Origin of the sequence: Pseudoduganella sp. LjRoot289, from assembly GCF_964252925.1 — a bacterium.
GTDB lineage: Bacteria > Pseudomonadota > Gammaproteobacteria > Burkholderiales > Burkholderiaceae_D > Rugamonas.
Window position 1 is genome coordinate 5,280,042 of sequence record NZ_CAXUPN020000001.1, and the last position, 230,686, is coordinate 5,510,727.

Below are 230,686 nucleotides of genomic sequence, written 5' to 3' on the forward strand. Positions count from 1 at the left end.
ATAAGGGCCATGAGGACTTGACGTCATCCCCACCTTCCTCCGGTTTGTCACCGGCAGTCTCATTAGAGTGCCCTTTCGTAGCAACTAATGACAAGGGTTGCGCTCGTTGCGGGACTTAACCCAACATCTCACGACACGAGCTGACGACAGCCATGCAGCACCTGTGTTACGGCTCTCTTTCGAGCACGCCTCGATCTCTCGTGGCTTCCGTACATGTCAAGGGTAGGTAAGGTTTTTCGCGTTGCATCGAATTAATCCACATCATCCACCGCTTGTGCGGGTCCCCGTCAATTCCTTTGAGTTTTAATCTTGCGACCGTACTCCCCAGGCGGTCTACTTCACGCGTTAGCTGCGTTACCAAGTTAATTAAAACCCGACAACTAGTAGACATCGTTTAGGGCGTGGACTACCAGGGTATCTAATCCTGTTTGCTCCCCACGCTTTCGTGCATGAGCGTCAATCTTGACCCAGGGGGCTGCCTTCGCCATCGGTGTTCCTCCACATCTCTACGCATTTCACTGCTACACGTGGAATTCTACCCCCCTCTGCCAGATTCTAGCCTTGCAGTCTCCATCGCCATTCCCAGGTTGAGCCCGGGGATTTCACGACAGACTTACAAAACCGCCTGCGCACGCTTTACGCCCAGTAATTCCGATTAACGCTTGCACCCTACGTATTACCGCGGCTGCTGGCACGTAGTTAGCCGGTGCTTATTCTTCAGGTACCGTCATTAGATGGGGATATTAGCCCCACCCGTTTCTTCCCTGACAAAAGAGCTTTACAACCCGAAGGCCTTCTTCACTCACGCGGCATTGCTGGATCAGGCTTGCGCCCATTGTCCAAAATTCCCCACTGCTGCCTCCCGTAGGAGTCTGGACCGTGTCTCAGTTCCAGTGTGGCTGGTCGTCCTCTCAGACCAGCTACTGATCGATGCCTTGGTAGGCCTTTACCCTACCAACTAGCTAATCAGATATCGGCCGCTCCAGGAGCACAAGGCCTTGCGGTCCCCTGCTTTCATCCGTAGATCGTATGCGGTATTAGCGTAACTTTCGCTACGTTATCCCCCACTCTTGGGTACGTTCCGATATATTACTCACCCGTTCGCCACTCGCCGCCAGGGTTGCCCCCGCGCTGCCGTTCGACTTGCATGTGTAAAGCATGCCGCCAGCGTTCAATCTGAGCCAGGATCAAACTCTTCAGTTCAATCTCTGTTTAAATCCTTTTCAGGATTTGTCTTGATTTCATGCCTAAGCATAAAATCACTCACTCAAAATACTGACGATTCCTTCTTTCGAAGGTCACGTTTAATATATTGTGCGAGCGTTTAAATAATTTGAGACGGCAGACTAGCTGCCGGGCTCCATCATCAAACGCCCACACTTATCAACTGTTAATTTTTAAAGATCTGCGGCACTGTTTGACAAAGCGTTTTGTTTGTCAGCCGCGAAGAAGAAAGATTATGGGGCTTTTCGTTACTGCCGTCAACCCCTCTTTTCTTCTTCTACCCTGCGCTGCGTGTGTTCAGCAGCGCGGGGACAGAACTATAGCGCAGGCGATGCTGTCCCGCAAGCATTATTCAGACAATCGCTGCGAACGGTAGTTGCGGTCTGCGCGGATGTCCTGCTGACTGAACGGCAGAGGCTGCAATTGCTTGGCGGCATACAGTGGAACCTGGTCGTCGTAATAGCTGGACTTGGGATCGGTGGACTGCCCATACACCAGCAGCCCTTGCGCCTGCGGCCCCCATGCCTCGAACGCGACCAGCTGGATGTAACTCGTGCCCCAGGCAATGTTGCGATAGCCGTCGGCGCTTAGCCCGGTACTCATGTGGACGGAATTATAGGAGCCGTCGATATCGCCGATGCCGCCGTGCACCGGCACCCGCTTGCCATTGCGTATGTCCGCCTGATAGTCGCCCAGCTTGCCGTCCAGCGGCACACCGGCCGCCTGCATCTTGAGCGCGGCCTCCTTCAGCGCGGCCAGCATGGCTGGCATCGCGGACGGCGCCACCCCGTACGGCGTGTTCACCGGGTCCGCCGGGTTCAACGGTACACGCCAGCGGTTCGGCAAACGCGCGGCGGTATTCCAGAACTCGCGGAACAGGATTGCCCCTTGGCTGTCGAGATTGGCACACCGGTCCCATGCAGCGAGCACCTTGCACGCTTGTACCAGGACCGCGTCGCCGGCGGCGCACGCGGGCAGCAGATCCGGCAGCACCAGTTCAGCCGCATGGACGCGGTTGGCGAACAGCATCTCTTGCAGATCGTCCGGAGACAGCTGCCGGCTGCGGGCCAGCGCTGCATCCACCTGGCTGAATCCTGAGCGGGTGCGCAAACTCTGCTCTATCCCGGCCGAGCCATACATGGGCGAATAGCCAAAGGGCGGCGGGCCCAGCAGCAGCGAGTTGGAATTCGACAGCCAGTAACCGTCATTCGAATTGGCGACATAGTCCTTGCGCATCAATGAGGGTGCGTTGGCCGGATTGAACAAACCTTCCGGCGCCCCATCCTCCGTACCCCAACCGCAACTGGCGCGCGCGCCATCGAAGCCCAGTAAGGCGGGGAACACCAGGCAGTCGGACAGGAAGCGTTCGGTGGGCAGCGCGGGCACCGCGCTGGCGTCCGCATACAAGGTGTTGCCGTCGCGATCGGCTGCGACCGTGTTCACCCAGGGCAGACCGGCGATACGGTTGAGCGCGCGTTTCATGCTGCGCACACTGCTTGCCCGCCCCATCGCCAGCCATTGTTCCAGCAAGCGCGTGTTGTTGCGATTGGCGTCGGCCAACACATAGGCCTCGGTGCTGCTCCAGACAACCCCGGCTTCCGGCTTGACCATCACCGCGCCTTGCTTGCTGAAGTAGAACACCTTGCGCTTGGTGGCGACGCCGCCGTCCGGCTGGAGCAGCTCGACCGCCACCGTTTTCTCGCTCATTTTCTCGGCCGTACCATCGACCAGGTAGGTGGTACCGGTCGGATCGGCGGCATCGAGCGCCAGTCGGAAGGTACTGAAGTGCGCAGCCTTGGTGACGGTGTGAGTCCACGCCACATCCTTGTTGAAGCCGATCACGACAATCGGCAGGCCACCGAGCATCACGCCCATCGCATCGTAGCGGCCGGGCACAGTCAAATGCACCTGGTAAAAGCGGTCGGTGCTGGTCCATGGGTAGTGCGGATTGGCGAGCAGCATGCCGCGCCGGTTCTGGCTGGCTTCCTTGCCGATGGCCAAGCCATTGCTGGCCATGCGCGGCTTGACCAGATCCGCCAGCAAAGCCGGCTGCGGCAGGGATTTCATTGCGCGGCGGGCTACCGACGTTCCGGGCTCACGCGTTGCGGCAAGCACTTCTTTTGCAAAGATCTGGCCTGATGCATGCAGCGCCTTCTCGGCGATCAGCAAGTACACGTCGTCGACGGAGATCGGCCGTACCCACTCCTTGCCACTGCAGGCAGCGGGCAACGTGCCGGCGTGGTCGCGCAGGTAACGGTTATAGCCGGCGGCATAGCCCATCAGCAAGTCCCGGATTTCACGGCTGCCGGCGCTGTAGCCGGCGCGCAGCTGCTCCAGGTCCAGGTAGCCCTTGAAGAAAAAATCACTGTCCTCGTTCTTCAGGTCGAAGCCATGTTCATCCAGGTAGTCGATGGCCACGCTGTACTCGCCGTCGGCACTCTTGGTCGGCATGGCGTCGCCGCCGAAGAAGCGGGAGCGCTCGCCGCGCACGGTCAACATGCTGTCGGCCAGCATGCATACATTGTCTTCGGCATAGGCATAGGCCATGCCGTAACCCAGGCTAGCGAAATCCTGAGCCCGGATGTGCGCCAATCCATTGCTGGTGCGTGCGACATCCGCGCTGAGGCGGGGCGGATGACGCTGATGCTGGGGCTGCTGCAGGGCGGGGGTTGCTGAAGCCGGCCTGCCGCCGCAAGCGGCGAACCAGGCAAGGCACAACAGGAGCGAGCTGAGCTTTTTCATATACGACCTTTCGACGGTTGGTCGAACTATGATGGCCGTCTATTCCCACATACGGTTTGCGCAAACGCAAAAAACCCCACCGGATCACCGATGGGGTTTTTCTTATAACTAGCTTGACGATAACCTACTTTCACACTGGTTGCAGCACTATCATCGGCGCAAAATCGTTTCACGGTCCTGTTCGGGATGGGAAGGGGTGGGACCGATTTGCTATGGTCATCAAGCTTTGACTTGTACAAGCAACAGTTCCCGGTTGGGCAACTGCGCTTTAAAATTCGGAAGAAGTCCCCTGTCATTCCCGCGGATGCGGGAATCCATACTCAGCATGGGTTCCCGTTTGCACAGGAACGACAAGGCAGATTTATTATTGTAGCGATTGCGTATCAACTACGCACAACATGCGCACTTCTCGCCTACAACCATCAATGTTATAGGGACAAGCCTTACGGGCAATTAGTACTGGTTAGCTTAATGCATTACTGCACTTCCACACCCAGCCTATCAACGTCCTGGTCTCGAACGACCCTTCAAGGAGCTTAAAGCTCCGGGAAATCTCATCTCAAGGCAAGTTTCCCGCTTAGATGCTTTCAGCGGTTATCTCTTCCGAACTTAGCTACCCGGCAATGCCACTGGCGTGACAACCGGTACACCAGAGGTTCGTCCACTCCGGTCCTCTCGTACTAGGAGCAGCCCCCTTCAAATTTCCAACGCCCACGGCAGATAGGGACCAAACTGTCTCACGACGTTTTAAACCCAGCTCACGTACCACTTTAAATGGCGAACAGCCATACCCTTGGGACCGGCTACAGCCCCAGGATGTGATGAGCCGACATCGAGGTGCCAAACTCCCCCGTCGATATGAACTCTTGGGAGGAATCAGCCTGTTATCCCCAGAGTACCTTTTATCCGTTGAGCGATGGCCCTTCCATACAGAACCACCGGATCACTATGTCCTACTTTCGTACCTGCTCGACTTGTCGGTCTCGCAGTTAAGCACGCTTATGCCATTGCACTATCATCACGATGTCCGACCGTAATTAGCGTACCTTCGAACTCCTCCGTTACACTTTAGGAGGAGACCGCCCCAGTCAAACTGCCTACCATGCACTGTCCCCGATCCGGATCACGGACCAAGGTTAGAACCTCAAACAAACCAGGGTGGTATTTCAAGGTTGGCTCCACGATGACTGGCGTCACCGCTTCAAAGCCTCCCACCTATCCTACACAGATTGGTTCAAAGTCCAATGCAAAGCTACAGTAAAGGTTCATGGGGTCTTTCCGTCTAGCCGCGGGTAGATTGCATCATCACAAACACTTCAACTTCGCTGAGTCTCGGGAGGAGACAGTGTGGCCATCGTTACGCCATTCGTGCAGGTCGGAACTTACCCGACAAGGAATTTCGCTACCTTAGGACCGTTATAGTTACGGCCGCCGTTTACTGGGACTTCAATCAAGAGCTTGCACCCCATCATTTAATCTTCCAGCACCGGGCAGGCGTCACACCCTATACGTCCACTTTCGTGTTTGCAGAGTGCTGTGTTTTTATTAAACAGTCGCAGCCACCAGTTTATTGCAACCCTTTCGCCCTATCACAGTAAAGTGACCAAGCTACCGGGGCGTACCTTTTCCCGAAGTTACGGTACCAATTTGCCGAGTTCCTTCTCCCGAGTTCTCTCAAGCGCCTTAGAATACTCATCTCGCCCACCTGTGTCGGTTTGCGGTACGGTCTCGTATGACTGAAGCTTAGAGGCTTTTCTTGGAACCACTTCCGATTGCTTCACGCACTAGTGCGCTCGTCCCGCTCCCTTGAATTACGCACCCGGATTTGCCTAAGTGCCTTCTATGAAGCAGAAACTGACTATTCCAACAGTCAGACAACCTTCCGCGATCCGTCCCCCCATCGCATCATACGACGGTGCAGGAATATTAACCTGCTTCCCATCAGCTACGCATCTCTGCCTCGCCTTAGGGGCCGACTCACCCTGCTCCGATGAACGTTGAACAGGAAACCTTGGGCTTACGGCGTGGGGGCTTTTCACCCCCATTATCGCTACTCATGTCAGCATTCGCACTTCTGATACCTCCAGCATCCTTTACAAGACACCTTCGCAGGCTTACAGAACGCTCTCCTACCATATGTGCAAGCACATATCCGCAGCTTCGGTGACTGGCTTAGCCCCGTTACATCTTCCGCGCAGGACGACTCGATCAGTGAGCTATTACGCTTTCTTTAAATGATGGCTGCTTCTAAGCCAACATCCTGACTGTTTTAGCCTTCCCACTTCGTTTTCCACTTAGCCAATCTTTGGGACCTTAGCTGGCGGTCTGGGTTGTTTCCCTCTTGACGCCGGACGTTAGCACCCGACGTCTGTCTCCCAAGCTCGCACTCATCGGTATTCGGAGTTTGCAATGGTTTGGTAAGTCGCGATGACCCCCTAGCCATAACAGTGCTCTACCCCCGATGGTGATACTTGAGGCACTACCTAAATAGTTTTCGGAGAGAACCAGCTATTTCCAAGTTTGTTTAGCCTTTCACCCCTACCCACAGCTCATCCCCTAATTTTTCAACATTAGTGGGTTCGGTCCTCCAGTGCGTGTTACCGCACCTTCAACCTGGCCATGGGTAGATCACTTGGTTTCGGGTCTACACCCAGCGACTAGCGCCCTGTTCGGACTCGATTTCTCTACGGCTCCCCAATCTGGTTAACCTTGCCACTGAATGTAAGTCGCTGACCCATTATACAAAAGGTACGCAGTCACGGAACAAGTCCGCTCCTACTGTTTGTATGCACACGGTTTCAGGATCTATTTCACTCCCCTCCCGGGGTTCTTTTCGCCTTTCCCTCACGGTACTGGTTCACTATCGGTCGATTACGAGTATTTAGCCTTGGAGGATGGTCCCCCCATATTCAGACAGGATTTCTCGTGTCCCGCCCTACTTGTCGCACGCCTAGTTCCACACATCGCATTTCGTGTAAGGGGCTATCACCCTCTATGGCCGCCATTTCCAGGGCGTTCCACTATGCGTCATGCTAAAACGTGCAGGCTCTTCCCATTTCGCTCGCCACTACTTTGGGAATCTCGGTTGATTTATTTTCCTGCAGCTACTTAGATGTTTCAGTTCGCCGCGTTCGCTTTGCATGCCTATGTATTCAGCATGCAATGACCTAAAAGGCCGGGTTTCCCCATTCGGAAATTCTCGGATCAAAGCTTGATTGTCAGCTCCCCGAGACTTATCGCAGACTTCTACGTCCTTCATCGCCTGTAATCGCCAAGGCATCCACCATGTGCACTTATTCACTTGTCCCTATAACATTGATCCCTTGCGACTAACAAAGAACCGTCATAAAGCAAGAAGTACTACGTTGTTGCGTTTGTTGATATTGCAATCACTACCCAACGTCCGATCTTGCGATCGAACGAAAAATAATAAATCTTTACTTCTTCCAAATTTTTAAAGAACGGTACTACTCAAACCTAAATGTCTACATTTACGTTTGAACAGTAATGGTGGAGGATGACGGGATCGAACCGACGACCCCCTGCTTGCAAAGCAGGTGCTCTCCCAGCTGAGCTAATCCCCCCGGGTTCTTTAATCTTCAACAGTTGATAAGTGTGAGCGCTTGGCGTGTTGCCATACTCTAGAAAGGAGGTGATCCAGCCGCACCTTCCGATACGGCTACCTTGTTACGACTTCACCCCAGTCACGAATCCTACCGTGGTAAGCGCCCTCCTTACGGTTAAGCTACCTACTTCTGGTAAAACCCGCTCCCATGGTGTGACGGGCGGTGTGTACAAGACCCGGGAACGTATTCACCGCGACATGCTGATCCGCGATTACTAGCGATTCCAACTTCATGCAGTCGAGTTGCAGACTACAATCCGGACTACGATACACTTTCTGCGATTAGCTCCCCCTCGCGGGTTGGCGGCGCTCTGTATGTACCATTGTATGACGTGTGAAGCCCTACCCATAAGGGCCATGAGGACTTGACGTCATCCCCACCTTCCTCCGGTTTGTCACCGGCAGTCTCATTAGAGTGCCCTTTCGTAGCAACTAATGACAAGGGTTGCGCTCGTTGCGGGACTTAACCCAACATCTCACGACACGAGCTGACGACAGCCATGCAGCACCTGTGTTACGGCTCTCTTTCGAGCACGCCTCGATCTCTCGTGGCTTCCGTACATGTCAAGGGTAGGTAAGGTTTTTCGCGTTGCATCGAATTAATCCACATCATCCACCGCTTGTGCGGGTCCCCGTCAATTCCTTTGAGTTTTAATCTTGCGACCGTACTCCCCAGGCGGTCTACTTCACGCGTTAGCTGCGTTACCAAGTTAATTAAAACCCGACAACTAGTAGACATCGTTTAGGGCGTGGACTACCAGGGTATCTAATCCTGTTTGCTCCCCACGCTTTCGTGCATGAGCGTCAATCTTGACCCAGGGGGCTGCCTTCGCCATCGGTGTTCCTCCACATCTCTACGCATTTCACTGCTACACGTGGAATTCTACCCCCCTCTGCCAGATTCTAGCCTTGCAGTCTCCATCGCCATTCCCAGGTTGAGCCCGGGGATTTCACGACAGACTTACAAAACCGCCTGCGCACGCTTTACGCCCAGTAATTCCGATTAACGCTTGCACCCTACGTATTACCGCGGCTGCTGGCACGTAGTTAGCCGGTGCTTATTCTTCAGGTACCGTCATTAGATGGGGATATTAGCCCCACCCGTTTCTTCCCTGACAAAAGAGCTTTACAACCCGAAGGCCTTCTTCACTCACGCGGCATTGCTGGATCAGGCTTGCGCCCATTGTCCAAAATTCCCCACTGCTGCCTCCCGTAGGAGTCTGGACCGTGTCTCAGTTCCAGTGTGGCTGGTCGTCCTCTCAGACCAGCTACTGATCGATGCCTTGGTAGGCCTTTACCCTACCAACTAGCTAATCAGATATCGGCCGCTCCAGGAGCACAAGGCCTTGCGGTCCCCTGCTTTCATCCGTAGATCGTATGCGGTATTAGCGTAACTTTCGCTACGTTATCCCCCACTCTTGGGTACGTTCCGATATATTACTCACCCGTTCGCCACTCGCCGCCAGGGTTGCCCCCGCGCTGCCGTTCGACTTGCATGTGTAAAGCATGCCGCCAGCGTTCAATCTGAGCCAGGATCAAACTCTTCAGTTCAATCTCTGTTTTACGTCGTTGCCGACGTGGTCGCCCACTCAAAATACTGACGATTCCTTCTTTCGAAGGTCACGTTTAATATATTGTGCGAGCGTTTAAATAATTTGAGACGCGGCTTGCGCCACGGGCTCCATCATCAAACGCCCACACTTATCAACTGTTAATTTTTAAAGATCTGCGGCACTGTTTGACAAAGCGTTTTGTTTGTCAGCCGCGAAGAAGGAAGATTATGGGGCTTTTCGTTACTGCCGTCAACCCCTCGTTTTTCCTTTTCCACCCTGCACTGCGTGTGTTCAGCAGCGCGGGGACAGAACTATAGCAAGAGGCTGTCCCATAGGCAAGCTCTATTTCAGGTTCATGTAAGGTGGTGGCATCAGGCTTGCTAGTAATCGGGAAACACATGGCTACAGGCCGTGGTGTGGCGATTGTTCCGCCCTGGCTGTACCAGAACGGAACAGGTGCTACATTTAAGAACAGGAACCGGAGACATGTACCAGCCAACCGCCGCCACTGCCGCCCCAGAAATGGCCGGCATCATCAGTACTTCGCACGAGCGCTCGCTCGCCTACGGACTGTGCCCGGAGAGCAAGCAGGATTTCGGCACCATCACCCGCAACGACCTCGCTCTATTAATAGAGCGGAACAAAATGCTGCATACCCATGCGCTGCCGGCAATGGAAACGCTGTACCAGCAAATCATCAATACCCATAATATGGTGTTATTGACGGACGCGAACGGCGTTATCCTGCATACCCTGGGGGACGCCGACTTCCTGGAGAAGGCCAACCGGGTTGCGCTGCAGCCCGGCGCTGCCTGGTCGGAAGAGTGCCGGGGTACCAACGCGATCGGCACCGCCATTGCGGAAAAGAGTGCCGCCCTCGTGCATGCGGACCAGCACTACATGCAGGCCAATCACTTCCTCACCTGCTCCGCCGCGCCGATCACCGACCACCATGGCAACGTGATCGGGGTGCTCGACGTGTCCGGCGACCAGCGCAGCTACCATAAGCACACCATGGCGCTGGTTCGCATGTCCGCGCTGATGATAGAAAACCAGCTGTTCGTGGCAGCCTTTGAAGATTCAATCACGCTGCACTTCCACACCCGGCCGGAATTCATCGGCACGCTGATGGAGGGCATTGCCTCCTTCACTCCGGGCGGGCGCTTCCTGTCGGCCAACCGCAACGGCCTGTTCCAGCTCGGCCTGAGTTACGCGGCACTGCAGATGCACACCTTTAATTCACTGTTCGGCCTTCCCGTGTCCGCGCTGTTCGACCATTACCGCACCGCGGCACCCGGCCTGCTCGACCTGTGCATGCACAATGGCGTGCGGGTGTATGGCCGCGCCCAGCTGCGCCTGGCCAGCAGCCACTTCCAGCATGTGCTGGCGTCGCCGCCGGATGGCGAACCGGCAGCGACGCCCGCTACGGCGCCATCGGCCCTGCATGCGGCGAACGCGGCCCGCAAGCTGTCCGGCCTGCGCTACCTGCGTACCGGCGATCCGCAACTGGAACTGGTGATCGACAAGGTGACGCGGGTGCTGGGCAAGGATATCCCCATCATGATCATGGGCGAGACCGGCACCGGCAAGGAACTGCTGGCCCAGGCCATCCACAACGACTCGCCGCGCTCGCAGGGGCCGTTCATCCCGGTGAACTGCGCGTCCATTCCGGAAACGCTGATCGAATCCGAGCTGTTCGGCTATGAAGACGGCGCGTTCACCGGCGCGCGCAAGAAGGGCGCGGTCGGCCGCATCCTGCAGGCCAACGGCGGCACGCTGTTCCTGGACGAGATAGGCGACATGCCATACAGCCTGCAGGCCAGGCTGCTGCGCGTGCTGCAGGAACGCATGGTGACGCCGCTCGGCAGCAGCAAGTCGATCCCCGTGAACGTGGAGGTGATCTGCGCCACCAACCACAACCTGCGCGAGCGCATTGCGAACGGCCTGTTCCGCGAAGACTTGTATTACCGCCTGAATGGCCTGGTGGTCAAGCTGCCGCCGCTGCGGGAACGCACCGACCTGGAAACGGTAGTGAAGAAGATCATCGCCATCGAATCAGGCAGCACGCGCTACTCGCTGGCGCCGCAGATGCTGGAACTGTTCCGCCGCCATAAATGGCCGGGCAACTTCCGCCAATTAACCAATCTGCTGCGCACGGCCATCGTGATGGCGGGCGACGAGTACGAGATCTCGCAATGCCACATGCCGGACGATTTCATGGACGATATCGCCGCCGCGTCGCAGCAAAGCTGTGGACAGGGCGGCGGTCAGCATGGGGCGGCGCCGGCCGGGCATGCGCCAGCCGGCGCCGCCAGGCTGGAGGACGTGGAGCACTCGCTGATCCAAAGGACGCTGGCGGCACATGGCGGGAATGTGTCCGCCACGGCGCGTGCACTGGGGGTCTCACGCAACACGATCTACCGCAAGATGCCGCACTTGAAGTAACACCAACGCGTATGCCTCCGTGACGATGGTGCCGGACACGTCGGCCACGATGGCGTCCAAGGCCCCGGTCCGCGTCAGAAGAAGATGATGCCGCCCAGCGAGGCGCCATTCATCTTCGCTTCGCTGCCGCTAAAGCCTTTGGAGCGGGTCTGCCCCGCTTCGCCCACCAGCGTGATCGCGCTGTTCAGCGTGTAGTAGGCGCCCAGCGTCAGGTTGGCGTTCGACTTCAGGCCGCCGGTGCCGGCCGTGTTGTCGCTGTTCTTGCTGATGCCGTAGCCAAGGCCCAGTTTCATCTTGCCGGTGGCCTTGTAAGTGCCCTGCACGAAGTAGTTGCGCGCCGTGGTTTCGCCCTGGTCCGCGTCGGACAGCACGCCCAGGCCTTTCCCGCCCTGGACATTGACCAGCAGGCCGAGCGCGCCTTCGCTGTACGAGGCGCCCGCTTCGAACGCGCTCATGGTGAAGTCCCTGACGCCCGTAGTCACCGACTCGAACTTCTGCGTCTTCGCGCCCAGCCATGCCTTGACGCCGCCGCCGCTCCAGGCCAGCTGGCCCTGCAGCTGCGGGCTGGTCTTCGTCGAGTATAGCGATGGAGTGAGGATAGGCGTGTCCGACACGGGACTCACCAGCGCGACATCGACGCCGAAGCCGCTGCTCTTCGGCGAACTGTAGGCGATCTGGCCGTAGTAGCCCACGTAGCTGTAGCCGGCACCGATGTGGCCGAGCGTGACGCGGCCGCGCTGTGTGGCCTGCACCGGCGCACCGGCGCCGATCAAGGTCATGTCGCCGAAAATGGCGCCGGCGCCGAACAGGCCGTTATCGCGCCCCATCTTGACGGTGCCCATGTCGGCGGTCCCGAAAGTGAAGTACGCCTGGCGCACGTCCACACCGCTGTTCTGGCTGATGGCGCTGTCGGTGGCGGTGGCGTGGTACATGCCGATCAGCGCCTTGACGTCGTAGCCGCCCAAACTGGAGCTGGCGGACGTGACCAGGCCATTGGGCAGCAGGCCGTTGCCGATGGTGCTGCGGTCGTCCTGGCCGCCGCAGCCCAGGCCTTTGCTGGCCAGCGCCAGCCCGCCCACCGCGTTGCCCGCGCAGGACACCTGCGTGTAATAGGCATTGACAATGCCACCGACGCCCACGGTCCAGTCTCCCGCCTTGAAGTCGACGGCGCCGGCATGCTGCGCCGCGAAAGTGGCCGCGGCCACGCTGCCCATGATGATTTTTTTCATTCCAGTCTCCCTAGGTTTTTTTAAGTGATCTACATCGATTGATGTACCCGTCCAAACGCAATTAGCGTGCCGGGCTTGCAGCAGAGCGAAAGACCTGCGGCGCGCCTGCGCGCCTGTGCCAATACGGATCAGATGCGCGCCGCAGGTGTCCCGGTTTTCTACAGTGCCTTGGCCAGCTGCTCAAGGATGGCGGGGTTCTCCAGCGTGGACACGTCCTGGGTGACGACACCGCCCTGCGCCAGCACGCGCAGCAGGCGGCGCATGACTTTCCCCGAGCGCGTCTTCGGCAGGTTGTCGCCGAACCGCACATCCTTGGGCTTGGCGATCGGGCCGATTTCCTTTGCCACCCAGTTGCGCAGTTCCTGCGCCAGCGCCTTGGCGTCTGCGCCGCCGGGCCGCGCCTTCTTCAGTACGACGAAGGCGCAGATCGATTCACCCGTTGTGTCGTCCGGCTTGCCCACCACCGCAGCCTCGGCCACCAAGGGATGCGATACCAGCGCCGACTCGATCTCCATCGTCCCCATGCGGTGGCCGGACACGTTGAGCACATCGTCGATGCGGCCGGTGATGGTGAAATAGCCGCTGTCCTTGTCCCGGATGGCGCCGTCGCCCGCCAGGTAGAGGGTGCCGCCCAGCTCCTCCGGGAAGTAGCTGCTGCGGTAGCGCTGCGGGTTGTTCCAGATGGTGCGTATCATCGACGGCCACGGGCGCTTGACGACCAGGATGCCGCCCTGCCCGTCCGGCACGTCCTGGCCCGCCTCGTCGACAACGGCGGCCATGATGCCGGGCAGCGGCAAGGTACACGACCCCGGCACCAGCGGCGTCGCCCCCGGCAGCGGCGTAATCATGTGGCCTCCGGTCTCGGTCTGCCAGAATGTGTCGACGATGGGGCAGCGTTCGCCGCCCACATGGCGGTGGTACCAGAGCCACGCCTCAGGATTGATCGGTTCCCCCACCGTGCCGAGCAGGCGCAGGGTGGACAGGTCGTAGTTCTTCGGATGCGCGGCCGGGTCCATGTCGGAAGCCTTGATCAGCGAGCGGATCGCGGTGGGCGCGGTGTAGAAAATGCTCACGCCGTGGCGTTCTATGGTCTGCCAGAAGCGGCCGGCGTCCGGAAAGGTCGGCACGCCCTCGAAGATGAGCTGCGTGGCGGCCACCGCCGTCGGCCCGTAGGCGATGTAGCTATGGCCGGTGACCCAGCCGATATCGGCGGTGCACCAGTAGACGTCGTCCGGCTTGATGTCGAAGGTCCATTTCATCGTCAGCGCGGCCCACAGCAGGTAGCCGCCGCTCGAGTGCTGCACGCCCTTGGGCGTGCCGGTGGAGCCTGATGTGTACAGGATGAACAGCGGATGCTCGGCCCCCACCCACTCGGGTTCGCACTGCTCCGGCTGGTCCGCCATCAGGTCGTGCAGCCAGATGTCGCGGTCGGACACGTGGGTGACGCCGCCGCCGGTGCGCTGGTAGACGATGACGTGCTTGACGCTGCCGCAGCCGCCCAGCGCCAGCGCCTCGTCGACGATGGATTTGAGCGGCAGCCGCTTGCCGCCGCGCAGCTGCTCGTCCTGCGTGATGACGGCCACCGCGCCGGCATCGACGATGCGCTCCTGCAGCGCCTTGGCGGAAAAGCCGCCGAACACCACCGAGTGGGTGGCGCCGATGCGCGCACAGGCCAGCATGGCCGCCACGCCTTCGACCGACATCGCCATATAGATCACCACCCGGTCACCCTTGCCGATGCCGCGCGCGCGCAATCCGTTGGCGATGCGGCACACCCTGGCGTGCAAGCCGCTGTAGGTCACGTGCGTGAAGGCGCCGTCGTCGGCCTCGAAGATGATGGCGGTCTTGCCACCAAGGCCGCGTTCGATATGGCGGTCCAGGCAGTTGTAGGACACGTTCAGGCGGCCATCGTCGAACCAGCGGTAGAACGGGGCCTCGCTCTCGTCCAGCACGCGCGTGAACGGCACCTGCCATTCCAGGTTGGCCCGGGCCTGCATGGCCCAGTAGCCCTCGTAGTCGTTTTCAGCGTGCGTGCACAAGGCCTCGTAGGCGGCCATGTCGGGAATGGCCGCGTGGGCGGAGAAAGCGCGCGGCGGCATATAAGTTGTTTGCATAATCTGACCCTCTTAAAAAAACTGACGGCCGTAGCCGTCAGAAAGACACACCAGGAAACCCGATTACTTCATCAGCTTGAATACCCACACCGAGCCGCCCTGCTCCAGGAAATTGACCTTCTTGGCCACCTCCCCGCCCCACAGCGGCACCGCGCCGCCCCAGCCGGACACCACGGCCACGTATTGCACGCCGCCGTCCTGCCAGGTCACCGGCGGTGCCACCACGCCGGAGCCGGTCTGGAATTTCCACAGCTCCTTGCCGGTCTTAGCGTCAAGCGCCTTCAGGTAACCCTCGGGCGTGCCGTAGAACACCAGGCCGCCGGCGGTGGTCATCACCCCGCCCCACAGCGGCGCGGTGTTCTTGACCTCCCAGGCGATCTTGCCGGTCTTCGGATCGACCGCGCGCAGCGCGCCGATGTAGTCGTCGAACAGCGGCCGGATGGTGAAGCCCGCGCCCAGGTAGGCGCCGCCCTTCTTGTAGCTGATCGGCTCATTCCAGATGTCCATGCCCCACTCGTTGGCCGGCACGTAGAACAGTTTGGTCTGCGGGCTGTAGGCCATCGGCATCTGGTTCTTGGCGCCCAGGAAGGCCGGCGCGGCAAACACGGTCTTGCCCTTCTTGCCCTCCTCGCCCTTGGTCGGGTCGCCCGGCCGCCCCTCGGTGATGAATTTCGGCCGCCCGGTCTGCAGGTCGATGCCGCTGGCCCAGGTGATCTGCTTCACGTAGGGAAAGGCGTTCTGCAGCTTGCCCGTGGCCGCGTCGTTCACGTAGAAGAAGCCGTTGCGGTCGGCCTTGCCGCCATAGCGCTTGCCGTCCATGTCGAAAGTGACGAACTCGTTGGCGCCATCGAAATCCCAGGCGTCGTTCGGCGTGTTCTGGTAAGCCCACTTGATCTGGCCCGTCGTCACGTCCAGCGCCACGGTGGACGAGGAGTACAGGTTGTCGCCGGGGCGCAGGTGGCTGTTCCACGGCGCCGGGTTGCCGGTGCCGAAGTAGGCCAGGCCGGTGCCGGGATCGTAGGTGCCGCCCATCCAGGTGGAGGCGCCGCCGGTCTTCCACAGATCACCCGGCCAGCTCTTGTTCGGCGTGCCGGTGACGCCGTTGTCGCTGGCGTTGCCGTCCTTGTCGTACTTGTGGCCCATATGGCCTTCCACCATGGGGCGCGACCAGACCAGCTCACCTGTCCTGGGGTCGCGCGCCTCCACCCGGCCGACGATGCCGAACTCGCCGCCGGACACGCCGGTCAGCAGCAGGCCCTTGGCGATCAGCGGCGCGGCCGTCATCGAATAGCCGGCGGCGTAGTCGTCCACTTTCTCCTTCCAGACGATCTTGCCGGTGTCCTGGTCCAGCGCCACCAGCTGCGCGTCCAGCGTGCCGAAGATAACCAGGTTGTCGAACAGCGCGGCGCCGCGGTTGACCACGTCGCAGCACGGCATGATGCCGTCCGGCAGGCGGTGCTCGTACTTCCACAGCTTGGCGCCCGTCTTCAGGTCCACCGCGAAGATGCGCGAGTAGGACGCGGTGACGAACATCTTGCCGTTGTGGATCAGCGGCTGCGACTCCTGGCCGCGCTGCTTCTCGCCGCCGAAGGAGAATGACCAGGCCGGCGTCAGCCTGCCCACGTTGGCGGTGTTGATCTGCGCCAGCGGCGAATAGCGCTGGCCCTCCGAGCCCATGCCGAACGACAGAACCGACGAGGTGTTTTTCGACGCCCCCTCCAGCATGCCGGTGGTGACGGCGACGCCGCCCGCCGCGCCGGCGAGCCCGATGCCGCCCGACGCGAGCAGCAATCCCATGATTATTTTCTGCACAGTGTTCTCCTCTTCCCTCGTTTTTATAAACAGGCTGTCAAGACAGACCCAATTCCCTGCATTCCTCGTCGCTGAACAGGCGCGAGCGCGTCAGAAAGCGGCGCCCGGTGCCGTTATCCAGCGAAAACATGCCGCCGTTGCCCTGCACCACGTCGATAATCAGCTGCGTGTGCTCCCAGTAGCCGAACTGCTCCAGGCCCATGTAGAAGGGCGCACCGTTCAGATTGCCCAGGTAGACGTCGGTGTCGCTCAGATTGAACTCGCCGGCCTGGTAGCACATCGGCGTGCTGCCGTCGCAGCAGCCGCCCGACTGGAAAAACATGATCGGCCCGTAGCGGTGGCGCAGTTCGGCGATCATTTCCAGTGCGGGGCCAGTCGCGATAACGCGGGCTACGGCTGATTTCATGGCCGCCTCAGAAGAAGCCCAGCGCTTTGGGGCTGTAGCTGACCAGCAGGTTCTTGGTTTGCTGGTAGTGGTCCAGCATCATCTTGTGGTTCTCGCGGCCGATGCCGGACTGCTTGTAGCCGCCGAAGGCCGCGTGCGCCGGATACAGGTGGTAGCAGTTGGTCCACACGCGGCCGGCCTGGATGCCCCGGCCGATGCGGAAGGCGCGCGAACCGTCGCGCGTCCACACGCCGGCGCCCAGGCCGTACAGCGTGTCATTGGCGATGCGCAGCGCGTCCGCCTCGTCCTTGAAGGTGGTCACCGACACCACCGGCCCGAAGATCTCCTCCTGGAAGATGCGCATGCTGTTGTCGCCCTTGAACACGGTCGGCGTGACGTAGTAGCCGCCTTCCAGGTCGCCGCTCTGCACATGGCGCGCCCCGCCCGCCAGCAGTTCGGCGCCTTCCTGCTTGCCGATGTCCATATAGGAGAGGATCTTCTCCATCTGCTCCTGCGAAGCCTGCGCGCCTATCATGGTCGCCGAGTCCAGCGGGTTGCCCTGCTTGATGGCGGCCACGCGCTTGAGCGCGCGCTCCATGAAGGCTTCGTAGATCGATTCCTGGATCAGCACGCGCGACGGGCAGGTGCATACCTCGCCCTGGTTCAGCGCGAACATGGCGAAGCCTTCCAGGCACTTGTCGAAGTAGTCGTCGTCGGCCGCCATCACGTCCTCGAAGAAGATGTTGGGCGACTTGCCGCCCAGTTCCAGCGTGACCGGGATCAGGTTCTGCGCGGCGTACTGCATGATCAGGCGGCCGGTGCCGGTTTCGCCGGTGAAGGCGATCTTCGCGATGCGCTTGCTGGTCGCCAGCGGCTTGCCCGCTTCCAGGCCGAAGCCGTTGACGATATTGAGCACGCCCGGCGGCAGCAGGTCGCCTATCAGTTCGATCAGCACCATGATGGAGGCCGGGGTCTGCTCGGCCGGCTTCAGCACCACGCAGTTTCCGGCGGCCAGGGCCGGGGCCAGCTTCCACACCGCCATCAGAATGGGGAAGTTCCACGGAATGATCTGGCCGACCACGCCCAGCGGCTCGTGGAAGTGGTAGGCGTAGGTGGTCTCGTCGACCTGGCCGACCGAGCCTTCCTGGGCCCGGATGCAGCCGGCGAAGTAGCGGAAGTGGTCGATCGCCAGCGGAATGTCGGCCGCCATGGTTTCGCGGATCGGCTTGCCGTTGTCAATGGTCTCGGCGGTGGCGATCAGCTGCAGGTTCTGCTCCATGCGGTCGGCGATACGGTTCAGGATGTTGGCGCGCTCGGTCTGCGAGGTCTTGCCCCAGGCTTCCCTGGCGGCGTGCGCGGCGTCCAGTGCGATCTCCACGTCTTCCGCCGTCGAGCGTGCGATCTCGCAGAACGGCAGGCCGGTGATCGGGGTCAGGTTGGCGAAGTATTCGCCCTTCACCGGCGCGACGAACTTGCCGCCGATGTAGTTGTCGTAGCGTTGCTTGAAAGGGTTGGCGACGCCCAGTTTGCTGATATCCGCGAGATTCATGTCATCCTCTTTCTTCAATGTGGGTGTGGACTTGCATGCTCTGTTCCGCAAACACCGTGCCAGCTCGCGGAACGCCCCTTATGCCGGGGCCGGGCCGCGAAAACGGCGGCCGCGCTGTTGCAAGGTGTTCCAAAGTTGAACAGCTGTGCCATGAACACTGCTCAGGGAATCGCCACGCCCCAGGGCAGCTCGCCGACGGCGATGTCGGCCACCTTGCGCGCGGCGGCGGTGTCGATCACCGAGACGCTGTTGGAGCGGCCGTTGGCCACGTACAGCTTGGCGCCGTCCGGCGTGAGCGCCATGTTCCAGGGCCGCTTGCCGACCGCGATGGTGGCGCTGACGGTATTACTGGCGGTATCGATCAGCATGACCGTGCCGTCCCTGCCGTTGGATACGTAGACCTGTTTGCCGCCGGGATGGACCGCGATGCCGTTGGCGTTGCCACCCGCTGCTATCTTCGCCAGCGTAGCGCCGCTGGCGGTATCGACCACATACACGGCGTTCACCAGCTCACAGGCGATATAGGCGCGGCTGCCGTCGGGCGAGAAGCCGATGCCGCGCGGCCGCAGGCCGACCGCCACGGCGCCGGTCTGGCGCCGCTGCGCCACGTCGACGACGTCCACCTGCTCGGCCTCCTCCGCGCTGACATAGAGCCAGCGGCTGTCCGGGCTGAAGACCGCGTGCTCGGGATTGCGGCCCCGGACCGGGATATCGGCCAGGCGCGCGCCGCTGCGGGCGTCCACCAGCGTCACGCTGTTTCCTTCCTCGACCGCGACGGCGGCATAACGGCCGTCGGGCGACACGCCCACCCCTTCCGGCGATCTACCCAGCGCCAGCGGCACGGGCACCGGCCCGCCCGCGCTGTCTATCATCAGCAGCGTATTGCTGGCCGCATCCGTGACGAACAGCCGCGTGCTGCCGGGAGCGGCAGCGATGCCGCGCGGCCGTTTGCCCGCCGCCAGGCTGCGCAGCACCGTATCGGTGGCGGTATCGAGCACGCTGACCGTGCCGGATTTCTCGTTCGGGACGTAGGCCAGCGGCGCACCATGGACGGCCTGCGCCGCCAGCAGAAAAGAAAGGCTTGCGGACACGCACACGGCGCGAGGAGAATACGGTTTTTTCATGGCTGCCTCCTAAAGGATCGCGCCCGCCACATGCGCGCGCATACGCCAGACGATGCAAGCGCCATGCCACACGCGCGGCGCGCCGTCGTTCATGGCAGGCATATTGCTTACGGCTAGAGGCAGACTTGCCGGCCCCCCGCCAGGCAGGCGCGGAACCAACCCAAGGAGTGACAACATGCAGCACCCATTTCGTTTGAAGGCAGTCGCAGCCCTGTTCGCCGCCGGCGCGCTACCGTTTGCGCCTGCCGGCCATGCGGCCGAAGCACCCGGCACCACGGCCGCCGGCCCGGCTGCGGCGCCGGCTGGCACATCTGCCGGCGCACCGGCGGCGGAGGCGGCATCTGCCATCATCGTCAGCGGCAGCCGCGTGGAGCACAGCAGCTTCGACTTCCCGGCCGCCATTGACGTGATATGCGCGGAGCGCATCCGCGACAGTCAGATGCGCGTGAACGCCTCCGAGGCGCTGGCATCGGTGCCGGGCCTGGCGGCGCAGAACCGGCAGAACTACGCACAGGACTTGCAGATTTCGTCGCGCGGCTTCGGCGCCCGTTCCGCCTTCGGCGTGCGCGGCGTGAAGCTGATCGCCGACGGCATCCCGGCCAGCATGCCGGACGGCCAGGGACAGGCCGCCACCTTCAACCTCGACATGGCCGAGCGCATCGAAGTGCTGCGCGGCCCGTTCTCCGCCGTCTACGGCAACCATGCCGGCGGCGTGGTGCAGCTGTTCACCCGTGAAGGCGAAGGCGCTCCCACTCTGGAAACGACCCTGTCCGCCGGCAGCGACGGCGCGCGCAAGGTGGACGTCAATGCGCAGGGCAAGTCCGGCGGCATAGGCTATGTGCTGGACGCCTCCCGCTTCGACACCGACGGCTACCGCGACCACAGCGCCGCGCGGCGCGACCAGGCCTACGCCAAGCTGACGCTGGCCCCGGGTTCAGGCAGCAAGCTGACCATCACGGCCAGCGGCCTGCGCCAGGACAATACCCAGGATCCGCTGGGCGTCGCCTGGGCCACCTGGCGGCGCAATCCGCGCGCCGGCGAGACCGATACGACCGACACGGCGGCGGTGAAACGCACCTTCGCGGAACGCTACAACACCCGCAAGAGCATCGACCACCAGCAGATAGGCGCGGCCTGGGAGCAGCAGCTTGGCGACAGCAAGCTGCGCGTCACCGCCTATGGCGGCAACCGCCAGGTCATCCAGTACCAGGCCTTCTCGCGCGCCTTCCAGGCGCCGGCCAGCCATTCCGGCGGCGTGGTCGATTTCGACCGCGACTTCAGCGGCGCCGACATCAGCTGGGTGGACGTGCGCGCGCTCTCGGGCGGCAGGCTGACCACCACCGCCGGCATCGAATACGGCCGCTCTAAGGACGACCGCAAAGGCTATGAGAACTTCTCAGGCGCCGAACCGGGCGTAAAGGGCAAGCTGCGGCGCGACGAGACCGACGAAGTGAGCAGCACGGATCCCTATCTGCAAACCGAATGGGCGCAAGGCCCGTGGGTGCTGAACGCCGGCCTGCGCCACAGCCGTTTCAAGGTGGAGGTTGGCGACCGCTATCTGTCCAACGGCAACGACAGCGGCGGCCTGCGCTACAGCCGCAGCACGCCGGTAGCCGGGCTGCTGTACAAGCTCTCTCCGGTGCTGAATGTGTACGCCAGCGCCGCGCGCGGTTTCGAAACGCCTACGCTCAATGAGCTGTTCTATTCCGGCAGCGGCGGCGGCTTCAATTTCGGCCTGCAGCCGGCCCGCAGCACGCACGCGGAAGCCGGCGTGAAAGCCCAGCTGGGAGGCGGCACCCGTATCGATGCCGCTGTCTTCCAGGTGAAGACCACCGGCGAGCTGGTGGTGGACGCGGCCAGCGGCGGGCGCACCAGCTACCGCAACGCCAGCAAGACGCTGCGCCGTGGCGCCGAAGTGTCGGCGGAGACGCGCTTCGAGCACGGTTTCAGCGCCAGGGTGGCGCTCACCGCGCTGCGCGCCGTATATGACCAGGCTTTCGGCAGCGTGCTGAAAGGCAGCCGCCTGCCGGGCGTGCCGAACGCCTACGCCTACGGCGAACTGGCGTGGCAGTCGCCGTCGCGCGGACTGGGCGCCGCCGTCGAAACCGTCGCCAGCGCCAGGGTCTACGCGGAAGACAGCAACAAAGAGCAGGCCGCTCCCGGCTATACGCTAGTCAACCTTCGGCTGACCGCACAGCAGGATGCCGGTGGCTGGCGCTTCAAGCAGTTCGCGCGCCTGAACAATGCCGTCGACCGCGCTTATGTGGGCTCGGTCATCGTGGGAGACACCAACAAGCGTTATTTCGAAGGCGCCCCCGGCCGCAACTGGCAGTTAGGCGCCGGCGCGCAATACCAGTTCTAAAACATGGTAGAGCGGATAGGGCGGGTAGGGAGGTTAGGGCGGATTAGTGCCGGACGCGCATAATCCGCCACGCGTGCGGGCCCGGGCGCACGCGTATCATGCAACTGGCCGCAAGGCCTGTCTCGGGCGAATCTCAGAACCGGTAGCGCAGGCCGGCCGCAACGGACAGCGGCGCGCCCGGCGCCACGAAGCGCGTCAGATCGGCCGCGCTGCCCGCGCCGTGCGGACTGGCCAGGCGCCCGCCAGGGAACATGTCGATACCGACCGCGCCAAACGTCTCATAGCGCCGGTTCGCCACGTTATTCACGCGCGCAAACAACTCCCAGCCCGGCTGCGGCTTGTAGCTGAGGCGCAGCGCCAGCAGCGCATGGCCGCGCGTGCGCAGATCGGCGCGCCGCGGCGCCTCGCCATCCTCTGGGTCGGCGGATAGCCCATCCTCGTTGCCCTGCGTGCCCTGGCTCGACACGGCGCGCAGCTCGGCGCCCAGCGTCAGCGCGCTGGCGGCCTTCCAGTCCAGCGCCAGCTTGAAAGTATGGCGCGGCAGGCCGGCAATGCGGGTACCCGGCGCTACTGCCACACGGCGCGTGCCGGTAAACAGCGTGCCTTGCGCGCCATAGGCTGCATCAAGCCAGCTGTAGCTCAGGCGCGCCGCGTATGGACCGCGCTCGGCGCCTGCACTCAAGTCCAGTCCCTGGTGGCGGGTGCGCGCGAAGTTCGAAAAGTAGCCGTGCTGGGTCAGTCCCGCGCTGTGGAACAGGATGTCGTCCCGGTTGATGGTACGGTAGACCGTGGCGGTCACCGTATCGCGGCCCGCCTGCCAGCGCGTGCCTGCCTCTACCGTGCGCGCGACCACCTGCTTCAGGTAGGGATCGGACTGCAAGCCCACCGGCAAGCGGCAAGGCTGTGCCGGATTGGCGCAGCCAAGCTCGATCACGGTCGGCACGCGGTTGCTTTGCGCGGCATTGATGAAAACCGTCCAGCCGGGCCCCGCCTCGTGGGCGATGCCGAGCGATGGGTTGAGTTTGCGGTAGCCGAACGACTCGTATGGTTGCCGCACGCCGCCGTTGGCGATGGTGCTGGCGACGCGCGCATGGCCGTAGCGGGCGGACGCGGTGAGCCAGGTTCCCGGCGCGGCATTCCAGGTGCCGGTGGCGTAAGCGCTGCTACTTCGCGCGCTGCCGTCGACCGAGGCGTCGAGCTCCCGGTCGCTGGCGTCGTCTGCAATCGCGCCGCGCGCGGTGCTGAAACCGGCCGCCTGCCCGTACTGGGCAAAGGCCACCCTGCTGCGGTCATGCGTCGCCCCGGCCATCAGCTGGTAGCCAGGCAGGCGGGCCGACCATTGCGCACTGAATCCCTGGCTGCGCTGGCGTGTGCTGGTCGTATTCATGGAAGCGGTATGCAAGGACGCGCCCTGCCCCTGCGTATAGCGGCACGCGTCCGGCTCGCGCGGCGGCCCGCCGGGGAGAAATCCTGCGCCGCAAGCCTGCACATAGTCCGCGTATTGGTCGTCGATGTCGCCGTTCACGGTGTCGCGGCGGCTGTTGCGTACATAGGCGGCGGTGGTCAGTTGCGTGTCCGTGCTGACGCGGTACGTCATGCTCAGTTGGGCCTGGCGCAGGCGGTTGCGGGTTTCGTCCGGCCAGGTGTAGACCGCGCGGCGGTCATCCTCGTACAAGCTGTCCGGCAGCAGGCCATTGCCCACCAGGCGGCTTTCGCCGCCCAGCATGGTGAGCTGCCAGTCGTGACCGGCCTGCATCCGGCCCAGCTTGACGAAGAGATTGCCAAGGCGGCCATCGGAATGCGCGCGCCAGCCGCCATCGCCGAACAGGGTAGCGGCGGCAAAGACGTGCCAGCCATCGCGCGCCGCGCCATAGGACAGGCCGGCACGGCGCTGACGGTGGCTGCCGCCGCTGAGCGCAGCCTCGAAGCCGGGGGCGCTGACGCCGGAACGCGTGTTCAGCGCCAGCGCACCGCCCAGGGTGTTCAAGCCATACAGCGGATTCGAACCCGGCGCCAGCAGCACGCTGCCGATCGCCGCCTCCGGCAGCATATCCCAGTTGACGACGTCGCCGAAGGGCTCGTTCACGCGCACGCCGTCCAGGTAGACTGAAATGCCCTGCCCCGTGCCCAGCACCGGCGAAGCGCGGAAGCCGCGGTAGGTCAGGTCGTTCTGGAAGGGGCTGCCCGATATTTCGTTGACGTTGATGCCGGTGAAACTGCGCGCAAGGAATTCAGCCAGGTTATCGCCGCTGGCGCGGGCCAGCGTGGCATCCGACGCAGTCTGCACCGCATACGGCAGCGTCTTGCGCTCCACGTCCAGGCCCGGCAGCGGCGCCATGCCGACGATTTCCACGCTGGCCATGGATGCCGCAGCGTACGCGCCCGACATGCCGGCGCATTCCGCCAGCAGCATGGCGGCCAGCGCCACCCGCGTGCGCCGCGCCATGCCTCCGGCCCCCGGCGAAACGCCGTGCATGGCCGCAGACCCGGTGGCTGCGCCAGGCACGGCGGCCATATTCACGGCTGCACCATGCGCACGCCGTGCCTGGCGAAAATGGCCTGCAGTTCACCATTCTCCCGCATGTCGTTTACTGCGGCCTGCAACTGCCGCGCCACGTCCTGGTCGTCCTTGCGCACGGCCATCCCCACCGCCCAGCCATCGCGCGGCAGGCGCTGGAACACGGCCTGCTCGAGCGGGAACGCCGGGTCGCCCCGGAACACCGCTTCAATCTCCGAGCGATTGGCCAGCACCGCGTCGAGCCGGCCCGCCTTCAGTTCCTCCAGCGCGGCGGCGGCGGTCGGAAAGATGCGCACATTGTCGCGGAAGCGGCCATTGTCCTCGCCCAGCAGCACCATGGCGGCGATCGATACCTTCTCGACGCCGATACGCTTGCCGGCCAGCGCCGCGATGCCGTCGTACGCAGGCACAGCCAGTGCGCTGCGCACCAGGCGCACCGTCTCGACGTGGTAGGGCGCGAAGATCTGCACCTTGGCGTTGTCCGCCATCAGATGCGGATCGACCGGCACATGCAGCAGCACGTCGGCCGGGCCATAGCCAAGGTAATGGCCCTTCCACACCATGTTGCGCAAGTCATCCCCGAGGTTCTCCCCTGCCGGGAATGGCAGCAGCGTGAGCCTGAGCTTGAGCTTTTTCGCCAGCGCTTCGGCCAGGTCGATGTCGATCCCGGCGCCATGGTCGGAGAACGGCGCGAACTCGCTGTAGACGGCCACCTTCAGCGCCCCGGACTGCTGGACCTTGTTCCAGTCGGCCTGCGCCGGAAGCATGGCGCAGGCGAGCGCCAGCGCCGCAGCGGCGTCGCGGCAGAATCGGACAATGCGATGAGACATGGCGTTCTCCCGGTCTCAATTGGTTTCGCGGCGGTTTTCCAGGTAGGTCTTGATGGCCCACATGGCTTCCTGGTTGAAGATGCCCTCGAACGGCGGCATGTAGACCGCACCGTTGCGCACCTTGCCGGCGCGGATGGAACTCAGGAAGTACACGTCCACGTCCTTGTAGCAGGCAGCCTTCTTGGCGGCGTTCTTGATGGTGAGGCAGTCGCGTTCCAGCAGGCGCAGGTCCGGCGCGATACCGCCCGATACCGCTTCCAGGCCGTGGCAGCGGGCGCAGTTCTGGTTGTAGGCGGACGAACCGATTTTCAGGGCCAGCTTGTTGCCCTTGTAGGGATTCTCGTCGCGCCACTTGTCGCCCAGCGGCGCCAGGCCGGTGGTGTCGACGGCCTGCGGCGTGACGGCGCCGTGCGCATGCGCGCCGAAAGAGGTGATGAGGGCCGCTGCCGCGATGCAGATGCTGAGTGCGCGTTTCATGATGCTGTCTCCTGTAGTTGTGAATGGCTGCTGCTTCACAAGGAGCAATTGGCGTGCCACGCGGACGCGGCCCGCTATGGGCGTTGTGCGTCCTGCTGCGCGCCGCGGCTGCGCGCGCCGGGCTGTACCAGTTTGGAACAGCTGTCACATCGCGTGCAACACTTATTCCCGCAACACCTGTCCGGTCAGCGCGTGGCGATGGTACAGCTTGCGCGCCCCGCACCGGTTTCAAAGCGAATGTCCACCGGCAGGAAACGCGCGATCACGTCGGCATTCGTGATCGCATGCTGCGATACACGGTCGACCGTAAACTTGCCGCCGCCGGCCAGCGCCATCGGCACCATCAGCTGGTCCGCCAGGTGCTCGCTGACGGCCGCGCCGGACATCATATAGGTTCGGGCATCCTGCACCACCTGCTTGGCAAGCGATTCCGCCCGCAGCGACTTCTCGCCGAAGGCCGCGAACACCTCGGTCACGTGCTCGCTCTCCAGCGTGAGCAGCAGCGCATTGCCGGGGCCCTGGTCGTCCGGCAGCTGGACCAGGTGCAAACGCGAGGCATCCCAGCCCATTGCGGCGCCGACGAAATCGAGCTCGCGCCGGGCCACCCCGGGCGGCACGGCGGCGACCAAGCTCTCGGCAAACACATTGCGCCGCGCGCCGGCTTCCAGCAGTGCCAGCGGGCGCAGCCCCGCGCACGCTTGCACCGTTGCCTCCACCACGCCACCGCCGGCCGGATAGAAGCCGCGCCGCCGCAGCGTGATATCGATCGTGGCGCCCATGTCGCGCATGGCGCGGCCATAGGCGCGCTGCAGAAACTCCGCCGGCGGCGCCATGGGGTTGTGGGTACCACCGCTCACCGTCACGGTGGACGGGCCATCGGCAAACAGCAGCGCCGGTAGCAGCGTTTGCAGCACCAGTGTGCTGCTGCCGGCGGTTCCAATGGCAAAACTGTAGTTGCCCGCCCTGATGGCGCCGGGCCGGAACAGCAATTCGCGCGCGCCCAGGCCCGTGTCGCCGATATCGGCCCCGCAGACCTGCGCCGCAGCCTGCACCGCCACCAGGTGCTGACGCATCAGTCCCGGCTTGGGCCGGTTGGCCCGGATATCCGTCAGGCGCACCGGCTGGCCCGTAATCATGGACAAGGTCAGCGCCGTGCGCAGCACCTGGCCGCCGCCTTCGCCCTGCGAGCCGTCCAGTTCTATTATTTTCTCCGCCATCATCAGCCTTTCACGCAGACGACCTGCTTCAGCGTATGCACCACCTCCACCAGGTCGCGCTGGGCGTGCATCACCGCATCGATGTCCTTGTACGCCATCGGAATTTCATCGATCACGCTCGCGTCCTTGCGGCATTCCACGCCCCGCGTCGCGCGGACCTGGTCTTCCAGCGTGTAGCGGCGCTTGGCCTCGTTGCGGCTCATGGTGCGGCCCGCGCCGTGGCTGCAGCTGTTGAAGCTTTCGGGATTGCCCTTGCCGCGCACAATGAAGCTTTTCGCGCCCATTGAACCCGGGATGATGCCCAACTCGCCTACGCGCGCCGACACCGCGCCCTTGCGTGTCACCAGCACGTCCTGCCCGAAGTGGCGCTCCTTCTGCACATAGTTGTGGTGGCAGTTCACGGCCTCCACATGCGTCTCGAACGGCTTGGCGATCACCTTGCGCACGGCAGCGATCAGGTTCTGCATCATCACTTCGCGGTTCATGCGTGCGAACTTCTGCGCCCAGCCGACCGCTTCGACGTAGTCGTCGTAATGCCGGGTGCCCTCGCTCAGGTAGGCCAGATCCTTGTCCGGCAGGTTGGCGATGTGCGTGCGCATGTCCTGCTGCGCCACTTCGATGAAGTGGCTGCCGATGGCATTACCCACGCCGCGCGAACCCGAGTGCAGCATGAACCACACCGCCCCCTGCTCGTCCAGGCAGACTTCAACGAAGTGGTTCCCCGAACCCAGCGTGCCGAGGTGGCGGTAGTTGTTGGTGTTCCTCAGCTTAGGCGTTTTCTGACAGATCACGTCGAACTCGTCTTTCAGCTGGGTCCACGCCGCGTCCACCGCCGTGGGCGGGTTCTGCCAGCTGCCCTCGTCGCGGCCCTTGTAGCCGCGCGTCTTGGGCGTCATGCCATGCGGGATGGCTTTCTCGATCGCGCTGCGCAGCGGGCCCAGGTTGTCCGGCAGGTCGCGCGCATTGAGCGTGGTCTTGGCCGCCATCATGCCGCAGCCGATATCGACACCCACCGCCGCCGGGATAATGGCGCCCAGGGTCGGGATCACGCTGCCGATGGTTGAGCCTTTGCCGAGATGCACGTCCGGCATCACCGCGATGTGCTTGTAAATAAAAGGCATCTTCGCGGTGTTGGCCAGCTGGGCCTTGGCCTCGGCTTCCACCGGCACGCCGAGTGTCCACATTTTCACCGGGCTGCCGTGCGCTACCTCTAGCGTTTCAAATTCGTTTTGCATATTGTCCTCCTGCAGCTTCCATTATCGGCCTTTCGCCCCCTAGGGTGCGCACGGTGAAGGACGGGCTGATGCTAAAGTAGAAAAAAAGGGAGGATGGAATGGACAAGGAGTTGGAACTCAAGAAGGCCAAGCGCACCGCGCTGCTGTTCCTGCTGGCTGCGGCCGCCGTCTTCGTCGTGACGGCCTTCCTGCCGCGCAGCTTCGCGATCGATTGCGTGAAGGCAGTGTCGGAGGCGGCCATGGTGGGCGCGCTCGCGGACTGGTTCGCGGTGGTCGCGCTGTTCCGCAAAGTGCCCATCCCGCTGGTGTCCGCGCACACCAACATCATCCCCAACAACAAGGACCGTATCGCGGACAACCTGGCGCAGTTCGTGCGCGATAAATTCCTCGACCCGGCTTCACTGGTGGACCTGATCCGCAAGCACGATCCGGTGGCGGTGCTGGGCCGCTGGCTGGCGGAACCGGCCAACGACCGCGTCCTCGGCGGCTACGTGGTGCGCCTCGCATCCGGCATGCTGGACATGGCGGACGACGCGCGCATCCAGCACTTCCTGAAACGCGCGCTGCACACGGTGCTCGACAAACTCGACCTGTCGCAGTCGGTTGCCACCGTGCTCGATGGGCTGACCCGGAATGGCAAGCACCAGGAGGTACTGGACGATGTGATCCGCCAACTGGCCATCTACCTCGGCACGGAGGAGAACCGCGAAGTGATCGCCAATGGCATCGTGCACTGGCTCAAGGAAGAGCATCCGGCCATGGAGAAGATGCTGCCCACCAGCTGGGTGGGGGACAAGGGCGCGGAGTGGATATCGGAGGCGCTCTACACCCTGCTGGAGCAGATCGGCAAGGACCGCTCGCATGCGCTGCGGCGGCGCTTCGACGAGGCGATCGCCGGCTTCATCGTGCGGCTCAGGGACGATCCCGCCATGCAGGACAAGGCGGAGGAGATCAAGCGCTACATCCGCGACGGCGAGGCCGTGAATGCCTACATCGGCGATATCTGGGCCAATTTGCGCAACTGGCTGCGGGAAGACCTGGCGTCGGAACAGTCGGAACTGCATGCGCGCGTGGCGGCGATGGGCCGCTGGCTGGGCGACGAACTGGCGCGCAACACGGAGCTGCGCGGCGCGCTGAACCAGCATATGGAGGACGCGGCGCGCGCGATGGCGCCCGATTTCGCCAGCTTCCTCACGCGCCACATCAGCGACACCGTGAAGAAGTGGGACACGAAGGAGATGTCGCACCAGATCGAACTCAATATCGGCAAAGACCTGCAATACATCCGCATCAACGGTACGCTGGTGGGCGGATGTATCGGCCTGCTGCTATTCCTCAGTTCCCATCTGATCGCATTGCTGCGGAACTGATCAGTACGCCGTCAGCGGCCTGTCGAACTAGAGCAGCCACAGACGGCTCGGACGTTGGAGGTCCTCGCCACGTCCATCACACCGGTACCAGTCGGCGCCGGCACATTGCGACCGTCGCCGTTCGGGCCGCGATCAGTCAGAACATAGAACTCCAGGCCACCGTTGGCGCTGGCGCCCTTGAAGGCGAGCGAGGAGACGCGCTGAGCGCCAGCACCATTGCCACGGACAACAGGGAGAGATGGAGGAGCTTCACGCCGCGGACCTCTTCTGAGTGAAAAGGGAAAGTCTACTCAGCCGTTATGACCGGCCAGTGACTGCGCCAGCAACGCGCCGCCAATCCCGGACATGGGTCAGACTAACGTCATCCAAACGCGCCTGAAAGAACCCATCAGAACAGCGAAAGGAGATTTTATGCAAACCACCACCAATGGCGCATCGGCCTCTATCTGGCATGCGACCACCGAAGTTCCCAGCTGCACGCCCTTGAATGGGAGTGCCGTTGCCGATGTCTGCGTGATCGGCGCGGGCATCGCGGGCCTCACGACGGCTTACTTGCTGTCCAGCCACGGGCGCAAAGTCACGCTCATCGATGCGGCCGGCATCGGCGCCGGCGAAACCGGCCGCACTACTGCCCACTTATCCCCTCCCGATGAATGGTATGCCGGCATTGAAGAGGCGTTCGACGCGGCGCGCGCGGCGCTGGTGGCCGACGCCTACGCCAGCGCCATCGACATGGTGCAGAGCATCATCGCCAAGGAGGACATCGCCTGCGAATTCGAACGGCTCGACGGCTATTTGTATGCCCTGCCCGGCAACGGCTTCCAGGACCTCGACAAGGAACTCGACGCCGCCAGGCGGGCGGGCGTGAACGCCGAACGGCTCGCCCGCGTGCCTGGCATTCCCTTCGATACCGGTCCCTGCATCCGCTATGCCAACCAAGCCCAGTTTCATCCCCTCAAATACCTGAGCGGCCTGGCAAGGGGGCTGGTGAAGAACGGCGGGGTCATATACGGCGGCACACGCGCGGATAGCATCGACGGCAACCCCGACGGGCAGACCGTGTTCACCGGCCGCGGCGAGATCCGCGCGGAGTCGGTCGTCGTCGCCACCAATACGCCGTTCAACAACCGCGTCGTCATGCACACCAAGCAGGCGGCCTACCGCACTTATGTGATCGGCGTGGCCGTGCCGAAGGGCAGCCTGCCGCACATACTGCTGTGGGACACGGGCGATCCCTATTACTACGTCCGGCTCGAAGCGGCGGGCGCGCCCGAGGGCCATGAAGTGCTGGTGGTGGGTGGGGCCGACCACAAAGTGGGCCAGGATGCGCACCCGGAACATCGCTACGGCGAGCTTGAACGATGGGTGCGCGAGCGCTTTCCCATGGCCGGGGCCGTGCTGTACCAATGGTCGGGAGAAGTGATGGAGCCGTCGGACGGCCTCGCCTTCCTGGGACGCAATCCCATGGATGAGGATAACGTGTACATCATCACCGGCGATTCCGGCAACGGCATGATGCACTGCACGATAGGCGGCATGCTGATCACCGATTTGATACTCGGCAAGGAGAACCGCTGGGCTGGCCTGTACGATCCGTCGCGCAAAATGCTCCATGGCGTGTCGGACTTCGTCAGCGAGCAGGCCAACACGCTGGCGCAGTACGGCGACTGGGCAAAGGGCGGGGAGGTGGAATCCGTGCAGCAGATACCGCCGGGGCAAGGCGCGATCCTCAACCAGGGCATGCAGAAGATTGCGGTCTACCGCGATCCGCAAAACGGCTTGCATGCCTTGTCGGCAGCGTGCACGCACCTCGCTTGCGTGGTGCACTTCAATTCCGCCGAAACATCCTGGGATTGCCCCTGCCATGGCTCGCGTTTCGATACGAACGGCGCCGTGCTGCACGGGCCGGCCGTGTCGCCTTTGGCGGCGGCCGAGATCAAATCATAAAAGCGGGGTTTTAAAAGCAAAAAACCCCACCGGATCACCGATGGGGTTCTTCTTATAACTAGCTTGACGATAACCTACTTTCACACTGGTTGCAGCACTATCATCGGCGCAAAATCGTTTCACGGTCCTGTTCGGGATGGGAAGGGGTGGGACCGATTTGCTATGGTCATCAAGCTTTGACTTGTATCGAACTCAGTTCCCAGTGGGGCAACTGCGCTCTAAAATTCAGAAGAAGTATAATAATCTATTATGGTAGCGATTGTCAATCAACATATTTAACAACTGAGGTACTTCTCGCTATAACCATCAATGTTATAGGGACAAGCCTTACGGGCAATTAGTACTGGTTAGCTTAATGCATTACTGCACTTCCACACCCAGCCTATCAACGTCCTGGTCTCGAACGACCCTTCAAGGAGCTTAAAGCTCCGGGAAATCTCATCTCAAGGCAAGTTTCCCGCTTAGATGCTTTCAGCGGTTATCTCTTCCGAACTTAGCTACCCGGCAATGCCACTGGCGTGACAACCGGTACACCAGAGGTTCGTCCACTCCGGTCCTCTCGTACTAGGAGCAGCCCCCTTCAAATTTCCAACGCCCACGGCAGATAGGGACCAAACTGTCTCACGACGTTTTAAACCCAGCTCACGTACCACTTTAAATGGCGAACAGCCATACCCTTGGGACCGGCTACAGCCCCAGGATGTGATGAGCCGACATCGAGGTGCCAAACTCCCCCGTCGATATGAACTCTTGGGAGGAATCAGCCTGTTATCCCCAGAGTACCTTTTATCCGTTGAGCGATGGCCCTTCCATACAGAACCACCGGATCACTATGTCCTACTTTCGTACCTGCTCGACTTGTCGGTCTCGCAGTTAAGCACGCTTATGCCATTGCACTATCATCACGATGTCCGACCGTAATTAGCGTACCTTCGAACTCCTCCGTTACACTTTAGGAGGAGACCGCCCCAGTCAAACTGCCTACCATGCACTGTCCCCGATCCGGATCACGGACCAAGGTTAGAACCTCAAACAAACCAGGGTGGTATTTCAAGGTTGGCTCCACGATGACTGGCGTCACCGCTTCAAAGCCTCCCACCTATCCTACACAGATTGGTTCAAAGTCCAATGCAAAGCTACAGTAAAGGTTCATGGGGTCTTTCCGTCTAGCCGCGGGTAGATTGCATCATCACAAACACTTCAACTTCGCTGAGTCTCGGGAGGAGACAGTGTGGCCATCGTTACGCCATTCGTGCAGGTCGGAACTTACCCGACAAGGAATTTCGCTACCTTAGGACCGTTATAGTTACGGCCGCCGTTTACTGGGACTTCAATCAAGAGCTTGCACCCCATCATTTAATCTTCCAGCACCGGGCAGGCGTCACACCCTATACGTCCACTTTCGTGTTTGCAGAGTGCTGTGTTTTTATTAAACAGTCGCAGCCACCAGTTTATTGCAACCCTTTCGCCCTATCACAGTAAAGTGACCAAGCTACCGGGGCGTACCTTTTCCCGAAGTTACGGTACCAATTTGCCGAGTTCCTTCTCCCGAGTTCTCTCAAGCGCCTTAGAATACTCATCTCGCCCACCTGTGTCGGTTTGCGGTACGGTCTCGTATGACTGAAGCTTAGAGGCTTTTCTTGGAACCACTTCCGATTGCTTCACGCACTAGTGCGCTCGTCCCGCTCCCTTGAATTACGCACCCGGATTTGCCTAAGTGCCTTCTATGAAGCAGAAACTGACTATTCCAACAGTCAGACAACCTTCCGCGATCCGTCCCCCCATCGCATCATACGACGGTGCAGGAATATTAACCTGCTTCCCATCAGCTACGCATCTCTGCCTCGCCTTAGGGGCCGACTCACCCTGCTCCGATGAACGTTGAACAGGAAACCTTGGGCTTACGGCGTGGGGGCTTTTCACCCCCATTATCGCTACTCATGTCAGCATTCGCACTTCTGATACCTCCAGCATCCTTTACAAGACACCTTCGCAGGCTTACAGAACGCTCTCCTACCATATGTACAAGTACATATCCGCAGCTTCGGTGACTGGCTTAGCCCCGTTACATCTTCCGCGCAGGACGACTCGATCAGTGAGCTATTACGCTTTCTTTAAATGATGGCTGCTTCTAAGCCAACATCCTGACTGTTTTAGCCTTCCCACTTCGTTTTCCACTTAGCCAATCTTTGGGACCTTAGCTGGCGGTCTGGGTTGTTTCCCTCTTGACGCCGGACGTTAGCACCCGACGTCTGTCTCCCAAGCTCGCACTCATCGGTATTCGGAGTTTGCAATGGTTTGGTAAGTCGCGATGACCCCCTAGCCATAACAGTGCTCTACCCCCGATGGTGATACTTGAGGCACTACCTAAATAGTTTTCGGAGAGAACCAGCTATTTCCAAGTTTGTTTAGCCTTTCACCCCTACCCACAGCTCATCCCCTAATTTTTCAACATTAGTGGGTTCGGTCCTCCAGTGCGTGTTACCGCACCTTCAACCTGGCCATGGGTAGATCACTTGGTTTCGGGTCTACACCCAGCGACTAGCGCCCTGTTCGGACTCGATTTCTCTACGGCTCCCCAATCTGGTTAACCTTGCCACTGAATGTAAGTCGCTGACCCATTATACAAAAGGTACGCAGTCACGGAACAAGTCCGCTCCTACTGTTTGTATGCACACGGTTTCAGGATCTATTTCACTCCCCTCCCGGGGTTCTTTTCGCCTTTCCCTCACGGTACTGGTTCACTATCGGTCGATTACGAGTATTTAGCCTTGGAGGATGGTCCCCCCATATTCAGACAGGATTTCTCGTGTCCCGCCCTACTTGTCGCACGCCTAGTTCCACACATCGCATTTCGTGTAAGGGGCTATCACCCTCTATGGCCGCCATTTCCAGGGCGTTCCACTATGCGTCATGCTAAAACGTGCAGGCTCTTCCCATTTCGCTCGCCACTACTTTGGGAATCTCGGTTGATTTATTTTCCTGCAGCTACTTAGATGTTTCAGTTCGCCGCGTTCGCTTTGCATGCCTATGTATTCAGCATGCAATGACCTAAAAGGCCGGGTTTCCCCATTCGGAAATTCTCGGATCAAAGCTTGATTGTCAGCTCCCCGAGACTTATCGCAGACTTCTACGTCCTTCATCGCCTGTAATCGCCAAGGCATCCACCATGTGCACTTATTCACTTGTCCCTATAACATTGATCCCTTGCGACTAACAAAGAACCGTTATAAAGCAAGAAGTACTACGTTGTTGCGTTTGTTGATATTGCAATCACTACCCAACGTCCGATCTTGCGATCGAACGAAAAATAATAAATCTTTACTTCTTCTGAATTTTTAAAGAACGGAACAATCGATAAGTGTGAGCGCTTGGCGTGTCGCCATACTCTAGAAAGGAGGTGATCCAGCCGCACCTTCCGATACGGCTACCTTGTTACGACTTCACCCCAGTCACGAATCCTACCGTGGTAAGCGCCCTCCTTGCGGTTAAGCTACCTACTTCTGGTAAAACCCGCTCCCATGGTGTGACGGGCGGTGTGTACAAGACCCGGGAACGTATTCACCGCGACATGCTGATCCGCGATTACTAGCGATTCCAACTTCATGCAGTCGAGTTGCAGACTACAATCCGGACTACGATACACTTTCTGCGATTAGCTCCCCCTCGCGGGTTGGCGGCGCTCTGTATGTACCATTGTATGACGTGTGAAGCCCTACCCATAAGGGCCATGAGGACTTGACGTCATCCCCACCTTCCTCCGGTTTGTCACCGGCAGTCTCATTAGAGTGCCCTTTCGTAGCAACTAATGACAAGGGTTGCGCTCGTTGCGGGACTTAACCCAACATCTCACGACACGAGCTGACGACAGCCATGCAGCACCTGTGTTACGGCTCTCTTTCGAGCACGCCTCGATCTCTCGTGGCTTCCGTACATGTCAAGGGTAGGTAAGGTTTTTCGCGTTGCATCGAATTAATCCACATCATCCACCGCTTGTGCGGGTCCCCGTCAATTCCTTTGAGTTTTAATCTTGCGACCGTACTCCCCAGGCGGTCTACTTCACGCGTTAGCTGCGTTACCAAGTTAATTAAAACCCGACAACTAGTAGACATCGTTTAGGGCGTGGACTACCAGGGTATCTAATCCTGTTTGCTCCCCACGCTTTCGTGCATGAGCGTCAATCTTGACCCAGGGGGCTGCCTTCGCCATCGGTGTTCCTCCACATCTCTACGCATTTCACTGCTACACGTGGAATTCTACCCCCCTCTGCCAGATTCTAGCCTTGCAGTCTCCATCGCCATTCCCAGGTTGAGCCCGGGGATTTCACGACAGACTTACAAAACCGCCTGCGCACGCTTTACGCCCAGTAATTCCGATTAACGCTTGCACCCTACGTATTACCGCGGCTGCTGGCACGTAGTTAGCCGGTGCTTATTCTTCAGGTACCGTCATTAGATGGGGATATTAGCCCCACCCGTTTCTTCCCTGACAAAAGAGCTTTACAACCCGAAGGCCTTCTTCACTCACGCGGCATTGCTGGATCAGGCTTGCGCCCATTGTCCAAAATTCCCCACTGCTGCCTCCCGTAGGAGTCTGGACCGTGTCTCAGTTCCAGTGTGGCTGGTCGTCCTCTCAGACCAGCTACTGATCGATGCCTTGGTAGGCCTTTACCCTACCAACTAGCTAATCAGATATCGGCCGCTCCAGGAGCACAAGGCCTTGCGGTCCCCTGCTTTCATCCGTAGATCGTATGCGGTATTAGCGTAACTTTCGCTACGTTATCCCCCACTCTTGGGTACGTTCCGATATATTACTCACCCGTTCGCCACTCGCCGCCAGGGTTGCCCCCGCGCTGCCGTTCGACTTGCATGTGTAAAGCATGCCGCCAGCGTTCAATCTGAGCCAGGATCAAACTCTTCAGTTCAATCTCTGTTTTAAGTCATTGCTGACTTTGGTCGCTCTTCAAAATAACTGACGATTCCTTCTTTCGAAGGTCACGTTTATTTCTTTTGTTGAGCGTTTAAATTTGTGAGTCGCGGCTTGCGCCGCGGGCTCCATCATCAAACGCCCACACTTATCGATTGTAATTTTTTAAAGAACCTGCTGAGTTTATTTGATGAAGCGTCGTGTTCATCGCAGCAGAGAGGCAGTATTATGAGGCTAGGCGTTAATTTCGTCAACCATCATTTTCCCGCTTCTCCTACGCTGTGAACAGTGTTCAGCAGCGCGGGGACAGAACTATAGCAAAGGCGCTCGCGTTCCGCAAGCCCACGCGGTACCATCGGAACACTTTCCTTTCTCTCATTATTGCCATGCCTATTCCAGCCATCTCCCCCACCGCCAATGCCGAGTTGTCCGTCGCACTGGATCGTTCTATTAATAACAAGACCAAGCCGCTCGGCAGCCTGGGTATATTGGAAACGTTGGCAAAACAGATAGGGCTTATACAAGGAACTGCGGCCCTCTCTATAAGGGAACCCGCCATCCTGGTATTCGCAGGTGATCACGGCGTGGTCGCGGAAGGCGTTTCCGCCTACCCGCAGGACGTGACCTGGCAGATGGTGGAGAACTTCCTGGCCCAGGGCGCCGCCATCAATGTCTTCGCGCGGCAGAACGCCTGCGCGCTGCATGTGGTGGATGCGGGCGTGAACCACGCGTTCGGCGCTCGCGACGGCCTGCACGACCGCAAGGTGGCCAATGGCACGCGCAACTTCGCGCAAGAGCCGGCCATGACGCCGCAGCAGTGCGCGGCTGCGCTGGAACACGGCATGGCGCTGGCGTCCGACCTGCCCGGCAATGTGGTCGGCTTTGGCGAAATGGGCATCGGCAACACCACCGCCGCTGCCGCGCTGATGCATAAACTGACCGGCATCCCGGTGGCACTATGCGTGGGCGCGGGCACCGGCCTGTCCAGCGAGGGCGTACTGCACAAACAGCGCGTCATCGAGGCGGCCGTCGAAAAGCACGCCGCCGCCACCGCACCGCTGGACGTGCTGGCGACCTTCGGCGGTTTCGAGATCGCCATGATGGCGGGCGCCATGCTGAAGGCGGCCGAGCAGCGCCAGGTGCTGCTGATCGACGGCTTCATCGTCACCAGCGCCTTGCTGGTGGCTGCGCGCCTGCAGCCCGCCATCCTGGACTACTGCGTGTTCGCGCACTGCTCGGATGAGAGCGGCCACAAGGCCATGCTGGACAACCTGGGCGAGCGCGCGCTGCTGAACCTGGGCCTGCGCCTGGGCGAAGGCACCGGCTGCGCGCTGGCCTTGCCGCTGCTGCGCGCGGCCGTGAACTTCGTGAACCAGATGGCGACGTTCGAATCCGCCCAGGTCAGCGAAAAGTCCGAGTAGGCGCCCCGCCATGCACCACGCCCTGCACCAGCTGCGGCTGTTCTTCACTGCACTGCAGTTTTTCACGCGCATCCCGATTCCGCGCTGGGTGGGTTTCGATCCCTCCTGGCTGCACCATGCGTCGCGTTACTTCCCGCTGGTGGGGCTGGTGGTGGCAGCCATCGCCGGCGCGGTGTACGCGGCGGCGGCCTGCCTGTTCCCCGCGCCGGTGGCCGTGCTGCTGGCGACGGCGGCCGGCATCTACGCCACCGGCGCCTTCCACGAAGACGGCTTCGCGGACATGTGCGACGGCTTCGGCGGCGGCATGACGCGCGAACGGGTGCTGGAGATCATGAAAGATTCGCGCATAGGCGCATACGGCGCGATCGGCACCATCTCCCTGCTCGCGCTCAAATGCGCGGCGCTGTCGCTGATGCCGCCCGCTGTCGCGGTGGCCGCGCTGTTCTTTGCGCATCCGCTGTCCCGCCTCGCGGCGACGTCGCTGATCTGGCGCATGGAGTACGCGCGCGCCGAGGGCAAGGCCAAGCCAATGGCGCAAGAGATGAGCGGCGCGGAATTCGCCGTCGCCTGCGCATGCACGCTGCTGCCGGCGGCCCTCATCGCCCGGATGGGATGGCTGCCATGGCCGGCGATCTGCGCCGCCGTGCTGGCCGCGCTGGGCGCCGCCGTCTGGCTGGGCCGCAAGTTCGCGCACCGAATCGGCGGCTACACGGGCGACTGCCTGGGCGCCGTGCAGCAGGTGACCGAAGTGCTGGTCTATCTGTGCGTGCTGGCCAGCCTTGGCCATGGCGCCTGGCCATGCGCCTGATACTCATCCGCCATCCGCAGCCGCTGGTGGCGCCAGGCGTCTGCTACGGCAGCAGCGACCTGCCCGCCGAACCGAAGGACCTCGAGCGTGTGCTGGCCGAACTGCGGACCAGCGCCAGCATCGGCTCCGGCAAGGCGCACGCCCCTTTGATCCCTGACGATACGCCGCTCTATGCCAGCCCGCTGCTGCGCTGCGCCGCGCTTGCCCATCGCCTCGGCACACCCGTGCTGGATGCGCGGCTGGCGGAAATGGATTTCGGCGCGTGGGAACTGCGCAGCTGGGACGACATTCCGCGCGCCGAAGTCGATGCCTGGGCGGCGGACCTGGTCCACTACCGTCCCGGCGGCGGCGAGAACGTCTTGCTGGTCGCCGCGCGCGTGGCGGCATTCCGCGCCGAGCTGCTGCGCCAGCCGCACGCGCAGGCCGCCATCATCTGCCATGCGGGCACCATCCGGCTGCTGACGGCGCTGCAGGCCGGCCTGCCGCTGCACGAAACCGCGCTGCTGGCGGCCGCCTCGCCGCACAAGACCGCCTACGGCGAAGCTGTCATTCTGGAAGCCTCCGCCTGAAAAAACGTATAATGACCGCGTTTTGGTGCCCGCGCGCATGTCCATGCGCGCAGTTAAACGGGAAACACGGCGCTGCTTCTTACTGAGAAAGCGGCCAACGTGTGCTGCCCCCGCAACGGTAAACAAGTGTCGCCCACGGCGACAAGCTGCCTCGGACTAACCACTGTGCTTTGCATGGGAAGGTGAGGCGGTCTAACTTGCGAGCCCGGATACCGGCCAAGACAGGTGGATGCGCGCTGCGCATCTGTTCAATCCAGCCCACGGGGAAGTAGGCTGGTTGCATACTAAAAAAAGATCCATTATGAGCTTTCCTGTTATTCGGCACGCGGCCGTCTCCTCGCTCGCGCTAGCTATTGCCGCGCCTTGCGCCTACGCCCAGACCGCCGCCGCTAGCGTCAATGCCAACGCCGTCATCGTCACCGCCACGCGCTCGCCGCAGCTGCAGCGCGACGTGCTGAGCGACTCCCTCACCCTGCTCGCGGACGACATCGCGCGCTCCGGCGCCGGCTCGATCACCGACCTGCTGCAGCGCCAGCGCGGCATCGAGATCGCCCGCAACGGCGGACCGGGTACCAATTCCAGCGTCTACCTTCGCGGCGCCAACCCCAACCAGACCGTGGTGCTGGTGGATGGCGTGCGCATCGGCTCGTCCACTTCCGGCACGGCCAGCTGGTCGGCCATACCGCTGCAGGCGATCGACCGCATCGAGATCGTATACGGCCCGATGAGCATCCTCTACGGCGCCGACGCCATCGGCGGCGTGATACAGATCTTCACCAAGAAGGGCGCGGGCGCGCCCACCGTGTCCGCCTTCGCCGGCGCAGGCAGCGACAAGACGCGCGCTTTCGACGCCAGCGTGTTCGGTGCCACCGGCGGCGAAAACAGCTTCAGCTACGCCCTGAGCGCGGGCAAGGAAAAGTCGGACGGTTTTTCCTCCACCAAGCCTGGCAGCACCCAGTACAACGCCGACAATGACGGCTATGACCGCGTCGGTACCTCCGGCCAGTTCGGCTTCCAGCTGGCCAAGGGCCATGAACTGGGCCTGGTGTTCCTGAACAGCCGCATCGACGGCCAGTTCGACAGCGGCGCCAGCAAATACAATACGCAGAGCCACAACAAGCTGGAGAACATCGGCGTGTTCAGCAAGAACCGGGTGATGGATAACTGGTATAGCACCGTGCAACTGTCGAAGGCGAATGACAAGTCGATTTCGGACACCGGCGTCGCCAGCACCTACAGCCAGATCAACAGCAGGCAGACCGATTTCACCTGGCAGAACGATTTCCGCATTGGCGACGACACGCTGCAGCTGCTGGCCGGCCACCGCGAAGAAAAGGTCCGGTCGGGCACCACCACCGCGCTGGGCAAGCAGCGCAAGACGGACTCGCTGGCCGCCGCCTACAGCCTGCAGCGCGGCGCGCACCTGGCTACCTTCGGCGCCCGCTCCGACGACAGCTCGCAGTATGGCCGCAATACCAGCGGTTCAGCCGCCTACGGCTATCGCGTCAGCAGCGCACTGCGCGCCAGCGCCAGCATCGGCACCAGCTTCCGCGCGCCCACTTTCAACGAGCTGTACTACCCGGGCTTCGGCTACGAGAACAACCAACCCGAGCAAGGCCGCAATGCCGAAGCCGGCCTGCAGTACGACGACGGCACGAACGAATTCGGCGCCAGCGTCTACCGCAACAAGCTTACCGACATGCTGGTGACCACCACGCCCTGCCCCGACCGCGCCCGCAAAGGCAGTTGCGCCTACAACGTCAACCACGCCATGCTGGAAGGCCTGACCGTGAACGCCAGCCGCCGCATGGGCGCCTTCACCGTGGCGGCCAACGCGGACTGGCAGGACCCGAAGGACGAGACCACCGGCAAGTCGCTGGCGCGCCGCGCGAAGAAGCACGGCAACGCCAGCGTCGAATACGAAACCGGCGCGCTGACCGCCGGCGCCGAGCTGCAAGTGTCCGCTTCCCGCTTCGACGACGCCGCCAACCGCAACCGCCTGGGCGGCTACAGCCTGCTGAACCTGTATGCCACCTGGCAGTTCGCGCGCGACTGGTCCGCGCTGGCGCGCTGGAACAACGTCACCGACAAGAACTATGAGGTGGCGCGCAACTACGCCACGCCTGGCGCCAAGTTCTTCGCCGGCGTGCGCTACGGCATCAGGTAGGTAAATCACGTTGTGGTGTAACCTTCCGCTCACGCGGAAGGCGCCACAACTCAACAAGAAAGCGACATGCATCCACTATCCCGCAACCTGCGCACGCGTGCGGCCGCCATCAGCGGCGCGCTGCTGCTGTTCGTCATCGCCAGCCTGCTGTTCTCAGGCGTGACGGGCTCGGTCCACATCCCGCTGGCCGATATTCCCGGCGCGCTTGAAGCGCTGTGGAACGGCCGCAGCGACAGCCTGGCCGCCACCCTGCTCGACCTGCGCGGCAGCCGCGCGCTGACGGCTTTCGTCACGGGCGCGGCACTGTCGCTGGCGGGGGTGATGATGCAGGCCCTGCTGCGCAATCCGCTGGCCGACCCCTACGTGCTGGGCATTTCCGCCGGCGCCGCGGTAGGCGCGCTGGCGGCGCTGCTGTTCATGTGCGCGGCCTGGATGGTGGATGCCGCGGCTTTCGGCGGCGCCGTGGCGGTGGCGATGCTGCTGTACTTCCTCGCGCGGCGCGACATGCGCAGCGGCGCGGCAGCCGAAGGCGGCACCGCCCTGTTGCTGCTGACCGGCGTGACCTTGACGGCGGCCTGCACGGCGCTGATCACGCTGATGCTTTCCATCGCGCCGGAAAGCCGGCTGCGCACCATGGTGTTCTGGATGATAGGCGACCTGTCCGGCGCGCCGATGCGCTGGCTGCCGTGGATTATCCTGGCCGGCGCCACCGTGTTCGCACTGCGCAGCGCGCGCGCCATCAACGTGATGGCGCTGCACGCCGAAGCGGCTGTCACGCTGGGCATCAACGTCGGCCTGCTGCGCAAGGGGCTGTTCTTCGTCTCCGCACTGCTGACCGCCAGTTCGGTGACCAACGCGGGCAGCGTGGGCTTTGTCGGGCTGATCGTGCCGCACGCCTGCCGCTTCGCTTTCGGCCCGGACCACCGGGTGCTGATTCCGGCCGCGATGCTGGCCGGCGGCGGCTACCTGGTCCTGGCGGACACGCTGGCGCGCACCGTGTTCGCGCCGCAGCAGCTGCCGGTGGGCGTGGTGACCGCCCTGATCGGCACCCCGGTATTCCTGTACCAACTCCACAGGCTGCGCAAATGATCGCCACCCAAGCACTGACACTGCGCATCGGCGCCCGCACGCTGGTCGACAAACTGGACTGGCAGGTGCGCGACGGCGAATGCTGGAGCGTGATCGGCCGCAACGGCGCCGGCAAGAGCACCTTGCTGCGCACCATGGCGGGCCTGATTCCGGTCGACGAGGGCAGCATCTCCATCCAGGGCCGCAGCCTGGCGGACTGGCCGCTGGCCGAGCTGGCGCGCGAGCGGGCCTTCCTGGCCCAGTCGCGCAACGACGCCTTCGCCTACAGCGTGATTGAAACCGTGCTGTCGGCGCGCCATCCCTACCACGGCGACCGCTATTGGGAGAACACCGACGACCACCGCATGGCCATGGACGCGCTGACGGCCATGGAGGTCGCGGAACTGGCATCGCGCAATGTGCGCACGCTGTCCGGCGGCGAGCGCCAGCGCGTGGCGATCGCCGCCATGCTGGCGCAGGACACGCCGCTGCTGCTGCTGGACGAACCGGCCAACGCACTGGACCTGGCGCACCAGGTGAGCGTGATGCGCCTGCTGGCGCGCCTGTGCCGCGAACAACATAAAACCGTGGTGATGGTCGGCCACGACCTCACGCTGGCGCACAGCGTCTCCACCCACGCCCTGCTGCTGATGGGCGACGGCCGCTGGCTGGCCGGGCCGGTGGCAGACGTGATGCAGCCCGCCATCCTGAGCGACTACCTGGACCACCCGATCGAGGTGATCCGGCATGGCCAGCGCCACATCTTCATACCGAAGGAAGAAACCGCATGACTGAGAACACTGCAATGAGCAACGAAGAAACCCAGGCGCTGAACGAGCGCCACCGCGTCCGCATGGAGCGCAAGAAGGCCGTCATCGACGCCAAGATCGCAGCGGCGGACAAGCAGATCGGCGTCATCATCGTCAACACCGGCAACGGCAAGGGCAAGAGCTCGTCCGGCTTCGGCATGGCGGTACGCGCCATGGGCCACGGCATGAAAGTGGGCGTGGTGCAGTTCATCAAGGGTGCCATGCAGACAGGCGAAGAGCAGTTCCTGCGCCGCTTCCCCGAGGAAGTGAGCTTCCACTCCATGGGCGAAGGCTACACCTGGGAGACGCAGAACCGCGAGCGCGACATCGAAAAAGCGCAGCTGGCGTGGCAACAGGCCAAGACCTTCCTGGCCGATCCCGCAATCGGCATGGTCGTGCTGGATGAACTGAACATCGCGCTCAAGTACCGCTACCTGGACGTGAACGCCGTCATCGCCGACCTGCTGGAACGGCCGGCCATGCAGCACGTGGTGATCACCGGGCGCGGCGCGCCGCAGGAACTGATCGACGTGGCGGACACCGTCACGGAAATGAACGTGGTGAAGCACGCCTTCAAGGCGGGCATCGGCGCGCAGGCGGGCACGGAATGGTAACGGCTTCGCATATCAACGCGCCGGTGCTGATGGTGGCGGCGGTGGCGTCCGGCCAGGGCAAGACCACCGTCACGGCCGCGCTGGCGCGCAAACTGAGCAAGATGGGCCGCAAAGTGCGCGTCTTCAAATGCGGCCCGGACTTCATCGACCCCATGCTGCTGGAACGCGCCAGCGGCGCGCCCGTGAAGTCGCTCGACCTGTGGATAGTGGGCCGGGAAGCCTGCCGCGCGCAACTGGCGCAAGCGGCGCTGGAAGCGGATGTGATCCTGATCGAAGGCGTGATGGGTTTGTACGACGGTTCGCCGTCGTCGGCCGACCTGGCGCGCGAGTTCGGCGTGCCGGTGATGGCCGTGATCGATGCCGGTTCGATGGCGCAAACCGCCGGTGCCCTGGTGCACGGCTTGCGCGACTATGGGCCGGTGGAGATGGCAGGCGTCATCGCCAACCGTGTCGCCAGCCCCGGCCACGCGGCCATGATCGCCACCTCGATGCGGGACATTCCTCTGTTCGCCACCTTGCCCAAACAGGCGCGTTCGCTGCCCGAGCGGCATCTGGGCCTGGTGCTGCCGTCCGAAGTCGAAGGCATCGACGAGCTGCTGGAGCAGCTGGCCGACCAGCTGAGCTTCGACGAGGCGGCGTGGAGCAGTTTGCGCAGCACCCGCCTGGAATTGGCCGATGCCCCCGCGGTGGCCAGCGCACCCGCTGCCCTGCCGCTGGCCAAGCGCACTATCGCCGTCGCGCGCGATGCGGCCTTCATGTTCCTGTATCCCGCCAATCTGGAGACGCTGCGGGACCTGGGCGCGGAACTGCTGTTCTTCTCGCCGCTGGCCGACGAGCCGGTGCCCGCAGGCGCCGACGCCGTCTACCTGCCCGGCGGCTATCCGGAACTGCATGCGGAAAAGCTGGCATGCGCGCAGCGCTGGCAGGAATCGATTCGCGCCGCGCACCGCGACGGCACGCCCATCGTGGCGGAGTGCGGCGGCATGATGGCGCTGGCTGAAACGCTGGCCGACAAGGCGGGCGCGGTGTGGAACATGGCCGCGCTGCTGCCCGGCCGCGTCGCCATGCAGACCCGCCTGGCGGGACTGGGCTCGCAAGCCATGCCGACCCCGCACGGCGTACTGCGCGGCCACACCTTCCACTACTCGGCCATGGAAACCGCGCTGGCGCCGGTGGCGCGCACGGTCAAGCATCCGTCCGGCGTGGATGGCGAGGCGGTCTACCAGATCGGTTCGCTCACCGCCTCCTATTTCCACGCCTACTTCCCGTCCAATCCGGCTGCGGTGGCGGCGATGTTCACCCGGAGCGCGGCATGACCCGCACGCTGGTGTTCGGCGGCGCCCGCTCCGGCAAGAGCGCCTACGCGGAACAACTCGCCATCGCCACCGGCAAGGAGGTGGTCTACATCGCCACCGCCCGCGCCGGCGACGGCGAGATGGCAGTCCGCATCGCCCACCACCAGCGCCAGCGTCCCGCTATCTGGACCACCGTGGAAGAACCGCTGGCGTTGGCGGCCGCGCTGCGGCAATGGTGCGCGCCCCAGCGCCTGGTGCTGGTGGACTGCCTTACCCTTTGGCTGAGCAACCTGATGTTCGCCGGCGGCACCGACTACCCGGACGTGGGCGAGATCACCTTGCCCGAGCAATTCCACGTCCAGCGTGCGGCCTTGCTGGCCGCGCTGGAACATGCGGCCGGTGACGTTGTACTTGTGTCGAACGAAGTTGGCATGGGCATCGTGCCATACGGCGCGATCTCGCGCGTCTTCACCGACGAGGCGGGGCGCCTGAACCAGGCCGTGGCCGCCGTGTGCGACCGCGCCGTGCTTGTCGCAGCCGGCTTGCCGCTGGTGCTGAAAGGCGCACCATGCTGACCGGGCTGGACGCCGTCACCGTCGCGCTGCTGCTGGCGGCGGGCGTGACGCTCGACCTGCTATTGGGCGAAACGCCGCGCTGGCACCCCCTGGTCGGTTTCGGCAAACTGGCCAACGCCATTGAACGGCGCCTGAACCGGGGCGGCAAGCGCTTCGCGCGCGGCGGCCTGGCATGGCTGCTGGCGGTGGCGCCGATCACTGCGCTGGCCTACCTGGCAACAACGCTGCCAGGGACCGCGTGGACCCCGCTGGCTTCAGCCAGCGGCGCCGCTGCCATTACCGCTGCAGGTTCCGCTGCAGCGTCAAACCTTGCGCCGCTTGCCTGCCATGCGCTCATGCTCTACTTCTGCATCGGCCTGCGCAGCCTGCGCGATCACAACCTTCCCATCGCGCAGGCACTGGCGCAAAACGACCTGCCTGCCGCGCGTCACCTGACGTCGCGCATCGTCAGCCGCGACACAGTGGGGGCGTCGCCTGCCGACCTGGCAAAAGCGAGCACCGAATCGCTGCTAGAAAACGGCAACGACGCGGTGTTCGGCACCTTGTTCTGGTTCGCCGTCGCCGGCGGTCCGGGCGCGGTGCTGTTCCGCCTGGCGAACACGCTGGACGCAATGTGGGGTTACCGCACTGCGCGTTTCCTTCAGTTCGGCTGCGCCGCGGCCCGCATCGACGACGCACTGAACTATATCCCCGCGCGCCTGACCGCGCTTTCCTATGTGCTGCTGGCCCCTACGCTGGACGGCAAGCGCCGCGCATGGCAATGCTGGCGCACGCAAGCCCCTGCCTGGAGCAGCCCGAACGCTGGCCCCGTGATGTCCAGCGGCGCCGGCGCGCTTGGACTCGCGCTTGGCGGCGCGGCGGTCTACGACGGTGAAACCGAACAGCGTCCTCCACTCGGCAGTGGCAGTGCCGCGCAAGCCGAGGATATCGCTCGCGCGTGGCAACTGGTCGCGCGCACCACCGCGCTATGGCTGGCCGTCGCCGCCCTGGTCGCGGCACTGACGGCGATGGCGCCGTTGACGCAGGCATGGAAGGGCCCGACGGCCGCCACCAGTACCGCCGACGGCGCCGCTCGCGGGCGGGCCGCAAATCAAACCGGAGGCAGATATGCTTGAACACGGCGGGAACTTGCGCCAGGCCGCGCTGCGTTACGGGCGGGACGACTGGCTCGACCTCTCCACCGGCATCAACCCCGAGTGGTATCCAGCCCCAGCCATCGCCGGCAACGCCTGGCATCGCCTGCCCGAGGCCGATCCGGCACTCGCGAAAGCGGCGCAGGATTTCTATGGCGCGCCGCTGATGCTGCCTGTGGCGGGCACGCAGGCTGCGATCCAGGCCCTGCCCCGGCTGCGTCCACCATCGCGCGTCGTCGTCGCCGCGCCGTCTTATGCGGAGCACGCCCATCACTGGGCGCAGCATGGCCACACGCTGCGGCAAGTACCGTATGACGCGCTGGACGCGGCGGTGGCGCAATGCGACGTCATGGTGGTCTGCACTCCCAACAACCCGACCGGCGCCAGCGTGCCACGGGAGCGCCTGCTGGAATGGGCCGCCCTGTTGTCCGCGCGCGGAGGCTGGCTGGTCGTCGATGAAGCCTTCGGAGACACCGCAGCCCAAGCCAGCGTGGCAGAAAATGCCGGTGTCAGCGCCGCGCGCGGCTCCGGTCCCGATGGTGGCACGGACGGCGGCATTGAAGGTGGCGCTGAAGTCCAGACCGGAGTTGCCGGCGCACGCATCGGCACCATGCCGCCAGGCCTGATCGTGCTGCGTTCGGTCGGCAAGTTCTTCGGCCTGGCCGGCATCCGGCTCGGCTTCGTGGCCGCGCAGCCCGCCCTGCTGGACGCGCTGGCCGACCTGCTCGGCCCCTGGACCATCAGTGGCCCGGCGCAGCAAGTGGCTTTGGCTGCGCTGCGCGACTCCGCCTGGCAAGACCGGATGCGCGGCCAGTTGCGAGCCAGCGGCCAGCGTCTGCAATCACTGCTGGAAGCGCACGGCATCCACTCCAGCGGCACGGCACTTTTCCAGTGGTGGCCCGAGGCGCGCGCCGAGGCTCTTCACGAACATATGGCGCGGCAAGGCATCTGGGTGCGCCTGTTCAGTAGCGCCGCGCGCGGCATCCGCCTCGGCTTGCCGCCGGACGAAGCAGGCTGGCAGCGCCTGGAACATGCACTCACTCTCTGGAGCAAAGAAAACCCATGAAGAAACGACTGTTCGTATTGGCCGGCCTGGCTTTCGCATCGCTGGCATCGACCGCCATCGCCGCCATCACTGTGTATGACGACGACGGCAAGCCGGTCACGCTGCAGAAACCGGCCCAGCGCGTCATCGCCATGGCACCCCACGTGACGGAGCTGCTGTTCGCGGCGGGCGGCGGCGACAAGATCGTCGGCACCGTCACCTACAGCGATTATCCCGAGGAAGCCAAGAAGTTGCCCAACATCGGCGACAACCGCCAGGTCGACATGGAGCGTGTCGCCGCGCTCAAGCCGGACCTGATCGTGATCTGGTTGCATGGCAGCTCCGAGCGCCAGATCGACATGCTGCGCCAGCTCGGCATTCCGCTGTTCCACAGCGAGCCGAAAAAACTGGCCGATATCCCGGACAACGTGCAACGCATGGGCCAGCTGCTCGGCACCGAGGCCGTCGCCAACAAGGTCGCCGCCGAGCTGCGCGACAAACTGGCGTCGCTGACCGCGCAATACTCCAAGCGCCCGCCGGTGCGCATCTTCTACCAGGTGTGGGACAAGCCGCTCTACACCCTGAGCGGACACCATATCGTTTCGGACGCCATGCGCGTGTGCGGCGGCCAGAACGTCTTCGGCGCGATGAAGATCACCGCGCCCGTGGTCGATGTCGAAGGCGTGCTGCGCGAAGATCCGGAGGTGGTGTTCGCCACCGCCGAAAAGAACTACGGCGGCGTGAGCCTGTGGCGTCCCTACAAGACCATGCTGGCGGTGAAGAACGACAACCTGTTCACCGTCGACGGCCACCTGCTGAACCGTTCCGGTCCGCGCATGATCCAGGGCACGGCCATGATGTGCGAAAAACTTGAGCTGGCACGCCAGCACCGGAAGAATTGATGGCTTTTCCCTATAAAACCCTGATGGTGCAGGGCTGCACCTCGGACGCCGGCAAGAGCACGGTGGTGGCCGCCCTGTGCCGCTTGCTGAAACAGGACGGCGTGCGCGTGGCGCCGTTCAAGCCGCAGAACATGGCCTTGAACAGTGCCGTCACGGCGGACGGCGGCGAGATCGGGCGCGCCCAGGCGCTGCAAGCCATCGCCGCCGGGCTGGCGCCGCACACCGACATGAACCCGGTGCTGCTGAAACCATCGAGCGACACCGGTGCGCAAGTCGTCATCCACGGCAAAGTACGCGCGGAAATGAACGCACGCGACTACCACCAGTACAAGACCATCGCCATGGCCGCCGTGCTGGAATCGCACGCGCGGCTGGAAGCGCAATACGAGGCGGTGGTGGTCGAGGGTGCGGGTAGCCCCGCCGAGATCAACCTGCGCGACCGCGACATCGCCAATATGGGCTTTGCCGAGGCAGTGGACTGCCCGGTGATCCTGGTGGCCGACATTGACCGTGGCGGCGTGTTCGCGCACATCGTTGGCACGCTGTCCTGCCTGTCCGAGAGCGAGCGCAAGCGCACTGTCGGCTTTGTCATCAACCGCTTCCGGGGCGACATCAAGCTGCTGGAACCGGGCCTGGACTGGCTGGAGGAACAGACCGGCAAGCCGGTGCTGGCGGTGCTGCCTTATCTGCACGGCCTTTTCCTGGACGCCGAGGACGCGGTGCAGCCGGTGCAAGCCTCGCGCGGCGCCTTCCGCGTGGTGGTGCCCAGCCTGCCGCGCATGAGCAACCACACGGACTTCGACGCGCTGCGCGTCCATCCCGACGTGGACCTGCAGTTCGTGCGCCAGGGCGAAGCGATTCCGCCGGCAGACCTGATCGTCATCCCCGGCAGCAAGAACACACGCGGCGACCTGGAATGGCTGCGCGCGCAAGGCTGGGCGGAAAACATCGAGCGCCATCTGCGCTACGGCGGCAAGGTGATCGGCGTGTGCGGCGGCTTCCAGATGCTGGGCCGGGAGGTCAGCGACAGCCACGGCATCGAAGGTGCACCAGGGAGCTCGGCGGGCCTCGGCCTGCTGGACATGCACACCAGCCTGACCAGCGACAAACGCCTGCAGCAGGTGAACGGCAGCTGCGCGTTCGACCCGGCGGCCGAAGGCGCCGCCGTCAGCGGCTACGAAATCCACATGGGCGTGTCGGACGGGCCTGCCTTGTCGCGCCCGGCCTTCCACATCGAAGGCCGGCAGGAAGGGGCGTGTTCGCCGGACGGGCAAATCCTCGGCACCTATTTGCATGGCCTGTTCGACGCGCCGCAGGCCTGCGCCGCCTTGCTGCGCTGGGCAGGACTGCACAGCGAGCACCGCGTGGACACATCCGCGCTGCGCGAAGCGAGCCTGGACCGCATCGCCGAAGCGAGCCGCCCGCTGCTCGACGCATTGACGGCGCTTGGCCAGAGGAATGCCGCGTGAGCCCGCACGCCTTTGCGCAGCCGGAAATCGACGGCGTCTACCGCGCCATCCGCGAACGCCGCGACGTGCGGCATTTCGAACCCGGGCCGCTGGATCCCGGCCAGCTGGAGCGCTTCATTGCCGCCGCCCACAATGGACCCAGCGTGGGGCTGATGCAGCCCTGGCGCTTCATCCGCATCGCCGACCCGGCGCTGCGCGCGCAGATCCACGCGCTGGTGGACGAAGAGCGCAAGCTCACCGCCGAAGCGCTGGGCCAGCGTGCCGAAGAATTCATGCGCCTGAAGGTGGAAGGCATCCTGGCCTGCGCCGAAGTGCTGGTGGTCGGGCTGATCGACCAGCGCGAGCGCTTTATTTTCGGCCGTCGCACCATGCCGGAAATGGATCTGGCGTCCGCTTCGTGCGCGATCCAGAATTTCTGGCTGGCGGCGCGCGCGGAAGGCATAGGCGCCGGCTGGGTGTCGCTGTTCGATCCGCAGCGCCTGCGTGCGCTATGCGGCATGCCGGACGGCAGCCAGCCTATCGCCATCCTGTGCGTGGGACAGGTCAAGGAATTTTACCGCGCGCCGATGCTGGAACTGGAACGCTGGGACCAGCGCATGCCCGCGCAGCAGGTGCTGTACGAGAACAGCTGGGGCGCTCAGAGTATCGGCTGAAACGCAGCGGCAGACACGCATAGGCGCTTTGTGTGACAATCGGCGCTAGTCCACTTGCCGCGCCGACGCCTATGACCAGTTCCGTGACCAAACGTTATCTGCCCTGGGTGGTCGCCACGGCGCTGTTCATGGAACAGCTGGACTCCACCATCGTCAACACCGCCGTCCCCAGCATGGCGGCCAGCCTGCAGGTCACGCCGCTCAGCCTGAAGGCGGTGGTCACCAGCTACATCCTCAGCCTTGCAGTGGCCATCCCCGTCAGCGGCTGGATGGCCGACCGCTACGGCACGCGGCGCGTGTTCATGAGCGCCGTCGCCATCTTCACCATCGCCTCCATCCTGTGCGGGCTTTCGGTCAACTCGCCGATGCTGGTTGCCTCGCGCCTGCTGCAAGGCCTGGGCGCGGCGATGATGATGCCGGTCGGGCGCATCGCCATCATCCGCACCTTCCCCAAGGCCGAGCTGCTGTCGGCCATGAACTTCGTCATCATCCCGGCGCTGATCGGGCCCCTGCTCGGCCCCACCGTGGGTGGCCTGATCGTGCACTGGATGTCGTGGCGGGAGATCTTCTTCATCAACGTACCGGTCGGCCTGGCCGCGATCTACCTGGCCTGGCGCCACTTGCCGGACTACCGCTCGGATGTGCCGCGTCCACTGGACCTGATCGGCCTGGTGCTGTTCGGGACCGGCGTCGCGCTGCTGTCATGGCTGCTGGAAGTGTTCGGCGAACACACGATCGATCCCACCTCGGGCGCGGTGCTGCTGCTGATCGCGTGCAGCCTGCTGGCAGCCTACGTGTGGCATGCCAGCCAGTCGACCTACCCGCTGCTGCGGCTGACGCTGCTGCGCGTGCGTACCTTCCGGGTCTCCGTGCTGGGCGGCTTCATCACGCGGCTCGGCATCGGCGGCCTGCCCTTCCTGCTGCCGCTGCTGTACCAGCTGGGCTTGGGCTTGCCAGCCTGGCAATCGGGCTTGCTGATGATGCCGTCCGCCGCGGCAGCCATGGGCATGAAGTTCATTTCCACCCGCGTGCTGGCGCGTTTCGGCTACCGCCAGGTGCTCATCGTGAATACCGTGCTGATAGGCTGCACCATCAGCATGTACACGCTGGTCGGGCCGGGCACGCCGCTGGCGGCGATCGTCATGATCAGCCTGTGCCTCGGCTTCTTCAACTCGCTGCAGTTCTCCAGCATGAACAGCATCGCCTATGCCGACATCGAGGGTGAGGACAGCAGCATGGCCAGCACCATCGCCAGCTCGCTGCAGCAATTGTCGATGAGTTTCGGGCTGGCCGTCGGCTCGCTGGTGGCTGGCTGGTACCTGGGGGATTTGCCGCAGTCGGACCGGGTGGCGCTGACCGGCGCGCTGCATCATGCATTCCTGACGCTGGCGGTGCTGACGGTGCTGTCCTCGGCCACGTTCTGGACCTTGCGCAAGGATGATGGCGCAGGGCTGGCTAAGAACACGACTTGAGCGCCAGCCTACAAGACCGACTCGGACACGATCTTCCACTGCGCGCCTTCGCGCGCCCAGTACTGGCGCAGGCGCACCGAGTGGTGGAACTTGCCAACGGCGGTTTGCTGCGTGAAGGTGCTGATGATGATGTCTTCCTGGCTGGGCTGGCGGAAGTGGCTGGTGTCCTGCAGCGCCACGTGCACGCGCTTGGCGCCGGGCAGGAATTGCTGGCGCACGATCCAGGCCGCCGCACCCTCTTCGGTGGCCGATTTGAAGCGCGGCGAATAGTAGCTGCGCAGCTGGTCGTCGTCGCGCCGTTCGGCGGCGCCGCGCCAGCTTTCCAGCAGCGCATCGGCCAGCTTGCGGTCGTTTTCGCGCACGCTGGGGCGCACGAATTCCACATGGTCGCCGATCAGGATGGGCGTCTTGCCCACCTCCACGATGCGGCTCAGCTTTTGCAGGTCGTCGTTGCTGACCACCACGCAGCCGTCGGTCGACAGCGGCGGACGGCTGAAGGTCTCGGGCGGCACGCCGTGGATCCAGATGCCGGAGCCGCTGCGGCCATTGAGCTTGTCCCAGGAATTCGGATAGTCCAGCGGCAGCGCGCCTTTGCCGTACAAGTCCGGCAGCTTGGCGCCGGACAGGCGGCCGGAGATGTAATACACGCCGACCGGCGTGCGCATATCGCCTTCCTTCACCTTGTTCACGCCCAGCTTGCCCTGGCTGAAATAGTAATCGCTGACGTAGCGGATTTCGCCATTGCGGTTTTCGTACAAGTAGACGCGGGAACGCTTGGCGTCCACAATAAGCGCGTGGCGCTGGTCCTTGCGCAACTGGAGCAGCGCGCGCGGCAGCAGCCCGGCATCGGGCCGGGCCTCGGCGTGCAGGCGCGCGGCGGCTTCGCGCCGCAAATCCAGCAGTTTGGCTTCGGCTTCCTTGGGCGCCGAGCCCATATTGGCGATGGGCCGGGTGTGCAGCAGCAGCAGGTCGCCGCGCACCAGGTGGCCCAGGCGGAAAGTCGGATAGGCCAGCACCAGCGCGTCGGCCTTGGCTTGCGCGTCGCGCAGGTGGTTTTCGGCGAGATCCTTGTAGATCTCCATCAGTATCTGTTCAGGTTCCTGTTTGACCGCAGGCGCGGCCGCCGGCTTTCGGGCTGCACCGCTCCCGCCTGATGCGGATATCAGGGCGGCGCATAGCAGACCGCGCGCCAACCGGTCCCACGTGAATCCAAAATAAGACATCAGCTACCCGACGATTCCTGCTTGATCTGCCATTTGCCGCCGTTCTTCACCATCACCAGGGTCTTGCGGCTGTTCGCCGTCAGACGGTCCGACTCGTACACCTGGCGGAAAACGACCTTGGCCGTGTCGCCGGTGACCACCACTTGCGGAGCGTTCACCTCAACACGGATATGTCCTTTGCCCGCGATACGCGCACGGCGTTCATCCGCCCACGCCTGGCGCGACAAGCCCTTGGGCGGCGCGAACTCGTTACTATAATAACCGAGATAGGCATTCACATCCTGCGACGACCAGGCCTTGGCCCAGCCATTGACGCGGTTCAGCACCGCGTCGCGATCGCTGTTGTCGACGGCTGGCTTCGTGGCCGGCGCGGACGCCACGATCGCAGCGGCGGCGACCTTGGGTGCTTCAGCTTTCGCCGCAGGCGCGGCGGCGACGGCAGCAGCAGCAGCAGCAGCAGTAGCTGCAACGGGTACCTGTGTTTTCGCTGGCGCAGCGCTTGCTGCAACGACAGGCGGTACGGCTGGTTTGATTGCGGGAGCGGGGGCGGGCAGGGCGGACGCAAGCGCCGGTTTTGCCGGCTGGGCTGCAGCGGCAACGACAGGTGCGGGCACGGGCTTGGCGGTGGCCACCACGGCCGGCGGCGACGCCGGAACTGCGGCCGGGTTGGCCGCTGCAGCAGCCGGTGCAGGCGTCATCTTCGCTACGGATGCGGGGGCCGGCACAGGCAATGTCTTCGCCACAACCGGTGCCGGAACTGGCGCAGGTAAGACCTTTGCCACGACCGCTGCTGGAGCAGGCACAGGCAAGGTCTTCGCCACAACCGGTGCCGGAACTGGCGCGGGCAAGACCTTGGCCACGACCGCTGCTGGAGCAGGCGCAGGCAAGGTCTTCGCCGCGACCGGCGCTGGCGCAGGCAGGGCCTTGGCCACGACCGGTACTGGAACTGGAGCCGCTGCCGCTGCCGGCAGGGTCTTCGCCAGGGCTGGCGCGGGGCCAGACGCGGGAGCGGCTTTTGCCATCACGGGCGCGGGAGCCACAGGCGGCGCTTGCGGCGTCACCGCCATCGAAGGAATGCGCTGCGGCGGCAGGTTCTTAGGCTGCTCCGGTATCTGGGACACCAGCTTGACCGATGTCCCGGCGGCGGCGATGGCCGGCGCGGCGCCTTCCGGCACGTTCACGCTCACCTTGCTGCCGGTGCTGCTCGAGAAGGTCCGCAGCAAAGTCAGTTTGGAGGCGGCCGGCGGCGCGGTGGTGCCCAGGGCCAGTGCCTTGTCGTAGGCCTGGCTGGCCAGCTTGCCGTACACGTCGCCCAGGTTTTCATAGGCCGTCATATAGCTCGGGTTGGTGCGGATGGCTTTTTCCAGCGCCACGCGCGCCTTGTCGTACTGGCCGCTGGCGGCATACAGCACGGCCAGGTTGTTATATGGCTCCGGCAAGTCCTTGTAATCTTCCGTCAGCCTGGTGAAGATCGCTATCGCCTCGTCCGGCTTGTTCTGTTCCGTCAGCAGTACGCCCTTCATGAAGCGCATTTGCGGGTCGGCCGGCTGCTTGGCCAGGAAGGCATTGGTCCTGCTCAGTGCTTCGGCAGCTTTGCCGGCGCGCAGCAGCTTGGTCACGTCGGCCAGTTCATCGGCGTACGCGGGCACCGCCAGCAGCACGGCGAGCAGGCCGGCGCCGGCACAGACGTTACCTAGGGCACGGCGCAGCGTGTTGGGGGCGGTCTTGGCGGTCATTGACATTTCAAGGGGGGGGAAATCGGACATGGTACACCGAATGTTGCTACAGATCAAAACAGGTGGTCACTCTTATGCCACAGCATGGCAAAAAGCAAAAAACCCCGTTCAGATCACTGAACGGGGTTCTTCTTATAACTAGCTTGACGATAACCTACTTTCACACTGGTTGCAGCACTATCATCGGCGCAAAATCGTTTCACGGTCCTGTTCGGGATGGGAAGGGGTGGGACCGATTTGCTATGGTCATCAAGCTTTGACTTGTACAAGCAACAGTTCCCGGTTGGGCAACTGCGCTTTAAAATTCGGAAGAAGTCCCCTGTCATTCCCGCGGATGCGGGAATCCATACTCAGCATGGGTTCCCGTTTGCACGGGAACGACAAGGCAGATTTATTATTGTAGCGATTGCGTATCAACTACGCACAACATGCGCACTTCTCGCCTACAACCATCAATGTTATAGGGACAAGCCTTACGGGCAATTAGTACTGGTTAGCTTAATGCATTACTGCACTTCCACACCCAGCCTATCAACGTCCTGGTCTCGAACGACCCTTCAAGGAGCTTAAAGCTCCGGGAAATCTCATCTCAAGGCAAGTTTCCCGCTTAGATGCTTTCAGCGGTTATCTCTTCCGAACTTAGCTACCCGGCAATGCCACTGGCGTGACAACCGGTACACCAGAGGTTCGTCCACTCCGGTCCTCTCGTACTAGGAGCAGCCCCCTTCAAATTTCCAACGCCCACGGCAGATAGGGACCAAACTGTCTCACGACGTTTTAAACCCAGCTCACGTACCACTTTAAATGGCGAACAGCCATACCCTTGGGACCGGCTACAGCCCCAGGATGTGATGAGCCGACATCGAGGTGCCAAACTCCCCCGTCGATATGAACTCTTGGGAGGAATCAGCCTGTTATCCCCAGAGTACCTTTTATCCGTTGAGCGATGGCCCTTCCATACAGAACCACCGGATCACTATGTCCTACTTTCGTACCTGCTCGACTTGTCGGTCTCGCAGTTAAGCACGCTTATGCCATTGCACTATCATCACGATGTCCGACCGTAATTAGCGTACCTTCGAACTCCTCCGTTACACTTTAGGAGGAGACCGCCCCAGTCAAACTGCCTACCATGCACTGTCCCCGATCCGGATTACGGACCAAGGTTAGAACCTCAAACAAACCAGGGTGGTATTTCAAGGTTGGCTCCACGATGACTGGCGTCACCGCTTCAAAGCCTCCCACCTATCCTACACAGATTGGTTCAAAGTCCAATGCAAAGCTACAGTAAAGGTTCATGGGGTCTTTCCGTCTAGCCGCGGGTAGATTGCATCATCACAAACACTTCAACTTCGCTGAGTCTCGGGAGGAGACAGTGTGGCCATCGTTACGCCATTCGTGCAGGTCGGAACTTACCCGACAAGGAATTTCGCTACCTTAGGACCGTTATAGTTACGGCCGCCGTTTACTGGGACTTCAATCAAGAGCTTGCACCCCATCATTTAATCTTCCAGCACCGGGCAGGCGTCACACCCTATACGTCCACTTTCGTGTTTGCAGAGTGCTGTGTTTTTATTAAACAGTCGCAGCCACCAGTTTATTGCAACCCTTTCGCCCTATCACAGTAAAGTGACCAAGCTACCGGGGCGTACCTTTTCCCGAAGTTACGGTACCAATTTGCCGAGTTCCTTCTCCCGAGTTCTCTCAAGCGCCTTAGAATACTCATCTCGCCCACCTGTGTCGGTTTGCGGTACGGTCTCGTATGACTGAAGCTTAGAGGCTTTTCTTGGAACCACTTCCGATTGCTTCACGCACTAGTGCGCTCGTCCCGCTCCCTTGAATTACGCACCCGGATTTGCCTAAGTGCCTTCTATGAAGCAGAAACTGACTATTCCAACAGTCAGACAACCTTCCGCGATCCGTCCCCCCATCGCATCATACGACGGTGCAGGAATATTAACCTGCTTCCCATCAGCTACGCATCTCTGCCTCGCCTTAGGGGCCGACTCACCCTGCTCCGATGAACGTTGAACAGGAAACCTTGGGCTTACGGCGTGGGGGCTTTTCACCCCCATTATCGCTACTCATGTCAGCATTCGCACTTCTGATACCTCCAGCATCCTTTACAAGACACCTTCGCAGGCTTACAGAACGCTCTCCTACCATATGCGCAAGCGCATATCCGCAGCTTCGGTGACTGGCTTAGCCCCGTTACATCTTCCGCGCAGGACGACTCGATCAGTGAGCTATTACGCTTTCTTTAAATGATGGCTGCTTCTAAGCCAACATCCTGACTGTTTTAGCCTTCCCACTTCGTTTTCCACTTAGCCAATCTTTGGGACCTTAGCTGGCGGTCTGGGTTGTTTCCCTCTTGACGCCGGACGTTAGCACCCGACGTCTGTCTCCCAAGCTCGCACTCATCGGTATTCGGAGTTTGCAATGGTTTGGTAAGTCGCGATGACCCCCTAGCCATAACAGTGCTCTACCCCCGATGGTGATACTTGAGGCACTACCTAAATAGTTTTCGGAGAGAACCAGCTATTTCCAAGTTTGTTTAGCCTTTCACCCCTACCCACAGCTCATCCCCTAATTTTTCAACATTAGTGGGTTCGGTCCTCCAGTGCGTGTTACCGCACCTTCAACCTGGCCATGGGTAGATCACTTGGTTTCGGGTCTACACCCAGCGACTAGCGCCCTGTTCGGACTCGATTTCTCTACGGCTCCCCAATCTGGTTAACCTTGCCACTGAATGTAAGTCGCTGACCCATTATACAAAAGGTACGCAGTCACGGAACAAGTCCGCTCCTACTGTTTGTATGCACACGGTTTCAGGATCTATTTCACTCCCCTCCCGGGGTTCTTTTCGCCTTTCCCTCACGGTACTGGTTCACTATCGGTCGATTACGAGTATTTAGCCTTGGAGGATGGTCCCCCCATATTCAGACAGGATTTCTCGTGTCCCGCCCTACTTGTCGTATGCTTAGTACCACCGGTCCAATTTCGTGTACGGGGCTATCACCCACTATCGCTGCCATTTCCAGGGCATTCCACTATCGGTCCGACTATCACATACAGGCTGTTCCCATTTCGCTCGCCACTACTTTGGGAATCTCGGTTGATTTATTTTCCTGCAGCTACTTAGATGTTTCAGTTCGCCGCGTTCGCTTTGCATGCCTATGTATTCAGCATGCAATGACCTAAAAGGCCGGGTTTCCCCATTCGGAAATTCTCGGATCAAAGCTTGATTGTCAGCTCCCCGAGACTTATCGCAGACTTCTACGTCCTTCATCGCCTGTAATCGCCAAGGCATCCACCATGTGCACTTATTCACTTGTCCCTATAACATTGATCCCTTGCGACTAACAAAGAACCGTCATAAAGCAAGAAGTACTACGTTGTTGCGTTTGTTGATATTGCAATCACTACCCGACGTCCGATCTTGCGATCGAACGAAAAATAATAAATCTTTACTTCTTCCAAATTTTTAAAGAACGGTACTACTCAAACCTAAACGACTACGCTTACGTTTGAACAGTAAAACTGGTAGGGCTGGTTGGACTCGAACCAACGACCCCCGCGTTATCAACACGGTGCTCTAACCAGCTGAGCTACAGCCCCAAAACGTTCTCTTTAAAAACAGTTGATAAGTGTGAGCGCTTGGCGTGTCGCCATACTCTAGAAAGGAGGTGATCCAGCCGCACCTTCCGATACGGCTACCTTGTTACGACTTCACCCCAGTCACGAATCCTACCGTGGTAAGCGCCCTCCTTGCGGTTAAGCTACCTACTTCTGGTAAAACCCGCTCCCATGGTGTGACGGGCGGTGTGTACAAGACCCGGGAACGTATTCACCGCGACATGCTGATCCGCGATTACTAGCGATTCCAACTTCATGCAGTCGAGTTGCAGACTACAATCCGGACTACGATACACTTTCTGCGATTAGCTCCCCCTCGCGGGTTGGCGGCGCTCTGTATGTACCATTGTATGACGTGTGAAGCCCTACCCATAAGGGCCATGAGGACTTGACGTCATCCCCACCTTCCTCCGGTTTGTCACCGGCAGTCTCATTAGAGTGCCCTTTCGTAGCAACTAATGACAAGGGTTGCGCTCGTTGCGGGACTTAACCCAACATCTCACGACACGAGCTGACGACAGCCATGCAGCACCTGTGTTACGGCTCTCTTTCGAGCACGCCTCGATCTCTCGTGGCTTCCGTACATGTCAAGGGTAGGTAAGGTTTTTCGCGTTGCATCGAATTAATCCACATCATCCACCGCTTGTGCGGGTCCCCGTCAATTCCTTTGAGTTTTAATCTTGCGACCGTACTCCCCAGGCGGTCTACTTCACGCGTTAGCTGCGTTACCAAGTTAATTAAAACCCGACAACTAGTAGACATCGTTTAGGGCGTGGACTACCAGGGTATCTAATCCTGTTTGCTCCCCACGCTTTCGTGCATGAGCGTCAATCTTGACCCAGGGGGCTGCCTTCGCCATCGGTGTTCCTCCACATCTCTACGCATTTCACTGCTACACGTGGAATTCTACCCCCCTCTGCCAGATTCTAGCCTTGCAGTCTCCATCGCCATTCCCAGGTTGAGCCCGGGGATTTCACGACAGACTTACAAAACCGCCTGCGCACGCTTTACGCCCAGTAATTCCGATTAACGCTTGCACCCTACGTATTACCGCGGCTGCTGGCACGTAGTTAGCCGGTGCTTATTCTTCAGGTACCGTCATTAGATGGGGATATTAGCCCCACCCGTTTCTTCCCTGACAAAAGAGCTTTACAACCCGAAGGCCTTCTTCACTCACGCGGCATTGCTGGATCAGGCTTGCGCCCATTGTCCAAAATTCCCCACTGCTGCCTCCCGTAGGAGTCTGGACCGTGTCTCAGTTCCAGTGTGGCTGGTCGTCCTCTCAGACCAGCTACTGATCGATGCCTTGGTAGGCCTTTACCCTACCAACTAGCTAATCAGATATCGGCCGCTCCAGGAGCACAAGGCCTTGCGGTCCCCTGCTTTCATCCTTAGATCGTATGCGGTATTAGCGTAACTTTCGCTACGTTATCCCCCACTCTTGGGTACGTTCCGATATATTACTCACCCGTTCGCCACTCGCCGCCAGGGTTGCCCCCGCGCTGCCGTTCGACTTGCATGTGTAAAGCATGCCGCCAGCGTTCAATCTGAGCCAGGATCAAACTCTTCAGTTCAATCTCTGTTTTACGATATTGCTATCGTGGTCGCTCACTCAAAATACTGACGATTCCTCTTTCGAGGTCACGTTTAATATATTGTGCGAGCGTTTAAATAATTTGAGACGCGGCTTGCGCCGCGGGCTCCATCATCAAACGCCCACACTTATCAACTGTTAATTTTTAAAGAACCTGCTGGACTTGCTTACGAAGCGTTGTGTTCGTTTGCAGCAGAGAGGCAACATAATACGTCGTTTTGTTCGACTCGTCAACCTCTTGTTTTTCTCCTCGCCGCGGTCAACATTTGCATGTGTCGCGTCGGGAGGCAGAACTATATAGAAGCCACGGGGGCCGGTCAAGGGTAAAATGCTTCCTTTGCTGTTTTCTTCTTCGTTTGCTCCCATGACCATCCTGCTCTCCACCCTCAATGCGCGCTACACCCATGCTTCCCTGGGCCTGCGCTACCTGCTCGCCAATATGGGAGACCTGCAGGAGCAGACCAAAATCCAGGAGTTCGTCATCGGTGCGAAGACCACCGAGATCGTGGAGCGCATCCTGGCGCACAAGCCGCGCATCGTCGGTTTCGGCATCTATATATGGAACGTCGAGGAAACCAACAAGGTCGTGGGCATGCTGAAGCGCGTGGCGCCGGAGGTCGTCGTGGTGCTGGGCGGGCCGGAAGTGTCGTACGAGACGAACGAGCAGGACATCGTGCGCCTGGCTGACTACGTAGTGACCGGCTGGGGCGACGTGACCTTCCCGCAGATTTGCGGCCAGATCCTGAACGGCCCGAAGCCGCTGATGAAGGTGCACGCCGGCCACCAGCCGCCCATGGCGGAACTGAAACTGCCCTACTCCTTATACAGCGACGATGACATCAAGAACCGCACCATCTATGTGGAAGCCTCGCGCGGCTGCCCGTTCAAGTGCGAGTTCTGCCTGTCGGCGCTGGACAAGACGGCCTGGCCCTTCAACATCGACACCTTCCTGGCCGAGATGGAAGGCCTGCATGCGCGCGGCGCCCGGCTGTTCAAGTTCGTGGACCGGACCTTCAACCTGAATATCAAGACCAGCCTGAAGATCATGCAGTTTTTCCTCGACAAGCTGGAGGCGAATCCGGACGACCCTGTCTACGCCCACTTCGAACTGGTGCCGGACCATTTGCCGGACGCGCTCAAGGAAGGCATCGCCAGGTTCCCGGCCGGCGCGCTGCAGTTCGAGATCGGCATCCAGAGTTTCAACCCCGAAGTGCAGTCGCTGGTGAGCCGCAAGCAGGACAACCGGAAGGCGGCCGACAATATCCGCTGGCTGTGCGACCATTCCACCGCCCACATGCACGTGGACCTGATCGCCGGCCTGCCGGGAGAGACGGTGGAGAGCTTCGCCGAGGGTTTCAACAAGCTGTGGGCACTGGGACCGCACGAGATTCAGTTCGGCATCCTGAAGCGCTTGCGCGGCACGCCCATCATCCGGCACACGGAGCCGTTCGGGCTGGTGTTCGATCCGCATCCGCCGTACACCATCCTGGCCAACAAGGATATCGATTTCCAGACCATGCAGCGCCTGGTGCGCTTTGCGCGGTATTGGGACCTGGTGGCGAATTCGGGACGTTTCGGCCATACCGTGCCGGTGCTTTTGGGAGAGACGCCGTTCCAGAACTTTATGGCATTCTCCGACTGGCTGTATTTAAATACCGACGCGACGCACCGGATTGCGCTGGAGCGCCTGGCTGGCATGGTGCAGCGCTGGCTGGTGCACACCGGCATGGACGCGAATGCGGCCGCCGCGCTGCTGGCCAGCGATTTTGGCGGGCCGAAGGGCAAGGCTGCCGCGGCGACGGCGCAAGTGCACCATCCGGCGCCGCAGCGGCAGGCGCGCCACCTGGCGGCTTGATCATGGCGGCTTGCGGCATCCCGGGTGGCGCCGTACCAGAAAGTCACTTACACTTGAGCCATGCCAACACCCACCGTGCCTACCCTCACCATTAGCCCCGGCGGCACTTCGGGGACTACAGTCACGGCCAGCGGTACCTGGCAGGTGCATGCGCTGGCGCACCACAAACCGATGCACGCCATCACCGAGGCGCTCAAGCAGGTCAAGGACAAGCCGGCGCAATGGGACCTGACCCGCGTCGAAGCGATGGACCATATCGGCGCGCAGCTGTTCTGGAACGCCTGGGGCAAGACCCGCCCCGCCGGCCTGCAGGTGGCGCCCCTGCACGATGAATTCTTCAAACGCCTGGAAACCACCGGCAAGCTGGAACTTCAGCGCCCGCGCCAGCACCGCCTGACGTCCGTGATGAAGCTGGGCTTCGGCATCATGGGCTTCGCCGAGCATATGGCGGGCTTCGTACGCCTGATCGGCCAGGTCACGCAGGACGTCTGGCGCTTCGTGCGCAATCCTGTGCGCGGCCCCTGGCGCGAAATTTCAGCCAATGTTTACCACGCCGGCTTCCAGGCGCTGGGCATCACGGCGCTGGTGGGCTTCCTGATCGGCGTGGTGCTGTCCTTCCTGTCGGCGCAGCAGCTGCGCACCTTCGGCGGCGACATCTATCTCGTCAATCTGCTCGGCATGAGCGTGATCCGCGAACTGGGACCGCTGCTGGCGGCCATCCTGGTGGCGGGCCGCTCAGGATCCTCCATCACGGCGCAGCTGGGCGTGATGCGCGTGACCGAGGAACTCGACGCGATGCTGGTGATGGGCATCTCGCATGGCTTCCGGCTGGTGCTGCCCAAGGTCATCGCGCTGGCGGTCTGCATGCCGCTGCTGGTGATCTGGACCGATACCATGGCGCTGATCGGGGGCATGGTGTCGGCCAAGGTGGAGCTGAACCTGTCGTCGCGCTACTTCATCCAGAAACTGCCGGACGCGGTGCCGCTGGCGAACTATCTGATCGGGCTGCTCAAGGGCGTGGTGTTCGGCACGCTGATCGCCCTGGTGTCCTGCCACTTCGGCCTGCGCATCAAGCCGAACACGGAGAGCCTGGGGCGCGGCACCACCACGTCGGTGGTGACGGCGATTACCGTGGTGATCCTGGCCGACGCGGTGTTCGCCATCGTCTTCAACGGGGTGGGCTACTGATGGATGCGACCGAAGACACCAATAACGGCGATGCATGCGGCTGCCCCGAAGGCGAAGGCGAACTGACGCTGGACGGCAGCGTGCCCGTGGTACAGATCACCAATCTGCAAACGAAATTCGGCCGCACGGTGGTGCACCAGGACTTGAACCTGGAAATAGAACAGGGCGAGATCCTGTCCATCGTGGGCGGTTCCGGCACCGGCAAGACCGTGCTGCTGCGCCAGATGCTGGGCCTGGAGCGGCCGTCCAAGGGCTGCGTGCGCATCTTCGGCGAGGACATCAGCGAAGCCAACGCGGAGCACCTGCAGCAGCTGCGCAACCACTGGGGCATGCTGTTCCAGCAGGGCGCGCTGTATTCGGCGCTGACGGTGTTCGAAAACATCGCGCAGCCGATGCGCGAACTGCGCGTGCTGCCGCCGGACCTGATACGCGACGCGGTGCTGCTGAAAATGAATATGGTGGACCTGGGCCCCGAGCACGCCAACAAAATGCCGTCCGACCTGTCCGGCGGCATGATCAAGCGCGTGGCCCTGGCGCGCGCACTGGTGCTGGAACCGAAGCTGCTGTTCCTGGATGAACCGACGGCGGGCCTGGACCCGGACCGATCGGAAAGCTTCGTGGCGCTGATCAAATCGCTGCACCGCGAACTGGGGCTGACCGTGGTGATGGTGACGCACGACCTGGACACGCTGTTCGCCCTGTCCACGCGCATCGCCGTGCTGGCGGAAAAGCATGTGATCGCCATCGCACCGACACGCGAGGTGATCAAGGTGGACCATCCCTTCATCAAGGAGTTCTTCCTCGGCGACCGCGGCAAACGCGCGCTGGAAGCGCTTGATGAACGCAAAGACAAAAATAAGGAGTAGGCATGGAAAACAGATCGCATGCATTGATGACAGGTTTCTTCACCATATCGCTGCTGATCGCGGCGGTGCTGTTCGGCGTCTGGTTCAACCGCGACCGCGTGGAACGCGTGCCTTACCTGATCGCCACCTCGCTGTCGATCCCCGGCCTGAACCCGCAGGCGGCGGTGCGCTATCGCGGCCTGGAAGTGGGCAAGGTGGACGGCATCGATTTCGACACCAAGGCGGCCGGCCAGATCCTGGTGCACCTGAGCGTGGACCCGGAGGCCCCCATCACCAAGACCACCTTTGCCACGCTGGGCTACCAGGGCGTGACCGGCATCGCCTACATCCAGCTGGACGACGAATCGGTCGGCTCGCCGCGGCTAGCCACGAGCAAAGAAAATCCCTCGCACATTCCGCTGCAGCCCGGCCTGTTCGACCAGCTGGAGAAGCGCGGCAAGGCCATCCTGAACAAGGCCGAGAAGGTAACCGACGAACTGGATGCGCTGCTTGCTCCGGCCAACCAGAAAGCCATCCTGGCCGCATTCACCGACGTGAGCGAAACCGCGCGCGAGTATCGCGCGCTGCCCGAGCGGCTCGGCCCGACCTTCGACAAGCTGCCCAAGCTGGTGGAGCAGGCGCAGGGCAGCCTGGCGGCCGTGAACCGCCTGGCGGACGACGCCACCAGGCTGTCGGCCAGCCTGCAAGGACCGAACGGCGCCATCTCGCGCCTGAACAGCACCGTGGACCGCGTGGGCCTGTCGCTGGAGACGGTGGCGGGCGGCGTGGAACTGGAGACGCTGCCGAACATTAACGCGCTGACCGACGAAACGCGCTCCTCGATGCGCGCCGTGCGGCGCACCATGAACACCTTGAACGAGAGGCCGCAAAGCATTTTGTTCGGCACGCCGGACGCCACACCGGGTCCGGGCGAAGCCGGTTTCACGCCGCCCGCCAAATAAGAAGAAGGAGCATCATGACTTCCACCCACACCACCATGACCCGCGCGGCACTCGGCCGCCTGTCTGCCGGCACCCCGGACGCCACCACGGACGCCACCTCGCGCGCCGCACTGCCGGCCACGACCTTGACCTCCAGGCTGAGCGCTGGCTTGAGCGCGTCCCTGGCCATAACGCTGGCCATAACCCTGGCCACCACGCTGGGCGGCTGCGCCTCCAAGGGTCCGGTCGCCAGCGTATACGACTTCGGCCCCCTGCCCGCCGCGTCCACGCCCGCCCCCGCAGCGGCGGCGCTGCCCGCGCTGGTGATCGCCGACGTCAACGGCCCTGCCTCGCTGGACACCAACCGCATGTATTACCGCCTGCTGTACGCGGACGCGCAGCAGTCGCGCCCCTACGCGCACAACGCGTGGAGCGTGACGCCGCTGCAGCTCCTGAGCCAGCGCCTGCGCGCGCGCCTGGCGCAGGCCGGCGTGAAAGTGCTGGCCACCACCGACGCCGCCGTCGGCATGCCGGTGCTGCGCCTGGAGGCGGACGACTTCTCGCAGAACTTCGACAGCCAGACCCGCAGCAGCGGCCAGGTGTCGCTGCGCGCCTCGCTGTTCCGCAACCACAAGCTGGTGGACCAGAAGACCTTCACCCGCAGCACCGAGGCGCACAGCGCCGACGCGGCGGGCGGCGCGCGCGCGCTGGCGGCATCGTCCGACGCCGTTGCTGCCGATATCCTGGCCTGGCTGGCCTCTCTGCCGCAATCTTAGTTGCTATAGTATCGACGTGAGCGTAACCGAAACCACAGTCCAACCCCGCACCCCGTCGCCGGTCGCGCGCGCGTCGCTGCTGGCTTACGTGCTGCTGATCGTCTACGCGAGCTGGTTTCCCTTCTCCGGCTGGCACAACCAGGGCCTGTCGCCGCTGATCTTCCTCGAACACGCGTCCATGCCGCGCTACTGGACCAAGTTCGATGCCATCATCAACGTGGTCGGCTACATGCCGTTCGGCGCGCTGACCGTCTACGCGCTGTACCCCAAGCTGCGCGGCATCACGGCCTTCCTGCTCGCGGCGCTGCTCGGCACGCTGGTGTCCGGCGCCATGGAGGCGGTGCAGACCTATCTGCCCAGCCGCGTGTCGTCCAACCTGGATTTCTACACCAATGCCGCCGGCGCCGCCGTGGGCGCGCTGTTCGGCGTGCTGACCGCGACCAGGCTGCTCGACGGCAGCCCTTTGTACCGGCTGCGCCAGCGCTGGTTCGTGCAGCACACCAGCCAGGGCCTGGTGCTGATGGCCTTGTGGCCGCTGGCGCAGATTTATCCGCAGGGCTTCTTGTTCGGCCACGGCCAGCTGCTGCCCATCCTGTCCGACTGGCTGTCCGACCTGCTCGACACCAGCATCGACCTGGTGGAACTGGTGCGGCCCGGCGTGGAGCTGACGGTGGAACAGTACTGGCTGTCCGAAACCATCATCACCGCCTGCGGCATGGTCGGCGCCGGGCTCACCCTGTTATGCCTGATGCGCACGCACGCGCCGCGCGCCGCGCTGCTGATTTTTCTGGCCGGTGCGGCCGTCGTCGTCAAGTCGCTGGCGACGGCGCTGCTGTTCTCGCCGGAGAACGCCTTCGTCTGGGTGACGCCGGGCGCGCAGGGCGGCTTGCTGATCGGCGCCATCATGCTGGCCGGGCTGGCGTTCGCGCCGCACATGGCGCAGCGCCGCCTGGCGGCCCTGACCTTGCTGCTCAGCCTGCTCGTCGTCAACACCACGCCGGTCAATCCCTACTTCCTGTCCACCCTGCAGGGCTGGGTGCAGGGCAAGTTCCTCAACTTCAATGGCGCGGCGCAATTCCTGTCGCTGCTGTGGCCATTTTTCGCGCTGTGGTTCCTGCTGTTGCCGTCGCACAAGCTCAACCGTCCGTGATTGGCGGGTTACGCGGCCGCGCCGCTAACCCGCCCCACTGTGCCACGCCGTCGCGGGCAGGTCGGGCGGAGGCGCGAGCCTACAGGCCATAGGCCGCTATTGCAGGTATCATTACGCCTGAACGATTTCTCGAGGCCATCATGAGCGACAACAAACCCTTTTTCCAGCGTCACGTGTTCTTTTGCATGAACAAACGGGACGACGGCCGCAACAGCTGCGGCGACCACGGCGCGGAAACCGCGCAAAAACACGCTAAAAAGCGCTGCAAGGAACTGGGCATCAACGGCCCGGGCAAGGTGCGCGTCAACCAGGCCGGCTGCATGGACCGCTGCGAGGAAGGTCCGGTCATGGTGGTCTACCCCGAAGGCACCTGGTACACCTATGTGGACACCAGCGACATCGATGAGATCGTCGACACCCACCTGGTGGGCGGCAAAGTGGTGGAGCGCCTGAAGATATGATCAACAAGAACTCGGAAAAATTCACGCTGGCCGGCGGCGCCGGGCAGATGGAAGGCTTGATCGACCTGCCGGCGGGCGAGCCGCGCGGCGTGGCCTTGGTGGCGCACCCGCACCCGCTGTACGGCGGCACCATGGACAACAAGGTCGCCGTCACCCTGATGCGCACCTTCGTCGGCCTCGGCTACGTGGTGGCGCGCATCAACTTCCGCGGCGTGGGCGCGTCGGAAGGCGTGCATGACCGCGGCCACGGCGAAACCGACGACATGGGCCTGCTCTACCAGCACATGACGGGCAAGTACCCCGGCCTGCCGGTGGTGCTGAGCGGCTTTTCCTTCGGCACCTACGTGCAGTCGCAGCTGGGCAAGCGCCTGGCCGAGGCCGGCACGCCCGCCGAGCGCCTGGTGCTGGTGGGCACGGCCGCCAAGAAATGGGAACTGGCCGAAGTGCCGGCCGACACGATTCTGATCCACGGCGAGAACGACGACACCATTCCGCTGCAGGACGTGTTCGACTGGGCGCGCCCGCAGGACATCCCGGTGCTGGTGATCCCCGGCGCCGACCACTTCTTCCACCGCAAGCTCGGCCATATCAAGACCTGGGTCACGGCCTTGTGGAAATCCGGCCAGAAGGACGCCTCCGAGGCGGCCTGAGGCTCTATAATGTTCCGCATTGTTTTTAACCACGGCATCAAACCCACATGAAAAAATACCTCGCGGCACTCGCTACCAGCGTGCTGTTCCTGACCTCCGCCGTCGCGCAAACCCTGCCTGCCCCGACCATCGCCGCCAAGTCCTGGCTGCTGCTCGACATGACCAGCGGCCAGATCATCGCGTCGCAAGACCCGAGCATGCGCGTCGAACCGGCCTCGCTGACCAAGATCATGACGGCCTACGTCACCTTCCAGGCGCTGCGCGACAAGAAGATCGACATCAACCAGAAGGTCAACGTTTCCGTGCGCGCCTGGAAAGTGGACGCCAGCAGCTCGAAGATGTTCATCGACCCGGCGGTTCCGGTCTCCATCAACGACTTGCTGTACGGCCTGATGGTGCAGTCCGGCAATGATGCCGCCGTGGCCCTGGCCGAAGCGGTGGCCGGCGACGAAGCCACATTTGTCACCCTGATGAACCGCGAGGCGGCACGCATGGGGCTGACCCAGACCCGCTTCGCCAATGCGCACGGCCTGCCCAGCCCTGAGAACTATTCCACGGCGCAAGACCTGTCGACCTTGGCCAAGCGCGTGATTGCCGACTATCCCGAGTTCTACAAGATCGACTCGGTGAAGAGTTTCACCTACAACAAGATCACGCAGCCGAACCGCAACCGCCTGCTGTGGCTGGACCCGACCGTGGACGGCATGAAAACCGGCCACACCGAAGCGGCCGGCTACTGCATGATCGCGTCGGCGCACCGTCCGAACGGCAACTTCGGCGAACGCCGCCTGATTTCCGTGGTGCTGGGCACCGCCTCCGACGGCGCGCGCACGGCCGAAAGCCAGAAGCTGCTGAACTGGGGCTTCCAGAATTTCGACACGGTCAAGCTGTACACCAAGGGCCAGGCCATCGACACGCCGGAGATCTGGAAAGGCTCGTCGAACAAGGTGAAGATCGGTTTCGCGCAAGACGTGCTCGTGACGGTGCCGAAAGGCTTGGCTGGCAAGATGAAGCCTGTGCTCGAGCGTAAAGACCCGCTGGTGGCGCCGATCGCCGCCAACACCCGCGTCGGTTCGCTGAAGATGATGGTGGACGGCAAGCCGCTGCTGGAACTGCCGGTGGTAGCGCTGGAAGAAGTGTCGCAAGCGTCGATCTTCGGCCGCGCCTGGGACTCCGTCCGCCTCTGGCTGAAATAAGTTAACTGCCGGACAGCGGTAACTGCTGGGGTCAGGCCTGCATTCGTGCATTTTCGGTCAATTCTGAACTGCTGGGGTCAGGCGGGGCCGCCGAGGCCTGCATTCGTGCATTTTCGGTCATTCTGGAAAATGCACGATTGCAGGCCTGACCCCAGTTTTAATTCTGGAAAATGCACGAATGCAGGCCTGACCCCAGTTTTATTCGCCCATGGAATGGTGCAGGGCTTCCTGGGCCCACTGGAAGGCGTCGGTACTGGTGGCGCCAAGGGTGTCCGGGTCGATCCCTAGCGTGAGCGCCACTTCGGCGGCGCGGCCGACCTGGCTGCGCTCGATCAGCAGCTTCAGCATCAGATAGGGCCCGTAGGGGCCACCGCTTTTCAGCAGCACGTCGCGGATCGCATCCGACAAGTGCATCTTCTCCATGATGACGGCCATCGGCACCTTGAGCAGGATGTCGAACAGCGACAGCAGGCCGACCAGGAACAGCTCGTCGCGCTGCGCCTGCGGTATGTCTTCCCCCACGATCTCCAGGAAACGCGCACGCGCCAGGGCCACCTCGAGCAGCGCTTCGTCGCGCTCGTGCGTGCTGCCGAGCCGGAACATCGACACCATCAGCCAGCGGTACAGATGCGTGCGCCCCAGCACGATGATCGCTTCCTTCAGGCTGGTGATGGTGCTGTGGTGGCCGGTGCTGGGCGCGTTGGCCCAGCGCAGCACATGGAAGGCCAGGCCGGGATCCTGCTTGGCCACCTCGGTCAGCTCGCCGACTTCGGCATCCGTGCGCAACAGGTTCAGCAGGTCGATGGAAGTCAGCCGGCTCTGGTCGATTTTGGCTTCCTGGTCGACCGTGTCGGTCGTGGTGAGGAATTCACCCAGGCAGTAGTCGCAGCCCCACGCCAGGCACATGCGCTGCTCGTCCCAGGTGCCGACGCCGTCGACGGCGATCTGCATGGCCGGATAGGCGGCGCGCAACTGGCGCATCAGGTTCTGGAACTGCGGCAGCGAACTGTCGGACAGGTGCAGGAAGGCGGCGTCGCAGACGGCCAGCAGCGGCGCATCGGCGGCCGCCATCGACGCGCCGCACAATGCTGTCTTGCAGCCGGCCTGGCGCAGCGCCAGCATGCGCGCGGCCAGCTCGGCGGCCGGCAGCGCGGTCTGCCTGCGGTCGATCAGGAACATGCTGTTGGGCGTGGCCAGCGCGGCATACTGCTGCGCGGCGACGGCTTCGGGCGTGATGGGGATGACGGCGATGCGGCGCGCGGCAAAGGCGGCCAGGTCGGCCGCCCGCAGCGCTTCGAAGAACTCCCGTTCGGACGGCGCGGCGCGCTTGCCGCCGGCCTTGGCCGTGAAAAGATAGCCGCACAGGCGGTGCCGTTTGTCGACGATTTCGTCGCGGCACAGCATGGCGTCCGCGTCGGCGTAGTCCAGCTGCTCCACAGTGGCGGTCGCCGCTGCACCGCCCGCGGCAACGGGGCCGGCAGCCATCGGCACCGGCGCCCGCGCCTGGGGCGCGGCAGCGCCGGCTTCCGGCTCGTTTTTACGATTCAGGAAAGATAGCAGACCCACGTGTTGCCTCCTTGCGGCGACGCTTCCGAACGGCAAGCTTTTAACGATCATACCGCGAAAAAACGGCTCCGGATCGGCCTGCTGCTTAAAAAAGCAACAGTCTGCAAAGGTATTTCCCGGCCCGTATAATCGTTGACTCCCAGCCATATTTGAAAGCCCTCCACATGAGCCACGCCGTGCATCAACGCAGCGATCTGTCCTGCCCCGCCGTCACCACCAGCGCAGAAGGATTGCGGCTGTCACGCGTCGTGGCCGGCATGTGGCGCATGACGGAGTGGGACATGGCACCCGCGCAACGCCTGTCCTTCATCGAGCAATGCATGGCGATGGGCGTGACCAGCTTCGACCATGCGGACATTTACGGCGGCTATGGCGTGGAGGCGCTGTTCGGCGAGGCGCTGGCCCTGAAGCCGTCCCTGCGCGCGCAGATGCAGATCGTCAGCAAATGCGGCATCAAGCTGCTGGCGGCCAGCCGGCCCGAACACACCATCCAGCATTACGACACGTCGGCGGCGCACATCACCGCGTCGGTGGAGAATACGCTGCGCCAGCTGGGCACGGATTACCTGGACCTGCTGCTGATCCACCGTCCCGATCCGCTGATGGATTTCGACGAGATCGCCGCCACCTTCAAGCGCTTGCGCGGCGAGGGCAAGGTGCGGCATTTCGGCGTCTCCAACTTCAGCCGCCACCAGTTCGAAGCGCTGAACCGCCGCATCGCGCTGGCCACCAACCAGGTGGAGTTCTCGCCGCTGAACCTGGCGCCGATGTTCGACGAGACTTTCGACGGCCTGCAGGACTTGGGCGTGGCGCCGATGATCTGGTCGCCGCTGGGCGGCGGCCGGCTGTTCAGCGGCGGCGACGCGGCCGGCGAGCGCTTGCGCGCGGTGATCGGGCAAGTGGCCGGCGAGCTTCAGCGTCCGTTCGCTTCGGTGGTGTTCGCGTGGATCATGCAGCTCCCGTGCCGTCCGGTGCCGCTGACGGGGTCGGGCCGCATCGAAGCGATTGCGGAAGCCGTGGAAGCGACGCAGTTCACGCTCAGCCGCAGCCAGTGGTTCGAGATCCTGCGCGCCGCGCGCGGGCACGAGGTGGCGTGACGCCTACTCGTCGCTATACACAACCGGCGGCGCGATGCCGGTCCAGCCGTAATGCCACGCCAGGTTGAGCGCCAGCGTCAGCGCCACATACACGGCGAAGAACAGCGCGAAGAAGGCCGTGGTCAGCCACAGCAGCAAGCCTATGCAGGCCACCAGCCCCAGCAGCATGCCCACGTTGCGCTTCTGCTTGGAGCTGGGGAAGCGGACGGTGGACACCATCAGCCCGCCCACCACGAACAAGAGCACGACCACCAGGCTGGCGTGCTGCAGCGTGCGGGCCGGGTCGGGCCAGGCCACGACGGCCGAGGCAACGCAGGCGGCGCCCGCCGTGATCGGCATGCCGACGAAGTAGCGCGGGTCGGTGCGGCCGACGTTCACATTGAAACGCGCCAGGCGCAGCGCGCCGCAGGCGACAAAGAAGAAGCTGGCGATGCCGCCCATGCGCAGCAGGGTGGCGTGCTCATGGCCCAGCAGCACGAAACCGTAGCAGTACAGCAGCACCGCCGGCGCGCAGCCGAAATTCATCACGTCCGCAATCGAATCGAGCTGCACGCCGAACTCCGAACTGGTGCCGGTGGCGCGCGCCACGAAACCGTCCAGCGCATCGAACACGCCGGCCAGCACCAGCAGCACGGCAGCCATCTGGTAGTCGTGCGCGTTGCCGATGTAGGCGTTGTCGACCGAAATGACGATGCTGCCGAAGCCGCAGGCGATCGACAGCAGGGTGACGAAGCTGGGCAAGGCGAACTTGGCGCGGTGCAGGCGCTGCTTGGTTGGGGTCATCGGAGCGGAGGTAAAGGTGCGTAAACGGCTATTTTACAGCGCCATCTCGTCATCCACTGATGCTGCTCAACTGTTACAGGTGTAAGTGACGGGCCCGGCATGATGTTTTCGCTTAGAATCGAAATCAATGCTGCCACAGGAGCCGTCATGAACACCCCACACCGTTGGAACACGTCTCTCTGGGCGCTCGTGCTGGCAGCGCTGCTGTCGGGCTGCGGCGGCGGGGGCGGCGGCAGCACGGCCGGCGTCACACCTGTTACGCCATCGTCGACCTTGCCGACCGAACCGGGCGCGCCCACGCTGACGGGCAACGCCGCGCTCGACGGCTACAACTGGATCAACTACCGCCGCCAGCTGACCGGCCTGACTTCCCTGGCGCGCAACGCCCTCCTCGACAAGGCGGCGCTGGACCATTCGAACTACCAGCGGATTAACAATACCATCACCCACGACGAGATCAGCGGCAGACCAGGCTTCACCGGCGCCACGCTGGAGGCAAGGCTGCAGGCCGCCGGCTACCAGCTGGTGAGGCCGTTCGCCTTTGGCGAGGTGATCTCGGCGGCCAGCGACACGTCCGGCTTCTACCATGCGGAAGAGCTGATCACCGCCATCTACCACCGCTTCGTGATATTCGAACCGGTGTTCCGCGAGGTTGGCGCCGGCACGGCGGCCGGCAACGGCTACACCTATTTCACCGCCGACTTCGCGGCCAGCGGGGGCTACGGCCCAGGCGTGGGACGCGGCAAGCTGGCCGTCTACCCAGCCGCCAGCCAGTCCCGGGTGGCGCTCAATTTCTTCAGCGACAGCGAATCGCCCGACCCGGTGCCCAACCAGAACGAAGTGGGCTATCCGATCAGCGTGCATGCGGACATCTCGTCCGTGATCAGCGTGCAAAGCTTCACCGTACGCCCGCGCGGCGGCAACGACCTGTCGGTGCGCCTCCTGGCACGCGCCAGCGACAAGGAAACGCCGCCTTCGGTGGCCGCCATCGTGCCGCTCAACGTGCTCAAGGGCGCTACCGTGTACGACGTCACCTTCGCCGGTACGGTGGATGGGGTGCAGGCGAATCGCAGCTGGTCGTTTACAACTAAATAAAACATGTTGCAATAATCCAACTTCATCCAGCTCTGCTATCGTGTTGTATTAAACATCACGAACAGCGGGAATCCGGCGATGACACCGACACAGCACATCCTCAATACGGCGGACGGCCTGGATCGCCTGATGGGCGACGCCGACCTGTACCGGCAATTGCTGCTGCGTTTCCGCAAGGATTACCAGCACGCGGTGGCGCAGATGCGGCAGCTGCTGGCGGAAGGGATCCCCGTCGCCGCGCAGCGCAAGGCGCACAGCCTGAAAGGCGCGGCCGGCATGATAGGCGCGCAGGAGCTGCACCATCTGGCCGGGGTGACGGAAGCCGGCCTGGGCGCCTCCGGCCGGGAAGTGCACGCGGGCCTGGATTTGCTGGAGCGGGCGCTGGCCAGCCTGCTGCTGGCGATCACCTCCCACCTCGACGAGACGCAACACGATGCAGCCATGCCGGCGGCGCCGTCATCGGATGCCACGGCGGACGCACGCCCACTCATTGAGCGGCTGGCGCAGTTGCTGGACGACGGGAATGGCGAGGCGATCGATATGCTGGAACAGTCCGCCACGATGCTGGCGGCCAGCCTGGGCGTGGCGATGTTTCAGGAAGTGGCCGCGGCGGCCCACGAGTTCGACTTCGAGGCGGCGCTGGCAGCGCTGGCGCCGGCGCTGGCCTGAACTTCCAGCTACTGCTAGGCTTCCTTCGTGAACTCGGCCTCTTCGTCGAAGGCGTCGTGGCATTCCTTGCCGCAGAAGCGGCGCACGCTGTCCACCGGCCGTTCGCAGTACCAGCAAGTGCCTTTGGGCGGCAGCGTTTGTCGCGTGTAGGCGATGGGCGCGGCGGACGGCATGCCGGACGTTTCCTCAGGTAGCTTGTCTTGTAGCGATTCCACGTTATCCCCTTTCCAGGCAAACACTTTACGGCGTACAACCAGCATACTTGCATGCAACTCGCGTGCTATGAGCAGGATCAAGAACACCGTCTCCGTGCCGCAAATTCAGGTCTTGCTTGAAACTATCATAGCAGGATTGCCGGGGCGCCACTGTCGGGTTTATGTGCGTTCCCGCACCTAAAAACACAAAAAATCCGCGTGCCTAGAGTGAAGAAAAATTTTTAAATGGAAAGGCATGCGGCGATAGCATGCAAGACTTTTTTGCATCGGATTGCGCGCGCAAGAGACGCTTCGACAGGCGCACATAGAAAGGAAGTTCGGAGCAAACGCGCCAGAGCGCGCGCGTGCTGCGCGTACTCCAAACGCCAATAAATAGTTACTTTCCGATGCAGAAGCGGCCGAAGATGACGCCCAGCAGGTCGTCGGACGAGAAGGCGCCGGTGATGCTGGAGAGCTGCGACTGGGCCAGGCGCAGCTCCTCGGCGAACAGGTCGAGCGACTGGTCGCTGACGGCGGCGTGCTCGCCGGCGATGTCCAGGTGCTTGCCGGCCGACTTGAGCGCGATCAGGTGCCGCTCGCGCGCCAGGTAGAGCGATTCGCCGGTCTGCTGCCAGCCGGCGATGCGCAGCAATTCGCGGCGCAGCAGGTCGATGCCGATGTGCTCGTGCGCCGACAGATAGACCTGGGTCGCGTCCTCCATCTCATCGACGCCCGGCTTGTGGCCGGACAGGTCGATCTTGTTCCACACGCGCACCACCGGCACGCCTTGCGGGAAGTTGGCGACGATGGCTTCGTCCGCGCGCGTGGGGCCGTGGTCGGCGTCCAGCAGGTGCAGGATGACGTCGGCTTTCTCCACTTCGCCCCAGGTGCGCTCGATGCCGATGCGCTCGACCACGTCGACCTGCTCGTCCTTGCGGCGGATGCCGGCGGTGTCGATGATGTTGAGCGGAATGCCTTCGATCTGGATGGTCTCGCTGACCTTGTCGCGCGTGGTGCCGGCGATCGGCGTGACGATGGCGACGTCGGCACCGGCGAGCGCGTTCAGCAGCGAGGACTTGCCCACGTTCGGCTGCCCCACCAGCACCACGTTCAGGCCTTCACGCAGCAGCGCGCCTTGCGCCGCCTGGCGGAACACGGTGTCCAGCGCTTCCACGATGCCTTTGAGCTGCCCGCGCGCGTCCGATTTTTCCAGGAAATCGATTTCCTCTTCCGGGAAGTCCAGCGTCGCTTCGACCAGCATGCGCAGATTCGTCACGCGCTCGACCAGCGCGTGGATGGTTTTCGAGAACGCGCCGGACAGGGACTGCGAGGCCGATTTGGCGGCCGCTTCCGTCGACGCGTCGATCAGGTCGGCCACGGCCTCGGCTTGCGCCAGGTCGAGCTTGTCGTTCAGGTAGGCGCGGCGGGTGAACTCGCCCGGCTCGGCCAGGCGCAGGCCGAAGGGCTGGCCCGCTTCCAGCACGCGCGTGAGCAGCATCTGCAGCACCACGGGGCCGCCGTGGCCCTGCAGCTCGAGCACGTCCTCGCCGGTGTAGGAATGCGGACCCTTGAACCAGATGGCGATGCCCTGGTCGATGATGGTGCCGTCGGCCTGCTTGAAGGGGATGTAGGTGGCGTGGCGCGGCTGCAACGCGGTGGCGCCGAACAGGGCCTCGATCAGGCCCTTCAGGTGCTTGCCGGAGGCGCGTACCACGCCGATGCCGCCGCGGCCAGGGGCGGTGGCGATCGCGGCGATGGGGGAGGTGTCGAGTTTCATTAGTTGATTGTATTAAAAAAAAGCCCGTGCATGGCACGGGCTTTGGGACCATCTTGTTTTATGGCTTACTTTGCTTCAGCAGGCGCGTATTTTTTGGTGATCACCCATTGCTGGCCGATCGACAGCACGTTGTTCACGACCCAGTACAGCACCAGGCCGGACGGGAAGAAGAAGAACATGACCGAGAACGCCAGTGGCATGAACAGCATCATTTTCGCTTGCATCGGATCGGCAGGCGCCGGGTTCAGCTTGGTGGTGATGTACATCGAGATCGCGTACAGCACCGGCAGGATGAACCATGGGTCCGGCTGCGTCAGGTCGGTGATCCAGCCCACCCACGGCGCGCCGCGCATTTCGACCGAGGCGTTCAGCACCCAGTACAGGGCGATGAAGACCGGCATCTGCACCACGATAGGCAGGCAGCCGCCCAGCGGGTTGATCTTCTCGGTCTTGTACAGCTCCATCATGGCCTGGTTCATCTTGGTCGGATCGCCTTTGTGGCGCTCGCGGATGGCGGTCATCTTCGGCGTCACCACCTTCATGCGCGCCATGCTGCGGTAGCCGGCGGCCGACAGCGGGAAGAACAGCAGCTTGATCAGGATGGTAAAGGCGATGATGGTCCAGCCCCAGTTGTGCAGTACGCCGAACAGCTGTTCCATCACCCAGTACATCGGCTTGGCGATGATGGTCAGCATGCCGTAGTCCTTCACCAGGTCCAGGCCGGGCGAGACTTTTTCCAGCGCCTTCTCGTCCTGCGGGCCCGAGTACAGCTTGGCGCTGTTGGACACGGTGGCGCCGGGCGCCAGGGTGCCCAGCGGCTGCACCACGCCGATGGCATACACGTTCGGCTCCAGCTTCTTGGTGAAGATTTCACGCGGCAGCTTGTCCTGCGGTACGAAAGCGGACACGAAGAAGTGCTGCGAAATGGCTACCCAGCCGTTGTCGGCCTTGGTCGGGTGGTCTGCCGGCAGGGCCACGGACGGGTTCTCGGCCTGCTTAGCGGCGTGCTTTTCGATCGCCTCGAAGGTCAGCTTCTTGTACTTGTCGGCCGGGGTGTACAGCGTTGGGCCGGTGAAGCTGCTGTTGAAGTAGGAATCGCCTTCAGGCTTGTTGCCGTCGTGGACCAGCTGCAGGTACAGCTCAGGCGCGACCGGGGCGGCGCCCAGGTTGCTCACGTCGTGGCGCACGTCGATGGTGTAGTCGCCGCGCTTGAAGGTGAAGGTCTTGACCAGCTTGACGCCGCCCTGCTCCGCTTCCAGCACCACCTGCACCTGGTTGCCGTCGGCCAGCGTGCGTACGCCTGGCTTGGCGGTGAAGCCGGTGGTGTGGTTGGGTGCGTTAGGCGCGCCGACCAGGCCGGTTTGCGCCAGGTAGGTCTTGTTGGCGACCTTCTGGAACAGCACCTGGTTCTTCTTGGGGTCGACCTTGTCGTGGTGCTTGAGCAGCTCCAGGCGCACGATCTGGCCGCCCAGGGTGTCGATGTCGGCCTTCACCACGTCGGTGGTGATGGTGACGATTTCACGCTTGAAGGCGGCAGGGTCCACGGCGCCCGGCTGGGCTCCGATGGCGGCCGCGCCGGCGGCGGAGGCCACGGCGCCGGCCGAGGCGGGCACGCCGGCCTTGGCGGCCACGGCGGCCGGCGGCGCCGGCGAGAACATCGACGGTTTGCCGGTCGAGACCATCCAGTTATTCCACAGGATGACCAGCGAGACGGCGAACACGATCCACAAAATGGTACGTTTATTGATATCCATTACGGTATTTATCAGGTGTGGTTGCAACCGCAAGCGGTCGGAGAAATCTTGGTTGGGACGGGGTCTAGCCCGCCCGGATTCCAGGGATGGCAGCGGCAGACGCGGCGCGCCGCCAGCCAGCCGCCGCGTGCGGCGCCGTGCAGGCGGATGGCCTCGAGCGCGTAATTCGAGCAGCTGGGGTAGAAACGGCAACGCGGCCCCAGCATGGGGCTGATGGCCAGCTGATAGAAACGCAACAGCAGGGTCAGCAGCTTGCTCATGGTGCGGGGGCCGGCGTTGGCGCAGGCACAGGCGCGGGTTTCGCCTTCTTTTGGGAGGCGAACAGGCGCGTCAGCTCCTGGCGCAGTTCCGCCTTGAGCTTGGCCGTGGTGGCCGGGCCGTCCTTGCTGTTGACCGGGCGTGACAAACGCACCACGCAGTCGATAGCAGGCAGGCCGGTCACGCGGAACAGTTCGCGGGTGACGCGTTTGATGGTGTTGCGCGTGACGGCGCGCGGCGCGAAACGCTTGGCCACCACGACGCCCAGCCGCGCATGCGGCAACTCGTTGGGACGGGTGTACAGGACGAAGTGCGCGCTTTTTTGTGCGGGGCGCAAACGAAAAACGGATGAAAATTCATCCGTTTTAACGATGCGCCGAGCGCGTGCGAAGTCGTGTGAACCTTCGCCTGTCGAGCCGTTTGAAGGACAGCTTTCCACGCGATCAGCTAACAAGCGGATGGCTTATACAGCCAGACGCTTGCGGCCCTTGCCGCGGCGTGCGTTCAGAACTGCGCGGCCGCCACGGGTAGCCATACGTGCGCGGAAGCCGTGGGTACGCTTACGGCGTACGACGGAAGGTTGGTAAGTACGTTTCATGTTGGTCTCGCTGAAAAAGCAAAAAAATACAAAATCGGGAAAAACGTCCCGTCAGTTATTGGTGCCAATGACATTTCGCGCACCTATGCCGTCCGGCACAAGCTGGGTCCATCTCATCGCCCGCTTCAAATCCACGCTTACTCCATATTGGTTCAAGTGAATAAACACGGCATACGGGCGGGGAACCCTGAATTATCAGCATTTAGGTCCCGCTTGTCAACATCGGATGCGCCCTTTCGGTGCCTGCGAGGGCTGCCCGGATGCAAATTTTAGCGTCGTGCCTGTGGATAACTTCGGACTTCGCGGGTAGAATAGCGTGTTACGCATGGCGCACGAACGCCCCTGCGAGCCCTTACTGATAGACGATTAATGGAAAATTTTTGGCAGACCTGTTCCGCTCAACTGGAGCTGGAGCTGACGCCGCAACAATTCAGTGCATGGATTAAACCGCTGGTGCCTATCGATTTCGAAGATGGCAAGCTGCGCGTTGCTGCGCCCAATCGCTTCAAGCTCGACTGGGTGAAATCGCAGTTCGCCAGCCGCATCACCGCACTCGCCTGCCAGTACTGGGAAGCGCCGACCGAAGTGCAGTTCGTGCTCGACCCGCGCCTGCACGCGGCCAAGAAGCCGCCCGTGAGCTCGTCCGGCATCATCAGCAGCAACGCGCCGTCGGTGCCCGACATGAGCTCGGCCCGCGCCAGCGACCAGGCCGCGACCAGCCCGGGCTCGCCCGAGTACAACATCGGCAATTCGCCGCGCCGCGAGCAAAGCCGCGTCAACACCGATTTGACCTTCGACAGTTTCGTCACCGGTAAGGCCAACCAGCTGGCGCGCGCCGCCGCTATCCAGGTGGCCAACAACCCGGGCGTGTCCTACAACCCGCTGTTTTTCTACGGCGGCGTAGGCCTGGGCAAGACCCACTTGATCCACGCCATCGGCAACCAGGTGATGGCCGACCAGCCGGGCGCGCGCATCCGCTACATCCACGCTGAACAGTACGTTCGCGACGTAGTGACCGCTTACCAGCGCAAGGGTTTCGACGACTTCAAGCATTACTACCACTCGCTGGACATGCTGCTGATCGATGATATTCAGTTCTTCGGCGGCAAGAGCCGTACGCAGGAAGAATTCTTCTATGCCTTCGAGGCGCTGATCGCGGCGAAGAAGCAGATCATCATCACCTCGGACACGTATCCGAAGGAAATCACGGGCATGGACGACCGTTTGATTTCGCGCTTCGACTCCGGGCTGACGGTGGCCATCGAGCCGCCCGAGCTGGAAATGCGCGTGGCGATTCTGCTCAAGAAGGCGAAACAGGAAGGCGTGACCTTCTCGGACGACGTGGCTTTCTTCGTGGCCAAGCATTTGCGCTCCAACGTGCGCGAGCTGGAAGGCGCGCTGCGCAAGATCCTGGCGTACTCGCGTTTCCACGGCAAGGACATCACGATCGACATCGTGAAAGAAGCGCTGAAGGACTTGCTGTCGGTGCAGAACCGCCAGATTTCCGTTGAGAACATCCAGAAGACGGTGGCGGACTTCTTCAACATTAAAGTTGCCGACATGTATTCGAAGCGCCGCCCGGCCAACATTGCGCGGCCGCGGCAGATTGCGATGTATTTGGCCAAGGAATTGACGCAGAAGAGTTTGCCGGAGATCGGCGAGCTGTTCGGCGGCCGCGACCACACGACCGTGCTGCACGCCGTGCGCAAGATCGCGCTGGACCGCACCAAGAATCCGGAGTGCAACCACGAGTTGCACGTGCTGGAACAGACGTTGAAGGGCTAAGCTCCGTTCCACACGGTAGCGTAGCTGCCGGGTTTGCCTTTATCATAAGCAAGCCCGGCAACAGAATTTGTATCGTTAATTTTTCATATTGAGGATAAATATGCAATTGGTCAAAACCACCCGAGATACGCTCCTTCGGCCACTGCAGATCGTGAGCGGTATTGTCGAGCGTCGGCACACTATGCCGATTCTGGCCAATATCCTCATCCGCAAGGACGGCGACAACGTATCCTTCCTGTCGACCGACACCGAAGTCCAGATCACGACCAACGCCGCCATCGGCTCCGGCCCCGACGTGACCGGCACCACCGTGGCGGCCCGCAAGCTGCTCGACATCCTGCGCGCCCTGCCTGAATCGGGCGACGTGACGATGACCTTGCTGAACAAGCGCCTGACGGTGCAAACCGGCAAGTCCCGCTTCGCGCTGCAAACCCTGGCGGCCGAGGAATTCCCGACCGTGCAGGAAGCCGAAAGCTACAACGCCTCGTTCACGCTGCCGCAAAAAACGCTGAAGCACCTGTTCAACATGGTGCACTTCTCGATGGCGCAGCAGGACATCCGCTACTACCTGAACGGCCTGCTGCTGGTTCTGGACGGCAAGAACGTGATCGCCGTGGCGACCGACGGCCACCGCCTGGCCTTCTGCCAGGTGGAAACCGAGCAAGCGTTCGAGCGCCAGGAAGTGATCATCCCGCGCAAGACCATCATCGAACTGCAGCGCCTGCTGGAAGAGAACGACGAGCCGGTGCAGCTGGACATCGCCGCCAACCAGGTGAAACTGAAGTTCGCCGACATCGAGCTGATCTCGAAGCTGGTGGAAGGCAAGTTCCCCGACTACACGCGTGTGATCCCGAAGGGCTACAGCAACGACTTCACCATCGGCCGCGACGAGCTGCTGCGCTCCCTGCAGCGCGCCGCCATCATGACGAGCGACAAGTTCAAGGGTGTGCGCTGCATCATCACCCCGGGCAGTCTGAAGATCAGCTCCACCAATGCCGACCAGGAAGAAGCGGTTGAAGAGCTGGAGATCGACTACGGCGGCGTGAGCGTGGACATCGGCTTCAACGTGACCTATCTGCTGGACGTGCTGAACAATTTGAAGTGCGACCAGATCAACATCGCCCTCGGCGATTCGAACTCGTCCGCCCTGATCTCCATCCCCGATAACCAAGACTTCAAGTATGTTGTGATGCCGATGCGCATCTAGCCTGTCGTTCCCGCGCACGGCTAGGCGCCCCCGCGGTGACCCATGCTGAGCATCCTGGCCCGCGCGCTATGGGTCCCCGCTTTCGCGAGGACGACAGCTTGCCCGGCCGGAGGTAGTTCCGAGTCAATCAGTAATCGATATTTGAGAAAGCAGTCCATGTCCGAGAGCCATAACGAACAACCAATCCAGGCAGCCAAGGTGGAAGAATACGGCGCCGCAAGCATCCAGATCCTGGAAGGCCTGGAAGCCGTGCGCAAACGGCCCGGCATGTACATCGGCGACACCTCGGACGGCACCGGCCTGCACCACCTGGTGTTCGAAGTGCTGGACAACTCCATCGACGAATCGCTGGCTGGCCACTGCACGGAAATCCACGTCACGATCCACTCGGACAACTCGATCTCGATCACCGACAACGGCCGCGGCGTGCCGACCGGCCTGAAAATGGACGACAAGCACGACCCGAAACGCTCGGCCGCTGAAATCGTCATGACCGAGCTGCACGCCGGCGGCAAGTTCGACCAGAACTCGTACAAAGTGTCCGGCGGCCTGCACGGCGTGGGCGTGTCTTGCGTGAACGCGCTGTCAAAACTGCTCAAGCTGACCATCCGCCGCGACGGCAAAGTGCACTACATGGAATTCGTGCGCGGCGTGCCGCAGAACCGCGAAATCGAAGAGAAGGACGGCTTTGCCGTCTCGCCGATCAAGGTCATCGGCGAAACCGACAAGCGCGGCACCGACGTGCACTTCTGGGCCGACGAAGAGATTTTCAACCACGTTGAATTCCACTACGAAATCCTGGCCAAGCGCATCCGCGAACTGTCCTTCCTGAACAACGGCGTCAACATCAAGCTGACCGACCAGCGCACCGGCAAGGAAGACATTTTCGCGTTCGAAGGCGGCACGCGCGGCTTCGTGGAATACATCAACAAAGCCAAGACCACGCTGCATCCGACCATCTTCCAGGCCACCGGCGAGCGCCAGTCGGACCAGAACACCACCATTTCGGTGGACGTGTCGATGCAGTGGAACGACGCCTACAACGAGCAGGTGCTGTGCTTCACCAACAACATCCCGCAGCGCGACGGCGGCACCCACCTGACCGGCCTGCGCGCGGCGATGACGCGCGTGATCAACAAATACATCGACGAGCACGACTTCGCCAAGAAGGCGAAAGTGGAAATCTCCGGCGACGACATGCGCGAAGGCCTGACCTGCGTGCTGAGCGTGAAGGTGCCGGAGCCGAAGTTCTCGTCGCAGACCAAGGACAAGCTGGTGTCGTCCGAAGTGCGCGGCCCGGTGGAAGAGATCGTCGCCAAGACGCTGACCGACTTCCTGATGGAAAAGCCGAACGACGCGAAAATCATCTGCGGCAAGATCGTGGAAGCGGCGCGCGCGCGCGAAGCGGCCCGCAAGGCGCGCGACCTGACCCGCCGCAAAGGCGTGATGGACGGCCTGGGCCTGTCCGCCAAGCTGGCCGACTGCCAGGAAAAAGACCCGGCGCTGTGCGAACTGTACATCGTCGAGGGTGACTCCGCAGGCGGCTCCGCCAAGCAGGGCCGCGACCGCAAGTTCCAGGCCATCCTGCCGCTGCGCGGCAAGGTGCTGAACGTGGAAAAGGCGCGCTTCGAGAAGATGCTGTCGTCCGAGCAGATCACCACGCTGATCGCCACCTTGGGCACCTCCATCGGCCCGGATGAATTCAACGCCGACAAGCTGCGCTACCACCGCATCATCATCATGACCGATGCGGACGTCGACGGCGCCCACATCCGCACCCTGCTGCTGACCCTGTTCTACCGCCAGATGCCGCAGCTGGTGGAACGCGGCCACATCTACATCGCCCAGCCACCACTGTACAAGGTGAAGGCCGGCCGCGACGAGCGCTACCTGAAGGACGACGTGGAGGAAGCGAGCTACATGATGACCGTGGCGCTGAACACGGCCGCCCTGACCCCGCGCGAAGGCGCAGACGTGATCCAGGGCGAGCCGCTGGCCGAACTGGCGCGCCAGTACAACACCGCCAACGCCATCATGATGCGCTTGACGCGCGTGATCGACCGCGCCGCGCTGACCGCCATCATGACCGGCGTGACCTTGAACATGGAAACCCTGGCGCAGGCCGAGGCGTCCGCCAAGGCCATGGAAGACCGCATCGGCGACCCGGCCGTGAAAGTGACCGTGCATTCGGACGACCTGACCGAGAAGCACGGCCTGCGCATCGAGCGTATGCACCACGGCAATATCAAGGTGAGTTCGATCGACGCGGACTTCGTGCAGAGCGCGGACTACGCAACCCTGGCCAACGCGGCCGCGACCTTCGAGGGCTTGATCGGCGAAGGCGCCGTGATCCGCCGCGGCGAAGGCGAGCGCACCAAGGACTCGGCCGTGACCGACTTCCACCATGCGATGGGCTGGCTGCGTGATGAAGCGGAACGCGTGGTGTCGAAGCAGCGCTACAAAGGTCTGGGCGAGATGAACCCGAGCCAGCTGTGGGAAACCACCATGGACCCGACCGTGCGCCGCTTGCTGAAGGTGCAGATCGAGGATGCCATTGCGGCGGACCAGATCTTCACGACGCTGATGGGGGATGATGTGGAACCGCGCCGCGCCTTCATCGAGATGAATGCGCTGCGGGCTGGCAACATCGACGTATAAATTTCGGAGTCTGCAAAGGCACAGTAACTAAAAACCCCTGTGCCGTTCACAGATTCTCCATAAGGACACCACCCCAATTCGGTCGGCGCAGACATTCCGGAAAATTTTAGTCTCAGATTCGACGTATTTCCCGGGCACCGCCTTGTTTCCCATCTGCTTTACTCCTCCACGAATGCCAAAAGGGTACGTCGGGCCTCCAACGGAGTCCGACGCTGGCTGATCGGCTCAACTAACCATTGCTGCCAGTCGGGCGCTACGCCACTGCTATCGAGTGCTGATTCAATAAAATCTGCGAACGATACGAAATGCAAAGATACCAAGACGCCCTCTACTTCTATTGATTCTCGTGCACTTGATGAAATTTGATGCGCAACAAACGTAATAGATGCGGTCCAGAGTGTTATATCGGCAATACCTCCAAGTTCCTCAACACGCATTGCCATTACTTTTTTTAGCGTCCGTAAATGCTCGTCGACATACACGTCGGTTAGTTCTCCGCCGTGCGCCTCATACGCTGCAATACGGAGTTGCGTGGGATGCTGAAAATCGCAATCACCGATTTTACGCCTGCTTACATTCGTAGCGTGAACTGAGTCAGCCAATCCTCTCGCTCGCCAACCGTTGGCACGTAAGTGTTTCTGTGCAGCTATGGCATCCACGATACGTTGCTCGATGACGCCATACGTCCCTGTGTTCCCTCTACCAACATGATCGAGCAGTCTCGCAATCTGATGTGGGGTCAGTTGAGGTGGAAGCACGACAGTCAAAGGGACACTCAACCGCATTACCCGGTGAATCCAAAGCCGGATTAACCTCGCGAGTTCTCGTCGTGCCGCGAAGCTCATGGCTTCTAATCCAACCAGTATCCGCAGCAAGGAAGTAGCTCCAGGAAGCTCTCCTTGTTTTTTGCTACGTGCCCACATTGAATCAATACGTCCGACAGACTTCATGTTATTCAGAAACGGATTTCCCGCGCTGACAAGAGAAGTTGGATAAGCATTGAATAACCAACCGGCAGCCAGTCCTCGTGGACTGAATTCGTATAAATCAGTAACGGCGTGATCGTAAAACTCTGCAATCATGCACTGGTAGTGCAGAACCTGCAAATATGCTGGAAATGCGGCCAAATTTGCAGAAGGCGCCAGAATACACAGTGCATCACGGATTTGGTCGGAAAAACCCAGCGATATGGCCTCATCCGCAACAAGTTCTACAGCTGTTTCTATGTCAGCGTCAGCAAAGGTCGACAGTTCAAGGTTCTGATCCTTGGTGTAGAGTCTTGATACCTCGCCTAATGAAAGCTCGCGCTTTAATCCGACCGAGTCAATCAACAGCGTTACAGCTTGGCGGCTAAAATGAACACGCCCATCCCTTCGCTCAACCAATTTAGATATTTGCGCTGCCGAGAATAGCTCTCGCCGCGCAAGATCCACCATTAAGAACGCACTGCTCAAAAACGTACGTGCTTCTTGATGTGACATCAAATGATCTGACATCAACCGTTGATGTACGAGGAAATATTTCTCAGCCAGAGGCGGGGAAGTATCAGAATTCGCCTCCAGGAGGACAGCTTTCACTAACAAAGCTAAGCGTACGGATGGCGTCCCCTCGTCTTTCCAGTTTCCAAGATGCAACTCAATCCAGTCCCTAAAATCTGCCCGTGCGAGGCCAAGTGCACGAAACCGTGCAAGAAGAACCCGACCACATGCAGCCTCGCGCTCGACCGAAATTGGGAGCAACAGCATCCGTAAACACTGGCGAAGTTGACCTGGAGCTGTCATTTTCGACCTCCAACTGGCGCCATCGAAGATGCGCTACCAGGAAGCTCCAGGAGGGTAGATGGCGAAACGTCGAGAGCAGCAGCGAGCTTATGCAACGCCTCAAGCGTGGCGTTACGTCTTCCGCGTTCGCAACTACTAATATAAGTTCTATCGAGGCCCGCAAGATCACCTAATGTTTCTTGCGAAAAACCCGCTTGCAACCGCAATTCTCGAAGCCGAAGCCCGAAAGATGTCTTAGGATTAATATTTTCGAATGATGGCATGCATGCATCATTGTCCCGATGTGGACTTTATGTCTACGGACTATGCGTCACATGTCATTTGATTACGTCAGCGAACTAAGAAGGGCCGTTCCTACGGCCTTAGCAAGCAGAGGGGGCACTGCGTTTCCAATTTGCCTGTACTGAGCACTTCTTTGCCCCGCAAACACAAAATCCTCAGGGAAAGACTGGAGACACGCCGACTCTCTCACTGTGAGGCGTCGAACGCCACGGACCAAGCCACTGCTAGGCTGCCCTCCAGATCTCAAATGCTCATGATAATCAAGCAATATGCCGTCTCTGTCGACAATATGAGTACGATTACCGCCTGCGGACGCAGGAATGGTTTGGGATGGTTCCGCGAGATTAATTGGACGCCCACCTCCATTCACCAACATTCCCGCCCAAGGACTTGGGCGCAGAATCGGATTTTTTGCAAAGGTAACAATTGCATTATTGGGTTCATCCACCGGTGCGCGCGCTAAAACTTCGCCAGCGGAAACGAATGGGCGACATTTGGTACCGTGCGTTGCATTAGGGAAAAAAGGTGCCCCTCCCCCTTTTTTTCCAATCACAATCACGCGCATTCTTTCTTGGGCAACCCCGTATTCGGCAGCATTTAGCACTCTGTACTCAACTTCATAGCCTAGTTCCATAAGCTGAAGTATTCTGCTCTGAAAATATGGTAGATTCTTATTCGAAGTCAGACCGGCGACATTCTCCAGAAGAAACATCTTTGGCTGTATCTCTCGAATCGCACGAACAAACTCTGGGAGCATATCTCGCACATCTTGGTCGGCTTTTTGGTTTCCGGCAACAGAAAAAGGTTGACAAGGAGGACCGCCAGCCACAAGATCAATTTTTCCTCTGAATGCGTCCCATGAGATATTACGTATATCTCCTGCAATAACATTAACACCAGCAAAATTCTTCCGATAAGTTTCGCACGCCGACGCGTCAAAATCGGAAGCGGCTTTAGCCTCCCACCCCGCCATTTTCAGACCCAGACTGAGTCCTCCGGCTCCAGCAAATAAATCTACACAGGTTGGTCGCTTCATCATGCATTTCTCAATCAAGTATTTCGTGGCAATTTTGTGCGAGTGCTTTTGAGCGCAGCGGCTCGATCCGGTCGCGGCTTTCGAAGGCGCCCAGGCTGAAAAGTCGTAGCATCAACTTCAAATTTTGCGATACCCAAACCGCATAGAAATTTCGACGCGTTATCAAGCTTGAACAACCGAATATCACCACGCCGAGTTGCGAGGGTTCGCTCCACTTGGCCATAGCGAACGACTATTGAATATCCGCCAAGACGCCCAGTAACGCATGTCGATTGAATCGATTTCGTATCGACCAAGTTGCGCAGCATTGGCTCCTTGATAGTGCCCTGAAAAATTTTCATTATGGCAAATTTATGCGATCGATTGGAAAGCAAGCTCAACCAAGTAACGTTACTTGGCTCGCGCTCGCGATTATCCAATTTTTCGGCTACGACCGCAACAGAAAAAGCAACCGTAGCGCCCCCTCTGCCACACGTTGAATACAAATTATGATGGCAATTAGACAATATTGATGGATTGCATGTATTTTTGGAACTGGCTTTCGCCCAGCATGGCGGCAGTTTCAATAGATAGCGATATCAAAATCAACCGTGTGAGCTGACAAATAAAGCTGCTGCCCCTAACAGCAATCCACACAAACCTTTCGCTCAGTGTGGTCGAGTCGGGTGTACAGTAGATGTTTTTGACAACACTTGTTTCCAGAAAATTCCGATCATGCCCATGACCATCGGCTACTACAATCAAAATGCAACGCGCTTCTTTTCAAGCACTGCTGATGTGGACATGCCAGCTTTGCACGGTCGTTTTTTGTCGACCTTCGCCGAAAAAGGAAAAATCTTCGATGCGGGCTGTGGATCGGGTCGAGACACCAAAGCATTCCTAGATCGAAGCTACCGAGCGACTACCTTTGTCGCGTCAGCCAAACTAGCTCGATTGGCGAGCGAACACACTGGAATTGGTATTCCCGTTCGCAAGTTTATGGCCGTCCAAGAACAATTTTGCCACGACGGCATCTGGACCTGCGCCAGGCTGTTGCATGTCCCTCGCGGCGACATGTCGCAAACTCTGCAATTCCTCTGGGCAGCTCTGAAGCCCGACGGGACGTCCTACCTCAGCTTCAAACTGGGCACAAGTGATCGGAACCATGAGGGACGCCATTTCACAGGCGCCAATGAAGAACAGCTGTGCGACTGGTTTTCCGCTCGCCCCGACAGCCGCGGCACCGAATATTCGCTGTCCGCCGATCAATGGCCGGGTCGCCCCCCTTACGGCCGACTTGCCTGTCGGACTTCTCAACTGCTAAAAGGGTATTCAATTTGAAGACGGCCGCCTTCATGCAGCGCGAACCGTCGCGATTGAGCGCTGCGATATTGCTCTCTTTGCTAGCTCATGCGCTGCTGTTGAGCATGACCATTGGCGGTCAGACATTTGGACTTCCTAGCCTGCACTTTCCCTGGAAAGAACGGCGCCTTGAGGCCAGTGATCTGCAGGTTCTTCTTGCTCCCGCGCAGCCTACCGCGCCGACATCGGTGCCAGCACCGCCGCCTTCGGAAATCTCATCGGCAGAATTGGTCGCTCCGGTGCCCGGCGCAGTAGACAACGCCGTCATTGCGAGCAACGTGCCATTTATGGCCAAGCAAGCTCCGCCCGTCGGGCGTAGTGAAGTGGCCGCCGAAGTAATCGCACCGCCAAGTCCTCCATCGACGCCAGCAACTGTTCCACCACAGCCCCCGGAGCCGCCCATGCCGGCAGCGAAGCGTCCCGACGTGAACCTGCCGGTTGCACCCAACGCGCCGCAGGTGAGAGCACGCGCGATCCCTGTGGCGCCAGTCGGCCATATTCAGGGAAGTGAAGTACCAGAACCCAGGAATACCAGCGAACCACAACAAAAGCAGATTGAACAAGATGGGCGGGAACAAGCGCTTGAACAAGCCCGGCAAGAGCTGGAAAAACCAAATGCAGACAGACTACGCCAGGCGGAACTGACGGCTGCCGCGCAGCGGGAAGCGGCACGGCAGGAAGCCACCCGACAGCAGCAGGAACGGGCCGAGACCGCGCGGCTGGAAACTGAGCGCAAGGAAGCATCCAGACAAGAACAGGCGCGGCAAGCACAGCTGGAAGCTGCGCGACTAGACGCCAGCAGGCGCGAGGCGGCACGGCAGGAGCGGCTGCGGCAAGAAGCCGCCAGCGCCGAGCAAGCGGCCAGGAACGAAGCTACGCGAGCGGAGGCCGAACGTATAGCGCTCGCCAAACAAGAGGAACTTCGTCGGGAGGCATCGCGACTAGAGCGCGCCAAGCAGGACGAGATGGCAAGGCAGGATACGGCTCGCAAGGAGCTTGAACGCGCCGAGGCTACGCGGCTAGAGACCGAACGCCAGAACCTTGCCCGGCAAGAAGCCATGCGGCGGGAAGCGCAGCGCCAAGAGCAGGCGAGACTGGACGAGAAGGCGCGGCAGGAAGCCGCTCGCAAGGAGTTCGAACGGACCGAGGCTGCGCGACTGGAGACCGAGCGGCAGAATCTTGCGCGGCAAGAGGCCCAGCGGCGCGAGGCGCTGCGTCAAGAACAGGCAAGGCAGGACGAGAAGGCACGGCAGGCACAGAACCAGCTGGAAGCCGCGCGGCAGGAAGCGGCAAAGCAGGAGGCAGCGCGCCAGGAGTCTCCCAAGCTGACGCAGGCGCAGCGTGACCGGGCTGAGCAGGAGGCGCAACGCGAGGAACGGCTGCGCGCGATCGGCAAGCAGCTCGATGCGGAAGCGGCCCAGCGCGAGGCTGCGTCGAAGAGCCCTTCCCGTTCGCTGCTGCCCGGGGTGAGCGGCCTGCGTCGCGGCTGGCTCTTCGGCCGTGCCGACCCGAATGCCGATCTCGTTCTTTACGCGGAGGCCATGAGCAAGAAGATCGAGCTGAACATGACCTTCGACATGGTGCGCGAAGCCGTGAAGCAGCCTCACGCCCAACCGACAGTGACGGTGGCAGTCCGTGCGGACGGCTCCGTGGAAAAGGTGACGTTCCTGGTCTCTAGCGGTGTCGCTGCTATCGACGAGGCGATACGGCGAGTGGTGGCCAGCCAAGCGCCCTATGGCGCGTTCCCGCCCTCTCTGGCGCGCCAGTATGACGTGATCGAAATTCGCCGCACCTGGGTATTCGATACTGCCATTCGCCTGCAGTGACAACGGAAGTGGTCTGAGACCTTGCGCCACATCGAGCCGACGTCGATGAATTTGTGTAGCTGTGGAACCAAGCTGTCGCCGTTCGGTCTAAAGTACGGCAAGCGCTTGCCAACATCGAGCGCAGGCTCGTTCACCGGGGAGAAAATGCATGCCACCCGACGCCGTACTACTGCATTCGTCTTTACCTTTCCGTATCCAGCCATGTCAGGCCGACCACGGCGAGACCACCCTCATCGTCGACTCGAAGAACGTTGTAGTCGCCAGCATACCCAGTGCGGTTTGGAACGAGAAGGCTCGTTTGGTGTTCCCGCAAGACCTGGGGAACGCGGCTCTGATCCTGCAGGCCGTTAATTCCTTCTATCCGCTGAAGGCGGCGCTTAAGAACTTACACGACCTGGTCGTTCTGGAGCGTCGCATTACCTATGATGGTGACCCCGACATGCGGCAGGAGTACGCAGAAAACGTTGGCGCCGCACTCGATGGCGCCAACCAGCTGCTGCAGGATCTTGTCGCTTGGCAAGATGAAGACTGGTTTGGTAAGCAAGGCCCGAGCACTGGCTAAAGGTCCCCGGCCGCGTGGGCGCGCACTTGCACGCACACGACCTGGCGCGGCAGAAATCGGCTTAGCGTAGGGGGGCTTGGCTCCGGCCCGCGCTGCCGGTCAGAGGTCCGCGTAGCGGGGCAGCAAATCCTGATCGACCAAGCGGATTTCAATGGCGTTGGCGATCTTGACATGCTCGGGGTTCTCGTCCGAGAACGGCGCGTCGGTGATGCTGACAATGATCGTGCCGATCTGTTTTTCTTTACCTTTCTCGGCCTTGCCCATTACGGGCACAAGCGCACGGGCCTCCGGCACCTGCTGGATGGTCAAAAGCCGGGGCAGATAGAGCATCCAGCCAACACCAGGACGATCCGGGAAAACTGCATCATATTGCCCCGGGCTAATGGAACAGTAGAGTGGCTTGTAGAGTTGCGCCGCCTCCACAAGCAGTTTTACTCCGTTGGCGGAGTTTTCCAGCCTGAATCCATCCGGTTCGGAGTCCATGCCGAAAGTCAGACTGGATGACCGCCCATCCTGCCTGTTGAAAAGGCAAGTGATCGAGGCACCCTTTGTGTGATCTTCCTCGCCATTCCACAGCGAGAAGCGCTGCAGCGCTGTGTTTTCTTTGTTGGCCTCGCCGATAACCGCGAGCGCGGCAGTGGTAGGCCCGTTGTCATCAAATGCCTGATAAAGGTATGACGAATCTTTCTCTCCGGTGGCAATCAACCACTGGGCAGGACGAAGTAGCGGATCAAGCGAAGCCGTCTCGCGAAGCAACTCAAAAATGCAGTCCATCTGGAATTTGATGGATGAGTTTCCGATAACGTCGCCACAAAATCGAATTTCCAGGTCGTGGCTGATGTAGGGTCTTTTCTTCATGGTCTGTAAAGCACTTCGATTTCAGGGGTTGCTCGTGATAAGACCTTCGACATGTACCGATATGAGGTCGGCTCCATAAAATGCCATTGCAGCTGTGTCGGTGGTTTCGGAACGGCAGCGTTGTTCTGAGACACCGCCTCCGCAGTCATTTTCGCAAAAATATCGTCTTGGAAGCGATACTTAAATCTACCCCATTCATCGAAGAATTGGTCATAGCGCGCTTTGGCCTCTTTGAGCAAACATTGTGCGGAATTGAAGCCGTCGAATTTCACGCCCCCGAAATTCCATTCAGTTAGGAAACCAGCCGGGGCGGGAGGCATCTGCGCGATACGCATCTGGTAGGTGATGGAGTCATCCGACCAGCCCGCAGTGTTGCGCAAGTATGGCATTCCTTTGTCCGGTGCACAGTCTTTGCATTTCTCCTTGGTCTTGGTCTGTGCCTCCGTGCGCGCGATCGGTGTGGACCTGGCTTGGTCGGCTTCTTTCTGGCGCTTGCGCGCCGCCTCGTCCGCAGCGCCGGCTGCAGCGCCGACACCCAAGGCGACTAGCGCACGTGCCGCGACCGCTTCTAGCGGGGGAATTGCAAGCGCTGCCATCAGTACGCCCTTTCAAGTTTCTTGTTCATCACCGCAAGCAGATCGTCCAGCCTTTGTTCCGGCGTGGCGCCGGGCTTGCGCAGGTAGGCATCGACCAGCGGATCGTCGTGTATGCCTGGCGCATCTGCCGCCAGGTACATCAGTCGCACGATGTGCGGCGTGGAGGTGAAGCCGATGCGTGCCGCGTAGTCGTGCGCGGCCTGCATGCGGTCTTGCACTGCCGCGCGGCCGGGACGGTCCAGCATGTCGGGCCGCTTGGAGAGGAACTGATCGCACACGGCGGCGACGAACTGGCCCGCTTCGCGCGACTGCAGCTCGTCCCATTGCGCTTCACTGAGCTTGAGCAAGCGGCTTCCCTATCCATGTGCGCTGGCCTTTGTGGAGCAGATGCCATTCGTGTATGTGTGCGAAAAACGTTACACGCTGGCCGGGTTCGAGCAACTCGGCCAAATTGAACAGCACACGCGGGTCCCAGAAGCGCAGCAACGCGGTACGCCCGTCCGGCAATTCGGTATCGAGCTTCAGTTGAAGCAACTGCGCCAGGCCAGCAAGATCTTGCGGCGCGATCAGCCAGGTAACGGCTGGCGCCGCTTGTTCCAGTACTGCGAGAGTATCGACCAGCTTGCCGCCAACGCGCTCGGCATCGATCAACCATGGGCCCGCATGGGCCAAGGCAGCGTCCGGCGTCCCGGCGAACAAGGAATGGAAACCATCTTGGCCAGCCAAGGTTTCGCCGAGTTGGGAGCGGTACTGCGCACCGTCCACCAACGCGTATAACCTCAGGGCGGGCATGCTCTGGTGCAGTTGCGCGAGCCGTTCCACCACATCGATCGACGCGCTCACTCGCGCACCACAGCCGTGCTGCCGGCGGCGGCGGCCTTGAGCAAGCAGTCCAGGCATATGCCCGACGTCGTGCTGGCCGCGATCGAGGACGCGGCGGCCAAGGCTTCGGTCTTGTCTTCGGCGACCGGATCGCCGGTTGATGATTTGTCCGACCAGGTCGTCGTCGCTTGGCCTGAGATCAGTTTTGCACCGCAAGCAGTCGAGTCCATGTGACGCGCGTAGCCGTTGCCGCCGCTGTCCACCAGGTCGCCGGGGCCGGAGGTGATGGGGAAAGTTCCTTTGCACTTGGGGCACACCGTCATGTCTCCCACACGCGCGACATATTTGCCGTTGATGTCAACGGTGAGATCGGCGCCGATGACCGTGCCTCCGTGGCTGGTCTTGTCGCCTAATATGATGAGGGGCCTGTTCAAAGATGCTCCTGTATGCATTGCAGAAAGTTTGCAAGTTGCATTTATAGCACATTTTAAAATCTGGCAATTTCCTGTACGGCCCAAGCTGCTTGCACTGGCCAACTGCCAGCCAAGCCCAGGCAAGCGCTCCGGCTCCGATAGAACTCGGCTAAGATATCGCCTCTCCTTAGCCACACGCCGCCATGAAAATCCTGGAATACGCCGAATTCGTCCCGCCCCGCAACCGCGCGCACTACGACAAAGTGCGGCAGGCCATCGAACGCGACGATTTCCGCTCGGCCGACGTGAAGAAGCTGAGCAACCTGGCGCACGGCAAGTTCTACCGCGCCAAACTGGACTATGCGGACCGCCTGCTGTTCGCCACCATCCGCTACCAGGGCGAAGTCTATGCGCTGCTGCTGGAAGTGATCGAGCAGCACGCCTACAGCAAGTCGCGCTTCCTGCGCGGCGCCGACATCGACGACGACAAGATTCCCGCCGTGGAGGCGGCCGAGGCGGCCGCGCAGGCCGAGCCTGTGCGCTACTTGCACCGCGAACGCCGCCGCGTGCACTGGCTGGACAAGGCCATCTCCTTCGACGACGCACAGCACGCCGTCTACTTGCAGCCGGCGCCGCTGATCATCGTCGGCAGCGCCGGCAGCGGCAAGACCGCGTTGACGCTGGAGAAGATGAAGCAGGTGCAGGGCGAGGTGCTGTACGTAACGCATTCGGCCTACCTGGCCCAGGCCGCGCGCGACCTGTACTACGCGCACGGCTTCGAGCGCGACGGCCAAGACGCGACCTTCCTGTCCTACCGCGAATTCGTGGAATCGATCCAGATTCCGGCCGGGCGCGAGGCCACCTGGCGCGATTTCGCGGCCTGGTTCGCGCGCATGCGCCAGCAATTCAAGCAGATCGACGCCCACCAGGCCTTCGAGGAAATCCGCGGCGTGCTGGCGGCGGACGCGGCCGGCGTGCTCACGCGCGAACAGTATTTGCAACTCGGTGCGCGCCAGTCCATTTTCGCGCCGCAGGAGCGCGAGGCCTTGTACCAGCTGTTCGACAAATACCGCGCTTGGCTGGGCGAGGCCGGCCTGTACGACTTGAACCTCGTCGCGCACGACTGGCGCGCGCAGGCGGCGGTGCGCTACGACTTCGTGGTGGTCGATGAGGTGCAGGACCTGACTGTGGCGCAACTGGCGCTGGTGCTGCGCACGCTGAAGAAGCCCGGCCAGTTCCTGCTGTGCGGCGATTCCAACCAGATCGTGCATCCGAACTTCTTTTCCTGGGGCGCGATCAAGAGCCTGTTCTGGCGCGATCCCGGGCTGGCCGAGCAACAGCAGTTGCAGGTGCTGCGCGCCAATTTCCGCAATGGCAGCCAAGTCACGCGGGTGGCCAACGCGCTGCTCAAGGTCAAGCACCGCCGCTTCGGCTCGATCGACCGCGAAAGCAATTTCCTGGTCGACGCGGTCAGCCCGGACGCCGGCGCGGTTACCCTGCTGGCCGACAGCGACGCGGCACGACGCGAACTGAACGCGCAGACGCGCCGCTCCACCCGCTGCGCGGTGCTGGTGCTGCGCGACGAGGACAAGGCCGACGCCAGGCAGCAGTTCGATACGCCGCTGATCTTCTCGGTGCACGAGGCCAAGGGGCTGGAATACGAGAGCATTGTGCTGTTCCGCTTCGTGTCCGGCCAGCGCGCCCAGTTCGCGGAGATTGCCGACGGCGTGGCGGCAGCCGACTTGGCCGGCGACGAGCTGCACTACGGCCGCGCCAAGGACAAGGCCGACAAATCGCTGGAAATCTACAAGTTCTACGTCAACGCGCTGTACGTGGCGCTGACCAGGGCCGTGCGCAACGTTTACCTGCTGGAGTCGGACACCGGGCATCCGCTGCTGCGCCTGCTCGACATCGCGCCGTCCTCCTCCGCCGCCAAGGTAGACGCGGCCGCCTCCAGCCTGGAGGACTGGCAGAAGGAGGCGCGCAAGCTTGCGCTCCAGGGCAAGCAGGAGCAGGCCGAGGCCATCGAGCGCATGATTTTGCAGACCGCGCCGGTGCCGTGGCCGGTGTTCGACGAGGCGCGGCTGCGCGAAACGCTGGCCAAGGTCTTCATCGACGCCGCGCCGGGCAGCAAGCACAAGGCGCAGCTGTACGACTACGCCACCTGTTTCGACGAGCCCATGCTGGCGGCCTTCCTGGGCTACGCCGGCCACGCGCCGGCGCAGCAGTTCGACAAGGTCGGCGCCACACAGGGCCGCCGGCCTTACATGCCCTACTTCGCCCACCATTTCAAGGACATCCTGCGCCAGTGCGACAAGCACGGCGTGGAGCACCGCACGCCGATGAACCAGACGCCGCTGATGGCGGCCGCCGCTGCCGGCAACGTGGCCCTGATCGAGGCGCTGCTGGAACGCGGCGCGGACACGGCTGCGGTCGACCATCTGGGCCGCAACGCGCTGCACTGGGCCATGGCGACTGCGCTGCGCGACAGCGCCTATGCGATAAAGTCCTTCCCGGCCGTGTTCCAGCTGGTGGCGCCGGCCTTCGTCGACGTACGGGCCGGATCACGCCTGCTGCGCATCGAGCGGCACCAGTCCGAGTACTTGCTGTTTCAAACCATGTGGACCCTGTTCAAGGCGTGCTACGCCAGCGCCGACGACAGCGATCGCGGCGCCTTCGACGCGGCCATGCTGCTGGACGCCTACGAAAAGCTGCCGGCCGCCGTGCTGGCGCCGGAACGGCGCAAACGCGCCTTCCTGTCCGGTCTGCTGTCGCGCAACGAGGTGGACCGCGACTACGCCTACAACCGGCGCCTGTTCAAGCGCCTGGCCACGGGACTGTATCAGTTCAACCCGGAGCTGGCGGTGCGCCGGAGCGGGCCCGGCGGCGAGGCATGGGTGCCGGTCTACACCGCCTTGAACCTGGCGCTGGTCAAACAAAGCGCCGATCCGCATTATGGCCCCCGCATCGACCGGCTACTGGACATGGCCGCGCTGCCTGCGGCACCCGATTCGATGGCCGGGCAGTATTACGAGGCGAGGAGCGCGGCTATGGCAAGTGGGACGGCGAAGAGGTAGATGTCAAGCCGCGGAGTCTTTCGCTCAGCAGTTGCCAAACAGCAGCTCAACCCGCGCCTATCACATCATCCAAGGTAGCGGCTTGCAGAATCCTTTCCTCCCATGCAGTTAATTCGCCGGGCTCTGCCCGGTCTACGCGTTGCTCGACACTCTCCGGAAGAGGGCCAAAGCGCAACTGGAGCTGCCTGCGAAGGACTTTCCGGCGCCCTTCTTCCAGGCCCTCTTTGCGCGCAGCGTCTTTGGCCACGCGCATCATAAGATTTTCAAATGGCATTTCCCTGCTCCTGTTCAGTTCGTCGATCCGCGCGGCGAGTTCGTCTTGCAGGCCGGGAGGGATCGTCATCATCCAGTCTAGTACATCAAACAAATCGAAGATGCGCTGCGCGTCCCAATTCCGCGCATATAGCAAGTCGATCAGCCGTGTCTTGAATTCGAAGCGCCGCCTGTGCTGGCCGCGCGTGTGCAGCGTCATCAGGTGAGCAGCGGTCAGGAGCGCGAACGCGTTTTCCTGCTGCAGCAGGCGCTCCAGCCTGGGCCAATAATCCATCAGTTTGACGGTGGGGAAGTGGAAACCGATCTCACAGCCGAACTCCGCGTATCCGAACCAGTCCGGCCGCCAGCCGGCGTGCGGGTCTGCCAGGACCACCAGGGTCGTGATCGGGCAATCGAAGCGGTCGTAGAGCCGGTAGTGATAGGTGAAGATGCGTTTGGCGAAGTCCTTCTCACGGCTGCGCTGGATTTCGAGGTGTATGTACAGCAGCTTGGCATCGCCCTCGTTGCTGCTCACCTGGACCAGTTTGTCGAGCCGACGCCGGCCGAGGCGGGCGTCGTGGACGAGCTGCGCCAGCTCCTGGTCGAGGAAACTATAGCCCAGCCGCCAGTCGATGGCGTCATGCACTTGCGGGAAGTAGAACGCCATGAATTCACGGAAGTAGCGCATCACTGCGGTCTTCCAGGGCGTGTCGTAGTCGTCGGTGGGCGGGTCCATTATTGATAGACGGGCCCTTGGCGTTCGGCGTACTGCTGCTTTTCCTTGAGCCAGGCTTTGAGCTCGGCGATGTCGCGCAGGTCGACCACGTCGCAGGCGATGTGCTCCATTTGCCGCTCCATCAGGAACTGCTGCTGGTGCAGGCTTTGTCGGCCGATGTGCTCGGTCAGTTGGCCGTTGCCGGGCAGGCTCAGTTGCACGATCAGCGAGAACTGGATGCCGACGGTGTCGAACTCGAGGTCGGCGAGATAGTCGTCCAGCACCATGATGTGGTGCTGGAGCTGCTCGTAGTCGAGGTGCGCGGCGCCGGGCTGCTGCAGATGCTCGAGCTCGATCTCGAGCGCCATGAGGGCGAGCACGTCCTGGTTGACGCAGGCGACGTCGGCCAGCTCCAGCAGGTCGGGCTGCTGTTCGGACGGCAGTGTGCGGATGGCGGCGACGAGCTTGGCGCGCATGGCGTTGGCGGCTTTTTGCAGCACCTGTTCGGTCTCTGGCACGAGGTCGGGGTGGGGTTCGCCGCCGACGGCATCGGCGAGCATTTTATCCATCGCGGCGTGCCGTTCGGCGCGCACTTCGGCGTGGTGGCGGCCGCTGTGGCGCTGGTACAGCTGCGCGACGTCGCTGTCGTCGTGCTTGAGCAGGTAGCCGTCGGCGAGCATGCAGATCGTCTCCGCGATCATGGCGCGCTCGTCCTTGTTGAGGGACGGGTGGCTGTGGCCTTCCTCGAACACCAGGATCAGTTCGCGGGTGTGGGCGCAGAACTGCTCGGATAATGGGCCGAGCTTGGTTTTAGCCAGGTGGCGCAGGCGGGCGGCAATGGCTTCCCAGGCGGCGTAGTCGGCGCGGGCAGCGGGGAGCTTGGCGAGCAGGGTCTCGAATTGCTGGCGGGCCTGGGCGGGCTCGGCTTGGGACTTGGCGCGGTTTTTGGGCATGGTGGCGGGCCTGAATGTGAGGCGGGCCGGGCAGCTCCAGGCGCGGGGGCTGCCGTCTCGCCGGAGAGGGAATCTGCATTCTAGGCAGGAGTGCACAACGGCAATTTGATGTGGAGCAAATGTCGAGCGGAGGGGGCAAGGCACAGGCAGCGAGGAAGGGGTCGCTGTCGCCTGCGATGAACAGCTATGCGGCTGTCGGTTTGAGGCGGAGCTGAAGGCCCAGGGCGTGGATCAGTTCCAGAACGCCCCCGAAGCTGGGGCGACCGCCGTGGACGAGCGATTGCGCCAGGCCGTCTGCATCACGGCCGGTCTCGCGCGCCAGTTGGGCCAGGCCCGCTGAGCGGGCGATATCGCTCAACGCTTGAGCAAGAAAGGAGGCATCGTTACCGCCCTCTGCGAAACAGGCTGCCAAGTACAAGGCAACGTCCTCACGGGTCTGCAGGTACTTGGCGCCGTCCCATTCTGAAAGTTGGATCGTCATGCTCGTATGCCTCGCAATAATTGCCGCGCTCGTTTAATGTCGGCGGCTTGAGATGATTTGTCACCGCCAGCCAACAATATTACGATCTCCTTACCTTGCTGCGCGAAGTAGATTCGGTAGCCAGTCATCGAAAAGGGCTGACGTCAAGAGACGTCTTGCTTGGTCCATTTTAGCAGCATGCCCGCCAAGATAAGTTGGCCTTATTTCCCTTTCTGAAGCATATCGCCGCTTGCCATGAGCGATGCGCCGCAGCTGGTTTTGTGGCCTTCGTATGCAACGGGAACGCCGTCTATCGTGTGCTCGGCATCACCTTGGATGATGGTGCAGACGCCGCCATGGCCCTTGATCGGGCAAGTGCATTTGTCGCCGAGACAGACCACCGGTTTGCCATTGACGGTGAAGTGCGACGCGCTGCTGCTGATGACTTTTCCGCCGTGCGAGGTTGAGTCGCCGACACAGATTACTTTGCGCATGTTTTTCTCCTTACTTCAGCACTGGTTCTCCGTAATTCTTGGGATCGATCTGCGGCATAGTCGTGTTGTCCAGAATCTTCAGGCCGATCGAATGGTGCTGGGCCTTGCGTCTCTCTTCGGATGGCGGCGTGACGAGGATGATGCTGGCTTCGTTCGGATCGCGCAGGTTGAACGCAGCGCTGGCGCCGCCTTCCTGATAGCTGCCCATCACGCCAATGGCCATCTGCATGAAGAACGTCGCCGCGCCGGTATTGCCGAGGCGTCGATCGGTGTCGATGAATTGGTTGGACTTCGATGGGTCGATCTCCGGGCCGCCATCTGCCTCGATCTGCCGCAGCAAGCCGTGGAAGGTGATCAGTTGTTTGTGGTTGTTGGCGGTGGAGACGATGACACGGGCTGGGCCCGCAGCGCGCTCGGCTTGCGGCAATGTTTGCGACGCTTCCTGCCAGCCGGCGTGCAGTGCGGCCTCGCGGTCGGCTTGGCGCTTCAATGTTTTTCCTTCGTCGTCGGTCATCTTGACGAAGACGGGACGGTGGATAAAGCCAAGCGACGGCAGCGCATCGAAGCGTTCGAGCTGGTCTGTGTTCCAGGGGACAGGGAACCAAGGCGTCGGCTTCCAGTCGCGCGGCGGATGATGTTTCCACAGGGATGTGGCATCGAGGAAGCTGATTTCGCCAGTGCCGCGAATCCCGGGACGATTGGCGAATTTTTCCGCCTCTGCCAGCCATTCTGTGCTGGTAGGCTGACGGCCGATGCTGTCCTTACGTTGGGGAACCGATTTTTCCAATTCCAAATAGGTGAGGTATAAGCGCCTGGCGATTCCATACTGATTTTGGAACTCAACATTTTTTCCATCGCTGACATCCTCGAACACAAAGGGTCGCATTGCGTCAACGCGCTCTCGCCTGGCCAAGATAAACAGCGCCGACGCATCCGGCATGTCGGGCACATGGTAGCCATCCTTCTGTAAGCTGCTTTCCTGCAACGCCGAGTAATCCGTCCGGGTTGTAGTGCTATCTTCAGAAGTGAGGACCACATAGGGCACGTCAGGGTTCTTATCGAAGAAAGAAAACACCTTTTCCACAATCCGGTCCGGCCTCTCGCTCAATTCCCGATGAGCAATGACGAACAGATGCGTGATCATGCCGTGGCCTGAACCTCCTGCCAATCCTCCCTGGGGGGATTCAGGGCTATCCGCATAATCAGGGTTATGAGACAAAGGCTCAGCGTTGAACACCGGAGTTCCCCAATACTGAGGTGATTCGAAAGCACCATTCTCTAAACTTGCGCCCGCGCGCCCTCCGGATAGCCCATCGTAATCCCTGCTCAGCCATGGATATTTCCGAGGGTCCATCTCACGTATAGTCGTGTAGACATTACCATCCAGCAACGCTTCCCAGAGTGCCTTCTGGCGATACCTGTCCAGTGTCACGCCAAGGCCGATCACCTCCAGTACGTACTCTTTTCCACCTGGCATATTGGGCCCTTTCGGTTGCTTCGGCGCAGATAAACGCAAGTGTTTTTCGGGCTCTCTGGAATGCGTATTTGCGTAAATCTTAAAGGAACAAAAGACAAAAATTCCCAGAAAAATCAAAAAGGCCAACATTGTTTTCGACATTATTTCCCCCTAAGTTCGCGTTAGCTCTTCAGTTCGGACAATACGTCTGCCGGTAGCCCTTCGGGCAGGACCGGCAAGTTCGCAGGAAGAACCCCAGACGAGTAGTAGTCACAATTCCCAAATATCAGGTCGGATCTCCATTTAGGCTCGTCAGAAAAATAGTTCGAATAGTCCTGTCTAAATTTGGTCCACTGCAAGATTCCCGGCCGCTCCATCTCCGGCCGTTTCTGCAACCGCCAATCCGCCACCGTGCACAAGTACCTGTAGAAATTGGGATCGCTGGACGCCTTGCCGCCGCCAATGGCGACGTCGTACGCCGTCACGTTGCGGTGGTTCTCCTTGCCGCCGAAAATGGCGCCGTGGAAGGAACGAGGCACTTTGGTCAGGTGCCAGCGCAACCGCGCTTCATCCGGCGTTTCGGTACGCTTGACGATCACCTTGGCGGCGCTACGCGGTAGCGGCGTAAAGCCGTTGTCCATGCAAACGTAGGCTTCCAGCACTTCGCAGCACGCACCCGCTGCCTTGTCCTTGTTCAGGAAGGCCTGGACCCTGCCTTTCAGGTCCGCCGCGTGCCCTACCCTGCCAGTATGGAGTTCTGGCCTGGGACTCTCGGAGAGCTGCAACTTGCCCGCTTCCGCCTCGGGAAAAGCGTAGGGGACAAGCAGCCACATGTTGTACAAACCATACTCGCTGGTTATCGCGATGGCCGCGTCGATTTGATCGACAGCTTCGCTGCCGCCGGCACGCCCTTGCGCATCGGCGAAAGCTCCTTCCAGGAGACTGGCGAGTACCGGCTGTTTGAGCCGCTCACCGTTGATGAGCCGCACGCCATGGCTGATTTTCTCGTCCACATCGGCGCCTTCGGGGCTGTCCTTCTTGCCCGCCAGATGGCCGCGCACAGCGTGTTTACTGAGGTATGAATCGCTCACGGCTGTATGGGACTGATCGTCCTCGCCGGGCTGGCGCAACATGAAGTAATAGGGGCTGTCGGCCGCGCCAATCTGCACGTACGCGCCCGACTTGGGGTCCGGTCGTCGCTTCCGCGTGAACACGCGCTGACGAAACCCCTCCCCCAGCTCCCCCAACGGCTTGCGCCGGATATCGGTCGCCCAGTCGCGCGTGACACCGCCGACCTTTTTCTGGTCGGTGCGCGTCCCGCGCTGATACATCGGCACGCCCTGCCATCCTATCCCCTGCACATTGGCCAAGGAGACTGTCATGTCCTCCGGGCCAAAATACAAATACACCTTGCCCCTGTTGTCGCGGTCATCCGCTGCCTTCCATGCCTTGCCGACCGCGCCGTAGTGCTTGCCAACGTCGGTAAGCTCTTCCAGTGGCGGCTGCGCATGCCTACGCGACCAGATGCCCTTGGTTATCTTCGATAGCGTCGTGAGGCGGGCGTTGAGTGTCTGGTTGCCGTCGATGCTGTCGTAACGCCCTTTCATCAGCGGATCGTCATCGGCGTAACCATCCACGACGGACACGGCCGCAGGAATGTCTTCAATGAGGCTATATGGTGGATTGTTCAGAATCAGCGTGTCAGCAGGCCTAGCGTTCGGCTGGACAGCTTTAATCTTAGGATCAAGCAGGAATGCCTGCGCAAGGAGACTGACCAAACAGCCCTGGCTATGCGCAACGATGGAAACCGTTTCATTCTCGTCATAGTCGCGGATCATGCAGATCAAAGCCGCCAAACGCTGCGCCGCCAGGATCATGTACATGCGGCCCGGGTTGTTCAGTACCGGATGCGTCGCATCTTTCTGGGCGATGTCCAGCAAGCGGAACACCCCCCACTTTCCTCGGTTCCACATATCAGGCAAGGTGCTGGTGGCGTTCGCGAATGGCCCGCCGCCCTTCGAGTAGTCCTTGTCCAGACGGTTGCCATGCCGGTCCAGGAACTGTCCGCGCGCAAGTTTGGTGTTGGAGGTGACATGGCCCTTCAATTCCCGGAAGCCCCAATAAAAGGGAATTACCGGGCTGTGCGTGCCGTCCGTGATCGTGCGCTTGTAGAAGACAGCGTCGGGGTCCGCTTCCACTTTTTTGTTGTCCGCATCCGTTGGCAAGCGGTAGCTGGCGGCTTTCAAATCGCCGCTCAGGCGGGCAGTCAGCCCCTCGCACAATCCGCCTTCAACTGCCGCGTACGCGGTACCGACATCGTTGACGCCGTGGACGATGATGATATTGCCGGGAACGTTGTGGCGAAGCGGAACCACTTTGTCTTTCAGGCGTTTGGGAGCGTACACGCCACTGGCACTGCCCACTTCGTAAGGCACCTTCTTGTAAATTCCCATTTCCAGTTCCCTTTCCAAGTGCTTAGCTTTTCTTGTTCCGAATGACCTTGACAGTGGCAACGTGCATCGCTTGGCTTTCCAGCAAGGTGGTCTTTCCGCTGGCGTCAGTCTTTTCGTCACGCTCGGTTCCGTCGCTTGCGCTGGTCCCGATGTCCATATCCGGAGCAGGTATCCCGCCGTCCGTCTGAGCGTAGTAGCGCGCCTCGAATTTGAGGTCGGCTTTACCTTCCTCGAACGTTGGCAGTGCGGCGGTCATCGTCGATGCTCCCTTGAACGGAAAGGCGGCGCCGTGATGTGTAATGGTGCCCTTTGTGCCTAGCGTGATGCCGCCGCCTATCTTGATGAACGAGCCGTCTTCGGCGATCAGAACGATCTCCTTCGCCATGCCGATGATCTTGCCCTCGCTGGCGGTGAACTTCACATCCTTGGCAGCGTTAAGTTCAGTCTCGTCATGCTGGCTTTGCAGGAGCAACTTGCCCTTATGCGCGATAAGGTTGATACCGTCGCTGTGGGCGAAAAGCGATATGCCCTTTCCCGCGTTGAGATTGACGCGCTGGCCTGCTGTCATTTGCAGGTTCTGCTGCGCTACCGTGTTCAAGCTGGTGCCTGCATAGCTGACGACAGCCTTCGGTGTAACGAAGCTGAGACCGGCGGGTGCCGTCATCGCAATCGCCGGTGCTCCGCCTTTGCTGCCTTTGGGGTCGGTATTACTGCCGGATTCCCACGACTTGAAGTCGTCGAGCAGTTCGTCTTGAGCCTTGTTTTCGACCGGTTTGCCCTGATGCTCGCCCGCGAAGTCGCCCAGAGCCTTGGCCAGATCCGCACAATCGGTCATCAGTTCCAAAAACTGCTCGCGGGCCATCTGCTTGTTGACACCGCCGACTTGCTGCCAGGCGGACAGCAACATGCCTTTCGCGGCCCGCAACGCGATCTGTTCGTCACTATTCAACTCAGCCCCTTCGCCGCGCGGCTTGCCGTAGCCATCTTCTTTCGGTTGCGTCAGGTAGCCGAGATTGAGCTCGCTCCTGCCATGGTCGCTCGCCAGTTGCACGCTGATCTGGCCATTGGTGTCGTCAAAGCGCAGCTGATTGGCGCGTCCACCTCGAACTTCACGGCTCTTGATCCCCGACAAGTGCTTATTGCCCGGCAGGCCGTCCGCGGTGCTCAACGCCGGCGGCATGCCCTGCTGGTTGTACAGTTGTCCCACGATCACCGGCTTGTCCGGGTCGCCGCCCAGGAAGGCGACCAGCACTTCGGTGCCGATGCGCGGCAGGCCTATCGTGCCGCATTGGGTCTGGTGTCCAGGCCCGTTGCCGGCCCAGTTGGAGGCGACGCGCACCCAGGCGGAGTCGTCCAGGGCGTTGGATGCGCCCCCGCCCTGTTCATGGTCCTTATGGCGCGTGCCGGGAAAGCGGATCTTCACGCGGCCCAGCTGGTCGCAATAGACTTCCTCGTTGTCCGGGCCGACCACAATCGCGCTTTGCATCTGCGGTTGCGGCAAGTCGGTGCGCGGGTCGTAGGCGGGAACGATGGGGATGCCGCGCCGCACGGCGGTGAACTGGATGTGCATGCGAGACGGGCCGTCCGCCACATGGCCGGCCAGCTCGGCCTGCAACTGGGCGTCATTCGACTGCGCGCGCATCCAGCGGTTGCGGGCGAACAGGCGTTCGACGCGTGCGGCCAGCGCTTTGGGCAGGTTGTTCTGCGCGGTCACCTGCAGCGCAGTCACGGCGAAGTCGCGGTCGGCCATCGGGTGGCTGTCGATTTCGGGATGCCCTTCCAGCTTGAAGTATTCGCCCACGCACAGGTCGCGCACGCTGCCTTCGCCGTGGAAGCATTTGGATTCGTAGTCGTGGCGCTGCATGCGCAGCTGGCCGAGCTTGAGCAGGTCTTCGCAGTCGTCGCCGGCGTGCGGCGGCAGCACCTGGTAGTCGTCCATGATGTCGGCCATCCAGCGTCCGATGCTGCGCTGGTCTGCCCCGCCCTGCGCGGTGACATACATGAAGGATGCGCCCTGCGGGTTGCGGTAGTCCCAGCTGTAGGTAGCGGTGCTGCCCGGCTGCAGCGTGCGCACCGCGCTCCAGGAGGTGATGCTGTCGCGCTCCTCGGTGGGGCTGTCGCGGTGGTAGCGCACGGTGCCGGCGGCGTTTTCGCACAGGCCCTCGGTACGGTTCATCAGCACCATGGTGTGGTGCAGGGTGCCTTGGCCATGCTCGGCGCGGAAGAACCAGGCGATGCCGCGCCGCTTGAGCAGGCGGCGGATGAGGGCGGCGTCGGACTCGTTGTGCTGCATGGTGAATTCGCGCCGGGGATAGGTATAGGTATCGAAGAAGGCGGCCAGTTCGCGCTTGAAGCAGTTGGGCACCACGCGGTTGCCGAGCCGCCATTCGTCCAGGATGGCGTGGACGATTTCCACCTCGTTCATGTCGCGGAACACGCGCGTGTTGATGCGCTTCTCCATCAGCGAGAGAATGTCGCGCAGCACCAGTTGGTAGCTGGCCAGGCCGCCGTCGCTGTCGCCGGCGGCGATCTCGGTAACGATGCCGCACACGCTGCGCAGGCCGCCGGTGTCTGTGACGATGTCCAGAGCGGCGGGCAGGCCGATGAATTCCTTCAAGGGCAGTTGGGCGCGCGCGGAGACGCACAGGATGCGGTATTCGAGCCCGCCGCAGATGCTTTCGCTGCCGTACACGCGTTGCGGCAGCAGCATGTCGTCGGACAGTTGCGTCGAGCAGTCGAGGCGCAGCCGCAGCGGGCGGTTGGCGGTGTTCAGATCCTTGGGCTGGACCAGAAAATCTAGAAAGTCGCTTTCCACAGGGGCTCCCGGGCAAGTGTTAAGGGGTCATCACATAATTAAGGTCGTCGCGGTCGCACGGTGATGGGCCGTCGAGCAGGAAGGCATCGATGCCAAGGCGGGCGCCGCCGGTTGTTTCCGCATGGTTCATGCTGAAGGCTCGAACGTCCTCAGCGCACAGCGCCAGCCGCACTTCGAATGTCATGCCGACCATGCAGTACATGCCGAGTACCGCTTCCAGCGCGGCGGCGCCTTCGCTGCCCGGCAGGAAGCGCTCCAGACCGGCCTTGTCGAGGGGGCCGATGCGGATACGGGCGCGCGTGTCGCAGCGGTACACGCAATCGCCGAGCAGCATGCCTTCGTCCAGGCTGCAAGTGGCCGCGCCGAGTTGCGCCTGCTGCGCTTCCGACACTTTTTCCCAGATGCCGACCAGCGCTTCGACCTGGAAGGGCACGCCGAAGTAGTCGCTCAGCATGCCGCCCATGGTTGCCGGGGACACGGTGCGGCCGCGCGCCTGGATGGCGTAGCGCGCGAAAGTTTCCCTGTCGATGATGCCGTCCGGCGCGGACTGGGCGCCGGACAGCGACAGCAGCCTGGCGAGGAAGCCGTCGCCCCCGTCCGCGTCGCTGCTCCGCATGCATTCGGGGCGATGGGTGGCCCAGGCTTGGCAGAACATGGCGAGCGAGCGGTGCGAGAGCATGTCGAAGAAGGCGCGCGGGCCGCCGTCGTCTTCGCTCTGTTCGTAGGCGGCCATGCGCTCGGTGTAGTGGAGCGGCATCGCGCCGGTGCTGCCCAGCAGCCCCATGAAAGCGGGCGTGAGGGCTATTTCGCCCAGCGTCACTTCGAGTGCGGCGATCTCGCCCGGCGGGAAGGCCAGCGACAGGCGGTTGCGGAAGCGCAGCTTCAGCGGCGGATCCTGAGGCGATTCGCGCAGCCATTGTTCGAGCAAGCGCACCGCCTGGAAAAATTCGAAGCGCTGTGGCTCGGCCAGCAACTGGTCTATCAGGCTAGCGGCAGGCTGCCGTTTCGTATCGCGCATCGCAGCAACTCCTTTCCGGTGGCGTGAGAGAGGACGGTGAGCTGGGTGTAGCTGTTCATGTGGACGTACAGGCCGAGGAAGTTGTCCAGCAACTCGATGAAGAGGTGGATGCCGGTGCCGGCGTAGGCTTCTTCGTCTAGCATGACCACGATCTCGACGCCGCTCAGGAGGGCCCTGCCATTGCCGCGCCGTAGCCACGCGGTGCCCAGCCTGTGCGAGAGGCCGGTGACGCCGTCGATCTGGCGCTGCGAGACGGGGCTGTCGGGGAGGACGTACAGGCGCAGCATGGCGGTGAAGGCGGCAAGGCCTTCCTGCGTCAGCTTGCGGTGGTTGAGCGACAGGTGCGATATCAGCCCCCATTGCGCGCCGCGTCCGGACGCCATGCGCTGCGTGACGGTGGGCTTGCGCAGCAGCCGTATCGGCAGGCCGATGGCGGCGCTTTCGGCGGCCAGCTCGCTGCCGTGCGGGCCGCCCTTCAATTCATGCGGCAGGTCGCGGTTGGTGCAGGTGATGGCTATGGAGGCGGTGCCCGTCTCCGCCGTGAGCGGGTCGAAGTCACGGTCGACCAGGGTTAGCGAATATTCGTGCGCGCTGTTACCGGCGGCCAGTTCCTCGTCGCGCCGCGCTATCCAGTAGTGCCCTTTGCGGCTGGGCGATTCGCCGTGGCGCAGCGCGTAGTAAGGGACGAATTCGGTCGCGATGCTGTCCTTGCGGCCGGCATGCTGCAGCAGGCGGACCGAGTCGATGCTGTAGATTTCGCTGGCGTTCGCCGGCATCGCGTCCGGCATCAGCGGGTAGCTGCTTTGCGCGTGCGTGATGGCGATCGGTGTGGCGATGTGGCGGAACAGATTGATGACGGGGGTGCAGAACAGCAGCAGGTTGTTGCGTGCGAGCGCGCGCAGGGTGCTGCAGGCGTTGGAGTCGGCGCGCACGCCGTTCAGGGCGAGGTGCAGCGTGAAGCTGGCGCAGCCTGGCGCGGTATGCTGCAGTATCTGTTGCAGGTCGATGTCGAAAAAATCGAACTTTTCGGGGAAGCTGAAGTATTCGCTGAGCAGGCGGTAGGCCGGCTGTTCGGCGGGGCTGAAGGGCAGCAGCGCGTCGCTGTCGTGGAAGCCGACGGAACGCAGAGGCACCTTGTCCAGCATGCGCCATTGCCCTTCGGCTTCGACACAGGCGCAGCCGATGCGCATGAACAGCGTGTCGCGCAGCGCGGCACGTAGCGAGGCCTCGCCGTCGATGAAGACGCGCAGCGCGGGCAGCCCCAGTTCGGCCAGGCTGCCGGTGCCGGCGGTATGCGCGATGGTGATGTTGATGGAGGCGGTGACGTCGGCCGGCAGGCGCAGCGACGGCGGCGCGTTGATGTGGGATTCGAAGCGCGCGGCGCTGATCCGGACCGGGGCCACGGCCACCTCGTAGGCGGTGCGGAATTTGCAAAGCACCGCCGTGCCGTCTGGCGATTTCAAAACCGTGCCGCGCGGGACGGTGACAACGGTGGCGGGTGCGGGGCCGTTATCGACGCGGGCGATGGAACAGGCGGGAATCGGGCGCAGGTAGTGCGGGTAGAGGGTGCCGAGCAGGGCTTCGGTGAAGCCGGCGTAGTCGTTGTCGAGGCGCATGGCCGAGCGCGCGTTGAGCAGGGCGACTGACTGGATCAGCCTTTCCACGTGCGGGTCGGCGCACACTTCGCCGCTCAGCATCAAGTCGCCGGCCAGCTTGGGATAGCGCTCGGCGAACTCCTGGCTGGCGCGGCGCAGCATGCCCAGTTCCCGCTCGAAATACGGCAGCAGTTTTTCCATGGTCGTGTCCTCGCTTGAAGGTTCGACGATGGTGGCATGGGCCGCGCAGAGGGGTATTGATCTTTGGCAATAAGATGCGTGAATGCAATCTTGCCGGGCCGTCGCCCTCGCGCAAGCGGCGGTCCGTCGATACGGAACCCATACTGACTATCGGGTGCCTCGAAATACCTGTCGTTCCGCATCGGCGGACCGCCGCGCAGGCGGGAACCCATACGTCGCACGCTCAGAGGCGTAGCATGGATTCCCGCCTGCGCGGGAATGACGGGAAGCCGCTGACCTTACATCAGTCCAGCCTTGGCCAGACGCGCTACCCAAGCGGGCCGGCCGCCATGGGTTGACAGCAGCCGCACCAAGCCGCGCCGGAATTCATCGCGGCGCCCCGCTGTTTCCAACGCCTGTGCCAGTTCGCTGACGGCGGTGAACGCTTTGCCGTAGGCCGCGCCGTTGCCATCCTTTAGTGTCTGGTCGATCTCGCACCAGATCGCGTCGGCGCGCAGCGCCACCTTGGCCAAGTGCTTGGCGTGTTCGGCTTGCTGCCGCGCCAGACGGGCCGCTTCCTGTTCGCGTTCGCGCGCCAGCCGCAGCTGCTCGGCAGCGCCCCGGCCTTCCTCGATTTGCGCCACGGTGCGCGCTGGCGCAGCCGAGCCGCCCATAGACGTCTGGCTGCTCTGCCAAGCCATGTGACGGGCGCGCATGATGCGCTCGACGTCGCGGCCCTGCCCCGCCACTAGCTGCGCCATGGCCGCGCGCAGCTCGGCCACCGGCATCTGCTCGGCCCAGTCCTTGGCGCTGCGCTCGATGTCTCGGGACGCGGGCAGGTCCGCGCTGGCGGCGGCCGCGACGGCCAGCAAGTCGGGATCGAGTTCCAGGAATTCGGCCAGCGCGGCCTGCGCCTGCGACAACTGGCGCAGGCCGGCCGGCAGCGGCGGTTCCTCGTCCTCGTCGTCCAGCTCGCAACCGCACAGCCGCGCCAGCCAGCCCAGGTACAGCGGCCGCGTGTCGCCGCGCAGCAGTTCGTCGCGCAGCGGCAGCAGGCGCGCCAGCCAGCCGGGGCCGTCCTCCTGCGTGTAGAAGCGTCCCAGCTCGCCGCTGTCGTCGTCGAACGACCAGTCCAGTATCCAGTGCTGGGCCGTTGCGGTGGCGCTGAAGGCATCGCCGGTGAAGGCCGCGACGACGGACTTGTCGAATGCTTTTTTCGGCAAGCGCAGCATGAAGCGGCATGAGGCCCAGTTGGCCGAGTAGACGTGGGCGTCGAAGTACTGCTTCATCCAGTCGAGCGGATCGCCCTTCAGGTCGCCCCAATGGTATTCGTTGTGGAAGCCGCTGGCGGAAATCGTCGCGCGCGACGACAAGGCGCGCAATTCGGCCTGCTGCTGTTTGCTCAGCGGCTGGTCTACCGCCGCGAATTCGTAGTATTGGTATTCGCTCATGTGCTTGCCTGTACCTGGCTCAGTAGTAGTAGACGTCGTCGAAGTCGGACTCGCGCGGCTGGATGCGGTAGGTCTTGAGCCAGGCCTTGAGCGCCTTGATGTCCTGGAACGCCGCCATGTCCTCCTCCATCGCGCGGTTCGACGCGCGCAAGGTTTCCATGCCCTCGCGCAGCAGGCGCAGCACGCTCTCCGGCGTCGGGCGCTGGTAGGCGTCGATTTCAAAATCCATGATCAGCGCGAACTCCAGGTCGGCGTTGTCCCGCTCCAGCTCGGCGACCTGGCCTGCCAGCACCTTGTTGAACTGCTTGATGCGCGCATCGTCCATCCGGTCCAGGCCTGCCTGGTCGAGCTGCTCGACCTCCAGCTGCAGCTCCAGCAAGCCCAGCAGGTCGTTGGCGGCGTAGGCGACGTTGACTCTTTGCATCAGCCCGGTCTTGCGCGCGCGCTCGGCGACGTCCGGCTCGCGGTCCGGGTGGAGGGCGCTGGCCAGCTTGCGATAGATCTCGCGCACCGACTGCTGCATGCGCTTTTCCTCGGCTTCGAGCCGCTGCTCGCGGGCGCTGGCCTTGGCGGATTTGGGCTTCTTGGGTGCCTGTTCCGCCGCTGCCTGGGCGGCTTCCCGCGCTGCCGCTTCCTCGCGCGCCTGCTCGTCCATCCTGGCGTGCAGGGCCGCCATCACGGCGTCCGGCGAATTGAGGTCGACGTCGTCGCCCAGCGGGGAGCCCATCAGGTCTTCCAGCATGTCCTTGAACAGATCGTCGTCCGTCTCGTCCATATCGAACGCGTCCCCGCCGTGGCGCTCGTAGATGGCGCTGACGTCGGCATCGTCGCCATGTTCGAGCACCACCTCGGCCAGGATGCAGATCAGGTCCTCCAGCTTGGCCTTTTCGCGCTTGCCCATCAGCTTGTGGGCGTGGGCCTGGTCCAGCAAGAGCATTAATTGTTTGCGGCTGGCATCGGCCGCGCGCTCCAGCGGCTGCAGTTCCTGCTCCACCATGCCGTGCAGCTCGGGCAGGAAAGCTTGCCAGGCGGACAGACGCGCGCGCTCGGACTCCAGTTTCTTGACCAGGGTGTTGAATTGCTTGCGGACGCGCGATTGCGCGGCCTTGGCGGCGGGCTCCGCGATGCGGACGCGGTTGTCGTGTGGCGAGCTCATAAGGCGAATAGTCTCGGAAGCTGAAAAGATCCAAAATTATAGCGGCACGGGAGGCGGGGACGCCACGGAACCTTGAACATGCTCCGAATCATGTTATTCCGCATCGGTGGACCGCCGCGCAGACTGGAGGGTATCTCGAATCACCGCCAATTTGTCATTCCCGCGCCGGCGGGAATCCATACCACGCCTCTGAGCATGCGAAGTATGGGTTCCCGCCGGCGCGGCGGTCCGCCGATGCGAAACGACAGTTTCGAGGTCCTCAGCACTCGGGGGGCCGGGCCGGACACACTTCCGGTATCATGGCGACTTTGCCCCCCTTCACCGCGCCAACGCCGCAGGCGGCCGCTCTCAACCGTCGGACAGTATGACTCTCGATTTCGCCACTCTGGATGCCCTGCGCGTCCACCATCCGGCCTGGCGCCTGCTGCGCTCGGACCACGCGCCGCTGGTGGCCAGTTTCCTGCACCGCGTATTCATCGCGCCGAATACGCGCGTGATGGCAGCGGCCGACTTGGCCGAAGCGCTGAACGACGAGTTGTACGCGCTGCGCGAGCGCTTGGGCCAGGACTCCTTTCCCAAGGCGCCGCTGGAGTACCTGAACGACTGGGCCGCCACCGACAAGGGCTGGCTGCGCAAGTTCTACCGCCAGGGCTCGGACGAGGCGCAGTTCGACCTGACGCCCGCCACAGAAAAAGCCATCGCCTGGCTCGCCACGCTGTCGGCGCGCAGCTTCGTCGGCACCGAGTCGCGTCTGCTGACCCTGTTCGACCTGCTCAAGCAGATGAGCGAGGGCAGCGAGACCGATCCCGCACTGCGCGTGGCGGAACTGAGCCGGCGGCGCGACGAGATCGATATCGAGATCGCGCAGGTGATGGGCGGCGACGTGCCGCTGCTGGACGACACTGCGCTGAAGGAGCGCTTCCAGCAGTTTACGCAGATCGCGCGCGAACTGCTGACCGACTTCCGCGAGGTGGAGCACAACTTCCGCCTGCTGGACCGGCGCGTGCGCGAGCGCATTGCGCTGTGGGACGGCGCCAAGGGTGCGCTGCTGGAGCAAATCATGGGCGAGCGCGACGCCATCGCCGACTCCGACCAGGGCCGCAGCTTCCGCGCCTTCTGGGACTTCCTGATGTCGAGCCGCCGGCAGGATGAGCTGTCGGTGCTGCTCGAACGGGTGCTGGCGCTGCCCCCTGTGGCCGAGCTGAAGCCGGACCCGCGCACGCGGCGCGTGCATTACGACTGGCTGGAGGCCGGCGAACATACCCAGCGCACGGTAGCGCAGTTGTCGCAGCAGTTGCGCCGCTTCCTGGACGACCAAGCCTGGCTGGAAAACCGCCGCATCATGGAAATACTGCACGGTATCGAATCGAAGGCGCTGGCGCTGCGCGAGGCGCCGCCGCAGGGCACGCTGATGGAGATCGCCGAACCGGCCGCCGCGATCGAGCTGCCGATGGAGCGCCCGCTGCACACGCCCGCCATCAAACCGGTCATCGCCAACATCGAACTGGAGGCGGGCGAGGCGGACGTGGACGCGGCCGCGCTGTACGCGCAGATCGTGATCGACAAGGCGCAGCTGGCGCGCAACGTGCGCCATGCGCTGCAGGAACAGGCCCAGGTCACGCTGCGGGAACTGGCCGAGCGATATCCGCTGCAGCATGGGCTGGCGGAGCTGGTGACCTATTTGCAGCTGGCCAGCGAGTCGTTCAAGACGGTGGTCGACGAGGACACGTCCGAGCGCATCACCTGGGAAAGCGTGGACGCCGGCGGCAAGGCCATGGTGCGGCGCGCCCGCGTGCCGCGCGTCATCTTCGTCAGATAACTCGTAAGGTAGAGATGGAACATGAATTGAACGCCGCCGCGCCGCAGGACGAACTGCCGGCGCTGGCCATCACGCTGCTCAAAGGGGTGATGTACCGCGAGGCCGACGAACGCCTGTGGAGCGCCCTGCTCAATCTGCAGGCGCGCGTGCGCGACTATGTGGCGGTGCTGAACCTGGAACTGGTGCTGGACGAGGCCGAGGGCTACGCCTTCCTGCGCGCCCGCAGCACGGCCGAGGGCGACGAGGCGGCGGCCAGGATGCCGCGCCTGGTGGCGCGCCGCCCCCTTTCCTTCCCCGTCAGCCTGCTGCTCGCGCTGTTGCGGAAGAAGCTGGCCGAGTTCGACGCCAGCGGCGGCGGCACGCGCCTGGTGCTGTCGCGCGACGAGCTGGCCGAGCTGGTGCGCGTGTTCCTGCCGGCAGGCAGCAACGAGGCCAAAATCATCGACCAGATCGAAACCCACGCGAACAAGATCGACGAGATGGGATTCCTGCGCAAGCTCAAGGCCAGCAGCGGGCCGCCCAGCTACGAGGTGCGGCGCATCCTGAAGGCTTTCGTGGACGCGCAGTGGCTGGCGGAATTCGACGCGCGGCTGGAGGCCTACCGCCTGCAGCTGCTGGGAGGGCTGGCCGGCGGCAAGGAGGGGGCCGATGCATAACGACACCGCCAGCATGGACCTGGAGTTCATGAGCGACGACACCCTGTCCGGCTTCCGTCTGATGCGCCTCGAGGTGTTCAACTGGGGCACCTTCGACAGCCGTGTGTGGAGCATGCAACTGGACGGCCGCAACGCCTTGCTGACCGGCGACATCGGCTCCGGCAAATCGACCCTGGTGGACGCGGTGACGACCTTGCTGGTACCGGCCAACCGCATTGCCTACAACAAGGCGGCCGGCGCCGACAGCAAGGAGCGTTCGCTGCGCTCCTATGTGTTGGGCAGCTACAAATCCGAACGCAACGAGGCCACCGGCGCCTCCAAACCGGTCAACCTGCGCGACCACAACAGTTATTCGGTGATCCTGGGCGTATTCCACAACGCCGGCTACAACCAGACCGTGACGCTGGCGCAGGTGTTCTGGATGAAGGACGCGCAGGGCCAGCCGGCCCGCTTCTTCGTCGGCGCCGAGCGCGACCTGTCGATCGCCGCCGACTTCTCCAAATTCGGCACCGACATCGCCCAACTGCGCAAGAAGCTGCGCGGCCTGGGTGCGGAGATCGAAGACAGCTTTCCCAAGTACGGCGCCTGGTTCCGGCGCCGCTTCGGTATCGACAACGAGCAGGCGCTGGAACTGTTCCACCAGACGGTGTCGATGAAATCGGTCGGCAACCTGACCGATTTCGTGCGCAGCCACATGCTCGAGCCCTTCGACGTGGCGCCGCGCCTGGCCGCCTTGATCGGCCACTTCGACGACTTGAACCGCGCGCACGAGGCGGTCCTCAAGGCCAAGCGCCAGGTCGCGCTGCTGGAGCCTATGGTGGCCGACTGCGACCGCCACGGCCTTCTTGCGAATCAGGTCGACACCCTGCGCCAGTGCCGGGAACTGCTGCGTCCCTATTTCGCGGGCCTGAAGCTGGGCCTGCTGGACAAGCGCCTGGCCAGCCTGCGCGAGGAGTGGGAGCGCGTGGAGGCGCAGCAAAAGCGGCTGCTGGAACGGCGCGACGAGCAGCGCATCCAGGCGGACGAACTGAAACGCGCGGTGGCGGACAATGGCGGCGACCGGCTCGAGCGCCTGGCCGCGGAGATCCAGCAAAAAGACCAGGAACGCAATGCGCGCCAGGGCAAGGCGCAGCGCTACGCCCAGCTGGCGGGCCAGGCCGACGCCCGGCCGGCCGAGGACGAAGCGGGCTTCCTGGCGCAACGGCGCAAGTTCGCCGAACTGGCCGAGCAGGCCGGTTCGCAGGTGGCCGACCTGGAGAACACCGAACGCGAACACGACTTCAGCTTCCGTCAGGGCATGGAGGAGCGCAAGGCGCTGCTGGCCGACATCGCCAGCCTGCGTGCGCGCCGCAGCAACATCGACGACCAGCAAGTGCGCATCCGCGCGGCGCTGTGCCAGGCGCTGGGGCTGGACGAGGAAGACATGCCCTTCGCCGGCGAGCTGATACAGGTGCGCGACGACGAGCGCGAGTGGGAAGGCGCGGCCGAACGCCTGCTGCGCGGTTTCGGCTTGTCGCTGCTCGTGCCGGACCAGCACTACAAGGCGGTGGCGGAGTGGGTCGACCGCAGCCAGCTGCGCGGCCGCCTGGTCTACTTCCACGTGCGGCAGACGCGCTCCGGCGCGCTGCCCGAGCTGCACCGCGACTCCCTGGTGCGCAAGCTGTCGGTCAAGCCGGACTCGCCCTTCTTCGACTGGCTGGAGCGGGAACTGGCGCACCGCTACGACGTGGCCTGCTGCGCCACGCAGGAACAGTTCCGGCGCGAGACGCGCGCCGTCACCCGCGCCGGCCAGCTGAAGGACCCCACCGGCCGCCACGAGAAGGACGACCGGCGCCGCATCGACGACCGCAGCCAGTACGTGCTGGGCTGGTCCAACGCGGCCAAGATCGCCGCGCTGGAGGACAACGCGCGCCAGCTGGAACTGCGCCTGGGCGCGCTCGGCGTCCAGATCGGCAAGCTGCAGGACCAGCGGCGCGCGCTCAAGCAGCGCCTGGACGCGCTGGCGCGGCTGGAGGAATTCGTCGACTTCCGGGAGCTGGACTGGGCCGCGCTTGCCAGCGAGATCGAACGGCTGCGCGACGAATACCGCCTGCTGGAGGCGGCCTCCGACACGCTGCGCCAGCTCAACATCCGCCTGCAGCAGCTGCTGGACGAACTGGCCGGCACGGAAGCGGCGCTGACGGCCAAGAGCAAGGATGCCGGCGCGGTCGAGGCCAAGCATCAGGCGGCCGAGGAGTTGCGCGCGCAGGCGCTGGCCACGCTGGGAGACGCCGCCGGGCGCCTGGCCGAAGCGGCGCAGGAACTGGACAAGATCCGCCAGGCCGCGCTGGGCGAGCACCAGCTCACCGTCGAATCGTGCGACAACCGCGAGCAGGACGTGCGCGGCCGGCTGCAGGACCGCATCGACGCCGAGGACAAGGGGCTGAAACGGCTGCGCGACGGCATCCTGAAGGCCATGATGGCCTTCAAGGACGAGTTCAAGCTGGAGACCAGCGAGTTCGACGCGAGCGTGGAGGCGGACCATGAATACCGCAAGCTGCTGGGGCAACTGGGCCGCGATGACCTGCCCCGCTTCGAAGCGCGCTTCAAGGAACTGTTGAACATCAACACCATCAACGAGATCGCCAACTTCAGCGCGCAGCTGGCGCGCGAGCGCGAGACCATCAAGGAGCGCATCGCCCACATCAATGCCTCGCTGACCCAGATCGACTATAACGCAGGACGCTACATCGTACTCGAATCGCAGCCCAGCCCGGACGCCGAGATCCGCGACTTCCAGGGCGAACTGCGGGCCTGCACCGAGGGTGCGCTGACGGGGTCGGAGGACAGCCAGTATTCCGAGGCCAAGTTCGTCCAGGTGAAATCCATCATCGACCGGTTCCGGGGCCGCGACGGCCTGACGGAGCTGGACCGGAAGTGGACCGCCAAGGTGACCGACGTGCGCAGCTGGTTCCTGTTCGCCGCCAGCGAGCGCTGGCGCCAGGACGGCTCGGAGTACGACCATTACTCGGATTCCGGCGGCAAGTCCGGCGGGCAGAAGGAAAAGCTGGCCTATACCATCCTGGCCGCCAGCCTGGCCTACCAGTTCGGGCTGGAATGGGGCGCCGTGCGCTCGCGCTCTTTCCGCTTCGTGGTGATCGACGAGGCCTTCGGGCGCGGCTCGGACGAGTCGGCGCAATACGGCCTGAGCCTGTTCGCCCAGCTCAACCTTCAGCTGTTGATCGTCACGCCGCTGCAGAAAATCCACATCATCGAGCCGCACGTGGCGTCGGTCGGCTTCGTGCACAACGAGCAGGGGCGCGACTCCAGGCTGCGCAACCTCAGCATCGAAGCCTACCGCAAGGAAAAGGCGAGGCTGGCGCGATGAGCTGGACCCGCCCCGCCGACCTGCGCGCGCAAGTGCAGAAACTGTGGGACCGCGGCGAATTGCTGCAGGAGGGCGAGCTGGCGTTTCCGCGCCGCCTGGTGCTCAAGGGACCGTCGTCCGACGAACTGGCGCAGCGCTTCGACAGCGTGCGCTCCTGGATCGCCGAACTGCAAGCCATGCCCCACTGCCGCATCGAGCTGCGCCAGTTCACGCACCGTGTGCTGGGCGCCAACGCCGTGCCGCAGACGGCATGGATCGACAGCCTGGACATGGCCCTGGCCTGGATAGGCAAGCGCCGCGAGGCGGAACGCTTCCGGGCGCTGTGCGGCCTCACGCTGCAGCGCCAGCCCGCGCTGAGAGCGTGGCTGGCGCGGCGGCCGCTGCGCGCACTGGACCTGGCCGGCGCGTGGCCGCAACTGCTGGATGTGGTGGAATGGGTATGCGCCCACCCGCGTTGTGCGCTATACCTGCGCCAGATCGACATCCCGGGCGTGCACAGCAAGTTTATCGAGACCCATCGCGACACCTTGGGCGAGCTGCTGGACCTGGTGCTGCCGGCCGGCGCCATCGACGCGGCGGCGACCGGCATCGCCCGCTTCAACGCCCGCTACGGTTTTCGCGACAAGCCGGCCCGCATCCGTTTCCGCGTGCTGGACGACGGCCTGGACATCCTGCCCGGCACGCGGCAAGCCGACATCACACTCGATGCCGCCAGCTTCGCCGCGCTCGCGCCGCCGGCGCGGCAGGTATTCATCACCGAAAATGAAATCAACTTCCTCGCGTTCCCGCCGGTGGCAAACAGCTTGGTGGTCTTCGGCGCGGGCTACGGCTGGGATGCGCTGGCGCAAGCGCGTTGGCTGGAGCGTTGCGCGCTGCGCTATTGGGGCGACATCGACACGCACGGTTTCGCCATTCTCGACCAGCTGCGCAGCCGTTTTCCGCGTACGGCGTCCTTGCTGATGGACCGCGCCACCCTCATGGCGCACCAAACCGCGTGGGGACTCGAGCCTGCCCCGGTGCGGCACGACCTGCCCAGGCTGGACGCCGACGAACGCCTGCTGTACGACGAACTGCGCGACAACCGCATCCAGCCCGGCTTGCGGCTGGAACAGGAACGGATAGGCTACGCCTGGCTGGAGCAAGCGCTGCGCGCACTCTGATCCGCGCCCGGCCCGGCAAACGCTGACGGCGCCCCCCCTCCGTCCCGCCTAAGCCGCCCCACCCAGCGTATCGGCCCAGATGTTGCGCGCCCAGCTCATGGCGTAGGCGCCTTCCAGTTCGTTCGCCGCGCCGGACAGGCCGCCGGAGCCGGGCACCACCAGCAGCGTCTTCTTGTCGGCGTCGTAGGCGTGGACCGAGGCGACGTGGATCACGTCCTTGTCGGAGATGAAGCTGTAGCAGGTGTTGGTCAGCATGGGCTTCTGCTCGGGCGCGCGGCCGTTCAGCAGGTCGACGACGGCGGCGGCGCAAACCTTGGCGTGCTGGTTGGCCATGTGGGCGGACTTGGGCATCAGCGGCGCGGCGGAGATGGCGTCGCCGAGGATGTGGATGTTTTTCGCCTGCGTCGACTCGAAGCCGATGAAGTCGACCCCGCACCAGCGGCCGTTGACGTTGGCCAGGCCGCTCTGCACGGCGATGGCGCCCGCGCGCTGCGGCGGAATCACGTTCAGCACATCGGCTTGCACGCGGTCGCCCAGTTCGGAGATCGCCGTGCGGCCGCCTACGTCGATGTCTTCGGTCTTGAAGCCGGGGCGGTACTCGATGATGCCGCTGTACCGCTCTTTCCATATTTTCTTGAACAGCGCGCCTTTGGAGACGACGTCGTCGTTCGCATCCAGCAGCAGCACTTTGGATTTCGGCTTGCGCTGGCTGAAGTAGTGGGCGATCTGGCAGGCGCGCTCGTAGGGTCCGGGCGGGCAGCGGTAAGGCGCCGGCGGGATGGTCATGGCGTAGACGCCGCCGTCCGGCATGGCTTCGAGCTGGGCGCGCAGCGCTACCGTCTGCGCGCCCGCTTTCCAGGCATGCAGGATGCGCTCTTGCGACCCGGCGCTTTGCATGGCGGGCAGCAGGTTCCACATGAATTCAATGCCCGGCGAAAGCACCAGGCGGTCGTAGCTCATGGTGCGGCCGCTGGCCAGGGTGACGGTGCGCTTGTCGGCGGCGATGGATTGCACCGTGTCGCGCACGATGCGGATGCCTTGCCGCGCGAGGGCGTCGTAGCTTATCGTCAGGTCGGACAGCTGTCTGGAGCCACCCAGCACCAGGTTCGATAGCGGACAGGAAATGAAGCTGGCGTTGGGTTCGATCAGGGTGACGTCGATGTCGCCGGCGCTCCACAGCCGGATGTATTTGGCGGCGGTGGCGCCGCCGTAGCCGCCGCCCACCACGACCACTTGCGGCTTGGCGCTGCCGGTGATGCTGGCGCAGCCGGTGCTGGCGAGGACCAGGCCGGCGCCGGAGGCTTGCAGGAATTGACGGCGTTTCATGGACGTGCTCCTTCGGCTGGTTTCGCGGCTTGCGCGGCAAAGAAGCTTGCCAGTTGGGCGAGCTGTTCGTCGGAATAACCTTTGGCGATCTGCGTCATGATGGTGACGGGACGCGTACCGACTTTGAACGCCTGCAGGGAGGCAAGCAAGACGTCCTTGGGCTGGCCGGCCAGCGAGGGCAAGGCGTTGCCCGTGGTGGCGCCGTTGGTGCCGTGGCAGCCGGTGCAGGTGGCAGCAAGGCGCGCTCCGGACGGTATGGCTTCGGCGGCGTGTGCCGATGGGACGGCGATGGCGGGGAGCGCGGCAGTCGCGGCAAGCGCGGCGCAGGCGGCCATGCGTCTACACGCTGCGGCGAGCGCAGCGGCTACGGAAATCCGGGCCTTGCCGGAAGGGGCGGCGCAAGGTGAGGCAAAGGCTGCGGCCGCGATCATACGGTGTCGTTTCGATTGCATGTCTGCTCCTTCATGGGCGCACGCCCGGGGTTTCAAGCGCCATGCCTCGTGCACGGCGGGCCAGAAAAGCTTCGAGGTCGGTCAGGTCTTGCGCGCCGTAGGGCGGCACCTCGGCGCGCACGCCGCTCATGCAGTTGCGCAGGCGGCGCTGCAGCGAGCCCATGGCTTGCCATTCAAGCCGGTAGATCGGGTAGGCGTTGGCGTGGCCCTGCGGGATGGTGGCGCCGGCCAGCTTGCGGCCCCAGTTGTCGTCGTGGCATTGGGCGCACGAGAGGTTCAACTGGCCGATGCGCTGGCGGTAGAGTTGCCGGCCCTTGTCGGCGGCGGCACGGGTGCCTGCGTCCTGCGGCGGCGCAACGGGCATGCCGCGCGATTGCATGGCGACGTAGCTTTCGAGGCTGAGCAGGTCGTCGCTTTCGGGTTTGAGCGGGGCCGCTTGCTGCGCACCCTGGCGGCACATGTCGAGGCGCTGGCCGAGGGTGATGACGCGCTGGCTGGTCTTGTCGAAGGCGGGGAAGCGGGCGGCGACGCCGCGCATGCCGATCTTGGCGTCGCCGTGGCAGCTGGCGCAGGAGCGGTCGGCCTTGCCGGCCCTGGCGTTCCACAGCGCCTCGCCGCCGCTGATCCAGAGCATGGCGGGGTTTTGCGTATCGTCGCGCTGCATGGCCTGGGTGGATGGGCTCATGAATTCGGCGCCGGATTTGCGCGTGTCGGAAGTAGGCCGCTGAGCGGCGCTGACGGAAAGCGCAGCATTTCCAGCGGTGCCCGGAGGGTCGCCGATTGCGGCGGACGCAGCGGCAGATGCGGCAGATGCGGCCACCAGGCAGCCGATCGCGATGACGGCTGCAGCGGGCCGTTTCATGCTGCGCCCACCGCGATGGGCATCTTTTCCGTTTGGGCGAAGCCGTGGTCGCCTTGCCAGCTGAACTCGAGCGTGCCGCTTTCGGTGGCGACGGTGAAGAAGGCGATGTAGGGATTGGCGGAGATGGCCGGGTGCAGTTCGGCGCTGAATACGGTTTCGCCGTTGTAGCGGCAGGTGAAGCTGGTGATGACGTCGCGCGGGAGCAGCTTGCCGTCGGCGCCGGGACGGTAGCCGGTCTCCATCGGGTGGCCGATCAGGGCGCGGATTTCGATCACTTCTCCTTGGCGCGCGGTGGCGGGCATGTGAATCAGGGCGCGTGCCATTACCTGGCCTCCCCTTCGATGCAGGCGGCCAGCGCGACGATGACGTCGGCCGTTTGCTGCCAATAGCTGCCGTCGCTCATGCGCGCGATGGCGACCAGTTTTTGCGAGGTGGCCAGGCGGATGCGGGTGGACACTTCGGCTTTTCCGCTACGCGCACCCAGCGTGAAGCGGGCGATGTCGGTTTCCGGATTGCGCTCGTTGAAGATGGCGATGCCGGTGACGTGGTCGGCCGCCGTCATGGGGCTGTCGACGCGGATGGTGACGGGGACGGCGTTGCCGTTGTCGATCAGTTTGGCGATGTCGAAGGTGACCTTGCCGGTTTTCGGCGGCACGCCGCCGGTGTAGGCGGCGATGGCGGCGCGCAGTTCTTCGGGCGTGGCGGAAGCGGGGCGGACCAGCGCCAGCAGGGGCAAGGCGGCGCCGGCTTGCAGCAACTTGCGACGCTTGGCATGGGCCTGGACGTTGGCCTGCGCGTTGACGTTGGCGTTGGCGTTGGCGTTGGCGTTTGCGTTTGCGTTTGCGTTTGCGTTTGCGTTTGCGTTTGCGTTTGCGTTTGCGCTCATTTTGCAGTCTCCGCGCGCAGGGTTTGCAGATAAGCGACCACGTCTTCGATCTGTTGGGCGCTGAGGATGGTTTTGCCTTGATGGGCGGAGCTCACGCGCGTCAGGCCTTCGGTCTTGTAGTAGGAGGGCATGATGGTGGATGGGTTCAAACGGCTGGCGTCCACCATGCGCTGGCGCAGCTGGGCGGGGGTGGAACGGTCGCCGGCGCCGTCCAAAGGCGGAGCGAGATTGCCCTGGAAGCGTTCTTCGGGGATCGGGGCGGTGTGGCAGAGCAGGCAGAGGCCCACCTGGCGGTGGGCGACGATGGCGCGGCCACGGGCGGGGTCGCCGGGTGATGCGCCGGGCAAGGGGGTGGACAGGTCTGTTGATGTGGGGGCGGCAGCGCCGGCGGCACTTGCCGTGGCCGCCGCAAGTACCCCTGTCATTCCGCATCGGCGGACCGCCGCGAATGCGGGAATCCATACTGCGCCGAACAGGAGGCGAAGTATGGGTCCCGTATCGACGGACCGCCGCGTTCGCGACGGTCCGCCGGTGCGGGACGACAAGGTGCGGACGCGGGACATGCGCGACTCCCGGCCGGTCAGGTTTTCTTCAGATTGTGGTTCTTCAGCGGCAGGTCCCGCACGCGCTTGCCGGTGGCAGCGAAGACGGCGTTCAGCACGGCCGGCGCAGCCACCGCAATCGTCGGCTCGCCCACGCCGCCCCAGAAGCCGCCGGACGGCATCAGTATCGTCTCCACTTTCGGCATCTCGTCCATCCGCAGCGGCACGTAGGTGTCGAAGTTGGTCTGCTCGACGCGGCCGTCCTTGAGCGTGCACTCGCCATACAGCGCGGCGGACAAACCATACACGAAGGAGCCTTCCACCTGCGCTTCGATCTGCTGCGGATTCACCGCGTAGCCCGGGTCGGTCGCGGCGATGATGCGGTGGATCTTCACCTTGCCGTTCTTGTTCACCGATACCTCGGCGCACGCGGCGACATAGCTGCCGAAACCCATGCACTGCGCCAGCCCGCGATAGACGCCCTTGCCGGCGGGCTTGCCCCACCCTGCCTTCTCGGCCACCGCATTCAATACCGCGAGATGCTTGGGATGGTTCGCCATCAGCTTGCGGCGGAAGGCCAGCGGATCCTGCTTGGCCGCGTGCGCCAGTTCGTCCATGAAACATTCGAGGTAGATGGTGTTCTGGTTCAGGTTCACGCCGCGCCAGAAGCCCGCGGGCACGGGCGGATTGCGCATGGCGTGGTCGACCAGCAGGTTCGGGAAGGTGTAGCCGATCGACGCTTCCGGTCCGGGCGCGTTCAGGCCCTGGAACACGGCGGGATCCTTGCCGTCCTTGATCGGCAGACCCACCGACACCAGGATGGACTGGCCCGAAATCCGCATGTGCAAGCTGGTCACGTTGCCCTTCTCGTCCAGCCCTGCCGTCAGCTTGCACTGGGTGACGGGATGGTAGCGGCCGTGCTGCATGTCTTCCTCGCGGGTCCACAGCAGCTTGACCGGGACGCCGGGCATTTCCCTGGCGATGGCCACCGCCTGGCGCACCCAGTCGTGCGTGGCGCCACGGCGGCCGAAACCGCCGCCCAGGTGCAGCTTGTAGACGTCGCACTTGGCGGGCGGCAGGCCGGCCGCCTCCGACGCGGCGGCCAGCGCGGCTTCGCCGTTCTGGGTGGGCGTCCACACTTCGCAGCGCTCCGGCGTCCACTTGGCGGTGGCGTTCATCACCTCCATGGTGGCGTGGTTCTGGTAGGGGTAGGAATACACCGCCTCCACCTTGCGCGCGGATGAGGCGATGGCGGCGCGCGCGTCGCCGTTGCTGTTGCCGACCACGCCCTCGGGCGCGTTCAGCCCTTCCTTCAGCATGGCCGCGATGTCGGCGCTGGACAGCTTGGCGTTCGGGCCCTCGTCCCACACGATGGGCAGCGCGTCGAGCGCGGTGCGCGCGCGCCACCAGGTGTCGGCCACCACGGCCACGGCGCTGTCACCGACCTGGATCACCTTCTTCACGCCCGGCCGCTTTGCTATCGCGGCAGCGTCGAAACTCTTCACCTTGCCGCCGAAGACCGGGCAATCCTTGATGGCCGCGTTCAACATGCCCGGCAGCTTCAGGTCCATGCCGTACACCTGCGCACCGGTGGTCTTGTCGACGGTGTCGAGCCGCGCCAGGCGCTTGCCGGCCAGCTTCCAGTCCTTGGCGTCCTTCAGTTTCACGTCGGCGGGCGCGGCCAGCTTGCCGGCCGCCTCGGCCACCTTGCCGTAGCTGACCTTGCGGCCGCTGGCGCCGTGCGTGATGACGCTGTTGGCCGCCGTGCACTCGGCCGCCGGCACCTGCCATGCGGCCGCAGCAGCCTGCACCAGCATCATGCGGGCGGTGGCGCCGCCCTTGCGCACGTATTCGTTCGATTCGCGGATGCCGCGGCTGCCGCCGGTGGAGAAGCTGCCCCACACGCGCTTGCGCGCGAGGTTCTGGCCCGGCGTCGGATATTCAGTGGAGACCTTGCTCCAGTCGGCGTCCAGCTCCTCGGCCACCAGCTGGGCCAGGCCAGTCAGCGTGCCCTGCCCCATTTCCGAGCGGGCGATGCGGATCACGATGCTGTCGTCCGGCTTCACGACCACCCAGGCGTTGACCTCGGACGGCATGCCTCCGCCAGCCGCGTCCTGCGCCTGCGCGTCGAACGGAATGGCAAAGGGCACCACCAGGCCGCCCAGCACCAGGGCGGAACCCTTCAGGAAGGAACGGCGGGATATCGAAGAACTGCGCGAAGAACTGTGTGAAGAAGCGCGGGCTGCACCGAGCTCGGCACTGCGCGGCTCCACACCTGGCTTGGCGCGGCTCATGCTTTGCTCCCGGCGTGCTCGCCCACATGCGTGATCGCCAGACCGGCCGATTTCGGATCGCCGCCCCTGGCCACCACCTTGATGGCGGCGCGCACGCGGTTGTAGGTGCCGCAGCGGCAGATATTGGTCATGGCCGCGTCGATGTCGGCGTCGGTGGCTTTCGGTTTCTGCTTGAGCAGCGCGGCGGCCGCCATGATCATGCCGGACTGGCAGAAGCCGCACTGCGGCACATCCAGTGCGGCCCAGGCCTTCTGCACCGGGTGGTTGCCATCCCTGGACAGGCCTTCAATGGTCACGATCTTCTGTTTGGCGTTCAGCGCGGACACCGGCAGCACGCAGCTGCGCGTGGCTTCGCCGTCGATATGCACGGTGCAGGCGCCGCATTGCGCGACGCCGCAGCCGTACTTGGTGCCCGTCATACCCAGCTGCTCGCGCAGCACCCACAACAGCGGCGTGTCGTCCTCCGCCTCGAATTCATGTACCGAACCATTGACGTTGAGCTGCGCCATGCTGTCTCCTGCAGGTGGGTTGTCGATAGGTAAAGCCTGCCTATCTTACACCTCCTTTTCGGCGATTGCAGAGCACGGTTTGGGACAGTTTTGTATCGGCTGTGTATCAGGAAGTCAGCCTTTCCCAGCCGTGGCGCACGGCGGCCTTGACCTTGTCCCATGCCGATTGCGGGTGCTGGCTTTCCCATTTTCCGCGCAGGCTGGACTCCGATTCTTCCCACGAGCGGCCGCGATAGGCGTCGCTGCCGGCCATCTCCGAACCATAGCGGTAGGCCGGCGCGTAGTCGTCGTACTGGCCGCCCGCGCTGCCGTAGTTGCTGGTCCAGTGACTGCGGTAGGACGCCTCGTCCTGGCTGGAGCGCGGCTGGCTATCCGTCTGCAGGGGGCGGACGGTGCTGGTGACCACGCGCTCGTAGATGCGCGCGCCGCCGCGCAGGATGCCCTGGCTGACGATGCTGATCTCTTCGTGGATCACCGGCACGCCCTGCGCGCCGGTATCACCGATACCGCCGGTGCTGGCGCGCTGCTGCGACTGGCCGCCGCTCTGGCCCTGACGCGACTCGCCGCCGGCACCGCTTCCCGCCGTTCCGCCTTGCGCGCTTTGCTGCGCGCCCGCGTATTGGCCGCTTGCGCGGCCGCCTGCGGCGGGGCCCTTGCTCCCCCCGGTCCAGCCGCTGGCGCTCCATTTGCTCTTGCGCTCGTCGATATCGACGGGGCCGTAGCCCTCAACGATATCGGCGGCGTGCTCCACCCTGTCCAGGCTGTCCGCCTGCACGGTCAGCACCGTGTTGCCGCGCTTGACGGCCTCGGCATAGGCCTGGCTGTTTTCCTCGTCGTCCTCGCCGAACAGCTTGGTGAAAAAGTGCTTGATGCTGCCGCCTATCGACGCGCCCGCGTCGGCGCCGGACTGCGTCTGCGATTGTGTCTGCGGTTGCGCCTGCGTCTGCGTCCCGCCGCCCGGGGCGGGATCGCTCAAGCGCACGTCGCTGTCCTTGAACCCTGCACCAAGCAGGGCGCTGCGCGCCTTCTCGGCGTCGCTCCGGTTGTCGAATACTGCTGCAAGTGTATGGGTCATGGCGGTTTCCCCTTTCCTGGTAAGTGCAGAAAGTCTATGCCCGGCCTTGCAGGGGGAGCGCCACCTTGCCATGCGAAAAAATGCCCGTTATGGACGTTTTGACATACATCAAAGTTTTTATTGAGCCGCATCAATACACTGCCGTCATTACTTAACGACACAGCAGAGAGGAAGTGTATGAACAAGCGTATGAAGCAGTCCGCAGCGGCCATCATCCTGGGCATCGGCAGCCTGTTGGCGGGCCAGGCCGTGGCAGCGGAAGCCAGTCCCTGGCTGGTGCGCTTGCGCGCCCTGCACCTGGACCCGGCCGACAAATCGGATCCGGTCGGCGGCACCGGCGCGGCCAACCGGCTCACCCTGGACAACAAGACCTTCCCCGAATTGGACGTGTCGTATTTCTTCTCGCCGAACCTGGCGGCCGAGCTGGTGCTGACCTATCCGCAGAAGCACGACGTGCTGCTCGACGGGAAAAGCATCGGCACCATGAAGCATTTGCCGCCCACGCTGCTGGCGCAGTACCACTTCATGCCGGGCGCGCAGGTCCAGCCCTACGCCGGCGCAGGCTTGAACTACACCACCCTGTCCAAGGTGCATCTCCTGGGCGGCAACGCCGGCCTGGAACACAAGAGTTTCGGCCTTGCACTGCAGGCCGGCGCGGACTTCCGGCTGGACCAGCGCTGGGCGCTCAACGTGGATGTGAAGAAGGTGCGGATCCGCAGCGACGTCAACAGTGCCGGCGCCATCATCAGCAAGGTGAAGGTGGATCCGCTGCTGCTGTCCGTGGGTGTGGGTTACCGATTCTGAGGCAGCGCTTCAAAAGCGGCCGGCCAGCAGTTCCATGTGCAGGTCGCTGGCGAATTTCAGGCGCTGCCCGGCCATCGCGTAGCGCCCCACTTGCACCGCCATCCCGTCCGACTCCAGGGCGATCAGCTCGCCGCCATGCTCCGGCATGCCCACCCGCGTGCGGCCGGGCGTGAACTGCGTCTGCACCACCTTGCCGGCGGAGACGCGTTCGACCAGCAGGCAGCCGCTGGTCAGCACCACGTGTTCGTAGTCCGCCGCGTGGCGCGCATAGCACAGGAAGGCGGCCGTGACGGCGGCCAGTTCCACGCCCGTGAAGCACAGCACCTGCCATACGCCCAGCATCAGGAAAACGGCAGCGACCGACAGCGACAATGCGCACAGCAAGCCGTAGGCCATGGCCGTCTGGCGCGGCGTCAGCGAACAGTTGCGCCGCCACAGCCACTCGCGTTTTTCCAGGTCGCGCCGCACGTCGTCCCCTCCTTTTTTTCCTATTTTACGACTGCCGCGCCGGCCGCATCACCGAAACTCGTTGTTTCCCGGCGACAACCCGTCACAGTACGCAACAGGTGATGCAAAATTTTGCTCCGCGTGCGCGCCAATTTGGGGAACAATGTAGGGACACAAAAACGATATTCAGAAACTGGGGGAGACATGTCGCTCGCTAACATGAAGATAGGTGTCCGCCTGGGCATCGGATTCGCCGTGGTGCTGGCTTTGCTGACGGCGATGCTGCTGCTGGGACTGAGTTCGCTGTCGCGCATCGGCAGCCGCACCCATGACATCGTGCACGACAAGAACGTGAAGATGGAGTCCGCCAACCAGATGGTGGACCACGTGCGCGACATCACCCTGGCGCTGACCACCATGATCGTGGTGCCGGGCACTCCCGAAATGAACGCCGAACTGGGAAAAATCGCCGAGGCGCGCAAGAAGTACGGCGTGGCCAAGGAGGCGCTGATGAAGCGCCTGGCCGACGACAAGGAACGGCAGCTCATGGCCAGCGTGGATGAAGCGCTCAAGACCGGCGCGGCCAAAAATAATCAACTGGTCCAGCTGCGCAAGGACGGCGAGGTGCAGGACGCCACCGAATTCCTGTTGAAGGAGGCCGGCCCGTCGCTGGCCAAGGTGCTGGCCGCGCTGGACGCCTTCGTGGCCTACGAGACCAAGCTGGCCAAGGATGCCAGCGACGACGTCGAAACCGTCTACACCAGCTCCCAGGTGCTGATGCTGGCGCTCGGCACCGGCGCCATGGCCATCGGCATTTTCGTGGCGTGGTTCATCACGCGTTCCATCACCGGCCCGCTGAACAAGGCGGTGGACGTGGCCGAGACGGTGGCCTCGGGCGACCTGTCGTCCCATATCGACACCGGCGGCGGCGACGAGACCGGGCGCCTGCTGCAGGCGCTGAAGGCTATGAACGACAGCCTGCTCAACGTGGTGAGCCAGGTGCGCACCGGCACCGACGCGATCAGCACCGCGTCCAGCGAAATCGCGGCGGGCAACCTGGACCTGTCCTCGCGCACCGAGCACCAGGCCAGCTCGCTGGAGGAAACCGCGTCGTCGATGGAGGAACTGACCTCCACCGTCAAGCAGAACGCCGACAACGCGCGCCAGGCCGACACGCTGGCCAAGTCCGCGTCGGAAGTGGCGATCAAGGGCGGCAGCATCGTGGCGCAGGTGGTGGACACGATGGGCACCATCAACGACTCGTCGCGCAAGATCGTGGACATCATCGGGGTGATCGACGGGATCGCCTTCCAGACCAATATCCTGGCGCTGAACGCGGCGGTGGAGGCGGCGCGCGCGGGCGAGCAGGGACGCGGCTTCGCGGTGGTCGCGTCCGAGGTGCGCAACCTGGCGCAGCGTTCGGCGGCGGCGGCCAAGGAGATCAAGGAACTGATCAACGCCTCGGTGGCCAATGTGGACACCGGTTCCAAGCTGGTGAACGACGCCGGGCAGACCATGGGCGAAATCGTCTCCAGCATCCAGCGCGTAACCGACATCATGGGTGAGATCACCTCGGCCAGCCAGGAACAGACCCTGGGCATCGAGCAGATCAACGCCGCCATCTCGCAGATGGACGAAGTCACGCAGCAGAACGCGGCGCTGGTCGAAGAGGCGGCGGCGGCATCGCAAAGCATGCAGGAGCAGGCCGGCAATCTGGCCACCGTGGTGGGATTCTTCAAGACCGGGGCGCGGACGGCGGCTGCGCCTGTGGCGCCGGCAGCACCGGCTGCGCGGCGCGCGGCGCAGATAGCGCGGCCTGCGCCTGCGCGCAGCGTGGCGGCGGCGCCGGCCACCAAGCCGGCGCAGCGCCTGTCGCCGGCCAAACCGGCCGAAAGCGATTGGGAAGAGTTCTAAACCACCGCATTGTCATTCCCGCGCAGGCGGGGCGGTCCGCCGATACGGTCCATGCTTCGCCCGCCAGGATGCGGCATATGGACACGGTTCCGGCGGCGCCGGCGGCCAAGCCCGCCGAAAGACTGGGAAGATTCCTAAGCCACCGGATTGTCATTCCCGCGCACGCGGGAATCCATGCGGCGCCCGCCAGGATGCGGCGCCCGGATCGCATCGGCGGCCCGTCCCGCCGTACAGGGCCGACACGCTGGCGCCGAATGCCGAGGTTCAAGCCGGGGCGGGCAGGCGCGGCAGGGTCAGCGTGAAGACCGAGCCGCCGTCCGGCGTGCTCTCCACCGTCAGTTCGCCCTGGTGCGCTTGCGCCAGCTGGCGCGATATGTACAAGCCCAATCCCAGCCCGGCGGCGACGCCGTTGTCCACGCCGCGCTCGAAGGGCTCGAATATCTTCGTCTGCAACTCCTCCGCTATGCCTTCGCCGCGGTCGCGCACGGCAATGTGCACGGCCTTGCCTTCCACCGTCAGCGTCACTTCCACCGGCTGGCAGCTGCCATAACGCAAAGCGTTCGTCAGCAGGTTGACGATCACCTGCTCGATGCGGAACTCGTCCCACCAGCCGCTCACCGGCTCGTCCACCTGCAAGGTGATGCAGCAGCCGGCTTCGGCCGCCTGGCGCGACAGGTCCGCCACCACGCGCTGCAGCAGGCCCGCCAGCTCGGTCCAGCCGGGCCGGATCGACAGCTTGCCGCTGCGTATGCGGGACACGTCGAGCATGTCGTCGATCAGCCTTATCATGCTCTGGATCTGGCGGTCGTCGCGCGCCACCATCTTTTTCCACACCTCGGGATCGAAGGCCTCCTGCAGCCCTTTCTCGATCTGCATCTTGCGCAGCTGCGTTTCCAGGAACAGCGTGTTGAGCGGCGTGCGCAGCTCGTGCGCCACCATGGACATGAAGTCGTCGCGCATGCGCAGCGCGCGCCGCAGTTCCTCCTGCGCGGCACCCAGTTCCTGCAGCGTGGCCTCCTGTTCTCGGCGCGCGCGCTCCAGCGCCTCCACCTGGCGCTGCGTCTCCTGCCGCTGCCGGTGCAGCGCGACGAAGACGTTCACCTTGCTCTTCACCATGTCGGCGTCGAGCGGCTTGTACAGGAAATCCACCGCGCCCGCCTCGTAGCCCTTGAAGGCGTAGTTCAGCTCCTTGCCCGCCGCGCTGACGAAGACGATGGGGATGTGGCGCGTTTTCTCGGTGCCGCGCATCAGTTCGGCCAGCTCGAAGCCGTCCATGCCCGGCATCTGCACGTCCAGGATGGCGAGCGCGAAGTCGTGCTCGAGCAGCAGCGCCAGCGCTTCCTCGCCGGTGGCGGCCTGGTACACGACGCGTTCCTCGTCGCGCAGCAGGGCGTTGAGCGCGCGCAGGTTCTCCGGCAGGTCGTCCACGATCAGCAGCTTGGTCCGTTCAGGCATCGGCGTTCTCCAGCAAGGCTAGCAATTGGCGTATCTCCCGCAATGGCAAAATCAGGTCCGGCGCGCGTCGCCGTATCGCGGCGAGCGGCATCACGTCCACCTGAGCCTCGGCGGGGTCCTGCACCACCGTCAGGCCGCCCGCCTCGCCAATGGCGGCCAGGCCGGCGGCGCCGTCGTGGTTGGCGCCCGTGAGCAGGATGCCTGCCAGCGCCGCGCCATACACGTCGGCGGCGGAACTCATGATGAAATCGATCGCGGGCCGCGAGAATTCGTGCGGCGGCTCGCAACTGAGCGAAAAGCAGCGGTCGGCCTCCAGCGACAGGTGGTAGCCGGACGGCGCGAAGTACACCGTGCCGCCGGCCAGCGCCTGCTTGTCCGCCGCCTCCTGCACCGCCATTTCCATGCGCTGGCTGAACACTTCCGCCAATTGGCTGGGGCGGCCGCGCATCATGTGCACCACCACCACGATGGGCAGCGGGCCGCGCGCCGGCAGGCCGGGCAGTATCTCCATCAGCGCGGCAATGCCGCCGGCCGACGCGCCTATCACCACGGCTTCGAAGGAGCGGCCTTGCAGCGCCGCCTCCAGCAGCGAGGGCGCCGGCGCGCTCACGACAGCTTCCTGAACAGGCGCTCGCGCTTGACGATGGTCTCGAAGCGCGGCGCGTACATGGAAAAATCGATGCTCTCCTGGCTGCCCAGGCCCAGGAAACCGCGATGGCACAGCGACTCGTGGAACAGGCCGAAAGCGCGTTCCTGCAGCTTCTTCTTGAAATAGATCATCACGTTGCGGCAGCTGATGAAATGGGTTTCGGCGAACACGCTGTCGGTCGCCAGGCTGTGGTCGGCGAAGGTCACGTTCTCCATCAGCGAGCGGTCGAACAGGGCGGCGCTGTAGGCCGCCGTGTAGTAGTCGGAAAAGGCCCGCTTGCCGCCGGCGGCCTGGTAGTTGGCGGTGTACTCGCGCATGCTCTCGAGCGGGAACATGCCCTTCCTGGCCTTTTCCAGCGACTGCTGGTTGATGTCGGTGGCGTAGATGATGCTGCGCTCCAGCAGGCCCTCCTCCTGCAGCAGGATGGCCAGCGAATAGACTTCCTCGCCGGTGCTGCAGCCGGCCACCCAGATCTTCAGCGACGGATAGGTCGACAGCACGGGCGCCACGTGCTCGCGCAGCGCCGCGTAATAGCCGGGGTCGCGGAACATCTCGGTGACGGGGATGGTCAGGAACTGCAGCAGCTGCGCGAAGGCGGCCGCGTCGTGCAGCACGCGCGACTGCAGCACGGAGACGGTCTCGCAAGCCATCTGGCCCATGGCGTGCAGCACGCGCCGCTTTTGCGACGCGCCGGTGTAGTCGCGGAAGTCGTAGCTGTACTTGCGGTAGATGGCCTCCATCAGCATCGCCAGTTCGATGTCGATGCTGCTGTGATGTCCGGTCGGGCTGCGATGCGGCATGGCGTCTCCTACATGCGTTCCGCATTCGGCATCCACACCCGCAGCAGCGAGTACAGGCGGGACAGGTCGATCGGCTTGGCGAGGTAGTCGTTGGCGCCGGCCGCCAGGCACTGTTCCTGGTCGTCCTTCATGGCCTTGGCGGTGATGGCGATGATGGGCAGGCGCGCGTGGCGGCCCTGGGCGTCGGCGCGGATGCGGCGGGTCGCCTCCAGGCCGTCCATCACCGGCATCATGACGTCCATCAGCACCAGGTCGATATCGGGCACGGCCTCCAGTTTTTCCAGCGCCTCGACGCCGTTGCGGCCGATCTCCACTACGGCGCCCTTCTGTTCCAGGGCGCTGGTGAGGGCGAAGATGTTGCGCACGTCGTCGTCCACCAGCAGGATGCGGCGGCCTTCGAACACGCGGTCGCGGCTGCGCACCGTTTTCAGCATGCCCTGGCGCTCGGACGACAGCTGCGACTCCACTTTGTGCAGGAACAGCGTCACCTCGTCCAGCAGCCGTTCCGGCGAACGCGCGCCCTTGATGATGATGGAGCGCGAATACTTGTGCAGGTCGGCCTCCTCGGCGCGCGTGAGGTTGCGGCCGGTGTAGACGATCACCGGCGGGAAGGAGGCGATATCCTCCTGCGCCATGCGCTGCAGCAGTTCGCTGCCTTCCATGTCGGGCAGCTTCAGGTCGATGATCATGCAGTCGAAAATGGTGGTGCGCAGCAGCGCCAGCGCTTCCTCGCCCGATTCGACGGCCGTGATGTCGATGTCGTCGTCCGAGATCAGCGCCACCACGCTGTCGCGCTGGCGGGCGTCGTCCTCCACCAGCAGCAGGCGCTTGATCTTCTGCGTGAACTTGTTCTCCAGCTTGCGGAACACTTCCTCCAGCTGCGCGCGCGTGGCCGGCTTCAGCGCGAAGCCGATGGCGCCCATGTGCAGCGCCGCCTCGCCGCTGTCGGAGGCGGACACCACGTGCACCGGGATATGGCGCGTGTTCGGGTTGTCCTTCAGCAGCTGCAGCACGGACAGGCCGGAACGGTCGGGCAGGCGGATGTCGAGCAGGATGGCGTCCGGACGGTATTGCTCGGCCATCTGCAGGCCCTCGTCGGCGCCGAAGGCCACCACGCAGCGGTAGCCCATGTCGTGCGCCAGGTCGTACAGGATGCGGGCGAAGGCCGGCTCGTCCTCCACCACGAGCACCATGCGCTCCGGCGGCGGCGGCAGGTCGCGGTCGTCGTCGAAGGGGCGCGGCGGCGACGCTTCGGCCGGCGGCATGTCGCCCGGTGCGGCGTCCGGCGGAAGGTGCAGCAAGGCGGCGGCCGGCGGCGCTATCGACGCGGCCTCCGGCGCCGGCGCGGCCCACCGCGTGGGCAGCGTCAGCGTGAAAATGCTGCCCTTGCCCAGTTCACTGTGCAGCGAGATGGCGCCGCCCAGCAAGCGCGCCAGGTCGCGCGAGATCGACAGCCCCAGGCCGGTGCCGCCGTAGCGGCGGCTGGTAGTGCCGTCGGCCTGCTGGAAGGCGCCGAAGATGGCTTCGTGGTGCTCGGGACGGATGCCGATGCCCGAATCGCTGACGGCAAAGCTGAGCTGCCCCGCCGCGTCGGCCGACACCTGCAGCGCGATGCGGCCCGCCTCGGTGAACTTGATGGCGTTCGACAGCAGGTTTTTCAGGATCTGCTCCAGGCGCTGGCGGTCCGTGTAGACGGTGTCCGGCAGACCGGGCGCCAGCTCCACCGAGAACTGCAAGCGCTTCTGCCGCGCCAGCGGTTCGAACACATGGCCCAGGCTGCGCATCACTTGGGACAGCTTGAGTTCCTCGGGCGCCAGTTCCAGCTTGCCCGCTTCCACCTTGGAGATGTCGAGGATGTCGTTGATCAGGTTGAGCAGGTCGTTGCCGGCCGAGTAGATGGTCTGCGAGAAGCGCACCTGTTCCTCGTTCAGGTTGCCCTGCGCGTTCTCGGACAGCAGCTTGGCCAGGATCAGCGAGCTGTTGAGCGGGGTGCGCAGTTCGTGCGACATATTGGCCAGGAATTGCGACTTGTACTGGCTGGCGCGCTCCAGGTCCAGCGCGCGCTCCTCCAGCAGCTGCTGGGCCTCGCCCAGCGCCTCGTTCTTCTGGTCCAGCACCAGCGCCTGTTCGGACAGCTGCTCGTTGGTCTGCTCCAGTTCCGCCTTCTGGTTCTCCAGGCTGGCCTGCGATTCCTCCAGCACGCGCGACTGTTCTTCCAGTTCCTCGTTGGCGGTGCGCAGTTCCTCCTGCTGCACCTGCAGTTCCTCGTTCAGCTGCTGGGTCTCGGCCAGCACCTCGGCGATGCGCTGGCGCGCCAGCGTCGCTTCGATGGCGGTGCCGATATTGCCCGCCACGAGCTTGACGAAGTCGAGCTGGCGCTCCGCCACCGGCTGCAGGAAGCCCAGTTCCAGCACGCCGTTGACGGCGCCGTCGCTGTCCACCGGCACCAGCAGCACGTGGCGCGGCGGGGCGGCGCCCAGGCCGGAACTGATCTTCACGTAGTCGTCCGGCACGTCGTCGAGCTGGATCACGCGGCGCTGCCGCAGCGCCTGCCACGGCAAACCCTCGCCCGCTGCCAGCGCCTGCCCGTACTGTTCGTCGTCGCGGCTGTAGCCGTAGCAAGCGGCGCGGCGCAGATGGCCGTCGGCTTCGCGCACATACAGCGCGGCCACCGCCACGTCCAGGTAGCGCGCCAGGAATTGCAGCAGCGCCGACGCCAGCTGCGGCAGCGCCATCTGGCCTATGCCCTGCTCGGCGAGCTGGGTCTGGCCGGCGCGCAGCCAGGCCTGCTCCTGCAGGCGCCGCGCGTGCCCGGTCTGCTCGCCCAGCGCCCTGCCGTAGGAGTCCGACAGGCGCAGCATGTCGCGCCGGCCGAAGTAGGCCAGCAGGCCGCTGACGAGCAGACTGACCAGCACGAAGGAGGTGACGGCGGTGCGGGTGACGGACTTGGCGTCGTCGCGGCGCTCCGCCAGCAGGCGCTGCTCGACGCCGACGAACTCCTGGAACAGCCTGCGCACCTCGTCGAATTCGAGCTTGCCGCGCCCGCTCTGTATCATGTCCAGGTAGCTGCCGTTCCTGCGGCGCAGGTCGATCACGTTTTGCGCATAGGCGTCCCACTGCAGCAGCTGGGCGGCGATGTTGCGCACCCTGTCCACTTGCACGCCGTTGTCGCTGATGAGCTGCTGCAAGGTGGCCAGCGCGGTGGCCACCTTGGGCTTGGCCAATTTGTAGGAAGCGAGGAAAGCCTCGTCGCCGGTCAGGGCGAAACCGCGCATGCCGGACTCCTGGTCCACCATCAGCTTGGAGATTTCGTTGGCGTTGCCGATCACGCGCTCGGACTGCTCCACCAGGTTCAACACGTTCAGCAGGTAAACCAGGATGGCGACGAACACGCCGACGTTGACGATGCCGGCGATCAGCGGCAGGGTGATGTTGCGAGTGAGGATACGGCGGAAACTGATATCGTCCTGCGCGGAAGTTCCATTCATGGCTGGCAGCGTGACCCATTGCATAGGAATGCACGAGTGTAGCCGATTGTCATGCATTTCCGTTGCCTGAATGCCAATAGTGCGGCGGCGCCGGAGGCCGCTATAATACTTTCACATCAACAGACAGCAAGGGGAAAACCCGCCATGCGCAAGATTCTGCTCGCCACGCTTCCTTTGCTGTTGACGGCCTGCGTCAACGACAGCGCCACCTATTACGCGGACGGCACCAACAACCACACGCTGTCGCTGCGGCGCCAGCAGGATTACTTCTGGACCGACAATGTGCGCCTGACCCTGCTGGCGGCGCGGCTGCCGGAATGCCAGCGCCAGATCCCGCTGGGCGAGGCGCCGCGCGACGACGTGGAGATGGAATTGTTCTCGTCCGGCGAGAACCGCTGGAGCTTGCGCTCGGGAGAACAGGTCTGGCAGGTGGAGACGCAGGGCTGTTCGCTGGTCAGCGAGACCGGCCCTGCCGCCGGCGAGAAGGTCGGTGTGTTCAAGGTCGAGGGCGACAAGCTGCTGTTCGAGCCTGCCGTGGCCGCAGCGGCACCGGCAGCCGCCCCCGCCGCTCCGGCCCCGGCCCCGGCCAACTAGGCTGACCGCCGCCCTGCCGCGGCAGTCCGTCGACAGGATCCCATGCTGCGTGGCCCGCCAAGTGTGTATGGATCCCCGCCTGCGCGGGGATGACAGGCTAGCGCCGCGGGGCGACGGCGGTTTCGTGGTCGTGCATACGGAAACGGCAACCTGCGAAGCCAGCTTTGTATGGATCCCCGCCTGCGCAGGGATGACAGGCTAGCGCCGCGGGGCGACGCCGGTTTCGTGGTCGTGCATACGGAAACGGCAACCTGCGAAGCCAGCTTTATGGGTCCCCGCCTGCGCGGGGATGACGGGCTAGCGCCGCAGGGCGACGCCGGTTTCGTGGGCGTGCAGGCGGAAGCGGCATACCAGCGAAGCCAGGTTGGCGGCCTGGTCCTGCATCGCGCTGGCGGCGGCGGCGGCTTGCTCGACCAGCGCCGCGTTCTGCTGCGTGACCGAATCCATCTCGGTGATGGCCTGGTTGACGTGGCCGATGCCGGTACTCTGCTCGCCCGTGGCGGCCGTGATCGCGCCCATGATCTGGGTCACCTTGGCCACGCTGCCCACCACTTCCGTCATGGTGGCGCCGGCCTTGGCCACCAGCGCGCTGCCGGCTTCGATGCTGCCGACCGAATCGTTGATCAGCTCCTTGATCTCGCGCGCCGCCGACGCGCTGCGCTGCGCCAGGTTGCGCACCTCGGACGCGACCACCGCGAAGCCGCGCCCCTGTTCGCCCGCGCGTGCCGCCTCCACCGCCGCGTTCAAGGCCAGGATGTTGGTCTGGAAGGCGATGCCGTCGATGACGCTGATGATGTCGACGATGCGGGTGGCCGAACTGTTGATGGTGTCCATGGTCTGCACCACTTGCGACACCACCGCGCCCCCCTGCTGCGCCACCTGCGAGGCGGCCTGCGCCAGCCGGTTGGCCTCGGCCGCGTTGTCGGTGTTGTGGTTGACGGTGGAGGTGAGCTGCTCCATCGACGCGGCGGTCTCCTCCAGCGAACTGGCCTGCGACTCGGTGCGCGCCGACAAGTCCATATTGCCGCTGGCGATTTCCGACGACGCGGTGGCGATGGTGTCGGCGCTGCGGCGGATCTCGCCTATCGTGGCGGCCAGGCTGGCCTGCATGGTCTTCATGCCGTACAGCACGCTGTTGCTGTCGTCGGCGCCGGTCTCGACATTGCCGCTGAGGTCGCCCCCGGCGATGCGCGAGGCCACTTCGGCCGCGTATTCAGGCTCGCCGCCTATGGTCTGGCGCAGGCTGCGGTTGATGTAGCTGACGATGGCGCCCAGCACCGCGCACACCAGCAGCACCAGGCCGCCCGATTTCAGCAGGCCGGCCTGGAAGGCGTCGTCGATGTCGTCCATGTAGACGCCGGTCAGCAAGTTCCACTCCCAGGGCTTGAAGCTGATCACGTGGGTCAGCTTGGGCGCCGGCTCCTTGGCGCCGGGGCGCGGCCACCAGTAACGGACGAAGCCGGTGCCGGACGGGCTGTTGGCGACGGCGACGATGTCGCGGTACAGATACGTGCCCTTGGGGTCCTTGAAGTCCAGCATGTTCTTGCCGTCGTTCTCGGGCTTGATCGGATGCATGACGGTGACGCCGGCATTGCTGGTGATGGAGACATAGCCGTCCTTGCCATAGCGCATGCTCTTGATGATGGCCATGGCTTGCTTCTGCGCCTCTTCCTTGCTCAGCGCGCCGGACTGGGCCTTCTCGTGGTACAGCTTGAGCACGCTGATGCCGAGGTCGTCCAGGTTGGACAGGTCGGCCATGCGCTCCTCGACGCGCGTGTTGCGCAACTGGATGGACTCGTACAGGAAAATGGCCGTGATGCAGAACAGGCTGCAGATCAGGGGTATCCACAACTTCTGGCGGAAGGAAAAATTCATCGCTGCTGTCTCCCGAATATATTCTTGTGGGAACAAGAATACTCTGAAAGTAAGCAGGAAAGCACCTATAAAATGCGCGACCCCGGCCTCGGAGGCCGGGGTGTTGCGCAAACCGTTGTTACTGCGCGCCAGAGGCGGAACGGGCGCGGGTTTTGGACGCGGCCAGGGTGGCCGACGGGCGTTGTGCGCGGCCGTCGAAGAAGGACGGGTAGTTGCTGTCGTTCAGGTCCAGCTCGCCCGTCGCGCGGGCGGCGATGACGCCGGCCTTGACCTGTTCGCGGCTCAGCGCGGAGGTGCTGGCTGCCAGCGGCGGGTAGTTGACCTCGCTGAATTCCAGTTCGCCGGCGGCGCGCGCTTGCAGCACCTCGGCTTGCACCTGCGCGCGGGTCAGGCTGGAGTGCTGGCCGGCCACCAGGTTGGGGAAGTTCAGCTCTGTCGGCTCGGCCAGGGCGGCGCCGGCGGCGAACAGCAGGGAGACGGAAGCGATGATGTGTTTGGCGTTCATGAGATTTCTCCTTGGAGAGGTGTCGTTTCGATGGAGTCATCTTATGATTTAATTTGGCGATAATAAAGCGCAATTATCGGTTCAAACCTATCCGTTTTTCAGATATCCCAGCATTGACGGTCAAGCTGCCGCGCCGCGGCATGGGCCGAAGCGCCGCGAATGTGATGCAAGCGGGCTGGATATGACACAATGGCTGGTCTTAGGTTTTCCGCAACAGTTCCAATGAAAAAAATGTCCAGCCTGGCGCCCGCGCTGCTGCTCGTGCATGGCGCGGCGGCCAGCGCCGCCGTGCCGCCCGCGCGCCCGCCCGCCCCCTACAAGTTCGACGGCGCCGCCCTGCTGCGCCATATCACCGCGCTGGCTTCGGACGAGTTCGAGGGCCGCGCGCCGGCCACCAAGGGCGAAACCGCCACCCTCGCCTATCTGCAGGAGGAGTTGAAGAAGATCGGCCTGGCGCCCGGCAACCCGGACGGCAGCTATCTGCAGAAAGTGCCGCTGGTGTACGTGCAGCCGTCGCCGACGCTGGCCTACACGGCGGCCGGCAAGCCCGCCACGCTGGCCTTCCCGGCCGACTACGTGGCATGGTCGCCGCGCACCGAGCGCAAGGTTGCCGTGGCCAATTCCGAGCTGGTGTTTGTCGGCTACGGCGTGCAGGCGCCGGAATTCAAATGGGACGACTACAAGGGCGCGGACGTGCGCGGCAAGACGCTGGTCATGCTGATCAACGACCCGCCGCTGCCCGACTCCAGGCGCCCGGGGCGGCTGGACGCGGCGCAGTTCGGCGGCGCGGCGATGAGCTATTACGGCCGCTGGAGCTACAAATTCGAAACGGCGGCCCGCCTGGGCGCGGCCGGCGCCCTCATCGTGCACGAGACGCGCGCGGCCGGCTATCCCTACGACGTGGTGCGCAGCAGCTGGGGCCGCGGCAGCTACGGCCTGAAGAGCGGCAAGGGCGAGACCCCGCCGGGCTACCCGGCCGTGGCCGGCTGGCTGCAGCTCGATCGCGCCAGGGAGCTGTTCCGCGCCGCGGGCCAGGACTTCGACGCGCTGAAGAAGGCGGCCGTGTCGCGCGACTTCAAGCCGGTGCCGCTGGGCGCGACCGCCAGCGTGACGGTGGCCAACGCGTGGAACGAGATGCCGTCGAACAATGTGGTGGCCAAGATCGAAGGCTCCGATCCGAAATTGAAGGACGAGGTGGTGATCTACAGCGCGCACTGGGACCATTTCGGCATCGACGAAACGCTGCCGGGGCCGCGCAGCAAGCAGATCTTCCATGGCGCGCTGGACAACGCGTCCGGCGTGGCGGCGCTGCTGGAAGTGGCGCAGGCCTACAAGGCGCTGCCGCAGCCGCCGAAGCGCACGGTGCTGTTCCTGCTGACGACGGGCGAGGAGCGCGGCCTGCTGGGCGCGCAGTACTACGCGCGGCACCCGCTGTACCCGCTGGCCAAGACCGTGCTCAACATCAACGTGGACGGCCTCAACCTGTGGGGCAAGACGCGCGACGTCGAGCTGACCGGGCACGGCAAATCGACCGCCGACGACCTGGTGGCGGCGGTGGCCAAGCTGCAAGGACGGGTGGTGCGTCCGGAAGGCAATCCCGAGCTGGGCGCGTTCTACCGCAGCGACCAGTTCGAGTTCGCCAAGCAGGGCGTGCCGGTGGTGTACACGCATGGCGGGCGCGACTTCATCGGCAAGCCGCCCGGCTACGCCGCCGCCACGCTGGACGCCTACACCGCGCACGACTACCACAAGGTCACGGACATGGTGCAGCCGCTCTGGGACCTGGGCGGCGCGCTGCAAGACATCGAGCTGCTGTTCCAGGTCGGCCTGCGCGCCGCGCAAGAGTCCGGCGTGCCGCAATGGAAACCCGGCGCCGAATTCAAATCGCTGCGCGAGCCTGCCCCGGCCGTCAAATAGCCAGCGCGCCGGATAGCCGAACTGAGCCGCATCGCGGCCTCGGCGTCCCGGTCTGACGGGAGCGCCGAGGCCGCGAATGCGGCTCGGCTTGCAATATAAGCTCGTCTTGGCTAGAGGTTGGCGGTGAGCAGGCGCTGGAGGGCGGCGGCCTGGGGGCCGGGGACGGTCAGCATGGCGAGCTTGCCGGCCAGGCGCTGCAGATGTGCCCGGTTGCGCTGCTGGTAGGCGTCGCCGGCAGCGGCGATGTCGCGCACGATGCCTTGCGCGCCCAGCTCGATGCGCGGCTGGTCTTCCGGCGTCATGTCGATCACGCTGGCCAGATAGGTCGCGCCCCATTGCAGCCGCGTGGCGCTGCCGGACGAGGCTTGCCATGCCTGCTCGTACCAGCCCAGGGTGGCCGGGATGTCGCCGCGCCGGCGCGCCGCGGCGGCCAGGCTGAGCATGAAGTAGTAGGGCGCGTGCGATCCGGCCAGCTCGGCTTGCAGCAGGGCCTCGGCCTGGTCGGCGTAGCCCGCTTCGTTGAGCGCGCTCACCGCCGTGTTGACCAGCGCGTGGCGGGCGTGCGGCTCGCTCACCTCGGCCAGCGCATGGTCCACCGTGCCGCGCACCAGCTCGGCAATCCCTTCGGACGGGCCGCCCAGGCGCACCAGCCGCATCTGCAGCCGCACCGCCGCCAGGCGGTCGGCCTGCGACAGGCTGGCGTCGGCGGCGAATTCGCGCGCGGCCTTGTCGAGCGCCTGCACCAGCTCGCCCTGCCGGGCGCCGGACCATTTGATCAGGTTGACGCCGCTGTTGACCAGGATGTCCATATTGGCGCGCGCCAGCCGGGTGTCGCCGAACACGCGCAGCAGCCGGTCGGCGGCGGCGGCGATGGTCGCGGCGGCCTGGGCCGCGCTGGCGGAGGCGTTGCCGGCCGACGCGGGCCCGGCGATGCGGCCGGCGGCGGCCACCTGCGCGTGCAGGTGCAGCCGCGCGCAGGCGTCGGCGCGCACTTGCCCGTCCTCGTCCCTGGCCGGGCAGGCTTCGGCCAGCCTGGCCAGCGCGGCGGGCTGCTCGGACGCCGGCAGCAGCTGGCCTTCATCCGTGTCCCAGGAATACAGGCTGAGCAGGGCCCACTCGTCGTCCGCCAGCGGGCGCGTGTTGCCCAGCGCCGCCTGCAGCGACTCGGCGGCGGTGTGGCCGGCGCCCAGCGCCAGATCGAGCGCGGCGATGAAGCGTTCGCCGTCCAGCTCGCACGGCAAACGGCTCAGCTCGCGGCCGTCCGGCGCGTACAGCACCAGCGTCGGATAGCTGCGCAGCTTGTATTGCGCGGCCAGCGCCTGCGCGCCGGGCGCGTCGCCGTCCAGCCAGAACGGCAGCAGGCCGCGCATGCGCTGCGCGAAACCGGGCTGGGCGAAGATGTCGGCCTTGACCCGGTTGCACGGCGGGCACCAGCCGGCGCCCCAGTACAGGAACAATGGACGGCCCACCGAGGCCGCCAGCCCGAATGCGGCACCCAGATCGCCGCTTTGCCATTCGATCGCCGCTGCCATGATGTTCAGGGCTCGCGGGCCAGAGCCAGGAATTCGGTGCGCAGCGCCAGGTTGGGCTGCAGCTCGCCCAGCATGGCGGAGGTGATGGTCTCCTCGCCCGGCGTGCGGATGCCGCGGCTTTCCATGCACAGGTGGCGGCAACGCACCACCACGCCCACCGCTTTCGGCTCGAGCGCGTCCATCAGCGCGTTGGCGATCTGCTGCGTCATGCGCTCCTGCACCTGCAGGCGCTTGGCGAAGCAGTCGACCAGGCGGGTCAGCTTGGACAGGCCGACGATCTTGCCGTTCGGCACGTAGCCGATGGTGGCCTTGCCGAAGAACGGCGCCAGGTGGTGCTCGCAGTGGCTGTAGACCGGGATGCCGCGCACCACGATGAGCTCGTTGTACTGCTCGGCGCCGTCCTCGAATACCTTGAGCAGCTCGACCGGGTCCTGGCCGTAGCCGGAGGTCCAGTGCTTCCACGCTTTCGAGACGCGGTGCGGGGTTTCGCGCAGGCCGGGACGGTCCGGATCTTCGCCGAGTTCCGCCAGCAGGCGGCGCCAGTCGTTTTCCGAAAATGCTGCTTCTTTGTTCATGATGTAGCCATAAAAAATGCGATTGCCGTCAGTATATAGAAAAGCGCGGCGCGCCACCGGCGCCGGCGTCAATACGGCGTATCTGCCGCTGTGTTCTCAGCTGCCGCGCCGGGGCCGGTGCGCGGCCAGCAGTTGCGCTGCGATCGACACCGTCACCGTCATGTCCGGCCACTCGTCGTCGGGGCCGAACCAGCGCGCGTCGGCGATCTCGGCCGGGTCGACCCGGATCTCGCCGTCCAGGTAGTCGGCCGTGTAGGCCAGCATCAGCGAATGCGGGAAGGGCCAGGACTGGCTGCCGAAGTACTGCAGATTGTGCACCCGCAGGCCGACCTCCTCGTGCACTTCGCGGTGCACCGCCTCCTCGACCGACTCGCCGGCCTCCAGGAAACCGGCCAGCGCCGTGTAGCGCTTGTACGGCGCGTTGGCGTGCATGGCCAGCAGCACCGAGTCGCCCTTGCGGATCAGCACCATCATGGCAGGCGAGATGCGCGGATAGGCGGCGTGGCCGCAGGCCGGGCACTTGAAGCTGCGGTCGCCCTCGGCCAGCCGCGTGGGGGTGGCGCAGGCACCGCAAAAACGGTGGGTGCGGGCCCACTCGGCCAACTGGCAGGCGCGGCCGGCCAAGGCCAGGAATTCGATGTCGAGCGCGCCGAACAGGCCGCGCACGCCGTGCCAGCCATAATTTTGTTGCGCCAAAGCATCACTCTCAACCCAGGCTGCCTGATAATAGCGATCGTTCCACATGCCGACCGGATGCACGCGTTCCGGCGCCAGTTCGATGCCGGCAGCGGCCAGGCCGGCGGCGTCCGGCAGCGCCAGGCCGGACGGGTCCAGCAACAGCCGGTTGCCATGGAAAACGAAGGTCAGCGGCTCCGGATGGGCGCGCGGATGCATGGCGGGAATAAATGCGGCGGGTGTTTTCAGCATGGTGGCGACGTTCCTGAAAGTGATAGACAAAAGATAATACCAAGCCTGGCGCGGTTGATAGATGAAGCGCGCTAAGTCATTGTTTCCAGACCAAGATTTGCACTACTTTTACCTACCAGCTCTCAAAATCGACCTAATTGCGGTTAAGATATATTGCTGCTAGGAGAGAATATAAAATGGCCTCAATACTACTCAGTTTCAGCACTGCCCAGATTGCCTCGCTCACGACCGTCCAGATCGCCGCTTTGGCGACCTCGGAGATTGCCGTCCTGACGACCGAACAGTCCGCCGTGCTCAGCACCGCCCAGTTGCGGGCGCTCACCGCCATCCAGGTGCGCGCGCTGCCGACGGCGGTGGTGGCCGAACTCACCACGCAGCAGCTGCCCGGCATTTCCAGCGTGCAGATCCAGTCCCTGTCGACGCTGCAGTTGCCGGCGCTGAGCATAGACCAGCTGTCGAACGGCCTGAGCTCGGCGCAACTGGGCGCGCTGACGACCCAGCAGATCGCCGCCCTGAACACCGCGCAATTCGCCGGACTGGACACGGCCGACATCGCCGCGCTGGCCACGCGCCAGATTGCCGCGCTGGGCAGCAGCCAGCTGGCCGCGCTGGACGACGCGCACCTGGCCGCGCTGACCACGGCGCAAGCTGCCGCGCTGACCACGCGCCAGCTTAGCGCATTTACCAGCAGCCAGCTCAATGCGCTGGAAACCAATGATTTCGCCGCCCTGACCGCCGTGCAGCTGAACGCCCTGAGCGCGCTGCAGGCCAACGCGCTGGACGCGGCCCACCTGGCCACCCTGTCGACCGCGCAGACCGCCGCGCTGTCGACCGCGCTGCTGGGCACGCTCGGCACCGAATTCTTCGCCGCGCTGACGACCAAGGCGCTGGCCGCCCTCACCACAGCACAGCTGAACGCCTTCAGCTCCTACCAGCTGGCCGCCTTGAGCACCACCCAGCTGGCCGCGCTGACGACGTTGCAGACCAGTTCGCTTTCCACGCAGCAGATAGCGGCCATGGACGCGGTCACGCTGGCCGCCCTGAGCACGGCCGGCTTCGGCGCCCTCAAGACCGCCCAGATCGCCGCGCTGAACACCACCGTCATCGACGCGCTCGACACGCGCGAACTGGCCCAGCTCAACAGCGTGCAACTGGGCGCGCTGAGCTCGCGCCAGGTACAGGCGCTGAACAGCCTGCAACTGGCCGCCCTCAGCACGGCCCAGGCCGGCACCTTGGGCACGCGCCAGATCGCCGCGCTGCTGAGCACCCAGCTCGACGCGCTGGAAACGCTGGACTTCGCCGCGCTGAAATCGACCCAGCTGGCCGCCCTGACCACGCAGCAAGTGGCCGCGCTGGGCACCCGCCTGCTGGCCGCGCTGAAAACGGTGCAGATCGCCGGCCTCGACACCCGGCAATTGCTGGCCTTGAACAGCGAGCAGGTCGCCGCGCTGAGCAGCGCCAACCTGGCCGTGCTCAAGACCCACCAGGTGGCGGCGCTGAACACGGCCGCCGTGGCCGCGCTGAACAGCAGCCAGATCAACGCCCTGAACACACAGCTGGTGGCCGCACTGGGCACGGCCCAGGTGAAGGCGCTCGACAGCAGCCAGATCGCCGCGCTCACCAGCGCGCAGACGGCCGCGCTGACCACGCGCCAGTTGAGCATCCTGAACACGGAACAGCTGAACGCGCTCGAGACGCAGGACTGGACCCGCATGCAATCGCAGCAGATCGCGTCGCTGGACACGGCGCAGCTGGCCGCGCTGGGCACCGCCCTGATCGCCGCGCTGAACACCGTGCAGGCCGGCGCGCTCACCACGCGCCAGATGCAGGCGCTGACGACCGAGCAGCTCAACGCGCTCGAGACGGCCGACTGGAGCCGCATGAAGTCGACCCAGATCGCCGCCCTGACGACCGACCAGGTCGCCGCCCTCAACACCGACCATATCGCCGCCCTGAACACCCAGCAGGTCGGCGCGCTGACCACGGCGCAACTGGCCGCGCTCGACAGCGCCCAGCTGTCCGCCTTCACCAACGCCGAACTGGCGGCGCTCAAGACGCAGCAAATCGCCGCGCTGAGCAGCGCCAACCTGGCCACCCTGCGCACCGCGCAACTGGCCTTGCTCAACAGCGCCCAGCTGGGCGCGCTGACCACCTCGCAGTTGAGCGCGCTCGACAGCACTCAGATCGTCGCGCTGACCACCTTGCAGATGGCCGCGCTGACCACGCGCCAGCTGTTCTCGCTGAGCGTCGACCAGGTCAACGCGCTGGAAACGCGCGACTGGGCCGCGCTGAAGACCAGCCAGATCGCCAGCTTCAACACCGAGCAGATGGCCGCGCTGGGCACAGCCCAGATCGTCGCCCTCACCACGGCCCAGGCCGCCTCGCTGACCACCTTGCAGCTGAGCGTGATGAGTACGGCGCAACTGGCCGCGATGGAAAGCGCCGACTTTGCCGCGCTGAAAACGAACCAGCTGGCGTCGCTGAACAGCGGCGCCATCAGCAACCTGAACACCTCGCAGCTGGGCGCCATGAGCACCAGCCAGATCGTGCAGCTGAGCACCGCGCAGATCCAGGCCCTGACCAGCGACCAGGTGGCCGGCCTGCGCAGCCACCAGGCCGCAGCGCTGACCACCGCGCAAGTGGCGGCCCTGCTCACCAGCCAGCTGGTGGCATTGCCGAGCAGCACCCTGGCCACGATGAAAACCAGCCAGATCGCCGCGCTGACGACCGAACAGGTCGCCGCGCTGGAGACCGGGCAGATCAGCGGCCTGACGACGGCCCAGGCGGCCGGCCTGACCACCCTGCAGGTCGCCACGCTGTCGACGCTGCAGGCGGCGGCGCTGGAAACCAGCGACCTGGCCGCACTCCGGACCCAGCAAGTGGCGGCCCTCGCCAGCGAGGCCCTGGCCGCGCTGCGCACCGTGCAGTTCCAGGCGCTGGGCTCGCTGCAACTGGGCGCGCTCACCAGCGTCCAGGTGCAGGCGCTCACCAGCGAGCAAATCGTGGCGCTGACCACCTTGCAGGCCGCCAACCTCGGCACCCGCCAGATGGCCGCGCTCGACAGCAGCCAGCTCAACGCGCTGGAAACGCGCGACCTGGCCGCCATGAAGAGCCAGCAGCTGACCGCGCTGGGCAGCGCCATGTTCGCCACCCTGAACACCGCGCTGATCGCCGCGCTGACCACGCTGCAGGCGGCCGCGCTGACGACGGCGCAAATGGCCGGCCTGGCCACGCAGCAGGCCGCCGCGCTGGAGACGAACGACCTGGCCGCGCTGAAAACGCAGCAGATCGCCGCCTTGCAGAACGCCAGCCTGGCCGCGCTGGGCACGGCCCAGGTGCGCGCGCTGACCACGGCCCAGCTGGCCGCGCTCGACACCGTGCAACTGGGCGCGCTCGACAGCGCGCAGATCGCCGCGCTGAGCACCTTGCAGGTGGCCAACCTGCGCACCGCGCAGATCGCCGCGCTGGCCAGCGAACAGCTGGCCGCCCTGGAAACCGTCGATTTCGCCAGCCTGAAGACCCAGCAGATCGCCGCGCTGACGGTGGTGCAGGCCGCCCTGCTGAGCACCGACCAGATCGTCGCGCTGGGCACCGCGCAAGCGGCCGCCCTCTCCACCGACCAGATCAACGCGCTGGACACGGCGCAGGTGCGCGCGCTGGAAACGAACGACCTGGCCGCGCTGCGCACCGCGCAGCTGGCCGGCCTGTCCGGCACCCAGCTGCTGGCCCTGAGCAGCGCCCAGCTGGGCGCGCTGACCACGCAGCAGGTGGCAGCACTCAACAGCGCGCAGCTGGCCGTGCTGGGCTCGGCCCAGCTGACCAGCTGGAACACCCTGCAGCTGGGCGCCCTGACCACGGCCCAGGTGGCCGGCCTGGCCAGCGAGCAGCTCGCCGCCATTCCGACCGCCGACTTCGCGCGCCTGAAGGCGACCCAGATCGCGGCGCTCAACACCATGCAGATCAGCACGCTCGACACGGCCCATCTGGCCGCGCTGAGCACGCTGCAGGCGGCCGCCCTGACCACGCGCCAGGTGCAAGCCCTGCTGACGCAGCAGATCGCCGCGCTGGAAACGGACGACCTGGGCGCGCTGAAAACCAGCCACATCGCCGCGCTGTCGACCGAACAGCTGGGCGCGCTCAACACCGCACAGCTGCAGAGCCTGAAAGTGGCGCAAGTGGCCGCCATCGGCACGGACCAGCTGGCCGGCGTGTCGACCTTGCAGATTGCCGCGCTGACCACCTTGCAGGCCGGCAGCCTGACCACGCGCCAGCTCAACGCCCTGAACAGCGCCCAGCTGGCCGCCCTCGAGACCGAAGACTTCGCCAGCCTGAAACTGACCCAGATCGCCGGCCTCGGCAGCGACCAGACGGCGCTGCTCACCACCGCGCAGATCAAGGCGCTGACCTCGCTGCAAGCGGGCGCGCTGACCAGCGTGCAGCTGGCCGCGCTGACCACGCAGCAAGTCGCCGCGCTGGAAACGGAAGACCTGGCGGCGCTGAAGATCGGCCCGCTGACGGCCCTGACCACCGAACACATCATGGCCTTGTCGACCGCCCAGGTGGCGGCGCTGGCGGTGCTGCAGATCGGCGCGCTGAGCACCTTGCACCTGTCGGTCATGAGCACGGACCAGATCCGCGCGCTGGAAACCATCGACGTGCAGCAGCTGCGCGCCAACCAGTTGAGCAACCTGGGCACGCAACAGATCGCCGCGCTGCGCGACAGCCAGCTGCAGGCGCTGACCACGCTGCAAGTGGCGGTGCTGGTGAGCGACCAGATCCTGGCGCTGAGCACAGGCCAGATCGTCGCGCTGACCTCGCTGCAGGCCGGCGCGCTGAGCGCGCTGCAAATCGCCGCGCTGGCCACCGACCAGCTGGCGGCGCTCGAGACGGCCGACCAGGCCGTGCTGAAAACGAGCCAGATCGCCGCCCTGACCACCACCCAGATCGCCGCGCTCAACAGCGTGCAGCTGGCCGTGCTGACCCAGGCGCAAACCGCCGCGCTGACCAGCGTGCAGCTGGCTGTGCTCAGCAGCGACCAGATCCAGGCGCTGGAGACCAACGACGTGGTCGCCCTCAAGACGGCGCAGATCGCCGTGCTCGGCAGCGACCAGCTGGCGGCGCTGACCGACGCGCAGCTGCAAAGCCTGACCGCGCCGCAAATCGCCGCGCTCACCACCGAACAGTTGTCCACGCTGGGCACCAGCCGCATCGCGGCGCTGACCACGGCCCAGATCACCGGCCTGAGCACGGACCAGCTGCAGGCGCTCGCCAGCGACCAGCTGCAAGCGATCGAGACGAACGACTTCGCGGCCCTGAAGACCAGCCAGATCGTCTCGCTCGACAGCGTGCAGATCGCGGCGCTGACCACCGACCAGATCGTCGCGCTGACCACCTTGCAGGCCGCCGCGCTGACCACCGAGCAGTTGCAGGCGTTCAGCACCGACCAGCTGAATGCGATGGAAACGGCCGACCTGGTGGTGCTGCGCAACAGCCCCACCATGGCGCTGACCAGCAATCTGATCTCGGTGCTGACCACGACCCAGATCCAGGCCCTGACCACGGCCCAGCTGGCCGGCTTCGCTGCCGACCAGATGGGTGCGTTCAACACGCGCCAGATCGCCGCCCTGACCTCGGTGCAGGTGCGCAGCTTCAGCACCGACCAGGTGCAGGCGCTCTCCACCGACCAGCTGCTGGCCTTCGAAACGGCCGACTTCGCCGCGCTGGGCAGCGAACAGGTCAACAGCCTGAGCGCGGACCAGATCGCCGCGCTGGACGACGCCCACCTGGCCGCGCTGAGCACCGCGCAAGCGGCCACGCTGGGCAGCGACTTCCTGCAAGCGCTGTCGACCGCGCAAATCCTGGCGCTGGAAACGGCCGACCTGGCGGCGCTGACGACCGAGCAAAGCAGCGGCCTGCTGGCCGAACAGGTCGCCGCGCTGAGCACCTGGCAGCTGCAACGCCTGACCACGGCGCAGATCGCCACCTTGACCAGCGAACAGCTGCAGGCGCTGAGCACGCTGCAAATCGCCGGCTTGAGCACGCTGCAAGTGGCCGGCCTGGCCACCGACCAGTTGCTCCAGCTGACCAGCGACCAGATCGGCGCGCTGGAAACGAACGACGTGGCCCGCCTGACAACCAGCCAGGTGGTCGCGCTGGGCCCGGACCAGCTGGCCTTCCTGCTGACCCAGCAGATCGTCGCGCTGAGCAGCGCGCAAGTGGCCGCGCTCGACACCGACCAGGTGGCCGCGCTGTCGGCCGTGCAGGTGGCGGCGCTGGAGAGCACCGACCTGCGCGCGCTCGGTTCGCAGCAGATCGCCGCCCTGTCGAGCGACAACATCCTCGCGCTGGCCACCGGCCAGTTCGCGCTGCTGACCACGGCGCAGCTCAACAGCCTGAGCAGCGAGCAAGTGGCGCTGCTGGGCAGCGACCAGCTGGCCGCGCTGAGCACCAGCCAGGCGGCCGGCCTCAGCACCGACCAGCTCGCCTTGCTGGACGGCACGCAGATGGCGGCGCTGGAAAGCGCCGACCTGAATGCGCTGGGCAGCGCCCAGTTCGCGGCGCTGTCGAGCACGCAGCTGGCCGCGCTCACCACCGTCCAGTTCGCCGCGCTGAACACGGCCCACATCGCCCAGCTCGACACGGCGCAACTGGCCGACGGCATCAGCACCGACCAGATCGCCGCGCTGAGCACCTTGCAAGCGCGCGCGCTGGGCAGCGCCCAGCTGGCCGCGCTGTCGGCCGCCCAGGTCGAAGCGATGGAAACATCGGACCTGAACGCGCTCACCACGCTGCAACTGGCCACGCTGGGCACGGCCTTCCTGCAATCGCTGGCCACCGCGCAAGTGGCGGCGCTGGCGACCGCCTCGATTGCCGGCCTGAGCAGCATCCAGCTGGCCGAGGGCCTGTCGGCGGCACAGATCGCCGCGCTGACCGGCAGCCAGGTCGCCAGCCTGGCGACGGTGCAGGTGGCCGGCCTGGGCAGCGAACAGCTGGCCGTCTTCAGCACCGACCAGATGGCGGCGCTGGGCACGGCCGCCGTGGCTGCGCTGACCACCGCGCAGCTGACACTGGGCCTGGACACCATGCAGCTGAACGCGCTGGGCACGGCGGCCGTCGCGGCGCTGCGCAGCAGCCAGCTGTCGGCCCTGCTCGACAGCCAGCTGGCTGCCCTGAACACGCTGCAGGTCGGCACGCTGGCGTCTAGCCAGCTGGCCGGCCTGGACACGGCCCAGATCGACCTGCTGGGCACAAACCAGATTGCCGCACTGAACACCGTCGCGCTGGCCTCGCTCAGCACGGCGCAGTTCAGCGAGGGCTTCAACAGCGCGCAGATCGTGGCGCTGACGACGGCGCAAGCGGCCGCGCTGAACAGCGCCCAGCTCAACAGCATGAGCTCGGCGCAGCTGGCGGCGCTGGAGACGGCCGACCTGGCGGCATTGAGCACGCGCCAGATCAGCCAGCTCGACAACGCGCAGTTCATCGCGCTCGACAGCGTGCAGGTGGCGGCCCTGGGCACGCAGCAGGTGCGCGCCCTGAGCACGCTGCAGATCGCCGCGCTCGACACGGCCAACCTGACCGAGCTGACCACCCTGCAACTGGGTGCGCTCAGCAGCACGCAAGTGCGCGCCATCGACCTGGTGACCCTGGCCACGCTGTCGACCGACCACCTGGTGACCCTGGGCACGGCGCAGGTGGCGGCGCTGAGCACGGCGCAGATCGCCGCGCTCGAACTAAGCCAGATCCCGGCGCTGAGCACCGACCAGATCCCGGCGCTGGGCGCGCTGCAGATCGCCGCGCTGTCGGCCGACCAGGCCTTCGCGCTGACCACCTTGCAAGTCGTCACCCTGGCCACGCAGCAGATCGGCTACCTGACCACCACCCAGATCGCCGCGCTGTCGAACACCCAGCTGCAGGCCTTCGCCACCGAGCAGATCGCGGCCATCAAGCTGGTGCAGATCCCCTCGCTCACGGTGGACCAGATCGGCGCGCTGAGCGACGCCCAGCTGGGCAGTTTCAACACGGCGCAGATCCAGACCCTGAGCAACACGCAGATCGCGGCGCTGAGCGGCGCCCAGGTCGGCGTGCTGGGCACCGAGCAGGTGGCGGCGCTGAAGAACGCGCAGCTGGCGGTGTGGACCGTCGACCATATCAGCGCCCTGACCACCTTGCAGCTGAACGCGATGAGTACTTCGCAGGTCAGCAACCTGAGCACGACGCAGCTGGGCTTCCTGGATCCGGCGCAGCTGCCGGGCCTGAGCACGGCCCAGGTGCAGTCGCTCAAGCTGAGCCAGGTGGCGGCGCTGGGCAACGACCAGCTGGCCGCGCTGGACGACAGCCAGCTCGCGGCGCTGACCGCGGCGCAGGTGGGCGTGCTCACCACGGCGCAGATCGCGGCGCTGCCGGTGGCGCAGTTCGACTCGCTGACCACGCTGCAGGTGCAGGCGCTCAAAGCCACCCAGGTGGCGGCGCTGACCACGGCACAGGTGGCCGGTTTGACCACCGAACAGGCCGCAGCGCTCGGTTCACTGCAAATCACGTCGCTGAGCACCACGCAGGTCATGGCACTGGAAACGGCCGACCTGGCCGCGATGGACGCGTCCCAGCTGGTCTACTTCAGCGCCGCGCAAATCGCCGTGATGTCGGTCGACCAGACCATGGCCAACGGCGCCGCATCCTACTGGGCCACGCCGCTGGTGCTGGACCTGGACGGCGACGGCGTGACCACCTTGTCGGTCGACGCCGGCGTGCGCTTCGACATCCGCGCTGGCGGGACGGCCGTGGCCACCGGCTGGGCCGGTCCGCGCGACGGCCTGCTGGCCCTGGACAGCGACGGCGACGGCGCCATCACCGACGGCGGCGAACTGTTCGGCTCGGCGACCCGCCTGGCCGGCGGCGGCACGGCGGCCGACGGCTATGCCGCGCTGGCCGCGCTCGACAGCAACAAGGACGGCGCCATCACGGCCGCCGATGCCGCCTACGGCGCGCTGCGCGTGTGGGTGGACGGCAACAGCGACGGCGTCAGCCAGCAGGGCGAACTGCGCGGCCTGCAGGAACTGGGCATCGCCAGCATCGCCACCGCAGCCAAGTCGGCGCCGCTTATGCAAAACGGCAACATCGTCGGCATGTCGTCCAGCTACACCGGCAGCGACGGCAGCGTGCACGACACGGCCGACGTCTGGTTCCGCACCGCGCCTGCCGGCCTGGATGGACAGGTGCACAGCCTGTCGCAGTTGTTGGCAAGCTACAGTGAGCAGCATGGTTTCGCCCCGTCCGGCGGCGTCCTGCCGGGCCTGCGCGGCAGCATCGGCGGCACCGGCAGCGAAGGCGGCAGCCACGGCGTCATGCCGCACAATGTGCAAGCCATGGCCGACGCGCTGCGCCAGTACGGCGCAGGCGCGGGCGCCGCTACAGGGGCGGCGCCGCTTTCGCCGGGCGCGGCGGCCGAGCGCTGGCAGGACAAGCAGCACCAGGGCTGGCTGGCCATGCCCGGAAAATAAGCCGCGGCTGTTGCCAAACGGACCGGTTTCCGCCAGGAACCGGTCCTTTTTTTCGTCTTGGCCGATAGCAATAAGGCCCTGCACACCCCTCTTCTTCTGGTTTAGAATACCTTGCGGCAGGGCCATACTATGGCTTCCGGTGGCGCACCGCCTGTCTACGCATCGAATAAAGAGGGAGCAATATGAAAGCTGTCATACTCGCCGGCGGTTTGGGCACGCGGCTTAGCGAAGAAACCACCCTGAAGCCGAAGCCGATGGTCGAGGTCGGCGGCAAGCCCATCCTGTGGCACATCCTGAAGAGCTACTCGGCGCACGGCATCAACGATTTCGTGATCTGCTGCGGCTACAAGGGCTATGTGATCAAGGAATTCTTCGCCAACTACTTCCTGCACACCTCGGACGTCACCTTCGACCTGCAGCAGAATTCGATGGAAGTGCACGCGCGCCACGCCGAGCCGTGGCGGGTGACCCTGGTCGACACCGGCGAGAACACCCTGACCGGCGGGCGCCTGAAGCGCGTGCGCAGCCACGTCGAGCACGACGAGGCGTTCTGCTTCACCTACGGCGACGGCGTGTCCGACGTCGACATCGGCGCCACCCTGAAGTTCCACCGCGAACACGGCAAGCTGGCCACCATGACGGCGGTGCAGCCGCCGGGCCGCTTCGGCGCCATCGACATCGACGGCCAGCGCATCGAGCGCTTCACGGAAAAGCCGCAGGGCGACGGCAACTGGATCAACGGCGGCTATTTCGTGCTCTCGCCCAAGGTCATCGACCGCATCGACGACGACGCCACGGTGTGGGAAAAAGGCCCGCTGGAAAGCCTGGCGCACGACGGCCAGCTGGACGCCTACCAGCACCGCGGCTTCTGGCAGCCGATGGACACGCTGCGCGACAAGGTGGCGCTGGACGAGCTGTGGGACAGCGGCAAGGCGCCCTGGAAAAGCTGGCCATGAAGCCATCGTTCTGGCAAGGCAAGCGCGTCTTCCTGACCGGCCACACCGGCTTCAAGGGCAGCTGGCTCAGCCTGTGGCTGCAGCAGCTGGGCGCCGAGGTGACCGGCTACGCGCTGCCGGCGCCCAGCTCGCCCAGCCTGTTCGACGCGGCCGGCGTGGCACAGGGCATGCAGTCCGTGGCCGGCGACATCCGCGACGCGGACGCCTTGCGCGCGGCCATGCTGGCGGCCAGGCCGGACATCGCCATCCACATGGCGGCCCAGGCGCTGGTGCGCTATTCCTACGCCCATCCGGTGGAGACCTACTCCACCAACGTGATGGGCCTGGTGCATTTCTACGAGGCGGTGCGCGCGGTCAACGCGCAAGGCGGGGCCATCAGGGCGGTGGTCAACGTCACCAGCGACAAGTGCTACGAGAACCGGGAATGGCCGTGGGGCTACCGCGAGAACGAGCCCATGGGCGGCTACGATCCCTACAGCAACAGCAAGGGCTGCGCCGAACTCATCACCAGCGGCTACCGCAGTTCCTTCTTCAACCCTGAAAAATACGCCGAACACGGCGTGGCGCTGGGCTCCGGCCGCGCCGGCAACGTGATCGGCGGCGGCGACTGGGCCGAGGACCGTTTGATCCCGGACATGGTGCGCGCCATCGCGGCCGGCCGGCCGGTGCAGATCCGCAACCCGCACGCGATCCGCCCGTGGCAGCACGTGCTGGAGCCGCTGTCGGGCTACCTGACCCTGGCCGAGCACCTGTATGAACACGGCGCGGCCTACGCCGAAGGCTACAACTTCGGCCCGCACGACACCGACGCGCGCCCGGTCGAGTGGATCATCGGCCGCCTGTGCGCCAGCTGGGGCGACGGCGCCTCCTGGGAGCTGGACGGCGCGCCGCAGCCGCACGAGGCGACCTATCTGAAGCTGGACTGCTCCAAGGCGCGCAGCCGCCTGCAGTGGCAGCCGCGCTGGAACCTGGCCCATACCATCGACCAGATTGTGGCCTGGCACCAGGCCCATGCGGCCGGCGCCGACATGCGCGCGCTGACCCTGGCGCAGATCGCGTCCTATCAAAACACCGAACACCAAATTTAAGGCTGGAACCATGAGCGATACCCCTAACCAAGAACAACTGCGCGAGCAGATCATCGCGCTGGTGGCGCAGTACGGCGCCCTGGCCAGCCAGCCCAAGGCTTTCGAGCCGGGCGTGACCGTCATACCGCCGGCCGGCAAAGTGGTGGGCGCGCCCGAGATGGAGCTGATGGTGCATGCCTCGCTGGACGCCTGGCTGACCACCGGCCGCTTCAACGACCAGTTCGAAGCCAAGCTGGCCAAGCTGATCGGCGTGCAGCACCTGATCACCGTCAATTCCGGCTCCTCGGCCAACCTGGTCGCGTTCAACACGCTGACCTCGCCCAAGCTGGGCGCGCGCGCGATCCAGCCGGGCGACGAGGTGATCGGCGTGGCGGCGGGCTTCCCCACCACGGTCAACCCCATCATCCAGTTCGGCGCGGTGCCGGTGTTCGTGGACGTCGAACTGGGCACCTACAACATCGACGTGACGCAGCTGGAAGCGGCCATCGGCCCGAAGACCAAGGCCATCATGCTGGCCCACACGCTGGGCAACCCCTACAACCTGGACGTCATCGTCAAGCTGTGCAAGAAGTACAACTTGTGGCTGGTCGAGGACTGCTGCGACGCGCTCGGTTCGACCTACGACGGCAAGATGGTGGGCACCTTCGGCGACATCGGCACCATGTCCTTCTACCCGGCGCACCACATCACCATGGGCGAGGGCGGCGCGGTGTTTACCAACAACGCCGACCTGAAGATGATCGCCGAGTCCTTCCGCGACTGGGGCCGCGACTGCTATTGCGCGCCGGGCAAGGACAACACCTGCGGCAAGCGCTTCTGCCAGTGCTTCGGCACCTTGCCGGCCGGCTACGACCACAAGTACACCTACAGCCACCTGGGCTACAACCTGAAGATCACCGACATGCAGGCCGCCTGCGGCCTGGCCCAGATCGACCGCGCGCACGGCTTCATCCAGGCCCGCAAGGACAACTTCGCCTTCCTCAAGGAACGCCTGCAGACCTGCGCCGAGTTCCTGATCCTGCCCGAAGCGACCGAGAATTCCGACCCCTCATGGTTCGGCTTCCCGATGACCATCAAGCCGGAGGCGAACGTGTCGCGCGTCGACCTGCTGACCTATCTGGACCAGCACAAGATCGGCACCCGCTTGCTGTTCGCCGGCAACCTGACGCGCCAGCCTTACATGATAGGCCGCAACTACCGCGTGTCCGGCGAGCTGGTCAACACCGACCGCGTGATGAACGACACCTTCTGGATCGGCGTGTTCCCCGGCCTAAGCCGCGAGATGCTGGAATACGCGGCCACCAAGATCGAAGAATTCTTCGGCGTCGGCTTCTAAGGAGATGGTTGTGCAAGAGAAAATCAAGGTCGCGCAACTGGTGGCCGAAAAACTCGAACAGATGGGCATCCGCCATGTGTTCGGCATTATCGGCGCCGGCAATGTGCACCTGTTCGAGGCCATCACCCGCCACGGCTACAGCGAAATCGTGTGCGTGCACCACGAGCAGGCCGCCTGCATGGCGGTGCAGACCTATTACCGCACCCACGGCCGCCTGGCCGCCGCCCTGCTGACCACGGGCGCCGGTTCGACCAACGGCGTGACCGGCGTGGTGTCGGCCTGGGCCGACTCCATCCCCTGCCTGGTTATCGCGGGCAACGAGAATTCCAAGTTCACCTTCCCGGAAAACCCGCTGCGCATGTGGGGCGTGCAGGGCTACGACTCCTGCCAGATGGTGCGCCAGGTGACCAAGTACGCCGAACGCGTGACCAAGGCCGAGCAGACCCTGTCCATGCTGGACGAGGCGGTGCACGTGGCGCTGGACGGCCGTCCGGGTCCGGCCTGGGTCGAGATTCCGATGGACATCCAGTCGACCCGCATGGAACGCGACGCCATGGCGCGCTTCGAGGCGCCGACGCGCGCGGCCGCCCTGCCGGCCGCCGCCGAGGCGCAGCTCGACAGCGTGCTGGACGCGCTGCTCAAGGCCGAACGGCCGGTGCTGTGGCTGGGCAACGGCATCCGCCTGGCCGGCGCCGAGCGCCAGATCGTGCCGCTGCTCGAAGCGCTGGGCGTGCCGGCGCTGCTGTCCTGGGCCGGCATCGACATGGTGGACTCGGACCATGCGCTGATCTTCGGCCGCGCCGGCGTGTACGGCCAGCGCGCGTCCAACTTCGTGCTGCAGAACAGCGACTATGTGCTGGCCATCGGTACCCGCCTGGCCATCCCGCAAGTGGGCTACGACCTGAAGGAACTGGCGCGCGCCGCGCGCATCGACCTGGTCGACATCGACGCGGCCGAGGCGGCCAAGCACGGCGAGCGCACCACGCAGAAAATCGTGGCCGACGCCAAGGCCTTCATCACGGCGCTGCAGGCGCGCGTGGCCGCGCTGCCGGCCGCCCCCGCGCCCAAAGCGGCCTGGCTGGAGCGCTGCCGCGCCTACGAGGCGCAATTCCCCTGGGTGGGCGAGGAGCACGCCGACAAGGGCGGCTTCATGAACTCCTACCGCTTCATGGAGCGCCTGAACGCGCACTTCAAGCCGGACCAGGTGGTGGTCACCGACATGGGCACGGCCCTGCTGTGCGGCCACCAGGTGCTGCGCTTCAAGGACGGCCAGCGCCTGATGACCTCCACCGGCCTGGGCGAGATGGGCTACGGCCTGCCGGCCGCGCTGGGCGTGTCCTTCGCCAACAACCGCGGCGAAGTGATGTGCTTGAACTGCGACGGCGGCATCATGATGAACCTGCAGGAATTGCAGACCATGGTGCATCACCAGCTGCCGATCAAGCTGTTCATTTTCAACAATGACGGCTACCTGATGATCAAGCACACGCAGAACTCGCTGTTCAAGAGCGGCTACGTGGGCACGGACGCCAAGTCCGGCGTGTCCTGCCCGGACTTCTCCAAGCTGGCCAAGGCCTTCGACATCCCGGCCTTCCAGATCCGCCAGTGGGACGAGGTCGACGGCACGCTGGCGCAGGTGCAGGCCGCCACCGGCCCGGTGATCTGCGAAGTGTTCATGCATCCCGAGCAGCTGTTCTCGCCCAAGCTGTCGGTGGTGGCCAAGCCGGACGGCAGCCTGGTGTCGCCGCCGCTGGAAGACCTGTCGCCGCTGCTGCCGCGCGAGGTGCTGGAACAGGCCATGCTGGACGGCCTGCACGAGAAGTCGAAATCGCTCTGATATGGAGACGCTGGCCATACTGGGCGCAAGCAGCCAGATCGCCAAGGACCTGATCCGCTCCCTGGTGCGGGACGGGCAGAGCAGCCTGCTGCTCTACGTGCGCGACTGCGAGGCCATGCGCGCCTGGCTGGCCGGCGAATTCGCCGGCCAGCCGCACGCGCCGCTGCGGGTGGCCGGCTACGACGAGTATGACACTGTGCCGCACGACGCCGTGCTCAACTTCGTCGGCGTGGGCGACCCGCAGCGCGCAGCGCAAATGGGCGGCGACATCTTCGCCATCACCCAGCAGTTCGACGATCTGGCGCTGGCCGGCCTGCGCCGCCATCCGCAGCGGCGCTACCTGTTCCTGTCCAGCGGCGCGGCCTACGGCAGCGACTTCGCCGCCCCGGCTTCGGCCGACATGCGCGCCACGGTGGCCATCAATGCGCTGCAGCCGCAGGATTATTACGCGGTGGCCAAGCTGCACGCCGAATGCAAGCACCGCGCGCTGCCGGACCTGGCCATCACCGACTTGCGCGTGTTCAATTATTTCAGCCGCGCGCAGGACATGGCGGCGCGCTTTTTCATCACCGACATGCTGCGCGCCATCCGCGACGGCAGCGTGCTGCACACCGCGCCCGGCTTCATGGTGCGCGACTACCTGCATCCGCAGGATTTCCACCAGCTGGTGCGCCGCGTGCTCGACGGCCCGGCGGCCAACCAGGCGCTGGACTGCTACAGCGCCGCGCCCATCGCCAAGCCCGAACTGCTGGCACTGATGCAGCGCCGGTTCGGCCTGCGCTACGAAATCGGCGAGACGCTCCCGGGCGCCATCGTCAACGCCACCGGCGGCAAGCCGCACTACTATTCGCTGAACCGGAAAGCCGCCGAATTGGGCTACCAACCGGCCTTTACTTCCGAGAAAGCCATCACCCTGGAATCGGCGATAATGCTGGGCAGGCCCGCAGTACTCGACCAGATCATGGACGCCAAATGAAACCATCCGCCCCACTCAAGATAGCCATTATCGGCTCCGGCAACATCGGCACCGACCTGCTGATCAAGGCCATGCGCTCGCCGCACCTGACCTGCACCCTGTTCGCGGGGCGCAACTTCAACTCGGCCGGCATGAAACGCGCCAGCCAGCTGGGCGTGCCGATCTCCGACCGCGGCATCGAGGCCATCGTCGACAACCCGTCGATCTGCGACCTTGTGTTCGACGCCACCTCGGCCCAGGCCCACGTCGAGCACTGGGCCGCGCTCGACAAGCTGGGCAAGACCGTGATCGACATGACCCCGGCCAAGCTGGGCGAGTTCTGCATCCCCGCCATCAACGCCCAGGCCTGCCTGGACGCGGGCGGGCGCAACATCAACATGGTCACCTGCGGCGGCCAGTCCTCGATCCCGATCGCGCACGCGATCGGCAATGTGCACGCCGACATCGAGTACGTGGAAGTGGCGTCCAGCATCGCCTCGCGCAGCGCCGGCCCGGCCACGCGCGCCAACCTGGACGAATACATCGAAACCACCGAGGACGCGCTGCAGCGCTTCTCGGGCGCGCGGCGCGCCAAGGCCATCCTGATCCTGAACCCGGCCAACCCGCCGATCGACATGCAGACCACCATCTACGCCAAGATCACGGACCCGGACCTGCCGGCCATCCGCGCCGCGGTGGAGGCCATGGTGGAGCAGCTCAAGACCTATGTGCCCGGCTACCAGCTGATCGTGCCGCCCACCCTGGACGGCGGCCGCGTGGTCACCACCATCAAGGTGATGGGCAACGGCGACTACCTGCCGCAGTACGCGGGCAACCTCGACATCATCAATTGCGCGGCGATCGCCATGGCCGAACGCCTGGCCGTCGCGCGCAACGCCAAGGAGCGCCAGCATGGCTAAGAAAATCCTCATCAGCGACCCCACCCTGCGCGACGGCAACCACGCCGTACGCCACCAGCTCAGCCGCGAAAGCTTCGTGGCCTACTGCCAGGCGGCCGAGGCGGCGCGCGTGCCCATCGTCGAAGTGGGCCACGGCAACGGCCTGGGCGCCTCGTCCATGCTGGTCGGCGAATGCCGGCTGACCGACGAGGACATCCTGGCCACGGCGCGCGCCAACCTGAAGGACACGCGCCTGGGCATCCACGTGATCCCCGGCTTTTGCACCATCAAGAAGGACCTGACGCGCGCGGTCGAGCTGGGCGTGGACGTGTTCCGCATCGCCGCCCACTGCACCGAGGCCGACATCACCGACCGCCACATCAACTACGTGCGCCAGACCGGCAAGGAAGCCTGGGGCGTGCTGATGATGAGCCATATGGCGACCCCGGCGGTGCTGCTGGAGGAGGCGCGCAAGATGGAATCCTACGGCGCCGAAGCCATCATCATCATGGATTCGGCCGGCGCCTACTTCCCGGACGACGTCAAGGAACGCATCGCGACGCTGGTGAACGGCCTGTCGATCCCGGTCGGCTTCCACGGCCACAACAACCTGGGCATGGCGGTGATCAACTCGGTGACGGCCGTCAACGAGGGCGCCACCATCATCGACGGCACCATACGCGGCTTCGGCGCCGGCGCCGGCAACACCCAGCTTGAAGTGCTGGTGGCCGTGTTCGAGCGCATGGGCTTCGAAACCGGCATCGACCTGTACAAGATCCTGGACGCGGCCGACATCGCCGAGAAGGAATTCAACCCGGTGGCGCCGTCGATCTCGCCGCTGTCCATCGTCAGCGGCCTGGCTGGCGTGTTCTCCGGCTTCGCCAAGCCGGTCGCGCGCGCCGCCGCCGACTACAACGTCGATCCGCGCGACATCTTCTTCGGCCTGGGCAAGCGCAACGCCGTGGCCGGCCAGGAAAGCCTGATCATCGAGGTGGCGCGCGCGCTGGCCGACCAACAAACCGCCGCCGCGAAAGGCTGAACCATGAGCGACAAATCGAGCAGCAACGCAAGCAGCAACGCTGAAATGCGGCAGGACTGCCTGGCCGCCTGCGCCGACCAGCACGACCTGCGCGCCGGCCTGGCGCGCCAGCACATCGCCGTCACCGGCGGCACCGGCTTCCTCGGCACCTGGATCGCCGAGATGGTGGCCGCCCTGAACGACGAGTACGGCCTGGGCATCACGCTCGACCTGTACGCGCGCAACATCGCCGACTGGCCGCAGAAATACCAGCACCTGGCCGGCCGCCTCGACATCCGCCTGCGCCGGCAGGACGTGCGCTCTTCGTTCGAGTTCGCGCGCAGCACCAGCTATGTGATCCACGCGGCCGGCATCCCGAACAACCGGGTGCACGCGTCCGACCCGCTGCGCGTGCTGCAGACCAGCACGGCCGGCATCGCCAACGCGCTGGAGGCGGCGTCCCAGCTCGACGGCCTGCTGCGCTTCGTCAACGTCAGCTCCTGCCTGGTGGCCGGCGCGCCGCAGGGCCCGGGCGCGATCGGCGAGCAGGACAGCTTCCCCATGCCGCCGGGCCAGCCGCACAATGTGTACGCCGAGGGCAAGCGCGGCGCGGAAATGCTGGCGGCGGTGTACCGCAGCCAGTACCGCCTGCCGGTCTCGACCGTGCGGCCATTCACCCTGACAGGCGCCTACCAGGAGCTGGACCGCCCCTGGGCCATCAACAACTTCCTGCGCGACGCGCTCACCAGCGGCGAAATCCGCATCCACGGCGACGGCAGCGCGCGGCGCAGCTATCTGTACGGCAGCGACGCGGCCTGGTGGTGTTTGGCCGCGCTGGTGCGCGGCGTGGACGGCGAAGTCTACAACCTGGGCGGGGCCACCCCGGTCAGCCACCTCGAGCTGGTCAAGCTGATCAGCGAGCGCGCCTCGCCGCGCCCGCGGGTGGCCCTGAACACCCTGCCGAACCGGCCGCAGCGCGACGACGACCTCTTTCCCGACCTGAGCGCCACCCAGCGCCGCCTGGGCGTGCGCGAAACGTGCACGCTGGAGCAAGTCATCGATAAAACCTACCGCTGGTTCCACCACACGCCGCGCGCCTGAACCGCGCCGGTCAAGGACAACATGAGTATTCCAACCGAGATCCACGCCGCCCATCCCGCACTGGCCCAGGTGGCCGACCAGGCCTTCAAGCAGGCCGCGCAAGGCCAGCTGCCGCTGGTCGAACTGTTCGGCCTGGCACCCCAGCTGGGCGAGATTGGCGCCGCCGACCTCGCGGTCCAGCTGTACCGCTTATGGCTGGACAACACGCCGTCGCCGCTGGCCTACGCGGCCTGGTTCAACCTGGCCGTGCTGCTGGTCAACCGCGACGACGTGGCCGCCGAGGCGGCCTACCGCAAGGCGCTGGAGCAGCACCCGGCCTTCGTCGAGGCGCTGCTGAACCTGGGCACCCTGCTGGAGCGCCTGAAGCGCCCCGAGGAATCGCTGGTGCTGTGGCGCCAGGCGGTCGAGCTGTCGCCGGCCAACGCCAAGCCGACCCGCGCGCTGCGGGTGCAGGCGCTCAACAACATCGGCCGCCTGCTGGAGATCCTCAAGCGCATGCCGGAGGCGGAAAAAGCGCTGGCCGACAGCCTGCGCCTGGAGCCGGACCAGAAGAACGTGATCACGCACTGGGTGCACCTGCGCCAGAAGCAGTGCAACTGGCCGGTGTACGACACCGGCATCGGCGTGAAGAAGAAAAAGCTGATCGAGTCGACCTCGGCGCTGGCCATGCTGAGCGCCTCGGGCGACCCGGCGCTGCAGCTGGCCGCCTCGCAGCGCTACGTGGAGGAGAAGGTGCGCAAGGGCGTGGCGCCGCTGGCCACCGGCGGCTACGCCCACCCCAAGCTGCGCGTGGGCTACCTGTCGTCGGACTTCTGCTCGCACGCGGTGTCCATCCTGACGGCCGAGCTGTACGGCCTGCACAACCGTGAAGAATTCGAGGTCTTCGGCTTCTGCTGGAGCCACGAGGACGGCTCGCCGCTGCGCGCCCGCGTGATCGCCGGCATGGACCACCACATCCGCATCGGCGGCCTGTCCGACGAGGAGGCCGCGCGCCTGATCCGTTCCTGCGAGATCGACATCCTGGTCGACCTGCACGGCCTGACCCTGAACGCGCGCCACGACATCCTGTCCTGGCGCCCGGCGCCGGTGCAGATCACCTGGCTGGGCCTGCCCGGCCCGACCGCGCTGCCCGAGATCGACTACGTGATCTCGGACCCCTTCGTGCTGCCGCCCGAGCTCGAGCCTTTCTTCACCGAAAAGCCGCTGCACATGCCGCACACCTTCCAGATCAACGACCGCCAGCGCCAGATCGGCCCGCGCCCGACGCGCGCGGCCTGCGGCCTGCCGGAGGACGCTTACGTGTACTGCGCCTTCAACAACACCTTCAAGATCAACCCCGAGGTGTTCGAGAGCTGGATGCGCATCCTCAAGGCGGTGCCGGACAGCGTGCTGTGGCTGGTGGCCGAGAGCCCGGTGGTGCGCACCAATCTGCGCCGCCAGGCCGAGCAGCTGGGCGTGTCCACCGAGCGCCTGCTGTTCGCCGAGCGCGTGGTGCCGGCCGAATACCTGGCGCGCTACCAGGTGGCCGACCTGTTCCTCGACACCGCGCCGTTCGGCGGCGGCACCACCGCCAGCGACGCGCTGTGGGCCGACCTGCCGGTGCTGACCTGCGCCGGCAAGACCTTCTCCTCGCGCATGGCGGGCAGCCTGCTGCTCGCGGTGGGCCTGCCGGAGCTGGTCACGCACAATATGGCCGACTACGAGGCGATGGCGATCCGCCTGGGCCGCGAGCGCGCGCTGAGCGCCGAGCTGCACCGGCGCCTGGAGGCCAACCGCCTGAGCTCGCCGCTCTTCGACAGCGCGCGCTTCGTGCGCGACCTGGAGCAGCGCTTCAAGGACATCGCCGTGCGCCCGGCCCCGGCCGAGACCGTCAGCGGCCTGCCGCTGGTGAGCATCCTGATCCCGACCCACAACCGGCCCGACTACGCCGAACTGGCGCTGCAGAGCGCGCTGGCGCAGACCTATCCCAACATCGAGATCATCGTCAGCGACAACAGCGACGACGAGGCCACGCGGGCCCGCTTTGCGCCCTACCTGGCGCAGCACCGCCATATGCGCTACTACCGCGTGCCGGGCTACGGCCCGCTGGAAAACGCGATGAACACCTTCAACCATGCGCGCGGCGACTACATCAACTTCCTGATGGACGACGACCTGTTCCATCCGGACAAGATCGCCAGCATGATGGGCTATATGCTGACCGATGCCAAGATCGGCCTGGTGACCTCCTTCCGCCAACTGATCGACGCGGCCGGCAACGACATCCCGCCGGTGCCGGGCACCGAGCGCCTGTTCGAGACCGAGGCGCGGGTGTCGGGCGCCTCGCTGGGCCGCATGCTGCTGACCGAAGGCAACAACATCATCGGCGAGCCGACCACCGTGCTGATACGCAAGAGCGCGCTGGACCAGCGCTTCGGCGTGTTCCTGGGCCGCCAGTACACCATCCTGTCGGACGTCGCCACCTGGCTCTCCATCCTGAAGGAGCACGACGCGGTCTACCTGCCGCAGACGCTGAGCTACTTCCGCCTGCACGGCGGCCAGGACCAGCGCCTGGAAGTGAACAAGATACGCGCCAACCTGGACTGGATGCAGCTGTACGCGGACGCCACCGAGATCCAGGTCTACCTGGACGACCGCGCGGCCGCCGAGGAAGTGCTGGCCAGCAAGCTGACCACCATACTGTGGTACCTGGGCACGAACCGCGGCCAGGTGCGCAGCAGCGCGCTGCCCCTCGAGCCCATCCAGTCGCTGGTGGCGCAGGTGACGCGGCTGCTGCTGGCCTCGCCCGAGGAAGGGGCGGCATGAAAACCCGCCCCTACATCATCGCCACGCCCAGCTACTGCGTGAGCGCGGGCGTGCGGGTGATGCACATGCTGTGCCACGAGCTGAACAGCCTGGGCTTCGACGCCAGGCTGCTGCTGACATCGAACATCAGCCCGCCCGGCGCGCCGCTGGTCAATCCGGAGCTGAACACGCCCATCATCAACGGCGTGTTCGCCGAGCAGTGGGAAGCCATCAACGACGAGGCCATCGTGATCTGCAGCGACGGCCTGCCGGGCAACCCCTTCAACGCCAAACGCGTGGTGCGCTACATCCTGGGACGGGAGGGCGAAGCGGCGGCCGAGGGCGAATTCAAGCTGTACTACTCGCGCGCCTTCGCGGCCGACAAGAGCGCACCGGTGCGCACGCTGTACTACCTGCCCATCGACCTGAACCTGTTCAACCCCAACCACGCGCCGGCCCGCACGCAGGACATGCTATGGCTGGGCAAGGGCGCCAGGTTCTGCACCGAGCGCCCGCCCGGCGCCATCGACATCAGCTACAGCTGGCCGCCGACCCGGCCCGAGCTGGCCGAGCAGCTGCGCCGCACGCGCTACCTGTATTCCTACGACGTGGTGAGCGCGACCAACCTGGAAGCCATCCTGTGCGGCGCCGTGGTGATCGTCAAGCACCTGAGCTACCACCACTGGGAATGGACCCGGGCCGACATGGACGAGTTCGAATTCGGCACCGGCGGTTTCGCCTTCGACGACAACGAGGAGGAGATCGAGCACGCCTTCAACACGCGCGGCGAGCTGCTGGACCGCTGCCGCGCCATCACCGCCGCCTACCGCCCGCAGCTGCTGGAGTTCGTGGCGGCCAGCCAGGCCCACTTCCGGTTCTGAGCAGGCGTAAAAAAAACCGGCCGAGGCCGGTTTTTTTACGTCCGCCGACGTCAGGGTTCGCGGATCGATTCGTCCAGCGCCTTGGTCAGCGGCCACAGCAGGTAGGACATGACGGAGCGCTTGCCGACCACGATCTCGGCGGTCAGGGTCATGCCGGGCAGCATGCGCGTGCCGTCCAGCTTGCGCAGCCCGACCGCGCCCAGCTCCACCGTGCCCAGGTAGTAGGCGTCCACGCCCTGCCCCGCCTGCACCTGCTCGCGCTTGAAGGAATCCGAGCTGACGTTGACCAGCTTGCCTTCCAGCATGCCGTGCTTCTGGTAGGGGAAGGCGTCGATCTTCACGTGCGCCAGGTCGCCCGCCTTGACGTGGCCGCTGTCCAGCGAGTCGATCTGCACTTCGGCCTCCAGCTTGGCGCCCAGCGGCACCAGGGTGAACATGGTCTCGGCGCCGCGCGCCACCGAGCCGGGCGAGACCTTGGCCACTTCCAGCACCACCGCGTCGGCCGGCGCCACCAGCTGCACCAGCTTGTTGCGCCGGTCGGCCTTGGTCAGCTGCTCGTTGATGCCGTCGCGGTCGCGGGTGGCGGCCAGCAGGTCTTCCATCATCTTCTGGCGCCAGTTCTTGCTGAAGGCGGACTGCTCGGCCACGGCGGCGGCCAGCTCGCGCTGCATTTCCAGGTCGCGGCTGCGGCCCACCACCAGGCTGCGTTCGACCTCCAGGCGGCGGTCGCGCGCTTCCAGCAGCTGCATCTTGGCGCCGAAGTTCTCGGCCACCAGGCGCTCCTGCATGGCCTCGATCTCGGACAGCGACTTGAGGCGCTGCGCCAGCACCTGCTGGTCGCGCTGGTTGGTCTCGATGCCCGCCTTCAGGCGCGCGATGTTCTGCTCCATCTTGTTCTTCTGGGCCTCGAAATTGGCCTGGCGCTCGACCGACAACTGCGCCTGCAACTGCTGGTCGGCGCTGCCGCCGCCGGTGCCCAGGCTGGCGCCGGGCTTGCCCGCCAGCTCGGCGCGCAAGCCCTCGGTCTGGGTGTCCAGGCTCTTCAGGCGGGTGCGCAGCTGGTCCTCGTCGGCCTGGGTGAAGGTCGGGTCCAGCGTGGCCAGCACCTGGCCTTTTTTCACCACCTGGCCGGCGCGCACATTGATGGCCAGGATGGTGGCCGTGTCGAGCGGCTGCACCACGATGTTGGTGGTCGGATTGACCAGGCGGCCGTGCGCCATCACCACCTGCTCGACGGTGGAGAAGTTGGCCCACAGGATGAAGGCGACGAACAGTCCGGCCAGCACGTGCAAGGTCATGCGCAGCCAGGTCGGCAGGGGATTGCGCTCGATGGCGTCGGCGTCCGGCAGGAACTCGATCTCGGTCCGGCCGCGGCGGCGCGTCGGGCTTACAGGTGGCTTGTTTGCTGGTTCCATAAATGCTGATAAGTGTCGCTACGGGTAAGCAATTCCTGGTGGGTGCCGGCGTCGACCAATTGGCCGCGTTGCATGACCAGGATGGCGTTGGCGTTGACCAGGGTGGAGAGGCGGTGCGAAATCATCACCACGGTGCGGCCGACGGCGATCTTCGACAGGTTGCGGATGAAGATGGCTTCGCTTTCCGGGTCGAGCGCGGAGGCCGCCTCGTCCAGGATCAGGATGCGCGGTTTGGCCAGCAGCGAGCGCGCGATCGACAGGCGCTGCTTCTGGCCGCCGGACAGATTGCTGGCGCTTTCCTCCAGCAAGGTGTCGTAGCCCATGGGCAGGCGCTCGATGAACTCGTCGGCGCCGGCGGCGGCCGCCGCCGCGGCGATCTCCTCGAAGGTCGCGTCCGGCTTGGTCACGCACAGGTTCTCGCGCACGGTGCCGCGGAACAGGAAGTTCTCCTGCAGCACGACGCCGATCTGGCGCCGCAGGTGCGACAGCTCGATCTCGCGGGCGTCGACGCCGTCGAAGCGCACGATGCCTTCCTGCACCGAATACAGGCCCTGGATCACCTTGGTCAGCGTGGTCTTGCCGGAACCGCTGCGGCCCACCACGCCGACCACGGTGCCGGGCTTGATGGTGAAGCTGGTGCGGTCCAGCGCGGCGACCTGGGAGCCCGGATAGCGGAAGGTCACGTCGTCGAAGCGGATCTCGCCGTCCAGCACCGGGCGCAGGCCGCCGGCGCCGGCGCGGCCTTCCGGCGCGCGGTTCATGACCTCGCCCAGCATTTTGACCGACAGCGCGGTCTCCTGGTATTCGTTGACCAGGCCGACCATGGAGATCAGCGGGCCCGTGACGCGCTGCGACAGCATCTGGAAGGCGATCAGCGCACCGACCGAGAGACCGTTGTTGAACACTTCCTGGGCGCCGATGACGATCAGCACCACCGGCATCAGCTTGCCGAGGAAGTCGGTCATGGCGTTGCCGGTGATGGAGATCATGCCGACCCGGAAGTGCATGGTGATGGCCTCGGCCGAACGCTGGTCCCAGGTGCGGCGCTGGGCCGGCTCGATGGCCAGCGCCTTGACCGTGCGCATGCCGTGGATGGTTTCGACCAGCATGCCCTGGCGCTGGCCCTCGGCCGAATACAGCGCGGCCAGGCGGCGGTTGTAGGCCGGCACCATGGCCACCACGATCAGCGCGATCATGGCCGTGAAGGCCAGCACGATCATAGCCAGCTTGACCGAGTAGCTGAACAGGATGGGCAGGAAGATCACCAGCGACACCAGGTCCAGGCCGGTGAAGAACAGGCGTCCGGTGAGGAAGTTGCGGATCTTTTCCAGCTGCTGCATGTGGCGCGTGACGACGCCGGCCGTGTGGGTCTCGAAGTAGTCGATCGGCAGCGACAGCAGATGGCTGAAGGTGCGCCGCGTCAAGCGCATGTCGATCTTGTTGGAGGCGGCCAGGGTCAGCATCTGGCGCAGGAAACCGAAGGCGGCGTCGAAGATGAGCGCGATGCCGATGCCGGCGGCCAGCACCCACAAGGTGGTGACGGCCTGGTGCGTGAGTACCTTGTCGATCACCAGCTGGAAAAAGATGGGCGAGGCCAGCGCCAGCAGGTGCATGGCGATGGCGGCGATGAAGATGTCGCGGTAGGCCGCCTTCTGCTTGAGAATCTCGGGAATGAACCAGCGCAGGCCGAAGGGCTGGTTGGGGTCGGTCAGCTTGTGCTGGCGTTTCAGGAACAGCACCTGGCCTTCCCAGCGCGAGCAGAAGTCGGCCTGGGCCACCATCACCACGCCGGCGGCGCCGGCGGCCGGGTTGAGCACGGCCACCGAGGCGCCCTCGCCGCCCGTGCTGGGCTGCTTGGCGCCCACCACGATCACCATATTGCCGTCGCGCAGGCGCGCCATCAGCGGAAACACGCCTTCCTGGGCCAGCATGCCGTCCCAGTCCAGGCGGCCGGCCTTGGCCTTCAGCCCGATGTCGGCGGCGATGCGCAGCAGCAGGCCGTCGCCGGGCTCTTCGGCGCCCAGCGCGTAGTCATCGATCAGACGTTCGGGATTGATCTGCAAGCCATGGTGCTGCGCGATCGCGGTCAGGCACTGGATGGCTGTGTGGGGAAATTTATCGTGCATCGTCTCGGTTGGGCTAGTAAGTGCGAGTTGCATCCGTGCAAGATACACCCGGTCTGGGGATTCTACCGCAGACAGCCGGCAAGAAGGGCTATCTTGCCGCTTTTCCGGGGCGCTTGGAAGGGCCGCGTTCGCTTATTGTCGGCTTATTGCACGGCAGCCAGCCAGCCTTGGGCGCGCACGGTCAAACCGTCGTGCCAGCCGGGCAGGCGCAGGCCCTCGCCGGGCCCCGCCATGGCGGCCTGGCCGGGCCGCGCCGGGCCGGTTTTGCCCAGCCCGAAGCTGGCCAGGTTGTCCGCCATTTGCGCCACGCAGGCGGCCATGTCGATGCGCCCGCCGCCCGCCCCGCCCTGCGCCAAGGCGCCGCCTGTGCAGGCCGGCGCCGTGTGCGTGTAGGAAGAGAGCGCCTCGACCAGGCCGGTGACGCTGCCGCGCAGATCGCCCGCGCCCTTGCCGGGCACCGCGCTGCTGCCGGCGAACCAGACCCCGGCCGCCGTGTAGTCGGCGCCGTCCCCGCTCTGGCTGGCGGCGTTCAAGCCCGCGATGTTGCTATCCCCCCACACCCGCAGCGCAGCCGGGGCCTGGCCGCCGGCAACCAGGGCGGTCAGGACGCTAGCGGCTTGCCGCGGGTTCAGCTCTGCGATGGGTAGGGTGTTGATGGCCATGGGGTCCGCCTCGATAGTGGGTGTATAGAAAGAATTCTATTCCCTGAGCGCGGAGGCCAAAGCCAAGAGGAAAGCGGCAAGACGGGCTGTCCTGCCGCTTTTGAAACGGCACCGGCTACCTGGCTGCGGCTAGCATGCCCATGCCGTCGATGCGGTTGCCGTGCAGCGCGGTCAGGCGCAAGGGGTCCGCGGGCGCTGTCTGCGGGACCACGCCGCACAGCACGGGAGGGTCGAAGCGGTTCAAGGCATCGGCCAGTTGCGCCACGTTGGCGGAGACGCCGGCGGACAGGCCGGTGGATAAATCCGGGGCCACGGCGGCCGGCCGCGCGGCCACGAACCAGACGTCGGCTGCGGCGTGGCGCAGGCCGTCCTCCGTCTCGAAGGTCGAGGTCAGCGCAGCGACGTTACCGTGCTCCACTTTCCTGCCCGGCACCACGTCGAGGTTCAGCCTGGCGATGCGCAGTTCCGCCAGCGTCTTGAGCTCGCCATGCTGGCTGACGCCGTCCGCGTTGGCATCGACCCAGGCCCGCAGCGCCGAGTACAGGGCGTCGCGGCTGTCGACCACGCCGTCGGCGTTGCCGTCGAGCGCGGCCAGCGCCTCGTAGCCGCTGCGCGCCGTGCCGCCGCCGGCCAGTCGCGTGGCCGAACCGAACAGTTCGGAGCCGTCACTGATGACGCCGTCGCCGTCGCGGTCCAGGGCCAGCAGGCCGTCTCCTTCGCCCACCCAGCCGACGGCGCCCTTGGCGCCGTCGGCGCGCAGGTCGAAGTGCACACCGTCCAGGATGCTGCGGGTGCGCACGCCGTTGCCATCCAGGTCGAGCACCAGCGGCGTGGAACTGCTCAGCTCGGCAAGCTGGGCGGTGGTCATGACGCGGGTCTGGTCGCTGGTCAGCGCCACGATCTGCAGCGTGGTCAGGGCCGCCATGTGCTTCAGGCTCAGGTGCGTGATCTGTTGCGTGGACAGCGCGGCGATATGGGCCGCCGTCAGCGCCACGAGCTGCTGCGTGCGCAGGGCTTCGATGCCGCGGGTGCTGATGGCCGCCACCTGGGCGGTGCGCAGCGCGGCCAGCTGGACCGGACGCAGCGCGGCGGTTTCCGCCGTCGTCAGCGCCGCCACCTGCTCGGACGCCAGACCTTGCGCGAAGGCCAGCGGATTCAGGGCCGCCAATTGCTGCGTCTGCAGGCTGACCAGTTGGTCCGTACTGAGCGCGGCCAGCTGGTCCGAACGCAGGCCCGACGCGGCGCCGGCGGACAAGTTGCGCAGGTCGGCGGTCCTCAGGGCCGCGATGCTGGCCGCCTGCAGCGCGCCGGCCTGGGCCGAGTTCAGCGCGGCCAGCTGCTGCGATCCCAGCGCCGCCACCTGGTCCGTGCTCAGGCCATTGGCGATGCTGGACGTGCTCAGCGCGGCGATGTTGTTGGTGCGCAGCGCGGCGACCTGGGCGGTGGCCAGCGCCGCCACCTGGTCGGTGCGCAGGTTGGCGACGACGCTGGCCGACAGCATGACCAGGTCCGCCGTCTCCAGCGCGCGCATGGCAGCCGTGCCCAAGCCGCTGACCTGGCTGAGCGTGAGCGCTGCCGCCTGGGCCGGCAACAGGGCCACGATCTGGTCGGTCGAGAAGGCCGCCATCTGGACCGCCTTCAGGCCGCCCAGGGCGGCCACTTTGAAGGCAGCCAGGTCCTGCGTCTCCAGCGCCGCGATGGCGCCGGTCGAGAAGGCTGCCAACTGGGGCGCGCCCAGGGCGGCGGCGGCGGCTGTGCTCAGCGCGGCCACCTGGTCCGTCCCCAGGCCAAAGGCGATGGCGGCCGTGCCAAGCGCAGCCACCTGGCTGGTCAGCAAGCCGGCGATCTGCCAGGTGGCCAGCGCCGCCAGCTGGTCGCTGCGCAAGCCGCCGATGGCGGCCGCGCTCAGGCTGCGCAAACTGTTGGTGCCCAGTGCCGCGATGCTGGCCGCCTGCAAGGCGCCGGCCTGGGCCGGACTGAGCCAGCCCAGTTGCTGTGGCGTCAGCGCCGCCACCTGGTCCGTGCCGAGCACGTTGGCGATGGCACTGGTGCGCAGCGCGGCGATGGCGGTGCTGCGCAGCGCCGCCATTTGCGCCGTCGCGAGCGCGGCCAGCTGGTCGCTGCGCAAGCTGCCGAAGGCGGCGCCCGAGAGCTGCACCAGGTCTTCCGTTTGCAGGGCGCGGATAGCGTCCGTGCTCAGCGCGCCCACCTGGCCGCTGGTCAGCGCGGCCGCCTGCGCGGTGCGCAGCGCCACGACGTGGGCGGTACCCAGCGCCTGCAACTGCTGCGACGCGAGGGCGGCGACGGCGGCCGGTTTCAAGGCGGCAAAGTCGGCCGTTTCCATGGCCGCCAGGCTGGCGCTCGCCAGCGCGGCCACTTGCGGCGCGCTCAGCGCCGCCGCGCCCGCCGTGCTCAGGGCCTGTATCTCGTCCGGCTGCAGGGCGGCCGCCAGCGCGGCCGTGCCCAAGGCAAGCAACTGTGCCGGCAGCAAGGCGGCGATCTGATCCGTCGTCAGCGCCTGGGCCTGGTCGGTGCGCAGGCCGGCCATGGCGGCGGACCCGATAGCGCGCAAATCGGCGGTCTTCAGCGCGGCGATATTGTCCGTGCCGAACGCTGCCAGCTGTTGCGAAGCCAGCGCCGCCAGCTGGTGCGAGGCCAGCGCCGCCACCTGGTCCGTGGACAGGCCGCCGGCGATATTGGCCACGCTGAGCGCCGCCACCGCGGCCGGACGCAACGCGGCCAGCTGGCTGGTCGACAGCGCGGCCGCCTGGTCCGGGCGCAGGCGCGCGATCACGGCCGGCGCCAGCGCCGCCACGCTGGCGGTGCGCAGCGCGCGGACCACGTCGGTGCCCAGCACCGCCACCTGGGCGGTCGACAGCAGCGCCGCTTGCGCCGTAGCCAGCGCCGCCGCGTGGCTGGTGCTCCACGCTCGCAACTGCGAGGTGTTCAGGGCGGCCACGGCGGCCGGTTTGAGCGCGGCGAAGTCGGCCGTCTCCAGGGCGGCAATGGCGGCGGTGGAAAAGGCGGCCAGTTGGGACGCGCCCAGCGCGGCCGCTTCTTCCACGGTCAGTGCGACGGCCTGATCCGATCCGAGTCCGGCCGCGATGGCGGCCGTCGACAGGGCGGCGACCTGGCTGGTCAGCATGGCCGCGATCTGGTCGGTGCGCAGCGCCGCCAACTGGTCCGAACGCAGGCCGGCCATGGCGCCCGGCGTCAGGCTGCGCAGGTCCGCCGTGCGCAGCGCGGCCACGCTGGCGGTCTGCAAGGCGGCCAGTTGCAGCGGGTTCAGCGCGGCCAGCTGGTGCGAAGCGAACGCCGCCACCTGGTCGGTGCTGAAGCCGGCGGCGATGGCGGCCGGGCTCAGCGCCGCGATGGCGGCACTGCGCAAGGCGGCGATCTGGCCGGTGCCCAGCGCGGCCAGCTGCTGCGAGCGCAGGCCGGCAAAGGCGGCGGCCTGCATGGCTGCCAGGTCAGCGGTCTGCAAGGCGGTAATGGCGGCGCTGCCCAGCACGGTCAATTGGGCGCTGCCCAGCACGGCGGCCTGCGCCGTGGTCAGCGCCTGCACCTGGTCCGTGCCCAGCGCCTGCAGCTGGTTGCTCTTCAGCGCTGCGATGGCGGCCGTTTTCAACGCCGCGAGGTCCTGCGTCTCGAGCGCGGCGATGCTGGCCGATGAAAACGCCACCAGTTGCAATGCGCCCAGCGCGGCGGCGGCGGACGTGCTCAGCGCCACCGCCTGGTCGCTCGTCAGGCCCGCCAATGCGGCCGGCGTCAAGGCGGCCAGCTGGCTGCTCGACAGGCTGTAAAACTGCGCCGTGGCGAAGGCGGCGAGCTGCTCGCTGCGCAGCCCGGCGGCGGCAGCGGCGGACAGGCCGCGCAGCGCGGCCGTGGCCAGGCCTGCAAGGCCAGCCGTGGCCAGGCCGGCCGCTTGCGCAGCGTTCAGGGCCGCCAGATGCTGCGAGCCCAGCGCCGCCACCTGGGCGGAGCCGAGGCCGGCGATGCTGGCCGTGTTCAGCACGCCGATGGCGGCGCTGCGCAGCACCGCGATCTGCTGCGTGGCCAGCGCGCCCAGTTGCCTGGAATTGAGGGCGCCCATCCAGCCCGGCGCCAGCACTGCCACGTCGGCCGTCTCCAGCGCCGCGATGGCGGCGGTGCCGAAGCCGGCGGCCTGCCCACTGTGCAGCGCGGCGGCTTGCGCCGTGCTGAGCGCTGCCACCTGGTCCGTGCCGAGCGCCGCCAGCTGGCCGCTCTTCAGGGCGGCGAAGGCGATGGAGGACAGGCTGCGCAAGTCGTCCGTTTTCATGGCGGCGATATTGGCGGTGAGCAGGACGGCCGCCTGCGGGCCGTTCAGCACGGCCAGTTGGTGCGAGCCCAAGGCCGCCACCTGCGCACTCGACAGCGCTTGCAGCTGCGCGCTGCCCAGGCCGCGCACGGCAGCGCTCTTCAGCGCGGCAATATCGTCAGTGGACAGCGCCGCCGCCTTGGCGGCGCCCAGCGCGGTCACCTGCGCGGACGTAAGCGCACCGGCCTGCTGTGTAGACAGCACCGCCACTTGCGCGGTGCTCAAACCGAACGCGATCTGCCGGGTGCTCAAGGCCTGGATGTGGGCGGTGGTCAGGGCCCGGATTTGCTCAGAACTCAATGTCGCCAGCGTGGCCGTCTCGATCCCGGCGATCTGGGTCGTGCTCATGACTGCAATTTGCTCGCTATTGAAATAAAAGCCCATCCGGTTCCTTGAGGCGGCTAAGGGCCGCTTGCATAAAAAATAATTAGATTTGGCAATTATAAGGTATAAATGATTCCTCAAAGAAATTTTGCATTATTTTTTGGCAGCAAAAAAAAACGGCAAGACCGAAGTCTTGCCGTTCCAGGGGACGGCCCCGGAGGGCCGCATCCGCTGTAGCGCGCCTGCTTACTTCGGCGCCGCCAGCAGGCCGCCTTGGTTGCCGCTGCCGCTATTCAGCGCTTTGAGGCGCAGTTCCTCGGTCGGTGCGGCCTGGCTGGCCGCGCCGTTCAGCTTGGTGGCGTCGAACTGGCTCAGCGCATCGGCCAGATTGGCCGCGCTGGACGCCACGCCGGAGCCCGCCGCATCCAATTTCGGTGCGCCGGTGGCCGGAGCCGCCTCGCCGCCGAAGGAGGACATCGCCTGCACCAGGCCGGTAACGCTGCCGCGCAGGTCGGCTGCCGGGCCGGCCAGGAACCAGACGTCGGCCGCCGCGTGCGAGTTGCCGTCGTTGGTCTCGAAGGTCGAGGTCAAGGCGCTGATATTGCCGTGTTCAACCGCACCGCCTTTGGCGACGTCGAGGTTGAGCTTGGCAATCTGCAGCTGGTCCAGGGACTTCAGCTCGTCGGCTTGGCTGACGCCGTCGGCGTTGCCGTCCACCCACACGCGCAGCCCGCCAAAGCCGCTGTCGGCGCTGGTGATGGCGCCGTCGCCGTTGATGTCGAGCTCGGCCAATGCGGCGTAGCCGTTGGCGGCCTTGCTGCCGTCGGCCAGCGTGGTCGAAGTACCGAACAGTTCGCCGCCGTCGTTGATGACGCCGTCGTTGTTGCGGTCCAGGGCCAGCAGGCCGTCACCGCCGGCCACCCAGCCGGTGCTGACCTGGCTGCCGTCGGCGCGCATGTCGAACTGCACACCGGCATCGACGCTCAAGGTACTGACGCCGTTGCCGTTCAGGTCCAGCACGATAGGCGAGAAGTGGGTCGACATGATCTGCGCCACACTCAAGGCCCCGACCTGGGCCGCGGTCAGAGAATCGAGCTGCGCCATGGTCATCGCGTCGATGTGCGTCGTGGTCAGGCTGCGGATCTGGTCCGTGGTCAGCGCACGCACCTGCAGCGTGGTCAGCGCCGCGATCTGGTTGGTCTTGACGGCCACCAAGTCGCGCGTTTCCAGCGCGGCGATGTTGTCCGTGGTCAGCGCCACCAGCTGGTTGGTGCGCAAGGCCACGACTTCGTCGCTGCTCAGCGCCACGACCTGGGCCGAGGTCAGCACCTTGGCTTGCGCCGTGGTCAGCGCGACGATCTGCAGCGTGGTCAGCGAGGCGACCTGGTCGGTCGTCAGCGCCACCACCTGGTCGGTCTTCATGCCAGCGATCGCGCTGCTGGTCAAGGCGCGCAGGTCCTGCGTCTCCATCGCCGCGATGTTGGCGGTGCTTAAGACGCTCGCTTGCGAGGAGCTCAGCACTGCGACCTGATGCGTACCCAGCGCCACCACCTGGTCGCTGGTCAGGCCAGCGGAGATATTGGCGGTGCTCAGGGCGGCTATGGCCGAGGTCTTCAGCGAAGCGATCTGCGCGGTCAGCAGCGCGGCAACCTGGTCGGAAGCCAGCGCGGCGATGCCTTGGCTGGCGAGCACGGTCAAGTCATCCGTCTGCATGGCACGCAGGGACGCCGTGGTCAGCGCAGCCACTTGGCTGCTGGTCAGCGCGGCGGCCTGGGCGGTCGTCAACGCCACCACCTGGTCGGTGGTCAGCGCCTTCACCTGCGCGCTCTTCAGCGCGGCCACGGCATTGGCTTTCAGCGCGGCGAAGTCCACCGTTTCCAGCGCGGCGATGTTGTCGGTCGACAGCACCGACACTTGCACCGAATTGAGCGCGGCGACCGCGTCCGAGGTCAGGGCCACGACCTGCAAGCTGGTCAGGCCCTGGGCCACGGCCAAGGTGGTCAGCGCGGCCACCTGGGCGGTCGACAGGGTATTGACCTGGTCGGTCGTCAAGGCGGCGACCTGGTCGGTCTTGAGGGCGGCGAAGCCGGCCGAGGTCAGGCCGCGCAGGTCCTGGGTTTCCAGGGCCGCGATGCTGGCGGTCTTGAAGGCGGCCACTTGCGCGGTGGTCAGCGCACCCACCTGCAGCGAGCTCAGCGCCACTACCTGGTCGGTGCTCAGCGCATTGGCGATGCTGCTGATGCTCAACGCGGCGATGGCGTTGGTCTTCAGCGCGTTGATCTGGGTCGTGGTCAGCGCCGACACCTGGTCGGTGCTCAGCGCGGCGATCACGCCGGTGCTCAGGGCCACCAGGTCGTCGGTCTGCAGCGCCTTCACGGAAGCGGTGCTCAGGCCCACGGTCTGGACGCTGCTCAGCGCGGCGGCCTGGGCGGTCGTCAGCGCCACCACCTGGTCGGTGGTCAGCGCCTTCACCTGCGCGCTCTTCAGCGCGGCCACGGCATTGGCTTTCAGCGCGGCGAAGTCCACCGTTTCCAGCGCGGCGATGTTGTCGGTCGACAGCACAGCAACCTGGGCAGTGGTCAGCGCGGCAACGCCGTCAGAGGTCAGCGCCACGATCTGCAAGCTGGTCAGGCCCTGGGCCACGGCCAAGGTGGTCAGCGCGGCCACCTGGGCGGTCGTCAGGCTGTTCACCTGGTCGGTCGTCAAGGCGGCGACCTGGTCGGTTTTCAGGCCCACCAGGGCGGCCGAGGTCAGGCCGCGCAGGTCCTGCGTTTCCAGCGCGGCGATGTTGGCGGTTTTCAGCACGGCCACTTGCGCCGAGGTCAACACGGCCAACTGGACCGAGCTCAACGCGGCAACCTGGTCGGTGCTCAGACCGTTGGCAATGCTGCCGGTGCTCAACGCGGCGATGGCGTTGGTCTTCAGCGCGTTGATCTGGGTCGTGGTCAGCGCCGACACCTGGTCGGTGCTCAGCGCGGCGATCACGCCGGTGCTCAGGGCCACCAGGTCGTCGGTCTGCAGCGCCTTCACGGAAGCGGTGCTCAGACCCACGGTCTGGACGCTGCTCAGCGCGGCGGCCTGGGCGGTCGTCAGCGCCACCACCTGGTCGGTGGTCAGCGCTTTCACCTGGGTGCTCTTCAGCGCGGCGACTGCGTTGGCTTTCAGCGCGGCGAAGTCCACCGTTTCCAGCGCGGCGATGTTGTCGGTCGACAGCACCGACACTTGCACCGAATTGAGCGCGGCGACCGCGTCCGAGGTCAGGGCCACGACCTGCAAGCTGGTCAGGCCCTGGGCCACAGCCAAGGTGGTCAGCGCGGCCACCTGGGCGGTCGACAGGGTATTTACCTGGTCGGTCGTCAAGGCGGCGACCTGGTCGGTCTTGAGGGCGGCGAAGCCGGCCGAGGTCAGGCCGCGCAGGTCCTGGGTTTCCAGGGCCGCGATACTGGCGGTCTTGAAGGCGGCCACTTGCGCGGTGGTCAGCGCACCCACCTGCAGCGAGCTCAGCGCCACTACCTGGTCGGTGCTCAGCGCATTGGCGATGCTGCTGATGCTCAACGCGGCGATGGCGTTGGTCTTCAGCGCGTTGATCTGGGTCGTGGTCAGCGCCGACACCTGGTCGGTGCTCAGCGCGGCGATCACGCCGGTGCTCAGGGCCACCAGGTCGTCGGTCTGCAGCGCCTTCACGGAAGCGGTGCTCAGGCCCACGGTCTGGACGCTGCTCAGCGCGGCGGCCTGGGCGGTCGTCAGCGCCACCACCTGGTCGGTGGTCAGCGCCTTCACCTGCGCGCTCTTCAGCGCGGCCACGGCATTGGCTTTCAGCGCGGCGAAGTCCACCGTTTCCAGCGCGGCGATGTTGTCGGTCGACAGCACAGCAACCTGGGCAGTGGTCAGCGCGGCAACGCCGTCAGAGGTCAGCGCCACGATCTGCAAGCTGGTCAGGCCCTGGGCCACGGCCAAGGTGGTCAGCGCGGCCACCTGGGCGGTCGTCAGGCTGTTCACCTGGTCGGTCGTCAAGGCGGCGACCTGGTCGGTTTTCAGGCCCACCAGGGCGGCCGAGGTCAGGCCGCGCAGGTCCTGCGTTTCCAGCGCGGCGATGTTGGCGGTTTTCAGCACGGCCACTTGCGCCGAGGTCAGCACGGCCAGCTGGACCGAGCTCAGCGCGGCAACCTGGTCGGTGCTCAGACCGTTGGCAATGCTGCCGGTGCTCAGCGCGGCGATGGCGTTGGTCTTCAGCGCGTTGATCTGGGTCGTGGTCAGCGCCGACACCTGGTCGGTGCTCAGCGCGGCGATCACGCCGGTGCTCAGGGCCACCAGGTCGTCGGTCTGCAGCGCCTTCACGGAAGCGGTGCTCAGGCCCACGGTCTGGACGCTGCTCAGCGCGGCGGCCTGGGCGGTCGTCAGCGCCACCACCTGGTCGGTGGTCAGCGCTTTCACCTGCGCGCTCTTCAGCGCGGCCACGGCATTGGCTTTCAGCGCGGCGAAGTCCACCGTTTCCAGCGCGGCGATGTTGTCGGTCGACAGCACAGCAACCTGGGCAGTGGTCAGCGCGGCAACGCCGTCAGAGGTCAGCGCCACGATCTGCAAGCTGGTCAGGCCCTGGGCCACGGCCAAGGTGGTCAGCGCGGCCACCTGGGCGGTCGTCAGGCTGTTCACCTGGTCGGTCGTCAAGGCGGCGACCTGGTCGGTTTTCAGGCCCACCAGGGCGGCCGAGGTCAGGCCGCGCAGGTCCTGCGTTTCCAGCGCGGCGATGTTGGCGGTTTTCAGCACGGCCACTTGCGCCGAGGTCAGCACGGCCAGCTGGACCGAGCTCAGCGCGGCAACCTGGTCGGTGCTCAGACCGTTGGCAATGCTGCCGGTGCTCAGCGCGGCGATGGCGTTGGTCTTCAGCGCGTTGATCTGGGTCGTGGTCAGCGCCGACACCTGGTCGGTGCTCAGCGCGGCGATCACGCCGGTGCTCAGGGCCACCAGGTCGTCGGTCTGCAGCGCCTTCACGGAAGCGGTGCTCAGACCCACGGTCTGGACGCTGCTCAGCGCGGCGGCCTGGGCGGTCGTCAGCGCCACCACCTGGTCGGTGGTCAGCGCTTTCACCTGCGCGCTCTTCAGCGCGGCCACGGCATTGGCTTTCAGCGCGGCGAAGTCCACCGTTTCCAGCGCGGCGATGTTGTCGGTCGACAGCACCGACACTTGCACCGAATTGAGCGCGGCGACCGCGTCCGAGGTCAGGGCCACGATCTGCAAGCTGGTCAGGCCCTGGGCCACGGCCAAGGTAGTCAGCGCGGCCACCTGGGCGGTCGACAGGGTATTGACCTGGTCGGTCGTCAAGGCGGCGACCTGGTCGGTCTTGAGGGCGGCGAAGCCGGCCGAGGTCAGGCCGCGCAGGTCCTGGGTTTCCAGGGCCGCGATGCTGGCGGTCTTGAAGGCGGCCACTTGCGCGGTGGTCAGCGCACCCACCTGCAGCGAGCTCAGCGCCACTACCTGGTCGGTGCTCAGCGCATTGGCGATGCTGCTGATGCTCAACGCGGCGATGGCGTTGGTCTTCAGCGCGTTGATCTGGGTCGTGGTCAGCGCCGACACCTGGTCGGTGCTCAGCGCGGCGATCACGCCGGTGCTCAGGGCCACCAGGTCGTCGGTCTGCAGCGCCTTCACGGAAGCGGTGCTCAGGCCCACGGTCTGGACGCTGCTCAGCGCGGCGGCCTGGGCGGTCGTCAGCGCCACCACCTGGTCGGTGGTCAGCGCCTTCACCTGCGCGCTCTTCAGCGCGGCCACGGCATTGGCTTTCAGCGCGGCGAAGTCCACCGTTTCCAGCGCGGCGATGTTGTCGGTCGACAGCACAGCAACCTGGGCAGTGGTCAGCGCGGCAACGCCGTCAGAGGTCAGCGCCACGATCTGCAAGCTGGTCAGGCCCTGGGCCACGGCCAAGGTGGTCAGCGCGGCCACCTGGGCGGTCGTCAGGCTGTTCACCTGGTCGGTCGTCAAGGCGGCGACCTGGTCGGTTTTCAGGCCCACCAGGGCGGCCGAGGTCAGGCCGCGCAGGTCCTGCGTTTCCAGCGCGGCGATGTTGGCGGTTTTCAGCACGGCCACTTGCGCCGAGGTCAGCACGGCCAGCTGGACCGAGCTCAACGCGGCAACCTGGTCGGTGCTCAGACCGTTGGCAATGCTGCCGGTGCTCAGCGCGGCGATGGCATTGGTCTTCAGCGCGTTGATCTGGGTCGTGGTCAGCGCCGACACCTGGTCGGTGCTCAGCGCGGCGATCACGCCGGTGCTCAGGGCCACCAGGTCGTCGGTCTGCAGCGCCTTCACGGAAGCGGTGCTCAGGCCCACGGTCTGGACGCTGCTCAGCGCGGCGGCCTGGGCGGTCGTCAGCGCCACCACCTGGTCGGTGGTCAGCGCTTTCACCTGAGTGCTCTTCAGCGCGGCCACGGCATTGGCTTTCAGCGCGGCGAAGTCCACCGTTTCCAGCGCGGCGATGTTGTCGGTCGACAGCACAGCAACCTGGGCAGTGGTCAGCGCGGCGACCGCGTCCGAGGTCAGGGCCACGATCTGCAAGCTGGTCAGGCCCTGGGCCACGGCCAAGGTGGTCAGCGCGGCCACCTGGGCGGTCGTCAGGCTGTTCACCTGGTCGGTCGTCAAGGCGGCGACCTGGTCGGTTTTCAGGCCCACCAGGGCGGCCGAGGTCAGGCCGCGCAGGTCCTGCGTTTCCAGCGCGGCGATGTTGGCGGTTTTCAGCACGGCCACTTGCGCCGAGGTCAGCACGGCCAGCTGGACCGAGCTCAACGCGGCAACCTGGTCGGTGCTCAGACCGTTGGCAATGCTGCCGGTGCTCAGCGCAGCGATGGCGTTGGTCTTCAGCGCGTTGATCTGGGTCGTGGTCAGCGCCGACACCTGGTCGGTGCTCAGCGCGGCGATCACGCCGGTGCTCAGGGCCACCAGGTCGTCGGTCTGCAGCGCCTTCACGGAAGCGGTGCTCAGGCCCACGGTCTGGACGCTGCTCAGCGCGGCGGCCTGGGCGGTCGTCAGCGCCACCACCTGGTCGGTGGTCAGCGCCTTCACCTGCGCGCTCTTCAGCGCGGCCACGGCATTGGCTTTCAGCGCGGCGAAGTCCACCGTTTCCAGCGCGGCGATGTTGTCGGTCGACAGCACAGCAACCTGGGCAGTGGTCAGCGCGGCAACGCCGTCAGAGGTCAGCGCCACGATCTGCAAGCTGGTCAGGCCCTGGGCCACGGCCAAGGTGGTCAGCGCGGCCACCTGGGCGGTCGTCAGGCTGTTCACCTGGTCGGTCGTCAAGGCGGCGACCTGGTCGGTTTTCAGGCCCACCAGGGCGGCCGAGGTCAGGCCGCGCAGGTCCTGCGTTTCCAGCGCGGCGATGTTGGCGGTTTTCAGCACGGCCACTTGCGCCGAGGTCAGCACGGCCAGCTGGACCGAGCTCAACGCGGCAACCTGGTCGGTGCTCAGACCGTTGGCAATGCTGCCGGTGCTCAGCGCGGCGATGGCATTGGTCTTCAGCGCGTTGATCTGGGTCGTGGTCAGCGCCGACACCTGGTCGGTGCTCAGCGCGGCGATCACGCCGGTGCTCAGGGCCACCAGGTCGTCGGTCTGCAGCGCCTTCACGGAAGCGGTGCTCAGGCCCACGGTCTGGACGCTGCTCAGCGCGGCGGCCTGGGCGGTCGTCAGCGCCACCACCTGGTCGGTGGTCAGCGCTTTCACCTGAGTGCTCTTCAGCGCGGCCACGGCATTGGCTTTCAGCGCGGCGAAGTCCACCGTTTCCAGCGCGGCGATGTTGTCGGTCGACAGCACAGCAACCTGGGCAGTGGTCAGCGCGGCGACCGCGTCCGAGGTCAGGGCCACGATCTGCAAGCTGGTCAGGCCCTGGGCCACGGCCAAGGTGGTCAGCGCGGCCACCTGGGCGGTCGACAGGGTATTGACCTGGTCGGTCGTCAGGGCGGCGACCTGGTCGGTCTTGAGGGCGGCGAAGCCGGCCGAGGTCAGGCCGCGCAGGTCCTGGGTTTCCAGGGCCGCGATGCTGGCGGTCTTGAAGGCGGCCACTTGCGCGGTGGTCAACGCACCCACCTGCAGCGAGCTCAGCGCCACTACCTGGTCTGTGCTCAGCGCATTGGCGATGCTGCTGATGCTCAACGCGGCGATGGCGTTGGTCTTCAGCGCGTTGATCTGGGTCGTGGTCAGCGCCGACACCTGGTCGGTGCTCAGCGCGGCGATCACGCCGGTGTTCAGGGCCACCAGGTCGTCGGTCTGCAGCGCCTTCACGGAAGAGGTGCGCAGGCCGGCGGCCTGATTGCTCGTCAGCGCGGCGGCCTGGGCGGTCGTCAGCGCCACCACTTGGTCGGTGGTCAGCCCGGTCAGTTGAGTGCTGCTCAGCGCGCGCACGGCGGCGGTCTGCAGGACAGCGAAATCGCGGGTTTCAAGCGCGGCGACGTGATCGGTCGACAGCGCCGTCACTTGCACGCTGTTCAGCACGGAGGCGGCGTCGGTGGTCAGCGCCACTACCTGGCTGGTCGTCAGTGCCTTGACCTGGCCGGTCTTCAGGCCGGCAATGCTGCTCGCTTTAAGTGCGGCGATGTCGTCGGTCGACAGCACGCCGACCACGGCGCTGGTCAGCGCGCCCAGTTGCGCCGAATTGAGCACGGACGCCTGCGAGGAGTTGAGTGCCACGGCCTGCATCGTCGTCAAGCCCTGCGCCAGTTGCGCGGTGCTGAATGCCGGAATCTGTACAGACGTGAAGGCGGCGAACTGGTCAGAACTCAAGGCGGACAAGTCCGCCGTCGAGATCGATCCTATCTGGTTGGTGCCTAAAGCTGCCAGACCATCCGTGCCTAAAAGCGTGACAAAACTCATTTTCTTCTCCTCGCAGTGTGCCTGCAGACAAAAACAAGTGCTCGGCGGTTCTTGGCCGCGGCACCGGTTCGATTGTGATTGTGGCTAGCAGCCACCGCTGTATGTTGGATTCTTGAAACTACCAGGTCTTACATGATTATAGATGAGTAACTAGCTGCTCATAAGCAATTAATCAATAACTGTGGCAATTAAAGCAGGAAAAAAAAAGCGGCAAGACCGAAGTCTTGCCGCTTTCCGGGACTAGCTTACTTTGGTGCTGCCAAGAAGCCCTGGGTGGTGCCGTGCAGCGCCTTGAGGCGCAGCTCGTCGCCGGTCGGCGCCTGGCTGGAGGCCGCGTTCAGCTTGGTGGCGTCGAAGCGGTTCAGCGCATCGGCCAGGCCGGCTACGCTGCTGCCCACGTTCTGGCCACCGCCGTCCAGCTTCAGGGCGCCGGTAGTGGCCGGTGCCGCGTCGCTACTGAAGGACGAGATCGCTTGCACCAGGCCGTTGACGCTGCCGCGCAGGTCCGCCGCACCCGGCGTGACGTTGCTGCCGGCGAACCAGACGTCGGCTGCGGCGTGGTTCTGGCCATCGGCAGTTTCGTAGGTCGAGGTCAGACCGACGATGTTGCCGTTATTCAGAGACACATCCTGCTTGGCGTTCAGGTTCAGCTTGGTGATGCTCAGTTCGGCCAGCGTTTTCAGCTCGGCAGCCTGGCTCACGCCATCCGCGTTGCCGTCGACCCAGACGCGCAGGTCGCCGTAAGCCGCATCGGCACTGGTCAGGGCGCCATCCTTGTTGCTATCCAGCTCGGCCATCGCCGCGTAGCCGGTGGTCGCCTTCTGGCCGTTGGCCAGCGTGGTGCCGGAACCGAACAGTTCGGTGCCGTCGTTGATGACACCATCGCCGTTGCGGTCCAGGGTCAGCAGGCCGTCCGCGCCGGCAACCCAGCCGGTTTGGACTGCGTTGCCGTTGCCCAGCACATCGAACTTCACGCCGGCGTCGTAGGACGCGGTGTCGATGCCGTTGCCGTCCAGATCCAGCACGATAGGCGTGTAGAACGGGCTGTGCATCACTTGCAGCTGGTCCGTGGTCAGCGCCTGGACCTGCGTCGACGTCAGGGCGCAGACTTGCGCGCTGGTCAGCGTGCTGATTTGCAGCGTGGTCAGCGCCTTGATGTGGTCCGTGGTCAGGGCCCGCACCGCAGCCGTCTTCAGGGCCACCATGTCGTTGGTCTCGATCGCCATCAGCTGGTCGGTCGACAGGGCGACGGCTTGGGTGCTGCTCAGGGCGCCGTACTGGGCGCTGGTCATGCCGACCAGCTGGTCGGTCGTCAGCGCCGCCACCTGCGAGGTCTTCAGCGCGGCAATGGCGCTCGACTTCAGGGCCGCCACATCGCTGGTTTCCATCGCTTTCAACGCGTCGGTCGTCAGGGCGCCGGCCTGGACGGTGCTCAGCGCGGCCGCCTGGTTGGTGCCCAGCGCGACCACCTGATCGGTGGTCAGCGCCACGATCTGGCTGGTCTTCAGGCCGGCCAGGGCAACCGTGGTCAGTGCGGCCAGGTCGACGGTCTCGATGGCGGCGATGCCGTCGGTCGAGAAGGCACCCAGTTGCATCGAGCTCAGCGCGCTGGTCTGCAGCGTGCTCAGTGCCACGATCTGGTCGGTCGACAGCGCGGTGGAGATGGCCGCCGTGCTCAGCGCGGCAACCTGGCCGTTCGACAGCGCCGTGATCTGGTCGGTCGTCAACGCGGCGACCTGGGCGGTTTTCAGCGCGGCGATCATATTGGTTTTCAGGCCAACCATGTCTTGCGTTTCAATTGCCTTGATCGAATCGGTGCTCAGCGCGGTCACTTGAGCGCTGCTCAGGTAGCCGATTTGCAGCGAGCTCAACGCTACCACCTGGTCGGTGGTCAGGCCATTGGCAACCTGGTTGGTGGTCAGGGCCGACAGCTGGGTCGATACCATGGCGCCGACCTGTTCGGTCGTGATGGCCGCGATCTGGTCGGTTTTGAGGCCGACGATGGCGCTCGATTTCAGCGCGATCAGGTCGTTGGTCTCCATGGCGCGGATGCCGTCGGTGGTCAGGGCTGCGGCCTGGGCGCTGCTCAGCACGGCGGCCTGGGCGGCCGTCAGGCTGACGATCTGGTCGGTGGTCAGCGCGGCGACCTGGCTCGACTTCAGGCCGGTGATGGCCGAGGTCTTCAGCGCGGCGAAGTCGTCGGTCTCCAGCGCGGCGATGCCGTCGGTGCTGAAGGCGCCTACCTGGCCCGAGCTCAGCGCCACGACCTGCACACTGGTCAGTGCGACAACCTGGTCGGTCGTCAGCGCGTTGGCGATGGCGGCGGTGGTCAGCGCACCAACCTGGTTACTGGTCAGACCGGCGACCTGGTCGGTCGTCAGCGCGGCGACCTGGTGGGTCTTCATCGCGGCGATGGCCGAGGTCTTCAGTGCGGCCACGTCGTTGGTCTCGATGGCGCGCACCGCGTCGGTCGTCAGAGCGGCGAACTGGGCGGTGGAGAGCGCACCGAACTGGTTCGACGTCATGGCAACCACCTGGTCGGTGGTCAGGCCGCTGGCCAGCTGGCTGGTGGTCAGCGCGCTCACCTGCGCGGTGCCCATGGCGCCGATCTGGTCGGTGGTGATGGCGGCGATCTGGTCGGTCTTGAGCGCGGCGATGGCATTCGACTTCAGCGCGGCCAGGTCGTTGGTCTCCATGGCGCGGATGCTGTCGGTGCTCAGCGCTCCAGCCTGGCTGCTGCTCAGCACAGCGGCCTGGGCCGTCGTCAGGCTGACGATCTGGTCGGTGGTCAGCGCGGCGACCTGGCTCGACTTCAGGCCGGTGATGGCCGAGGTCTTCAGCGCGGCGAAGTCGTCGGTCTCCAGCGCGGCGATGCCGTCGGTGCTGAAGGCGCCGATCTGGCCCGAGCTCAGCGCCACGACCTGGATGCTGGTCAGCGCGACGACCTGGTCGGTCGTCAGCGCGCCGGCGATGGCGGCGGTGGTCAGGGCGCCGATCTGCGCGCTGGTCATGTTGGACACCTGGTCGGTGGTCAGCACGGCCAGTTGATGGGTGCGCATGGCGGCAATGGCCGAGGTCTTCAGCGCGGCCAGGTCGTTGGTCTCGATGGCCTTGATGGCGTCGGTGGTCAGCGCGGAGAACTGCAGCGAGCTGAGGGCGCCGAACTGGTTCGAGGTCATGGCGACCACCTGGTCGGTGCTCAGGCCGTTGGCGATCTGGTTGGTAGTCAGCGCAGCGAACTGGCTGGTGCCCATGGCGCCGACCTGGTCGGTGGTGATGGCGGCGATCTGGTCGGTCTTGAGCGCGGCGATGGCGGTCGACTTCAGCGCGGCCAGGTCGTTGGTCTCCATGGCGCGGATGCTGTCGGTGCTCAGGCCGACGGCCTGGGCGCTGCTCAGCACGGCGGCCTGGGCGGTCGTCAGGCTGACGATCTGGTCGGTGGTCAGCGCGGCGACCTGGCTCGACTTCAGGCCGGTGATGGCCGAGGTCTTCAGCGCGGCGAAGTCGTCGGTCTCCAGCGCGGCGATGCCGTCGGTGCTGAAGGCGCCGATCTGGCCCGAGCTCAGCGCCACGACCTGGATGCTGGTCAGCGCGACAACCTGGTCGGTCGTCAGCGCGCCGGCGATGGCAGCGGTGGTCAGGGCGCCGATCTGGGCGCTGGTCATGTTGGACACCTGGTCGGTGGTCAGCACGGCCAACTGGTGGGTCTTCATCGCGGCGATGGCCGAGGTCTTCAGCGCGGCCAGGTCGTTGGTCTCGATGGCCTTGATGGCGTCGGTGGTCAGCGCGGCGAACTGCGTCGAGCTGAGGGCGCCGAACTGGTTCGAGGTCATGGCGACCACCTGGTCGGTGCTCAGGCCGTTGGCGATCTGGTTAGTGGTCAGCGCAGCGAACTGGCTGGTGCTCATGGCGCCGACCTGGTCGGTGGTGATGGCGGCGATCTGGTCGGTCTTGAGCGCGGCGATGGCGTTCGACTTCAGCGCGGCCAGGTCGTTGGTCTCCATGGCGCGGATGCTGTCGGTGCTCAGGCCGACGGCCTGGGCGCTGCTCAGCACGGCGGCCTGGGCGGTCGTCAGGCTGACGATCTGGTCGGTGGTCAGGGCGGCGACCTGGCTCGACTTCAGGCCGGTGATGGCCGAGGTCTTCAGCGCGGCGAAGTCGTCGGTCTCCAGCGCGGCGATGCCGTCGGTGCTGAAGGCGCCGATCTGGCCCGAGCTCAGCGCCACGACCTGGATGCTGGTCAGCGCGACGACCTGGTCGGTCGTCAGCGCGCCGGCGATGGCGGCGGTGGTCAGGGCGCCGATCTGGGCGCTGGTCATGTTGGACACCTGGTCGGTGGTCAGCACGGCCAGCTGGTGGGTCTTCATCGCGGCGATGGCCGAGGTCTTCAGCGCGGCCAGGTCGTTGGTCTCGATGGCCTTGATGGCGTCGGTGGTCAGCGCGGAGAACTGCAGCGAGCTGAGGGCGCCGAACTGGTTCGAGGTCATGGCGACCACCTGGTCGGTGCTCAGGCCGTTGGCGATCTGGTTGGTGGTCAGCGCGGCGAACTGGCTGGTGCCCATGGCGCCGACCTGGTCGGTGGTGATGGCGGCGATCTGGTCGGTCTTGAGCGCGGCGATGGCGTTCGACTTCAGCGCGGCCAGGTCGTTGGTCTCCATGGCGCGGATGCTGTCGGTGCTCAGGCCGACGGCCTGGGCGCTGCTCAGCACGGCGGCCTGGGCGGTCGTCAGGCTGACGATCTGGTCGGTGGTCAGGGCGGCGACCTGGCTCGACTTCAGGCCGGTGATGGCCGAGGTCTTCAGCGCGGCGAAGTCGTCGGTCTCCAGCGCGGCGATGCCGTCGGTGCTGAAGGCGCCGATCTGGCCCGAGCTCAGCGCCACGACCTGGATGCTGGTCAGCGCGACGACCTGGTCGGTCGTCAGCGCGCCGGCGATGGCGGCGGTGGTCAGGGCGCCGATCTGGGCGCTGGTCATGTTGGACACCTGGTCGGTGGTCAGCACGGCCAGCTGGTGGGTCTTCATCGCGGCGATGGCCGAAGTCTTCAGCGCGGCCAGGTCGTTGGTCTCGATGGCCTTGATGGCGTCGGTGGTCAGCGCGGAGAACTGCAGCGAGCTGAGGGCGCCGAACTGGTTCGAGGTCATGGCGACCACCTGGTCGGTGCTCAGGCCGTTGGCGATCTGGTTGGTGGTCAGCGCAGCGAACTGGCTGGTGCCCATGGCGCCGACCTGGTCGGTGGTGATGGCGGCGATCTGGTCGGTCTTGAGCGCGGCGATGGCGTTCGACTTCAGCGCGGCCAGGTCGTTGGTCTCCATGGCGCGGATGCTGTCGGTGCTCAGGCCGACGGCCTGGGCGCTGCTCAGCACGGCGGCCTGGGCGGTCGTCAGGCTGACGATCTGGTCGGTGGTCAGGGCGGCGACCTGGCTCGACTTCAGGCCGGTGATGGCCGAGGTCTTCAGCGCGGCGAAGTCGTCGGTCTCCAGCGCGGCGATGCCGTCGGTGCTGAAGGCGCCGATCTGGCCCGAGCTCAGCGCCACGACCTGGATGCTGGTCAGCGCGACAACCTGGTCGGTCGTCAGCGCGCCGGCGATGGCAGCGGTGGTCAGGGCGCCGATCTGGGCGCTGGTCATGTTGGACACCTGGTCGGTGGTCAGCACGGCCAGCTGGTGGGTCTTCATCGCGGCGATGGCCGAGGTCTTCAGCGCGGCCAGGTCGTTGGTCTCGATGGCCTTGATGGCGTCGGTGGTCAGCGCGGCGAACTGGGCGGTCGACAGGGCGCCGAACTGGTTCGAGGTCATGGCGACCACCTGGTCGGTGGTCAGGCCGGTGGCGATCTGGTTGGTGGTCAAGCCGGCAACCTGGACGCTGTTCAGGGCGCTGACCTGGTCGGTGGTGATGGCGGCGATCTGGTCGGACTTCAGGGCGGCGACGGCGTTCGACTTCAGCGCGGCCAGGTCGTTGGTCTCCATGGCGCGGATGCTGTCGGTGCTCAGGCCGACGGCCTGGGCGCTGCTCAGCACGGCGGCCTGGGCGGTCGTCAGGCTGACGATCTCGTCGGTGGTCAGCGCGGCGACCTGGCTCGACTTCAGGCCGGTGATGGCCGAGGTCTTCAGCGCGGCGAAGTCGTCGGTCTCCAGCGCGGCGATGCCGTCGGTGCTGAAGGCGCCGATCTGGCCCGAGCTCAGCGCCACGACCTGGAGGCTGGTCAGCGCGACAACCTGGTCGGTCGTCAGCGCGTTGGCGATAGCGTTGGTGGTCAGCGCGCCGACCTGGGTGCTGGTCATGCCGGCCACCTGGTCGGTGGTCAGCACGGCGACCTGGTTGGTCTTCAGCGCGGCGATGATGGAGGTTTTCAGCGCGGCCACGTCGTTGGTCTCGATCGCTTTCACAGCGTCGGTGGTCAGCGCGGCGAACTGGGCGGTCGAGAACGCGCCCAGCTGATTCGAGGTCATGGCCACGACCTGGTCGGTGGTCAGGCCGGTGCTGATTTGCGTGGTGTTCAGTGCGGCGAACTGGCTGCTGCTCATGGAGCCGATCTGGTCGGTCGTGATGGCGGCGATCTGGTCCGATTTCAGGCCGGCGATGGCGGCCGATTTCAGCGCGGCGACGTCGCCCACTTCGATCGCCTTGACTGCGTCGGTGGTCAGTGCGGCCGCCTGGGCGCTGCTCAGCGCGGCAACCTGGCTGCTGCTCATGCCGACGATCTGGTCGGTGGTGAGGGCGGCGACTTGCGACGATTTCAGGCCAGCGATGGTGGACGTCTTCAGCGCGGCGAAGTCTTCCGTCTCCAGGGCGGCGATGTTGTCGGTGCTCAGGGCGGCGACCTGGGCCGAGCTCAGCACGGCAGCCTGCACGCTGGTCAGCGCAACGATCTGGTCGGTGGCGAGGCCGGTGGACAGTGCCAGCGTGGTCAGGGCCAAGGCCTGGCCGGTGGTCAGTGCGCCGATCTGGTCGGTCGTCAGCACGCTCAGCTGGCTCGATTTCAACGCGGCAATGGCGGAAGTCTTCAGGGCCGCCAGGTCGTTCGTTTCGATCGCCTTCACGGCGTCGGTCGACAGCGCAGCTGCCTGCGCGGTGGTCAGCACGGCGAACTGGTTGGTGCCCAGTGCGACGGCCTGGTCGGTCGTCAGCGCGCTGGCCAGCTGGCTGGTGGTGAACGCGGGAACCTGGGCGCTGGTGAAAGCGCCCATCTGGTCGGTGGTCAGTGCCTGGAATTGAGCGGAATTGAGGCCAGCGATATCAGATGTCGCCAGACCCGCAATCTGCGCGGTCGATAGTGAAGCTATTTGGTCTGTGGACAAGCTGGTTACGATACTCATTTCCATTCTCCTTGGGGCACTACTCAAATCTGACTGGACACGAATCGGAGCCCTTGGGGATCGTCCCTGGCTCCGACTCACTATCTTTGGCACATCGCCATTACCTGGATATTCTCAACAACCGCTCAGCTCAGCCGCTAAAGACTTCGCTTTTCATTCTTAACGTCAACACTTGAGTTAACTTTAGTAAACAAAAGCGAGCAAAAATCATTGTCTTGCGAACAATATTGGCCGGCTGTTACTGCTTTTGCTGAGTGCCGGACAGCATGCTACGTTCCGGTACAAAGCGACCGCGGCCGCGCTTTCATTAAGTAAACTTGTTAACTTGGGGCAATTTCGTAGGGTACTGAAGCTGCTTACCCTGAAAACGTCCAAGTGGCTGGCGACAATCAGGATATTGCCTGAGAGTATAACGGCTTTACTTGCCGCGAAGAACGTATTTCGGCAATTGTCGCCGCACAGCAACTCGTGTAAACGACAACTTTTTCATAGAGAAAAGACAAGCCGACAAGGGCCATTTTAGTGAGGCAAGCTGCTTGTCCATCGGGCAAGCAAGGGGGCTTCTGGCCCCCAATTCAATGCAGAGAGTTAGTTGCAGCCCGTTAATCTTTTGCTGCCAGCAAGGCCTGGATTGCCGCTTCGGTCTGGCTGTACTGGCCTTCGCCGAAATGGGTGTAGACGACCTGGCCCTTGCGGTCGACCAGGTATAGCGCTGGCCAATACTGGTTGCGGTAGGCGGTCCAGGTGGCGTAGCGGTTGTCCTGGGCAACCGGGTAGCGGATATCGAAACGCTTGAGGGCGGTCTGCACATTGACGGTGCTGCGCTCGAAGGGGAATTCGGGCGTGTGCACGCCGACCACCACCAGGCCCTTGTCCTTGTACTTGTCGTACCAGGCCTTCACGTGCGGCAGGACGTTGATGCAATTAATGCAAGTGTAAGTCCAGAAATCGACCAGCACCACTTTGCCGCGCAGCTGCTGCACGGTGAGCGGCTCGCTGTTAAGCCACTTGTCGATGCCGCTGAATTCCGGCGCCGCGGCCGGGTTTTTCAGCGGGCCGGCGACGGCGGCGCCGGCGCCGGCGGCTAGCGTGAACGCGGCGGCGGTGGTGGCGGCAACGGCGGTTTTTAATGTCGAAAACATATCAAAGTCCTTTCAGAGTGGGAAAGTAAGTGGCCAGGCGGGCATAGATCAGGATGTCGTATTGGAAATAGATCGCCAGCGCGGTGGCGATCACCAGCACGCCGAACCCTTGTTGCAGGCGGCCGGCGTGACGCGCCACGGCACGCACGCGCCGGGTGGCGTACTGGCCGCCGTACATGATGGCCAGCATGGGGATGGCGGCACCGGCGGCGTACAGCGTGACCAGCAAGGCCGACCAGCCCAGGTCCTGCGCACGGACCACCAGCGCCAGGATGGAAGCCAGCACCGGGCCGGCGCACGGGGTCCAGACCGCGCCCAGCGACATGCCGAGCACGAAGCCGCCGCCATTGCTGCCGCCGGCCACACATGATCCACCTGCCACATTTGACTCACTTGGCCAATTTGCCATTTTTGACATTTCCCCCACGCCTGCCGCCTCCGCCCCGCCGGGCGCGCCGGACGTCCCCATGCCGGGGGCCTGCTGCAAGCGGGCCGCCAGCCACTCGTAGGGTCGCGGCCACACGCGCAACAAGCCGGACAGCGCCAGCAGCGCGATGGCGGTATTGCGCAACGCTTCCTGCGCCGCCTGGACCACGGACGAGACCGCACCCAGCAGCATGGCGAAGGAGGCGAAGGTCAAAATGAAGCCGGCGACTATGAACAGCGGCCGGCTGCGGGTGGCGCGCGGCGCCGTTCCAGCCGCGCTGCCCAGAAGTATTGGCAGTACGGGCAGCACGCAGGGCGAGGCGATGGTGAACACGCCGGCCAGCAGGGCCAGCAGGATTTCCAGCGGGTTGTGCATCAGGTCCACCATGATGGGGCTCCTTATATATGTGGAAGCTCCATTGGACCGTCCGCAGATGTCCCGCATGTGTCCTGCCGGCGGCGCCGCTGCAATGTAGTGTGTCAGGCTGCGAACCGGATACACGGCGATACAAAGCCGGAAATCGGCTGGGTTATGATGAATGCATGGAAAATACCGACCACATCCTGATCGTCGACGACGACCGCGGCATCCGCGAACTGCTGGCCGCCTACCTGGAAAAAAACGGCATGCGCGTATCGTTGGCCGCCAACGGACGCCAGATGCGCGCCGTGCTGGAGCAGGGCGAACCCGACCTCATCGTGCTGGACCTGATGCTGCCAGGCGAGGATGGCCTGCTGCTATGCCGCGAGCTGCGCGCCGGCAAGCACCGCACGGTGCCGGTGCTGATGCTGACCGCCCTCGGGGAGGAGGCCGACCGCATCGTCGGCCTGGAGATGGGCGCCGACGACTACCTGTCGAAACCGTTCGCCTCGCGCGAGCTGCTGGCGCGCATCCGCGCCGTTCTGCGCCGCGCACGCATGCTGCCCAAGAACATGCAAGTGACCGAGGCGGCCCATATGCTGGGCTTTGGCGACTGGCGGCTGGACACGGTGGCGCGCCACCTGCTCGACGCCGACGGCACGATGGTAGCCCTGAGCGGCGCCGAGTACCGGCTGCTGCGGGTCTTCCTCGACCATCCGCAGCGGGTGCTGACACGCGACCAGTTGCTGAACCTGACCCAGGGCCGCCAGGCCGACCCGTTCGACCGTTCGATCGACCTGCTGGTGAGCCGCCTGCGCCAGACGCTGAAGGACGTGGCGCGCGAACCGCGCTATATCAAGACGCTGCGCAGCGAAGGCTATGTGTTCTCGGCCGCCGTGACCCTGCTTGAAGGGCCGGCGTGAAGACGGCTGGCCCGGCCGCCCTGGCCAACCCGGCGCGGTGGCCGCGCTCGCTGTTCGCACGCCTGGCGCTGATCCTGTTCGTCGGCCTGGCCGCCAGCCAGGCGGCCTCGTTCTGGCTCACCATGACCGAGCGCAACCAGGCCACCATGAACGTGATGATGGGCTACATCGAACGCGAAGTGGCCAGCTCGGTGGCCCTGCTCGACCGCCTGCCCGCCGCCGAGCGCCCGGACTGGCTGCCCAGGCTGGCGCGCCGCAGCTACCGGTTCGTGCTGGGCCCCGGCATTGCAGGCGCGGCGCCGGACGCCACCTTGTCGGCGCGGGTGGCGGCCTCCATAGCCGAAGGCATCGGCACCAGCTATGAGGTGACGGCCAACGCCGTGCCCGGCGAGCGCGAGCGGCTGCAGGTGCACTTGCGCCTGAGCGACGGCGCGCCGCTGACCATCGACATCACGCCGATGCCGGGCATACCGCTGTCGCGCTGGCTGCCGCTGCTGCTGGCGCTGCAACTGGCGGTGCTGGGCGCGTGCTGCTGGTACGCGGTGCGCCAGGCCACCCGGCCGCTGCACCAGCTGGCGCGCGCGGCCGACACGCTGGGGCCCGACCTGAAGGCCGAGCGCCTGCCCGAGGACGGCCCTTCCGAAGTGGCGCGCGCGGCGCGCGCCTTCAATGCCATGCAGGACCGCATCGCCAGCTATGTGACCGAGCGCCTGCAGATCCTGGCCGCGATTTCGCACGACCTGCAAACCCCGATCACGCGCATGCGCTTGCGGGTCGACCTGATGGACGAGGGCCCCCAGCACGTCAAGCTGCAGCAGGATCTGCGGGAAATGGAAACCCTGGTCAAGGAGGGCGTCGCGTATGCGCGCACCTTGCACGGCGCGGCCGAGGTGCCCTGCCGCATCGACCCCGACGCCCTGCTCGACAGCATGCTGGCCGACTACCTCGACGCCGGCCACGACGTCAGCCTGCAGGGCAAGGTCGGCGCGGCGCTGGTGGCGCGGCCGCAGGCGCTGCGGCGCGTGCTCGGCAACCTGATCGACAACGCGCTCAAATTCGGCGGCGCCGCCGAGATCGCCGTCGATGCCGTGCCGGCCGGCACGCTGGCGATCAGCGTGCTCGACCGTGGCCCCGGCATCCCGGCCGAATCGCTGGAAGCCGTGTTCGAACCCTTCGTGCGGATTGAAACCTCGCGCAACCGCAACACCGGCGGCACCGGCCTCGGCCTGGCGATCGCGCGCCAGCTCACGCTGGCCATGGACGCCGGCCTCAGCCTGCATAACCGGGCCGGCGGCGGCCTGGAGGCGCGCCTGGTGCTGAAGCGCTAGCGCAGAATCAGGAAGAAGACGACGAAAGCCAGAACCGATATCGCGACCCGCGATTGATTGCGAACCCGTGGTTTCGACTATGTGAATCGATCCGCCATTTTTCTTCCGGCGCTTTTGGCTGAGACTGGTGCCTTTCCAGCACGGAGCAGACCATGAAAGCCATCCAACTCACCGCCCCCGCACTGACCGCCTTCCGCCAGACCGAACTGCCCGAGCCCAAGGCCGGCCCCGGCGAAGTGCTGCTGCGCCTGCGCGCCGCCACGCTGAACTACGTGGACGTGGCGATCGCCACGGGCAGCTTCCCGGGCGCGCAATTTCCGATGATACCGGTGGCCGACGGCGCCGGCGAGGTCGCCGCGCTGGGCGAGAACGTCGGCGGCTGGGCCGTGGGCGACCGCGTCGTTCCGCACTTCATGCCGAACTGGCAAGGCGGCCCCATCACGCCGCACCATGTCGCCGCATTGCGTGGGATAACGCTGCCCGGCTCGCTGGCCGAATACGTGGCCGTGCCCGCCGCCAGCCTGGTCGCCCTGCCCGCCCACCTCGATTTCGCGCAGGGTGCGGCCTTGCCCATCGCCGCCACCACGGCCTGGAACGCCGTGCGCTCGGCGCAAGTGCGCCCCGGCTCGGTCGTGGTGCTGCTGGGAACCGGCGGGGTCAGCATTTTTGCGCTGCAGTTCGCCAAATCATCGGGCGCTACCGTGATAGTTGCGTCCTCATCCGATGAAAAGCTGGAACGCGCGCGCCAACTCGGCGCGGACCACCTGGTCAACTACCGCGCCACGCCAGCCTGGGACGAGGAAGTGCTGAACCTCACCGGGGGCCGTGGCGCCGATCTGGTGGTGGAGACGGTGGGCGACGCCACGTTCGCGCGCGCGCTCAACGCGGCGGCCATGGGCGGCACTGTGTTCACGGTCGGCTTTGTCAGCGGCACGGCGGCGCCGATCGACCTGCTGCCCATCATCGTGAAGGCGCTGCGCATCATCGGCAACAACACCGGCTCGGTGGCCGACCTGGCGGAGGCAGCGCGCGCCATCGCGGCGCACCGCATCGTGCCCGTCATCGACCGCGTGTTCGACATCGGCGAAACCGGCGCGGCGTATGCCGAGCTGGCAAGCGGCGGCCGGCATTTCGGCAAGCTCGCCATCGCGCACTGATGCGGCGCGGCAAACGTGCCGGGTTGTCACGCCTACGCTTGCATGGACTTGCGCACGCGCCAACGGGCCGAATAAGGAAGCACGAACAAATACAGGCCGGTGAGCAGGAGCAAAGCGAGCGGGGGCAGCGGCGAATAAGTCACCCAAGCCGGCGGCTCGCCCTGCGCCCTGACCACAAAGTTGGCAATCACGGCAAGCGTGAATGCCATGGATGTCCAGCGGTGAAACTGGCGGATGCGGTTCGACGAGGTAGTCATGTTCCCTCCAGCCTCAGCGGCGCGCCTGTATCATTTTCCACCCGTTACCGGACGGGTCGCGGAAGCCGGCGTCCACTGTGCCGTAGCGGTCAACCGGCGCCTGCGTGAACTCCACGCCTTTTTCGCGCATTTTCTCGTAGGCGGCGCGGCAATCGTCCACCACCAGCACGAGGGGCGGCATGGCGCCCTTGGCGACCATCGCGCGCAGCGTCTGCGCGGTCGCCTCGTCGTGGGTGGGCGGCCCAGGCACGTACAGGCCGAGCTGGAAGGACGGCTGCTCCGGGTGCTGCACGGTGAGCCAGCGATAATCGCCGTTGCGCACGTCGGTGTGGACTTGGAAGCCGAGTTTGTCGACATAAAAGGCAAGCGCTTCATCCTGGTCGCGGACATACAGTCCGGCTACTTCGATACCTTGGGTCATGGGATCTCCTTTTCTTGAGTCCCCAGTATAAGATCAGCCATTTGGCGCCGCTTCTCCGAAACTGCCATTGTGAGATGGGGCCGGTGCGCGGCGCCCAGAACGCAGGCGGGCACGCGGCCCGGTTCGTCCACCGCGCCCCGCTCGCTTTCCCGGATTTCGCCGGGGTTCTTGCCCGTGATGTCGCGGAAGGTGCGCCCGAACGTGCCCAGGCTGCGCCAGCCGGTGCGGAAGGCGATCTCGGTGATCGGCAAATCGGTTTCGCGCAGCAGCGCCTTGGCCCGCTCAATGCGGCGCGTGAGCAGGTAGCGGTGCGGCGGCAGGCCGAAGGCCTCCTTGAACGAACGGGCGAAGTGCGCCTCCGACACACAGCTGACCTGCGCCAGGCGCGATACCGGCCACTCCTCGTCCGAGGCGGCATCCATACGGTCCTTCGCACGCAGAAGGCGGCGCAACAGTTCAGGACTCTGGCTGGGAAGCTCTTCGCTCATGCGGGTCTCTTCTTTGGGTCAAAAAAAAGCCCGGATACGAGGTATCCGGGCCGTTTGATTCCGTCAGCGCGTGCTCCGTCAGAACGGAATATCGTCATCCATATCCGAGAAGTTCGGCGCCGGGCGCGGTGCCGGGCGCGGAGCCGGAGCCGGTGCTGGCGCAGGACGCGGAGCCGGAGCCTGGCGCGGAGCCGGGGCGTCGTAGCCGCCGCCGTCGTCCATGCCGCCGCCTTCACCCATGCCTTGACGACCGCCCAGCATTTGCATCTGCTCGGCGATGATGTCGGTTGCGTACTTCTCCACGCCGTCCTTGTCGGTGTACTTGCGGGTCTGCAGGCGGCCTTCCACGTAGACCGACGAACCTTTTTTCAGGTACTGGCCGACGATTTCAGCCAGGCGGCCGAAGAAGGAAATGCGGTGCCACTCGGTTTGCTCTTTCTGCTCGCCGGTGTTGCGGTCCTTCGACTTGTACGAGGTCGCAACGGCAATGTTGGCGATCGCATCACCGCTAGGCATGTAGCGAATTTCCGGATCGCGGCCCAGATTGCCGACGATGATGACTTTGTTGACTGATGCCATGTATAACTCCTGTTGAACAGCGGCCGCGCGTAGCGGGCGGTTAAGACTAAACAGCGATTATATGCCAACACCACCGCGCCACCCCGTCGTTTTTTTAGGCGGCAAGCTGAGCCGGAAAACGCAGATACTGGTATTATATACAGTATTACTGTCCAGCCGCCTTGATCTGCCTCAAACAGCGCAAGGCGGCGCGGACTAAACCCGGCTATAGTACCGGGTTCACCCCGTTTGCCCCCTTTACCCAAGGCTACAACAATGGAACAGATCCGCATTCGCGGCGCACGTACGCACAACCTCAAGAACATCAACCTCGATCTGCCGCGCAACAAGCTGATCGTGATTACCGGCCTGTCCGGCTCCGGCAAGTCGTCGCTGGCGTTCGACACGCTGTACGCCGAGGGGCAGCGCCGCTATGTGGAGTCGCTGTCGGCCTACGCGCGCCAGTTCCTGCAACTGATGGAAAAACCGGACGTGGACCTGATCGAGGGCCTGTCCCCGGCCATCTCCATCGAGCAGAAGGCCACCTCGCACAACCCGCGCTCGACCGTGGGCACGGTGACAGAGATCCACGATTACCTGCGCCTGCTGTATGCGCGCGTCGGCACGCCGTACTGCATCAACCACCCTACCCACGCACTGGCGGCCCAGACCGTGTCGCAGATGGTGGACGCGGTGCTGGGCATGCCAGAGGGCACCAAACTGATGATCTTGGCGCCGGTGGTGGCCAACCGCAAGGGCGAGCACGTGGACCTGTTCGAGCAGATGCAAGCCCATGGTTTCGTACGCTTCCGGGTACAGAGCGGTACGCATGCCGCAAAAATCTATGAAGTCGACGATCTGCCCAAGCTGAAGAAGACCGAAAAGCACACCATCGACGTGGTGATCGACCGCGTGAAGGTAAATCAGGAGATCAAGCAGCGCCTGGCCGAGAGTTTCGAGACCGCGCTGCGCCTGGCCGACGGCCGCGCCGTGGCCTACGAAATGGACACCGCCAAGGAGCATGTCTATTCCAACAAGTTCGCCTGCACCGAGTGCGGCTACTCGCTGCAGGAACTGGAACCGCGCTTGTTCTCGTTCAACAACCCGATGGGCGCCTGCCCCGATTGCGACGGCCTGGGCCATATCGAGTTCTTCGACCCGAAACGCATCGTCGCCTTCCCCAACCTGTCGCTGGCCTCCGGCGCCGTGAAGGGCTGGGACCGCCGCAACCAGTTCTACTTCCAGATGCTGACCGCGCTGGCGGCCTATTACGAGTTCGACCTGGATACGCCGTTCGAGCAGTTGCCGAAGAACGCGCAGGAAGCCGTGCTGCACGGTTCGGGCAAGCAGGCCATCCCGTTCGCCTACATCAACGAACGCGGCCGCACCGTGGTCAAGGAGCACACCTTCGAAGGCGTGGTGAACAACCTGTCGCGCCGCTACCGCGAGACCGATTCGATGGCGGTGAAAGAGGAACTGGCCAAGTTCATCAACGAGAAGGAGTGCCCGGCCTGTTCCGGCGCCCGCCTGCGCGTGGAAGCGCGCTATGTGAAGGTCGGCACCGGCAAGCAGGAGCGCGCGATCTACGAGATCGCCCGCAAGCCGCTGCGCGACGCGCTGGAGTTCTTCGAAACGCTGGAGCTGAAAGGCTCGAAGAAGGAGATCGCCGACCGCGTGGTCAAGGAGATCATCTCGCGCCTGAAGTTCCTCAACAACGTGGGCCTGGACTACCTGTCGCTGGACCGCAGCGCCGACACCCTGTCCGGCGGCGAAGCGCAGCGCATCCGCCTGGCTTCGCAGATCGGTTCCGGCCTGACCGGCGTCATGTATGTGCTGGACGAGCCGTCCATCGGCCTGCACCAGCGCGACAACGACCGCCTGATCGAAACGCTGAAGCATTTGCGCGACATCGGCAACAGCGTGCTGGTGGTCGAGCACGACGAGGACGCGATCCGCACCGCCGACTACATCGTCGACATGGGCAAGGGCGCGGGCGTGCACGGCGGCGACGTGATCGCCTCCGGCTCGCTGAAGGACATCCTGAAAAACAAGGAATCGCTGACCTCGCAGTACCTGAGCGGCGCGATGCGTATTGAAGTACCGAAGCAGCGCCACGTATTCAACGAGGAACGCCAGCTGGTGATCACCGGCGCCACCGGCAACAACCTGAAGAGCGTCACCCTGCAGTTGCCGGTCGGCCTGATGACCTGCATCACCGGCGTGTCCGGTTCCGGCAAATCCTCGCTGATCAACGACACGCTCTACCCTGCGCTGTCGCGCCACCTGTACGGCTCGCAGACCGAACCGTCGCCGCACGACACCATCAGCGGCCTGGAGCACTTCGACAAGGTGATCGCGGTGGACCAGGCGCCGATCGGCCGCACGCCGCGCTCGAATCCGGCCACTTACACCGGCCTGTTTACGCCGATACGCGACCTGTTCTCCACGGTGCCGATGGCCAAGGAACGCGGTTACAGCGCGGGCCGCTTCTCGTTCAACGTCAAGGGCGGCCGCTGCGAAGCCTGCCAGGGCGACGGCGTGATCAAGGTCGAGATGCACTTCCTGCCGGACGTGTACGTGCCGTGCGACGTCTGCCACGGCAAGCGCTACAACCGCGAAACGCTGGAAGTGCTGTACAAGGGCAAGAGCATCACCCAGGTGCTGGACATGACGGTGGAGGACGCGCACGAGTTCTTCAAGCCGGTGCCGCTGATCGCGCGCAAGCTGCACACCTTGCTGGACGTGGGCCTGGGCTATATCAAGCTGGGCCAGAGCGCGACCACCTTGTCGGGCGGCGAGGCGCAACGCGTGAAGCTGTCGCTGGAGCTGTCCAAGCGCGACACCGGACGCACCTTGTATATCCTGGACGAGCCGACCACCGGCCTGCACTTCCACGATATCGATTTGCTGCTGAAGGTGATCCACCGCCTGCGCGACCAGGGCAACACGCTGGCCATCATCGAGCACAACCTGGATGTGATCAAGACGGCGGACTGGATCGTGGACCTGGGGCCGGAAGGCGGCGCGGGCGGCGGCCAGATCATCGCCGCCGGCACGCCGGAGGATGTGGCGGCCAACCCGGACAGCGTGACGGGTAAATACCTGATTCCGCTGCTGAAACCAACGAAGAAAAAGTAAGCCCCCGCCCTGTCATTCCGCAACGGCGGACCGCCGCGCATGCGGGAATCCATACGCCGGCGAATGAGCCAGCTCAGCATGGATTCCCGCTTGCGCGGGAATGACGGGCTAACTACTGCGTCGCCACCTTGGCACCCTGTTTTTCGGCGTCGACCCAGCCTTTGATGTGCGTCTCGAGCACGTCCATCGGCAAGGCGCCCGCGCCCAGCACCTGGTCGTGGAATTTGCGGATGTCGAACCGGGCCCCCAGTTCCTGCTTCGCGTAGTCGCGCAGCGCCAAAATCTTCAGCTGGCCGATCTTGTAGCCCAGCGCCTGGCCCGGCCACACGATGTAGCGGTCGGTCTCGCTCTGCACGTCCACTTCCTCGATGCCGGAATGGTCGTGGAAGAAGTCCACCACCTGCTGCCGGCTCCACTTCTTGTAATGCAGGCCGGTGTCCACCACCAGGCGGATGGCGCGCAGCATCTCGTCCTGCAGGTGGCCGTAGTAGCTGTACGGGTCCTTGAAGAAGCCCAGCTCCTGCCCCAGGCGCTCCGAATACAGCGCCCAGCCCTCGGCGTACGCGGTGTAGTTGCCATGCTGGCGGAAGCTCGGCAGGCCTTCGATTTCCTGCGCGATGGCGATCTGCATGTGGTGGCCGGGCACGCCCTCGTGCAGCGCCGTGGTTTCGATGCCGATGGTGGACCGCTTGGCGTAATCGCCGGTGTTGACCATCACGCGGCCGGCGCGCTTGCCGTCCGGCGAGCCGCCCATGTAGGACGCGGCAGCCTCCCCCTTCTCGCGGAATTCCTCGACCTTGCGGATCTCCACCTTACCCTTGGGCAGGATGCCGAACTGCTGCGGCAGCTGCTTGTACATCTGGTCCGTGTATTGCTGATACAGGTCGACGATGTGCTGGCGCGACTTCGGATGCAGCGCGGGCTTGGCGGCGAGCGCCTTGTTGAAGGTCTTCAAGTCCTTGTAGCCCAGTTTCTGCGCCACGCCCAGCATCTGCGCTTCGATGCGGCTCACTTCAGACAGGCCCAGCTGGTGGATCTGCTCCGGCGTCATGTCGGTGGTGGTCGAGGACTTGGCCTTGTGCGTGTAGCGCGCCGCGCCGTCCGGCAGCGACCACATGCCCACGTCCTTGCGGCCGTGAGGCTGGTACTGGGTCTGCACGAAAACCGCCAGCTTCTTGTATGCCGGCGCGACATCGTTCTGCACTGCCGCCAGGACCTCCTTGCTCAGGCGCGCCTTGTCGGCCGCCGAGAAGTCTTTCGGGAATTTCTTCAGCGGCTCGGCGAACGGCGAGGCGGCGGCTTTCATCGCGGCCACGCCCTCGCATTGCTTGACGATTTTCGGGATCAGGAACTGCGGCGGCATCAGGCCGTCCTGCACGCCTTTTTCCATCTGCGCGCGGGTCTCGTCGAACAGTTTCGGCAGCGTGCGCAGGCGCTGGATGTAGTCCTCGTAATCCTTGACGGTCTCGAACGGCAGCGCGGAGACGATTTGCGGCGCGTCGATGTGGATGCCGGAGTTTTGCGCCAGCGGCATTTCCCAATCCTTGAAGCGCGCGCCTTCCACATTCTCGCGCAACTGGCGCACCATCAGTTCCTGGTTCAGCTTTTCCTGCAAGGGGAAGCCGGAGGTGTCGATCGCTTCGAAACGCTTCAGGAACTCCACGGTGGCCTTGGCGTCGGCGTCGATGCCGGCCTGCGAAAAGTCGGACCACTTGTCGTTGTAGCGCTTGTCGCCCAGCAGCGATGCCCACTCGGGGCTGATGCGCATGGTGTAGTCCCACTGCTCTTTGATCAGGCTGTTCAGTGCGGCGCGGCGGCCTTCCAGGTCCGGCGCGGCCGGACCGGCGTGGGCCAGGCCCAGCATCAGGGAAAACAGCAAGGCGCTGGCGGCGCCGAAACGGGTTTTGGTCATGGTGGTTTAAGCTGAAAATGGGTGAGCTTGCACTGTAAACGCGAAAACCGCCCGGCGCGGGCGGTTTGTGACGGAATGCCGAAAACGCGGCATGGACTGCATGATCGCGGCGGCAGTGCGCGGCGACGCCATGCCGGCATTACTGCCGCGGCGCGGTGCGGTGGCCCAGGCTGGAGACGATTTTCGGCTTGCGCGCCCAGTAGCTCCACGACACGCCGCCGCCGGCCAGCCAGGCTTCGAGCTGGCCGAAGCGGTCGAAGCCCCAGAACGGCTCCTTGTCCGCGATCACGAAGGGCGAGCCGAACACGCCGCGCGCCAGCGCCTCCGCCGTTTCGGCCTTCAGCAAGTCCTTCACCTCGGCCGACTTGATGGCCGCCAGCAAGGCATCGGCCGGAATGTCCAGGCCCGCCGCGATGCCAGCGAGCACCTCGTCGTCCGTCAGGTCGACACGGTCGGCGAAATAGGCATGCATGGCGCGCTTGGCGAAACGCACCGCCTGCGCTTCGCCGTACTGCTGGCGTATCCACAGCATGGCGCGCGGCGCCCCCAGCAGCAGTTGCGGGAAGGTGGCCGGCTGGCGGTAGACGATGCCGTGCTGGCGCGCCGTGCGGTCGATGTCGTGCAGCACGTAGTCGCCCTTGATCGGCACCAGCGGCAGCGGCATGCCGCCGGTGGCCTGGAACACGGCTGCCATCATGATGGGATGCCAGCGCACTTCGCGCCGGTGGCGCGCCGCCAGCTCGTCGATGCAGGTGGCGGCGAAGTAGCCGTAGGGCGAGACGAAGTCGAAATAGAAATCGATGGCTACCATGGCGCGCCCTTAGCAGAGGCCGAAATCGTCATTGCTGTCGGGCAGCGAACGCAGGGCGTCCACCAGCTTGGGGCTGAACAGCAGGCAGCAGGCGACTACCGCGAGGAAAATGGCTTTGGTCATGATGCTCTCCTTTTTCGCACAGGTGTGCGAAATGTAGTGAAAAAAAACGGCGGCGCAACCGGCCTCCGCGAAGCGGGGGCGGCGGCCGTCATTCCTGGTAACTCAAACTCTTGTACGTCGAAAGCAGGCGGCTGAAGGCCATCAGCATGCGCTTCGGCGCCACCGGGTCCCGCATGAAGCGGCTATCGTGCAGCAAGCCCACGATCAGGCAGTAAATCTCGAACACCAGCTGTTCGGCATCGGTGTCGGGCCGCAAATGGCCCAGCTCCACCGCTTGCCGCACGGTCTTGCGCAGCGAGGCGCGCCAGCGCTCGACACCCTGCTGCAGACGGTCGCGCAAGGGGCCGTCCAGGTCGTCGTATTCAAAGGCGCCCGCCGTGTACAGGCAGCCGGAGCCCGGACCGGTGTCCTTGCAGCGCGCGATCCAGCGCTCCACCTGGGCCGTCAGGCGCGGCAGGCCGGGCGCCAGCTTCAGCGACGGCATGAACACCTCGTCGGCGAAGCGGCGGTCGTACTCGTCCAGCACGTCGCTCTGCAGGCTCTCCAGCGAGCCGACGCGCGAGAACACGCCGCTCTTGCTGATGCCGGTGCGCTTGGCCACCTCGCCCAGCGACACCTTGCCGATGCCGTCGGCCGCCGCCATCTCGTAGGCGGTGCCCAGGATGGCGGTGTAAGTGGCTTCGCTTTTGCTGGACAGTGTGTTCATGCCCAAACTTTAGCACACCTGTGCGAAATGTAAACAAAAAAAATGGCGCGCCCGAAGACGCGCCATTTTATCGGATGCTGCCTGCTTAGTTGGCCAGGCGCTTCTCGATTTCAGCCTTGGTGGCCACCAGCTCTTGCGGCAGGTGGTAGGCCAGCTTGTCGAACAGCTCGTCGTGCAGCTTCAGTTCTTCGTTCCAGGCCGCCTTGTCGATCGAGGTGATCTGGTTGAACTGCTCTTGCGTGAAGTTCAGGCCGTCCCAGTTCAGGTCGCCGAATTCCGGGGTCACGCCGAACACGTTTTCCACGCCGCCCGCTTTGCCGTCGATGCGTTCGAGCATCCACTTCAGCACGCGCATATTGTCGCCGAAGCCGGGCCAGACGAATTTGCCGTCGGCGCCGGTGCGGAACCAGTTCACGCAGTAGATCTTCGGCAGCGCGGCCGGGTTGACCGCGCCTACCTTCTGGCCCAGGTTCAGCCAGTGCTGGAAGTAGTCGGCCATGTTGTAGCCGATGAAGGGCAGCATGGCGAACGGGTCGCGGCGCACCACGCCCATCTGGCCGGCGGCGGCGGCGGTGGTTTCGGAACCCATGGTCGCTGCCATGTAGACGCCTTCCACCCAGTTGCGGGCTTCGGTCACCAGCGGCACGGTGGTCGAGCGGCGGCCGCCGAAGATGAAGGCCGAGATCGGCACGCCGGCCGGGTCGTCCCAGGCCTGGTCGATGACCGGGTTCTGGGTCGCGGCCACGGTGAAGCGCGCGTTCGGATGGGCGGCCTTGGTGCCGGACGCCGGGGTCCAGTCCTTGCCCTGCCAGTCGATCAGGTGGGCAGGCGCTTCCTTGGTCAGGCCTTCCCACCACACGTCGCCTTCGTCGGTCAGCGCGACGTTGGTGAAGATGGTGTTCTCGCCCAGGCAAGCCATGCAGTTCGAATTGGTCTTGGTGTTGGTGCCGGGGGCGACGCCGAAGTAGCCCGCTTCCGGGTTGATCGCGTACAGGCGGCCGTCGGCGCCCGGCTTGATCCAGGCGATGTCGTCGCCGATGGTGGTCACTTTCCAGCCCTTGAAGCTGGCAGGCGGGATCAGCATGGCGAAGTTGGTCTTGCCGCAAGCCGAAGGGAAGGCGGCGGCGACGTAGTGCTTTTTGCCTTCCGGCGATTCCACGCCCAGGATCAGCATGTGTTCAGCCAGCCAGCCGGCGCCCGCGCCGGTCTGCGCTTCCTGGAAGCCCATATTGGAGGCGATGCGCAGTGCGAAGCACTTCTTGCCCAGCAGCGCGTTGCCGCCGTAGCCCGAACCATAGGACCAGATTTCGCGCGTTTCCGGGAAATGCACGATGTACTTGGTGGCGTTGCATGGCCATGCGACGTCCTTCTGGCCTGCCGCCAGCGGCGCGCCGACGGTGTGGATCGCCGGCACGAATTCGCCGTCGGCGCCCAGCACGTCGTACACGGCTTTGCCCATGCGCGTCATGATGCGCATATTGACGGCCACGTAAGGCGAATCGGACAGCTCGACGCCGATGTGGGCGATCGGCGAGCCCAGCGGGCCCATCGAGAACGGCACCACGTACAGCGTGCGGCCGGCCATGCAGCCGTCGAACAGGCCGTTCAAGGTGGAGCGCATTTCAGCCGGGGCCATCCAGTTGTTGGTCGGGCCGGCCTCTTCCTTGGTTTTCGAGCAGATGAAGGTGCGGTCTTCCACGCGCGCCACGTCGGTCGGATCCGAGCAGGCCAGGTAGGAATTCGGACGCAGGTCCTGGTTCAGCTTTTTCATCGTGCCGGCCGCCACCATCTCGGCGCACAGGCGGTCGTACTCTTCCTGCGAGCCGTCGCACCAGTAGATGCGGGCCGGGCGGGTCAGCGCGGCAACTTCCGCGACCCACTGGATGAGTTTTTGGTGTTTGATGTAAGCTGGGACGTTCAGTGCTGCTACGCCACTCATAACGGGCTGATTCATAGTACCTCCAATGCCAATAAGAATTCTTTGTCTTGTCCCGGCACGGCAGATCGTCGTCAGCTTATGGCTTGCGCACGGAAAGGCATTCGTTAATGCTTCGGCGGTACGGCGGTCATGTCGATGCGCCTTGATTATGCGGCGGCGCTGATGGAACGTATTGCGGAAACCCGCTGTTGGGCTTCAAAGTGCTGGGGATTGTACACCCGCACCCCCGCGATTCAGTCAAAAATGTAGGAGAATTGGTTGACTAAAGTAGTAGGCTATTCCTGAAATTAGCAAACCCGTTATTTCGCTACGAAACCCTGTCAAAATCATCCCAACCATTATGAAGATAGCAATCCTCGACGATTACCAAGACGCCACCCGCAGCCTGAAGTGCTTTAAATTGCTGGAAGGGCATGATGTCAAAGTGTTCAACAATTCCAGCCGCGGCGTGGGCCAGCTGGCGGCCCGGCTGGCGCCGTTCGACGCGGTGGTGCTGATACGCGAGCGCACCGAGTTTTCCCGTGCGCTGCTGGCCAAGCTGCCGAACCTCAAGCTCATTTCGCAGACCGGCAAGGTCAGCGGCCACATCAATGTGGAGGCCGCCACCGAACTGGGCATCGCCATCGCCGAGGGCGTCGGTTCGCCGACCGCGCCGGCCGAGCTGGCCTGGGCGCTGATCATGGCGGCGCAGCGCAAGATCGTGCCCTACGCGGCCCACCTGAAGGAAGGGCTGTGGCAGACGGTCTCGACCGCGCCCGAACACAATACGGTGGGCACCGTACTCAAGGGCCGCACCCTGGCGATCTGGAGCTACGGCAAGATCGGCAAGCTGATCGCCGGCTACGGCAAGGCCTTCGGCATGAAGATCCTCGTCTGGGGCGGGCAGGCCAGCCGCGACGCGGCGGTGGCGGACGGCCATACGGCGGCCGAATCGCGCGAGCAGTTCTTCGCCGAGGCGGACGTGCTCAGCCTGCACCTGCGCCTGGCCGACTCGACACGCGGCATCGTCACGGCGGCAGACCTGGCGCGCATGAAGCCGACCGCGCTGTTCGTCAACACCAGCCGCGCCGAACTGGTGGCCGAGGGCGCGCTGGAGGCGGCGCTGAAGCTGGGCGCGCCGGGCGGCGCCGCGCTCGACGTGTTCACCGACGAGCCCTTGCCGCCGGACAGCCCGCTGCTGCGCATGCCCAACGTGCTGGCCACGCCCCACCTCGGCTATGTCGAGCTGGACAGCTACGAGCTGTACTTCCAGCACGCCTTCCAGAACCTGGCCGATTTCGCCAACGGCAACTGCAAGACCATCCTCAACCCCGGCTACGCCGCCAACATCCGCCAAGCAAGCTGAACCGCAATTTGGGGACGCCGAGTCCCGCAAATTGCGGCTCAGGTTTCGGGGATGCCGCTGAAGTTGGGGCGGGGAACGGGCATGGCGTGGACCTTGGTCCACAGGCCGGCCCAGCCTGGCGGCCAGGCGATGTCGGGGCCGCTGTAGGCGGGCAGGGTGGCGCGCACCGGGATCACCGGCACGGCCGGCATCTCGGTCAGCGGGCCGCCGTCGGGACGCGCCATGTCCAGGCTGTACATATAGCCGGGCAGCAAGTTGTCGCACACGGCGCCGAACCAGGCGGCGTGGTCTTCGTCGCGCCCCAGCGCTTGCGCCAGGCCTTGCGGGTCGAAACGCGCCAGCGCGTGCACCAGCTCCTCGGTGCTGGCGCCGGGCGTGTCGCCCCAGCCCATCACGGGGTTGACGTTGTAGTCGGCGCCGGAACCATACCAGCCTTCGCGCCAGGAACGCTGCATCCAGTCGCGCGGGCCGGTGAACAAGTGCCAGCGCCAGTGCAGGCCGGACGGCTTGGGCCAGGAGTACAGGTACAGCCTCTGGTAGCCGGCCCGGTGCAGCTCGCGCACCATGGCCATCAGCCGCGCGTGCGGCATGCGGTCCGGCGGCGCGCGCCGGAACAGGATGGCTTCGCCGTCGGCGAACTGCACCTCGTCGGTCGACAGGTTCAGGTCCAAGGTCCGCGACTCGCTGCCGAAGCGCGCGGCGATCCAGCCGGTCAGCAGATTGACGGCCGTGATCACGCCATAGCCGCGATGGCGGTGGAAAATGACGGTACCGGGAGCGAGCGCTTTCATGATGTGGCCGGACAAAGAAACCAGTGTAATCGGAGTATGCCCAACTTTCCAGATGAGTGTGGCCATGTTTTGCGTCCAAGTTTCGCATGTGGCCGCGACACGCTATCATGCGCCCTTATCGTAGACTTACCACCGGACTCCATCATGACCCTGCGCATCATCGCCACTGGCGGCACCTTCGACAAGCACTACAACGAACTGAACGGCACGCTGGCCTTCGCCGACAGCCACTTGCCGCAAGCCATCGCACAGTCGCGCATGACGGTGGGCGCGACGCTGGAACAGCTGCCCCTGCTCGATTCGCTCGACATGCAGGACGCCGACCGCGCGCGCGTGCTGGCCAGCTGCCGCGCCGCCGCCGAGCAGGCCATCGTCATCGTGCACGGCACCGACACCATGAAGGAGACTGCCGCCGTGCTGGGCGCTGCCGCGCTGGCGCAGACCGTCGTGCTGACCGGCGCCATGATCCCCTACGAAATCGCCAACTCGGACGCGCTGTTCAACCTCGGCTTCGCCTGCGCCGCGGCGCAGACCCTGCCGGCCGGCGTCTACGTGGCCATGAACGGCCGCATTTTCAGCTGGGACAATGTGCAGAAGAACCGTGCTGCCGGTGTGTTCCAGGCGCTGTAAAATGGACAATATTTCATGATTTCAGGAGAAGCAATGTCCGACTGGTCCGCCGGCTACGTAGCCGACATCGGCTACACTTTTGGCCTCTACACGGAGCTTAACCCGCTGCGCATCAAGCTGGCCTTCCTGAACGCGGGACTGGCCTTCCCCGAGGTGGGCGCCGCTTGCGAGCTCGGTTTCGGCCAGGGCGTCAGCGTCAATATCCATGCGGCCGCCTCCGTCACCGAGTGGCACGGCACCGACTTCAATCCGGCCCAGGCCGCGTTCGCCCAGGAGCTGGCGGTCGCGTCGGACGCGCACGCGCAGCTGCACGACCTGTCTTTCGAGGAATTCTGCAGCCGCCCCCACCTGCCGGACTTCGATTTCATCTGCCTGCACGGCATCTGGAGCTGGATCTCGGACGCCAACCGCGCCGTCATCGTCGACTTCGTGCGCCGCAAGCTGAAGCCGGGCGGCGTGCTCTACATCAGCTACAACACCCAGCCCGGCTGGGCCGCGATGGCGCCGGTGCGCGACCTGCTCACCGAGCACAGCCAGGTGATGGGCGCGCCGGGCAAGGGCATCGTGCCGCGCATCGACGAGTCCATCGCCTTTGTCGAGAAGCTGTTCGCCACCCAGCCCGCCTTCCTCAAGGCCAACCCGGGCGTGAGCGCGCGCATGGAACGCATCAAGGACATGAACCGCAACTACGTGGCGCACGAGTATTTCAACCGCGACTGGGTACCGATGTCGTTCGCGGCCATGGCCGAACAGCTGGAGGAAGCCAAACTCAGCTATGCCTGCTCGGCCTTTTATCTGGACCACATCGACTCGGTCAACTTCAGCGCCGAGCAGCAGGCGCTGCTGGCGGAAATCCCGGACCCGATGTTCCGCGAGACGGTGCGCGACTTCATGGTCAACCAGCAGTTCCGGCGCGACTACTGGGTGCGCGGCGCGCGCCGCCTGTCCGCCGCCGCGCGCGAGGACTTGCTGCGCAAGCAAAAGCTGCTGCTGGCGGTGCCGCGCAAGGACGTGCCGCTGAAGATCAGCGCCCCGCTGGGCGAGGTGACGCTGCAGACGGCCGTGTACGCGCCCATCCTGGACTTGCTGGCCGACCACCAGCCGCGCACGATCGCCGAGATCGAGGCGGCCTGCGCCACGCAGAACGTGTCCATCGCGCAAATCGTGCAGGCCGTGTTTGTGCTGGCGGGCAATGGCAACCTGCGCGCGGTGCAGGACGACCACGCCATCGCCGGCGCGCGCCCGCAGACCGAGCGCCTGAACCGCCACCTGTGCCAGATGGCGGTCACCGGCAGCGAAGTGTCCTACCTGGCCTCGCCCGTCACCGGCAGCGGCACCCAGCTCGACCGTTTCAGCCAGCTGTTCGTGCTGGCCAGCCTGCAAGGCAAGCAGCAGCCGGCCGAGTGGGCCGCGTTCGCCGGCGCCATCCTCGACCGGCAGAACCAGCGCCTGCAAAAAGAGGGCGTGGCGCTCGAGCGCGACGCGCAGTCGGCCGAGCTGCGCCGCATGGCGGACGCCTTTGCCGAATTCACCCTGCCCATCCTGCAAGCGCAGGGCATCGTCGGCTGATACGCCGCCGGCGCGAAAAAAAACCCGCCTGGTCCATGTGGACCAGGCGGGTTTTTTCTTATCCGGGGGAGATCAGGCTTTCGCTTCACCGCCCAAGGCTTCGACCACATCGGCCATCATCTTGCTCAGTTCGCCGGTCATCAGCATGAAGTCGCCGTCGAAACGCTCGTCGTCGTTGCGGGTGCTCGACTCGGTTTCCTTCAGCACGTCCAGCGGCTTGATGCCTTTCAGCGCCAGCGATTCAGTCAGGGTGAAGGAGATCTTGCTTTCCCACGTCATGGCCAGGCGGGTGCACTGCTTGCCGGCGGCGATGTGGCGGCGCACCTCGTCCGCTTCCAGGGTGTGGCGCACATAGCGCACCGCGGCCTTGCTCTCGCCGGTGGCGCGCAGCTCGGTGTCCATGTCGACCGTGAAGCCGGACGGCGAATCATCGGCCTGCAGCCATTCGGTCATCACGCCGACCGGCGAGCGCTGCACGCGCAGGCTTTCCAGCGGCATGCGGTCGACCGCCTTCAACAGCAGCTTGATCACTTCATCGGCCTTGGCCGGGCTGGCCGCGTCCACCACCAGCCAGCCGTTGACCGGGTCGATCCAGGTCCAGACGTTGCCGCGGATCGAGAAGGCGCGCGGCAGCAGTTCGTCGGCCACGCGTTCCTTCAGTTCCTTCATGGCTTTCTTGCCTGGGGCAAAACCTTGCGCTTCTTCCATCTCGGCCGCGCGGGCCTTGGCCACTTGGTTGATGACGGTCGCCGGCAGCAGCTTCTTCTCGGTGCCCAGCAGGATCAGCATCTGATTGTTGACCACGTGCACCAGGCCGCCGTTAGGGCGCGGCTTGTCCCAGCCCTGGCGCAGCAATTCATTGCTGCTGGCCGGCGAAAAGGCGTTGGTGCTGAGCGCCGCTTCGAGTTGTTCGGGAGTAAATGCCCAGGGCGCGGGCAGACGGTAGATTTGCAGATTCTTGAACCACATATTTGAGTTTGCCTTTGTTCAACTAAATTCTGGGGGAACGACATTTTACACGCGCCGCTTACAGGTCCGCGAAAAGATCGCCTTGGCTGGGGACCCGTGTTGCGGATTCCTCCAGGCCGGCTTCGTCCATGCTGGACAGGGCGCTGACCCGCACGCCCAGCAGCCGCAGCCGCTGGTCCAGCGGCACCCGCCGCAGGCATTCCCCGGCGGCGCGCCGTATCGCGGCGCCGTCCGCCGTGGGCGCCGGCAAGGTCACGTCGCGCGTGACGATGCGGAAGTCCGCATAGCGCAGTTTGATGCCCACCGTGCGGCCGACGTAGCGCTTGCGCGCCAGGTCCTCCCCCAGGCGCAGGCACAGCCTGGTGAAAATGTCCGACAGCGCCTCCTTGTCGTGCCGGGCGTGCAGGTCGCGCTCGAAGGTGGTTTCCCGGCTGATGGACTTGGGCTCGTGGCTGGTGACGACCGCGCGCTCGTCCTGCCCGAGCGCGATGCGCTTGAGCCAGCTGGCCGTATTCAGGCCGAAGTGCTCCTGCAGCAGGGCCTCGTCGGCGGCGGCCAGCTGGCCCACGGTGTCGATGCCGAGCGCGGCCAGCTTGGCGTCCGCCTTGGGGCCGATGCCGTTCACCTTGCGCACCGGCAGCGGCCAGATGCGGGCCGGCACGTCGTCGTGCGACACGATGGTCAGGCCGTTGGGCTTTTCCAGGTCGGAACAGATCTTGGCCAGCAGCTTGTTGGGCGCGATGCCGATCGAGCACGACAGCCCGGTGTGGTCCTTGACAGCCTGCTTGATGCGCAGCGCCAGCGCGCGCGTCTCCTCCGGGTGCTCGCTCAGGTCGAGGTAGATCTCGTCGATGCCCCGGTCCTCCATGTGCGGCGCGATCTCGGCCACGGCGGCCTTGAACAGGCGCGACAGGCGGCGGTAGGAATCGAAGTCGGTCGGCAGCAGCACCGCGTCCGGCGCCAGCGCGGCGGCCTTCATCGTGCCCATGGCGGAAAACACGCCCAGCGCGCGCGCCTCGTAGGTCGACGTGGTGACCACGCCCCGCCCTACGTAATCGCGCAGCCGCGAGAAGCGCCGCGTGCCGTCCGCCAGCTCCACCGGCTGGTGCCGCGAGCCGCCGCCTATCACCACCGGCTGGCCGCGCAGTTCCGGATAACGCAGCAGCTCCACGGACGCGTAGAAGGCGTCCATGTCGAGGTGGGCGATGCGGCGCGTTTCGGCCATGGCGCGGTACGGGAAAAATGATGGTACTGTAATTATATACAGTATCTAGCGCCCGCGAAACCAGGCCGCGCTCGCTTCGTCGGCCGGGAAGAAGGCTTCCAGGCGCAGTTCGTGCACCGTCACGTCGTGCGGCGTGCCCAGGGTGGTGATGGTGGTGAACAGCTTCAGTTCCACGCCGTCCTTGCGTATCGTCAGCGGCAGGAAAGGCAGCGCGCGGCGGTCGAGGTTGGGCGCCAGGCCCGGGTCCGCGCCCTCCTTGCCGGCCTGCGGCATGCCGGCGAGCTGCCGCAACTCGGTCAGCAGCGCGCTCGCCTCGCTGCCGGGGCCGTCGCTCATGGCTTCGCGCTGTATCCAGTGCAGCAGGTCGGCGCCGACCTCCTCCCAGTTTTGCAGCCAAGGCCGCAGGCCGTCCGGCGCCAGCGTCAGTTTGAGCACATTGATGCTGCCGTCGCGCGGGATCAGCGCCTCGTCCGGCATGCAGAGCAGCCACTTGAAGAAACGGTTGGCGGGCTCGTTGCTCATCACCAGGTTCCACAGCCGGTCCACCACCAGCGCCGGATACGGCGCCTGCTGCGCCAGCATGAAGTCCAGCGCCTGCTTGACGGCGCGCAGTTCCGGATCGTCCATCTTGCGCTCCTGGTAGGCCGGCGCGTAACCGGCCGCCAGCAGCATCACATTGCGCTCGCGCAGCGGGATGTCGAGCACCACGCCCAGCTTGAGTATCAGCTCGCGGCTCGGCTGCGAGCGCCCGCTTTCAAGGAAGCTGATGTGGCGCTGCGAGATGCCGCTCTCGGCCGACAGGCGCAGCTGGCTGTGGCCGCGCTTGCCGCGCCAGTAGCGCAGCGCGGCCGCGAAGTCGCTGAAGTACTGGCCGGCCGCGGCGGCGCTCATTGCGGTCCTGGCGCCGCGTCGAGGAAGCCGGTAACCCTGGCCAGCCGGCCGTCGTCGCTGACGGTGGCCACGTCGGTGCCGCGCGCCACCGGCTTGGCGCCGGGCGCGCCCAGGGCCCACGAAAAGCGCACCACGTCGTTGTGGCCGTCCGGCGTGCCGTCCATTTCAAAACGCAGGCCGGGGAACTGGCTTTGCGCCGCGCCTATCATGGCGTCGATGCCGGTGTGGCCTTCGCCGCGCATCATGGGGTCAGCGTAGCTGGCGTCGAGCGTAAAGGCACGGGCGACCTTGGCGCGGCGGGCGGCGGCGTCGCGCTCGTTCCAGACGGACAGGTATTGTTCGGCGATGTGGACCGGGTTGTGGACTGGATTGTGCATGGTGCTCTCCTGGTTGGGTTGGATGGCTGTGTCGTTGTCGACAGAACCATTGTCCCGAAAGCGCCGCCGCGCGGCGATTACGTCCCAGGTAATCAAGCCTTCCTCACGCCCGCCAGCACCAGCACGCCGCCCAGCGCCAGGCTGGCCGCCACCAGGTAGATGCCGGTGGCGGGGCTGCCGGTGGCGTCCTTGATGGCGCCCACCAGGTAGGGGCTGACGAAACCGGCCAGGTTGCCCACCGAATTGATCAGCGCGATGCCGGCCGCCGCCGCCGCGCCGCCCAGCATGCCGGTCGGCAGGCTCCAGAAGATGGGGAAGGTGCTCAGGATGCCGGCCGTCGCTACGCTCAGCGCCAGCATGGCCAGCAGGGTGTCGTGGCCGTAGAGCGTGCACAGTGCCAGGCCGGCCGCGCCGAGGAAGGCGGCGATGGCGGCGTGCCAGCGCCGCTCGCCGCTGCGGTCCGAATGGCGCGCGGCCAGTATCATGGCCACGGCCGCCACGGCGTAGGGAATGGCGGTCAGCAGGCCGACCTGTAACACGTCCTGCACGCCGGTGTTGCGCACCAGCTGCGGCAGCCAGAAGCTGACGCCGTACAAGCCCATCACGAACAGGAAGTAGACCAGCGCCAGCAGCCAGACCTTGCCGCTGGCGAACAGCTGTCCCAGCGGCAGGCTCCGCTTGCCGGCGCCGTCCTCGCGTATGCCGCGCTCCAGTTGCGCCTTCTCGTCCTCGCTGAGCCAGCGCGCGGCGCGGATCCCGTCGTCCAGGTAGAACAGGGTCCAGAAGCCGAGCAGCACCGAGGGCACGCCTTCGAGAAGGAACAGCCACTGCCAGCCCTTGAGCCCGGCGTCGCCGTCGAAGGCGCGCATGATCCAGCCCGACAGCGGCCCGCCGACCACGCCGGCCACGGCCACCCCGCTCATGAACAGCGCCACGATGCGGGCGCGGCGCCGGGCCGGATACCAGTAGGTCAGGTAGAGGATGATGCCGGGGAAGAAACCGGCCTCGGCCACGCCGAGCAGGAAGCGCAGCAGGTAGAAGCTGGCCGGGCTGTGCGCGAACAACAGCGCCGCCGAGATCAGGCCCCAGCTGATCATGATGCGGGCGATCCACAGGCGCGCGCCCACTTTCGCCATCAGCAGGTTGGACGGCACCTCGAACAGGAAGTAGCCGAGGAAGAAGATGCCCGCGCCCAAGCCGTACACGGTGTCCGAATACTGCAGGTCGGCCTGCATGCCCAGCTTGGCGAAGCCGACGTTGACACGGTCCAGGTAGGCGGCCACGTAGCACAGGAAGAGGAAGGGAAGGAGGCGAAGGCTGACCTTGCCGTACAGGGAGTCGAGCGAGTTTTTATCCATGGGCCATGATTGCACAAACGGGAAGATTGCGCCGCCTCAGCATGGCGCTGCCGGGCCGGATTCGGCGCTAGGATCACACTGCCGGGCGTTCGTCCGGCGATAAATTCCACATTGAGGGGTCGACCATGCAACTATCAAAATGCTTGCTACCGCTACTGCTTTGCCCTCTGCTTTCCACGTCCGCGCTGGCGGCGGCGCCGCACTACAAGGCCACCCTGCTCGCCAGCGGCAACTCCAGCAACACCGTCATCAACAACGACGGCCTGGTGGCAGGCGTGCTGCACGACCAGGTCGACAACACGCTGCATGCCTACCTGTGGAAGGACGGCGTCTACACCATGCTCGATACGCCCATCAACCGCGTCGCGGCCATCAGCGCGGACGGCAAGGTGGCGGGCGAGGCGATCGATTACAACCCGGAAGACTTCCTGGCGCGGCCCGCCGTGTATGCCAACGGCAGCACCACCATGGTGCCGGCGCCGATCGCGCCGCTGGACCATTACAACTACCTGAGCGCCGTCAACAGCGCGGGCAAGGTCGCCGGCACCCAGTACACCAACATCGAAGGCCATGCCTACACCTCGGTCAACGGCGTCAGCACGCTGCTGGGCGGCCTGGGCGGCGCGCGCAGCTATGCAGGCGGCATGAACGAGGCCGGCGTGGTGGTGGGCGCGGCGGAGACCGCCGATGGCAGCTTCCACGCTTTCCTGAACGACGGCAGCGGCATGGTGGACCTGGGCACGATGAGCGGCGGCCGCTGGACGCAGGCCACCGGCATCAACGACGCCGGCGTGATCATCGGCAACGACATCGCTGCCATCCCCGGCTCGGATTACCGCGCCTTCATTTACCAGGACGGTGTGATGCAGCCGCTGGGCACCTTCGAGCCCGGCGCGCGCAGCCTGGCCACGGCCATCAACAACCTGGGCCAGGTGGTCGGCTATGGCGCGTTCAGCTTCCTGGTGAGCGAGGGCGTGACCTACAACCTGGACAGCTTCCTGCCGGCCGGCAGCGGTCTGCACATGGAGACGGCCTGGGACATCAACGACAGCGGCCAGATCACCGGCTCCGCCTGCACCACAAGCGGCGTTTGCTCCGCAGTGCTGCTCAGCCCGGTGCCCGAGCCGGCATCCGGGCTGATGCTGCTGGCCGGCCTGGCCCTGCTGCACCGCCTGCGCAGGACGGCGTGAGGACCGGCCTGAACCCCGTCCCGGCCGGGCAACGCCGGCCAAGGCCGGCGCCGGCGCGCAAAAATTTCTTGCGCAACCGGAATCGGGCGTCTATAATTCGGCCTCCTTCAGACGTAGTGACACACGTCGAAGTGTTCCAGATGGGCGCTTAGCTCAGTTGGTAGAGCGGAGCCCTTACAAGGCTTAGGTCGGGAGTTCGAGCCTCTCAGCGCCCACCATCGAGAACACGGAAAATGAAGCCCAGTTGCGAAAGCACGGAGCGGTAGTTCAGTTGGTTAGAATACCGGCCTGTCACGCCGGGGGTCGCGGGTTCGAGTCCCGTCCGCTCCGCCAGTTTCAGAAGTAGCGATATGCTGACACATATCGAGCATGGTCCAGATGGGCGCTTAGCTCAGTTGGTAGAGCGGAGCCCTTACAAGGCTTAGGTCGGGAGTTCGAGCCTCTCAGCGCCCACCATCCCGGACATGCGAAAAGCCAGTTGCGCAAGCAACGGAGCGGTAGTTCAGTTGGTTAGAATACCGGCCTGTCACGCCGGGGGTCGCGGGTTCGAGTCCCGTCCGCTCCGCCAGCATCCTGAAAAAGGCCCGATTCGTCGGGCCTTTTTCTATTTCCGTGATGCGTTAGCAACAAATCCCTCCCCGATGCACGACCTGGCCCGCAAAAGCGGCGACAATGTTGTTGCACTCGCATAACACTGTCCGGAGCGCCTGCCCCATGTTCGGTTTTCTCAAAACGCAAACGATGTCCCCGCGCCTGCACCGGCTCAAGCAGTCGGCCCTGTTCGCCTCGCTCACGCCGCTGGAACTGAAGATCGTCGACGAACTGATGCACGAGCGGCGCTTCCTGACCGACGAAATCATCTTCGACGAGGGCGAGGAAGGCCAGGCGCTGTACCTGGTGACGGCCGGCCGCGTGCTGATCAGCCGCGCGCACGACACCGGCGTCGAGATCGTGGCCGAGATCACGCCCGGTTCCTTCTTCGGCGACCTGGCCCTGCTCGACAATTCGCCGCGCAACGCCCAGGCGCGCGCGCTGGACAACTGCGAACTGGCCGTGTTCTTCCGCGCCGACTTCATGGGGCTGATGGAAACCGACGCCCGCCTGGGCTACAAGATTTCGCTCGCGCTGGCGCGCCACATCGCCTTCCGCCTGCGCGAGTGGATGGCCGGCAGGCCGCAGATCGACGCCTTATGATGCGCACCCAGCCGCAAGGCTCCGGCCCGGTGGTCTGGAGCGGCATCATCGGCGCCACCTGCGCCCTGCTGCTGCTGCTGCAGCAAATGCTGTGGCTGGCGGTGCCCTTCCTGCTCGCCATCATCCTGTACTACCTGATGCTGCCGCCCATGCAGCGCCTGCTGCGCGCCGGCATGGGCCAGGGAGCGGCCGCGCTGGTGGTCGGCGCCGGCTTCGTGGTGGCGACGGTGCTGGCCGTGCTGGTACTCAGCAACTGGGTGTCGGCCCCGTCCGAGTCCTGGCAGGACATGCTGGGGCGCTACCTGGCCGGCGGCCTGCTCTTCGTGCGCGAGCTGCTGCGTTCGCTGGAAGACAAATTCCCCGTCCTGCACGAAGTCCACCTGAGCAAGGTGGTCAACAGCCAGTTCGCCGCCTACAGCAGGAACTTCGTGCAGAGCCATCTGACCGGCATCGTGGTGTCGGTGGCCGGCTGGCTGCCGTCGCTGCTGCTGGCGCCCTTCCTCACCTTCTTCTTTTTGCGCGACGGCCACCTGTTCAAGAAATTCCTGGCGCGCGCGGTGCCGAACGCCTTCTTCGAGCGCACGCTGTGCCTGCTGCACGAGGTCGACCAGACCGCGCACCGCTATTTCCAGGGCCTGCTCAAGCTGACGGTGCTGGACACGGCGGTGCTGGCCTTCGGGCTGTGGTCCATCGGCGTGTCCTCGCCGCTGGTGCTGGCGCTGATCGCCGCGATGCTGGCCTGGGTGCCCTTCGTGGGATCCATCGTCGGCTGCTGCATGGTGGTGATGGTGGCGTCGACCGACGCGCCGGGCGACCCGCTGGTGGCCTACAGCGCCATCGGCGTGTTTGTCGCGGTGCGGCTGCTGGACGATTTCGTGTTCATGCCGCTGACCCTGGGGCGCAGCCTGCACATGCATCCGCTGATCACGGTGCTGATGATCTTTATCGGCGGCTCGCTGGCCGGGGTGGCCGGGCTGATGCTGGTGCTGCCGCTGCTGGGGGTGGTGATGGTGGTGGGCGAAACGCTGGGCCGGCTGATCACCAACCCGCGCCTGCGCGCCCGCCACCGCAACGCCAGGGCGCTGCGGGAGAAACAGGCCAGCGCAGATCTGGTGATCTGACGCCGGCCCTGGCTTACGCTGCGACGGCGACCGGCGCCGCCACTTCCTCATCGCCCGAGCGGATCAGGTAGTCGAAGGCCGACAGCGATGCCTTCGCGCCTTCGCCGGTGGCGATGATGATCTGCTTGAACGGCACGGTGGTGACGTCGCCCGCCGCGAACACGCCGGGGATGGACGTCGCGCCGCGCGCGTCGACCTCGATCTCGCCGTGGCGCGACAAGCCGACCACGCCCTTCAGCCATTCGGTGTTGGGCACCAGGCCGATCTGCACGAACACGCCTTCCAGCTCGACCTTCCTGGCCTCGCCGCTGACGCGGTCGTTGTAGCTGATGCCGTTGACCTTCTTGCCGTCGCCGTGGATCTCGGTGGTCTGCGCCGAAACGATCACGGTGACGTTGGCCAGGCTGCGCAGCTTGCGCTGCAGCACCGCGTCGGCGCGCAACTCGGCGCCGAACTCGATCAGGGTCACGTGCTGGACCAGGCCGGCCAGGTCGATCGCCGCTTCCACGCCGGAGTTGCCGCCACCGATCACGGCCACGCGCTTGCCCTTGAACAGCGGGCCGTCGCAGTGCGGGCAGTAGGCCACGCCGTGGTTGCGGTACTCCTTCTCGCCGGGCACGTTGATCTCGCGCCAGCGCGCACCGGTGGCCAGGATCACGGACTTGCTTTTCAATACGGCGCCGCTGGCCGTGGTCACTTCGATGACCTTGCCCGGCGTCAGCTGCGCTGCGCGCTGGGTGTTCATGATGTCGACCTCGTAGGCCTTCACGTGCTGCTCCAGCGCCACGGCGAATTTCGGCCCGTCGGTTTCGGTGACGGAGATGAAGTTCTCGATCGCCAGGGTGTCGAGCACCTGGCCGCCGAAGCGTTCCGACACCACGCCGGTCTTGATGCCCTTGCGGGCGGCGTAGATGGCCGCGGCCGCGCCGGCCGGGCCGCCGCCGACGATGAGCACGTCGAACACGTCCTTCTTGCTCAGCTCTTCGGCCTGACGCGCGCCGGCGTTGGTGTCCAGCTTGGCCAGGATCTCCTCCACGCTGGTGCGGCCCTGGCCGAAGTGCTCGCCGTTCAGGAACATCATCGGCACGGCCATGATCTGGCGCTCCTCGACTTCTTTCGGGAACACGCCGCCGTCGATGGTGGTGACCTTGATGCGCGGATTGATCACCGCCATCGCGTTCAGCGCCTGCACCACTTCCGGGCAGTTGTGGCAGGTCAGCGAGATGAAGGTTTCAAAGTTGTAATCGCCTTCGAGGTTGCGGATCTGTTCGATCACGGCGTCGTCGAATTTGATGGTGTGGCCGCCCACTTGCAGCAGCGCCAGCACCAGGGAGGTGAATTCATGGCCCATCGGGATGCCGGCGAACGTGACGCCGATGTCGGTCCCGGGGCGGGTAATGGCGAACGAGGGCTTGCGCACCTCGCCGCTGGTTTTCTCGACCAGTGTGATCTTGTCGCTCAGGACAACGATCTGGTTCAGCAGCGCCTGCATTTCGCGGGCCTTGGCGGAATCATCCAGCGTCGCAACGATCTCAATCGGCTGCACGACCTTTTGCAAATAGGCTTTCAACTGGGTTGTGAGGGTTGCGTCCAACATGGTGTTTTCCTTTTTTTCGATTGGGCGCCGGGCAAATGCGCCGGCGCCGTTACTACAGATGTTGCGGATGACTGCTTAGATCTTGCCGACCAGGTCCAGCGAAGGGGTCAGGGTCGCTGCGCCTTCGGTCCACTTGGCAGGGCAAACCTGGCCTGGGTGCTCGGCCACGTATTTAGCGGCTTTCACTTTGCGCAGCAGTTCGGAAGCGTCGCGGCCGATGCCGTTGTCATGCACTTCCAGCACTTTGATCTGGCCTTCCGGATTGATGACGAAGGTGCCGCGCAGTGCCAGGCCTTCTTCTTCGATCATGACTTCGAAGTTGCGGGACAGCAGGCCGGTCGGGTCGCCGATCAGCGGGTATTGCACTTTCTTGATGGCGTCCGAGGTGTCGTGCCATGCTTTGTGCGCGAAATGGGTGTCGGTCGAGATGCCGTAGATGTCCACGCCCAGTGCCTGGAAGGCGGCGTGGTTGTCGGCCAGGTCTTCCAGTTCGGTTGGGCAGACGAAGGTGAAGTCGGCTGGGTAGAACACGAATACCGACCACTTGCCCTTCAGCGATTCTTCGCTCAGGTCAATGAACTTGCCATTGTGGTAAGCGGTTGCCTTGAATGGTTTTACTTGGGTGTTGATGAGAGACATTGTGGTTTCCTCGTGGGGTTGTGTATCAGTGAGATGCTAGTGTAAGGATTTCTCGGCCATTTGAAAAATTGATTGTTTCAATTGTTTCAATTGGCTTTGACTATCAATGCTTGATAGCGAGACCGTTATTATCCCCGTTCCGGCACGGATGCGTTGTCGCTTCGGCAGGGTTGCGTGTTGTTTACGCGGTCAGGCGTGATTCAGTGGGGCGAGGAAATCGCCCAACTGTTCGGTCAGCGATTTTCAGGGGTGAACTCCCCGACGCGGCGGCAAAGGTACTGTTCGGTCCGAACATCGAGCACCTCGGCACTGAAAGAGCCGCTCTCCCAGCAGACCAGCGAAGCGATGGCTGAGGGCGAGTCGATCTGGAGCCGGACTGCGGGATTGGCAGACGGCTCGCACACGGTCAGCTTCGCCTTGGCCCCGGGGGGCAGTTCAGTCAACAGCGTGGCTGCCCAATCCTGAAATTTTCCAAGCATGATGCCATCCTTCATCGCCATCGACTCGCTAGCACCTGGATGTTAGCGGCAGGCGGCATAACCGAACAGGCCTTCCCTTTACTGCGGCCAAGCGTCGCTCGACTGAATTTGGACCGATGATTTTGGCCCACCCGGCACCGGTCACGCTCAGGCAGCAATTGGGCACATCAAATTCCACATAAGCGACTCTGGCCTGGCCTGCCGAATAAATGCAAGCCAGTTCGGTGGCCAAGCGACGTGCGTCGTGCCACTATAGCTCTCTTGCACCCTGCCGGTCGGCGGGGCAAAGCTGTGAGATAGCGCAACGTAGTGAAGACATAGCATTGGCAATGCATGATCACTGAGGCGATTGAATCGCAACCTGAACTTCGGGCGACCATTTGATTGGAATCGAGGTTCGATAACTGAGCCATGTGAAGACGCCAAGCAATGACATGGTAGGGAGGATTATCGGAAAGAAAATCAGCCCCAGTACCATTAGTGCCGTTTGTTCACGCCACCAGATTCGGAATTTAGCGCCGTATGGTCCAGTGGCCGCCATGCACTGCCAGAAGGTATAGGGTCTATCGATGGGCCTGAGCACGTCGCCTGGAGGGAGATGCGGGCCACCCTCTTCCATGAAGCGGCGGATATGCTCCCATACCGCAGGCACGGTTACCTCGCCCATTTGCATGCTATTCCCGATAGCGAAGCTGTCGACCAGGGTCGAATCGGTAGCACTTTTCCGCACTAGAAAGATGAGGCCATGCTGTCGCGATATCGTGGCGCCAGTCGTCGTCACGGCCGCATGATGCTCGGCGTCGATGAGATCCCAGTCGTATTCGGCAGTCTTCATGGGCCAGGCGCTGACCAATCCGCCCCATCCCGCATAAGTTTCCCGATAAATCCTATAGACCTTGCGGTTTTTTCTATCAAAGATAGTTGGCTCATCTTCAGGGCGAAAGAGCTCTAAACGGATAGACTTTATCGCGAAATATATACCAAACAAAAAGAACAGGCCGGAGAAAAATATAATCGAAGCCTCAAATATTCCTATTTTTCCTCTTTTCAAGATATCGAATAGAAAAAATTGCCCTCCCCAAAATGCTATGCTAGCAGTGAATAGCCCAGATAACATTAACATACCGCGCATCCCGGGCGAAATCCCGGTGTATTCGATTGCAGAATCATAGACGTTTTTTACCATCCCCAACGTTACGCCAGTTTCGGTTACGGACTCACCACGCTTGAATCGACGCAAAACACCCGATAGACCAAGCGGCACTTGGCCCTGATCAACTATGCTTGGGGCTGCTTGCATTTATCGCCGCCTGAACCGAGGGAGACCACTTGATCGGAATTGATGTCTTGTAACTTAACCAATTAAAGATACCCAGAAGTGTCATAATAGGGAAGACAATCGGAAAGAAAATTACCCCAAGAACCATCAGCGCGGTTTGCTCGTGCCACCAAAGGCGGAAGTTGGCGCCGTATGGCCCGGTGGAAGCCATGCATTGCCAGAATGTGGTAGGCCTCTCAGCCAGTCTTAATACTTCGCCCGGCGGCAGGTGTGGGCCATCCTCCTCCATAAATCGGCGGAGATGCTCCCACACTGCAGGCACCGTTACTTCGCCCATTTGGATGCTGTTACCGATGGAGAAGCTGTCGACGAGAGTCGGGTCCGTCGCGGTTTTTCGGACCAAGAAAATAAGTCCATGCTGGCGCGACACTGTGGAGCCCGTCGTTGTTACGGCGGCATGATGCTGAACATCAATAAGATCCCAGTCGTACTCCGCTGTTTTCACCGGCCAAGGAGTGAGCAGGCCACGCCACCCAGCGTAGACCTCCCTGTAAATTCGATAGACTTTTCTGTTTTTTCTATCAAAGAGGGTTGGCTCATCCTCCGGGCGAAACAGTTCTAAACGTGTAAACTTTATGGCAAAGTAAGCGCTGGATATAAAAAACAACATCGAGCAAAAAATAACAGATAACATAAATGGTCCGAATTTTCTATTCTCCAGAACGTCAAATAGGAAAAATTGCCCCCACCAAATTCCGAACGCTGCCGTCATTAAACCAGCCAGCATAATCATGCCTCTCATACCTGCCGCTATCGCAGTGTATTCAATGGCACCGTCGTACACATTCTTTATTAAACCTAACGATATGCCATTCTGAGCAGCTGCCTGATCACGCCTAAAACTTTTTAAAACCCCTGGGTCATTATTCTTGATATTCATTTCATTCTTCACTTGCCACACTGATCCGTTACTTTCTCGCTTTTTCCCGCAGCCGATTTTTTTTGCTCTTCCGCAGCACTTGCCAGTACCTCATCGAGGGCTGCGCGCTCAGCCTTCCAGTCCCCCTTCATAAACATGTCGCTTCTTTTACCTGAGACGATGACACCGCCGTCACGACCAAAGTAGCTACGCCCTAACCAACGCTGCAGGTCATTTGGCGTAAGAACAATCGCGGCAACTTGCAATACGACGCCTGCTCCCAGAAGAACTAAACCAATACCAGAAACAGTCAACCCTACGCCAGCAACAGTCCCCAGTACCGCATTTGCGGCAAGCCGTGTTGCAACCGTCCTAACGACCGCTCCCCCGATTGCCCGCGCTTCCAGCGCGCCTGCTATCGCGCCAGCACTCAACCCGAATGATGTAAAAGCTGTGCCCGCAAAAGCAATCGTCGAGTAATAGTACAAGTCGGATACCGTTTGGTTGCCCGCTTCAGCCTGATCTTTACTCTTTTTCGCAGAGGCTATCGCGTTAATTGTGCCCCCCGCAATCCCTGTAAGATTACCAGCGATTCTCAACAAGCCAATCTTTGTGCTGGTGGTTGCCGCTTGCTGCCCTAATCGTTTCGTCACATCTATCTCAGCGGCGACTGCCCAAAGGGCCAAGGCGCCTCCGGTGAAACCGAACACACTGTCCATTACACCATAATTTGCATCAATCGCCGCTGATTCAGTCTTCGCGCTGCTGACCGACGCCAAACCGTTCAAGACGCCTATAGTCTGGATGACCATGCTGGCCAAGGCAAGACGCGCATCCAGGGTTTTAGCGACGGCCATCATATGCGATCCGGTTGCGGTCTGCGCCATGTCGGGCAGCGCGGAGCGCATTAAATTGGCCGCTTTGCCTGCCGCGCCCGCCTGATCTTGATACAGGCGCAGAAAAGCTTCTTCGGACAAGGTTGTTACCGAACCGCTGGCTTTGGCAACCGCAGCCGTGGTCGCAGCGACGTTGCCCATCTTGACGGTGCCGTTGGCGGGATTATGCGCCACCTCCGAAATATTCCCGTTCGCAGCTTTGATGGCATCTGTGTCGGTCAAGAGTGTCAGCTTGACCTTCACATTGTCGGCCCTCGCCTTCTTGATGCGCGTCTTGCTGGTGCCTAACGCTTGGCCCGAGCGGGCGGCAAAAATGGCGAGCGCGTCGTCAGCGTTCACTCTCATCGTGATCAATACAGGCAGTTTCGGTGCGTTACCTTTTAACGCGCCCTCCACTGCGATCTCAAGCGATCGCTGCACTAAAGACAGGCTCTGCAACTTGCCGAGCATATTGGCGGTGGCGCCGGTCACCTTCCCTCCGTGCGCAGCGAGTTTCAGGGCGGCGCCGCTCAGTGCGCTTAACTGGCCCACGCTGAACAGTGCCAACGAATGGCCGAGCCAGCCATATGACGCCATGGCGTGTTTGGATTTGGCCAGTTCGCTGAAGCCCTTAACCAGATCGTATGTTTTATCGCGCATACCCTCAGCGCCGGGATCGCCGCTTAACTGGATATGGACCAGTCTGATCATTCTATCCATGTTTGCCACCATGGCGCGTAGGGCGACCGCATGCTCTTTGGTAATTGGCTGCTCGAGTTGTGCCGCGTACCGCTTCATCACCGGACCTACGATAAAGACCCCAGGCTGGTGAATCCGACACGACTCGGACGAATAGCTGATGTTCCCCTCGCTAGAGTCGAAATGCCGCGCAAAGTAAGTTAGGGTTTGCGCATCCTCCGTGGCTGCGTACCAGTCCTGCTCCAGAAGTTCGAGCGGATCGTAATGCTCCGCCTTCATTTTTTCCTCAAACTTCTTCACCCAAGCTGCGCGCTCGTCCTCGGAATAGTAGGAAGTGAATTTCGACCAGTTCTTCTTCGCTTTTTTCGCCGTCCAGGCGGCCGCCCGTGCCTCGTGGTCGGGAAAGATAACGCGTACAAGATCTTTGCGTTCGTACATAGCCTTGTAAGGCGCCAACAAAAAATCTCCTACTAGTCCTTGGCACTCCGCGCTCCGGATCAGCGCCTGCCTGTCCTTTTCGGTCAGCGGGTTAGCGTAGGTGTCCGCAGGCAAACTATCTTTTTGCCTGTTATAGGCCTCTTGCGTTCGCAAAGGGCTGACCTCGTCATAGCTGGTGAGATCGGCCTCGTCGACCACACTCTGCTGCATACCCAATATGGTATTGGAACTGTTCAGCGGATGCAGGTTTTCAGGCTTTTCGATCTCCCTCTTGATGAACCCGTTTCTGCGCACGCGCAGGGCGTTCAGTTCGGTGGCAATGCCTACCGGATCTCGCAGCACGACAGCGACCTCCTTGCCGGCTGTCTTCGGGTGCTTGACGGCGGCCAGGGTCAGGTTGGCGGCCAGCTGGTCGACATTGCTGGCGATGCTGGTAAAGGGAAAATCGTGGTCGGTGGCGCCGTCGATTTTCAAAACATTGAGCGCGCACTCGAGCACTTGCTCCTTCAGGTTGTCCGCCGTGGGTACGAAGCTGTTTGGGCCGCAGCTTTGCAACGAGACCTTCTGCATCACCAGCGGGTCCGCCTTGTTCTTGCCGCGCAGCGTGTCGTTCCACAAGTTAGCGCTGAACGCTACCCATAATTCCGAGATCTTGTGTGCCTGCGGAATGCTAATCACCTTCATGCCCGTAGCGATGTGGCCGGGGCGCTGGCATGCAACAGAAGTATCCGGCTGGGAAAACAAGGCATGGCCTTCTGGAATCAGATCGGCCTGTTCCGTTACCCGGTAAATCAACCAATTCGCCACCCCAGCAGGCGGATTCTGGATGTAAATGTGCACAAAGCCTGCGCGCAAAAGACGCAGGGCGAAACGCGACTGCTTGGGCAGAGGATTGGGCAGCAAACCGCTGGTGACAGCCGCGTCGCTCGCGACGTTTTCCGATCCTGCGGCAGCCAGCAACGGACTTTTCGCTATCGGGCTGGGTCGCAACAACAGCAGCGATAGGGAGCTCTTTTTGCAGACGTCGCAGCCGGTGGTCATTGCCATAATGTTCCTGAATTCTTGTCGATTTGCAAGTGTGCGCCGGCGCCTGCCTGCTGTGCGATGGCGCTGAGATCTCGGTGAAGGTAGCGCAGGGGCTCGGGCGGTTCGTCTTCCGTACCACGGTCGTCGAGCAGCGCCAGCACGGCGGGCAACTGCGGCATCGCGGGATGCAGCATGGACAGCGCGGCCCACACGGTCTCGTCGGTGCTGTTCTCGAACCGGTGCGGCCATTTCCGCGCCGCGCTTGCGGCATTGCTGACTGCGATCTCGGCGGATGGGTATACAGTCTGCGGCGGCGCACCTTCCCCGCAGAGCGTCTCTCCCAGCCATTGCGCAATGGTCCGGTGCAGCATCTCGCCGCGCTCCATTTGGCGCCATTCGGCAGCGCTCAGACGAAGCGGCTCGGGCCGCTCATCGCGCGAACGCAGGCGACGCAGCCGGCCAAAGGCATCCAGATAGGCCCAGCTTTGCAGCCGCCCGAACTGGCTGGCGACACGGCTGTCGCCCGCCACATGACACAGCAGGTCGAGCGCGCGGCGGTCGGCCAGCCGCAGATAGGTGGCTTTCGTGTGCGCGTCGGTATTGACCCGGCACATCGCGGACAGGATGGCTGCAAGCTCTTCGAAATGCATGCTGCTTTGCATCCAGCCGCCGATGCGGTGCGCGGCCCGGCCTTCGCCGTCCAGCCCCCGCGACTGCGCTGCCAGGCGCTCGCCGTCCGCGATGTCCAAAGTGAGCTCCAGCAGCGGATCGTCCGGGCCATGCAATCGCACCAGGTAGGGATGCTGATGCGCAGGCAACGCGATCGTCCTGGCCAGGACGATAGGTACAATTTCCCTGCCCCACGCCTGCTCCCGCAGTGCACGCGCATCGGCGCCAGCATCGGATGTACCCATACCGGGAAGGGGCTCGCCGACCATGGGATCCACCAGCACGAAAAGCGGTGTCAGCGCGTCGACGCCGGCGCGCAGTTCGTCCAGCCTAGATAGCACTGGCGCCTCCACCGGCCGCGTCCGCCTGCGCAGACGGGCATTGCGCCAATTTCCCCACCGGCGGCAAGGCCGTCTGGCTCGACGCGCTCTGCGGACCTGTCAGCTCCTTCTTGCTCGCCTTGAACAGCATCGTGCCCGGGCCGTGGATCATGATGTCGCCGCCCTCGAGCTTGAGGAAGGCGCCCTGCGCGGTCAGCATCACGTGCGTCTTGCCGGTCACGTTCACGCTCTTGCCCACACTGGCCACGGTGACCAGCTTTTCGGCCGTCAGCTTGGCGACATTCGACTGGCTTTGCACGCTGACCTTGCCGCTGGCGGCGTGCAGGCGGATGCCGGTTTCCTGGTTGGGCTTCCCGGCGTTGCTGGCCTTGCCGTAGGTGAAGAAGCCGATGCCGCCCTTGACGATATTGAAAGCGTTGCCCTGCGCGGCGAAATTGATGTCCTGCCCGGCAGTGACGCTGGAGGTTCCGTTCGCGGCCAGGATGGCGCTGGCCGGCGTGGCGGCAACGACGCCGGCCGGGCTCGACAGTTGCAGCTGCTGAGCGTCGTAGGCCGTGACCTGCCCCGCGCCGCCCGCCTCGCCGCCCGCGCCG

Annotated in this window: 158 protein-coding genes, 6 tRNA genes, 10 rRNA genes and 1 riboswitch (2 of these 175 only partly in view); of the genes, 71 read left to right on the plus strand and 103 right to left on the minus strand. The window is 64.4% G+C overall.

Features of this window, described 5'->3' with window-relative positions; translation table 11 throughout:
• From ACSQ8Y_RS22695 to ACSQ8Y_RS22720, 6 genes are all read right to left on the minus strand, one after another.
• Positions 1–1,203 (minus strand): 16S ribosomal RNA (locus ACSQ8Y_RS22695) (it extends 328 nt beyond the left edge of the window).
• Between the two features lie 369 nt (positions 1,204–1,572).
• Positions 1,573–3,966 (minus strand): penicillin acylase family protein, encoded by a 2,394-nt coding sequence (locus ACSQ8Y_RS22700; protein ID WP_436268684.1) that lies wholly within the window; start codon positions 3,964–3,966, stop codon positions 1,573–1,575.
• A gap of 111 nt (positions 3,967–4,077) precedes the next feature.
• Positions 4,078–4,190: ribosomal RNA gene (gene rrf / locus ACSQ8Y_RS22705) — 5S ribosomal RNA — on the minus strand.
• A gap of 208 nt (positions 4,191–4,398) precedes the next feature.
• Positions 4,399–7,273 (minus strand): 23S ribosomal RNA (locus tag ACSQ8Y_RS22710).
• A gap of 201 nt (positions 7,274–7,474) precedes the next feature.
• Positions 7,475–7,550: transfer RNA gene (locus ACSQ8Y_RS22715), tRNA-Ala, on the minus strand.
• Between the two features lie 61 nt (positions 7,551–7,611).
• Positions 7,612–9,142 (minus strand): 16S ribosomal RNA (locus ACSQ8Y_RS22720).
• The 16S, 23S and 5S rRNA genes sit together here with 1 tRNA gene alongside, the layout of an rRNA operon.
• A 488-nt stretch (positions 9,143–9,630) precedes the next feature.
• On the opposite strand from ACSQ8Y_RS22720, the gene ACSQ8Y_RS22725 reads away from it, so the two are divergent.
• Positions 9,631–11,589, plus strand: a complete 1,959-nt coding sequence (locus ACSQ8Y_RS22725; RefSeq protein ID WP_436268685.1) for a sigma-54-dependent Fis family transcriptional regulator — start codon at positions 9,631–9,633, stop codon at positions 11,587–11,589.
• 74 nt (positions 11,590–11,663) lie between these two features.
• On the opposite strand, the gene ACSQ8Y_RS22730 is transcribed toward ACSQ8Y_RS22725, so the two are convergent.
• The 6 genes from ACSQ8Y_RS22730 to ACSQ8Y_RS22755 all read right to left on the minus strand — a co-directional run bounded on the left by ACSQ8Y_RS22730 (position 11,664) and on the right by ACSQ8Y_RS22755 (position 19,802).
• The gene (locus ACSQ8Y_RS22730; RefSeq protein WP_436268686.1) at positions 11,664–12,818 is read right to left on the minus strand and encodes a porin; all 1,155 of its coding nucleotides are present in this window, start codon (positions 12,816–12,818) and stop codon (positions 11,664–11,666) included.
• Between the two features lie 158 nt (positions 12,819–12,976).
• On the minus strand, positions 12,977–14,932 hold the full coding sequence (acs, locus tag ACSQ8Y_RS22735; RefSeq protein ID WP_436268687.1) for an acetate--CoA ligase: 1,956 nt from the start codon (positions 14,930–14,932) through the stop codon (positions 12,977–12,979).
• A gap of 63 nt (positions 14,933–14,995) precedes the next feature.
• The gene (locus ACSQ8Y_RS22740; protein ID WP_436269892.1) at positions 14,996–16,729 is read right to left on the minus strand and encodes a PQQ-dependent methanol/ethanol family dehydrogenase; all 1,734 of its coding nucleotides are present in this window, start codon (positions 16,727–16,729) and stop codon (positions 14,996–14,998) included.
• Between the two features lie 52 nt (positions 16,730–16,781).
• Entirely contained in the window at positions 16,782–17,150 is a 369-nt protein-coding gene (locus ACSQ8Y_RS22745) for a DUF779 domain-containing protein (RefSeq protein WP_436268688.1), read from the minus strand.
• Positions 17,151–17,157: 7 nt separating this feature from the next.
• Positions 17,158–18,678, minus strand: coding sequence for an aldehyde dehydrogenase (adh, locus tag ACSQ8Y_RS22750; RefSeq protein ID WP_436268689.1), 1,521 nt, complete (start codon positions 18,676–18,678; stop codon positions 17,158–17,160).
• Positions 18,679–18,839: 161 nt separating this feature from the next.
• Complete coding sequence (locus tag ACSQ8Y_RS22755; protein WP_436268690.1) at positions 18,840–19,802, minus strand: beta-propeller fold lactonase family protein; 963 nt, start codon at positions 19,800–19,802, stop codon at positions 18,840–18,842.
• A gap of 175 nt (positions 19,803–19,977) precedes the next feature.
• On the opposite strand from ACSQ8Y_RS22755, the gene ACSQ8Y_RS22760 reads away from it, so the two are divergent.
• The gene (locus ACSQ8Y_RS22760; RefSeq protein WP_436268691.1) at positions 19,978–22,164 is read left to right on the plus strand and encodes a TonB-dependent receptor family protein; all 2,187 of its coding nucleotides are present in this window, start codon (positions 19,978–19,980) and stop codon (positions 22,162–22,164) included.
• Between the two features lie 133 nt (positions 22,165–22,297).
• On the opposite strand, the gene ACSQ8Y_RS22765 is transcribed toward ACSQ8Y_RS22760, so the two are convergent.
• The 5 genes from ACSQ8Y_RS22765 to ACSQ8Y_RS22785 all read right to left on the minus strand — a co-directional run bounded on the left by ACSQ8Y_RS22765 (position 22,298) and on the right by ACSQ8Y_RS22785 (position 28,441).
• The gene (locus ACSQ8Y_RS22765; protein ID WP_436269893.1) at positions 22,298–24,679 is read right to left on the minus strand and encodes a TonB-dependent receptor; all 2,382 of its coding nucleotides are present in this window, start codon (positions 24,677–24,679) and stop codon (positions 22,298–22,300) included.
• Positions 24,680–24,681: 2 nt separating this feature from the next.
• Positions 24,682–25,512 (minus strand): substrate-binding periplasmic protein, encoded by an 831-nt coding sequence (locus ACSQ8Y_RS22770; RefSeq protein WP_436268692.1) that lies wholly within the window; start codon positions 25,510–25,512, stop codon positions 24,682–24,684.
• Positions 25,513–25,527: 15 nt separating this feature from the next.
• On the minus strand, positions 25,528–25,989 hold the full coding sequence (gene pedF / locus ACSQ8Y_RS22775; RefSeq protein WP_436268693.1) for a cytochrome c-550 PedF: 462 nt from the start codon (positions 25,987–25,989) through the stop codon (positions 25,528–25,530).
• A gap of 185 nt (positions 25,990–26,174) precedes the next feature.
• On the minus strand, positions 26,175–27,224 hold the full coding sequence (rtcA, locus tag ACSQ8Y_RS22780) for an RNA 3'-terminal phosphate cyclase (RefSeq protein ID WP_436269894.1): 1,050 nt from the start codon (positions 27,222–27,224) through the stop codon (positions 26,175–26,177).
• Positions 27,209–28,441: an RtcB family protein gene (locus tag ACSQ8Y_RS22785; RefSeq protein WP_436268694.1), complete on the minus strand. Its 1,233-nt coding sequence runs from the start codon at positions 28,439–28,441 to the stop codon at positions 27,209–27,211. Before ACSQ8Y_RS22785 ends, rtcA begins: the two co-directional genes overlap by 16 nt.
• Positions 28,442–28,539: 98 nt before the next feature.
• Here ACSQ8Y_RS22785 and ACSQ8Y_RS22790 point away from each other — a divergent pair, with 98 nt between their 5' ends.
• Together ACSQ8Y_RS22790 and ACSQ8Y_RS22795 are read left to right on the plus strand one after the other, a co-directional pair.
• On the plus strand, positions 28,540–29,811 hold the full coding sequence (locus ACSQ8Y_RS22790; protein WP_436268695.1) for a DUF445 domain-containing protein: 1,272 nt from the start codon (positions 28,540–28,542) through the stop codon (positions 29,809–29,811).
• Between the two features lie 411 nt (positions 29,812–30,222).
• On the plus strand, positions 30,223–31,758 hold the full coding sequence (locus tag ACSQ8Y_RS22795; protein ID WP_436268696.1) for an FAD-dependent oxidoreductase: 1,536 nt from the start codon (positions 30,223–30,225) through the stop codon (positions 31,756–31,758).
• Positions 31,759–31,819: 61 nt separating this feature from the next.
• Here ACSQ8Y_RS22795 and rrf (ACSQ8Y_RS22800) read toward each other — a convergent pair.
• The 3 genes from rrf (ACSQ8Y_RS22800) to ACSQ8Y_RS22810 all read right to left on the minus strand — a co-directional run bounded on the left by rrf (ACSQ8Y_RS22800) (position 31,820) and on the right by ACSQ8Y_RS22810 (position 36,682).
• Positions 31,820–31,932, minus strand: a 5S ribosomal RNA gene (rrf, locus tag ACSQ8Y_RS22800).
• A 142-nt stretch (positions 31,933–32,074) separates the two neighbouring features.
• Positions 32,075–34,949: ribosomal RNA gene (locus ACSQ8Y_RS22805) — 23S ribosomal RNA — on the minus strand.
• Positions 34,950–35,151: 202 nt separating this feature from the next.
• Positions 35,152–36,682, minus strand: a 16S ribosomal RNA gene (locus tag ACSQ8Y_RS22810).
• Between the two features lie 388 nt (positions 36,683–37,070).
• Here ACSQ8Y_RS22810 and cobT point away from each other — a divergent pair.
• The 15 genes from cobT (at position 37,071) to ACSQ8Y_RS22885 (ending at position 52,684) form a co-directional block, all read left to right on the plus strand.
• Positions 37,071–38,105, plus strand: coding sequence for a nicotinate-nucleotide--dimethylbenzimidazole phosphoribosyltransferase (gene cobT / locus ACSQ8Y_RS22815; protein ID WP_436268697.1), 1,035 nt, complete (start codon positions 37,071–37,073; stop codon positions 38,103–38,105).
• A 10-nt stretch (positions 38,106–38,115) separates the two neighbouring features.
• Complete coding sequence (locus ACSQ8Y_RS22820) at positions 38,116–38,913, plus strand: adenosylcobinamide-GDP ribazoletransferase (protein ID WP_436268698.1); 798 nt, start codon at positions 38,116–38,118, stop codon at positions 38,911–38,913.
• Complete coding sequence (locus ACSQ8Y_RS22825) at positions 38,904–39,482, plus strand: histidine phosphatase family protein (protein ID WP_436268699.1); 579 nt, start codon at positions 38,904–38,906, stop codon at positions 39,480–39,482. The genes ACSQ8Y_RS22820 and ACSQ8Y_RS22825 overlap by 10 nt, the downstream gene beginning before the upstream one ends.
• Before the next feature lie 6 nt (positions 39,483–39,488).
• Positions 39,489–39,717: riboswitch (cobalamin riboswitch) on the plus strand.
• A gap of 66 nt (positions 39,718–39,783) precedes the next feature.
• Positions 39,784–41,649, plus strand: a complete 1,866-nt coding sequence (locus ACSQ8Y_RS22830) for a TonB-dependent receptor domain-containing protein (protein ID WP_436268700.1) — start codon at positions 39,784–39,786, stop codon at positions 41,647–41,649.
• A gap of 66 nt (positions 41,650–41,715) precedes the next feature.
• Positions 41,716–42,738, plus strand: coding sequence for a FecCD family ABC transporter permease (locus ACSQ8Y_RS22835; protein WP_436268701.1), 1,023 nt, complete (start codon positions 41,716–41,718; stop codon positions 42,736–42,738).
• Positions 42,735–43,508, plus strand: a complete 774-nt coding sequence (locus ACSQ8Y_RS22840) for an ABC transporter ATP-binding protein (protein WP_436268702.1) — start codon at positions 42,735–42,737, stop codon at positions 43,506–43,508. Before ACSQ8Y_RS22835 ends, ACSQ8Y_RS22840 begins: the two co-directional genes overlap by 4 nt.
• 14 nt (positions 43,509–43,522) lie before the next feature.
• Positions 43,523–44,140, plus strand: coding sequence for a cob(I)yrinic acid a,c-diamide adenosyltransferase (gene cobO / locus ACSQ8Y_RS22845; protein WP_436268703.1), 618 nt, complete (start codon positions 43,523–43,525; stop codon positions 44,138–44,140).
• Positions 44,134–45,456, plus strand: coding sequence for a cobyrinate a,c-diamide synthase (locus ACSQ8Y_RS22850; RefSeq protein WP_436268704.1), 1,323 nt, complete (start codon positions 44,134–44,136; stop codon positions 45,454–45,456). Before cobO ends, ACSQ8Y_RS22850 begins: the two co-directional genes overlap by 7 nt.
• Positions 45,453–46,010, plus strand: coding sequence for a bifunctional adenosylcobinamide kinase/adenosylcobinamide-phosphate guanylyltransferase (gene cobU / locus ACSQ8Y_RS22855; protein ID WP_436268705.1), 558 nt, complete (start codon positions 45,453–45,455; stop codon positions 46,008–46,010). Before ACSQ8Y_RS22850 ends, cobU begins: the two co-directional genes overlap by 4 nt.
• The gene (locus tag ACSQ8Y_RS22860) at positions 46,004–47,125 is read left to right on the plus strand and encodes a CobD/CbiB family cobalamin biosynthesis protein (RefSeq protein WP_436268706.1); all 1,122 of its coding nucleotides are present in this window, start codon (positions 46,004–46,006) and stop codon (positions 47,123–47,125) included. The genes cobU and ACSQ8Y_RS22860 overlap by 7 nt, the downstream gene beginning before the upstream one ends.
• Entirely contained in the window at positions 47,118–48,209 is a 1,092-nt protein-coding gene (locus ACSQ8Y_RS22865) for a threonine-phosphate decarboxylase (protein ID WP_436268707.1), read from the plus strand. The genes ACSQ8Y_RS22860 and ACSQ8Y_RS22865 overlap by 8 nt, the downstream gene beginning before the upstream one ends.
• Positions 48,206–49,090, plus strand: coding sequence for a cobalamin-binding protein (locus ACSQ8Y_RS22870; protein WP_436268708.1), 885 nt, complete (start codon positions 48,206–48,208; stop codon positions 49,088–49,090). The genes ACSQ8Y_RS22865 and ACSQ8Y_RS22870 overlap by 4 nt, the downstream gene beginning before the upstream one ends.
• Positions 49,090–50,559 (plus strand): cobyric acid synthase, encoded by a 1,470-nt coding sequence (locus ACSQ8Y_RS22875; RefSeq protein ID WP_436268709.1) that lies wholly within the window; start codon positions 49,090–49,092, stop codon positions 50,557–50,559. Before ACSQ8Y_RS22870 ends, ACSQ8Y_RS22875 begins: the two co-directional genes overlap by 1 nt.
• Entirely contained in the window at positions 50,556–51,212 is a 657-nt protein-coding gene (gene bluB / locus ACSQ8Y_RS22880; RefSeq protein ID WP_436268710.1) for a 5,6-dimethylbenzimidazole synthase, read from the plus strand. Before ACSQ8Y_RS22875 ends, bluB begins: the two co-directional genes overlap by 4 nt.
• Before the next feature lie 71 nt (positions 51,213–51,283).
• The gene (locus tag ACSQ8Y_RS22885) at positions 51,284–52,684 is read left to right on the plus strand and encodes a DHA2 family efflux MFS transporter permease subunit (RefSeq protein WP_436268711.1); all 1,401 of its coding nucleotides are present in this window, start codon (positions 51,284–51,286) and stop codon (positions 52,682–52,684) included.
• A gap of 8 nt (positions 52,685–52,692) precedes the next feature.
• Here the strand turns inward: ACSQ8Y_RS22885 and ACSQ8Y_RS22890 are convergent, their stop codons facing one another.
• From ACSQ8Y_RS22890 to ACSQ8Y_RS22915, 6 genes are all read right to left on the minus strand, one after another.
• A complete protein-coding gene (locus tag ACSQ8Y_RS22890) occupies positions 52,693–53,766 on the minus strand; it encodes a L,D-transpeptidase family protein (protein ID WP_436268712.1) in 1,074 nt (357 codons plus the stop codon).
• Between the two features lie 140 nt (positions 53,767–53,906).
• Positions 53,907–55,643, minus strand: coding sequence for a L,D-transpeptidase Cds6 family protein (locus ACSQ8Y_RS22895; protein WP_436268713.1), 1,737 nt, complete (start codon positions 55,641–55,643; stop codon positions 53,907–53,909).
• A gap of 141 nt (positions 55,644–55,784) precedes the next feature.
• A 5S ribosomal RNA gene (rrf, locus tag ACSQ8Y_RS22900) occupies positions 55,785–55,897 on the minus strand.
• Positions 55,898–56,105: 208 nt separating this feature from the next.
• Positions 56,106–58,980, minus strand: a 23S ribosomal RNA gene (locus ACSQ8Y_RS22905).
• 204 nt (positions 58,981–59,184) lie between these two features.
• A tRNA-Ile gene (locus ACSQ8Y_RS22910) sits at positions 59,185–59,261 on the minus strand.
• 61 nt (positions 59,262–59,322) lie between these two features.
• Positions 59,323–60,853: ribosomal RNA gene (locus tag ACSQ8Y_RS22915) — 16S ribosomal RNA — on the minus strand.
• Positions 60,854–61,237: 384 nt separating this feature from the next.
• Between ACSQ8Y_RS22915 and ACSQ8Y_RS22920 the strand changes: the two genes are divergently transcribed.
• The 9 genes from ACSQ8Y_RS22920 (at position 61,238) to ACSQ8Y_RS22960 (ending at position 69,935) form a co-directional block, all read left to right on the plus strand.
• Entirely contained in the window at positions 61,238–62,728 is a 1,491-nt protein-coding gene (locus tag ACSQ8Y_RS22920) for a DUF4080 domain-containing protein (RefSeq protein WP_436268714.1), read from the plus strand.
• A gap of 60 nt (positions 62,729–62,788) precedes the next feature.
• Positions 62,789–63,916, plus strand: a complete 1,128-nt coding sequence (locus tag ACSQ8Y_RS22925) for an MlaE family ABC transporter permease (RefSeq protein WP_436268715.1) — start codon at positions 62,789–62,791, stop codon at positions 63,914–63,916.
• A complete protein-coding gene (locus ACSQ8Y_RS22930) occupies positions 63,916–64,782 on the plus strand; it encodes an ABC transporter ATP-binding protein (protein ID WP_436268716.1) in 867 nt (288 codons plus the stop codon). Before ACSQ8Y_RS22925 ends, ACSQ8Y_RS22930 begins: the two co-directional genes overlap by 1 nt.
• A 2-nt stretch (positions 64,783–64,784) precedes the next feature.
• Positions 64,785–65,723, plus strand: a complete 939-nt coding sequence (locus tag ACSQ8Y_RS22935; protein WP_436268717.1) for an MlaD family protein — start codon at positions 64,785–64,787, stop codon at positions 65,721–65,723.
• 14 nt (positions 65,724–65,737) lie between these two features.
• Positions 65,738–66,478, plus strand: a complete 741-nt coding sequence (locus ACSQ8Y_RS22940) for an ABC-type transport auxiliary lipoprotein family protein (protein ID WP_436268718.1) — start codon at positions 65,738–65,740, stop codon at positions 66,476–66,478.
• Between the two features lie 16 nt (positions 66,479–66,494).
• Positions 66,495–67,628: a VanZ family protein gene (locus tag ACSQ8Y_RS22945; RefSeq protein ID WP_436268719.1), complete on the plus strand. Its 1,134-nt coding sequence runs from the start codon at positions 66,495–66,497 to the stop codon at positions 67,626–67,628.
• A 140-nt stretch (positions 67,629–67,768) separates the two neighbouring features.
• Positions 67,769–68,089 (plus strand): (2Fe-2S) ferredoxin domain-containing protein, encoded by a 321-nt coding sequence (locus tag ACSQ8Y_RS22950; protein ID WP_436268720.1) that lies wholly within the window; start codon positions 67,769–67,771, stop codon positions 68,087–68,089.
• The gene (locus ACSQ8Y_RS22955) at positions 68,089–68,739 is read left to right on the plus strand and encodes an alpha/beta hydrolase (RefSeq protein ID WP_436269895.1); all 651 of its coding nucleotides are present in this window, start codon (positions 68,089–68,091) and stop codon (positions 68,737–68,739) included. The genes ACSQ8Y_RS22950 and ACSQ8Y_RS22955 overlap by 1 nt, the downstream gene beginning before the upstream one ends.
• 47 nt (positions 68,740–68,786) lie before the next feature.
• Positions 68,787–69,935: a D-alanyl-D-alanine carboxypeptidase family protein gene (locus tag ACSQ8Y_RS22960; RefSeq protein WP_436268721.1), complete on the plus strand. Its 1,149-nt coding sequence runs from the start codon at positions 68,787–68,789 to the stop codon at positions 69,933–69,935.
• Between the two features lie 198 nt (positions 69,936–70,133).
• Here ACSQ8Y_RS22960 and ACSQ8Y_RS22965 read toward each other — a convergent pair whose 3' ends face one another.
• On the minus strand, positions 70,134–71,501 hold the full coding sequence (locus tag ACSQ8Y_RS22965) for an EAL and HDOD domain-containing protein (RefSeq protein ID WP_436268722.1): 1,368 nt from the start codon (positions 71,499–71,501) through the stop codon (positions 70,134–70,136).
• Positions 71,502–71,665: 164 nt separating this feature from the next.
• On the opposite strand from ACSQ8Y_RS22965, the gene ACSQ8Y_RS22970 reads away from it, so the two are divergent.
• Positions 71,666–72,598, plus strand: coding sequence for an aldo/keto reductase (locus tag ACSQ8Y_RS22970; protein ID WP_436268723.1), 933 nt, complete (start codon positions 71,666–71,668; stop codon positions 72,596–72,598).
• Positions 72,599–72,601: 3 nt separating this feature from the next.
• Here the strand turns inward: ACSQ8Y_RS22970 and pssA are convergent, their stop codons facing one another.
• The gene (gene pssA / locus ACSQ8Y_RS22975) at positions 72,602–73,381 is read right to left on the minus strand and encodes a CDP-diacylglycerol--serine O-phosphatidyltransferase (protein WP_436268724.1); all 780 of its coding nucleotides are present in this window, start codon (positions 73,379–73,381) and stop codon (positions 72,602–72,604) included.
• Between the two features lie 147 nt (positions 73,382–73,528).
• Between pssA and ACSQ8Y_RS22980 the strand changes: the two genes are divergently transcribed.
• On the plus strand, positions 73,529–74,476 hold the full coding sequence (locus ACSQ8Y_RS22980) for a CAP domain-containing protein (RefSeq protein ID WP_436268725.1): 948 nt from the start codon (positions 73,529–73,531) through the stop codon (positions 74,474–74,476).
• Between the two features lie 78 nt (positions 74,477–74,554).
• On the plus strand, positions 74,555–75,145 hold the full coding sequence (locus ACSQ8Y_RS22985; RefSeq protein ID WP_436268726.1) for an Hpt domain-containing protein: 591 nt from the start codon (positions 74,555–74,557) through the stop codon (positions 75,143–75,145).
• Between the two features lie 14 nt (positions 75,146–75,159).
• Here the strand turns inward: ACSQ8Y_RS22985 and ACSQ8Y_RS22990 are convergent, their stop codons facing one another.
• From ACSQ8Y_RS22990 to rpmH, 6 genes are all read right to left on the minus strand, one after another.
• Positions 75,160–75,360, minus strand: a complete 201-nt coding sequence (locus ACSQ8Y_RS22990) for a hypothetical protein (protein WP_436268727.1) — start codon at positions 75,358–75,360, stop codon at positions 75,160–75,162.
• A gap of 376 nt (positions 75,361–75,736) precedes the next feature.
• Positions 75,737–77,116 (minus strand): tRNA uridine-5-carboxymethylaminomethyl(34) synthesis GTPase MnmE, encoded by a 1,380-nt coding sequence (gene mnmE, locus ACSQ8Y_RS22995; protein WP_436268728.1) that lies wholly within the window; start codon positions 77,114–77,116, stop codon positions 75,737–75,739.
• 65 nt (positions 77,117–77,181) lie between these two features.
• Entirely contained in the window at positions 77,182–78,870 is a 1,689-nt protein-coding gene (gene yidC, locus ACSQ8Y_RS23000; protein WP_436268729.1) for a membrane protein insertase YidC, read from the minus strand.
• 11 nt (positions 78,871–78,881) lie between these two features.
• Positions 78,882–79,130, minus strand: a complete 249-nt coding sequence (gene yidD, locus ACSQ8Y_RS23005) for a membrane protein insertion efficiency factor YidD (protein ID WP_436268730.1) — start codon at positions 79,128–79,130, stop codon at positions 78,882–78,884.
• Entirely contained in the window at positions 79,127–79,567 is a 441-nt protein-coding gene (rnpA, locus tag ACSQ8Y_RS23010) for a ribonuclease P protein component (RefSeq protein WP_436268731.1), read from the minus strand. Before rnpA ends, yidD begins: the two co-directional genes overlap by 4 nt.
• Positions 79,568–79,591: 24 nt before the next feature.
• Positions 79,592–79,726 (minus strand): 50S ribosomal protein L34, encoded by a 135-nt coding sequence (gene rpmH / locus ACSQ8Y_RS23015; protein ID WP_082551811.1) that lies wholly within the window; start codon positions 79,724–79,726, stop codon positions 79,592–79,594.
• A 369-nt stretch (positions 79,727–80,095) separates the two neighbouring features.
• On the opposite strand from rpmH, the gene dnaA reads away from it, so the two are divergent.
• The 3 genes from dnaA (at position 80,096) to gyrB (ending at position 85,376) form a co-directional block, all read left to right on the plus strand.
• Positions 80,096–81,511 carry a chromosomal replication initiator protein DnaA gene (dnaA, locus tag ACSQ8Y_RS23020; protein ID WP_436268732.1) on the plus strand — a complete coding sequence of 472 codons (1,416 nt, stop codon included), beginning with the start codon at positions 80,096–80,098 and terminating at the stop codon, positions 81,509–81,511.
• A 100-nt stretch (positions 81,512–81,611) separates the two neighbouring features.
• Complete coding sequence (gene dnaN, locus ACSQ8Y_RS23025) at positions 81,612–82,718, plus strand: DNA polymerase III subunit beta (RefSeq protein ID WP_436268733.1); 1,107 nt, start codon at positions 81,612–81,614, stop codon at positions 82,716–82,718.
• 156 nt (positions 82,719–82,874) lie between these two features.
• On the plus strand, positions 82,875–85,376 hold the full coding sequence (gene gyrB / locus ACSQ8Y_RS23030; protein ID WP_436268734.1) for a DNA topoisomerase (ATP-hydrolyzing) subunit B: 2,502 nt from the start codon (positions 82,875–82,877) through the stop codon (positions 85,374–85,376).
• A 158-nt stretch (positions 85,377–85,534) separates the two neighbouring features.
• On the opposite strand, the gene ACSQ8Y_RS23035 is transcribed toward gyrB, so the two are convergent.
• The 3 genes from ACSQ8Y_RS23035 to ACSQ8Y_RS23045 form a co-directional block, all read right to left on the minus strand.
• Complete coding sequence (locus ACSQ8Y_RS23035) at positions 85,535–87,157, minus strand: hypothetical protein (protein WP_436268735.1); 1,623 nt, start codon at positions 87,155–87,157, stop codon at positions 85,535–85,537.
• Positions 87,154–87,420 carry a helix-turn-helix domain-containing protein gene (locus ACSQ8Y_RS23040; protein WP_436268736.1) on the minus strand — a complete coding sequence of 89 codons (267 nt, stop codon included), beginning with the start codon at positions 87,418–87,420 and terminating at the stop codon, positions 87,154–87,156. The genes ACSQ8Y_RS23035 and ACSQ8Y_RS23040 overlap by 4 nt, the downstream gene beginning before the upstream one ends.
• 62 nt (positions 87,421–87,482) lie before the next feature.
• Entirely contained in the window at positions 87,483–88,478 is a 996-nt protein-coding gene (locus tag ACSQ8Y_RS23045) for a DNA cytosine methyltransferase (protein ID WP_436268737.1), read from the minus strand.
• 711 nt (positions 88,479–89,189) lie between these two features.
• Between ACSQ8Y_RS23045 and ACSQ8Y_RS23050 the strand changes: the two genes are divergently transcribed.
• The 3 genes from ACSQ8Y_RS23050 (at position 89,190) to ACSQ8Y_RS23060 (ending at position 92,204) form a co-directional block, all read left to right on the plus strand.
• Positions 89,190–89,795, plus strand: a complete 606-nt coding sequence (locus tag ACSQ8Y_RS23050; protein WP_436268738.1) for a class I SAM-dependent methyltransferase — start codon at positions 89,190–89,192, stop codon at positions 89,793–89,795.
• Positions 89,792–91,642 (plus strand): TonB C-terminal domain-containing protein, encoded by a 1,851-nt coding sequence (locus ACSQ8Y_RS23055; protein WP_436268739.1) that lies wholly within the window; start codon positions 89,792–89,794, stop codon positions 91,640–91,642. Before ACSQ8Y_RS23050 ends, ACSQ8Y_RS23055 begins: the two co-directional genes overlap by 4 nt.
• Before the next feature lie 148 nt (positions 91,643–91,790).
• The gene (locus ACSQ8Y_RS23060) at positions 91,791–92,204 is read left to right on the plus strand and encodes a hypothetical protein (RefSeq protein ID WP_436268740.1); all 414 of its coding nucleotides are present in this window, start codon (positions 91,791–91,793) and stop codon (positions 92,202–92,204) included.
• Positions 92,205–92,303: 99 nt separating this feature from the next.
• Here ACSQ8Y_RS23060 and ACSQ8Y_RS23065 read toward each other — a convergent pair whose 3' ends face one another.
• The 5 genes from ACSQ8Y_RS23065 to ACSQ8Y_RS23085 are packed head-to-tail and all read right to left on the minus strand — an operon-like array spanning position 92,304 to position 94,914.
• Positions 92,304–93,062 (minus strand): immunity 52 family protein, encoded by a 759-nt coding sequence (locus ACSQ8Y_RS23065; protein WP_436268741.1) that lies wholly within the window; start codon positions 93,060–93,062, stop codon positions 92,304–92,306.
• Entirely contained in the window at positions 93,059–93,658 is a 600-nt protein-coding gene (locus ACSQ8Y_RS23070; protein WP_436268742.1) for a Tox-REase-5 domain-containing protein, read from the minus strand. The genes ACSQ8Y_RS23065 and ACSQ8Y_RS23070 overlap by 4 nt, the downstream gene beginning before the upstream one ends.
• A complete protein-coding gene (locus ACSQ8Y_RS23075) occupies positions 93,658–94,005 on the minus strand; it encodes a hypothetical protein (RefSeq protein ID WP_436268743.1) in 348 nt (115 codons plus the stop codon). Before ACSQ8Y_RS23075 ends, ACSQ8Y_RS23070 begins: the two co-directional genes overlap by 1 nt.
• Positions 93,989–94,501: a DUF4123 domain-containing protein gene (locus ACSQ8Y_RS23080; RefSeq protein WP_436268744.1), complete on the minus strand. Its 513-nt coding sequence runs from the start codon at positions 94,499–94,501 to the stop codon at positions 93,989–93,991. Before ACSQ8Y_RS23080 ends, ACSQ8Y_RS23075 begins: the two co-directional genes overlap by 17 nt.
• Positions 94,498–94,914: a PAAR domain-containing protein gene (locus ACSQ8Y_RS23085; protein WP_436268745.1), complete on the minus strand. Its 417-nt coding sequence runs from the start codon at positions 94,912–94,914 to the stop codon at positions 94,498–94,500. Before ACSQ8Y_RS23085 ends, ACSQ8Y_RS23080 begins: the two co-directional genes overlap by 4 nt.
• A gap of 182 nt (positions 94,915–95,096) precedes the next feature.
• On the opposite strand from ACSQ8Y_RS23085, the gene ACSQ8Y_RS23090 reads away from it, so the two are divergent.
• Complete coding sequence (locus ACSQ8Y_RS23090; RefSeq protein WP_436268746.1) at positions 95,097–97,970, plus strand: AAA family ATPase; 2,874 nt, start codon at positions 95,097–95,099, stop codon at positions 97,968–97,970.
• Between the two features lie 46 nt (positions 97,971–98,016).
• On the opposite strand, the gene ACSQ8Y_RS23095 is transcribed toward ACSQ8Y_RS23090, so the two are convergent.
• The 11 genes from ACSQ8Y_RS23095 to ACSQ8Y_RS23145 form a co-directional block, all read right to left on the minus strand.
• A complete protein-coding gene (locus tag ACSQ8Y_RS23095; RefSeq protein WP_436268747.1) occupies positions 98,017–98,958 on the minus strand; it encodes a DUF4351 domain-containing protein in 942 nt (313 codons plus the stop codon).
• Positions 98,958–99,890, minus strand: a complete 933-nt coding sequence (locus tag ACSQ8Y_RS23100; RefSeq protein ID WP_436268748.1) for a hypothetical protein — start codon at positions 99,888–99,890, stop codon at positions 98,958–98,960. Before ACSQ8Y_RS23100 ends, ACSQ8Y_RS23095 begins: the two co-directional genes overlap by 1 nt.
• Positions 99,891–100,074: 184 nt before the next feature.
• Complete coding sequence (locus ACSQ8Y_RS23105) at positions 100,075–100,371, minus strand: addiction module antidote protein (protein WP_436268749.1); 297 nt, start codon at positions 100,369–100,371, stop codon at positions 100,075–100,077.
• 200 nt (positions 100,372–100,571) lie between these two features.
• On the minus strand, positions 100,572–100,844 hold the full coding sequence (locus ACSQ8Y_RS23110; RefSeq protein ID WP_436268750.1) for a PAAR domain-containing protein: 273 nt from the start codon (positions 100,842–100,844) through the stop codon (positions 100,572–100,574).
• 10 nt (positions 100,845–100,854) lie between these two features.
• Positions 100,855–102,462, minus strand: coding sequence for a type VI lipase adapter Tla3 domain-containing protein (locus tag ACSQ8Y_RS23115; RefSeq protein ID WP_436268751.1), 1,608 nt, complete (start codon positions 102,460–102,462; stop codon positions 100,855–100,857).
• A gap of 20 nt (positions 102,463–102,482) precedes the next feature.
• Positions 102,483–104,771 (minus strand): T6SS effector phospholipase Tle3 domain-containing protein, encoded by a 2,289-nt coding sequence (locus ACSQ8Y_RS23120; RefSeq protein ID WP_436268752.1) that lies wholly within the window; start codon positions 104,769–104,771, stop codon positions 102,483–102,485.
• Between the two features lie 4 nt (positions 104,772–104,775).
• Complete coding sequence (locus tag ACSQ8Y_RS23125; protein ID WP_436268753.1) at positions 104,776–107,568, minus strand: type VI secretion system Vgr family protein; 2,793 nt, start codon at positions 107,566–107,568, stop codon at positions 104,776–104,778.
• A 19-nt stretch (positions 107,569–107,587) separates the two neighbouring features.
• Positions 107,588–108,586 carry a type VI secretion system baseplate subunit TssG gene (tssG, locus tag ACSQ8Y_RS23130; RefSeq protein WP_436268754.1) on the minus strand — a complete coding sequence of 333 codons (999 nt, stop codon included), beginning with the start codon at positions 108,584–108,586 and terminating at the stop codon, positions 107,588–107,590.
• Positions 108,550–110,382 carry a type VI secretion system baseplate subunit TssF gene (tssF, locus tag ACSQ8Y_RS23135; RefSeq protein WP_436268755.1) on the minus strand — a complete coding sequence of 611 codons (1,833 nt, stop codon included), beginning with the start codon at positions 110,380–110,382 and terminating at the stop codon, positions 108,550–108,552. The genes tssG and tssF overlap by 37 nt, the downstream gene beginning before the upstream one ends.
• A gap of 278 nt (positions 110,383–110,660) precedes the next feature.
• Positions 110,661–111,812: a hypothetical protein gene (locus tag ACSQ8Y_RS23140; RefSeq protein ID WP_436268756.1), complete on the minus strand. Its 1,152-nt coding sequence runs from the start codon at positions 111,810–111,812 to the stop codon at positions 110,661–110,663.
• Between the two features lie 19 nt (positions 111,813–111,831).
• Positions 111,832–112,968 carry a J domain-containing protein gene (locus ACSQ8Y_RS23145; RefSeq protein WP_436268757.1) on the minus strand — a complete coding sequence of 379 codons (1,137 nt, stop codon included), beginning with the start codon at positions 112,966–112,968 and terminating at the stop codon, positions 111,832–111,834.
• 364 nt (positions 112,969–113,332) lie between these two features.
• On the opposite strand from ACSQ8Y_RS23145, the gene ACSQ8Y_RS23150 reads away from it, so the two are divergent.
• The 4 genes from ACSQ8Y_RS23150 to ACSQ8Y_RS23165 are packed head-to-tail and all read left to right on the plus strand — an operon-like array spanning position 113,333 to position 119,970.
• Complete coding sequence (locus ACSQ8Y_RS23150) at positions 113,333–114,787, plus strand: DUF3375 domain-containing protein (RefSeq protein ID WP_436268758.1); 1,455 nt, start codon at positions 113,333–113,335, stop codon at positions 114,785–114,787.
• A 14-nt stretch (positions 114,788–114,801) separates the two neighbouring features.
• On the plus strand, positions 114,802–115,443 hold the full coding sequence (locus ACSQ8Y_RS23155; RefSeq protein WP_436268759.1) for a DUF4194 domain-containing protein: 642 nt from the start codon (positions 114,802–114,804) through the stop codon (positions 115,441–115,443).
• On the plus strand, positions 115,436–118,810 hold the full coding sequence (locus ACSQ8Y_RS23160) for an ATP-binding protein (RefSeq protein ID WP_436268760.1): 3,375 nt from the start codon (positions 115,436–115,438) through the stop codon (positions 118,808–118,810). Before ACSQ8Y_RS23155 ends, ACSQ8Y_RS23160 begins: the two co-directional genes overlap by 8 nt.
• Positions 118,807–119,970 carry a DUF3322 domain-containing protein gene (locus tag ACSQ8Y_RS23165; protein WP_436268761.1) on the plus strand — a complete coding sequence of 388 codons (1,164 nt, stop codon included), beginning with the start codon at positions 118,807–118,809 and terminating at the stop codon, positions 119,968–119,970. The genes ACSQ8Y_RS23160 and ACSQ8Y_RS23165 overlap by 4 nt, the downstream gene beginning before the upstream one ends.
• Before the next feature lie 48 nt (positions 119,971–120,018).
• Here the strand turns inward: ACSQ8Y_RS23165 and ACSQ8Y_RS23170 are convergent, their stop codons facing one another.
• The 9 genes from ACSQ8Y_RS23170 to ACSQ8Y_RS23210 form a co-directional block, all read right to left on the minus strand.
• Positions 120,019–121,296, minus strand: coding sequence for an FCSD flavin-binding domain-containing protein (locus ACSQ8Y_RS23170; protein WP_436268762.1), 1,278 nt, complete (start codon positions 121,294–121,296; stop codon positions 120,019–120,021).
• The gene (locus ACSQ8Y_RS23175) at positions 121,293–121,631 is read right to left on the minus strand and encodes a c-type cytochrome (protein WP_436268763.1); all 339 of its coding nucleotides are present in this window, start codon (positions 121,629–121,631) and stop codon (positions 121,293–121,295) included. The genes ACSQ8Y_RS23170 and ACSQ8Y_RS23175 overlap by 4 nt, the downstream gene beginning before the upstream one ends.
• 127 nt (positions 121,632–121,758) lie before the next feature.
• A complete protein-coding gene (soxA, locus tag ACSQ8Y_RS23180; RefSeq protein ID WP_436268764.1) occupies positions 121,759–122,433 on the minus strand; it encodes a sulfur oxidation c-type cytochrome SoxA in 675 nt (224 codons plus the stop codon).
• 173 nt (positions 122,434–122,606) lie between these two features.
• Positions 122,607–122,933 carry a thiosulfate oxidation carrier complex protein SoxZ gene (gene soxZ, locus ACSQ8Y_RS23185; RefSeq protein WP_436268765.1) on the minus strand — a complete coding sequence of 109 codons (327 nt, stop codon included), beginning with the start codon at positions 122,931–122,933 and terminating at the stop codon, positions 122,607–122,609.
• Complete coding sequence (locus tag ACSQ8Y_RS23190) at positions 122,933–123,496, minus strand: SoxY-related AACIE arm protein (protein WP_436268766.1); 564 nt, start codon at positions 123,494–123,496, stop codon at positions 122,933–122,935. Before ACSQ8Y_RS23190 ends, soxZ begins: the two co-directional genes overlap by 1 nt.
• Positions 123,493–123,921 (minus strand): sulfur oxidation c-type cytochrome SoxX, encoded by a 429-nt coding sequence (gene soxX, locus ACSQ8Y_RS23195; protein ID WP_436268767.1) that lies wholly within the window; start codon positions 123,919–123,921, stop codon positions 123,493–123,495. The genes ACSQ8Y_RS23190 and soxX overlap by 4 nt, the downstream gene beginning before the upstream one ends.
• 155 nt (positions 123,922–124,076) lie before the next feature.
• A complete protein-coding gene (locus ACSQ8Y_RS23200) occupies positions 124,077–126,332 on the minus strand; it encodes a molybdopterin cofactor-binding domain-containing protein (RefSeq protein ID WP_436268768.1) in 2,256 nt (751 codons plus the stop codon).
• The gene (locus ACSQ8Y_RS23205) at positions 126,329–126,841 is read right to left on the minus strand and encodes a (2Fe-2S)-binding protein (protein WP_436268769.1); all 513 of its coding nucleotides are present in this window, start codon (positions 126,839–126,841) and stop codon (positions 126,329–126,331) included. Before ACSQ8Y_RS23205 ends, ACSQ8Y_RS23200 begins: the two co-directional genes overlap by 4 nt.
• A 106-nt stretch (positions 126,842–126,947) precedes the next feature.
• Positions 126,948–127,916, minus strand: a complete 969-nt coding sequence (locus tag ACSQ8Y_RS23210; protein WP_436268770.1) for a hypothetical protein — start codon at positions 127,914–127,916, stop codon at positions 126,948–126,950.
• Between the two features lie 189 nt (positions 127,917–128,105).
• Between ACSQ8Y_RS23210 and ACSQ8Y_RS23215 the strand changes: the two genes are divergently transcribed.
• The gene (locus ACSQ8Y_RS23215; RefSeq protein ID WP_436269896.1) at positions 128,106–128,720 is read left to right on the plus strand and encodes an OmpW/AlkL family protein; all 615 of its coding nucleotides are present in this window, start codon (positions 128,106–128,108) and stop codon (positions 128,718–128,720) included.
• A 9-nt stretch (positions 128,721–128,729) separates the two neighbouring features.
• Here the strand turns inward: ACSQ8Y_RS23215 and ACSQ8Y_RS23220 are convergent, their stop codons facing one another.
• Entirely contained in the window at positions 128,730–129,188 is a 459-nt protein-coding gene (locus tag ACSQ8Y_RS23220) for a DUF2244 domain-containing protein (RefSeq protein WP_436268771.1), read from the minus strand.
• 183 nt (positions 129,189–129,371) lie between these two features.
• On the opposite strand from ACSQ8Y_RS23220, the gene ACSQ8Y_RS23225 reads away from it, so the two are divergent.
• Positions 129,372–131,081, plus strand: coding sequence for a methyl-accepting chemotaxis protein (locus tag ACSQ8Y_RS23225; protein WP_436268772.1), 1,710 nt, complete (start codon positions 129,372–129,374; stop codon positions 131,079–131,081).
• A 264-nt stretch (positions 131,082–131,345) separates the two neighbouring features.
• Here ACSQ8Y_RS23225 and ACSQ8Y_RS23230 read toward each other — a convergent pair whose 3' ends face one another.
• From ACSQ8Y_RS23230 to ACSQ8Y_RS23245, 4 genes are read right to left on the minus strand one after another with little or no spacing between them, the layout of a single operon-like run.
• Positions 131,346–132,536, minus strand: coding sequence for a hybrid sensor histidine kinase/response regulator (locus ACSQ8Y_RS23230; protein ID WP_436268773.1), 1,191 nt, complete (start codon positions 132,534–132,536; stop codon positions 131,346–131,348).
• Entirely contained in the window at positions 132,529–133,146 is a 618-nt protein-coding gene (locus ACSQ8Y_RS23235) for a chemotaxis protein CheB (RefSeq protein WP_436268774.1), read from the minus strand. The genes ACSQ8Y_RS23230 and ACSQ8Y_RS23235 overlap by 8 nt, the downstream gene beginning before the upstream one ends.
• The gene (locus ACSQ8Y_RS23240; protein WP_436268775.1) at positions 133,143–133,985 is read right to left on the minus strand and encodes a CheR family methyltransferase; all 843 of its coding nucleotides are present in this window, start codon (positions 133,983–133,985) and stop codon (positions 133,143–133,145) included. The genes ACSQ8Y_RS23235 and ACSQ8Y_RS23240 overlap by 4 nt, the downstream gene beginning before the upstream one ends.
• A gap of 8 nt (positions 133,986–133,993) precedes the next feature.
• Positions 133,994–137,473 carry a response regulator gene (locus tag ACSQ8Y_RS23245; protein WP_436268776.1) on the minus strand — a complete coding sequence of 1,160 codons (3,480 nt, stop codon included), beginning with the start codon at positions 137,471–137,473 and terminating at the stop codon, positions 133,994–133,996.
• A 144-nt stretch (positions 137,474–137,617) separates the two neighbouring features.
• Between ACSQ8Y_RS23245 and ACSQ8Y_RS23250 the strand changes: the two genes are divergently transcribed.
• On the plus strand, positions 137,618–138,067 hold the full coding sequence (locus ACSQ8Y_RS23250; protein ID WP_436268777.1) for a hypothetical protein: 450 nt from the start codon (positions 137,618–137,620) through the stop codon (positions 138,065–138,067).
• A 297-nt stretch (positions 138,068–138,364) separates the two neighbouring features.
• Here ACSQ8Y_RS23250 and ACSQ8Y_RS23255 read toward each other — a convergent pair whose 3' ends face one another.
• Positions 138,365–139,942 carry a methyl-accepting chemotaxis protein gene (locus ACSQ8Y_RS23255; RefSeq protein WP_436268778.1) on the minus strand — a complete coding sequence of 526 codons (1,578 nt, stop codon included), beginning with the start codon at positions 139,940–139,942 and terminating at the stop codon, positions 138,365–138,367.
• 118 nt (positions 139,943–140,060) lie between these two features.
• Positions 140,061–140,447 carry a DUF4148 domain-containing protein gene (locus tag ACSQ8Y_RS23260; RefSeq protein WP_436268779.1) on the minus strand — a complete coding sequence of 129 codons (387 nt, stop codon included), beginning with the start codon at positions 140,445–140,447 and terminating at the stop codon, positions 140,061–140,063.
• Between the two features lie 222 nt (positions 140,448–140,669).
• Between ACSQ8Y_RS23260 and ACSQ8Y_RS23265 the strand changes: the two genes are divergently transcribed.
• Positions 140,670–142,364 carry a M20/M25/M40 family metallo-hydrolase gene (locus tag ACSQ8Y_RS23265; protein ID WP_436268780.1) on the plus strand — a complete coding sequence of 565 codons (1,695 nt, stop codon included), beginning with the start codon at positions 140,670–140,672 and terminating at the stop codon, positions 142,362–142,364.
• Positions 142,365–142,474: 110 nt separating this feature from the next.
• Here ACSQ8Y_RS23265 and ACSQ8Y_RS23270 read toward each other — a convergent pair whose 3' ends face one another.
• The 3 genes from ACSQ8Y_RS23270 to nudC form a co-directional block, all read right to left on the minus strand.
• Complete coding sequence (locus ACSQ8Y_RS23270; protein WP_436268781.1) at positions 142,475–143,896, minus strand: thioredoxin family protein; 1,422 nt, start codon at positions 143,894–143,896, stop codon at positions 142,475–142,477.
• Positions 143,897–143,901: 5 nt separating this feature from the next.
• The gene (gene folE, locus ACSQ8Y_RS23275) at positions 143,902–144,471 is read right to left on the minus strand and encodes a GTP cyclohydrolase I FolE (protein ID WP_436268782.1); all 570 of its coding nucleotides are present in this window, start codon (positions 144,469–144,471) and stop codon (positions 143,902–143,904) included.
• Between the two features lie 96 nt (positions 144,472–144,567).
• A complete protein-coding gene (nudC, locus tag ACSQ8Y_RS23280; protein WP_436268783.1) occupies positions 144,568–145,398 on the minus strand; it encodes an NAD(+) diphosphatase in 831 nt (276 codons plus the stop codon).
• A gap of 176 nt (positions 145,399–145,574) precedes the next feature.
• Here nudC and ACSQ8Y_RS23285 point away from each other — a divergent pair, with 176 nt between their 5' ends.
• From ACSQ8Y_RS23285 to ACSQ8Y_RS23335, 11 genes are all read left to right on the plus strand, one after another.
• Complete coding sequence (locus tag ACSQ8Y_RS23285; protein WP_436268784.1) at positions 145,575–154,895, plus strand: beta strand repeat-containing protein; 9,321 nt, start codon at positions 145,575–145,577, stop codon at positions 154,893–154,895.
• Between the two features lie 182 nt (positions 154,896–155,077).
• Positions 155,078–155,851: a glucose-1-phosphate cytidylyltransferase gene (gene rfbF, locus ACSQ8Y_RS23290; protein ID WP_436268785.1), complete on the plus strand. Its 774-nt coding sequence runs from the start codon at positions 155,078–155,080 to the stop codon at positions 155,849–155,851.
• Positions 155,848–156,939, plus strand: coding sequence for a CDP-glucose 4,6-dehydratase (rfbG, locus tag ACSQ8Y_RS23295; RefSeq protein ID WP_436268786.1), 1,092 nt, complete (start codon positions 155,848–155,850; stop codon positions 156,937–156,939). The genes rfbF and rfbG overlap by 4 nt, the downstream gene beginning before the upstream one ends.
• Before the next feature lie 10 nt (positions 156,940–156,949).
• Positions 156,950–158,275 carry a lipopolysaccharide biosynthesis protein RfbH gene (gene rfbH, locus ACSQ8Y_RS23300; RefSeq protein WP_436268787.1) on the plus strand — a complete coding sequence of 442 codons (1,326 nt, stop codon included), beginning with the start codon at positions 156,950–156,952 and terminating at the stop codon, positions 158,273–158,275.
• 10 nt (positions 158,276–158,285) lie between these two features.
• Positions 158,286–160,112 (plus strand): thiamine pyrophosphate-binding protein, encoded by a 1,827-nt coding sequence (locus ACSQ8Y_RS23305; RefSeq protein ID WP_436268788.1) that lies wholly within the window; start codon positions 158,286–158,288, stop codon positions 160,110–160,112.
• Position 160,113: 1 nt separating this feature from the next.
• Positions 160,114–161,088, plus strand: coding sequence for an NAD-dependent epimerase/dehydratase family protein (locus ACSQ8Y_RS23310; protein ID WP_436268789.1), 975 nt, complete (start codon positions 160,114–160,116; stop codon positions 161,086–161,088).
• Positions 161,085–161,987: an acetaldehyde dehydrogenase (acetylating) gene (locus ACSQ8Y_RS23315; protein ID WP_436268790.1), complete on the plus strand. Its 903-nt coding sequence runs from the start codon at positions 161,085–161,087 to the stop codon at positions 161,985–161,987. Before ACSQ8Y_RS23310 ends, ACSQ8Y_RS23315 begins: the two co-directional genes overlap by 4 nt.
• Positions 161,980–163,005 (plus strand): 4-hydroxy-2-oxovalerate aldolase, encoded by a 1,026-nt coding sequence (gene dmpG / locus ACSQ8Y_RS23320; protein WP_436268791.1) that lies wholly within the window; start codon positions 161,980–161,982, stop codon positions 163,003–163,005. Before ACSQ8Y_RS23315 ends, dmpG begins: the two co-directional genes overlap by 8 nt.
• 3 nt (positions 163,006–163,008) lie before the next feature.
• Positions 163,009–164,085, plus strand: coding sequence for an NAD-dependent epimerase/dehydratase family protein (locus ACSQ8Y_RS23325; protein ID WP_436268792.1), 1,077 nt, complete (start codon positions 163,009–163,011; stop codon positions 164,083–164,085).
• Between the two features lie 21 nt (positions 164,086–164,106).
• Positions 164,107–166,890, plus strand: coding sequence for an O-linked N-acetylglucosamine transferase family protein (locus tag ACSQ8Y_RS23330; protein ID WP_436268793.1), 2,784 nt, complete (start codon positions 164,107–164,109; stop codon positions 166,888–166,890).
• Complete coding sequence (locus ACSQ8Y_RS23335; protein WP_436268794.1) at positions 166,887–167,750, plus strand: hypothetical protein; 864 nt, start codon at positions 166,887–166,889, stop codon at positions 167,748–167,750. The genes ACSQ8Y_RS23330 and ACSQ8Y_RS23335 overlap by 4 nt, the downstream gene beginning before the upstream one ends.
• 50 nt (positions 167,751–167,800) lie before the next feature.
• Here the strand turns inward: ACSQ8Y_RS23335 and ACSQ8Y_RS23340 are convergent, their stop codons facing one another.
• From ACSQ8Y_RS23340 to ACSQ8Y_RS23375, 8 genes are all read right to left on the minus strand, one after another.
• Entirely contained in the window at positions 167,801–169,165 is a 1,365-nt protein-coding gene (locus ACSQ8Y_RS23340; protein WP_436268795.1) for an HlyD family type I secretion periplasmic adaptor subunit, read from the minus strand.
• The gene (locus tag ACSQ8Y_RS23345) at positions 169,138–171,291 is read right to left on the minus strand and encodes a peptidase domain-containing ABC transporter (protein WP_436268796.1); all 2,154 of its coding nucleotides are present in this window, start codon (positions 171,289–171,291) and stop codon (positions 169,138–169,140) included. Before ACSQ8Y_RS23345 ends, ACSQ8Y_RS23340 begins: the two co-directional genes overlap by 28 nt.
• Positions 171,292–171,434: 143 nt before the next feature.
• Positions 171,435–171,953 carry a hypothetical protein gene (locus ACSQ8Y_RS23350; RefSeq protein WP_436268797.1) on the minus strand — a complete coding sequence of 173 codons (519 nt, stop codon included), beginning with the start codon at positions 171,951–171,953 and terminating at the stop codon, positions 171,435–171,437.
• Between the two features lie 115 nt (positions 171,954–172,068).
• Positions 172,069–176,640 (minus strand): heme utilization protein, encoded by a 4,572-nt coding sequence (locus tag ACSQ8Y_RS23355; RefSeq protein ID WP_436268798.1) that lies wholly within the window; start codon positions 176,638–176,640, stop codon positions 172,069–172,071.
• A 222-nt stretch (positions 176,641–176,862) separates the two neighbouring features.
• On the minus strand, positions 176,863–185,466 hold the full coding sequence (locus tag ACSQ8Y_RS23360) for a heme utilization protein (protein ID WP_436268799.1): 8,604 nt from the start codon (positions 185,464–185,466) through the stop codon (positions 176,863–176,865).
• Positions 185,467–185,711: 245 nt separating this feature from the next.
• The gene (locus ACSQ8Y_RS23365; protein ID WP_436268800.1) at positions 185,712–192,782 is read right to left on the minus strand and encodes a heme utilization protein; all 7,071 of its coding nucleotides are present in this window, start codon (positions 192,780–192,782) and stop codon (positions 185,712–185,714) included.
• 602 nt (positions 192,783–193,384) lie between these two features.
• A complete protein-coding gene (locus ACSQ8Y_RS23370) occupies positions 193,385–193,924 on the minus strand; it encodes a thioredoxin family protein (RefSeq protein ID WP_436268801.1) in 540 nt (179 codons plus the stop codon).
• A 1-nt stretch (position 193,925) separates the two neighbouring features.
• Positions 193,926–194,726, minus strand: coding sequence for a cytochrome c biogenesis CcdA family protein (locus ACSQ8Y_RS23375; protein WP_436269897.1), 801 nt, complete (start codon positions 194,724–194,726; stop codon positions 193,926–193,928).
• 167 nt (positions 194,727–194,893) lie between these two features.
• Between ACSQ8Y_RS23375 and ACSQ8Y_RS23380 the strand changes: the two genes are divergently transcribed.
• The 3 genes from ACSQ8Y_RS23380 to ACSQ8Y_RS23390 all read left to right on the plus strand — a co-directional run bounded on the left by ACSQ8Y_RS23380 (position 194,894) and on the right by ACSQ8Y_RS23390 (position 198,119).
• Positions 194,894–195,634 carry a response regulator gene (locus ACSQ8Y_RS23380; protein WP_436268802.1) on the plus strand — a complete coding sequence of 247 codons (741 nt, stop codon included), beginning with the start codon at positions 194,894–194,896 and terminating at the stop codon, positions 195,632–195,634.
• Positions 195,631–196,962 (plus strand): ATP-binding protein, encoded by a 1,332-nt coding sequence (locus ACSQ8Y_RS23385; protein WP_436268803.1) that lies wholly within the window; start codon positions 195,631–195,633, stop codon positions 196,960–196,962. The genes ACSQ8Y_RS23380 and ACSQ8Y_RS23385 overlap by 4 nt, the downstream gene beginning before the upstream one ends.
• A 152-nt stretch (positions 196,963–197,114) precedes the next feature.
• Entirely contained in the window at positions 197,115–198,119 is a 1,005-nt protein-coding gene (locus ACSQ8Y_RS23390) for a zinc-dependent alcohol dehydrogenase family protein (RefSeq protein ID WP_436268804.1), read from the plus strand.
• 32 nt (positions 198,120–198,151) lie between these two features.
• Here ACSQ8Y_RS23390 and ACSQ8Y_RS23395 read toward each other — a convergent pair whose 3' ends face one another.
• The 4 genes from ACSQ8Y_RS23395 to ssb all read right to left on the minus strand — a co-directional run bounded on the left by ACSQ8Y_RS23395 (position 198,152) and on the right by ssb (position 199,864).
• Positions 198,152–198,376, minus strand: a complete 225-nt coding sequence (locus tag ACSQ8Y_RS23395) for a hypothetical protein (RefSeq protein WP_436268805.1) — start codon at positions 198,374–198,376, stop codon at positions 198,152–198,154.
• A 13-nt stretch (positions 198,377–198,389) separates the two neighbouring features.
• Positions 198,390–198,797, minus strand: a complete 408-nt coding sequence (locus tag ACSQ8Y_RS23400) for a VOC family protein (RefSeq protein WP_436268806.1) — start codon at positions 198,795–198,797, stop codon at positions 198,390–198,392.
• Entirely contained in the window at positions 198,794–199,285 is a 492-nt protein-coding gene (locus tag ACSQ8Y_RS23405; protein WP_436268807.1) for a helix-turn-helix domain-containing protein, read from the minus strand. The genes ACSQ8Y_RS23400 and ACSQ8Y_RS23405 overlap by 4 nt, the downstream gene beginning before the upstream one ends.
• Before the next feature lie 78 nt (positions 199,286–199,363).
• Entirely contained in the window at positions 199,364–199,864 is a 501-nt protein-coding gene (gene ssb, locus ACSQ8Y_RS23410) for a single-stranded DNA-binding protein (RefSeq protein ID WP_436268809.1), read from the minus strand.
• A 255-nt stretch (positions 199,865–200,119) separates the two neighbouring features.
• On the opposite strand from ssb, the gene uvrA reads away from it, so the two are divergent.
• Positions 200,120–202,981 carry an excinuclease ABC subunit UvrA gene (gene uvrA, locus ACSQ8Y_RS23415; protein ID WP_436268810.1) on the plus strand — a complete coding sequence of 954 codons (2,862 nt, stop codon included), beginning with the start codon at positions 200,120–200,122 and terminating at the stop codon, positions 202,979–202,981.
• Positions 202,982–203,093: 112 nt separating this feature from the next.
• Here uvrA and ACSQ8Y_RS23420 read toward each other — a convergent pair whose 3' ends face one another.
• From ACSQ8Y_RS23420 to ACSQ8Y_RS23435, 4 genes are all read right to left on the minus strand, one after another.
• Positions 203,094–204,893, minus strand: a complete 1,800-nt coding sequence (locus tag ACSQ8Y_RS23420) for a DUF885 domain-containing protein (protein WP_436268811.1) — start codon at positions 204,891–204,893, stop codon at positions 203,094–203,096.
• Between the two features lie 139 nt (positions 204,894–205,032).
• Positions 205,033–205,704, minus strand: coding sequence for a 2-hydroxychromene-2-carboxylate isomerase (locus ACSQ8Y_RS23425; protein ID WP_436268812.1), 672 nt, complete (start codon positions 205,702–205,704; stop codon positions 205,033–205,035).
• A 211-nt stretch (positions 205,705–205,915) separates the two neighbouring features.
• Positions 205,916–206,533 carry a TetR/AcrR family transcriptional regulator gene (locus ACSQ8Y_RS23430; protein WP_436268813.1) on the minus strand — a complete coding sequence of 206 codons (618 nt, stop codon included), beginning with the start codon at positions 206,531–206,533 and terminating at the stop codon, positions 205,916–205,918.
• Positions 206,534–206,618: 85 nt separating this feature from the next.
• On the minus strand, positions 206,619–208,487 hold the full coding sequence (locus tag ACSQ8Y_RS23435) for a phosphoenolpyruvate carboxykinase (GTP) (RefSeq protein WP_436268814.1): 1,869 nt from the start codon (positions 208,485–208,487) through the stop codon (positions 206,619–206,621).
• A 325-nt stretch (positions 208,488–208,812) separates the two neighbouring features.
• Here ACSQ8Y_RS23435 and ACSQ8Y_RS23440 point away from each other — a divergent pair, with 325 nt between their 5' ends.
• The gene (locus ACSQ8Y_RS23440) at positions 208,813–209,817 is read left to right on the plus strand and encodes a D-2-hydroxyacid dehydrogenase family protein (protein ID WP_436268815.1); all 1,005 of its coding nucleotides are present in this window, start codon (positions 208,813–208,815) and stop codon (positions 209,815–209,817) included.
• Positions 209,818–209,855: 38 nt separating this feature from the next.
• Here ACSQ8Y_RS23440 and ACSQ8Y_RS23445 read toward each other — a convergent pair whose 3' ends face one another.
• Complete coding sequence (locus ACSQ8Y_RS23445; RefSeq protein WP_436268816.1) at positions 209,856–210,608, minus strand: L-asparaginase; 753 nt, start codon at positions 210,606–210,608, stop codon at positions 209,856–209,858.
• Between the two features lie 144 nt (positions 210,609–210,752).
• On the opposite strand from ACSQ8Y_RS23445, the gene ACSQ8Y_RS23450 reads away from it, so the two are divergent.
• Positions 210,753–211,238, plus strand: a complete 486-nt coding sequence (locus ACSQ8Y_RS23450) for an asparaginase domain-containing protein (protein ID WP_436268817.1) — start codon at positions 210,753–210,755, stop codon at positions 211,236–211,238.
• Positions 211,239–211,271: 33 nt separating this feature from the next.
• Positions 211,272–212,807, plus strand: coding sequence for a class I SAM-dependent methyltransferase (locus ACSQ8Y_RS23455; RefSeq protein WP_436268818.1), 1,536 nt, complete (start codon positions 211,272–211,274; stop codon positions 212,805–212,807).
• Positions 212,808–212,879: 72 nt separating this feature from the next.
• On the opposite strand, the gene ACSQ8Y_RS23460 is transcribed toward ACSQ8Y_RS23455, so the two are convergent.
• The 5 genes from ACSQ8Y_RS23460 to ACSQ8Y_RS23480 all read right to left on the minus strand — a co-directional run bounded on the left by ACSQ8Y_RS23460 (position 212,880) and on the right by ACSQ8Y_RS23480 (position 217,627).
• Positions 212,880–213,776, minus strand: coding sequence for a recombination-associated protein RdgC (locus ACSQ8Y_RS23460; protein ID WP_161070441.1), 897 nt, complete (start codon positions 213,774–213,776; stop codon positions 212,880–212,882).
• A gap of 58 nt (positions 213,777–213,834) precedes the next feature.
• Positions 213,835–215,001, minus strand: a complete 1,167-nt coding sequence (gene dinB / locus ACSQ8Y_RS23465; RefSeq protein ID WP_436268819.1) for a DNA polymerase IV — start codon at positions 214,999–215,001, stop codon at positions 213,835–213,837.
• A 45-nt stretch (positions 215,002–215,046) separates the two neighbouring features.
• The gene (locus ACSQ8Y_RS23470) at positions 215,047–215,892 is read right to left on the minus strand and encodes a helix-turn-helix domain-containing protein (protein ID WP_436268820.1); all 846 of its coding nucleotides are present in this window, start codon (positions 215,890–215,892) and stop codon (positions 215,047–215,049) included.
• Positions 215,889–216,269: a nuclear transport factor 2 family protein gene (locus ACSQ8Y_RS23475; protein WP_436268821.1), complete on the minus strand. Its 381-nt coding sequence runs from the start codon at positions 216,267–216,269 to the stop codon at positions 215,889–215,891. Before ACSQ8Y_RS23475 ends, ACSQ8Y_RS23470 begins: the two co-directional genes overlap by 4 nt.
• A 92-nt stretch (positions 216,270–216,361) precedes the next feature.
• Positions 216,362–217,627: an MFS transporter gene (locus tag ACSQ8Y_RS23480; RefSeq protein WP_436268822.1), complete on the minus strand. Its 1,266-nt coding sequence runs from the start codon at positions 217,625–217,627 to the stop codon at positions 216,362–216,364.
• A 125-nt stretch (positions 217,628–217,752) separates the two neighbouring features.
• Between ACSQ8Y_RS23480 and ACSQ8Y_RS23485 the strand changes: the two genes are divergently transcribed.
• The 7 genes from ACSQ8Y_RS23485 (at position 217,753) to ACSQ8Y_RS23515 (ending at position 221,132) form a co-directional block, all read left to right on the plus strand.
• Complete coding sequence (locus ACSQ8Y_RS23485; protein WP_436268823.1) at positions 217,753–218,817, plus strand: hypothetical protein; 1,065 nt, start codon at positions 217,753–217,755, stop codon at positions 218,815–218,817.
• Between the two features lie 142 nt (positions 218,818–218,959).
• A tRNA-Val gene (locus tag ACSQ8Y_RS23490) sits at positions 218,960–219,035 on the plus strand.
• Between the two features lie 38 nt (positions 219,036–219,073).
• Positions 219,074–219,150, plus strand: a tRNA-Asp gene (locus ACSQ8Y_RS23495).
• Positions 219,151–219,197: 47 nt separating this feature from the next.
• Positions 219,198–219,273 (plus strand) — tRNA-Val (locus ACSQ8Y_RS23500).
• Between the two features lie 35 nt (positions 219,274–219,308).
• Positions 219,309–219,385, plus strand: a tRNA-Asp gene (locus ACSQ8Y_RS23505).
• A gap of 146 nt (positions 219,386–219,531) precedes the next feature.
• Positions 219,532–220,011 (plus strand): cyclic nucleotide-binding domain-containing protein, encoded by a 480-nt coding sequence (locus tag ACSQ8Y_RS23510; RefSeq protein WP_436268824.1) that lies wholly within the window; start codon positions 219,532–219,534, stop codon positions 220,009–220,011.
• Positions 220,008–221,132 carry an AI-2E family transporter gene (locus ACSQ8Y_RS23515; protein ID WP_436268825.1) on the plus strand — a complete coding sequence of 375 codons (1,125 nt, stop codon included), beginning with the start codon at positions 220,008–220,010 and terminating at the stop codon, positions 221,130–221,132. Before ACSQ8Y_RS23510 ends, ACSQ8Y_RS23515 begins: the two co-directional genes overlap by 4 nt.
• 13 nt (positions 221,133–221,145) lie before the next feature.
• Here ACSQ8Y_RS23515 and ahpF read toward each other — a convergent pair whose 3' ends face one another.
• From ahpF to ACSQ8Y_RS23560, 9 genes are all read right to left on the minus strand, one after another.
• Positions 221,146–222,729, minus strand: coding sequence for an alkyl hydroperoxide reductase subunit F (gene ahpF / locus ACSQ8Y_RS23520; RefSeq protein ID WP_436268826.1), 1,584 nt, complete (start codon positions 222,727–222,729; stop codon positions 221,146–221,148).
• A 75-nt stretch (positions 222,730–222,804) separates the two neighbouring features.
• Entirely contained in the window at positions 222,805–223,368 is a 564-nt protein-coding gene (gene ahpC / locus ACSQ8Y_RS23525; RefSeq protein ID WP_436268827.1) for an alkyl hydroperoxide reductase subunit C, read from the minus strand.
• Between the two features lie 233 nt (positions 223,369–223,601).
• Positions 223,602–223,868: an immunity protein TriTu family protein gene (locus tag ACSQ8Y_RS23530; protein WP_436268828.1), complete on the minus strand. Its 267-nt coding sequence runs from the start codon at positions 223,866–223,868 to the stop codon at positions 223,602–223,604.
• A 7-nt stretch (positions 223,869–223,875) separates the two neighbouring features.
• Positions 223,876–224,079, minus strand: coding sequence for a TreTu family toxin (locus tag ACSQ8Y_RS23535; RefSeq protein WP_436268829.1), 204 nt, complete (start codon positions 224,077–224,079; stop codon positions 223,876–223,878).
• Positions 224,080–224,184: 105 nt separating this feature from the next.
• The gene (locus ACSQ8Y_RS23540; RefSeq protein ID WP_436268830.1) at positions 224,185–225,147 is read right to left on the minus strand and encodes a DUF6708 domain-containing protein; all 963 of its coding nucleotides are present in this window, start codon (positions 225,145–225,147) and stop codon (positions 224,185–224,187) included.
• Complete coding sequence (locus ACSQ8Y_RS23545) at positions 225,122–226,066, minus strand: DUF6708 domain-containing protein (protein ID WP_436268831.1); 945 nt, start codon at positions 226,064–226,066, stop codon at positions 225,122–225,124. Before ACSQ8Y_RS23545 ends, ACSQ8Y_RS23540 begins: the two co-directional genes overlap by 26 nt.
• Positions 226,067–226,074: 8 nt before the next feature.
• Positions 226,075–229,104, minus strand: a complete 3,030-nt coding sequence (locus ACSQ8Y_RS23550) for a T6SS effector BTH_I2691 family protein (protein WP_436268832.1) — start codon at positions 229,102–229,104, stop codon at positions 226,075–226,077.
• A complete protein-coding gene (locus ACSQ8Y_RS23555; RefSeq protein WP_436268833.1) occupies positions 229,095–230,093 on the minus strand; it encodes a hypothetical protein in 999 nt (332 codons plus the stop codon). Before ACSQ8Y_RS23555 ends, ACSQ8Y_RS23550 begins: the two co-directional genes overlap by 10 nt.
• Positions 230,083–230,686 carry the 3' end of a type VI secretion system Vgr family protein gene (locus ACSQ8Y_RS23560; protein ID WP_436268834.1) on the minus strand. Its footprint extends 2,189 nt past the window's final position, so 604 of the gene's 2,793 nt are visible here — the last part of the coding sequence; its start codon lies beyond the right edge, outside the window; the stop codon is at positions 230,083–230,085. The genes ACSQ8Y_RS23555 and ACSQ8Y_RS23560 overlap by 11 nt, the downstream gene beginning before the upstream one ends.

What these genes read in the sequence shown, in the direction of transcription:
- ACSQ8Y_RS22700 (WP_436268684.1), bottom strand. Translation starts at nt 3,966, where the DNA reads ATGAAAAAGCTCAGCTCGCTCCTGTTGTGCCTTGCCTGGTTCGCCGCT.
- ACSQ8Y_RS22725 (WP_436268685.1), top strand. Translation starts at nt 9,631, where the DNA reads ATGTACCAGCCAACCGCCGCCACTGCCGCCCCAGAAATGGCCGGCATC.
- ACSQ8Y_RS22730 (WP_436268686.1), bottom strand. Translation starts at nt 12,818, where the DNA reads ATGAAAAAAATCATCATGGGCAGCGTGGCCGCGGCCACTTTCGCGGCG.
- acs (WP_436268687.1), bottom strand. Translation starts at nt 14,932, where the DNA reads ATGCAAACAACTTATATGCCGCCGCGCGCTTTCTCCGCCCACGCGGCC.
- ACSQ8Y_RS22740 (WP_436269892.1), bottom strand. Translation starts at nt 16,729, where the DNA reads ATGGGATTGCTGCTCGCGTCGGGCGGCATCGGGCTCGCCGGCGCGGCG.
- ACSQ8Y_RS22745 (WP_436268688.1), bottom strand. Translation starts at nt 17,150, where the DNA reads ATGAAATCAGCCGTAGCCCGCGTTATCGCGACTGGCCCCGCACTGGAA.
- adh (WP_436268689.1), bottom strand. Translation starts at nt 18,678, where the DNA reads ATGAATCTCGCGGATATCAGCAAACTGGGCGTCGCCAACCCTTTCAAG.
- ACSQ8Y_RS22755 (WP_436268690.1), bottom strand. Translation starts at nt 19,802, where the DNA reads ATGAAAAAACCGTATTCTCCTCGCGCCGTGTGCGTGTCCGCAAGCCTT.
- ACSQ8Y_RS22760 (WP_436268691.1), top strand. Translation starts at nt 19,978, where the DNA reads ATGCAGCACCCATTTCGTTTGAAGGCAGTCGCAGCCCTGTTCGCCGCC.
- ACSQ8Y_RS22765 (WP_436269893.1), bottom strand. Translation starts at nt 24,679, where the DNA reads ATGGCCGCCGTGCCTGGCGCAGCCACCGGGTCTGCGGCCATGCACGGC.
- ACSQ8Y_RS22770 (WP_436268692.1), bottom strand. Translation starts at nt 25,512, where the DNA reads ATGTCTCATCGCATTGTCCGATTCTGCCGCGACGCCGCTGCGGCGCTG.
- pedF (WP_436268693.1), bottom strand. Translation starts at nt 25,989, where the DNA reads ATGAAACGCGCACTCAGCATCTGCATCGCGGCAGCGGCCCTCATCACC.
- ACSQ8Y_RS22785 (WP_436268694.1), bottom strand. Translation starts at nt 28,441, where the DNA reads ATGCAAAACGAATTTGAAACGCTAGAGGTAGCGCACGGCAGCCCGGTG.
- ACSQ8Y_RS22790 (WP_436268695.1), top strand. Translation starts at nt 28,540, where the DNA reads ATGGACAAGGAGTTGGAACTCAAGAAGGCCAAGCGCACCGCGCTGCTG.
- ACSQ8Y_RS22795 (WP_436268696.1), top strand. Translation starts at nt 30,223, where the DNA reads ATGCAAACCACCACCAATGGCGCATCGGCCTCTATCTGGCATGCGACC.
- cobT (WP_436268697.1), top strand. Translation starts at nt 37,071, where the DNA reads ATGCCTATTCCAGCCATCTCCCCCACCGCCAATGCCGAGTTGTCCGTC.
- ACSQ8Y_RS22820 (WP_436268698.1), top strand. Translation starts at nt 38,116, where the DNA reads ATGCACCACGCCCTGCACCAGCTGCGGCTGTTCTTCACTGCACTGCAG.
- ACSQ8Y_RS22825 (WP_436268699.1), top strand. Translation starts at nt 38,904, where the DNA reads ATGCGCCTGATACTCATCCGCCATCCGCAGCCGCTGGTGGCGCCAGGC.
- ACSQ8Y_RS22830 (WP_436268700.1), top strand. Translation starts at nt 39,784, where the DNA reads ATGAGCTTTCCTGTTATTCGGCACGCGGCCGTCTCCTCGCTCGCGCTA.
- ACSQ8Y_RS22835 (WP_436268701.1), top strand. Translation starts at nt 41,716, where the DNA reads ATGCATCCACTATCCCGCAACCTGCGCACGCGTGCGGCCGCCATCAGC.
- ACSQ8Y_RS22840 (WP_436268702.1), top strand. Translation starts at nt 42,735, where the DNA reads ATGATCGCCACCCAAGCACTGACACTGCGCATCGGCGCCCGCACGCTG.
- cobO (WP_436268703.1), top strand. Translation starts at nt 43,523, where the DNA reads ATGAGCAACGAAGAAACCCAGGCGCTGAACGAGCGCCACCGCGTCCGC.
- ACSQ8Y_RS22850 (WP_436268704.1), top strand. Translation starts at nt 44,134, where the DNA reads ATGGTAACGGCTTCGCATATCAACGCGCCGGTGCTGATGGTGGCGGCG.
- cobU (WP_436268705.1), top strand. Translation starts at nt 45,453, where the DNA reads ATGACCCGCACGCTGGTGTTCGGCGGCGCCCGCTCCGGCAAGAGCGCC.
- ACSQ8Y_RS22860 (WP_436268706.1), top strand. Translation starts at nt 46,004, where the DNA reads ATGCTGACCGGGCTGGACGCCGTCACCGTCGCGCTGCTGCTGGCGGCG.
- ACSQ8Y_RS22865 (WP_436268707.1), top strand. Translation starts at nt 47,118, where the DNA reads ATGCTTGAACACGGCGGGAACTTGCGCCAGGCCGCGCTGCGTTACGGG.
- ACSQ8Y_RS22870 (WP_436268708.1), top strand. Translation starts at nt 48,206, where the DNA reads ATGAAGAAACGACTGTTCGTATTGGCCGGCCTGGCTTTCGCATCGCTG.
- ACSQ8Y_RS22875 (WP_436268709.1), top strand. Translation starts at nt 49,090, where the DNA reads ATGGCTTTTCCCTATAAAACCCTGATGGTGCAGGGCTGCACCTCGGAC.
- ACSQ8Y_RS22885 (WP_436268711.1), top strand. Translation starts at nt 51,284, where the DNA reads ATGACCAGTTCCGTGACCAAACGTTATCTGCCCTGGGTGGTCGCCACG.
- ACSQ8Y_RS22890 (WP_436268712.1), bottom strand. Translation starts at nt 53,766, where the DNA reads ATGGAGATCTACAAGGATCTCGCCGAAAACCACCTGCGCGACGCGCAA.
- ACSQ8Y_RS22895 (WP_436268713.1), bottom strand. Translation starts at nt 55,643, where the DNA reads ATGACCGCCAAGACCGCCCCCAACACGCTGCGCCGTGCCCTAGGTAAC.
- ACSQ8Y_RS22920 (WP_436268714.1), top strand. Translation starts at nt 61,238, where the DNA reads ATGACCATCCTGCTCTCCACCCTCAATGCGCGCTACACCCATGCTTCC.
- ACSQ8Y_RS22925 (WP_436268715.1), top strand. Translation starts at nt 62,789, where the DNA reads ATGCCAACACCCACCGTGCCTACCCTCACCATTAGCCCCGGCGGCACT.
- ACSQ8Y_RS22930 (WP_436268716.1), top strand. Translation starts at nt 63,916, where the DNA reads ATGGATGCGACCGAAGACACCAATAACGGCGATGCATGCGGCTGCCCC.
- ACSQ8Y_RS22935 (WP_436268717.1), top strand. Translation starts at nt 64,785, where the DNA reads ATGGAAAACAGATCGCATGCATTGATGACAGGTTTCTTCACCATATCG.
- ACSQ8Y_RS22940 (WP_436268718.1), top strand. Translation starts at nt 65,738, where the DNA reads ATGACTTCCACCCACACCACCATGACCCGCGCGGCACTCGGCCGCCTG.
- ACSQ8Y_RS22950 (WP_436268720.1), top strand. Translation starts at nt 67,769, where the DNA reads ATGAGCGACAACAAACCCTTTTTCCAGCGTCACGTGTTCTTTTGCATG.
- ACSQ8Y_RS22960 (WP_436268721.1), top strand. Translation starts at nt 68,787, where the DNA reads ATGAAAAAATACCTCGCGGCACTCGCTACCAGCGTGCTGTTCCTGACC.
- ACSQ8Y_RS22970 (WP_436268723.1), top strand. Translation starts at nt 71,666, where the DNA reads ATGAGCCACGCCGTGCATCAACGCAGCGATCTGTCCTGCCCCGCCGTC.
- pssA (WP_436268724.1), bottom strand. Translation starts at nt 73,381, where the DNA reads ATGACCCCAACCAAGCAGCGCCTGCACCGCGCCAAGTTCGCCTTGCCC.
- ACSQ8Y_RS22980 (WP_436268725.1), top strand. Translation starts at nt 73,529, where the DNA reads ATGAACACCCCACACCGTTGGAACACGTCTCTCTGGGCGCTCGTGCTG.
- ACSQ8Y_RS22985 (WP_436268726.1), top strand. Translation starts at nt 74,555, where the DNA reads ATGACACCGACACAGCACATCCTCAATACGGCGGACGGCCTGGATCGC.
- mnmE (WP_436268728.1), bottom strand. Translation starts at nt 77,116, where the DNA reads ATGAAACTCGACACCTCCCCCATCGCCGCGATCGCCACCGCCCCTGGC.
- yidC (WP_436268729.1), bottom strand. Translation starts at nt 78,870, where the DNA reads ATGGATATCAATAAACGTACCATTTTGTGGATCGTGTTCGCCGTCTCG.
- yidD (WP_436268730.1), bottom strand. Translation starts at nt 79,130, where the DNA reads ATGAGCAAGCTGCTGACCCTGCTGTTGCGTTTCTATCAGCTGGCCATC.
- rpmH (WP_082551811.1), bottom strand. Translation starts at nt 79,726, where the DNA reads ATGAAACGTACTTACCAACCTTCCGTCGTACGCCGTAAGCGTACCCAC.
- dnaA (WP_436268732.1), top strand. Translation starts at nt 80,096, where the DNA reads ATGGAAAATTTTTGGCAGACCTGTTCCGCTCAACTGGAGCTGGAGCTG.
- dnaN (WP_436268733.1), top strand. Translation starts at nt 81,612, where the DNA reads ATGCAATTGGTCAAAACCACCCGAGATACGCTCCTTCGGCCACTGCAG.
- gyrB (WP_436268734.1), top strand. Translation starts at nt 82,875, where the DNA reads ATGTCCGAGAGCCATAACGAACAACCAATCCAGGCAGCCAAGGTGGAA.
- ACSQ8Y_RS23035 (WP_436268735.1), bottom strand. Translation starts at nt 87,157, where the DNA reads ATGACAGCTCCAGGTCAACTTCGCCAGTGTTTACGGATGCTGTTGCTC.
- ACSQ8Y_RS23040 (WP_436268736.1), bottom strand. Translation starts at nt 87,420, where the DNA reads ATGCCATCATTCGAAAATATTAATCCTAAGACATCTTTCGGGCTTCGG.
- ACSQ8Y_RS23045 (WP_436268737.1), bottom strand. Translation starts at nt 88,478, where the DNA reads ATGATGAAGCGACCAACCTGTGTAGATTTATTTGCTGGAGCCGGAGGA.
- ACSQ8Y_RS23050 (WP_436268738.1), top strand. Translation starts at nt 89,190, where the DNA reads ATGCCCATGACCATCGGCTACTACAATCAAAATGCAACGCGCTTCTTT.
- ACSQ8Y_RS23060 (WP_436268740.1), top strand. Translation starts at nt 91,791, where the DNA reads ATGCCACCCGACGCCGTACTACTGCATTCGTCTTTACCTTTCCGTATC.
- ACSQ8Y_RS23065 (WP_436268741.1), bottom strand. Translation starts at nt 93,062, where the DNA reads ATGAAGAAAAGACCCTACATCAGCCACGACCTGGAAATTCGATTTTGT.
- ACSQ8Y_RS23070 (WP_436268742.1), bottom strand. Translation starts at nt 93,658, where the DNA reads ATGGCAGCGCTTGCAATTCCCCCGCTAGAAGCGGTCGCGGCACGTGCG.
- ACSQ8Y_RS23090 (WP_436268746.1), top strand. Translation starts at nt 95,097, where the DNA reads ATGAAAATCCTGGAATACGCCGAATTCGTCCCGCCCCGCAACCGCGCG.
- ACSQ8Y_RS23095 (WP_436268747.1), bottom strand. Translation starts at nt 98,958, where the DNA reads ATGGACCCGCCCACCGACGACTACGACACGCCCTGGAAGACCGCAGTG.
- ACSQ8Y_RS23100 (WP_436268748.1), bottom strand. Translation starts at nt 99,890, where the DNA reads ATGCCCAAAAACCGCGCCAAGTCCCAAGCCGAGCCCGCCCAGGCCCGC.
- ACSQ8Y_RS23105 (WP_436268749.1), bottom strand. Translation starts at nt 100,371, where the DNA reads ATGACGATCCAACTTTCAGAATGGGACGGCGCCAAGTACCTGCAGACC.
- ACSQ8Y_RS23110 (WP_436268750.1), bottom strand. Translation starts at nt 100,844, where the DNA reads ATGCGCAAAGTAATCTGTGTCGGCGACTCAACCTCGCACGGCGGAAAA.
- ACSQ8Y_RS23115 (WP_436268751.1), bottom strand. Translation starts at nt 102,462, where the DNA reads ATGTCGAAAACAATGTTGGCCTTTTTGATTTTTCTGGGAATTTTTGTC.
- tssG (WP_436268754.1), bottom strand. Translation starts at nt 108,586, where the DNA reads ATGCGCGATACGAAACGGCAGCCTGCCGCTAGCCTGATAGACCAGTTG.
- tssF (WP_436268755.1), bottom strand. Translation starts at nt 110,382, where the DNA reads ATGGAAAAACTGCTGCCGTATTTCGAGCGGGAACTGGGCATGCTGCGC.
- ACSQ8Y_RS23140 (WP_436268756.1), bottom strand. Translation starts at nt 111,812, where the DNA reads ATGAGCGAATACCAATACTACGAATTCGCGGCGGTAGACCAGCCGCTG.
- ACSQ8Y_RS23145 (WP_436268757.1), bottom strand. Translation starts at nt 112,968, where the DNA reads ATGAGCTCGCCACACGACAACCGCGTCCGCATCGCGGAGCCCGCCGCC.
- ACSQ8Y_RS23150 (WP_436268758.1), top strand. Translation starts at nt 113,333, where the DNA reads ATGACTCTCGATTTCGCCACTCTGGATGCCCTGCGCGTCCACCATCCG.
- ACSQ8Y_RS23155 (WP_436268759.1), top strand. Translation starts at nt 114,802, where the DNA reads ATGGAACATGAATTGAACGCCGCCGCGCCGCAGGACGAACTGCCGGCG.
- ACSQ8Y_RS23160 (WP_436268760.1), top strand. Translation starts at nt 115,436, where the DNA reads ATGCATAACGACACCGCCAGCATGGACCTGGAGTTCATGAGCGACGAC.
- ACSQ8Y_RS23165 (WP_436268761.1), top strand. Translation starts at nt 118,807, where the DNA reads ATGAGCTGGACCCGCCCCGCCGACCTGCGCGCGCAAGTGCAGAAACTG.
- ACSQ8Y_RS23170 (WP_436268762.1), bottom strand. Translation starts at nt 121,296, where the DNA reads ATGAAACGCCGTCAATTCCTGCAAGCCTCCGGCGCCGGCCTGGTCCTC.
- ACSQ8Y_RS23175 (WP_436268763.1), bottom strand. Translation starts at nt 121,631, where the DNA reads ATGGCCGCCTGCGCCGCGCTTGCCGCGACTGCCGCGCTCCCCGCCATC.
- soxA (WP_436268764.1), bottom strand. Translation starts at nt 122,433, where the DNA reads ATGAGCCCATCCACCCAGGCCATGCAGCGCGACGATACGCAAAACCCC.
- soxZ (WP_436268765.1), bottom strand. Translation starts at nt 122,933, where the DNA reads ATGGCACGCGCCCTGATTCACATGCCCGCCACCGCGCGCCAAGGAGAA.
- ACSQ8Y_RS23190 (WP_436268766.1), bottom strand. Translation starts at nt 123,496, where the DNA reads ATGAGCGCAAACGCAAACGCAAACGCAAACGCAAACGCAAACGCAAAC.
- soxX (WP_436268767.1), bottom strand. Translation starts at nt 123,921, where the DNA reads ATGACAGGGGTACTTGCGGCGGCCACGGCAAGTGCCGCCGGCGCTGCC.
- ACSQ8Y_RS23200 (WP_436268768.1), bottom strand. Translation starts at nt 126,332, where the DNA reads ATGAGCCGCGCCAAGCCAGGTGTGGAGCCGCGCAGTGCCGAGCTCGGT.
- ACSQ8Y_RS23205 (WP_436268769.1), bottom strand. Translation starts at nt 126,841, where the DNA reads ATGGCGCAGCTCAACGTCAATGGTTCGGTACATGAATTCGAGGCGGAG.
- ACSQ8Y_RS23210 (WP_436268770.1), bottom strand. Translation starts at nt 127,916, where the DNA reads ATGACCCATACACTTGCAGCAGTATTCGACAACCGGAGCGACGCCGAG.
- ACSQ8Y_RS23215 (WP_436269896.1), top strand. Translation starts at nt 128,106, where the DNA reads ATGAAGCAGTCCGCAGCGGCCATCATCCTGGGCATCGGCAGCCTGTTG.
- ACSQ8Y_RS23225 (WP_436268772.1), top strand. Translation starts at nt 129,372, where the DNA reads ATGTCGCTCGCTAACATGAAGATAGGTGTCCGCCTGGGCATCGGATTC.
- ACSQ8Y_RS23230 (WP_436268773.1), bottom strand. Translation starts at nt 132,536, where the DNA reads ATGCCTGAACGGACCAAGCTGCTGATCGTGGACGACCTGCCGGAGAAC.
- ACSQ8Y_RS23240 (WP_436268775.1), bottom strand. Translation starts at nt 133,985, where the DNA reads ATGCCGCATCGCAGCCCGACCGGACATCACAGCAGCATCGACATCGAA.
- ACSQ8Y_RS23245 (WP_436268776.1), bottom strand. Translation starts at nt 137,473, where the DNA reads ATGAATGGAACTTCCGCGCAGGACGATATCAGTTTCCGCCGTATCCTC.
- ACSQ8Y_RS23250 (WP_436268777.1), top strand. Translation starts at nt 137,618, where the DNA reads ATGCGCAAGATTCTGCTCGCCACGCTTCCTTTGCTGTTGACGGCCTGC.
- ACSQ8Y_RS23255 (WP_436268778.1), bottom strand. Translation starts at nt 139,942, where the DNA reads ATGAATTTTTCCTTCCGCCAGAAGTTGTGGATACCCCTGATCTGCAGC.
- ACSQ8Y_RS23260 (WP_436268779.1), bottom strand. Translation starts at nt 140,447, where the DNA reads ATGAACGCCAAACACATCATCGCTTCCGTCTCCCTGCTGTTCGCCGCC.
- ACSQ8Y_RS23265 (WP_436268780.1), top strand. Translation starts at nt 140,670, where the DNA reads ATGAAAAAAATGTCCAGCCTGGCGCCCGCGCTGCTGCTCGTGCATGGC.
- ACSQ8Y_RS23270 (WP_436268781.1), bottom strand. Translation starts at nt 143,896, where the DNA reads ATGGCAGCGGCGATCGAATGGCAAAGCGGCGATCTGGGTGCCGCATTC.
- folE (WP_436268782.1), bottom strand. Translation starts at nt 144,471, where the DNA reads ATGAACAAAGAAGCAGCATTTTCGGAAAACGACTGGCGCCGCCTGCTG.
- nudC (WP_436268783.1), bottom strand. Translation starts at nt 145,398, where the DNA reads ATGCTGAAAACACCCGCCGCATTTATTCCCGCCATGCATCCGCGCGCC.
- ACSQ8Y_RS23285 (WP_436268784.1), top strand. Translation starts at nt 145,575, where the DNA reads ATGGCCTCAATACTACTCAGTTTCAGCACTGCCCAGATTGCCTCGCTC.
- rfbF (WP_436268785.1), top strand. Translation starts at nt 155,078, where the DNA reads ATGAAAGCTGTCATACTCGCCGGCGGTTTGGGCACGCGGCTTAGCGAA.
- rfbG (WP_436268786.1), top strand. Translation starts at nt 155,848, where the DNA reads ATGAAGCCATCGTTCTGGCAAGGCAAGCGCGTCTTCCTGACCGGCCAC.
- rfbH (WP_436268787.1), top strand. Translation starts at nt 156,950, where the DNA reads ATGAGCGATACCCCTAACCAAGAACAACTGCGCGAGCAGATCATCGCG.
- ACSQ8Y_RS23310 (WP_436268789.1), top strand. Translation starts at nt 160,114, where the DNA reads ATGGAGACGCTGGCCATACTGGGCGCAAGCAGCCAGATCGCCAAGGAC.
- ACSQ8Y_RS23315 (WP_436268790.1), top strand. Translation starts at nt 161,085, where the DNA reads ATGAAACCATCCGCCCCACTCAAGATAGCCATTATCGGCTCCGGCAAC.
- dmpG (WP_436268791.1), top strand. Translation starts at nt 161,980, where the DNA reads ATGGCTAAGAAAATCCTCATCAGCGACCCCACCCTGCGCGACGGCAAC.
- ACSQ8Y_RS23325 (WP_436268792.1), top strand. Translation starts at nt 163,009, where the DNA reads ATGAGCGACAAATCGAGCAGCAACGCAAGCAGCAACGCTGAAATGCGG.
- ACSQ8Y_RS23330 (WP_436268793.1), top strand. Translation starts at nt 164,107, where the DNA reads ATGAGTATTCCAACCGAGATCCACGCCGCCCATCCCGCACTGGCCCAG.
- ACSQ8Y_RS23335 (WP_436268794.1), top strand. Translation starts at nt 166,887, where the DNA reads ATGAAAACCCGCCCCTACATCATCGCCACGCCCAGCTACTGCGTGAGC.
- ACSQ8Y_RS23340 (WP_436268795.1), bottom strand. Translation starts at nt 169,165, where the DNA reads ATGGAACCAGCAAACAAGCCACCTGTAAGCCCGACGCGCCGCCGCGGC.
- ACSQ8Y_RS23345 (WP_436268796.1), bottom strand. Translation starts at nt 171,291, where the DNA reads ATGCACGATAAATTTCCCCACACAGCCATCCAGTGCCTGACCGCGATC.
- ACSQ8Y_RS23350 (WP_436268797.1), bottom strand. Translation starts at nt 171,953, where the DNA reads ATGGCCATCAACACCCTACCCATCGCAGAGCTGAACCCGCGGCAAGCC.
- ACSQ8Y_RS23355 (WP_436268798.1), bottom strand. Translation starts at nt 176,640, where the DNA reads ATGAGCACGACCCAGATCGCCGGGATCGAGACGGCCACGCTGGCGACA.
- ACSQ8Y_RS23360 (WP_436268799.1), bottom strand. Translation starts at nt 185,466, where the DNA reads ATGAGTTTTGTCACGCTTTTAGGCACGGATGGTCTGGCAGCTTTAGGC.
- ACSQ8Y_RS23365 (WP_436268800.1), bottom strand. Translation starts at nt 192,782, where the DNA reads ATGAGTATCGTAACCAGCTTGTCCACAGACCAAATAGCTTCACTATCG.
- ACSQ8Y_RS23370 (WP_436268801.1), bottom strand. Translation starts at nt 193,924, where the DNA reads ATGTTTTCGACATTAAAAACCGCCGTTGCCGCCACCACCGCCGCCGCG.
- ACSQ8Y_RS23375 (WP_436269897.1), bottom strand. Translation starts at nt 194,726, where the DNA reads ATGCACAACCCGCTGGAAATCCTGCTGGCCCTGCTGGCCGGCGTGTTC.
- ACSQ8Y_RS23380 (WP_436268802.1), top strand. Translation starts at nt 194,894, where the DNA reads ATGGAAAATACCGACCACATCCTGATCGTCGACGACGACCGCGGCATC.
- ACSQ8Y_RS23390 (WP_436268804.1), top strand. Translation starts at nt 197,115, where the DNA reads ATGAAAGCCATCCAACTCACCGCCCCCGCACTGACCGCCTTCCGCCAG.
- ACSQ8Y_RS23395 (WP_436268805.1), bottom strand. Translation starts at nt 198,376, where the DNA reads ATGACTACCTCGTCGAACCGCATCCGCCAGTTTCACCGCTGGACATCC.
- ACSQ8Y_RS23400 (WP_436268806.1), bottom strand. Translation starts at nt 198,797, where the DNA reads ATGACCCAAGGTATCGAAGTAGCCGGACTGTATGTCCGCGACCAGGAT.
- ACSQ8Y_RS23405 (WP_436268807.1), bottom strand. Translation starts at nt 199,285, where the DNA reads ATGAGCGAAGAGCTTCCCAGCCAGAGTCCTGAACTGTTGCGCCGCCTT.
- ssb (WP_436268809.1), bottom strand. Translation starts at nt 199,864, where the DNA reads ATGGCATCAGTCAACAAAGTCATCATCGTCGGCAATCTGGGCCGCGAT.
- uvrA (WP_436268810.1), top strand. Translation starts at nt 200,120, where the DNA reads ATGGAACAGATCCGCATTCGCGGCGCACGTACGCACAACCTCAAGAAC.
- ACSQ8Y_RS23420 (WP_436268811.1), bottom strand. Translation starts at nt 204,893, where the DNA reads ATGACCAAAACCCGTTTCGGCGCCGCCAGCGCCTTGCTGTTTTCCCTG.
- ACSQ8Y_RS23425 (WP_436268812.1), bottom strand. Translation starts at nt 205,704, where the DNA reads ATGGTAGCCATCGATTTCTATTTCGACTTCGTCTCGCCCTACGGCTAC.
- ACSQ8Y_RS23430 (WP_436268813.1), bottom strand. Translation starts at nt 206,533, where the DNA reads ATGAACACACTGTCCAGCAAAAGCGAAGCCACTTACACCGCCATCCTG.
- ACSQ8Y_RS23435 (WP_436268814.1), bottom strand. Translation starts at nt 208,487, where the DNA reads ATGAATCAGCCCGTTATGAGTGGCGTAGCAGCACTGAACGTCCCAGCT.
- ACSQ8Y_RS23440 (WP_436268815.1), top strand. Translation starts at nt 208,813, where the DNA reads ATGAAGATAGCAATCCTCGACGATTACCAAGACGCCACCCGCAGCCTG.
- ACSQ8Y_RS23445 (WP_436268816.1), bottom strand. Translation starts at nt 210,608, where the DNA reads ATGAAAGCGCTCGCTCCCGGTACCGTCATTTTCCACCGCCATCGCGGC.
- ACSQ8Y_RS23450 (WP_436268817.1), top strand. Translation starts at nt 210,753, where the DNA reads ATGACCCTGCGCATCATCGCCACTGGCGGCACCTTCGACAAGCACTAC.
- ACSQ8Y_RS23455 (WP_436268818.1), top strand. Translation starts at nt 211,272, where the DNA reads ATGTCCGACTGGTCCGCCGGCTACGTAGCCGACATCGGCTACACTTTT.
- ACSQ8Y_RS23460 (WP_161070441.1), bottom strand. Translation starts at nt 213,776, where the DNA reads ATGTGGTTCAAGAATCTGCAAATCTACCGTCTGCCCGCGCCCTGGGCA.
- dinB (WP_436268819.1), bottom strand. Translation starts at nt 215,001, where the DNA reads ATGGCCGAAACGCGCCGCATCGCCCACCTCGACATGGACGCCTTCTAC.
- ACSQ8Y_RS23470 (WP_436268820.1), bottom strand. Translation starts at nt 215,892, where the DNA reads ATGAGCGCCGCCGCGGCCGGCCAGTACTTCAGCGACTTCGCGGCCGCG.
- ACSQ8Y_RS23475 (WP_436268821.1), bottom strand. Translation starts at nt 216,269, where the DNA reads ATGCACAATCCAGTCCACAACCCGGTCCACATCGCCGAACAATACCTG.
- ACSQ8Y_RS23480 (WP_436268822.1), bottom strand. Translation starts at nt 217,627, where the DNA reads ATGGATAAAAACTCGCTCGACTCCCTGTACGGCAAGGTCAGCCTTCGC.
- ACSQ8Y_RS23485 (WP_436268823.1), top strand. Translation starts at nt 217,753, where the DNA reads ATGCAACTATCAAAATGCTTGCTACCGCTACTGCTTTGCCCTCTGCTT.
- ACSQ8Y_RS23510 (WP_436268824.1), top strand. Translation starts at nt 219,532, where the DNA reads ATGTTCGGTTTTCTCAAAACGCAAACGATGTCCCCGCGCCTGCACCGG.
- ACSQ8Y_RS23515 (WP_436268825.1), top strand. Translation starts at nt 220,008, where the DNA reads ATGATGCGCACCCAGCCGCAAGGCTCCGGCCCGGTGGTCTGGAGCGGC.
- ahpF (WP_436268826.1), bottom strand. Translation starts at nt 222,729, where the DNA reads ATGTTGGACGCAACCCTCACAACCCAGTTGAAAGCCTATTTGCAAAAG.
- ahpC (WP_436268827.1), bottom strand. Translation starts at nt 223,368, where the DNA reads ATGTCTCTCATCAACACCCAAGTAAAACCATTCAAGGCAACCGCTTAC.
- ACSQ8Y_RS23530 (WP_436268828.1), bottom strand. Translation starts at nt 223,868, where the DNA reads ATGGCGATGAAGGATGGCATCATGCTTGGAAAATTTCAGGATTGGGCA.
- ACSQ8Y_RS23540 (WP_436268830.1), bottom strand. Translation starts at nt 225,147, where the DNA reads ATGCAAGCAGCCCCAAGCATAGTTGATCAGGGCCAAGTGCCGCTTGGT.
- ACSQ8Y_RS23545 (WP_436268831.1), bottom strand. Translation starts at nt 226,066, where the DNA reads ATGAATATCAAGAATAATGACCCAGGGGTTTTAAAAAGTTTTAGGCGT.
- ACSQ8Y_RS23550 (WP_436268832.1), bottom strand. Translation starts at nt 229,104, where the DNA reads ATGGCAATGACCACCGGCTGCGACGTCTGCAAAAAGAGCTCCCTATCG.